At 71.8% G+C, this 197,606-nt stretch carries 190 protein-coding genes and 5 pseudogenes (1 of these 195 only partly in view); 95 read left to right on the forward strand and 100 right to left on the reverse strand.

All coding sequences use genetic code 11. The annotated features are described in order from the left end of the window. The 3 genes from AB0C96_RS02895 to AB0C96_RS02905 form a co-directional block, all read left to right on the forward strand. On the forward strand, window positions 1-1,132 hold the 3' portion of the coding sequence (locus AB0C96_RS02895) for an HAD-IC family P-type ATPase (RefSeq protein WP_362912992.1). Its footprint begins 1,610 nt before the window's first position; the window shows 1,132 of its 2,742 coding nt (coding positions 1,611-2,742); its start codon lies beyond the left edge, outside the window; it ends in the stop codon at window positions 1,130-1,132. 87 nt (window positions 1,133-1,219) lie between these two features. Further along, window positions 1,220-2,908 (forward strand): sulfate permease, encoded by a 1,689-nt coding sequence (gene sulP, locus AB0C96_RS02900; RefSeq protein WP_362913335.1) that lies wholly within the window; start codon window positions 1,220-1,222, stop codon window positions 2,906-2,908. Between the two features lie 28 nt (window positions 2,909-2,936). Further along, window positions 2,937-3,464 (forward strand): DinB family protein, encoded by a 528-nt coding sequence (locus tag AB0C96_RS02905; RefSeq protein WP_362912994.1) that lies wholly within the window; start codon window positions 2,937-2,939, stop codon window positions 3,462-3,464. A gap of 4 nt (window positions 3,465-3,468) precedes the next feature. Here the strand turns inward: AB0C96_RS02905 and AB0C96_RS02910 are convergent, their stop codons facing one another. Beyond that, a complete protein-coding gene (locus AB0C96_RS02910; RefSeq protein WP_362912996.1) occupies window positions 3,469-4,674 on the reverse strand; it encodes an MFS transporter in 1,206 nt (401 codons plus the stop codon). Window positions 4,675-4,746: 72 nt separating this feature from the next. Here AB0C96_RS02910 and AB0C96_RS02915 point away from each other — a divergent pair, with 72 nt between their 5' ends. Further along, on the forward strand, window positions 4,747-5,505 hold the full coding sequence (locus tag AB0C96_RS02915) for a DeoR/GlpR family DNA-binding transcription regulator (RefSeq protein WP_362912998.1): 759 nt from the start codon (window positions 4,747-4,749) through the stop codon (window positions 5,503-5,505). Window positions 5,506-5,518: 13 nt separating this feature from the next. Here the strand turns inward: AB0C96_RS02915 and AB0C96_RS02920 are convergent, their stop codons facing one another. From AB0C96_RS02920 to AB0C96_RS02930, 3 genes are all read right to left on the reverse strand, one after another. Continuing rightward, window positions 5,519-6,667, reverse strand: coding sequence for a hypothetical protein (locus AB0C96_RS02920; protein WP_362913000.1), 1,149 nt, complete (start codon window positions 6,665-6,667; stop codon window positions 5,519-5,521). A gap of 55 nt (window positions 6,668-6,722) precedes the next feature. After that, window positions 6,723-8,462 (reverse strand): DNA polymerase/3'-5' exonuclease PolX, encoded by a 1,740-nt coding sequence (gene polX / locus AB0C96_RS02925; RefSeq protein WP_362913002.1) that lies wholly within the window; start codon window positions 8,460-8,462, stop codon window positions 6,723-6,725. A gap of 249 nt (window positions 8,463-8,711) precedes the next feature. Then, a complete protein-coding gene (locus tag AB0C96_RS02930; RefSeq protein WP_362913004.1) occupies window positions 8,712-9,104 on the reverse strand; it encodes a DUF5997 family protein in 393 nt (130 codons plus the stop codon). A gap of 57 nt (window positions 9,105-9,161) precedes the next feature. On the opposite strand from AB0C96_RS02930, the gene AB0C96_RS02935 reads away from it, so the two are divergent. The 5 genes from AB0C96_RS02935 (at window position 9,162) to AB0C96_RS02955 (ending at window position 15,165) form a co-directional block, all read left to right on the forward strand. Then, complete coding sequence (locus AB0C96_RS02935; RefSeq protein ID WP_362913006.1) at window positions 9,162-9,929, forward strand: LysR family substrate-binding domain-containing protein; 768 nt, start codon at window positions 9,162-9,164, stop codon at window positions 9,927-9,929. Window positions 9,930-10,316: 387 nt separating this feature from the next. Further along, window positions 10,317-11,618 carry an extracellular solute-binding protein gene (locus AB0C96_RS02940; RefSeq protein ID WP_362913008.1) on the forward strand — a complete coding sequence of 434 codons (1,302 nt, stop codon included), beginning with the start codon at window positions 10,317-10,319 and terminating at the stop codon, window positions 11,616-11,618. Between the two features lie 197 nt (window positions 11,619-11,815). Beyond that, a complete protein-coding gene (locus AB0C96_RS02945) occupies window positions 11,816-12,712 on the forward strand; it encodes a sugar ABC transporter permease (RefSeq protein ID WP_362913337.1) in 897 nt (298 codons plus the stop codon). Next, window positions 12,709-13,614, forward strand: a complete 906-nt coding sequence (locus AB0C96_RS02950; RefSeq protein ID WP_362913010.1) for a carbohydrate ABC transporter permease — start codon at window positions 12,709-12,711, stop codon at window positions 13,612-13,614. The genes AB0C96_RS02945 and AB0C96_RS02950 overlap by 4 nt, the downstream gene beginning before the upstream one ends. A gap of 117 nt (window positions 13,615-13,731) precedes the next feature. After that, window positions 13,732-15,165: a GH1 family beta-glucosidase gene (locus tag AB0C96_RS02955; RefSeq protein WP_362913012.1), complete on the forward strand. Its 1,434-nt coding sequence runs from the start codon at window positions 13,732-13,734 to the stop codon at window positions 15,163-15,165. Window positions 15,166-15,219: 54 nt separating this feature from the next. Here AB0C96_RS02955 and AB0C96_RS02960 read toward each other — a convergent pair whose 3' ends face one another. Then, window positions 15,220-16,437 carry an MFS transporter gene (locus AB0C96_RS02960; RefSeq protein WP_362913014.1) on the reverse strand — a complete coding sequence of 406 codons (1,218 nt, stop codon included), beginning with the start codon at window positions 16,435-16,437 and terminating at the stop codon, window positions 15,220-15,222. A 54-nt stretch (window positions 16,438-16,491) separates the two neighbouring features. On the opposite strand from AB0C96_RS02960, the gene AB0C96_RS02965 reads away from it, so the two are divergent. Together AB0C96_RS02965 and AB0C96_RS02970 are read left to right on the forward strand one after the other, a co-directional pair. Continuing rightward, entirely contained in the window at window positions 16,492-17,232 is a 741-nt protein-coding gene (locus tag AB0C96_RS02965) for a helix-turn-helix transcriptional regulator (protein ID WP_362913016.1), read from the forward strand. A gap of 137 nt (window positions 17,233-17,369) precedes the next feature. After that, on the forward strand, window positions 17,370-17,510 hold the full coding sequence (locus tag AB0C96_RS02970; protein ID WP_362913018.1) for a hypothetical protein: 141 nt from the start codon (window positions 17,370-17,372) through the stop codon (window positions 17,508-17,510). Between the two features lie 7 nt (window positions 17,511-17,517). Here the strand turns inward: AB0C96_RS02970 and AB0C96_RS02975 are convergent, their stop codons facing one another. The 6 genes from AB0C96_RS02975 to AB0C96_RS03000 form a co-directional block, all read right to left on the reverse strand. Continuing rightward, window positions 17,518-18,075: a biotin transporter BioY gene (locus AB0C96_RS02975; RefSeq protein WP_362913020.1), complete on the reverse strand. Its 558-nt coding sequence runs from the start codon at window positions 18,073-18,075 to the stop codon at window positions 17,518-17,520. Window positions 18,076-18,095: 20 nt separating this feature from the next. Next, window positions 18,096-18,761: an energy-coupling factor transporter transmembrane protein EcfT gene (locus tag AB0C96_RS02980; RefSeq protein ID WP_362913022.1), complete on the reverse strand. Its 666-nt coding sequence runs from the start codon at window positions 18,759-18,761 to the stop codon at window positions 18,096-18,098. Next, window positions 18,758-19,441: an ATP-binding cassette domain-containing protein gene (locus AB0C96_RS02985; RefSeq protein WP_362913024.1), complete on the reverse strand. Its 684-nt coding sequence runs from the start codon at window positions 19,439-19,441 to the stop codon at window positions 18,758-18,760. The genes AB0C96_RS02980 and AB0C96_RS02985 overlap by 4 nt, the downstream gene beginning before the upstream one ends. Beyond that, window positions 19,438-19,638 (reverse strand): hypothetical protein, encoded by a 201-nt coding sequence (locus tag AB0C96_RS02990; protein WP_362913026.1) that lies wholly within the window; start codon window positions 19,636-19,638, stop codon window positions 19,438-19,440. The genes AB0C96_RS02985 and AB0C96_RS02990 overlap by 4 nt, the downstream gene beginning before the upstream one ends. Before the next feature lie 130 nt (window positions 19,639-19,768). Further along, the gene (helR, locus tag AB0C96_RS02995) at window positions 19,769-21,940 is read right to left on the reverse strand and encodes an RNA polymerase recycling motor ATPase HelR (protein WP_362913028.1); all 2,172 of its coding nucleotides are present in this window, start codon (window positions 21,938-21,940) and stop codon (window positions 19,769-19,771) included. Window positions 21,941-22,509: 569 nt separating this feature from the next. Next, window positions 22,510-23,112 carry a TetR/AcrR family transcriptional regulator gene (locus tag AB0C96_RS03000; protein WP_362913030.1) on the reverse strand — a complete coding sequence of 201 codons (603 nt, stop codon included), beginning with the start codon at window positions 23,110-23,112 and terminating at the stop codon, window positions 22,510-22,512. 373 nt (window positions 23,113-23,485) lie between these two features. Here AB0C96_RS03000 and AB0C96_RS03005 point away from each other — a divergent pair, with 373 nt between their 5' ends. Genes AB0C96_RS03005 through AB0C96_RS03020 form a run of 4 tightly spaced genes read left to right on the forward strand, consistent with a single transcriptional unit; the run spans window position 23,486 to window position 28,410 of the window. Then, window positions 23,486-24,094 (forward strand): 2Fe-2S iron-sulfur cluster-binding protein, encoded by a 609-nt coding sequence (locus AB0C96_RS03005; protein WP_362913032.1) that lies wholly within the window; start codon window positions 23,486-23,488, stop codon window positions 24,092-24,094. After that, entirely contained in the window at window positions 24,091-25,092 is a 1,002-nt protein-coding gene (locus tag AB0C96_RS03010; protein ID WP_362913034.1) for a xanthine dehydrogenase family protein subunit M, read from the forward strand. Before AB0C96_RS03005 ends, AB0C96_RS03010 begins: the two co-directional genes overlap by 4 nt. After that, window positions 25,092-27,269 (forward strand): xanthine dehydrogenase family protein molybdopterin-binding subunit, encoded by a 2,178-nt coding sequence (locus AB0C96_RS03015; protein ID WP_362913036.1) that lies wholly within the window; start codon window positions 25,092-25,094, stop codon window positions 27,267-27,269. Before AB0C96_RS03010 ends, AB0C96_RS03015 begins: the two co-directional genes overlap by 1 nt. Then, a complete protein-coding gene (locus AB0C96_RS03020; RefSeq protein WP_362913038.1) occupies window positions 27,250-28,410 on the forward strand; it encodes an XdhC/CoxI family protein in 1,161 nt (386 codons plus the stop codon). The genes AB0C96_RS03015 and AB0C96_RS03020 overlap by 20 nt, the downstream gene beginning before the upstream one ends. A gap of 47 nt (window positions 28,411-28,457) precedes the next feature. Here the strand turns inward: AB0C96_RS03020 and AB0C96_RS03025 are convergent, their stop codons facing one another. Both AB0C96_RS03025 and AB0C96_RS03030 read right to left on the reverse strand, forming a co-directional pair. Then, entirely contained in the window at window positions 28,458-29,078 is a 621-nt protein-coding gene (locus AB0C96_RS03025) for a LysE family translocator (protein WP_362913040.1), read from the reverse strand. After that, window positions 29,072-30,238, reverse strand: a complete 1,167-nt coding sequence (locus AB0C96_RS03030) for a diaminopropionate ammonia-lyase (protein WP_362913042.1) — start codon at window positions 30,236-30,238, stop codon at window positions 29,072-29,074. Before AB0C96_RS03030 ends, AB0C96_RS03025 begins: the two co-directional genes overlap by 7 nt. A gap of 125 nt (window positions 30,239-30,363) precedes the next feature. Between AB0C96_RS03030 and AB0C96_RS03035 the strand changes: the two genes are divergently transcribed. Continuing rightward, window positions 30,364-31,284 (forward strand): LysR substrate-binding domain-containing protein, encoded by a 921-nt coding sequence (locus AB0C96_RS03035; protein ID WP_362913044.1) that lies wholly within the window; start codon window positions 30,364-30,366, stop codon window positions 31,282-31,284. Window positions 31,285-31,341: 57 nt separating this feature from the next. Here the strand turns inward: AB0C96_RS03035 and AB0C96_RS03040 are convergent, their stop codons facing one another. After that, window positions 31,342-31,605, reverse strand: a complete 264-nt coding sequence (locus tag AB0C96_RS03040; RefSeq protein ID WP_362913046.1) for a GNAT family N-acetyltransferase — start codon at window positions 31,603-31,605, stop codon at window positions 31,342-31,344. Window positions 31,606-32,433: 828 nt separating this feature from the next. Between AB0C96_RS03040 and AB0C96_RS03045 the strand changes: the two genes are divergently transcribed. The 6 genes and pseudogenes from AB0C96_RS03045 to AB0C96_RS03070 all read left to right on the forward strand — a co-directional run bounded on the left by AB0C96_RS03045 (window position 32,434) and on the right by AB0C96_RS03070 (window position 35,910). Further along, a complete protein-coding gene (locus tag AB0C96_RS03045; RefSeq protein WP_362913048.1) occupies window positions 32,434-33,990 on the forward strand; it encodes an ATP-binding protein in 1,557 nt (518 codons plus the stop codon). A 3-nt stretch (window positions 33,991-33,993) separates the two neighbouring features. Further along, window positions 33,994-34,398 (forward strand): roadblock/LC7 domain-containing protein, encoded by a 405-nt coding sequence (locus AB0C96_RS03050; RefSeq protein ID WP_362913050.1) that lies wholly within the window; start codon window positions 33,994-33,996, stop codon window positions 34,396-34,398. Next, window positions 34,395-34,748, forward strand: coding sequence for a DUF742 domain-containing protein (locus tag AB0C96_RS03055; protein ID WP_362913052.1), 354 nt, complete (start codon window positions 34,395-34,397; stop codon window positions 34,746-34,748). Before AB0C96_RS03050 ends, AB0C96_RS03055 begins: the two co-directional genes overlap by 4 nt. Further along, window positions 34,729-35,349: an ATP/GTP-binding protein gene (locus tag AB0C96_RS03060; RefSeq protein ID WP_362913054.1), complete on the forward strand. Its 621-nt coding sequence runs from the start codon at window positions 34,729-34,731 to the stop codon at window positions 35,347-35,349. The genes AB0C96_RS03055 and AB0C96_RS03060 overlap by 20 nt, the downstream gene beginning before the upstream one ends. Next, window positions 35,346-35,525: pseudogene (locus tag AB0C96_RS03065) on the forward strand (cytochrome P450); the annotation flags it as partial. The gene AB0C96_RS03060 and the pseudogene AB0C96_RS03065, both read left to right, overlap by 4 nt. Window positions 35,526-35,784: 259 nt before the next feature. Further along, window positions 35,785-35,910 carry a hypothetical protein gene (locus tag AB0C96_RS03070; RefSeq protein WP_362913056.1) on the forward strand — a complete coding sequence of 42 codons (126 nt, stop codon included), beginning with the start codon at window positions 35,785-35,787 and terminating at the stop codon, window positions 35,908-35,910. Between the two features lie 295 nt (window positions 35,911-36,205). Here AB0C96_RS03070 and AB0C96_RS03075 read toward each other — a convergent pair whose 3' ends face one another. Then, window positions 36,206-36,553 (reverse strand): hypothetical protein, encoded by a 348-nt coding sequence (locus tag AB0C96_RS03075; RefSeq protein ID WP_362913058.1) that lies wholly within the window; start codon window positions 36,551-36,553, stop codon window positions 36,206-36,208. Window positions 36,554-36,814: 261 nt separating this feature from the next. Between AB0C96_RS03075 and AB0C96_RS03080 the strand changes: the two genes are divergently transcribed. After that, window positions 36,815-37,135 (forward strand): GYD domain-containing protein, encoded by a 321-nt coding sequence (locus AB0C96_RS03080; RefSeq protein WP_362913060.1) that lies wholly within the window; start codon window positions 36,815-36,817, stop codon window positions 37,133-37,135. Window positions 37,136-37,274: 139 nt separating this feature from the next. Here the strand turns inward: AB0C96_RS03080 and AB0C96_RS03085 are convergent, their stop codons facing one another. Then, window positions 37,275-38,243, reverse strand: a complete 969-nt coding sequence (locus AB0C96_RS03085) for an SGNH/GDSL hydrolase family protein (protein ID WP_362913062.1) — start codon at window positions 38,241-38,243, stop codon at window positions 37,275-37,277. A 180-nt stretch (window positions 38,244-38,423) separates the two neighbouring features. On the opposite strand from AB0C96_RS03085, the gene AB0C96_RS03090 reads away from it, so the two are divergent. Beyond that, the gene (locus tag AB0C96_RS03090) at window positions 38,424-39,614 is read left to right on the forward strand and encodes a helix-turn-helix domain-containing protein (RefSeq protein WP_362913064.1); all 1,191 of its coding nucleotides are present in this window, start codon (window positions 38,424-38,426) and stop codon (window positions 39,612-39,614) included. Between the two features lie 99 nt (window positions 39,615-39,713). On the opposite strand, the gene AB0C96_RS03095 is transcribed toward AB0C96_RS03090, so the two are convergent. Together AB0C96_RS03095 and AB0C96_RS03100 are read right to left on the reverse strand one after the other, a co-directional pair. Beyond that, the gene (locus tag AB0C96_RS03095) at window positions 39,714-40,703 is read right to left on the reverse strand and encodes an NAD(P)-dependent oxidoreductase (protein ID WP_362913066.1); all 990 of its coding nucleotides are present in this window, start codon (window positions 40,701-40,703) and stop codon (window positions 39,714-39,716) included. A gap of 70 nt (window positions 40,704-40,773) precedes the next feature. Then, window positions 40,774-41,943, reverse strand: coding sequence for a lactate 2-monooxygenase (locus tag AB0C96_RS03100; RefSeq protein ID WP_362913068.1), 1,170 nt, complete (start codon window positions 41,941-41,943; stop codon window positions 40,774-40,776). Between the two features lie 112 nt (window positions 41,944-42,055). Here AB0C96_RS03100 and AB0C96_RS03105 point away from each other — a divergent pair, with 112 nt between their 5' ends. Further along, the gene (locus tag AB0C96_RS03105; protein WP_362913070.1) at window positions 42,056-43,252 is read left to right on the forward strand and encodes a helix-turn-helix domain-containing protein; all 1,197 of its coding nucleotides are present in this window, start codon (window positions 42,056-42,058) and stop codon (window positions 43,250-43,252) included. Window positions 43,253-43,293: 41 nt separating this feature from the next. Here the strand turns inward: AB0C96_RS03105 and AB0C96_RS03110 are convergent, their stop codons facing one another. Further along, window positions 43,294-44,217 carry a phenylalanine 4-monooxygenase gene (locus AB0C96_RS03110; RefSeq protein ID WP_362913072.1) on the reverse strand — a complete coding sequence of 308 codons (924 nt, stop codon included), beginning with the start codon at window positions 44,215-44,217 and terminating at the stop codon, window positions 43,294-43,296. 301 nt (window positions 44,218-44,518) lie between these two features. On the opposite strand from AB0C96_RS03110, the gene AB0C96_RS03115 reads away from it, so the two are divergent. Beyond that, window positions 44,519-45,598, forward strand: a complete 1,080-nt coding sequence (locus AB0C96_RS03115; RefSeq protein ID WP_362913074.1) for a substrate-binding domain-containing protein — start codon at window positions 44,519-44,521, stop codon at window positions 45,596-45,598. A 123-nt stretch (window positions 45,599-45,721) separates the two neighbouring features. Here AB0C96_RS03115 and AB0C96_RS03120 read toward each other — a convergent pair whose 3' ends face one another. The 5 genes from AB0C96_RS03120 to AB0C96_RS03140 all read right to left on the reverse strand — a co-directional run bounded on the left by AB0C96_RS03120 (window position 45,722) and on the right by AB0C96_RS03140 (window position 51,435). Beyond that, window positions 45,722-46,450: an HAD family phosphatase gene (locus AB0C96_RS03120; protein ID WP_362913076.1), complete on the reverse strand. Its 729-nt coding sequence runs from the start codon at window positions 46,448-46,450 to the stop codon at window positions 45,722-45,724. A 52-nt stretch (window positions 46,451-46,502) separates the two neighbouring features. Next, on the reverse strand, window positions 46,503-46,982 hold the full coding sequence (locus tag AB0C96_RS03125) for an Lrp/AsnC family transcriptional regulator (RefSeq protein ID WP_362913078.1): 480 nt from the start codon (window positions 46,980-46,982) through the stop codon (window positions 46,503-46,505). A 117-nt stretch (window positions 46,983-47,099) separates the two neighbouring features. Beyond that, the gene (locus AB0C96_RS03130; RefSeq protein ID WP_362913080.1) at window positions 47,100-48,401 is read right to left on the reverse strand and encodes a hypothetical protein; all 1,302 of its coding nucleotides are present in this window, start codon (window positions 48,399-48,401) and stop codon (window positions 47,100-47,102) included. 13 nt (window positions 48,402-48,414) lie between these two features. Continuing rightward, window positions 48,415-48,612, reverse strand: coding sequence for a hypothetical protein (locus AB0C96_RS03135; RefSeq protein WP_362913082.1), 198 nt, complete (start codon window positions 48,610-48,612; stop codon window positions 48,415-48,417). A gap of 123 nt (window positions 48,613-48,735) precedes the next feature. Beyond that, window positions 48,736-51,435: a LuxR C-terminal-related transcriptional regulator gene (locus tag AB0C96_RS03140; RefSeq protein WP_362913084.1), complete on the reverse strand. Its 2,700-nt coding sequence runs from the start codon at window positions 51,433-51,435 to the stop codon at window positions 48,736-48,738. 210 nt (window positions 51,436-51,645) lie between these two features. On the opposite strand from AB0C96_RS03140, the gene AB0C96_RS03145 reads away from it, so the two are divergent. Together AB0C96_RS03145 and AB0C96_RS03150 are read left to right on the forward strand one after the other, a co-directional pair. Beyond that, window positions 51,646-52,986, forward strand: a complete 1,341-nt coding sequence (locus tag AB0C96_RS03145) for a diacylglycerol kinase family protein (RefSeq protein WP_362913086.1) — start codon at window positions 51,646-51,648, stop codon at window positions 52,984-52,986. Window positions 52,987-53,103: 117 nt separating this feature from the next. Then, window positions 53,104-53,625 carry a hypothetical protein gene (locus AB0C96_RS03150; protein ID WP_362913088.1) on the forward strand — a complete coding sequence of 174 codons (522 nt, stop codon included), beginning with the start codon at window positions 53,104-53,106 and terminating at the stop codon, window positions 53,623-53,625. A gap of 28 nt (window positions 53,626-53,653) precedes the next feature. Here the strand turns inward: AB0C96_RS03150 and AB0C96_RS03155 are convergent, their stop codons facing one another. Beyond that, window positions 53,654-54,265 (reverse strand): DUF308 domain-containing protein, encoded by a 612-nt coding sequence (locus AB0C96_RS03155; RefSeq protein WP_362913090.1) that lies wholly within the window; start codon window positions 54,263-54,265, stop codon window positions 53,654-53,656. 285 nt (window positions 54,266-54,550) lie between these two features. Here AB0C96_RS03155 and AB0C96_RS03160 point away from each other — a divergent pair, with 285 nt between their 5' ends. Then, entirely contained in the window at window positions 54,551-54,901 is a 351-nt protein-coding gene (locus AB0C96_RS03160) for a hypothetical protein (RefSeq protein ID WP_362913092.1), read from the forward strand. Window positions 54,902-55,026: 125 nt separating this feature from the next. Here the strand turns inward: AB0C96_RS03160 and AB0C96_RS03165 are convergent, their stop codons facing one another. Genes AB0C96_RS03165 through AB0C96_RS03175 form a run of 3 tightly spaced genes read right to left on the reverse strand, consistent with a single transcriptional unit; the run spans window position 55,027 to window position 58,252 of the window. Next, window positions 55,027-56,631, reverse strand: coding sequence for a DUF4189 domain-containing protein (locus AB0C96_RS03165; RefSeq protein WP_362913094.1), 1,605 nt, complete (start codon window positions 56,629-56,631; stop codon window positions 55,027-55,029). Next, the gene (locus tag AB0C96_RS03170) at window positions 56,628-57,572 is read right to left on the reverse strand and encodes a protein phosphatase 2C domain-containing protein (RefSeq protein ID WP_362913096.1); all 945 of its coding nucleotides are present in this window, start codon (window positions 57,570-57,572) and stop codon (window positions 56,628-56,630) included. The genes AB0C96_RS03165 and AB0C96_RS03170 overlap by 4 nt, the downstream gene beginning before the upstream one ends. A gap of 2 nt (window positions 57,573-57,574) precedes the next feature. Then, entirely contained in the window at window positions 57,575-58,252 is a 678-nt protein-coding gene (locus tag AB0C96_RS03175; protein ID WP_362913098.1) for a hypothetical protein, read from the reverse strand. Window positions 58,253-58,704: 452 nt separating this feature from the next. Between AB0C96_RS03175 and AB0C96_RS03180 the strand changes: the two genes are divergently transcribed. Further along, the gene (locus AB0C96_RS03180) at window positions 58,705-60,621 is read left to right on the forward strand and encodes a hypothetical protein (protein WP_362913100.1); all 1,917 of its coding nucleotides are present in this window, start codon (window positions 58,705-58,707) and stop codon (window positions 60,619-60,621) included. A gap of 37 nt (window positions 60,622-60,658) precedes the next feature. Next, the gene (locus AB0C96_RS03185; protein WP_362913102.1) at window positions 60,659-60,982 is read left to right on the forward strand and encodes a hypothetical protein; all 324 of its coding nucleotides are present in this window, start codon (window positions 60,659-60,661) and stop codon (window positions 60,980-60,982) included. A gap of 14 nt (window positions 60,983-60,996) precedes the next feature. Here AB0C96_RS03185 and AB0C96_RS03190 read toward each other — a convergent pair whose 3' ends face one another. The 3 genes from AB0C96_RS03190 to AB0C96_RS03200 all read right to left on the reverse strand — a co-directional run bounded on the left by AB0C96_RS03190 (window position 60,997) and on the right by AB0C96_RS03200 (window position 63,664). Next, entirely contained in the window at window positions 60,997-61,704 is a 708-nt protein-coding gene (locus AB0C96_RS03190; RefSeq protein WP_362913104.1) for a hypothetical protein, read from the reverse strand. Window positions 61,705-61,776: 72 nt separating this feature from the next. After that, the gene (locus tag AB0C96_RS03195; protein WP_362913106.1) at window positions 61,777-62,160 is read right to left on the reverse strand and encodes a hypothetical protein; all 384 of its coding nucleotides are present in this window, start codon (window positions 62,158-62,160) and stop codon (window positions 61,777-61,779) included. A gap of 19 nt (window positions 62,161-62,179) precedes the next feature. Next, on the reverse strand, window positions 62,180-63,664 hold the full coding sequence (locus tag AB0C96_RS03200; RefSeq protein ID WP_362913108.1) for a zinc ribbon domain-containing protein: 1,485 nt from the start codon (window positions 63,662-63,664) through the stop codon (window positions 62,180-62,182). 446 nt (window positions 63,665-64,110) lie between these two features. Between AB0C96_RS03200 and AB0C96_RS03205 the strand changes: the two genes are divergently transcribed. After that, window positions 64,111-65,631, forward strand: a complete 1,521-nt coding sequence (locus tag AB0C96_RS03205) for an FUSC family protein (protein ID WP_362913110.1) — start codon at window positions 64,111-64,113, stop codon at window positions 65,629-65,631. A gap of 119 nt (window positions 65,632-65,750) precedes the next feature. Continuing rightward, window positions 65,751-66,848 (forward strand): lactonase family protein, encoded by a 1,098-nt coding sequence (locus AB0C96_RS03210; protein WP_362913112.1) that lies wholly within the window; start codon window positions 65,751-65,753, stop codon window positions 66,846-66,848. A 249-nt stretch (window positions 66,849-67,097) separates the two neighbouring features. Here AB0C96_RS03210 and AB0C96_RS03215 read toward each other — a convergent pair whose 3' ends face one another. The 7 genes from AB0C96_RS03215 to AB0C96_RS03245 all read right to left on the reverse strand — a co-directional run bounded on the left by AB0C96_RS03215 (window position 67,098) and on the right by AB0C96_RS03245 (window position 73,639). Further along, window positions 67,098-67,964 (reverse strand): hypothetical protein, encoded by an 867-nt coding sequence (locus tag AB0C96_RS03215; RefSeq protein ID WP_362913339.1) that lies wholly within the window; start codon window positions 67,962-67,964, stop codon window positions 67,098-67,100. A gap of 185 nt (window positions 67,965-68,149) precedes the next feature. Further along, window positions 68,150-69,181 (reverse strand): BadF/BadG/BcrA/BcrD ATPase family protein, encoded by a 1,032-nt coding sequence (locus AB0C96_RS03220; protein ID WP_362913114.1) that lies wholly within the window; start codon window positions 69,179-69,181, stop codon window positions 68,150-68,152. Beyond that, window positions 69,174-70,226, reverse strand: coding sequence for a phospholipid scramblase-related protein (locus tag AB0C96_RS03225; protein ID WP_362913116.1), 1,053 nt, complete (start codon window positions 70,224-70,226; stop codon window positions 69,174-69,176). Before AB0C96_RS03225 ends, AB0C96_RS03220 begins: the two co-directional genes overlap by 8 nt. Window positions 70,227-70,249: 23 nt before the next feature. Further along, complete coding sequence (locus AB0C96_RS03230; protein WP_362913118.1) at window positions 70,250-70,927, reverse strand: uracil-DNA glycosylase; 678 nt, start codon at window positions 70,925-70,927, stop codon at window positions 70,250-70,252. A 172-nt stretch (window positions 70,928-71,099) separates the two neighbouring features. Continuing rightward, window positions 71,100-72,185 (reverse strand): exo-alpha-sialidase, encoded by a 1,086-nt coding sequence (locus AB0C96_RS03235; RefSeq protein ID WP_362913120.1) that lies wholly within the window; start codon window positions 72,183-72,185, stop codon window positions 71,100-71,102. A gap of 261 nt (window positions 72,186-72,446) precedes the next feature. Continuing rightward, window positions 72,447-72,710 carry a WD40 repeat domain-containing protein gene (locus AB0C96_RS03240; protein ID WP_362913341.1) on the reverse strand — a complete coding sequence of 88 codons (264 nt, stop codon included), beginning with the start codon at window positions 72,708-72,710 and terminating at the stop codon, window positions 72,447-72,449. Between the two features lie 137 nt (window positions 72,711-72,847). Further along, window positions 72,848-73,639 carry a hypothetical protein gene (locus AB0C96_RS03245; RefSeq protein ID WP_362913122.1) on the reverse strand — a complete coding sequence of 264 codons (792 nt, stop codon included), beginning with the start codon at window positions 73,637-73,639 and terminating at the stop codon, window positions 72,848-72,850. Window positions 73,640-74,147: 508 nt separating this feature from the next. Here AB0C96_RS03245 and AB0C96_RS03250 point away from each other — a divergent pair. From AB0C96_RS03250 to AB0C96_RS03270, 5 genes are all read left to right on the forward strand, one after another. Next, window positions 74,148-75,329: an acyltransferase gene (locus AB0C96_RS03250; protein ID WP_362913124.1), complete on the forward strand. Its 1,182-nt coding sequence runs from the start codon at window positions 74,148-74,150 to the stop codon at window positions 75,327-75,329. A 95-nt stretch (window positions 75,330-75,424) separates the two neighbouring features. Then, the gene (locus tag AB0C96_RS03255; protein WP_362913126.1) at window positions 75,425-75,982 is read left to right on the forward strand and encodes a PadR family transcriptional regulator; all 558 of its coding nucleotides are present in this window, start codon (window positions 75,425-75,427) and stop codon (window positions 75,980-75,982) included. Between the two features lie 106 nt (window positions 75,983-76,088). Then, window positions 76,089-77,810, forward strand: a complete 1,722-nt coding sequence (locus tag AB0C96_RS03260) for an acyl-CoA dehydrogenase family protein (protein WP_362913128.1) — start codon at window positions 76,089-76,091, stop codon at window positions 77,808-77,810. A 110-nt stretch (window positions 77,811-77,920) separates the two neighbouring features. Further along, window positions 77,921-78,712, forward strand: coding sequence for an inositol monophosphatase family protein (locus AB0C96_RS03265; protein WP_362913129.1), 792 nt, complete (start codon window positions 77,921-77,923; stop codon window positions 78,710-78,712). A gap of 177 nt (window positions 78,713-78,889) precedes the next feature. Continuing rightward, window positions 78,890-79,735: an SDR family oxidoreductase gene (locus tag AB0C96_RS03270; RefSeq protein ID WP_362913131.1), complete on the forward strand. Its 846-nt coding sequence runs from the start codon at window positions 78,890-78,892 to the stop codon at window positions 79,733-79,735. Between the two features lie 227 nt (window positions 79,736-79,962). Here AB0C96_RS03270 and AB0C96_RS03275 read toward each other — a convergent pair whose 3' ends face one another. Then, on the reverse strand, window positions 79,963-81,333 hold the full coding sequence (locus AB0C96_RS03275; RefSeq protein ID WP_362913133.1) for an FAD-dependent oxidoreductase: 1,371 nt from the start codon (window positions 81,331-81,333) through the stop codon (window positions 79,963-79,965). 136 nt (window positions 81,334-81,469) lie between these two features. Between AB0C96_RS03275 and AB0C96_RS03280 the strand changes: the two genes are divergently transcribed. Further along, a complete protein-coding gene (locus tag AB0C96_RS03280) occupies window positions 81,470-82,522 on the forward strand; it encodes a DUF6214 family protein (protein WP_362913135.1) in 1,053 nt (350 codons plus the stop codon). A 154-nt stretch (window positions 82,523-82,676) separates the two neighbouring features. Here AB0C96_RS03280 and AB0C96_RS03285 read toward each other — a convergent pair whose 3' ends face one another. The 5 genes from AB0C96_RS03285 to AB0C96_RS03305 form a co-directional block, all read right to left on the reverse strand. Beyond that, a complete protein-coding gene (locus AB0C96_RS03285) occupies window positions 82,677-83,282 on the reverse strand; it encodes a helix-turn-helix domain-containing protein (RefSeq protein WP_362913137.1) in 606 nt (201 codons plus the stop codon). Between the two features lie 181 nt (window positions 83,283-83,463). Further along, the gene (locus tag AB0C96_RS03290) at window positions 83,464-84,300 is read right to left on the reverse strand and encodes a carbohydrate ABC transporter permease (RefSeq protein ID WP_362913139.1); all 837 of its coding nucleotides are present in this window, start codon (window positions 84,298-84,300) and stop codon (window positions 83,464-83,466) included. Beyond that, the gene (locus tag AB0C96_RS03295; RefSeq protein ID WP_362913141.1) at window positions 84,297-85,289 is read right to left on the reverse strand and encodes a sugar ABC transporter permease; all 993 of its coding nucleotides are present in this window, start codon (window positions 85,287-85,289) and stop codon (window positions 84,297-84,299) included. Before AB0C96_RS03295 ends, AB0C96_RS03290 begins: the two co-directional genes overlap by 4 nt. Before the next feature lie 2 nt (window positions 85,290-85,291). Next, the gene (locus tag AB0C96_RS03300; RefSeq protein ID WP_362913143.1) at window positions 85,292-86,593 is read right to left on the reverse strand and encodes a sugar ABC transporter substrate-binding protein; all 1,302 of its coding nucleotides are present in this window, start codon (window positions 86,591-86,593) and stop codon (window positions 85,292-85,294) included. Between the two features lie 93 nt (window positions 86,594-86,686). Further along, complete coding sequence (locus tag AB0C96_RS03305) at window positions 86,687-87,925, reverse strand: aminotransferase class V-fold PLP-dependent enzyme (RefSeq protein WP_362913145.1); 1,239 nt, start codon at window positions 87,923-87,925, stop codon at window positions 86,687-86,689. Window positions 87,926-88,155: 230 nt separating this feature from the next. On the opposite strand from AB0C96_RS03305, the gene AB0C96_RS03310 reads away from it, so the two are divergent. Both AB0C96_RS03310 and AB0C96_RS03315 read left to right on the forward strand, forming a co-directional pair. Next, a complete protein-coding gene (locus AB0C96_RS03310) occupies window positions 88,156-88,854 on the forward strand; it encodes an FCD domain-containing protein (RefSeq protein ID WP_362913147.1) in 699 nt (232 codons plus the stop codon). A 450-nt stretch (window positions 88,855-89,304) separates the two neighbouring features. Further along, window positions 89,305-90,351 (forward strand): sugar ABC transporter substrate-binding protein, encoded by a 1,047-nt coding sequence (locus AB0C96_RS03315; protein ID WP_362913149.1) that lies wholly within the window; start codon window positions 89,305-89,307, stop codon window positions 90,349-90,351. Window positions 90,352-90,442: 91 nt separating this feature from the next. Here AB0C96_RS03315 and AB0C96_RS03320 read toward each other — a convergent pair whose 3' ends face one another. Then, a complete protein-coding gene (locus tag AB0C96_RS03320; protein ID WP_362913151.1) occupies window positions 90,443-91,159 on the reverse strand; it encodes a FadR/GntR family transcriptional regulator in 717 nt (238 codons plus the stop codon). A gap of 216 nt (window positions 91,160-91,375) precedes the next feature. Between AB0C96_RS03320 and AB0C96_RS03325 the strand changes: the two genes are divergently transcribed. From AB0C96_RS03325 to AB0C96_RS03380, 12 genes are all read left to right on the forward strand, one after another. Next, the gene (locus AB0C96_RS03325; protein ID WP_362913153.1) at window positions 91,376-92,434 is read left to right on the forward strand and encodes a sugar ABC transporter substrate-binding protein; all 1,059 of its coding nucleotides are present in this window, start codon (window positions 91,376-91,378) and stop codon (window positions 92,432-92,434) included. Between the two features lie 14 nt (window positions 92,435-92,448). Continuing rightward, a complete protein-coding gene (locus tag AB0C96_RS03330) occupies window positions 92,449-93,966 on the forward strand; it encodes a sugar ABC transporter ATP-binding protein (protein WP_362913343.1) in 1,518 nt (505 codons plus the stop codon). 76 nt (window positions 93,967-94,042) lie between these two features. After that, the gene (locus AB0C96_RS03335) at window positions 94,043-94,999 is read left to right on the forward strand and encodes an ABC transporter permease (RefSeq protein ID WP_362913345.1); all 957 of its coding nucleotides are present in this window, start codon (window positions 94,043-94,045) and stop codon (window positions 94,997-94,999) included. A 90-nt stretch (window positions 95,000-95,089) separates the two neighbouring features. Continuing rightward, window positions 95,090-95,941: a fumarylacetoacetate hydrolase family protein gene (locus tag AB0C96_RS03340; protein WP_362913155.1), complete on the forward strand. Its 852-nt coding sequence runs from the start codon at window positions 95,090-95,092 to the stop codon at window positions 95,939-95,941. A gap of 53 nt (window positions 95,942-95,994) precedes the next feature. Beyond that, window positions 95,995-97,359: an enolase C-terminal domain-like protein gene (locus tag AB0C96_RS03345; protein WP_362913157.1), complete on the forward strand. Its 1,365-nt coding sequence runs from the start codon at window positions 95,995-95,997 to the stop codon at window positions 97,357-97,359. Beyond that, window positions 97,356-98,138, forward strand: a complete 783-nt coding sequence (locus AB0C96_RS03350; RefSeq protein WP_362913159.1) for an SDR family oxidoreductase — start codon at window positions 97,356-97,358, stop codon at window positions 98,136-98,138. The genes AB0C96_RS03345 and AB0C96_RS03350 overlap by 4 nt, the downstream gene beginning before the upstream one ends. Before the next feature lie 56 nt (window positions 98,139-98,194). Then, a complete protein-coding gene (locus tag AB0C96_RS03355) occupies window positions 98,195-99,181 on the forward strand; it encodes an aldo/keto reductase (RefSeq protein ID WP_362913347.1) in 987 nt (328 codons plus the stop codon). Between the two features lie 2 nt (window positions 99,182-99,183). Further along, complete coding sequence (locus tag AB0C96_RS03360) at window positions 99,184-99,924, forward strand: (Fe-S)-binding protein (protein WP_362913161.1); 741 nt, start codon at window positions 99,184-99,186, stop codon at window positions 99,922-99,924. Then, complete coding sequence (locus AB0C96_RS03365; RefSeq protein ID WP_362913163.1) at window positions 99,921-101,384, forward strand: LutB/LldF family L-lactate oxidation iron-sulfur protein; 1,464 nt, start codon at window positions 99,921-99,923, stop codon at window positions 101,382-101,384. The genes AB0C96_RS03360 and AB0C96_RS03365 overlap by 4 nt, the downstream gene beginning before the upstream one ends. After that, window positions 101,381-102,010 (forward strand): LUD domain-containing protein, encoded by a 630-nt coding sequence (locus AB0C96_RS03370; protein ID WP_362913165.1) that lies wholly within the window; start codon window positions 101,381-101,383, stop codon window positions 102,008-102,010. Before AB0C96_RS03365 ends, AB0C96_RS03370 begins: the two co-directional genes overlap by 4 nt. 11 nt (window positions 102,011-102,021) lie before the next feature. Continuing rightward, window positions 102,022-102,333 (forward strand): L-rhamnose mutarotase, encoded by a 312-nt coding sequence (locus AB0C96_RS03375; RefSeq protein ID WP_362913167.1) that lies wholly within the window; start codon window positions 102,022-102,024, stop codon window positions 102,331-102,333. Window positions 102,334-102,338: 5 nt separating this feature from the next. Then, window positions 102,339-103,181 (forward strand): amidohydrolase family protein, encoded by an 843-nt coding sequence (locus AB0C96_RS03380; RefSeq protein WP_362913169.1) that lies wholly within the window; start codon window positions 102,339-102,341, stop codon window positions 103,179-103,181. Window positions 103,182-103,213: 32 nt separating this feature from the next. On the opposite strand, the gene AB0C96_RS03385 is transcribed toward AB0C96_RS03380, so the two are convergent. Further along, entirely contained in the window at window positions 103,214-103,471 is a 258-nt protein-coding gene (locus AB0C96_RS03385) for a hypothetical protein (protein ID WP_362913171.1), read from the reverse strand. 445 nt (window positions 103,472-103,916) lie between these two features. On the opposite strand from AB0C96_RS03385, the gene AB0C96_RS03390 reads away from it, so the two are divergent. Then, window positions 103,917-104,993 carry a mechanosensitive ion channel family protein gene (locus tag AB0C96_RS03390; RefSeq protein WP_362913173.1) on the forward strand — a complete coding sequence of 359 codons (1,077 nt, stop codon included), beginning with the start codon at window positions 103,917-103,919 and terminating at the stop codon, window positions 104,991-104,993. Between the two features lie 166 nt (window positions 104,994-105,159). Next, window positions 105,160-105,573: an Asp23/Gls24 family envelope stress response protein gene (locus tag AB0C96_RS03395; RefSeq protein WP_362913175.1), complete on the forward strand. Its 414-nt coding sequence runs from the start codon at window positions 105,160-105,162 to the stop codon at window positions 105,571-105,573. Between the two features lie 28 nt (window positions 105,574-105,601). Here the strand turns inward: AB0C96_RS03395 and AB0C96_RS03400 are convergent, their stop codons facing one another. From AB0C96_RS03400 to AB0C96_RS03415, 4 genes and pseudogenes are all read right to left on the reverse strand, one after another. After that, the gene (locus AB0C96_RS03400) at window positions 105,602-106,645 is read right to left on the reverse strand and encodes an SMP-30/gluconolactonase/LRE family protein (protein WP_362913177.1); all 1,044 of its coding nucleotides are present in this window, start codon (window positions 106,643-106,645) and stop codon (window positions 105,602-105,604) included. 117 nt (window positions 106,646-106,762) lie between these two features. Beyond that, a pseudogene (locus AB0C96_RS03405) lies at window positions 106,763-107,146 on the reverse strand (branched-chain amino acid ABC transporter permease); the annotation flags it as partial. 74 nt (window positions 107,147-107,220) lie between these two features. Continuing rightward, on the reverse strand, window positions 107,221-107,688 hold the full coding sequence (locus AB0C96_RS03410) for a DUF5709 domain-containing protein (protein WP_362913179.1): 468 nt from the start codon (window positions 107,686-107,688) through the stop codon (window positions 107,221-107,223). 119 nt (window positions 107,689-107,807) lie between these two features. After that, the gene (locus AB0C96_RS03415; protein ID WP_362913181.1) at window positions 107,808-108,224 is read right to left on the reverse strand and encodes a DUF2795 domain-containing protein; all 417 of its coding nucleotides are present in this window, start codon (window positions 108,222-108,224) and stop codon (window positions 107,808-107,810) included. A 324-nt stretch (window positions 108,225-108,548) separates the two neighbouring features. Between AB0C96_RS03415 and AB0C96_RS03420 the strand changes: the two genes are divergently transcribed. Beyond that, window positions 108,549-109,691: a hypothetical protein gene (locus tag AB0C96_RS03420; RefSeq protein ID WP_362913183.1), complete on the forward strand. Its 1,143-nt coding sequence runs from the start codon at window positions 108,549-108,551 to the stop codon at window positions 109,689-109,691. Window positions 109,692-109,723: 32 nt separating this feature from the next. On the opposite strand, the gene AB0C96_RS03425 is transcribed toward AB0C96_RS03420, so the two are convergent. Continuing rightward, entirely contained in the window at window positions 109,724-111,205 is a 1,482-nt protein-coding gene (locus AB0C96_RS03425) for an MFS transporter (protein ID WP_362913185.1), read from the reverse strand. Then, on the reverse strand, window positions 111,202-112,149 hold the full coding sequence (locus AB0C96_RS03430) for a nucleoside hydrolase (protein ID WP_362913187.1): 948 nt from the start codon (window positions 112,147-112,149) through the stop codon (window positions 111,202-111,204). Before AB0C96_RS03430 ends, AB0C96_RS03425 begins: the two co-directional genes overlap by 4 nt. 257 nt (window positions 112,150-112,406) lie before the next feature. On the opposite strand from AB0C96_RS03430, the gene AB0C96_RS03435 reads away from it, so the two are divergent. The 3 genes from AB0C96_RS03435 (at window position 112,407) to AB0C96_RS03445 (ending at window position 115,229) form a co-directional block, all read left to right on the forward strand. Further along, the gene (locus AB0C96_RS03435) at window positions 112,407-113,465 is read left to right on the forward strand and encodes a LacI family DNA-binding transcriptional regulator (protein WP_362913189.1); all 1,059 of its coding nucleotides are present in this window, start codon (window positions 112,407-112,409) and stop codon (window positions 113,463-113,465) included. Between the two features lie 145 nt (window positions 113,466-113,610). Further along, window positions 113,611-114,129, forward strand: coding sequence for a lytic polysaccharide monooxygenase auxiliary activity family 9 protein (locus AB0C96_RS03440; RefSeq protein ID WP_362913191.1), 519 nt, complete (start codon window positions 113,611-113,613; stop codon window positions 114,127-114,129). Window positions 114,130-114,281: 152 nt separating this feature from the next. Further along, window positions 114,282-115,229 carry a hypothetical protein gene (locus tag AB0C96_RS03445; protein ID WP_362913349.1) on the forward strand — a complete coding sequence of 316 codons (948 nt, stop codon included), beginning with the start codon at window positions 114,282-114,284 and terminating at the stop codon, window positions 115,227-115,229. A gap of 217 nt (window positions 115,230-115,446) precedes the next feature. On the opposite strand, the gene AB0C96_RS03450 is transcribed toward AB0C96_RS03445, so the two are convergent. Further along, window positions 115,447-115,914, reverse strand: a complete 468-nt coding sequence (locus AB0C96_RS03450) for a DUF779 domain-containing protein (RefSeq protein ID WP_362913351.1) — start codon at window positions 115,912-115,914, stop codon at window positions 115,447-115,449. 164 nt (window positions 115,915-116,078) lie between these two features. Continuing rightward, window positions 116,079-116,984 (reverse strand): MBL fold metallo-hydrolase, encoded by a 906-nt coding sequence (locus tag AB0C96_RS03455; RefSeq protein WP_362913193.1) that lies wholly within the window; start codon window positions 116,982-116,984, stop codon window positions 116,079-116,081. 155 nt (window positions 116,985-117,139) lie between these two features. Between AB0C96_RS03455 and AB0C96_RS03460 the strand changes: the two genes are divergently transcribed. The 3 genes from AB0C96_RS03460 to AB0C96_RS03470 are packed head-to-tail and all read left to right on the forward strand — an operon-like array spanning window position 117,140 to window position 119,302. Next, window positions 117,140-117,349, forward strand: coding sequence for a hypothetical protein (locus tag AB0C96_RS03460; RefSeq protein WP_362913195.1), 210 nt, complete (start codon window positions 117,140-117,142; stop codon window positions 117,347-117,349). Beyond that, window positions 117,336-118,733: an amidase gene (locus AB0C96_RS03465; RefSeq protein ID WP_362913197.1), complete on the forward strand. Its 1,398-nt coding sequence runs from the start codon at window positions 117,336-117,338 to the stop codon at window positions 118,731-118,733. The genes AB0C96_RS03460 and AB0C96_RS03465 overlap by 14 nt, the downstream gene beginning before the upstream one ends. Before the next feature lie 11 nt (window positions 118,734-118,744). Further along, window positions 118,745-119,302, forward strand: a complete 558-nt coding sequence (locus AB0C96_RS03470; protein WP_362913353.1) for a TetR/AcrR family transcriptional regulator — start codon at window positions 118,745-118,747, stop codon at window positions 119,300-119,302. 12 nt (window positions 119,303-119,314) lie between these two features. Here AB0C96_RS03470 and AB0C96_RS03475 read toward each other — a convergent pair whose 3' ends face one another. Next, window positions 119,315-120,295, reverse strand: coding sequence for an MATE family efflux transporter (locus tag AB0C96_RS03475; protein WP_362913355.1), 981 nt, complete (start codon window positions 120,293-120,295; stop codon window positions 119,315-119,317). A gap of 156 nt (window positions 120,296-120,451) precedes the next feature. Between AB0C96_RS03475 and AB0C96_RS03480 the strand changes: the two genes are divergently transcribed. From AB0C96_RS03480 to AB0C96_RS03490, 3 genes are all read left to right on the forward strand, one after another. Then, window positions 120,452-121,738, forward strand: a complete 1,287-nt coding sequence (locus AB0C96_RS03480; protein ID WP_362913199.1) for a bifunctional GNAT family N-acetyltransferase/ATP-binding protein — start codon at window positions 120,452-120,454, stop codon at window positions 121,736-121,738. Window positions 121,739-121,802: 64 nt separating this feature from the next. Further along, complete coding sequence (locus tag AB0C96_RS03485; RefSeq protein ID WP_362913201.1) at window positions 121,803-121,967, forward strand: hypothetical protein; 165 nt, start codon at window positions 121,803-121,805, stop codon at window positions 121,965-121,967. Continuing rightward, window positions 121,964-122,269, forward strand: coding sequence for a hypothetical protein (locus tag AB0C96_RS03490; RefSeq protein WP_362913203.1), 306 nt, complete (start codon window positions 121,964-121,966; stop codon window positions 122,267-122,269). The genes AB0C96_RS03485 and AB0C96_RS03490 overlap by 4 nt, the downstream gene beginning before the upstream one ends. Before the next feature lie 87 nt (window positions 122,270-122,356). Here AB0C96_RS03490 and AB0C96_RS03495 read toward each other — a convergent pair whose 3' ends face one another. Next, complete coding sequence (locus tag AB0C96_RS03495) at window positions 122,357-122,758, reverse strand: hypothetical protein (protein WP_362913205.1); 402 nt, start codon at window positions 122,756-122,758, stop codon at window positions 122,357-122,359. Window positions 122,759-123,011: 253 nt separating this feature from the next. Between AB0C96_RS03495 and AB0C96_RS03500 the strand changes: the two genes are divergently transcribed. Both AB0C96_RS03500 and AB0C96_RS03505 read left to right on the forward strand, forming a co-directional pair. Then, window positions 123,012-124,073 carry a helix-turn-helix domain-containing protein gene (locus AB0C96_RS03500; protein WP_362913207.1) on the forward strand — a complete coding sequence of 354 codons (1,062 nt, stop codon included), beginning with the start codon at window positions 123,012-123,014 and terminating at the stop codon, window positions 124,071-124,073. An 82-nt stretch (window positions 124,074-124,155) separates the two neighbouring features. Then, complete coding sequence (locus AB0C96_RS03505; protein WP_362913209.1) at window positions 124,156-125,163, forward strand: NADP-dependent oxidoreductase; 1,008 nt, start codon at window positions 124,156-124,158, stop codon at window positions 125,161-125,163. A gap of 136 nt (window positions 125,164-125,299) precedes the next feature. On the opposite strand, the gene AB0C96_RS03510 is transcribed toward AB0C96_RS03505, so the two are convergent. The 3 genes from AB0C96_RS03510 to AB0C96_RS03520 form a co-directional block, all read right to left on the reverse strand. Beyond that, complete coding sequence (locus AB0C96_RS03510; RefSeq protein WP_362913211.1) at window positions 125,300-126,043, reverse strand: class I SAM-dependent methyltransferase; 744 nt, start codon at window positions 126,041-126,043, stop codon at window positions 125,300-125,302. A 293-nt stretch (window positions 126,044-126,336) separates the two neighbouring features. Then, window positions 126,337-127,119 (reverse strand): hypothetical protein, encoded by a 783-nt coding sequence (locus tag AB0C96_RS03515; RefSeq protein ID WP_362913213.1) that lies wholly within the window; start codon window positions 127,117-127,119, stop codon window positions 126,337-126,339. A 217-nt stretch (window positions 127,120-127,336) separates the two neighbouring features. Further along, window positions 127,337-128,329: a zinc metalloprotease gene (locus AB0C96_RS03520; protein ID WP_362913215.1), complete on the reverse strand. Its 993-nt coding sequence runs from the start codon at window positions 128,327-128,329 to the stop codon at window positions 127,337-127,339. Between the two features lie 193 nt (window positions 128,330-128,522). On the opposite strand from AB0C96_RS03520, the gene AB0C96_RS03525 reads away from it, so the two are divergent. Then, a complete protein-coding gene (locus AB0C96_RS03525; RefSeq protein WP_362913217.1) occupies window positions 128,523-128,846 on the forward strand; it encodes a hypothetical protein in 324 nt (107 codons plus the stop codon). Between the two features lie 95 nt (window positions 128,847-128,941). Here AB0C96_RS03525 and AB0C96_RS03530 read toward each other — a convergent pair whose 3' ends face one another. Then, a complete protein-coding gene (locus tag AB0C96_RS03530) occupies window positions 128,942-129,226 on the reverse strand; it encodes a hypothetical protein (RefSeq protein ID WP_362913219.1) in 285 nt (94 codons plus the stop codon). Between the two features lie 373 nt (window positions 129,227-129,599). On the opposite strand from AB0C96_RS03530, the gene AB0C96_RS03535 reads away from it, so the two are divergent. Next, window positions 129,600-130,025 (forward strand): hypothetical protein, encoded by a 426-nt coding sequence (locus tag AB0C96_RS03535; protein WP_362913221.1) that lies wholly within the window; start codon window positions 129,600-129,602, stop codon window positions 130,023-130,025. A 113-nt stretch (window positions 130,026-130,138) separates the two neighbouring features. Next, a pseudogene (locus tag AB0C96_RS03540) lies at window positions 130,139-130,243 on the forward strand (IS5/IS1182 family transposase); the annotation flags it as partial. Window positions 130,244-130,258: 15 nt separating this feature from the next. Here the strand turns inward: AB0C96_RS03540 and AB0C96_RS03545 are convergent. Further along, a complete protein-coding gene (locus AB0C96_RS03545) occupies window positions 130,259-130,801 on the reverse strand; it encodes a hypothetical protein (protein WP_362913223.1) in 543 nt (180 codons plus the stop codon). A gap of 433 nt (window positions 130,802-131,234) precedes the next feature. Between AB0C96_RS03545 and AB0C96_RS03550 the strand changes: the two genes are divergently transcribed. Next, window positions 131,235-131,588 carry a beta/gamma crystallin domain-containing protein gene (locus AB0C96_RS03550; protein ID WP_362913225.1) on the forward strand — a complete coding sequence of 118 codons (354 nt, stop codon included), beginning with the start codon at window positions 131,235-131,237 and terminating at the stop codon, window positions 131,586-131,588. Window positions 131,589-131,874: 286 nt separating this feature from the next. Here the strand turns inward: AB0C96_RS03550 and AB0C96_RS03555 are convergent, their stop codons facing one another. The 3 genes from AB0C96_RS03555 to AB0C96_RS03565 all read right to left on the reverse strand — a co-directional run bounded on the left by AB0C96_RS03555 (window position 131,875) and on the right by AB0C96_RS03565 (window position 133,409). Further along, a complete protein-coding gene (locus AB0C96_RS03555; RefSeq protein WP_362913227.1) occupies window positions 131,875-132,624 on the reverse strand; it encodes a glucose 1-dehydrogenase in 750 nt (249 codons plus the stop codon). A gap of 81 nt (window positions 132,625-132,705) precedes the next feature. After that, the gene (locus AB0C96_RS03560) at window positions 132,706-132,942 is read right to left on the reverse strand and encodes a VOC family protein (RefSeq protein ID WP_362913229.1); all 237 of its coding nucleotides are present in this window, start codon (window positions 132,940-132,942) and stop codon (window positions 132,706-132,708) included. Between the two features lie 41 nt (window positions 132,943-132,983). After that, complete coding sequence (locus AB0C96_RS03565) at window positions 132,984-133,409, reverse strand: SDR family oxidoreductase (protein ID WP_362913231.1); 426 nt, start codon at window positions 133,407-133,409, stop codon at window positions 132,984-132,986. On the opposite strand from AB0C96_RS03565, the gene AB0C96_RS03570 reads away from it, so the two are divergent. Then, window positions 133,322-133,552 carry a hypothetical protein gene (locus tag AB0C96_RS03570; RefSeq protein ID WP_362913367.1) on the forward strand — a complete coding sequence of 77 codons (231 nt, stop codon included), beginning with the start codon at window positions 133,322-133,324 and terminating at the stop codon, window positions 133,550-133,552. The genes AB0C96_RS03565 and AB0C96_RS03570 overlap by 88 nt on opposite strands. 247 nt (window positions 133,553-133,799) lie before the next feature. Here AB0C96_RS03570 and adh read toward each other — a convergent pair whose 3' ends face one another. From adh to AB0C96_RS03590, 4 genes are all read right to left on the reverse strand, one after another. Further along, the gene (gene adh / locus AB0C96_RS03575; protein ID WP_362913233.1) at window positions 133,800-135,323 is read right to left on the reverse strand and encodes an aldehyde dehydrogenase; all 1,524 of its coding nucleotides are present in this window, start codon (window positions 135,321-135,323) and stop codon (window positions 133,800-133,802) included. A gap of 68 nt (window positions 135,324-135,391) precedes the next feature. Beyond that, window positions 135,392-136,726 carry a GAF domain-containing protein gene (locus AB0C96_RS03580; RefSeq protein WP_362913235.1) on the reverse strand — a complete coding sequence of 445 codons (1,335 nt, stop codon included), beginning with the start codon at window positions 136,724-136,726 and terminating at the stop codon, window positions 135,392-135,394. Between the two features lie 86 nt (window positions 136,727-136,812). Beyond that, on the reverse strand, window positions 136,813-137,922 hold the full coding sequence (locus AB0C96_RS03585) for a DUF6114 domain-containing protein (protein ID WP_362913237.1): 1,110 nt from the start codon (window positions 137,920-137,922) through the stop codon (window positions 136,813-136,815). Next, window positions 137,913-138,527, reverse strand: coding sequence for a DUF6230 family protein (locus AB0C96_RS03590; protein ID WP_362913239.1), 615 nt, complete (start codon window positions 138,525-138,527; stop codon window positions 137,913-137,915). The genes AB0C96_RS03585 and AB0C96_RS03590 overlap by 10 nt, the downstream gene beginning before the upstream one ends. A 202-nt stretch (window positions 138,528-138,729) precedes the next feature. Between AB0C96_RS03590 and AB0C96_RS03595 the strand changes: the two genes are divergently transcribed. Next, window positions 138,730-139,332 carry a TetR/AcrR family transcriptional regulator gene (locus AB0C96_RS03595; protein WP_362913241.1) on the forward strand — a complete coding sequence of 201 codons (603 nt, stop codon included), beginning with the start codon at window positions 138,730-138,732 and terminating at the stop codon, window positions 139,330-139,332. Between the two features lie 85 nt (window positions 139,333-139,417). On the opposite strand, the gene AB0C96_RS03600 is transcribed toward AB0C96_RS03595, so the two are convergent. Beyond that, the gene (locus AB0C96_RS03600) at window positions 139,418-140,710 is read right to left on the reverse strand and encodes a glycoside hydrolase family 18 protein (protein ID WP_362913243.1); all 1,293 of its coding nucleotides are present in this window, start codon (window positions 140,708-140,710) and stop codon (window positions 139,418-139,420) included. A gap of 377 nt (window positions 140,711-141,087) precedes the next feature. Here AB0C96_RS03600 and AB0C96_RS03605 point away from each other — a divergent pair, with 377 nt between their 5' ends. Beyond that, window positions 141,088-142,260 (forward strand): acyl-CoA dehydrogenase family protein, encoded by a 1,173-nt coding sequence (locus AB0C96_RS03605; protein WP_362913245.1) that lies wholly within the window; start codon window positions 141,088-141,090, stop codon window positions 142,258-142,260. Between the two features lie 74 nt (window positions 142,261-142,334). Here the strand turns inward: AB0C96_RS03605 and AB0C96_RS03610 are convergent, their stop codons facing one another. Continuing rightward, complete coding sequence (locus AB0C96_RS03610) at window positions 142,335-143,489, reverse strand: pyridoxal-phosphate dependent enzyme (protein WP_362913247.1); 1,155 nt, start codon at window positions 143,487-143,489, stop codon at window positions 142,335-142,337. Window positions 143,490-143,683: 194 nt separating this feature from the next. Here AB0C96_RS03610 and AB0C96_RS03615 point away from each other — a divergent pair, with 194 nt between their 5' ends. Both AB0C96_RS03615 and AB0C96_RS03620 read left to right on the forward strand, forming a co-directional pair. Then, entirely contained in the window at window positions 143,684-144,856 is a 1,173-nt protein-coding gene (locus tag AB0C96_RS03615) for a hypothetical protein (protein WP_362913249.1), read from the forward strand. Continuing rightward, on the forward strand, window positions 144,853-146,082 hold the full coding sequence (locus AB0C96_RS03620; RefSeq protein ID WP_362913251.1) for a phosphotransferase family protein: 1,230 nt from the start codon (window positions 144,853-144,855) through the stop codon (window positions 146,080-146,082). Before AB0C96_RS03615 ends, AB0C96_RS03620 begins: the two co-directional genes overlap by 4 nt. Before the next feature lie 36 nt (window positions 146,083-146,118). Here AB0C96_RS03620 and AB0C96_RS03625 read toward each other — a convergent pair whose 3' ends face one another. After that, window positions 146,119-146,544, reverse strand: a complete 426-nt coding sequence (locus tag AB0C96_RS03625) for a hypothetical protein (RefSeq protein WP_362913253.1) — start codon at window positions 146,542-146,544, stop codon at window positions 146,119-146,121. Between the two features lie 209 nt (window positions 146,545-146,753). Here AB0C96_RS03625 and AB0C96_RS03630 point away from each other — a divergent pair, with 209 nt between their 5' ends. The 5 genes from AB0C96_RS03630 (at window position 146,754) to fxsA (ending at window position 152,670) form a co-directional block, all read left to right on the forward strand. Further along, complete coding sequence (locus AB0C96_RS03630) at window positions 146,754-147,194, forward strand: Lrp/AsnC family transcriptional regulator (protein ID WP_362913255.1); 441 nt, start codon at window positions 146,754-146,756, stop codon at window positions 147,192-147,194. A 44-nt stretch (window positions 147,195-147,238) separates the two neighbouring features. After that, window positions 147,239-148,909, forward strand: a complete 1,671-nt coding sequence (locus tag AB0C96_RS03635) for an amidohydrolase (RefSeq protein WP_362913257.1) — start codon at window positions 147,239-147,241, stop codon at window positions 148,907-148,909. A 627-nt stretch (window positions 148,910-149,536) separates the two neighbouring features. Next, on the forward strand, window positions 149,537-151,210 hold the full coding sequence (lnt, locus tag AB0C96_RS03640; RefSeq protein WP_362913259.1) for an apolipoprotein N-acyltransferase: 1,674 nt from the start codon (window positions 149,537-149,539) through the stop codon (window positions 151,208-151,210). Beyond that, a complete protein-coding gene (locus tag AB0C96_RS03645; protein ID WP_362913261.1) occupies window positions 151,207-151,962 on the forward strand; it encodes a polyprenol monophosphomannose synthase in 756 nt (251 codons plus the stop codon). The genes lnt and AB0C96_RS03645 overlap by 4 nt, the downstream gene beginning before the upstream one ends. A 117-nt stretch (window positions 151,963-152,079) precedes the next feature. Next, a complete protein-coding gene (gene fxsA, locus AB0C96_RS03650) occupies window positions 152,080-152,670 on the forward strand; it encodes an FxsA family membrane protein (protein WP_362913263.1) in 591 nt (196 codons plus the stop codon). Window positions 152,671-152,808: 138 nt separating this feature from the next. On the opposite strand, the gene AB0C96_RS03655 is transcribed toward fxsA, so the two are convergent. From AB0C96_RS03655 to AB0C96_RS03670, 4 genes are all read right to left on the reverse strand, one after another. After that, a complete protein-coding gene (locus AB0C96_RS03655) occupies window positions 152,809-153,186 on the reverse strand; it encodes an RNA polymerase-binding protein RbpA (RefSeq protein ID WP_006601711.1) in 378 nt (125 codons plus the stop codon). Window positions 153,187-153,444: 258 nt separating this feature from the next. Beyond that, window positions 153,445-154,794, reverse strand: a complete 1,350-nt coding sequence (locus AB0C96_RS03660) for an MFS transporter (protein ID WP_362913357.1) — start codon at window positions 154,792-154,794, stop codon at window positions 153,445-153,447. A 122-nt stretch (window positions 154,795-154,916) separates the two neighbouring features. Beyond that, a complete protein-coding gene (locus tag AB0C96_RS03665; RefSeq protein ID WP_362913265.1) occupies window positions 154,917-155,717 on the reverse strand; it encodes a glycerophosphodiester phosphodiesterase in 801 nt (266 codons plus the stop codon). Next, complete coding sequence (locus AB0C96_RS03670) at window positions 155,714-156,391, reverse strand: hypothetical protein (RefSeq protein WP_362913359.1); 678 nt, start codon at window positions 156,389-156,391, stop codon at window positions 155,714-155,716. Before AB0C96_RS03670 ends, AB0C96_RS03665 begins: the two co-directional genes overlap by 4 nt. Before the next feature lie 107 nt (window positions 156,392-156,498). Between AB0C96_RS03670 and AB0C96_RS03675 the strand changes: the two genes are divergently transcribed. Further along, window positions 156,499-158,004: a PLP-dependent aminotransferase family protein gene (locus tag AB0C96_RS03675; RefSeq protein ID WP_362913267.1), complete on the forward strand. Its 1,506-nt coding sequence runs from the start codon at window positions 156,499-156,501 to the stop codon at window positions 158,002-158,004. Between the two features lie 91 nt (window positions 158,005-158,095). Here the strand turns inward: AB0C96_RS03675 and AB0C96_RS03680 are convergent, their stop codons facing one another. Both AB0C96_RS03680 and AB0C96_RS03685 read right to left on the reverse strand, forming a co-directional pair. Further along, a complete protein-coding gene (locus AB0C96_RS03680) occupies window positions 158,096-159,796 on the reverse strand; it encodes a hypothetical protein (RefSeq protein WP_362913269.1) in 1,701 nt (566 codons plus the stop codon). A gap of 186 nt (window positions 159,797-159,982) precedes the next feature. Continuing rightward, a complete protein-coding gene (locus AB0C96_RS03685; protein ID WP_033269053.1) occupies window positions 159,983-160,177 on the reverse strand; it encodes a hypothetical protein in 195 nt (64 codons plus the stop codon). A 218-nt stretch (window positions 160,178-160,395) separates the two neighbouring features. Between AB0C96_RS03685 and AB0C96_RS03690 the strand changes: the two genes are divergently transcribed. Beyond that, window positions 160,396-160,824, forward strand: a complete 429-nt coding sequence (locus AB0C96_RS03690; RefSeq protein ID WP_362913361.1) for a YchJ family metal-binding protein — start codon at window positions 160,396-160,398, stop codon at window positions 160,822-160,824. A gap of 61 nt (window positions 160,825-160,885) precedes the next feature. Here the strand turns inward: AB0C96_RS03690 and AB0C96_RS03695 are convergent, their stop codons facing one another. Together AB0C96_RS03695 and AB0C96_RS03700 are read right to left on the reverse strand one after the other, a co-directional pair. After that, window positions 160,886-161,260 carry an RNA-binding S4 domain-containing protein gene (locus tag AB0C96_RS03695; protein WP_362913271.1) on the reverse strand — a complete coding sequence of 125 codons (375 nt, stop codon included), beginning with the start codon at window positions 161,258-161,260 and terminating at the stop codon, window positions 160,886-160,888. 56 nt (window positions 161,261-161,316) lie between these two features. Beyond that, window positions 161,317-162,417 carry a Ku protein gene (locus AB0C96_RS03700; protein WP_362913273.1) on the reverse strand — a complete coding sequence of 367 codons (1,101 nt, stop codon included), beginning with the start codon at window positions 162,415-162,417 and terminating at the stop codon, window positions 161,317-161,319. A gap of 30 nt (window positions 162,418-162,447) precedes the next feature. On the opposite strand from AB0C96_RS03700, the gene ligD reads away from it, so the two are divergent. Together ligD and AB0C96_RS03710 are read left to right on the forward strand one after the other, a co-directional pair. Then, window positions 162,448-163,341 (forward strand): non-homologous end-joining DNA ligase, encoded by an 894-nt coding sequence (gene ligD / locus AB0C96_RS03705; RefSeq protein WP_362913275.1) that lies wholly within the window; start codon window positions 162,448-162,450, stop codon window positions 163,339-163,341. Between the two features lie 138 nt (window positions 163,342-163,479). Next, window positions 163,480-164,704, forward strand: a pseudogene (locus AB0C96_RS03710) (lipid II flippase MurJ). Between the two features lie 18 nt (window positions 164,705-164,722). On the opposite strand, the gene AB0C96_RS03715 reads toward AB0C96_RS03710, so the two are convergent. Beyond that, entirely contained in the window at window positions 164,723-165,169 is a 447-nt protein-coding gene (locus AB0C96_RS03715) for a hypothetical protein (RefSeq protein ID WP_362913277.1), read from the reverse strand. A 242-nt stretch (window positions 165,170-165,411) separates the two neighbouring features. Here AB0C96_RS03715 and AB0C96_RS03720 point away from each other — a divergent pair, with 242 nt between their 5' ends. The 4 genes from AB0C96_RS03720 to AB0C96_RS03735 all read left to right on the forward strand — a co-directional run bounded on the left by AB0C96_RS03720 (window position 165,412) and on the right by AB0C96_RS03735 (window position 169,608). Next, window positions 165,412-166,656: an MFS transporter gene (locus AB0C96_RS03720; RefSeq protein WP_362913279.1), complete on the forward strand. Its 1,245-nt coding sequence runs from the start codon at window positions 165,412-165,414 to the stop codon at window positions 166,654-166,656. Between the two features lie 197 nt (window positions 166,657-166,853). Continuing rightward, complete coding sequence (locus AB0C96_RS03725; protein WP_362913281.1) at window positions 166,854-167,738, forward strand: endonuclease; 885 nt, start codon at window positions 166,854-166,856, stop codon at window positions 167,736-167,738. A 100-nt stretch (window positions 167,739-167,838) separates the two neighbouring features. Then, window positions 167,839-169,122, forward strand: coding sequence for a serine hydrolase (locus AB0C96_RS03730; RefSeq protein ID WP_362913283.1), 1,284 nt, complete (start codon window positions 167,839-167,841; stop codon window positions 169,120-169,122). Between the two features lie 282 nt (window positions 169,123-169,404). After that, window positions 169,405-169,608 (forward strand): cold-shock protein, encoded by a 204-nt coding sequence (locus AB0C96_RS03735; protein WP_006601696.1) that lies wholly within the window; start codon window positions 169,405-169,407, stop codon window positions 169,606-169,608. 74 nt (window positions 169,609-169,682) lie between these two features. On the opposite strand, the gene AB0C96_RS03740 is transcribed toward AB0C96_RS03735, so the two are convergent. From AB0C96_RS03740 to AB0C96_RS03750, 3 genes are all read right to left on the reverse strand, one after another. After that, window positions 169,683-170,276: a GNAT family protein gene (locus tag AB0C96_RS03740; RefSeq protein WP_362913285.1), complete on the reverse strand. Its 594-nt coding sequence runs from the start codon at window positions 170,274-170,276 to the stop codon at window positions 169,683-169,685. A 73-nt stretch (window positions 170,277-170,349) separates the two neighbouring features. After that, window positions 170,350-170,544, reverse strand: coding sequence for an antitoxin (locus tag AB0C96_RS03745; RefSeq protein ID WP_362913287.1), 195 nt, complete (start codon window positions 170,542-170,544; stop codon window positions 170,350-170,352). Between the two features lie 111 nt (window positions 170,545-170,655). Beyond that, complete coding sequence (locus AB0C96_RS03750; RefSeq protein WP_362913289.1) at window positions 170,656-171,681, reverse strand: alpha/beta hydrolase-fold protein; 1,026 nt, start codon at window positions 171,679-171,681, stop codon at window positions 170,656-170,658. A gap of 217 nt (window positions 171,682-171,898) precedes the next feature. Between AB0C96_RS03750 and AB0C96_RS03755 the strand changes: the two genes are divergently transcribed. Beyond that, on the forward strand, window positions 171,899-172,210 hold the full coding sequence (locus AB0C96_RS03755) for a hypothetical protein (RefSeq protein ID WP_362913291.1): 312 nt from the start codon (window positions 171,899-171,901) through the stop codon (window positions 172,208-172,210). A 78-nt stretch (window positions 172,211-172,288) separates the two neighbouring features. On the opposite strand, the gene AB0C96_RS03760 is transcribed toward AB0C96_RS03755, so the two are convergent. The 5 genes from AB0C96_RS03760 to AB0C96_RS03780 form a co-directional block, all read right to left on the reverse strand. Next, window positions 172,289-175,339 (reverse strand): glycoside hydrolase family 38 C-terminal domain-containing protein, encoded by a 3,051-nt coding sequence (locus tag AB0C96_RS03760; protein ID WP_362913293.1) that lies wholly within the window; start codon window positions 175,337-175,339, stop codon window positions 172,289-172,291. A gap of 128 nt (window positions 175,340-175,467) precedes the next feature. Beyond that, complete coding sequence (locus AB0C96_RS03765) at window positions 175,468-176,724, reverse strand: glycosyl hydrolase (RefSeq protein WP_362913295.1); 1,257 nt, start codon at window positions 176,722-176,724, stop codon at window positions 175,468-175,470. A 45-nt stretch (window positions 176,725-176,769) separates the two neighbouring features. Further along, the gene (locus tag AB0C96_RS03770) at window positions 176,770-177,711 is read right to left on the reverse strand and encodes a carbohydrate ABC transporter permease (RefSeq protein WP_362913297.1); all 942 of its coding nucleotides are present in this window, start codon (window positions 177,709-177,711) and stop codon (window positions 176,770-176,772) included. Next, on the reverse strand, window positions 177,708-178,595 hold the full coding sequence (locus AB0C96_RS03775; RefSeq protein ID WP_362913363.1) for a sugar ABC transporter permease: 888 nt from the start codon (window positions 178,593-178,595) through the stop codon (window positions 177,708-177,710). The genes AB0C96_RS03770 and AB0C96_RS03775 overlap by 4 nt, the downstream gene beginning before the upstream one ends. Beyond that, entirely contained in the window at window positions 178,592-179,884 is a 1,293-nt protein-coding gene (locus AB0C96_RS03780; protein ID WP_362913299.1) for an extracellular solute-binding protein, read from the reverse strand. The genes AB0C96_RS03775 and AB0C96_RS03780 overlap by 4 nt, the downstream gene beginning before the upstream one ends. A gap of 345 nt (window positions 179,885-180,229) precedes the next feature. Here AB0C96_RS03780 and AB0C96_RS03785 point away from each other — a divergent pair, with 345 nt between their 5' ends. Beyond that, entirely contained in the window at window positions 180,230-181,336 is a 1,107-nt protein-coding gene (locus AB0C96_RS03785) for a LacI family DNA-binding transcriptional regulator (protein WP_362913301.1), read from the forward strand. A gap of 270 nt (window positions 181,337-181,606) precedes the next feature. On the opposite strand, the gene AB0C96_RS03790 is transcribed toward AB0C96_RS03785, so the two are convergent. From AB0C96_RS03790 to AB0C96_RS03800, 3 genes are all read right to left on the reverse strand, one after another. Beyond that, on the reverse strand, window positions 181,607-182,059 hold the full coding sequence (locus AB0C96_RS03790) for a spore-associated protein A (RefSeq protein WP_362913303.1): 453 nt from the start codon (window positions 182,057-182,059) through the stop codon (window positions 181,607-181,609). 235 nt (window positions 182,060-182,294) lie between these two features. Beyond that, on the reverse strand, window positions 182,295-183,155 hold the full coding sequence (locus AB0C96_RS03795) for a lysozyme (protein WP_362913305.1): 861 nt from the start codon (window positions 183,153-183,155) through the stop codon (window positions 182,295-182,297). A 409-nt stretch (window positions 183,156-183,564) separates the two neighbouring features. Further along, window positions 183,565-184,218 carry a transglycosylase SLT domain-containing protein gene (locus AB0C96_RS03800; RefSeq protein ID WP_362913307.1) on the reverse strand — a complete coding sequence of 218 codons (654 nt, stop codon included), beginning with the start codon at window positions 184,216-184,218 and terminating at the stop codon, window positions 183,565-183,567. A gap of 714 nt (window positions 184,219-184,932) precedes the next feature. Between AB0C96_RS03800 and AB0C96_RS03805 the strand changes: the two genes are divergently transcribed. Continuing rightward, window positions 184,933-185,118, forward strand: a complete 186-nt coding sequence (locus AB0C96_RS03805; RefSeq protein ID WP_362913309.1) for a hypothetical protein — start codon at window positions 184,933-184,935, stop codon at window positions 185,116-185,118. 181 nt (window positions 185,119-185,299) lie between these two features. On the opposite strand, the gene AB0C96_RS03810 is transcribed toward AB0C96_RS03805, so the two are convergent. The 6 genes from AB0C96_RS03810 to AB0C96_RS03835 form a co-directional block, all read right to left on the reverse strand. After that, window positions 185,300-186,025, reverse strand: a complete 726-nt coding sequence (locus AB0C96_RS03810; RefSeq protein ID WP_362913311.1) for a transglycosylase SLT domain-containing protein — start codon at window positions 186,023-186,025, stop codon at window positions 185,300-185,302. Between the two features lie 531 nt (window positions 186,026-186,556). Next, window positions 186,557-187,405, reverse strand: coding sequence for an SRPBCC family protein (locus AB0C96_RS03815; RefSeq protein WP_362913313.1), 849 nt, complete (start codon window positions 187,403-187,405; stop codon window positions 186,557-186,559). Next, on the reverse strand, window positions 187,402-187,719 hold the full coding sequence (locus tag AB0C96_RS03820; protein WP_362913315.1) for a metalloregulator ArsR/SmtB family transcription factor: 318 nt from the start codon (window positions 187,717-187,719) through the stop codon (window positions 187,402-187,404). The genes AB0C96_RS03815 and AB0C96_RS03820 overlap by 4 nt, the downstream gene beginning before the upstream one ends. A gap of 267 nt (window positions 187,720-187,986) precedes the next feature. Next, window positions 187,987-189,222 carry a beta-ketoacyl-[acyl-carrier-protein] synthase family protein gene (locus AB0C96_RS03825; RefSeq protein ID WP_362913317.1) on the reverse strand — a complete coding sequence of 412 codons (1,236 nt, stop codon included), beginning with the start codon at window positions 189,220-189,222 and terminating at the stop codon, window positions 187,987-187,989. Continuing rightward, window positions 189,219-189,452, reverse strand: coding sequence for an acyl carrier protein (locus AB0C96_RS03830; RefSeq protein ID WP_362913319.1), 234 nt, complete (start codon window positions 189,450-189,452; stop codon window positions 189,219-189,221). The genes AB0C96_RS03825 and AB0C96_RS03830 overlap by 4 nt, the downstream gene beginning before the upstream one ends. 259 nt (window positions 189,453-189,711) lie before the next feature. Beyond that, on the reverse strand, window positions 189,712-190,173 hold the full coding sequence (locus AB0C96_RS03835; RefSeq protein WP_362913321.1) for a MarR family transcriptional regulator: 462 nt from the start codon (window positions 190,171-190,173) through the stop codon (window positions 189,712-189,714). Between the two features lie 126 nt (window positions 190,174-190,299). On the opposite strand from AB0C96_RS03835, the gene AB0C96_RS03840 reads away from it, so the two are divergent. Next, complete coding sequence (locus tag AB0C96_RS03840; RefSeq protein ID WP_362913323.1) at window positions 190,300-190,710, forward strand: organic hydroperoxide resistance protein; 411 nt, start codon at window positions 190,300-190,302, stop codon at window positions 190,708-190,710. A gap of 203 nt (window positions 190,711-190,913) precedes the next feature. On the opposite strand, the gene AB0C96_RS03845 is transcribed toward AB0C96_RS03840, so the two are convergent. The 3 genes from AB0C96_RS03845 to AB0C96_RS03855 all read right to left on the reverse strand — a co-directional run bounded on the left by AB0C96_RS03845 (window position 190,914) and on the right by AB0C96_RS03855 (window position 195,818). Further along, a complete protein-coding gene (locus AB0C96_RS03845) occupies window positions 190,914-192,215 on the reverse strand; it encodes an MFS transporter (protein WP_362913325.1) in 1,302 nt (433 codons plus the stop codon). Window positions 192,216-192,457: 242 nt separating this feature from the next. After that, window positions 192,458-194,176 carry an amidohydrolase gene (locus AB0C96_RS03850; RefSeq protein WP_362913327.1) on the reverse strand — a complete coding sequence of 573 codons (1,719 nt, stop codon included), beginning with the start codon at window positions 194,174-194,176 and terminating at the stop codon, window positions 192,458-192,460. A gap of 109 nt (window positions 194,177-194,285) precedes the next feature. Then, on the reverse strand, window positions 194,286-195,818 hold the full coding sequence (locus AB0C96_RS03855; RefSeq protein WP_362913329.1) for an APC family permease: 1,533 nt from the start codon (window positions 195,816-195,818) through the stop codon (window positions 194,286-194,288). 393 nt (window positions 195,819-196,211) lie between these two features. On the opposite strand from AB0C96_RS03855, the gene AB0C96_RS03860 reads away from it, so the two are divergent. Further along, window positions 196,212-197,039 (forward strand): helix-turn-helix domain-containing protein, encoded by an 828-nt coding sequence (locus AB0C96_RS03860; protein ID WP_362913331.1) that lies wholly within the window; start codon window positions 196,212-196,214, stop codon window positions 197,037-197,039. 281 nt (window positions 197,040-197,320) lie between these two features. Further along, window positions 197,321-197,515, forward strand: a pseudogene (locus AB0C96_RS03865) (serine/threonine-protein phosphatase); the annotation flags it as partial. Window positions 197,516-197,606: the final 91 nt, after the last annotated feature.

A 197,606-nucleotide genomic window follows, 5' to 3' on the forward strand; every position in this document is an offset into this window, starting at 1 on the left:
TGAGATGACCAGCCTGGTGGGCATGATCGATCCACCGCGCGACGAGTCCAGGGCCGCCGTGGCCAGCGCCCAGGACGCCCACATCCGGGTCCGCATGGTCACCGGGGACGACGTCACCACCGGTGCCGCCATCGCCCGGGAGCTCGGCATCCCCGGTGAGCCGCTCCTGGGCGCCGAGTTCGCCGCGCTGCCGGAGCACGAACGGCTCGCCCGTATCGACGACATCGGTGTCCTGGGGCGGGTCGCACCGGAGCACAAGGTGCTGCTCGCCACCACGCTCAAGAAGAAGGGCGACGTCGTGGCGATGACCGGTGACGGCGTCAACGACGCGCCCGCCATCAAGTCCGCCGACATCGGCATCGCCATGGGCAGCGGCACGGACGTGGCCAGGAACGCGGGGCGGATGATCCTGTCCGACGACAACTTCGCCACGATCGTGTACGCCGTGGAACAGGGCCGGAAGCTCTACGACAACCTCACCAAGTACATCCGGTTCGTGCTGCTGTTGCTGGTCACCTTCGTGCTGACCTTCCTCGGGGCCACCCTGGTCAACCTCGCGGCCGGTGAACCCTTCACGCCGCCGCAGGTCCTGTGGATCCACTTCGTGGTCAACGCCTCGTTCGGCTTCGCGCTGGGCTTCGACCGGGAGAGCCCGGGGCTGATGCGGCGCCGGCCACGCCCGCGGGGCGAGTCGGTGCTCACCCGACCCGTGATGGTCACGGTCGGGCTCGGCGGGCTGGCGATCACCGTCATCCTGCTCGGACTGATCAAACTGGGGGAGTCCCGCTACGACAGCGCCCGGATCGGCAATGCGATGGCGTTCACCGCCTTCGCCCTCTGCCTGATCGTGGCCGCGTTCGAATGCCGCAGCGAGACGGGTTCGGTGCTGACGACGAGCACGTTCGACAGCAGGCAGATGAACTGGGTGGCGCTGGCCCAGTTCGCCCTCGCGGTGCTGGTGACCCAGCTGGACGGCTTCCGCCGGATCCTCGGCACCACCCGGATCGACCTGCGGCAGTTCGGCTGGGCGCTGCTGGCCGCCGTCGCGCTGCTGCTCCTGTGGGAACTGGGCAAGTTCCTGGCCCGTAGGGCGCGAGCGGCCGGTCGGCCGACACCGACCCCCGGCTCCTGACCGGGCCACCGAGGGCTCACGCGAAGGAGGCCCGTGTCCCGGCACACCGGCACCCCCGGCACCCCCGGCGCAGGACCGCACCGTGCGGTGCCCGGCACGCCCGGCCTCGCGGTGCTGACGAGGTACCGGCGCTCCTGGCTGCGCGGGGACCTCGTCGCCGGCATCACGGTGGCCGCCTATCTCGTGCCACAGGTCATGGCCTACGCCAGCGTCGCCGGCCTGCCGCCGGTCGTGGGCCTGTGGGCCATCCTGCCCGCGATCGGGCTGTACGCCCTCCTGGGGTCGTCCCGGCTGCTGTCGGTGGGGCCGGAGTCGACGACCGCGCTGATGACCGCCGCCGTCGTCGGGCCGCTCGCCGCGGGGGACCCGGCGCGGTATGCGGTCCTGGCCTCCGCACTCGCCGTCGCGGTCGGCCTGATGTGTCTGGCGGGATGGGTGGCGAGGCTGGGGTTCGTGGCGGATCTGCTGTCCCGGCCGGTTCTGATCGGGTATCTGGCGGGTGTGGCGCTGATCATGGTCGTGGACCAGCTGACCAAGCTCACCGGCGTCCCCACCGAGGGCTCCGGGTTCTTCCCCAAGCTGCTGTCCTTCGCCCAGAACCTGCCCCGGGCCCAACCCCTCACGGTGCTCTTCAGCGTCGGGGCGCTGGTCCTGCTGTACGCGGCGACCCGCCTCCCCCGTGGAGTGCCCGGCCCGTTGTTCGTCCTCGCCCTCGGCACGGCGGTGTCGGCCGCGTTCGGCCTGGCGGACCGTGGCCTCCCGGTGATCGGCGAGATCCCGGCCGGGCTACCCCGCGCCCAACTGCCCGACCTCGGCGGCCTGCCCCAGCTGCTGCTGCCGGCCATCGGGGTGCTGCTGGTGGGCTACACCGACTTCATCCTCACCGCGCGGGCCTTCGTCACCGGCGACCGCGGTCCACGCCTGGACGCCAACAACGAGCTGTTCGCCCTGGGCGCCGCCAACCTCGGCGCCGGTGTCCTCCAGGGGTTCCCGGTGAGCAGCAGTGCCAGCCGTACCGCGCTCGCCAAGTCGGCGGGCGGGCACACCCAGGCGTACGCGCTGACCGCCGGCGCCGCGGTGGTCGCCGTGCTCCTCTTCCTGGGCCCCCTGCTCACCAACACCCCGACGGCCGTGCTGGGCGCACTGGTCGTCTACGCCGCGGTGCGGATGGTCGACGTCGCGGGCTTCCGGCGGCTGGCGTCCTTCCGGCGCCGGGAACTCCTGCTGGCGCTCAGCTGCCTCGTCGGGGTCCTCGCCCTGGACATCCTGTACGGGGTGCTGGTGGCCGTGGGCCTGTCGGTCGTCGAGCTGCTGAGCCGGGTGGCGCGACCGCACGACGCCGTCGAGGGCATGGTGCCCGGCCTGGCGGGGATGCACGACGTCGACGACTACCCACAGGCGCGCACCGTCCCGGGACTGCTGGTCTACCGCTACGACTCCCCGCTGTTCTTCGCCAACGCCGAGGACTTCAAGCGACGTGCGCTGGCCGCGGTGGAGGAGCAGCAGAGCCCCGTGCGGTGGTTCGTCCTCAACACCGAGGCGAACGTGGAAGTGGACATCACCGCGCTGGACGCGCTGGACGAACTGCGGCAGGAACTGACCGGGCGCGGCATCGAGTTCGCCCTGGCACGGGTCAAACAGGATCTGCGCGACCAGCTCGACGCGTACGGACTCAGCGGGTCCGTCGGCGCGGACCGGATCTTCCCCACGCTGCACACCGCGGTGGCCGCATACCGCTCGTGGCGCCGTGCGCAGCGCGACGACGACAGCGGGTGAGGCCGTGATCCGTGTCAGGGTGGAGGGTATGACCACGACACCGGACGGGCGCCCCGTCCCGCCCCCACACGCCGATGAACGCACCATGCTGGAAAGCTGGTTGGACTTCCACCGCGCGACGCTCGCGGTGAAGTGCTCCGGGCTGGACGACCGCCAGGTGCGGCTGGCCTCGGTGGCGCCCTCGCCGATGACGCTGCTGGGCCTGGTCCAGCACATGGCGGAGGTGGAACGCAACTGGTTCCAGCGGGTGTTCGCCGGCCGCGACCTGCCGCCGGTGTTCGGCGAGGGCGGGGGACACGGCTTCGAACTCGTCCCCGACCGCGGTATCGAGGAGGCGCTGACCGTCTGGCGCGCGGAGGTGGCACACAGTCGCGAGCTGGTGGCCGGCTCGTCGTTGGAGGACTCCGGCACGCTCTCCGCGCAGGAGGCCGCCCACGTCGGCGACGCGGGCGTCTCGCTGCGCTGGATCCTGGTCCACATGATCGAGGAGTACGCCCGGCACAACGGCCACGCCGACCTGATCCGGGAGGGCATCGACGGCGTCACGGGGGCCTGAGGCGTCACGGTTGCCGCGCGGGCTCCGCACCGGCCGCGGCCGAGCCCGACGCGACGTGGGGGCCCTGGCGCAGGATGCCGGCCGCCGCGGCGGCCAGGGCGCACAGGGCCACCGGCAGGAGGAGGACCACGGCGAGCGGGGCGAGGTGGGTGAGCGGTCCGATGACCGCGGGGCCGGCGAGCATGCCGAGGTAGCCGAGGCCCGCCACCCGGGAGACATTGGTCGCCGCGGCCTCCGGATCGGCGTGTCCGGCGGCGCTGAACAGCTGGGGGATGCAGCCTGACAGTCCGATCCCGAACACCGCCCACCCGACCAGCGCCAAGGGGATCCAGGGCGAAAGGGCCGCCGCGGCCAGGCCGACCGCGGCCGTGGCGGCCCCGTACCGCAGGACGGCGACGGCTCCGAACCGCCCGGCGACCCGGTCGGTGAGCAGGCGTCCCACGGTCATGGCGGTCGCGAAGGCGCCGTAGGCGATGGCGGCGGTGGCGGCGGGCGCGTCCAGGGCGTCCCGAAGGTGCAGCGTGGACCAGTCGTTGGCCACTCCCTCGCACAGCATCAGCATCAGCGCGAGGGCGGCCAGGGCCCGGATCCGAGCGGGGATCCGGGTCCGGCGGCCGGTGGTCGCGGTGGCGGCCCGGTCGCCGTCGGAGCGTTCGGTGCGCAGCAGCGCCGGCGCGGTGAGCAGGCCGGTCGCCAGGCCGATCGCACCGACCGCGCCGAGCGTCGCGGCGGGGGACCAGCCCCAGCCGAGGGTGCGGGCGCCGACCAGTGCGGCCAGCGCACCGCCGATGGAGAAGACCGCGTGGAAGGCGGACATGATGGGCCGCCGGTAGCCGCGTTCGACGTGGACCGCGTGGGCGTTCATGGCGACGTCGAGGCAGCCGTTGCCGAAGCCGAGCGCCAGCAGCGCCCCGCCGAGCGTCCAGGGCCCGGTGGCCAGGCCCGGCAGGACGAGCGCCGCGCTGCACAGCGCCGCCCCGGCGGGTACGGCGACGCGGGGACCGAAGCGGTCGGCGAGCGGGCCGGCCAGCCGCATACCGGCGAACGCCCCGGCGCCCAGCAGGAGGAGCAGCCAGCCGAGCACGGCGTGGCCGATGCCGACCCGGCTCTCGATCACCGGGATGTGGACGACCCACATGCCCATGACGAAGCCGTTCAGGCCGAAGAAGACAAAGGTGGCCCAGCGGCCGACCCGTAGGGAAGTTGGCATGCCGCGAACATATCGAACAATCTCTCTGTTCGAAACTCGCGTTACGAACAGAAATGATGTTCAATGGCGTCCATGGTGAGCACCGACCGACTGAGGCAGATCACGGACGCCGTACGCGCGGCCGGCCGTATGGGCGTCGCCGAACTGGCCGAACTGACCGGCGCCTCGGAGATGACCATCCGCCGCGACCTGGAGGCACTGGCCGAGCAGGGAGTCCTGGAGCGCTACCGCGGCGGAGCGCGCAGCCTGCTGCTGCGGGGCCAGGAACCGCCGTTCGCGCTGCGCGCCACGGAAGGGCAGGAGGCCAAGCGGCGCATCGCCGAGGAGGTCGCCCGACTCGTCGCCGACGGCGAGTCGGTGGCCCTCGACAGCGGCACCACATGCCTGGAGGTGGCCCGCACGCTCCGCGACCGGCGCGTCACCGTGATGCCGCTGTCCCTGCATGCCGTCAACGCCCTGACCGACGGCCCCCAGGTGACGCTGCTGGTGCCCGGTGGCCAGCCGCGCCCGGGAGAGCTCGCCCTGACCGGCCCGCTGACCGAGTCCGCGTTGGCCGCGCTGCGCTTCGACACCGCCGTCCTCGGCTGCTGCGGCCTGACCGCCGCCGACGGGCTGACCGCCTACGACCTGGCCGACGCCGCCGTGAAGCGCGCCGCGATGGCCTCGGCCCGCCGGGTGATCGCCGTCGCCGAGGCCGCCAAGCTCTCCCGCACCGCTCTGGCCTTCGTCGCCCCGGCCTCGGCCCTGCACGCCGTCGTCACCGACGACGCGGCACCCGGCGACGAGACCGCCGCCCTGGCCGCCTCCGGAGCGATCGTGCGGCGGGTGTGAGCGGGCCCGCCCCTCACGCGGTCCAGCGCAGCACCGCCCCGAGGCCACCCGCCGGGCCCGACGCGCCCTCGGGAACCAGCAGCACCTCGGCGTCGGCCGCGGCGGCGGACCGCAGCACGGCGTCGTCCGCGCGCGCCCGCTCGGGCTTCTGGACGCCCATCGCCTGCGCCTGACCGCGCTGGACGGCTACCTCGTCGACACCGGGCCCGATCCAGACCTCGCGGCCCGCATCGGATGCGTCCTGCCCGAGGAGCAGCGTGCCCACCTGGTGACGACGGGCCGCTTCGATGACCGCGGGCACTCCTTCCGCCGCGTCTCCGGGGTTGCTGTCGACACCGCGCGCACCGTGCTCGCCGGGGCGGCGGCGTCCGGCGCGGAAGCGGCCGAGGGCAGCTTCGAGGCGCGTCTGCGCGTACTGCTCGCGGGCCTGTGCGATCTGGCGGTTGAGCACGCTCTGGGAGGCGCCCGCGGACCGGCTGCCGTTCTCGGCCTCCACGGTGACGGCCCGGATCTGCTCGGGCAGCCGGTGGAAGACGGCCCTGCGCTCCCGGGCGTCGCCGGTCAGCACCAGCAGCTGTGCGCCGCTTTGCGGCCACTGCCGGGCGAGCTCGTTCGCGATGAGGTCGGCGGTCTGGTCCAAGGTGTTCTCGACCTTGTTCCGGTAGTGCCACTCATGGCGGTCCGCGGGGACGGCACGGTGTCCCCGGCCCGGCAACTCCTTGCCGTCCGCCGTGACCAGCATCCGACTGCGCTGGGCATCGCGCAGCTCCACATCGGCCCCGGTGCGGTCGATGTACGCGACCAGGCACGCCGGCTCCTCACCGACCAGACCGGGAAGCGGCGCGATGTGCGGCAGCAGGGACCAGGTCGCCTCGATGCCCACCGGGGGCACACCGAGCGGGACGTCGAGGACGACCTCGGCGCCCGCGGCGAAGACGGCGCGGCCGGGCGGTGCCCCGGACACCGGCTCGTGGGCGAGCCGGTCCATCACCGCCCGGCACGTGTACGCGTCGGCACCCGCGTCGATGAGCTGGGTGGCGACGGCGCGCTCGCGCAGCTTCTGCTGCTTCTGGGCGTCCTCGGTCGCGCGCGTGGTGTCGATGTACGCCGAGGCCCATGGGCCCGGACGGTCGAAGAGCGGCTTGAGAAATCCGAGTTCCATGATCTACCCCCGGCTCGGGGACGGTGAGTACTGCCAGGTGGTGACTACTTCCAGATTAGGGCGAGCTGCCCGTGGCGCCTTTCTTGTGGAGGAATCGTCGCAGGCGCGCCAGCGGCCAGGTGTTGATCACCTCGTCCGCGGTCAGCCAGCCGCGCTGCGCGGTGCCCACGCCGTAGCGCAGGTACTGGAGGTGCAGCGGGGCATGGGCGTCGGTGTTCACGGCGAACTTCACGCCGTAACGCCTGGCGCGCAGGATGTGCTCGTCGGACAGGTCGAGCCGGTCGGGGTGGGCGTTGATCTCCAGCGCCGTCCCGGTGCGGGCGCAGGCGGCGAACACCGCGTCGAGGTCCACGTCCAGGCCCGGCCGCTTGCCGATGATCCGGGTGGTCGGGTGGCCGATGATGTTGACCTCCGGGTTCTCGCAGGCCGTGACGAGCCGCCGGGTCTGGGCGTCCCGCCCCTGGCCGAAGTGCGAGTGCACGGATGCCACGCAGAGGTCGAAGCCCCGCAGGAAGTCCGTGGGCCAGTCCACCGATCCGTCCGGGCCGATGTTGAGCTCGGTGCCGTGCAGTACCCGCATCTTCCGGTGCCGGCCGTCGAGTTCGCGAATCCGCTCGCGCTGGGCCAGCACCTTCTCGTCGGTCATCCGCTGCATGGCGAGGTCCGGCGCGTGGTCGGTGACCGCGTAGTAGCGCAGCCCCCGGTGGGCGGCGGCCGTCACCATCTCGCCCAGCGGGGCGATGCCGTCGGTGAGGTCGGTGTGGGTGTGCAGATCGCCCTTGATGTCCGCCTCGGTGACCAGGTCCGGCAGGTCGCCGTGCAGCCCTGCGGCGACCTCGCCGCGGTCCTCGCGCAGCGTCGGCGGGATCCAGGGCAGACCGAGCCGTGCGTAGACCTCCTCCTCGGTCTGCGAGACGATCTTCTTGCCGGACCTGGCGTGGAACAGCCCGTACTCGGAGAGCTTGAGCTTGTGGTGCACGGCCATCTCGCGGGTGCGGATGTTGTGCGCCTTGGAGCCCGTGAAGTACTGGAGTCCCGCGCCCCAGGAGTCCGGCGGCACGACGCGCAGGTCGATCTGTAGGCCCTTCGTGGTGCGCACGGAGGTCTTCTTCGTGCCGTGGGCGATCACCTCGGCGGTGCCCGGCATCGTGACGAAGGCGTCCATGAACCGGGCGGACACCGCCGCCGCCACGAGCACGTCCACGTCCCCGATGGTCTCCCGCATCCGGCGCAGCGACCCGGCGTAGGCGCAGTTCTCGCAGCCGGTCAGGGTGGACAGCTCGGCCACGATCTCCTCGGCGACCTCCATGGCGGCGTTGATCGGCACCCGGTCGCCCGCGGACCGCAACTGCTCGATGCCGTGCAGGATGTTCTCCTCGGTCTTCGGGCCGAACCCCTTGAGGTCGCGCAGCCGCTCCTCGTGGAGGGCGTCGAGGAGTTCGGGCACCGAGGAGACGTGCAGGTCCTCGTAGAGCGTCATGGCCTTTCTGGGGCCGAGCCCGGGGATGGCCATCAGGTGGCGCACGCCGGCGGGGATCTTCGCCCTGATGTCCTCCACGGCGGGCAACGTGCCGGTCCGGAGGTACTGGAGAACCTTGTCGGCGATGGACCTGCCGACGTTCGGTATCTTGCGCAGCCCCGCGGCGTCGAGCGTCGACACATCGGTGTGGTGGCCGCCGATGGCGCGTGCGGCCTTCTCGTAGGCGCGGGCCTTGAACGCGTCCCCGCCGGTGATCAGGATGAGGTCCGCGTACTCCCGGAGCAGCGCTTCGATCTCCTCGTTGGGCCGGCTCACACCCCCGATTTTAGTGCCGGTCCGCGCCGCGGGCCCTTCCGGCGAGGGGCCGACGGGGAGCCCGCGGGCAGCCCGCGGCGGCCGCCCCGCCGCGCCCCCACGGACCACATGTCCCGCGCGATCGAGCGATCGGATCGAGGAATCGGATCGAGGAATCGGATCAAAGAACCCCGGCCCCGCGCAGGCACCGGCGGAGCCTGGCGGGGCACGTCGCCCCGCCAGGGGCCGGTCCTTCACCCAGGTCGTGTCCTAGCCCTGGGCCTGGTCCTTCGCCTCGTTCTTCTCCTTGACGCGCGCCGCTTCCTTGCGGACCTCGGCCTGGGTGGCGCGTTCCTTCTGGAGCCACTCGGGGTTCTCCGACTTGAGCGCGTCGATCTGCTCCGTGGTGAGGGCCTCGGTGATGCCGCCCCGCGCCAGACCCGAAATGGAGACGCCCAGCTTCGCCGCGACCACCGGGCGCGGGTGCGGGCCGTTGCGTCGCAGCTCCCGCAGCCACTCGGGCGGGTCCGCCTGGAGCGCGTTCAGCTCGCTGCGCGAGACGACGCCCTCCCGGAACTCGGCAGGGGTGGCTTCGAGGTACACACCCAGCTTCTTCGCCGCGGTGGCGGGCTTCATGGTCTGGGCGGTCTGGTGCGACTTCATGGGTCAAGGGTATCGAGCGCGTGCACGACCTCTGACCACGCCCGGTAACCTGGCGGAGTGACAGGCTCCGAGACATCCCCTTCGTTCCGGCTCGCGTATGTCCCGGGAGTGACGCCCGCCAAGTGGGTGCGGATCTGGAACGAGCGCCTGCCGGACGTACCGCTGCACCTTCTCCAGGTATCCGCCGCCGAAGCGTCCGACGTGCTGCGGGACGGTGGCGCCGACGCGGGTCTGCTCCGCCTGCCGACCGACCGCACCGATCTCAGCGCGATCCCCCTCTACACCGAGACCACCGTGGTCGTGGTCCCGAAGGACCACCTCGTGGCCGCGGTCGACGAGGTCTCCGCCGAGGACCTCGCCGACGAGATCGTGCTGCACCCGCTCGACGACACCCTCGACTGGGAGCACCCGCCGGGACGGCCGGCGATCGAGCGCCCGGCCACGACGCCGGACGCCCTGGAGCTGGTGGCGGCGGGCATCGGGCTGCTCGTCGTCCCGCAGTCCCTCGCCCGCCTCTACCACCGCAAGGACCTCACCTACCGGCCGGTGACCGACACCCCCGCGTCGCGGGTCGCGCTGTCCTGGCGGGAGGACCGGACCACCGATCTGGTGGACGACTTCATCGGGATCGTCCGGGGGCGGACCGTCAACAGCACACGAGGTCGCCGCTCCGCCGCGCCGGCGGAGCCGCAGCGCACGCGCACCGACCAGGGCGGCGCGCGGCGCAAGCCCGCGGCCGGGAAGGCGACCGGCAGGAATCCGCGCAGGGGCTCCGGTGGCCCCAAGGGTGGCGGCAGGCGCGGCAGGCCCCGTCGCCAGGGCTGACCCGACGGACCGGCCCTGGTCGTCGTTTGCGTGCGCGGCGGGGGGCGTTCCCCCGTCCGCGGGGCACGGTGCCGTGCTCAACGCCCCTGCGCCGCCTCGACGTTGTCGCCGTACGTCCAGCCCCGTGACCCGTCCCGGTCCTCCCAGTGCCCCTGGAGGGCCTTGTCGGCCCGGCGAGCCTGGGCGTGACCGTGCAGTGGGCCGGTGGGGTGCGCCGATCGTCCGTCAACATGCCCTCGTGTGAGGGGACTTGGGGCGGTGGTTCTCGGCCGGGGCGCGTTCGACTCTTGACGGTAGGCTCCTGCGCAGGGCACGCTCCTGGCGCATGTGTGAGAGCGCTCTCAGGCCGTCGTCGGCCGCCCCGTAGAAGCCAGAGGAGGCTTCCTCATGCCCATTGCCCGATCCGTACGAAGGGCAGGACTGCGTCTGGGAGTGGTTGCGCTCGCCGGTGTCCTGCTCGCCGCCTGTGGGGCCGGCCCCCTCGGCGGGTCCGACGGGACGGGGGGCAAGGTCACCCTGACCGTCGACGTGTTCGGCTCGTTCGGCTTCAAGGAGGCCGGGCTGTACGACGAGTACGAGAAGGCGCACCCCGGCATCACGATCAAGCAGACCGACACCGAGGACGAACAGGACTACTGGAAGTCCCTCCAGACCCGGCTCGCCGGGGGCGGCGGCCTCGCCGACGTGCAGGGGATCGAGGTGGGGCGGATCGCCTCGGTGACCCAGCAACAGCCTGACCGGTTCGAGGACTTGAGCCGGTACGGCGCGGACCGGCTCAAGAAGGACTACGCCGGCGCCAAGTGGGCCGCGGCCGCCACCAAGGACGGCAAGGTCCTGGGACTCGGCACCGACATCGGCCCGGAGGCGATGTGCTACCGGACCGACCTCTTCAAGAAGGCGGGACTGCCCACCGACCGCGACACGCTCGCCGCGAAGTGGTCCACCTGGGACGGCTACCTGGACCTCGGCAAGCGGTACATACGGCAGGCGCCCGCCAAGAGCGCCTGGCTGGACAGCGTCGGCAGCCTCTTTTCGGTCATGATCGGCCAGGAGAAGGAGCGCTACTACAACGCGTCCGGGAAGCTGATCTACGACTCCAACCCGGCGGTGCGGACCGCGTGGGACACCTCCGTCGAGGCCGCCCGCGCAGGTCTGAGCGCACGGCTCGACCAGTGGTCGCCGCAGTGGAACCAGGCCTTCTCCACCGGGGCGTTCGCCACCGTGCCCTGCCCCGCCTGGATGCTCTCGTACATCAAGGGACAGGCCGGCGACGCGGGCAGGGGCACGTGGGACGTCGCCGAACTGCCGGGCGGCGCGGGCAACTGGGGCGGTTCGTACCTGTCGATTCCGCGTGCGGCCGAGCACAAGAAGGAGGCCTACGCACTGATCCGGTGGCTCACCGCCCCCGCACAGCAGGAGAAGCTCTTCCGGAAGCTGGGCAACTTCCCCTCCAGTACCGGCGCCATCGCCAGGCTCGCCGACGCCAAGGACCCGTACTTCTCGAACGCTCCGGTCGGCCGGATCTTCGGTACCGCCGCCGAGGCCGCTCCCGTCCAGGTCCTCGGTGTCCAGGACAAGGACATCGGCGACCAGCTCATCAATGCGCTCGGCGAGGTCGAGCGCAAGGGCACCTCGTCCGACGCGGCGTGGTCGAACGCGCGGCAGGGCGTCGCCCACACCCTCGACTGACCGCGTCGGCGGACCGACCCGCCGCGGTGCCGGTCCGCCGTCCGGCCCGGTGCTGCCGGGGCGCCCGCCGACCCCGTACACCCCCACCGCACGCACCCGACCCACGCCCCCGATGGAAGGGCCGCACCGTGACCCTCGCCGCTCCCGCAGTGACGCCCGCCGGGCCCCCGCCGAGCGCGCCCGCGCGGCCGTCGCCGCTGCACCGTGCCCGGCGCACGCTCGCGCCCTACACCTACCTCGCCCCGTTCTTCACCCTGTTCGCCGCCTTCGGGCTCTTCCCCCTCCTCTACACGGCGTATGTCTCGCTGTACCGGGTGGAGTTACAGACCCCCGGCGAGATGGAGTGGCGCGGACTCGGCAACTACACCGCGCTGTTCACCGACGCGTACTTCTGGACGTCGCTGCGCAACACCTTCACCATCGGCGTCCTGTCGACCGTGCCGCAGCTGATGATGGCCCTGGGCCTGGCGCACCTGCTCAACCACCGGCTGCGCGGCCGCACGTTCTTCCGTACCGCCGTGCTGCTGCCCTACGCCACCTCGGTGGCCGCGGCGACCCTCGTCTTCGCCCAGCTCTTCGGCCGCGACTTCGGGCTGATCAACTACCTGCTCGGACTCGTGGGTTGCCGCCCGGTGGACTGGCAGACCGGCACCGTCGCCTCCCAGATCGCGGTCTCGTCGATCGTCGTCTGGCGATGGACCGGCTACAACGCGCTGATCTACCTGGCCGGCATGCAGTCCATCCCGAGTGAGCTCTACGAGGCCGCGGCGATGGACGGGGCCTCGCCCTGGCGGCAGTTCCGGCACGTCACCCTGCCGGGGCTACGGCCCACGATCGTCTTCACCACGATCGTGTCGACCATCGGCGCGACCCAACTCTTCGGTGAACCACTGCTGTTCGAGGGTTCGGCGGCCGGCGGCATCTCGCACCAGTACCAGACGCTCGGCCTGTACCTCTACGAGCAGGGCTGGGGCTTCTTCCACCTGGGTCGGGCCGCCGCCCTCGCCTGGGTCATGCTCCTGCTCGTCCTGCTGCTCGTCGGCGCCAACGCCCTGTTGGCCCGCCGCCGTCGGGGAAGGGGGACGGAACGGTGACCGCGCTCGCCACCGGCCGGACGAAGACCGCGTCCGAGGCCCCGCCCCGGTCCGCCCGCCGCCGCGGCCGTTCGCGGGCCGGGCGGACGCTGCACGGCAGCCGGCTCACCTACCTGCTCCTGACCGTGGCCGTGCTCGTCTCGGCGTTCCCGCTGTACTGGACCCTCGTCGCCGCGAGCCGCTCCAACGCGGAGCTGGCGAAGGCGCCGCCCGCGCTGGTTCCGGGGCCGAACCTGTTCCCCAACGTCCGGGCCGCCCTGGAGGAGGCGGACATCGGCCGGGCCCTGCTCAACTCGATCGTCGTCTCCGGTGCCATCACGGTCGGCACCGTGCTGTGCTCCACGCTCGCCGGGTTCGCCTTCGCCAAGCTGCGGTTCCGCGGCCGTGGTGCCCTCCTGGCGCTCACCGTCGGCACCATGATGATTCCGCCGCAGCTGGGCGTGATCCCGCTGTTCATGCTGATCGCCAAGTTGCAGTGGGTGGACCAGCTCCAGGCGGTCGTCCTGCCCGGTCTCGTCTCCGGCTTCGGCGTGTTCTTCATGCGGCAGTTCCTGGTGCGGGCGCTGCCGGACGAGCTGATCGAGGCGGCCCGGGTCGACGGCGCGTCCCATGCCCGGATCTTCCGCTCGGTCGTGGTGCCCATCGCCCGGCCCGCCATGGCCGTCCTCGGCCTGCTCACCTTCATGACCGCCTGGAACGACTTCTTCTGGCCCATCGTGGCGCTGTCCTCGCAGGAGCCGACCGTGCAGGTCGCCCTGCGCCAGCTCGGCGGCGGCTATGTCCACGACCAGTCCGTGATCATGGCGGGCACGCTGCTCGGCACGCTGCCCGTGCTGCTGGTCTTCGGGCTGCTCGGCCGGCAGATCGTCGGCGGCATCATGCAGGGCGCCGTCAAGGGTTGAGCGAGCCGCCGCCGTTCCCCGACGACGTCCGCCGCACGTGCCCCACCCCGCGCCGCCGAACCCGCACACCGCACCGCGCCGCACCACCGTCCGTCCCGCCCCCAGGAGTCGCCGTACATGACCACCATCGAGCCCCGCCCCGCCGTGGCCGCCCCGCTGCGCTTCCCCGCCGGATTCCGCTGGGGCACCGCCACGGCCGCCTACCAGATCGAGGGGGCCGCGCGGGCGGACGGCCGGACCCCGTCGATCTGGGACACCTTCAGCCGGACGCCCGGCAAGGTGCTCAACGGCGACACCGGGGACACCGCCGCCGACCACTACCACCGCATGCGGGAGGACGTCGCGCTGCTCAAGGAGCTGGGGGTGGGCGACTACCGCTTCTCGGTGGCCTGGCCACGCGTCCAGCCGACCGGACGGGGGCCGGCGAACCAAAGGGGGCTGGACTTCTACCGCCGGCTCGTCGACGAGCTGCTGGACGCCGGGATCCGGCCGGTCGTCACCCTCTACCACTGGGACCTTCCGCAGGAGCTGGAGACCGGGTCCGATGGCGACTCCGCCGTGGGCGGCGGCTGGCCGCACCGCGACACCGCCGAGCGGTTCGCCGACTACACGGGGTACGTCGCCGCGGCGCTCGGCGACCGGGTCGCCACCTGGACCACGCTCAACGAGCCGTGGTGCGCGGCCTTCCTGGGGTACGCCGCGGGCGTGCACGCCCCGGGCCGTACCGAACCCGCCGCCGCGCTGCGCGCCGCGCACCACCTCAACCTCGCCCACGGACGCGCCACCCAGGCCCTGCGCGCCGTGCTCCCGGCCTCCGCGGAGATCTCCCTGACCCTGAACCTGCACGCGCTGCGGCCCGCGAGCCGGAGCGAGGCCGACCGGGAAGCCGTCCGCCGCCTCGACGCCGTCGGCAACCGGATCTTCCTCGACCCGGTCTTCCACGGCCGGCTGCCCGCGGACCTGGTGCGTGACACGGCGGCGCTCACCGACTGGTCGTTCGTCCTCGACGGCGATCTGGAGACCATCGCCACGGCGGTCGACTCGCTCGGCATCAACTACTACGCGCCGACCGTCGTCGCGGCCGGTACGCGCACGGCGCCGCCACCGTCACCGTCGCCCTGGCCGGGGGCCGCGGCACACGCGGAGTTCCGGCCGCCGGCGGGGCCGCGCACGGCCATGGGCTGGCCGGTCGACGCCGACGGACTGTACGAGCTGCTGACGCGGCTGCGCGGCGAACTGCCGCACGTCCCCCTCCTGGTCACCGAGAACGGCGCCGCCTACCACGACTACGCCGACCCCGAAGGCCACGTCCACGACCCCGAGCGCATCGCCTATCTGCACGGCCACCTCGGCGCCGTGGCGCGGGCGATCGCCGACGGAGCCGCGGTACGGGGCTACTTCCTGTGGTCGCTGCTCGACAACTTCGAGTGGGCGTACGGCTACAGCAAGCGGTTCGGCATCGTCCACGTCGACTTCGCCTCGCAGCGGCGCACCCTGAAGGACAGCGCGCGGTGGTACGCGGGGGTCGTCGCGCGCAACGGTCTGGCGTAGCCGGCTCCGTCGCCCCGGCGGGCAGCCCGGCCCCGGCGCCGGGCACCGGCGCGGTCAGCGGTGCTCCCGCCGAGCCGGAGGGCGGGCGGTCGCCCGCGCGTCCCCGGTCTGCTGCGCCGGTGCTCCGGGCGTGCGCGCGGCGGGTTCGGGCAGGGCGCGGACCAGCAGCCAGCTCAGCGCGGGCATCGCGATCAGCGGGGTCAGCGCCGTCCGCAGGGACGTCGCGTCGGCGAGCGTGCCGATCAGCGGGGCGACCAGTCCGCCGACGCTGACGGTGAGGCCGAGGGTGATCCCGCTGGCGGTGCCGACGCGCGTCGGGAGGTAGTCCTGGCCGAGCGTGACCTGGAGCGAGAACGGGACGTAGAGGCCGGCGGAGGTCAGCGCCACGAAGGCGTAGAGCGCCGGCCCGGGGACGAACACCACGCCCGCGAGGGCGGCGACCGTGATCAGATACGACCCGCGCACGACGGTGACCCGTTCCCACCGCTCGGCCAGACTGCCGCCCAGCACGCTGCCCACCGCCCCGCCGAGGTAGAGGACGAAGAGCGCCGCGGTGCCCGCCGCCGCACCGCCTCCGGTCCGCTGGCGGGCGTAGAACGCGAGGAAGGTGCCGAGGCCGGTGAAGGCGATCGACCGGCAGACCACGGCCAGCGACAGCCGCACGAACGAGGCGCGGTCGTCGCTCCCCGTCGCGGCCGCGGACCGGGAACCGCCCCGGGTGGTGGTCCGCTCCAGCACCCGCAGTACGGGGAGGCACAGCACGCTGCCGGCGAGGGCCGGCACCACGAGCAACGGCGAGCAGCGCAGACCACCGGTGCCGATGACGGCGGCGACCATGAGCGGGGCCGCGGCGAAGCCGAGGTTGCCGCCGAGGGAGAACCAGCCCATCGCGCGGTGGCTCCCGCCGGCCGCGAGCCGGGCGACCCGGGCCGCCTCGGGATGGTAGGCGGCGACCCCGATCCCGGACACCGCCACGCACACCAGCGTCAGGGCGTAGCAGCCGACCAGGCCGCTGAGCGCCGTCCCCAGCCCGCCGAGGACGGTGCTGACGGGCAGCAGCCAGGGCAGCGCCCAGCGGTCGGTGAGGGCACCGAACACCGGCTGGGCCACCGAGGACAGCAGGGACGCGGCGAGCACGATGCCCGAGGCCGTGGCGTAGGCGTAGGCGCGCTCGGCGACGAAGAACGGGACCAGCGCGGCCACCGCACCCTGGTAGACGTCCACGCAGGCATGCCCGGCGGACAGCAGGAGGATCGAGGAGTTCCTTGGCACCCCGCCATGCTGGCCGCCCGGCACCCTGTCGGGCTTCCGATAAGCTGCCAAACAATGCAGGAGATCCGCCATGTATCGATGGCGCCGACCCGCGCCCAGTGGCTCGCGCCCGGCACCGGTATCGACGCCCACCGCCACGACGACCACCAGATCGTCTACGCGGGCCGCGGCGTGCTGGCCGTCACCACCGACGCGGGCTCGTGGATCGCCCCGGCCACCCGCGCCATCTGGGTGCCGGCCGGCACGGTGCACGCCCACCAGGCCCACGGTGCGCTCGAACTGCACCTGGTCGGTCTGCCCGCGCGCGACAACCCGCTCGGTCTGGACCGGCCGACCGTGCTCGCCGTCGGCCCCCTGTTGCGCGAACTGATCCTCGCCTACACCCGCGCCCCGCACGACGAGAGCCCCGAGCGGGGGCGGTTGCGGGCCGTCCTGCTCGACCAGTTGCGGGCCTCGCCGCAGCAGCCCGTGTACCTACCCGCCCCGACCGCCGCCCGGCTCCGGGCGCTCTGCGCGATCCTGCACGCCGATCCGGCCGACGACCGCACCCTCGCCGCCCTGGGCAAGGAGGTCGGTGCGAGCGACCGCACCCTGTCCCGGCTGTTCAAGGCCGACCTCGGCATGACGTTCCCGCAGTGGCGCACCCAACTGCGCCTGTACCACGCCCTGGTGCTGCTGGCGGAGAACACCCCGGTCACCACCGTGGCGCACCTGTGCGGCTGGTCGTCCGCCAGCGCGTTCATCGACGTCTTCCGTCGTACCTTCGGGCACACCCCGGGCGCGCATCGGCCCTGATCGCGGGCGGGAGCTGCCCGGCAGGCCCGGGCAGTGTGACCGCCTTCATAGACACCTCAGAGGGCATATGTCCACGATGGTCGGGAATCTCCGATGGGGATTCTTCGCCACTGAGCGACCACGAGAAGGTGTGCCTGATGGACGAGCATGTGCACGTCCGCCTCATCCAGCGCCTGGGTGCGTCGGATGACGGAGAGCTGGTCGAGTACTCCTCCTGCCAATGCGGCGCCACGTGGGTCAAGCGGTACCCGACGGAACGGGACCCGGCGCCCGAGTAGTCCGCGCTCACCTCGGTTCGATCGGATGGGAGCGTCGTACGTTGTGCGCCACCGCGGCCGCCGCCACCGCCTTCAGGGTGTCCCCGACCGCGAAGTAGAGGGCGCCGACCGCGGCCTTCCCCATACTGAGACCGGTGGTGAACGACGTCCAGGGGACCCCGATCGCATAGACGACCAGGAGGCCGCCCGCGACGCAGGCGGCGAAGTAGCCGGCGAGCTGCGGGACCCGCCCCGTGAGCCGCGTCGCCACGCCCTTCACCAGCAGACCGGTGACGAACGCGCCGGGTATCCAGCCCAGCAGGTACCCGCCGGTCGGCCCCGGGATCACGCCCAGCCCGCCCCGACCTCCGGCCAGCACCGGCAGCCCGAGCACCGTCAACAACACCACCAGCGCACAGGCGCAGGCGCCGCGCACCGGACCCAGCACCGCACCGGCGAGCATCACCCCCAGCGTCTGGAGGGTGATCGGCACCGGGACGATCGCGATGGCGATCGGCGGGACCAGCCCCAGCGCGACGACGACCGCGCAGAACAGGGCGATGAGGACGATGTCCTGGGTACTCATCAGTCGTCGGGTGCGTGCGGTCATCCGGGTGCCTTTCCGCTGAGCCGTTCGAGCCGTTCCTTACGGGCAGGGGAGTCGGCGCGGGCCGGCGGATAGCAACGGGCGTCGATGGCGGCCGCGATGTCCTCCGCCGACTTCAGCACCCGGATGACCAGCGGCACGATCAGCGCGACCGGATTGCCCCGCAGTCCGCGCGCCGCCTGGGCCTCCCGGATGTCCTGGAACTGCCGGAACACCTCCGGGACGAAGCGCAGCGCCAGCGACACGGCGAGCGCGACCGCGGGCGCGTTCACCAGCCCGGCACGGTCCAACGGCCGCAGCACCGCCTCCAGCACGCCCTGGAGTTCCGAGGTGCGGGTGGTGAGCGTGACGCTCAGCGCGGACAGCAGCAGGACGACCAACCGCAGCCCCACGACCAGCGCGGTGTGCACCGACTGGGTCAGGGCGGCGACCGCCACCACCACGGCCAGCAGGCAGAGCGGGCCGCGGAGTTGACCGATCAGCTGCTCCCCGGGCGCCCGTACGGACAGCAGCAGGACCAGGGCGAGGGCGGCGGCGGGGCCGAGGGCGGACACGGACGCGGTGAGGAACACGGCCACCCCGCACAGCAGCAGCCCCGCCAGCTTCCACCCGGCCGGCGCGCGATGCAGCGGTGAAGCGCCCGGGACGTACAGCGACGCCCTCATGAGCAGCGCTCCACGTACCAGGGCACGGCCTTCCGCGGCTCGCCGTCGTACACGATGCGGCCCCGGTCGAGGACGAGCACCCGGTCGTAGCCGGTCAGCAGGTCGAGGTCGTGGGTGAGGACCACCGCCTGCTGGGGCAGGGCGGCGATCACGGAGCGGAGGCGGTTGCGGTTGCGCAGGTCCAGCAGGGTGGTCGGCTCGTCGAAGACCACCGTCCCCGGGCGCATGACCAGCACCGCGGCCAGCGCGACGAGTTGCTTCTCGCCCCCGCTCAGGGCGTGACCGGGCCGGTCGGCCAGCGCCTCGATGCCGAGGCTCCGCAGCTGCTCGCGGATCCGGCCGGGTATCTCCTTGCGGGGCACACCGGTGTTCCTCAGGCCGAAGGCCAGGTCCTCCTCGACTATGGGCAGGACGATCTGGTTGTCCGGGTTCTGGAAGACGAAGCCGACCTGCCGGCGGATCCGGCGGGCCTCCGTCGCCGTGTCATGGCCCCCGACCAGGACGGTGCCCTCGCTGGGCAGCACCAGGCCGTTGAGCAGCCGGGCGAAGGTGCTCTTGCCGGAGCCGTTGGCGCCGATCACACCGATGCGCTGCTCGGTCAACTCGATGCTGAGGGCGTCCAGCACCGTGCGCGGGCCGAAGCGTACGGACACGCCGTCCAGAGCGATGCGCACGGTCACCGGCCTGCGGTGCGCTGCCGCGGTGCGCCGTTCCCGGCCGGGGCGTCCGGGGCGTTCGGGGGGCGGACGGCGGCGAGCGCCTCGCGGGCCGACTCGGGGAGCAGCCCGTTGATCGCGGTCTCCGCGGAGGAGCAGTACACCCCGTTGTGCACATGGCCGTCCATGTCCACGTCCGAGAACGGAACTCGCTGCCGCACGAACCCCCGCTCTCCCCGTATGGTCACCAGCTGCCTGTGCCTGCGCGAACAGCACGGTACCCAGCCGCCAACGCGTACATCAACCCGTGCACCCCGGTACTGACGGACCGCCACATCGCCGTGGTCGACGTCAGGAGCCGGTGAGGACGACGAGTTGCCGGGTCGCCCGGGTCATCGCCACATAGCGGTCGACCGCTCCTTCGACGCCCTCGCCGAACGCCTCCGGGTCGATGAGGACGACCAGGTCGAACTCGAGCCCCTTCGCTAGCTCCGGGGTCAGCGACCGGACGCGAGGCGTCGCGCGGAACGTGGGATCACCGATGACGCAGGCGATCCCGTCGTCGTGCGCAGTGAGCCAGCTGTCGAGGACCGAGTCCAGATCCGCGACGGATCCGTGGACGATCGGGACGCCGCTGCTGCGGATGGAGGTCGGCACATTGGCGTCCGGGAGCACGGCTCGGATGGCCGGCTCGGCTTCCGCCATGACCTCTTCCGGCGTCCGGTAGTTGATGCTCAGGGAGGCCAGGTCGATCCGGTCGAGCCCGACCCGCTCCAGCCGTTCCTGCCACGACTCGGTGAACCCGTGCCGGGCCTGGGCGCGGTCCCCGACGATGGTGAAGCTCCGGGACGGGCACCGGAGCAGCAGCATCTGCCACTCCGCGTCGGTCAGTTCCTGGGCCTCGTCCACGACGACGTGCGCGAACGGGCCGGCGAGCAGGTCCGGGGCGGTGGTGGGCAGTTCGGACTCGTCGACCAGGCTGACCTGGGCGTCCTGGCCGCGCAGCATCGTCACCAGGCCCTCGCCGTCGTCACCGTCGGCACCGGAGTCGGATGCGGCCTGGATCAGGTTGTCGACGACCTGCGTCATGCGCTCGCGTTGGGCGGCGAGGACGGCCTTGTGTCGGAGCTTGCGCCGGGCCGTATCCGGGTCGCCGAGCCGCTGCCGTGCCGCGTCCAGGAGCGGCAGGTCGGACACCGTCCAGGCCTGCGGGGCTTCCTTGCGCTGTAGCGTGCGCACCTCGTCGCGGCTGAGCCAGGGAGCGCACATCCGAAGGTAGGCGGGCACCGACCACAGGTCTCCGACGAGGTCGGCCGCTTCGAGCAGCGGCCAGGCGCGGTTGAGGGTGGTGACCAGCTCTTCGTCCTGCCGCAGCGACCTGCGGAACAGCTCGGGCGGGACCTCGCCGTCGTACTTGTCCAGCAGGATCGTGACCAGCTCCTCCCAGATCTGCTCGCGCGCCTCGTTGTGCGGAGTGCCGGGGTCCGCCGCTTCGAACGCCACGGCCCAGTCGTCGGCGCTCAGCCAGATGTCGGACCAGTCGGTGGTGACCGTCATCCCCTCTGCCGGCGGCTCCTCGTAGAACCTGACGGCCGCCTCGATCGCCTTCACCATGTCCGCGGACGACTTCAGGCGGGCCACGTCCGGGTCGCTCTCGACCGCTGCTCCGGCTCCCTCGGCGACGAGGTCCCGCAGAGTGCAGGTCTGCACGCCCTCCTCCCCGAGGCTGGGGAGGACGTCGGCGACGTAGGCCAGGTAGGGCTGGTGCGGACCGACGAACAGCACACCGCCCCGACGGTGACCGAGGCGAGGGTCGGAGTACAGGAGGTGGGCGGAGCGGTGCAGCGCGACGACGGTCTTCCCCGTACCCGGACCGCCGTCGACGACGAGGGCGCCGCGGGATCCCGCCCGGATGACGGCGTCCTGGTCGGCCTGGATGGTGGCGAGCACGTCCCGCATCCGGGCCGAACGGTTGCCGCCCAGGCTGGCGATGAAGGCGGACTGGTCGTCCAGTGCGGCGTGCCCCTCAAGCCCGTCGGCGGTGAACACTTCGTCCCAGTAGTCGCTGATCAGGCCGCGGGTCCAGCGATACCTGCGGCGGCTCGTCAGCCCCATCGGGTTGGCGTGGGTCGCCGCGAAGAACGGCTCGGCCGCGGGGGAGCGCCAGTCGAGCAGCAGCCGGCGCCCCGTGCTGTCGGTGAGACCGAGCCGTCCGATGTACACCGGCTCGGGGTCGTCCGCGCCGACGATGTGTCCGAGGCACAGGTCCAGACCGAAGCGACGCAGGGCGCGCAGGCGACCGGTCAGCCGGTGGATCTCCGCGTCCCGGTCCATCGCCGCCCGGCCGGTTCCTCCGGGTGCCCTGCGCTCGGCATCGAGGCGGTCGGAGAGTTCGGCGATCGTCTGCTCAAGGCTCTCCGCGATGGCCGCGAAGTGCTGCTCGTCGCCGGCTATCAGCAACGGGTCGGCCTTGGGGGAGAGATGGTCCGGAAGGTCGAAGGCACTGGTGGTCAGGGGGCTCATGTCACCAGCTCCGATCCGAGGTCGCGCCCATGAGGTCCCGCGGCGCGCACTCCCGCACCTCGGCGCCGGGTGCCCGCAACCGCAGCCCGAGTCCCCCCTCCGGCCCGACGTCACCGCATGACCCATTGAACGACAAAAGCGAACGCACTTCGTGAATCTCCCATTTCCGCAGCTTCTGGCCTCGGTCAGCGATTCTGCGGTATGACCGGGGCCTTGCCGCAAGCCCCCCAGTGCGCTATACGTTGAGAGTGGCAAGGGGTGGGTTCTTCCGCGCGCAACTTCGCGTGCCCCATCGACCGTTGTGACGGACCGGCCCTGAGGTTCGCACCCTCCCCGGCTCCACACTTGAGCCGTCGCCCTCGACATCCGCCGCACGGCAGGCCCGGGGCTCGACGCCCACCGGCCCGGGAACCGCGGCGTGACCTCCCGTGGAAGGCCGCGCGGGCCCAGCGTTCCCACCGCTCCCAACGCTCCCGGTGCTGTACGGACTTGGTGCTGTTGCGGTGCGGCGAGTCACCCTCGGCGGGGCGGCGGTCCGAGGCGCTCTTCGGCTGTCTGCGGGCCCGCGGTCAGGCCGGCCGACCGGTCTCTTCCGAGGGCCCGGGAGCGCCGGCCCGCAGGCCGTCCATGACGAGGTCGAGGAGCCGCCCGGCGCGTGGCTGCCAGTCGCCGTGCGGATCGATCTGCCAGAGGCCGGCGATGGCGAGCAGGAAGTCGTCGGACGTCACTCCCGGGCGGATGGCGCCGGCCTCCTCGTTCGCCGTCAGCAGGAGGGTGACGGCCGCGGTCACCGGGCCGTGACCCAGTCCGGCCAGGGTGCCGCGTGCGATGGTGGCCCTGCGCATCGCGTCGGCCAGTCCGGCCTTGGCCATGGCGTACTGGGCGAGGCGGTCCATCCACTCCCGGAGGGCCCGTTCGGGCGGGCGGGTCTCCAACAGGTGTGCCGCGGCGTCGTAGACCTGCTGGACCTCGTGGCGGTAGACCTCCAGGACGAGTGCCTCGCGATTGGGGAAGTTGCGGTAGAAGGTGCCCTGCCCGACGCCTGCCTTCTTGGCGATCGCGCTCAGCGGGGCGTCGGCGCAGTGCGTCAGTTCCGCCAGCGCCACGTCCAGGATGCGGGCGCGATTCCGCTGTGCGTCCGAGCGCAGTGGTGCGTCTTTCCTCTGGTGCACTCGTCCTCCCGCCGGGAATCGCGACCGGAGCCGCTCTTGATAAGCGGACAGCTGTCCGGTACGTTTGAAGGTGCCGGACAGTTGTCCGGTTAGGCCCACCATAGCGGCAGATGCATCCGCTGTGGACGGCCGGTCGACCCACGACCGGCGCCGCCGTCCGGTATGTCGCCCACCGCGCCCGTCGCCGGTGCCCCACCGACGTCGCTCCGCACCGTCTCCGCTCGAACCGCCCGCCGGACTCGACCCGCTCGATCGTCCCGCTCCCGCACGACAGCGCCCGCACGACAGCCTGATCGCCCCCGTGGTCGCCCACGCCGGCAGCAGGCCCGCCCCGAAGCCCGGCCGCGCGCCCCTACGCGAAAGAAGGCTGCTCATGGCCCCATCGACGTCCAGCGCCATCACCTTGCACGTCAACGGCGAGAAGTACACGCTGCCCGTCGACCACCGCACCACCCTGCTCGACGCGCTGCGCGAGCGTCTCGATCTGACCGGCACCAAGAAGGGCTGTGACCACGGCCAGTGCGGCGCGTGCACGGTCCTGCTCGACGGGCGCCGGGCCGTCTCCTGCCTCCAGCTCGCGGTGGCCGCCGAAGGGCGGGAGATCACCACCATCGAGGGCGTGGCGGACGGCGAACGGCTGCACCCGGTCCAGCAGGCCTTCCTCGACCTCGACGGATACCAGTGCGGCTACTGCACGCCGGGACAGATCTGTTCGGCCATCGCCGTCATCGAGGAGCACGCGGCCGGTTGGCCGAGCGCCGCGACCGCCGACGTACGGCCCGAAGCGGGAGCGCCGCCGCTGACCGCGGCGGAGATCCGGGAGCGGATGAGCGGCAACCTCTGCCGCTGCGGCGCGTATGTGGCGATAGTCCAGGCGGTCGCCCGGGCGGCCGAGGCCGAGGCACGAACCGGTGCTCGAAGAGATCCGGGGAACGAGGCGGAGTACGCCGTGGGAGCGGCGGGCGCGGAGGCGACGGCATGAGGGAGTTCGGCTATCAGCGGGTGTCCGACGTCCAGGGGGTGGTGGCCCTGCTCGACGCCGAGCCCGGAGCGCGGCTGCTCGGCGGCGGCACCAACCTCGTCGACCTGATGAAGGCCGGGGTGGAGCGGCCCGGGCTGCTCATCGACGTCCGGGAGTTGCCGCTCGACCGGATCGAGGTCACGGACGGGGGCGGGCTGCGCATCGGCGCGACCGTCACCCACAGCGACCTCGCCGCCCATCCCGAAGTGCGCCGCAGGTACCCGGCGTTGGCCCAGGCCGTACTGGCCGGTGCCTCGGGCCAGCTGCGCAACATGGCCACGGTCGGTGGGAACCTGTTGCAGCGTACGCGGTGCGGCTACTTCACGGACGTGACGAAGCCCTGCAACAAGCGGGTCCCCGGCAGCGGCTGCCCGGCCTCCGCTGGCGAGCACCGCAACCACGCGATCCTCGGCGCCTCCGCGCACTGCGTGGCCGTCCACCCCTCGGACATGGGTGTGGCGCTCTCCGCCTTCGACGCCGTGGTGTCGTACGAAACGGTGGACGGGGCCGGGGAGTTGTCGCTGGACGACTTCTACCTGCCCGTGGGCGACACCCCGCACCGGGAGACCGCGCTGCCCGCCGGCGCGCTGATCACCGGCGTCACCCTGCCGCCGGCCCCGGTCGCCGTCACCTCCCGCTACCGGAAGGTGCGCGAGCGCGCGTCGTACGCCTTCGCGATCGGCTCGATCGCCGCGGCTCTCGACATCGGCCGGACCGGCGACGGGGCCGTCGTCCGCGACGTACGGCTCGCCTTCGGCGCGGTGGCCTCCCGGCCGTGGCGCGCCCGGGAGGCCGAGCGGCTGCTCACCGGGGGGCCGGCCGACGCCGAGGCGTTCGCCGCCGCCGCGGACGCCGAACTGGCAGCCGCCGAGGCGCTGCCCGACAACCGCTACAAGGTGACGCTGATGCGCAACCTCGTCGTCGCCCTGCTCACCGAGCTCACCGAGGAGGCCGCCTGATGACCACCACCGCGACCACCGCCGCGACCGCGGGAACCACCGCGGTGACGGGGGCCGTCGGCACCGCGCACACCCGCGTGGAGGGCCTGGCCAAGGTCACCGGAGCGGCGCGCTACGCGGGCGAGATCCCGTTCGCCGAACTCGCCCACGGCTGGCTGGTGTTGTCCGACACCGCCCGGGGCCGCATCCGGTCCGTGGAGTCCGGACCCGTACTGGCGATGCCCGGGGTCCTGGCCGTCCTGCACCACGGCAACGCCCCGCGCGTCGACGGGGACTACACCGGGCCGCTGGGGCGGCCCGACCCCACCATCACGCTCTTCCGGGACGACCGCGTGCCGAGCGCCGGCTGGCCGGTGGCGCTGGTGGTCGCCGAGACGTCCGAGCAGGCCCGGGAGGCCGCCGAGGCGCTGGTGGTCCAGTACGACCGGGAACCGCACGACGTCGCGTTCTCCGCCGGGCGTCCGGGCGGCTACACGCCGGAGAACCCGCCCGGCCTGGCGATGCGGAAGGGCGCCCTCGAAGCCGAACTCGCCGCGTCCGCCGTCGTCGTGGAGGCGGAGTACACCACACCGGAGGAGCACCACAGCTCCATGGAGCCGCATGCCGCCACGGCGCACTGGGACGACGGCCGGCTGGAGGTCGTCGACTCCAACCAGGGCAGCAGGTGGGTGGCGGAGGAGCTCGCGATGCTGTTCTCCCTCGACCCGACGGCGGTCCGGGTGCGGTCCGAGCACGTCGGCGGCGCCTTCGGCTCCAAGGGCGTGCACCCGCACCAGGTGGCCGCCGTGATGGCCGCGACCGTGCTGCACCGACCGGTGCGGGTCGTGCTGACGCGTCGTCAGATGTTCTCGCTGGTCGGCTACCGGAGCCCCACCGCGCAGCGGATCAGGCTCGGCGCCGACCCGGACGGCCGGCTGCGCGCGATCGACCACCAGGCGCTGAACGCCACCTCGACGGTGCACGAGTTCGTCGAGCAGAGCGCGACGGCCGGCCGGGTGATGTACGACGCCGACGCACACCACACCGTCCACCGCGTCGTCGCGCTCGACGTGCCGAGCCCGACCTGGATGCGCGCGCCGGGGGAGGCCCCGGGCTCGTTCGCGCTGGAGTCCGCCCTCGACGAACTCGCCGAGCGGTGCGGGGTCGACCCGATCGCGCTGCGCGCCCGCAACGAACCGGTCGTCGGGCCGGTCTCCGGGCTGCCGTTCAGCAGCCGCAACCTGCTCGCCTGCTTCGAGGAGGGCGCCCGCAGGTTCGGCTGGGCGGACCGGGAACCGCGCCCTGGTATCCGCCGTGACGGACGCTGGCTGCTCGGGACCGGTACGGCGGCGGCCACCTACCCCTCGGGCGTCGCCGCGTCCACCGCGGCCGTGACGGCGGAGCCGGACGGCGGCTTCACCGTCCGGATCACCGCTGCGGACGTCGGCACCGGGGCGCGGACCGCGCTGGCCCTGGTCGCCGCGGATGCGCTGGAGGTGCCACCGGACCGGATCCGGGTGCGGATCGCGGACAGCGACTTCGGCCGGGCCTGGATCGCCGGCGGCTCGATGGGCACCCGCTCCTGGTCGTGGGCCGTGATCACCGCGGCGCGCGAACTGCGGGAGAAGCTGGCCCTCGGCGGTGGCATTCCCCCGCAGGGGATCACCGTGCGGTCGGACACCACCGAGGCCGTCGGCGCACTGACCGCGCAGGAACGGCACTCCTTCGGGGCGCAGTTCGCCGAGGTCGCCGTGGACGTCACCAGCGGTGAGGTCCGGGTGCGGCGGATGCTCGGGATCTTCGCCGCGGGCCGGATCGTCAATCCGCTCACCGCGCGCAGCCAGCTCATCGGCGGCATGGTCTGGGGCCTGTCCATGGCGCTGCACGAGGAGGCGATCCGGGACCGGGTGTCGGGCGGCCACGTCGGCGCCGACCTCGCGGGCTACCACGTCGCCGCACACGCCGACGTACCGTTGATCGAGGCGGACTGGGTGGACGACCCGATCGACGGCGACCCGGTCGGCATCAAAGGGATCGGCGAGATCGGCATCGTGGGGGCCGCGGCGGCGATCGCCAACGCGGTCTGGCACGCCACCGGTGTCCGCCACCGCCACCTGCCGATCCGGCCCGACCGCGTACTGCTGGCGGGAGCCGCAGAGGGAACCGTGGGAGAGCGGAATGCTGGACATCGCCGCTGAGCTGCACCGGTGGGTCGCGCAGGGCCGGGACTTCGCCGTCGCCACCGTCGTGCACGTCGGCGGCAGCGCACCGCGCGATCCCGGCGCCGCGCTCGCCGTCGACAGCCGGGGCGAGGCCGTCGGCTCGGTCTCCGGTGGTTGTGTGGAAGCGGCGGTGTACGACCTGTGCACCCAGGCACTGCGGGACGGCACGGTGCGGCTCGAACGGTTCGGCTACAGCGACGAGGACGCCTTCGCGGTGGGGCTGACCTGCGGCGGAACGATCGAGGTCCTGGTCACGCCGGTGAGCGCAGAGGCGCCCGGCAGGGCGGCGATCGCCGCGGCGCTGTCGGCCGCCGCCCAGGGCGCGGCGGTGGCCCTCGCCCGGGTGGTCCGGGGCCCCGCCGAACTGCTCGGCAGGCCACTGCTCGTCCACCCCGACGGCGCGTACGAAGGCGGACTCGGCGGGTCGCCGGAGCTGGACCGCGCGGCGGTGAACGCGTCCCACGCCCTGCTGGACGCGGGGCGCACCGGCACCGTCGACGTCTCGGAGCGGGGAGCGCACTGCGCGGCGGACCTGACCCTGTTCGTCGAGTCGAACGTGCCGCCGCCCCGCATGATCGTCTTCGGTGCCATCGACTTCGCCGCGGCACTGGTGCGGACCGGCTCGCTCCTCGGCTACCGCGTCACCGTGTGCGATGCCCGCCCGGTCTTCGCCACACGGGAGCGCTTCCCGGAGGCCGACGAGATCGTGGTGGACTGGCCGCACCGCTACCTCGAGCGCACCGAGACCGACGCCAGGACGGTGCTGTGCGTGCTCACCCACGACGCCAAGTTCGATGTGCCGCTGCTGGTGGCGGCCCTGCGGCTGCCGGTCGCCTTCGTCGGCGCGATGGGCTCTCGGCGCACCCACGAGGACCGCAACCGCAGGCTCCGCGAGGCCGGTGTCAGCGCGGCCGAACTGGCCCGTCTCCACTCGCCGATCGGCCTCGACCTCGGCGCCCGGACGCCCGAGGAGACCGCCGTGTCCATCGCGGCCGAGATCATAGCGGCCCGACGCGGCGGCACCGGCAGCCCGCTGAGCGGCTCGCCCAGGCCGATCCACCACGACGTGGACGACCGGCGAACCCCGCCGCCGCACCGTTCGTTCGCCGGCCGTTGAGCTGCCGCCCGCGGACCGCCCCCGTGTGACGGGAGACCCGGGCGTCGTCAGGGAACCCCGCAGGCCGCGACCGCGACGCCCAGGCCGATCAGGACGACCGCGGTGCTCCGCCCGAGAGCACGGCGGAACCGCGGCCCGCCCAGCACCGCCCCGGCCCTGGACAGCAGCAGCACACAGCTGCCCAACCAGACCAGCGTCAGCGCGGTGTGGAGGAGGACCAGCAGCGCCATGGCCGGTGCGCCGGGCATCCCGTCCGGGGCCAGGGTCGGCAGCAGCCCGGTGTAGAAGACCGCGATCTTCGGGTTGAGGAGGTTGCCGACCAGGCCCGTGCGCCAGGGGCTTCCGGTGGTCCGTACGCCGCCGGCAGCGGGCCGCGGGACGGCACGGCGGTGCTGCCGGAGCCCCTGCACTCCCAGGAGCACCAGGTAGCCGGCCCCCAGCAGTTTGACGGCCAGATAGGCCGCCGGGGAGGCGGCCAGCACCGCCGCGAGTCCCGCCACGGTCAGCGCGCCCCAGGCCAGCAGCCCGACGGCGATGCCGCCCACCGTCCGCAGCCCGTCCGCGGACCCCGTGGCGAGGGTGCGTTGGGTGACCATCGCCATGTCCGGTCCGGGCACGACGGTCAGCAGACCGAGTACCCCGGCCGCCGCGACGAACTGCGTCAGCATGCGTCGGTCTGCCCGTCGGGGGCGGGGGCATCGGCACCACGACCGGAGAGCGACCGGGGATTGGCGGCGGCGCCTTCGGTGACCAGGAGCACCACCGTCGAGGCGGGCCCGAGCCCCAGCGCGCTGCGCCGGTCGTCCGCGCCGTCCCCGCTGAGCGCGGCCCGTACCCCGGCGAGCGAGGCGGCACCGCACGGGCCCGCGGACACCCCCAGGGCGGCCAGGTCACCCGCCGCACGGGCGCCGTCGTCGTCGGTGACCGCCACGGCGGCGTCCAGCCCGTCCCGCAGCACCGGCCAGGCGAGGCTGGACGGGGTGCCGCAGTTCAGCCCGGCCATGATCGTGTCGCCGGTGGTGATGCTCACCGGCTCCCCGCGGGTCAGGCTCGTCAGCACACAGGCCGCGGTCTCGGGTTCCACCGCCAGCAGGGCCGGCGCCGGCCCTGCCGGGCGGCTGCGGTAGTGCGTGACGACGGCCTGGGCCAGCGCCCCCACGCCCACCGGTACGGCGACGAGTCCGGGCGACCCGGCACCGGCGGCCAGGAGCTGGGCGTCGATCTCGCCGCAGAGGGTGGCGTAGCCCTCCACGATCCAGCCCGGTATCCGCTCGTAGCCCGGCCATGCGGTGTCCTGCACCAGGACCGCGTCGGGCCCGGCCGCCGCCTCCGCGGCCCGCCGCACGGCGTCGTCGTAGCTCCCCGCCACCTCGATGACCTCGGCCTCCTCGGCGGCGATGGCCGCCACGGCCGCGGGGTGCACGCCCTGCGGCACGAACACCCGGGCGCGCTGCCCGAGCAGCCGGGCCGTACGGGCCACCGCCCGGCCGTGGTTGCCGTCGGTGGCGGTGACCAGCGTCGCCGGTGCGGTCGCCGCCGCACCGCCCGCGGCCGCCCGTTCGGCGAGCGCCCGGTGCACCGCCCAGGTCGCGCCCAGGGCCTTGAAGGCGGGCAGCCCCAGCCGCGCCGACTCGTCCTTGACGAACACCCGACCTACCCCCAACTCCCGTGCCAGGGGTGCCAGTTCGGTCAGCGGTGTGGGGGCGTACCCGGGCAGCCCGGCGTGGAAGTCCCGGACCTTCGCGGGCGGTGGCGGACAGGACCAGTGCCGGGCGGCGGGACGCGCGAACCACGGCGGCGTGGGGAGGGACGGTGTGTTCTCAGCCATGCCACCAGCGTGCGGCCCGGCCCTTCCCTCGGTCCAGCGAATGTTTCCGACCTATATTCATCGGAAAACCCGGCCGATCGAACGGGCCGACCCACGGCCTTCGCGACGAGGAGGAGCGCCTGCCGATGTTCGACCTGCACCGTCTGCGCCTGCTGCGCGAGCTCAAGCACCGCGGGACGCTCGCGGCCGTCGCCGCCGCGCTCTCCTACAGCCCCTCCTCCGTCTCCCAGCAGCTCTCCCAGCTGGAGTCGGAGGTGGGCGTCGCGCTGCTCGAACCCGTCGGGCGACGGGTCCGCCTCACCCCGCAGGCGGAGATCCTGGTCGCGCACACCGAGGCGGTGCTGGAGCGGTTGGAACGCGCCGAGGCCGACATCGCCACCTCGCTGAGCGACCTCACCGGGACCCTGCGCCTGGCCACGTTCCAGACGGCCGCCCTCGCCCTGGTGCCCAGTGCGCTGAGCCTGCTCCGCGACCTCCACCCCGGCCTACGGATCCACGTCACGCAGCTGGAACCGGAACACGCCCTGCCGGCGTTGCAGGCCCGCGACTTCGACCTGGTCATCGCCGAGGAGTACCCGGGAAACCCCAACCCCCGCCCCGCCGAACTGGAACAAGAGGACCTGCTCCAGGACCCCCTGCGCCTCGCACTGCCCGGGCCGGCGGGTGACGCGGACGGCCCGACGGCTGCGCTCCGCTCGCTCGCCGATCACCCCTGGGTGATGGAACCGGAGGGTACGGCGGCCCGGCACTGGGCCATGACCCTGTGCCGCAACGCCGGCTTCGAACCCGACGTACGTTTCGAGACCACCGACCTCCTGCTCCACCTCCGCCTCGTCGAGCGGGGCCACGCCGCCGCCCTGCTCCCCGACCTCGTCTGGAGCGGGGCGCCGCCGACCGTCCCGCTGCGGCAGCTCCCGCGCGGCCAGCGGGCCCGCAGGATCTTCACCGCGGTGCGCCGCGGCCGCAGCCGGCATCCCGCCATCCGCGGCTGCCGAGAGGCACTCCGGCGGGCCACTGCCGAGGTCGGCGGGCCGACCGGGCCGTGAGGTCGGGGCGGGTCGGCGGCCCGCCGGCCTCCCCGATGGCCGACCGGCGGCGCGGGCCTACGGGCGGTGGACGCACGCCGCCAGCGGCGCCTGCACCGTCCAGCCCAGCGTCTCGTACAGGGCCCGCCCCGCGTCGGTGGCTCCGAGGACGCCGAGCGTCGCGCCCCTGTCCACCGCGTGATCGGCGAGGGCGCGCATCACGAAGTTGCCCAGGCCGCGGCGCCGGTGAGCCTCCTGGGTGCCGACGCGGTCGACGATCGTGGCGTCCCCGAGGACGGCCATCTGTCCCTGAGCGGCCAACTCGCCCGCCGCGTCGTGCACATGGAGGTGGTCACCGAGGCGGCGGCCCGGCGCACCGCGGACTCCTGTCCGTCGGGCAGCACATGGCGGCCCACGATGTCGGGTCTGCCCACCGCGATGTAGAGACCCCAGGGCCGTTCGGTGGGCCGCGGCGTCCTTCGTGACACGGCCCAGCCGGACACCCGGATCCGGACGAGTTCCGGAAGCATCGAACCTCCCCGAGTAAGGGACACAGGATGGCCGCGCATATTACGACATCGGGCGTGGACCGGCGTCTGCCGTGCGCCGGAGAGGTGGGCGTGAGGGTGCGGCGCCGAGGGATTGATGAAAAATTGATTGCGGTTGGTTGAAAAATGGACGCTGCGTGGTGTGGTGCGTCGGCGGTGGTCGGCATCAGGGGTGCGTATCAGTTGTCGCGGATTTGCCGCGATGTGCACGGATGTGACGGCGTTACGGAGCGCAGTCGGTGCGAGGGTGTCCCGAGAGGGCGGCGCGGCGGGCGCGCGGGTGTGTCTGTCGCGGGGAGGGCCAGGTGGCGGGGGTATGCGGACGGTCATCCGGCGGTGTGGTCGAAGTGGCCGCATTCCTCGGAGTGTTGACGGAGCGTTGATGTTCGGCTGCGGTCTGTGTGACGGCCGTCTCGGTCAGGGATGGCCGGAGCCCGGGCATCATGCGTATGAGTAGTGATCAATTCCGGTTATAGTGCTATCAGTTGAGTGCACGGCGTGAGCAATGCCCGTGTTCTCGGCTCATGAGTTTGTTGCCGCCTCGGACGGGTGGGTGTGCGGGACGGGTATCGTCCTCCGCTGCGCCGCGTCCCTGGCGTCATGTAGGCCCCCACGATTGAGGATGCTGATGGTTCGTACTGCGTCGTCACCCGGAGGCTCGCATTCCGGCTCCGTTGCGGCGTGGTCCGCACCCGCGGCCGCGGCCGCCGTGGCGACTGCGGTCGCCGGGGCGCTCGTGCCGGCCGCAGCCACGGGCGCGGTGATCTGGTGCGGTGCGATCGCCACGGGGGTCATCGCCCTCGTGTCGATGGTGGCGGCACGGCGAGGCCAGGCCCTGTCCACGGTGCGCGCCGAGGCCGCCGAGCGGGAGGCCCAGCTCCTCCAGCACCTGCGGCAGCAGGAGGTGGCCACGACCCGCCTCGCCGAGCAGCAGCTGCCGGTGGCCGTCAACAGGCTCCAGGAAGGCGAGTTCGCCGAGGACGTCCTCGCGTCCCTCACCGTCGCCGACCACGGGCTCAGCCCGCAGTTCCGGGCGGCGCACGAGGCACTGCTGCGTTCGGTGGTCGAGGCGGTGCAGGCCGAGGAGAGCATGCGCGACTCCGCGCAGCGCGGTGTGGTCAACGTCGCCCGTCGCGTCCAGGCCATCGTGCACCAGCAGGCGACGGACCTGCGCGCCATGGAGGACCGGCACGGCCAGGAGCCGGCGTTCTTCGCCGACCTGCTCCGGCTCGACCACGGCACGGCGCTCATCGGACGCCTGGCGGACAGCATCGCCGTCCTCAGTGGTGCCCGGCCGGGACGTCAGTGGAGCAAGCCCGTGCCGCTCTACAGCGTGCTGCGCGGTGCGATGTCCCGGATCCTGGACTACCAGCGGGTGGAACTGCACTCCGTCGCGGACGTCGCCATCGTAGGACCGTCCGTCGAGCCGCTCATCCACGCCCTGGCCGAGCTGCTGGACAACGCCACCCGCTACTCGCCGCCCAAGACCCGGGTCCACCTGACCGCGGTGGAGGTGCACATGGGCATCGCCATCGAGATCGAGGACGGCGGCATCGGCCTCAGCGAGGAGGCGCGGGCCCGGGCCGAGCGGATGCTGACCGAGGCCCAGGCCGGAATCGACCTCAAGGACCTCGGTGAGTCGCCGCGTCTGGGACTCGCAGTGGTCGGCCGCCTGGCGCGCGCCTACGACTTCCAGGTGTCGCTGCCGCCCTCGGCCTACGGGGGAGTGCGTGCCGTGTTGAGCGTGCCGAAGGCATCGATCACCACCGCGCCGGCACCGGGCCGGGCACACGGCATCGGCGCCGCCTCGGGCCCGCGTACGACACCGCGCCGCCCCGCGCCGCCCGCCGCCCCGCTGCCCGACTACACCCCGATCGAGCACCCCGAACCACCGGTCATGGTGGCGGACACCGGCTCGCACGCCGTGGTGGAACGCGGCCGCGCCGAGGAGGAGACCGCCGTCACCAGCGTGACGGCCAGCGGACTGCCGCAGCGGCGCCGACGCGCTCCGAACCCGGCCCGCAAGGCGGCGCCGGCCAGGCCGGGCCCGGCGGAGACCGCGCACGAAGAACCGGCCCCCGGTGTCTGGATGGCCGAACTGCACAGTGGCCTCTCCGGCGAACGGCGGACATCGGCACCCGCCCGTACCAGCAACGACACGTCAGACAAGGGTGAATGACCGATGCAACAGCGTGCGGACATGGACTGGATGCTCAAGGACCTCGCGGAGAGCGTCCCCCAGACCCGTCACATCGTGGTGCTGTCGTCGGACGGCCTGTGCATGGCCCGGTACGACACCAGCGCGGACACCGCCGATCGCCTCGCCGCCATCGGTTCCGGACTACAGAGCCTGTCCGGCGCGGTCGCCGCGGAGTTCCCGCACAGCGACGGCCGGATGCGGATGGTCGTCATCGAGGTCAGCGGCGGCTTCATGTACCTGATGGCCGCCGGCGCCGGCGCCCACCTGGCGGTGCTCGCCGACGACGGCGTGGACGCGGGGCTCGTCGGACAGTGCATGCGCGACCTCGTCGCCCGGATAGGTGCCCACCTCACCAGCCCGCCGCGGGCCGACGGGCTGATGCAGTGAGCAAATCCGGTCAAGACTGGGACGAGGGCGGGCCCGAGCGGCTGTATGTGATCACGGGGGGCCGCGCGCAGAGCGACGAGCAGGCCGAGCTCGACCTCGTCACATTGATCGTTGCTCGGGAGGACTCGCAGCTGGGTATGCAGCCCGAGCTCGCCGCCATCCTCCGGATCTGCCGGACGCCGCTCTCCGTCGCCGAGATCTCCGCGCATTTAGCGCTACCGGCGAGCGTGGTCGGCGTGCTCCTGAACGATCTCCTGGCCGATGGGCGGGTGGAGGCCCGCGTACCGGCCGCAAAACACCCCGACATAGCACTGATTGAGGCGGTTATCCATGGTCTCCAGAAGCTCTGACAGCGTGACGGAGCCTCGGCGTGAGGACCAGTTGCCGTCGACGGTGTCCACGGCCGTCAAGATCGTCATCGTCGGCGGGTTCGGCGTCGGCAAGACCACCCTCGTCCATTCGGTGAGCGAGATCCGCCCGCTGACGACCGAGGAGACGATGACGGAGGCCAGCGCCGACGTCGACGACGTCTCCGGTATCGAGCGCAAGACGGCGACCACGGTCGCCATGGACTTCGGCCGGATCAGCCTGAACGAGGAGCTGGTGCTCTACCTGTTCGGCACGCCCGGCCAGCAGCGGTTCTGGTTCCTGTGGAACGGCCTCTTCGAAGGCGCGCTCGGCGCCGTCGTCCTGGTCGACACCCGACGGCTCGAAGTCAGCTTCGACGTGATCGGCCGCCTCGAAGAGGCCGAGGTACCGTTCGTGATCGCCGTCAACGCCTTCCCCGACGCCTCCTCCTACGCCACCGAGGAGCTGCGCGGCGCACTGGACCTGCCGGAGCAGGTGCCGATCGTGGTGTGCGACGCCCGCCAACGGGAGTCGAGCCGGGACGTCCTGATCACACTGATGCGCTACCTGCGCTCCTTCGCTCACACCTCGGAGCCCTCGTGACCGCCAACCACCCCGCGCAGCCCACCGATTACCACCTGGCTCCGCCACCCGGCTGCCCGGCACACGGCCGCGCCCCCGAGGGCCTGTACCGCCTGCACGCCCCCGAGGTCCAGGCCGACCTCGTGGTCGTCTACGAGAAGCTCCGCGCCGAGTACGGGCCGGTCGCCCCGGTCCTCGCACGCCGACGGCACCCCGGCCGATGTCGGTGAGGAGGCGGAGATCCACATCGGTGGGGCAGGCCTCGCCCTGGAGTACCTCGACCGGCCGGACGAAACCGCCCGGGCCTTCGTCACCCACCGCACCCCGTCCGAGGAGACCCTCCGTCTCTACCGCAGCGGAGATCTGGGGCGCCTGCCTGCGGACGGCACGCTGGAGTTCCTGAGCCGCACCGACCGCCAGATCAAGGTCCGCGGCTTCCGGGTCGAACTGGGCGCGGTGGAGGCCCTGTTACGCGGGCACGCCGATGTCGCCGAGGCCCCGGTGCTAGTCCAGGGCAACGACGGCATCGGCAAGGGGCTCACCGCCTTCGCCACCCCGGCGGACCCCGCCAACCCCCCTTGAGCCGGCCCGACTCCACAGCTACCTGTCGGGCCGGCTGCCCGCGGCCGAGGTGCTCGGCACGGACGTCTCCGACGGCACCGACTTCTTCGCCGCGGGCGGCAACTCCCTGCTGGCGGCCCACACGGTCACCCGCACCATCGCCCTCCTCGGGCTCGCCCCCGACCCGCACCCGCACCGACCAGCTCTGGCCGTCGTGGCAGTCCTCCTGCCCGCCGGTGGACAGCGCGATGCTGGACACCTACCTCGGCCGCCTCAAGCGCAGCGGGCTCCTGCTCGGTCGCGTCTGAGGACGCGTTCAGGAGTGCTTCACCCGGCCGGCGCCGATCTCCCCCGCGTAGCGGAAGATCCGCAGGGGGCTGCCGGCGGCGCTGGGACGGGTCTCCCCGGTGTCGGTGAACATGTAGCGGTGCTGCGCGACGTCGAGGAAGGCGCGTCGCTTCAGGTCGCCGGCGCGCCAGTCGACCCGGCACGGCGCGTCGGTGCACAGGTCCCGGATCGCGGGTGGCGCGTCCGGGCCGATGACCAGCCAGATGTGCTCCTTCGCCCGGCCGCGGACGGTCGGCTGCCACCGCTGCGACTCGGGGTGACGCGGCGGCGGGTCCCACACCCAACCGCCGGGGCCGAGCCGCCATGGACCGTTCATGGTGCACCCCCGCTCTCGCGGTCCGGGCCGGCCGGGCGGACGCCCGGTCGCTCCGGCCCGCGGTGCGCACACCTCCAGTGTGCGCCCGGCAGCGGCGTGTCCACAGGGGTCTCACGTCCTGCGCTCCCGCGCATGCGGAGGGTGGGCGGCCCGGCACGGCGCGTCCGTTCGGCGGAACATAACGGACCGTCCCGTGCGGTGATGGGCCACAGTGGGTTGGGCCGGACCGGCAGTGATCCATACGACGTGCGGGAGAGCGGGATGCCGAAGTACCTGGTGCAGTCGAGCTACACCCCCGAGGGAATGCAGGGGTTGCTCACCGAGGGCGGTAGTGGTCGCAGGGCGGTCGTCGAGCAGGTGGTCAGATCCTGCGGCGGCACGCTGGAGGCGATGTACTTCGCGTACGGCGACACCGACTTGTACTGCATCATCGACTTCCCCGACCACCTGTCGATGGCCGCCGTCGCGATGACGGTCCGTGCCTCCGGGGCGGTCGAGTCCAAGACCACCCCGCTGCTGGGCGTCGAGGAGATCGACGAGGCGGTCCGGCGCGAGATCGCCTTCCGTCCGCCCGGCAGCTGACGGCCGGGCCGGCCGCCGGGCCGAGGCGCGGGTGGCACGGGTCACCGCCCGGCCCGAGGAGCGGGCCGGACGGTGACGGGGTGCGCCATCGGACGGACGGGGCGGGCGGCCGGGTCGATTCAGTGGCCGCCGGGTCGGTTCAGTGGCCGAGGGTCCTCAACACCGCGTCGGCGATGGCGCGTTCGCCGGCGGCGTTGGGGTGCAGCGGCGCCGCCGGCGAGGTCGGGAGGAGCCCCTCGATCCAACGGGACGAGGAGCAGGCGTCGTGGCCCTTCGTCGGACCGAGGGTGTCGACGTAGGTGGCACCCGCCGCGGTCGCGCTCCGGGCCACCTTGTCGTTGAGATCGCCCATGACGGAGCGCAGGAAGCGGAGATCGCCGGTCGTGACGGGCATCTTGCCGAGGCACTGCTTCGGGTCGTCGGGCAGCACCGCGGGGTAGCCGACGACCACCACCTTGGCTCGGGGAGCCTTGGCGGACAGCTTCCGCAGACCGTCGGTCAGCTGCTCGGCGGCGGAGTCCAGCCGCTTGCCGAGGGTGTCGCCGTAGTGGTCGCGGCACGGCGAGCCGAAGGGGTTGGTGAGGGCGAGTGCGGTGCAGGTGACCACGACGTCGACGAAGCCGACGTCGGAGGTGCCGAGGTTGTTGCCGCCCAGGGTCAGGGTGACCAGCGAGGTGTCGGGCGTGACGGCGTCGAGTTGTGGGCCGTTGACGACGATCCCGAGGTCGGTCTGGGACGTGGTGAGCGCACTGACCTTGGCTCCGGCGCAGGTCACGTCCGTGTACGAGGACGGGGCGAGGGCCGCGGCGACGAGGTGGCCGTAGTTGTGGTCGGAGCGCAGGCACAGGCCCGCGGATTGCCCGGGGACCCCCGCCCCGGCGGCGTAGGAATCCCCGAGCGCCACGAACTTCCCGGTCCCGGTCCCGGTCCCGGTCGGGGTGGCGGCGTGGGCGGAGGCGGGGACGGCGGTGGCGGTGAGCGCGGAGGCGAGCAGCGCGGCACCGGTCAGTACGGATGCGCTCCTCCTGGCGCGGAGGGCGGGCAGGGCGCCGGTGGTGCCGGCGGAGCCAGCGGTTCTCGTGGTGCGCGGTGTCGCGGTTCTGGGCACGGTTCCCCCTGAGGAGTCAGCACAACGGATGACGGTCCGATACCGGCCGGTAACGTCCTTGCATCGTGGCTGTCGCACGCCCCACGGGCCATGTGCCGACGCACAGCACCACAACCACCCGTGTTGTCCCACGGCACAAGGCATCGCTTCCTACCGGGGAGTATTTGTAACCTGCGGTTCATGAGTCGCACGCCCGCCTCGCCCGCCGAAATCGCTCCCATAGCGGCCTCGTTGCTGACCCGCACCGAGGAACTGGCAACCCGCATGGCCCGCCGTATACGCGCCGAGGTGACGTACTACGGCGGTATGGCCCAGGTGCCCTTCGAGGAGTTGACCGACTCGTGCCGGCGCAACTGCGAGCTGGTGCTGCGGCAGCTCGTCGACGGGCACAGCGCCGACATGACGCCGGCACAGGAGACCGGCCGTGAACGGGCCCGGCACGGCACCCCGTTGGCCGAGCTGCTGCACGCCTACCGCGTGGGGTCCGAGGTCCTCTGGTCCGAGATCGCCGCCGAGGCCCGCACCGCGCAGGGCCTCACCGCCGACACGATCATGTCGCTGGCCTCCTGGTGGGTGAACGGGGGCCTGGCGGCGTCGGCCACCGATGCCTACCGCGAGGAGGCCTCCGAGCTGGTGCTCCAGCGCGAGCGCGAACGGTCGGCGATGGTCGAGGCGCTGTTCACCGGTCTGCTCACGGACCGAACGACCCTGTGGGAGGCGGCCGATGTGCTCGGCCTGCCGACCACCGGACCGTACGTGGTGGTCGCCGCCGAGGTGCCCGCCCCCGGCCGGGAGGCGCTGCCCGGCATCGAGGCCCGCCTCCTGGCCGAGCAACTGCGCTCGGCCTGGCGGCTGTTGCCGGACCTCCACGTCGGCGTGGTCGCCGTCCAGCGTCCGGGGGCCGAGGAGGCGGTGCTGCGCGCCCTACAGCGGACGCACGCCTCCCGGGTGGGCGTCAGCCCCTCCTACCACGGCCTGCGGGAGACGCCCCGGGCGCTGCGGCTCGCCCGCCTGGCGCTCACCGGGGTGCGCGGCAGGACGCGGGGCGTCGCGCGCTTCGACGACAGCCCGGCCGCCCTGCTGGTGGCGGCCGCGCCGGACGAGGCCGGACGGATCGCCCGCGTGGTCTTCGAGCGCGTCCTACAGCTGCCGGCCGTCGAGCGGGACCGCCTGTTGGAGACGCTGGAGTGCTGGTTCGCGGCGGCCGGCTCGGCGGCCGATGCGGCGGTCCTCCTGTACTGCCACCGCAACACCGTCCGCTACCGACTGAACCGACTGGAGGAGCTGACCGGGCGCTCCCTGCGCGATCCCCGCGCGGTCGCCGACCTCGCCGTGGCGCTGCACGCGCTGCGGTTGGCGCCGGCGGAGTAGTCGTTCAGCGCCACGGACCCGCCGAGCGCCGGCGCACCGACCAGCAGTCGGCCACCGGCTCCCGGAGGGATTCGTCCACCGACTCCCGGAGGGACGGGGCTACGAGACCACGTCCCGCAGCGGCTCGCCCTGGAGGTGGTCGGCGACGTTCCGTACCGCGGCCAGTGCGATGCGCACCAGGGTCTCCCGGGTGACGCCCGCGACGTGCGGGGAGAGGACCACGTTCGGGGCCTTGAGCAGGCGCAGTGCGGCGGTGGGCGGTTCGGGGTCGAAGACGTCGATGCCGGCACCGGCCAGGGCGCCGGACTCCAGGGCGTCGGCGAGGGCGTCCTGGTCGATCAGGGCGCCACGGGCGGTGTTGACGACGAAGGCGGTCGGCTTCAGCAGGTCGAGCCGCTCGGCGTCGAGGAGGTGGCGGGTCGCGTCGGTGAGCGGGGCGTGCAGGCTGACGTAGTCGGACGTGCGGAGCAGTTCGTCCAGGGCCAGGTAGCGGGCGCCACCGAGCCGGGCCTCGGTCTCCGGGGCGGCCGGCTTCGGTCCGGTGTAGACGACGGTCATGTCGAAGGCGACCGCGCGGCGCGCCACTTCCTCACCGATGTGGCCGAGGCCGATGATGCCGAGGGTCTTGCCGGACAGCTCGGTGATGGACTGCTGGAGCCGCGGCAGCGCCCAGTCGGCCTCGACGAGCGCCGTGTGCGCCGGGACGAGCTGCTTGGCGAGCGCGAGCATCAGGGCGAAGGTCTGCTCGGCGACGTTCTGCTTCTCCGCCCCGCTGGAGCCGATGTTGCAGACCGGGATGCCCCGGTCGCGGGCCGCGTCGAGGTCGACGTAGTCGAAGCCGTGGCTGGCGCACTGGACGAGTTCCAGCGCCGGGGCGGCGGCGAGGTGCTCCGCGGTGACGGGACCGAGCCCGGTGATGATGACGTGCGCCTCGCGCAGCGCCACCGGGTCCTCGCCGGCCGACTCGACGACGGTGACCCGGGCCCGGTCGGGGAAGACACCGCTCAGCGCGGCGCCGGCGGCCCGGCCGCCGACGTGCGGCGAGACGACCGCGAGGACGTTCTTCACGGGGGTGGCTTCGGCGGTCATGCGGTCTCCTCGTGGGTCGGTCGGTGATGGGGGTGGCCGGGCGGGCCTGCACGGCGGGGGCCGGCGCCGGTCACGCGGTCTCCTCGACGAGGTCGTCGGGGGTCGGGGTGGTGGGGCGGGAGTGGCCGGACAGGGCCAGCGTCAGGTCGAGCTCGGCGAGCAGACAGCGGATGACGTGCTCCACGCCCGCCTGTCCGTCCAGGCCGAGCCCGTACGCGTACGGGCGGCCGAGCAGTACCGACCGCGCGCCGAGCGCCAGGGCCTTGAAGACGTCGTCGCCGGTGCGGATGCCGCTGTCGAAGAGGACGGTGAGCCGGTCACCGGCCGCCGCCGCGACGCGGGGCAGCGCGTCCGCGGCGGCGACCGAACCGGCCACCTGGCGCCCGCCGTGGTTGGAGACCACCACGCCGTCCACGCCGGCCTCCGCGGCCCGCAGGGCGTCGTCCGGGTGCAGGATGCCCTTGAGCACGATCGGGCCGTCCCAGTTCTCCCGGAGGAACGCCAGGTCCGGCCAGGTCTTTGTGGGGTCGGCGAACATGCCCACGAAGTGCCGCACGGCCGCGTTCGGGTCCTCGTGGACCGGTTTGGCCAGGCCCGCCCGGAACGCGGGGTCGGTGAAGTAGTTGGCGGTGCCGACACCGTGCAGGAACGGCAGGTACGCCTGGTCGAGGTCGCGCGGCCGCCAGGCCAGCAGCGGGGTGTCGAGGGTGACGAACAGCGCGGTGTAGCCGGCCGCCTTCGCCCTGGTCAGAAAGCTCCTGGTGACCTCGCGGTCCTTCGCCCAGTACAGCTGGAACCAGCGTTCCCCGTCGCCCATCGCCTCGGCGACCTCCTCCATCGGCGTGCTGGAGGCGGAGGAGAGGACGTAGGGGACGCCCTGTGCCGCGGCGGCCCGGGCGGCGGCCGGCTCGGCATCCGGATGCATGATCGACAGCACGCCGACCGGCGCCAGCGCGAGCGGTGCGGGCAGCGATCGGCCCAACACCTCCACGGACAGGTCGCGTTCGTGCACGTCGCGCAGCATCCGCGGAACGATCCGACGGCGGTCCAGCGCCGCCCGGTTGGCGTCGGCGGTGCTGCCGGTGCCCGCGCTGCCCGCCACATAGCCGACCGGTCCGGGACCGAGGCGCTGTGCGGCGAGCTCCTCCAACCGGGTCAGATCCGTCGGCAGCCGCGGCACGGCGCCGGTCATGCCGTTGAGGTAGATCTCGTACTGGAAGTCCGCCCAGTGCTTCGCCATCCGTGCGTTCCGCCTCTCGTCCCGGAGACTGCCTGCTCTCTGGTGATCCTGGCGACAGTGACAAGATCCGTCCACCGTGGTGCGCACAACGGGCGGCTGGAATCATCACCCTGTGACAAAGGAACGCGAAGGAGCCGGGCAGCGGCGCGAGCGGGTGCGGCAGCAGCTGATCGGCGACCCGGAGGTGGTCGCCGCGATGATCGCCGCGGTCCGCGAGCAGGTGCCGGCGTACGCGGCGCTCGACGACGGCCGGCTCCAGGAGGTGCGGGCCATCGCCGCCTGGGCGCTGGAACGGATGCTGCACCTGTGGGTCACCGACGGGGACCTCACACCGGCCGACCTGCGGCGGCTGCGCGGTATCGCGGCGGCGCGGGCCGCCGACGGCCGGCCGGTGCAGGCGGTGCTCCGGGCGTACCGCGTCGCGACCACCGTCCTCATCGACCAGGTCGCGGGCCGTGCCCCCGTGCCGACCGCGGCGGACGCCTTCGCGTTCGCGCGGATGGCGCTGACCGCCCTCGACACCCTGTCCGAGGAGATGGCCTCGGCCTACACCGCCACCAGCGATGACCTCGCCGCCGACCGCGACCGGGCGCTACGGCTGCTGCTCGACGACCTGATCGCCGGCCGGCACGCCTCCATCGGGGCGCTGACCGACCGCGCCGCCCGGCTGGGCGTCCACCTCCCGGACCCCTACTGCCTGTTGGTGGCGGAGCCGGCCGACGGAGCGGCCACCGGTCCGGGCCTGACCCAGGAGGCGGCCACCGAGCTGTTCGGCGCACTGCTCAGCGGCCCGGGCGAGGACCTCGCGCCGCTGGCGACCGTCCACGGCTCACGGATCGTCCTGATGCTGCCCGCCGCGGCCGGCGGGAGCGCACCGGCCGTGCTGCACGAGCGGTCCCTGCGCGGCTGTGCGGTCTCGGGCGAGAGCCTGGACCGCATCGCCGTCGCCCACCGCCTCGCGGCCGACGCCCTGGACGCCGCGCCGGCCCACGCACACCACCCCGCGCGGCTGCTGACCGAGGGGGACGCCCACGTCCTCGCGCTGCTCGGCGGGCGCCCCGCCACCACTCCGGACCGGATCGGCCGCCTGCTTCTCGGGCCGCTCGTCCAGCCCGGCCGGCGCCACCTGATGGCGGCGCTCACCACCTACCTCGACGCCGGCTCGGCGAACGCCGCCGCGCGGGCCCTGGGCCTGCACCCCCAGTCGCTGCGCTACCGGCTCCGCCGCATCGGCGAACTCACCGGCCGCGATCCGCGGGACCCCTGGCAGCGGCTCACCCTCGACATCGCCCGGACGATCGGTCACTGACGTCCGGGCCGACGGTCCGGCACGTCAGGCCCCAGGAAGCGCTACCCCCGGTCGCGGGAGCGGGTCGGCAGCCGCAGCCGGCTCCCGACGTCGTCGTCGAAGTCCGCGCAGAAGGCACCGAGGGTGTCTTCGAGGTGCTCCAGGGAGCGGGCGGCGAACAGCACGGGCTGATAGCCGGAGATGCGGTACAGCGTGCTGGCCGCGTCGCGGACGTCCAGCACGCGGACCTCGCGGCGGTCATGGGCGCCGATCTCCCCGAAGGACGACAACAGGGCCGCGCCGTAGGCCTTGGGGACGCCGGACTCGGTGATCAGTCCGTATTCGAGGGTGAACCAGTACACCCGGCTGAGTACGTCGAGGGCCTCTTCGGTACGGACCTGGTTGGCGGCGTGGCCGATGAGTCGGTACAGGGCCGCGAGGCGCGGGCACGACAGGTGGATGCCGTGGCCGAACACATCGTGCAGGACGTCGGGTTCGGGTGTGTAGAGCGGGACGGCCGGATGCCGGACGAACTGCACGGCATGGAAGTAGCCGTGCTCCATCGACCCCAGGAACCGCTCGTTGGGCACCACACCGCCGGCCAGGGTGAAGGCGAAGCCGGTGCGGGTGGTGAGGCCGGCGCTGACCTCCGCGTGCTGCGGGACGTGGTCGGCGGGGATGTCCGCGTCCTCACCGGCGTCGAGCACCGCACGGCACGCATGGGCGCGGTGCGCCGGACCGAGCGCCCGGTGCACCACCTGCCACGTGCGGTGCTCCGCCTCGGTGTAGGCGACCGCCGCGTACGGCGCCCCGACGCGGTGTCCCTCGGCCGGTGCGGCCAGGGCGGCGCGGCGCCGTAGATAGGCCGGGTCGCGACGGCCGGGGTGCTGGGACGGTCCGCCCAGCCGGCCGTCGGCGGTCACCGGCGTCAGTTTGGCCGCCGTGATCGTCGCGGTGTGCGTTGCCGAGTCCATAGCGGTGTTCACTTCGCACCACGTCCTCCTCAAGTTTGACATGGCGGGTCGAAGGGTGCATCTGCGCTGATCGCTGCCAATCCGTGGAAAGCTGCTGGAATTGGAGTCAAGTGGACCGAAAGGGATGGGAAGTGGAGGTACGTGTGGAAAGGAGTGTTCTGTAGGGCCGCAGGGATGAACGTCGTTCAGAGGGCCAACCAGCGGCTCACTTTCGTATCGTTATTGCTTCGATTCTTGACGTTGGAGCGGAAGGTGACGTTCACTGCCGGAGTTCTGGGCCGGGTCAGGCGGCCCCATGGGAGGTACCGAAAAAATGAATGCAATAATGCGGCGTGCGCTCACGGGCGCAGTGGCGCTTTCGCTGGCGGCACCGTTGGCGGCCTGCGGGAAGGAACAGCAGGACGCCGGTGCGGGCAAGGACGCCATAGGTCTGCTTCTCCCGGAGAACAAAGCGGCCCGCTACGAGAAGTTCGACCGCCGTATCATTTCTTCCCGGATAGCCTCGCTCTGCCTTGAATGCAAGGTCGATTACGGCAATGCCGAGCAGCAAGTCGAGACCCAGAAAAGACAGTTCGACGCGCTGGTGAAGAAGGGCGTCAAGGTCATCATTCTGGACCCGGTCGACGCGAAGGCGGCGAAGAGCTGGGTGGACTCGGCCGCCAAGAAGGGCGTCCAGGTCGTCGCCTACGACCGGCTCGCCGAGGGCGACGTCGCGGCGTACGTGTCCTACGACAACGAGAAGATCGGCCGCCTCCAGGGCGAGGCTCTGCTGGCCGCGCTCGGTTCCCGGGCGGCCTCTGCCGACGTCGTGATGATGAACGGCTCGCCGACCGACCCGAACGCGCCGTCCTACAAGAAGGGCGCCCACGACGTCCTCGACGGCAAGATTCACAAGGTCGTTTACGAGAAGGACATCCCCGAGTGGTCCGCGGCCACGGCCAAGAAGAAGATGACCGATGTCATCAACTCCCTTGGCGCACAAGGGTTTGACGCGGTCTACTCGGCCAACGACGGCATGGCCGGCGGTATCTCCGAGGCGCTCGCGTCGGCCGGCATCAAGAATGTGCCGCTCGGTGGCCAGGACGCCGAACTCCCCGCGCTCCAGCGCCTGGTCTCCGGCGCCCAGGCCTTCACCATTTACAAGGAGGTCCGGCCGGAGGCGGAAACGGCCGCCGAAATCGCCTACCGGCTGCTCCGGGGGAAGAGCATCAGCTCCTTCACCGACACGACGGCCGGCAACGACAGCAAGTCCGGTATCCCGGCCCGGTTGTTCAAGGCGGAGATCGTCACCAAGAAGAACATGAAGGACACCGTCGTCCGCGACGGCGCGGTCCGGACGGATCTGCTCTGCGCCGATCTCGCCTCCGAGTGCAAGTCCCTCGGCCTGGAGTGACGGGCCCTCAGTGAGCCGGCACCGGCGGCCACCTCCGCGCATTGCCGCGGAGCGCGGCCGCCGGTGCCCGGTCACCCCGCTCCAGGGCGACGCCCCGTCCGCGCCCGGACGACGGGCACCGGGTCAGGACGCCGGGACCGGCCCGGCCAGCCACGTGTAGGCGGCCCGGGCCGAGAACTCCCCCTGGCCGCCCCTGAACAGCAACCCCGCACCGGCGAAGGCCGGGTCGTCCGCGGTGCCCGCCACGTACGGGACGGCGATGCAGCGCATCCCCGCCCGCTGTGCCGCGAGCGCACCGGGCGGGGCGTCCTCCAGCACCACACAGTCGGCCGGGTCCGCACCCAGCCGGCGTGCGGCCTCCAGGAACACGTCCGGCTCCGGCTTGCCGTGCGCCACCTCCTCGGCCGACACCAGCGTCGTCAGCAGCGCGTCCAGCCCGGTACCCGCCAGCACCGCCTCGATCGCGGCCCGTGAGGAACCGGACGCCACCGCCATCGGGTGCCCGGCCGCGGACAGTCGCTCCACGAACGCGCGCATCTCGGGGAAGACCTCGGTGTGCGCCCGCGCCAGCTCCAGGTACCTGCGGTTCTTACCGGCCAGCAGCTCGTCGATCGGCGCGTCGATGCCGAACTCCCTGCTGAGGATCTCCAGCGTCTCGCGGGTGCCGATGCCGATGAAGCGGGTGTGGTGCTCCCAGCTGAAGTCCGTCACCCCGTAGCCGGCCAGCAGACGGCGCCCCGCTTCGTAGTAGTTCGGCTCGCTGTCCACCAGCGTGCCGTCGAGATCGAAGATCACCGGAGTGCACGGGGCCGGGGCGGCGGGCGTGAAGTGGGCGGCGGGGCAGTCGGTCATGCCGTCCAGCATGCCAAGACGCGCTCCGGCCGGGCTCCCCGGGACGCTCCCCTCAGCGCGCCCTCGCGGCCCCGCCCACCGCCTCGACCAGTGGCAGCATCCGGTGCGGCACCCGCTCGCGCAGCGCCATCTCGGTCCGGGTGCGCACCACTCCCGGCAGGCTGATCAACCGCTGGATGACGTCCTCCAGATGCGCCGCATCCCGTGCCACCACCCGCGTCAGCAGGTCCCCGCCACCGGTCGTCGAGAACGCCTCGATGATCTGTGGCACCTCCGCCAGCGCCTCGGCCACCTCCTCCAGATGCCCCTGGGTGACCTCGATGTGTACGAAGGCGAGCAGCGGGTGGCCGAGTGCGGCGGGGGAGAGCCGGGGGCCGTACGCGGTGATCACACCGTCTCGCTCCAGCCGGTCCAGGCGGGCCTGCACGGTGCCCCGGGCGACGCCGAGCACCCGGGCGTACTCCCGCACGCTGGTGCGCGGCTGCTCCAGCAACAGGCGCAGGATCTTGGCGTCCAGGGCGTCCACCGGCATGCTCGAACGGTCTCCTCGCGGTCGTCGATTCTCCCTGTGACCGTACCAATGGCCCACCGGTCGGGGCATCGGACGGACCAGTGGCCCGAGCGGTGACCCCTATGCACCCTATGCCCCCTACGTCCCAGGGGCCTCGGCGTCCGGGGCGGGGGCGGCGCCCGGTGGGCCGCCGCCGGCCGCCGCGAGGATGCCGAGCAGTACGAGCACGAGGACGACGATGCCCAGGACCAGGGCCACCGCGCCGGGGGTCGGGAAGTTCCACAGCACCAGCGCCAGTGCGCCGCCGGCGATGACGATGCCGGTGGTCCATCCGCGGTGGGCGTCCAGCCACTGGCCCAGACCGCCGGTGCGCAGCCCCCGACGGGCGGCTGCCCGGCCCATCGCACCGGTGCTCCGGGCGGCGGTCCGGCGCACGGCGCCGGCCGGGCGGCTGGGGCCGTAGAGCCAGGCCGCGAGGGCGGTGATCACCGAGACCACCAGAAGGGTCCGGGCGCTCTGCCGCAGGAAGCGCACCAGCGTGTCGAAGATGGCGGCGGCCGCGTCCCGGGGCAGCGTGGTGGGCGGGACGGAGTCCAGATAGACCCCGCGCAGTACCGCCAGCGCGACGAGCAGCACGGTCATCAGCACGGCGGAGCCCATCGCGGTGGTCAGCAGCGCCACCCGGTGCGCGGGCGCCACCCAGATGCCGAGGGCGGCGAGCGCCACGGTCAGCACCGGCAGCCAACTGCCGAGGACGTCGAGCAGCCGCATCAACCCCTGAGCCTGTTGCAGCTTGTCGACCTTCAGCAGCGGAATCGTCCGGTCCACCGTGGGGATCTTCGCCGCCCGCTGGTACCCGGCGTCCACCAGGCGCTTCTTGACGTTGTCGATGAGCGTGCCGATGTCCAGGACGACGGTGTTCCCGCGCGCCTGGACCGCGCTGGTCCCCTCGCCGGTCAGGACCTTCACCACGGCGCCGTGCGCCCGGCGGTTGGCCGCGTCCCACACCTCCGCGAACTGGTCGCTGGTCACCACCTTCGACACCACCGCGTGGACGCCCTTGGTCAGCGCGTCCTTCAACGGCCCGGCCAGCGCCGGCGTGTGCTCCACCACGAGCGGCGGGGCACCGGCCTTCTGGAGGGCCGCGGCCAGCGAGTCGGTGATCGCCTTGACGTCGACGTTGCCGACCACGCGGTTGGTCAGCCGATCGGTCACGGCGTTCTGCACCGCGGGCTCGGTGGCCAGCGGGGCGACCGTCTGCACATACCGGCTGGTGTCAGCGATCTGGCTGTTCGCCCAGGCGGCCACGACCGCGAACGGGGCGAGCAGCAGGGCCAGCACCAGCAGGACGGACGCGCCCGCGTACCGCAGGCGCGGGTGGCGCACGGCGGCCGTGCGCCGCCCGTCGTGTCCGGGGTTCGGGGCACCGTTGGGGGCCATGGCATCCTCCTTCTCACTCCGGGAGGCGGCGCATCTCCTCGACGCACAGGCCGAGGTCCTGGAAGCGCAGGAGCAGCCCGTACAGCTGCGCCTCGTCCGTCACCGAGCCGAGGAACAGCGTCTGCCGCGGAACGGGGATCCGCTCCAGCTCGGGGAACGCGTCGGCCAGCGCGGCGGAGACCCGACCGGTGACGCGGAACTCGTATCGCATGCGCGCACCGTCCTCGCCCTCGCCGGGAACCGTCGTCTCGCATGCTGGCCGCCCCGCGACGGCACGGCATCACCCGCAGAAGGTGAGGTGGACGGCTGCCCCGACGGAACCGCCGGACGGGCGTCACAGCAGGTGCAGCTCCCGGCCGCGCTCGACCGCCTCCCGGCGGCGGGAGGTGCACAGCTTCCGGTAGACGCTCCGCAGGTGCGTCTTGACGGTGTTGACGGACAGCCGGAGTTCCGCGGCGATCTCCTCGTTGGACATCATCCGCGCCACACACGCCAGCACCTGCCGCTCGCGGGCGCTCAGCGGCTCGACCAGGACCGGGCCGGCGGGGGGCTCCGGTGACCCGCCGGTGAGCCAGCGCGGTGCGGACGGCGGGCCGTCCGGAGGGCGGAGCAGGTGCCACAGCCAGGGCCCGGCCTCCGCGAAGGGCCGCCGCAGCCGTTCCGGTGCGGCCGCGTCCAGGGCCTGTGCCAGCAGGGCGTGGGCGGCCGCCCGGTCGCCGGCCAGCAGCGCGGTGTGCACCCGCAGCAGCCGGAGCCGCAGCCGGTCGGGCAGGCTCAGCCCGGTCCCGTCCTCGACCGTCGCGACGAGCCGCAGAGCCCGGTCGCGGTGTCCGGCGGCGAGTTGGGCGAGCGCCAGCGCCACGGTCCACGACGGGCCGCCCGGACCGGCCGCCTCCAGACCGCGGACCGCCGCCTCGGGATCGCCGCGGGTCAGCGCGGCGGCCGACCGCGCGATCTCCAGCCGTTCGGCCGGCCACGAACGGCGGGGCGCGGTGCACCCGTCCAGCCGGGCGACCGCCGCCTCCCACCGGCCCTGCGCCAGCTCCATCCGGGACCACAGCACGGCCCGCTCGACCGTCAGGACCGGGTCGTCCCGGGCGTCCGGGAACGCCTCCGACAGGTCCAAGTGGTGACGGGCCGTGAGGAGTTGGCACCGTTCGGACGCCACGACGGCCAGCGCCAGGTGCCCGGCACAGGTCGCCCGGTCCTCGCCGATGCCGTACCGGTCGTCCAGCGAGAGGGAGCCCAGCGCGTGGTCCGCCGCGGCGGTCAGCGCGCCGTCCACGGCCTCGGCCAGCGACAGCCGCCCCAGGGAGGAGTGCCGTACCGGCCCGGTCGCCTCCGCCGTGCAGGCCCGCAGCGCGTCCTCGAAGGCGGCCCGGGCGTCGGCGAGGCGTCCGCACCTCAGCCGGGCACGGGCCAGCCCGTCGCGTCGCAGCGCCTCGATCTCGGGGTGCTCCTTGAGCCGGTACCACGGCACCTGCGCCATCAGCTCGCTGACCTGACGTGCCATCACCTCGGCCCGCGGCCCCACGGCCCCGCCGTCCCCGTACGGCGCGCAGCGCAGCCGCAGCAGCGCATGGGCGAGCCGCGGCTCCGGCCCGTGCCGTGCGCCCTCGCGGTGCAGTCGCTGCCCGACCCGGACGAGCCACTCGCGACAGCCCGCGGCGTCGTGCCGGGACAGTCGGCACGCCGCCGCGACCAGGGCCGGTTCGACGCCCGGCCCGGCCACCGGCATACCGGCGAACAGCCCGGCCAGCCACCCGGCGTCGGGACCGGCGAGCAGCTGTCCGACCATCAGCTGTCGGACGACCGTGCCCGCGGCGTACGGCCAGTCCTCGCCGGCGGCCGCGTGCACCAGCGCCTCGGTGATCCGGTCGGAGGCGGCGAACCACCGGGCCGCGCGGCGGTGCAGCAGCGGTTCGAGGCCGGGCCGGCGGCTGCGCAGCTCCGCCTGGAGCACCCCGGTGAACAGCGGGTGGACCCGGAACCAGCGGGTGCCGGTGATCGGTTCGACGAAGGAGTTGTCGTGCACCAGCCGGGTCAGGATGCCCTCGGCGTCCCGCCGCCCGGTCAGGGCGTCGGCGAGCCCGGGGTGCACCCGGTCCAGGATGCTGATGCGGGCGAGCAGCTCGCGGGTGGCCACGGGCTGGGCGCCGAGGACCTCGGTCAGCAGGTAGTCGGCGACCGCGTCCTCGGAGGCGGTGAACGACCGGGCGAAGCCGGCCGCGTCGCCGGACCGCTGGACGGCCAGGGCGCACAGCCGCAGCCCGGCGGCCCAGCCCTCGGTGCGCCGGGTGAGGGCGCCGACCACGTCCGGATCGGGGGCCAGGCCGTGACCGTGCAGCAGGGCGGCCGCCTCGTGCGGGGTGAACTCCAGGTCCGAGCCGCGGATCTCGTACAGCCGGCCCTCGGTGCGGTAGCGGTGCAGGGGCAGCAGCGGGTCCACCCGGCCGGTCAGCACCAGGCGCAGCCGCGGCCCCGCACCGGCCAGCACGAGCTCCAGGCCGGCCGCCACGTCCCGGCCGGGCACCTTGTCGAAGCCGTCGAGCACCAGGACCACCGGTGTGGGCAGGCGTTCCAGGGCGGCGGCGAACCGGACCAGCAGTGAGCGGTCGACCCGGTCGGCGCAGCCCGGCGTGCCGATGCCGTCGGCCGTGACCAGCAGGCCGCGCCGGAACCCCTCCAGCACATAGGCCCAGAACACGCCGGGGGTGTCATGACCGTCCAACGTCAGCCACACGACCGGTCCCGGGGGCGTCGCCAGGCGCGCCCAGGAGGCGACGAGGGTGGTCTTCCCCGCCCCCGCCGGGCCGGTGACCAGGGTCAGCGGCCCGTCCGTGCCGTCGCCGAGCCGGTCCAGGAGCCGCTGGCGGCGCACGAAGCCGCCGGCCAGGGCCGGTACCGAGAACTTCGCGGCGAGCAGCGGATCCCCGGTCGGGGCCAGCGGACTTCCGGCGACCGGACGGGACGGCCCGCCGGCGCGGGGATTCTCTTGGCCGCCGGCAGCCGCCGGGGCACTGGCTGCGGGCATGGACTCCACGACCAGGGTGAGGGGACTTCCATGGTCATGCGCGCGCCCGTTGATCGCACCGCGGTACGCCGCGGCGGCCGGCCCGGCCCCGCCCACCCCTCGCCCGCACCGGGTGATGCGGGGCGCCCGCGGTGCCGGTGGAATCGGGACGCGGGGGCGGCGCCGGCACCGGCCGGCGGTCCGTCCGGGCGCGGCGGGAGGAGGGCAGGTGTGGACAGACGCTGGATCGCCCGCCTGGCACTGACCGCGGGCACGGCGGCCCTGTTGGTGCTGCTGGTGTTCGCCGGGCTCCGCAGCCTGGCACTGGTCGGGGTGGGCGTGGCCGGGCTGGCGCTCACGGCCGCGGGGGTGTGGTGGGTGCTCTCGCACCGGGGTCTGGCGCGGGCGCTGGCGCTGGTACTGGTGGCGCTGGCGCCCCTCGCCGTCGTCGTGCTCTACATCGCCGAGGGGTTGCTCTGGGTCGTCCTGGTCTCGCTGGCGCTGTGGTCGCTGGCGGTCTCCACCGGACGGGCCGCGCTGGTGGCGGAGTCCGGCCCGGTCGGCCCGCCGGAGCGCCCGGCAGGACCCCTCGGCCGGCCCTTCCTGATCATGAATCCACGCTCCGGCGGCGGGAAGGTGGGCAGGTTCCAGCTGGTGGAGAAGGCCGAGGCGCTCGGTGCCGAGGTCGCCGTGCTGGACCCCGAGCACCCTCAGGACGTCGCCGAGCTGGCCCGGAGCGCCGTCGACCGCGGTGCCGACCTGCTCGGTGTCGCCGGCGGTGACGGCACCCAGGCACAGGTCGCGGCCGTGGCGGCGGAGCGCGGTGTGCCGTTCATGGTGATCTCCGCCGGGACCCGCAACCACTTCGCGATGGACCTCGGCCTCGACCGCACGGACCCCGCACGGTGCCTGGAGGCCCTCACCGACGGCGTCGAGCTCGACGTCGACCTCGGCGTCATCGGCGTGGGCGTGCCCCCGGCCGACGGCGACGGGCGGGTCTTCGTCAACAACGCCTCCTTCGGCGCCTACGCGGCCGTGGTGCAGAGCCCGGCCTACCGCGACGACAAGGCCCGGACGATCCTCCAGACGCTGCCGGAGCTGCTGACCCACCACGTGGGCCCGCGGCTCGCCGTGCGCGCCGACGCCACGACCATCGACGAGCCGCAGGCCGTCCTGGTGAGCAACAACCCCTACCGGATGGGGGACGCGGCCGGCCTGGGGCGCCGTGACCGGCTGGACACCGGCGTCCTGGGAGTGCTCGGCGTCAAGGTCGACAACGCGGTGCAGGCCGCCTGGCTCCTGCGCGGCAGCCGTGGCCCGGGGCTGACCTCGCTCACCGCCCAGGAGGTCGTCGTCGACGCCGACGCCGAGGTTGTCCAGGCCGGGGTCGACGGCGAGGCCCTCACCCTGCCCACCCCCGTCCACTGCCGGATCCAACCGGGCGCCCTGCGCGTACGGGTGCCCCGTCACCGCCCCGGCGTACCGCGTGGCGCGCCCCCGCTGAACTGGCGCAGGGTGCGCAGCCTGGCGCTGACCCGGGGCCGGGCCACGGCACAGCGCGGCACCGACTGATCAGGGCCGCCCCTACCGCACCCGGTACCCGGCCGCACCCGATGCTGGGCCGCACCCGGTACCCGACCGCGCCCGGTGCCCGTGCGGGGCACGGCCTCCTCGGCGACCCTGGAAGACGTGACCGACGACGACCGGGCGCAGCGCCCGGAGGTGCCGCCGCCGGCCGAGGCCGCCCGGGTCGACTACAGCGGCGCGGTCTACGGCTCGCTGCTCGCCGCGTCCGTGGTCGTCGGCGCCGGCGCGCTCGGCCCGGCCCCGTGGCTCGGACTGGCACTCCTGTTGCTGTGCACCGGCGCGGTGTTCTGGGCCGCGCACGTCTTCGCCCGGCTCTTCGGGGCGCACATCGTGCAGCACCCCTGGCACCGAGCGGAGATCCGCAGGGTGTGCCGCGACGAGCGCCCGATCGTGGCGGCGGCCGTGCCACCGGCCGTCGCGGCGGCGATCGCCGGAGGGATCGGACTCGACTACGGGGGAGTGGCCTGGCTGGCGCTGGCGGTCGCCCTGGTCGGACAGGTCGGATGGGCGATGGCCGCCACCACGCGGGCCGGCGCGCCCGCGTCGCTCACGCTGACCGCCGGGGCCGCCAACATGCTGCTGGGGCTGCTCATCGTGGTCGTCAAGGCCGCGCTCCAGCACTGAGCGCACGGACCGCCGCCGCGCCGCGCTCTCAGGTCCGGTGCGCCCCCGCCGCCCCGCGCAGCGCGGAGCGGAGGGCGAACGCCACCACCAACTCCAGGACGCCGAGCACGACGAGCCACAGGCCGAGCAGCCACGCCAACGCCACCGCGGACTCCACGGGGAAGGCGAGGACGACGATCCCCGCCGCCACACCGAGCGCCCCGGCGACGAAGGTGAGGCCGCGATGGGTGAGTTCACGGTCGGCGAGGGCGACGAACACCGTCAGAATGCCCGCGAACAGCCAGTAGAGGCCGACGATCAGCGACAGCACGGCGATCGTCTGGAGCGGATGCCGCAGACACAGCACCCCGGCGAGCAACGCCAGCAGCGCGACCAGCACTCCGGCCACCCTGCCGCCCTGGCGGGCGTCCCTGGAGAACGCCCGGACGAAGCCGAAGACACCCGCCAGCAACAGCTGTAGTCCGATGATGACGGCCAGTACCTGAAGCGTCTCGTTCGGCCACACCAGCAGGAGGATGCCCGGCACGAGGGTCACCAGGGCGAAGCCGAGCGCCCAGAGCCAGGAGCCGCCCACCGCGCCCAGGACGTCCTGGGCGTCGGCGCGCTCGCGCTGTGACGGGGAACCGGCCGGTACGGACATCACGCCTCCCTGAACCACGCCCCCCGGATACCGCCCCGGATACCGCCCCCGGGTACGCCCCTCCTGTCTCGATTCTCCGGCCCCTCGCGCGCGGGCGGATCCCCCGCAACGGGTGACCGGGCGGTCCGACTCACGTCGGCCTCGGTCACCCGTCGGCCCCGGTCGATGCACGAACCATTCAGCCCCCGCTGAAAGCATCGCGTTCCCCCCGCCGGCCCGGAGAGCCTGTTACGCGCCCAGGGACGGCCGGTATCGCGGCATCCCAGCGAAAGGAGACGATGCACCATGCGATTCGCCCACAAGGCGGTGACAGCGGTCGGCGCCGGGCTGATGGCCGGCGCGCTGCTGAGCGCTCCGTCGGCACACGCCGCCGCCTCCCCCATCCAGGCCAGCGTCCACACCGTGGTCTCGGACGAGTTCCAGCTGTGTGGTCATAACCAGTACGGGCAGCCGGTGTGCACGGGGGTCATAGCGTCGCCCAACGACTGGAAGCGCGTCTACGGTTGGTGGTGGGTCGGCTGGGTGGACTTCTACGGAACCCAGTACCACAGCGACGGATCGGTCAGTAAGCGACACCGGTCCTGCAACTCGGGCAAACACCGGCACGGCAGTTTCTTCGCCTGCTACGGCGTCTGAACCGCCGAGGAGGCCGAGGCGGCAGGCCCGCCGGGCGCGCCGGCACCACGGGTGGGAGGCATCCACACCTCGTGGGCCGGCGCCCTTCCGCGTTCACGGTCGGTGCTCCGCCCGACCGACCCCGCTCAATACCGTGTCGTGCACACGTAGGTCAGCCAACGCCCGCCGCCCGCATGGGAGATGGCGTTCTGCTCGGCCTCGGTCGCGGTGTCGCCCCTGCCGCCCCAGTACTGGTTGGTGTTGGGGTTGAAGGCGATGGCGCCGCAGCCGTTGACGAAGCTCACCAGGACCTTGCAGCCGACGCCGGAACACCTGCTCAGCGCTCCCTGGTCGGCGGCGCTGACGGATCTGTAGTCCCAGGCCTTGCCCATACTGCCGTCGCGCCCCACGGCTATGGAGCCGTAGTACTGCGGGGGTGGCGGGGGCGGGGCGGGAGAGTAGGTGGGCGGATCGGGTTCGGGGGAGTAGGTGGTGGGGTCGGGTTCGGGGCTGTACGTCGTCGGATCGGGCTCGGGGGAGTAGGTGGTCGGGTCCGGGTACGGGCTGTACGTCGTCGGATCCGGGTCGGGGGAGTAGGAACTGGCGGAAGGGGTGTACGGCGAGGAGGTGTCGGACGCGGTGTCGGACGAATCGTGGTTGTTCCCGATCACCACCACGACGAGGATCAGGGCCGCGATGGCGGCGATGACACCGGCAGCAGCCCTGGCCCCCGGGTTCTGGACCGGTCCCGTCGCCCCCGTGGTGGGGGACGTGGTGCGTGGTGGGTGCCCCGTGCCGGGGCGGGGAGACGACGGGGCGGAGGGCCGTCCGGACGCGCGCCGGCGGCCCGGCGCGGTGACGGGGGTGGTCGATGCCGTGGTGCTGGCCGCGGTGAGCTGCTCGGCCCACACCGCCGGTGTCGGCCGCCGGGCCGGGTCCGGGTTGAGGCCGGAGCGGGCCAGGTCGCCCAGCTGCGGGCTGAGCGCGGTCAGCGCGGCGGGGTCGGTGGCGGTCTGGTCGCGGGCGAAGAGCCGGATGGCGAGCAGTGCCAGCTTGTAGACGTCGCTCGCCCGGGTCGCCTTCTCCTCGCCGGCGGGGACCTGCCAGTCGGGCGTCTCGGCCTGGGGCAGCACGGTGACGCCCCGCAGTCGCATCGCGTCGCTGTCGATGAGGAAGCACTCGGGCTGCGGGTCGGTGGTGAACAGCAGGTTCTTCGGGGAGAGGTCGCCGACCGTGATGCCGATGCGGTGGAGCCGGGCGAGCGTGGCCGCCAGGTCGGCCAGGAGCACGAGCCGGTCGCGTTCGCTGACGGCCAGGCCGATCCCCGCGACGTAGGAGTCGTCGTTGAGCAGGAACTCCAGGTTCGCCAGGCGCCGTGTTCCCGAGGTCGTCCCGGTCAGGCTCCGGAAGGTGAAGTGGAAGCGGTCGGGTACCGCGCGCATGAGGAACCCGCAGGCGCTGCCCTGGCGTTCCACCACCGCCGCGGGCCAGGCGGTCTTGTCGCACAGCCATCGGCCCTCCGCGGCGCTCAACTCGCCGAGCAGGTCCACCCGTGACGCGAGCGCGGCGGCGTCGAGGTCGGGCAGTACGGCGGCGCCGTACTCCTTGTAGGCGACGTCCCAGCCGCCGCCATCGGCCTCATTGATCTTCTTGTTGGGCACCTGGTACACCGTGCCCTGGCCGCCTTGACCGAGTTGGCGCCCCAGGGTGAGCGTGTCGTGTTCGACAACCGGTGTGCGCGGTGGCGTCATCGCGGACCTGCCGGGGCGTGCGGCCAGACGACCAGGAGGGTCCGGTCGTCGTCGAAGGTCTCCCGGGAGAAGTCCAACAGGTGCGCCAGCCACGGCGGAGGCGGCGGTGCGGCGAGGTGGTGGGCGAACAGGGCGCCGACCAGGCCGTCGCCGTCGCCGAGCGGGTCCGCGAAGCCGTCGCTGCCGACCAGCAGTGCCTGATGTGCCGTCAGGCGGACGCTGAGGCATTCCAGCGGATCGGGCACATGGGGCAGCGGTGTCACCTCGTTGGACACCAACAGGGAGTCCGAACCGGTCTTCGAGCCGACCAGCGGCTGGTACCGCCCACTGGGCGAATCCAGCACCCAGGCGCCCGAGTCCCCGATACGGCAGAGCTCGACGACGGGGCCCGCGGGGTCGGGGCGCACCACACCGGCCACCAGCGTCGTGGCGTACAGGCCCGCCACCTCGCCCACCTCGGGCTCCTTCCCGTCCAGCCGCCACTGGGCCAGCTCCCGCAGCCGTTCGGCGGCGTGCTGCGCCACTTCCCGGAAGTTCAGCTGTCCCTGGTCCTGGGAGAGCAGCTGGAGCATCCGCTCCAGCGCGGCCCGGCATGCCTCGACGGCGCCGAACTCGGAGTTCACGGCGCTGGAGACGCCGTCGGCGACGGCGAAGGCGATGCTGCCGGTGGGCTCGTGGACCGCGGCGCGTGCGGAGTCCTGGCGCGGCTGTCGGTAGTAGCGGTGTTTGGCGCCGCGCACCGAGGCGAACCGCAGCGTGAGGGAGGGAGACGACCAGCCGTCGCATTCGGTGTCGGGGAAGTCGAAGGCGTACTGGCCCGGCGGTCGTGCCTCGAACTCGGGGCCGGGCGTTCCCACCGTGATCCGGCGCCAGGGCGCGGGCTCCGGTGCGGCCGGCGGGAGCGGCGCCGCGGCGGAACCGTCGCTGTGGTGAGGGTGCACGGTCAGACCTCGTCGATCGCCATGGTGAACTGATCCGGCCGGTTCACTACCAACTGCGGGCTGCCCGAGTTCAGTGCCTGTCCCGAGGCGACCAGGCTCGCGGTCAGCGCGTGGAAGAACTCGGCGACCGCCTGTCCGATGTCGGTCCCGGGCTTGGCGACGAAGGCGAACTCCGGCCGGGTCGCCACCTCGACCATGGTGGCGGCCTGGGCGTCACCGATCCCACAGGCGACGATGTTCGGGGCGGTCGGCGTCTGGGACTTGTCGATCAGCCTGGCGTGCGGCATCCGCCAGCTCCCGCCGTCGGTGGGCTGGCCGTCGCTGAGGAAGAACACGACCGGGCGGTGGACCTTGTACCCCTCGCCGCGCAGCCACTGCACATCGGCCGGAATCCGGCCCAGCAGATCGTCGAACACCGCCTGGTAGTTGGTCAGGCCGCGGATGACCACCTGGGGCAGGGAGGTCTCCGTGCGCATGTCGGCCACCGCGAGACGCACCTGCACGTCATCGGAGAAGCCCAGCACCGCTAACCGCAGCTTGGCCGCGATCATCGGCTCGGCCCGCAGCCCCTCGCAGAGTGAGATCAGGCCATTGGCCAGTTCCTGCCGGTACGGCCCCATCGATCCCGACTCGTCAGCCAGCACATACGCCGGCAGCAGTACACCCCTCGTCTCCGCCATACGGATTCGTCTCCCCCGTTTCTGTTCACATGTCAACTTGCTTGCACATCAGGCGGGTTGCTCTCTAGGAGCGCTCCCCCTGATGCCGTATCTTCCCAAAGGGCGAGGACGGACGGAAGCGACTCGGGGGAGTCACCGTGGGGGACCATTACTGGCAGAACGGATCCAACGGGCCGAAACTGCCCACCTGGCGGCAGACTCCCCGTGCCGTGCCCCCACCTCTGGGCGAACCGCCCCTGCCGCCGACGACACAACCGCCGCCCGCCCGGCCCGCTCCGCCCGCCCGGTCCGCTCCGTCCGCCCGGTCCGCTCCGCCCGCGGCGGCCGCATCAGGCAGTTCGACGTGGGTCGGCGGAGCGCAGCCCCGCCCCGCAACCGCGCCTCCGCCGCCTCCCGCGGGTCCGCAGCCGCCCGGGTGGCCGAGCCACGGGCGTCCCGCCACGGCGGGGGCCGTGGCGTTCAACCGCCCCCGAGGCCCGCGGCTGGCGGTACTCGTGGCCCTCTGCACCGTCGTCGCCGTCGTCGCGGGGCTGCTGATCACACGCAACGGATCGAGCGGACCCGAGGGTTCCCACCAGGCAGCCGCGAAGCGCCCGAGGAACCAGGTGCCCTTCGACCAGGCCCTGGCCGCTCTGGCGACGGCCCGGGTACTGCACTACAAGGACACGGCCGTCGCCGGCGTCACCCAGCGGGACATCACCGTCACCCCGTCCGGCGTCCTGTTCGGATCCACCGGCGACGGAGTGAGGGACCTGGACCAGGACGTCCTCCGGATCGGCGGCAAGACCTACACCCGTTGGAAGAAGGCCAAGCCCTACGAGAAGCCGGACGGAAAGCAGCAGGACCCCGACGCCCCCGGCACATGGAGCCTCGCCGACCAGGGGGATTCCCATGTCCTCAACCCCGTGCTGGCCCAGTTCCTGCCGCCGGCCGAGTTGGCGGCCGAACTCTCGGACGCCGTGGACGAATTGAAGACGCTGCCCGACCCGAACGACCCGGGCCTGAAGTCGGAGAGGGTGCGCGGGGTGCCGGCACTGCGCGCCGACACCCCGGCGGGCAGCCTCCTCATCAGCAGGAACAAGCCCTACCGCGTCCTGCGCCTGGAACCCTATGACCTGTCCGGCCGGCTCAAGGAGCAGCTCCACGGGCTGCACAAGGGCGCGTCGCCCTCCGCGATCCCGCAGGTGACCACCGGCCCCCTGGAGAAGGGCGACTCGCAGGGGATGGACCTGTCTCCGGTGTCCGGCGGCCGGGCCGACGCGCTGTACGACACCCTGGAGACGGACACCCGGCAGCTCGCCGACGCCGTGGACCGCGGCGTCGATTTCACGCTCGGCACCACCGGAGGCAATGTCGACTGTGGCCCCGGGGGCTGCACGGTCAACCAGGCGTTCACCGGTCGGCTGACCTCCGACGCCAAGACCCGGCTCATCGGCGGCGAGGTCACCGCCACCATGCGCGCGACCGTGACCATCGACGGCCAGGACGCCGGCGGATGCACCAGCTCGCCGAGCACGCTTCCGATCACCGGCAACACGGTGTCGGGCACCCTGTCCTGCTCGGATCCCGGCGCCGGCGCGGTCTTCACCGCCGTCAACGCGAAGTACAAGGCGCAGGCCGAAGCGGAGTCCCGGGCCTCCGGCGGACAGCCCGTCCCCTACCGCTTCCCCTACGTGGCCACCCCCGTGATCGACGCCGCGGCCCTGGCCGTCGGCGAAGTGGACAGGCTCGTCAGACAGGTGCAGCGGGAGCGCGGCGGACCGTGCGCAACCCGTAGGAACTCCACGACTCCCGCCGCCGCGCAGTTCACCGGAGACCGTCTCACCGACGGCCGTACCGGAGACCGTCTCACCGGCGGCCGTCCCCTGGAGCAGGCGACCCTCAGCGCTGCCTCCCCTGCGTCGGGCGACGCGCGCGGCCGCCTCGCCGCCGACATCCGTGGTGGCCGGAGTCACCACGCGTACGCTGTGCCGACCGGCGGGGCGCTGATCCCCGTCGACAGCAGCGATGACGACCCCCGCTCCTTCCCGAACCTGATCCATGACGACAAACCCCAGTGGTTCAAGCCCATTCCCCCGGAATCGGTCCTTGGCCGATCGGGCAATTACGCATACGTGGTGCTGGAGAACGGTGAACTCGTCATCGGGAAGCGAACCGCAGGCCATGTGAGCCTGGCCCGGGGCGAGCGAGTCCTGGCTGCCGGCGAATTCAAGACCAAGGGGGGCGAGGTCGTCTACCTCGACAACAAGTCGGGGCACTACCGGCCCTATGGGATCCATGCGGAGCAGGCAGCCGTGTCGGCGTTCAACAGGAATGGACTCAAAGCCAGTGGAAAGTACGTCGCCGCATGGGGAAGGCCCGACTGCTGATCCCGTCACGGAATTTCGGGCCGTCGTCCAAGACGTCGTGGACACCGCCGAGGCTTCGTGCGGGGTTGAGATCCTTGAGCCGCACCTGGAGCGGGCCCTTGCGGTACTGGAGCAACACCCCGACCTGCGAAGGCAGTTCGAGACCCAGATCGTCTCCCTGCTCGATTCCCTCAGGGAAGGCGTCGTCGAACTGGTCTCCTTTACCATGCATGAATTGCGGTGGCCGGCGGTCGAGCGAGCGCTCCGCAGCAGGATCGCCGATCCCACAAACAAGGTGAGCGACCTTCGACTCCACGAAGCGATGCTGGATGCGTTCTCCGACGCGTGGCGTGACCGCGATCTCTACGCACGATTCCAGTGAACGACCAAGGGCGGTCACCGCTCGGAGATGTGGGCGCTGACGATCACGCCGTCCGACACGGTGTAGGTCCCCTGGTAGAGCTTCACCGAACCGTCGCTCTGGAGCGCGCGGAGCACGGCCCCGACCTCTCCGGAGCTCTCGGTGTTCACCGCACTCAGTTCGATGTTCTCCGTCGTGCGGAAGCCGGCCAGCCACTCCGCGTAGGAGGTGCCGGCGATGTTCTTGCCGCCGAGGTCCCAGGCCGCGGTGAAGTCATGGTCGTTGATGTCCCGGTAGTACTCCGTCACGATCACGCTCGCGTCGTCGGGAGAGGGTGACGGGACGTCGGGGGAGGGGAAGTCGGGGGAAGGCAAAGGGTCCGACGTGGTGGGAAGGCCGCCGTACGTCGGTGGAACGCCGTCGGCGGGCGGCGCGGTGCCGGTGTCCGCGCCCGGAAACGGGTCGGCCGACGGGACGCCCCCGGCCGTTGTGGGCGACGGCTCGGAGGACGAGGCGAGAAGCGCCCAGGCCGTCCCGCCGCCCACCACGAGCAACGCTGCCACCAGCCACAACAGCCAGAGGGGAAGGACGGTGGGCCCCACCCGGACGTAACCGGTCCCGGCGGGGCCGAGGGGCCGACCGGTAGCGCCCGGCGCGCCGCTCTCGTACGGCATTCCGCAGTCGGGGCACGAGGCCGCTGCGGAGTGCGCGCGCGGTGCGCCGCAGTACGCGCAGGACGGCATGGTCCCTCCCCCCTCCGGATGTCCCGTTCGGGACGCCCCAAAGATCGATCCCGGCGTGGTGCGTGCGCCCGGCTACAGCCCGCGGATCGCCTCTTCGATCGTCACCGCCAGGGAGGCCAGCGCCGTGAACCCCGGCACCGAGTCCACCAGCGCCTTGGCGAACAGCTTCAGCTTGCCCCTGCGCGGCGTCTCCGAAGTGAGCTCCTCGCGCGCGTCCTCGGCCGCCTCGATCAGGTCGGCGCGGTCGGGGTGTTCGGACCGGCCGAGCTCGTCGATCAGCCGGGAGACCAGCTCCCCGATCTCCTGGGGCGACCGCTGCCGTCCGCCGTCGGACTGGCCCAGTCCGCTGTCGTGGACCTCGGCCTTCGCGTTCTCGCCGCTGGCGACCGCGTTGCCGGCGACGGTCGAGCCGCTGGTCGCGATGATCCCGTGGTTGCTCCGCATGCGCTGCCTCATTCTTTTTCCTTCGTGGTCATCAGTCCAGGTTCACCAGGGGGATCTTGTTGAGGATGTTCATCGCGATCCGCGACCGGTCGCCGGACGCGACGGAGCTGGATTCCACCCTCGCTCCCCCAGCGGCGATGATGCCGTTGTTGATGATGATCTCCTGACGCTGGATCAGCTCACCGGCGTCGATGTCATGCGCTTCGGCGAACTCGACGAGGGCGTCCAGGACGCGCCGTTCGACCGTCTTGAGGACCATGCCGCTGTCGGCCTTCTGGAAGTAGCGTTGGTGATGCGCGTCCGCGGCCTTCTGGCGGACGCTCTGTCGTGCGCCGTAGTCGAACCGCCGCAGCCTGGTGATGAGTCGGTCCTGACGGCGCAGCCGCCACCGCATCCCGTAGTCGGGGAAGAACCCCACGACCGCGCGCACGGGCGAGGCCAGCAGCACGAACAGGGTGCTGGCCAGTGTCTCCGCGATCAGCAGGGCGAGATCGCGCGGGGACGGGTGGGGCATGAGGGTGTCGACGAGCCGGTAGCGGTCGCGCAGCGGATGCAGCACCGTCTGGACGGCCTCCACGTAGAGGTTGGAGTCCGAACGGAAGAAGCGCAGGAAGAGCGAGGTGACCGACTCGCCGCCCCAGCCGGTGGAGTGCACGGCCAGGTAGGGCCGGGCCCCCTCCTCGGGCGTCCGTTTCAGCGCGTCCAGCTGTGTCGGGGAGAGCCGGGCGACCGGCCGGCCGAGCGGGTCCGGCAGGAAGCGCTTGTCGCCCAGGAGGACCGAGCCGTCGACGAAGACCCGCTCCTCGATCTCCAGGCAGGGCAGCGACAGGGCGCCGACCCGCCGGCCGATGTGGTCGTAGAGGTCCTTCACGTCGAAGCTCTGCGGCTTGGTCCCCTTCCGGCCCGACCTGGTGACGTCGAACGACAAGGACCACGATTCGAGTTCGGACCCGTACCCGATGAACGGCGAGTAGCCGCTGTACGCGGTGGTGTTCCCGCCGGCGTACGCGCCGATCTCGCCGAGCCGCGCCGCGATGCCGTTGTTGGGGGGCAGCGGCGCGTCCTGGGGGTCGAACCGGTCCGGATGGAGGCTCTGAAGGCAGCGGCCGTACCGGGTGGACAGTTCGAAGGACAGCATCGTCACCCAGGCGAATAACAGCGCCAGCAGGATGATCGGCGCATCGCCCACCACGAAGGTGAAGACGAAGATCAGCAGGAACAGGACGGCGAGCACGAGATCCCGGGCGTGGCGGCGTGCGTTGGCCAGGTAGGCGTGCCGGAGCACCACCGGGACGTCGCAGGCCGGGGCGGCCGCCACACTCAGATGGGGCTCGGCGGCGACCTGTCGGATGAGCGCCCTGGCGTACTCGCGGTCCAGGTACGCGGCCGCGCACAGGTACCGGGTCAGGTTCCGGCCGCCGCCCCATTGCGGCGCGACGGGCCGGCGGCCGGCGAAGCCCGTCGTGTGCGGGACCGTGGGGGTGGGGGGAGTGGCCGGTGTCGGGCCGACGGACACCGCGAATGTCGAGGGAGCCGTACCGACCGGGACGGACGCACCGCACTTGCCGCAGGACGTTGCACCCGGGACCGGGCTCGCGCCGCAGGCCCGGCACGCATTCGCATGGCTCATGGCTCCCCCGTACATGAGACGACCCCACGTCCCACAAGTGCACCACAACGCCCATCCGAGTGCGAGGGTGCGGACAGTACAGAGGGCGCGAAAAGCGCAAGGGTGCGGATCGGCTCCGGGCCCGCTTCGGCGGCACCCGGGTCCGAGTGGTCCATTGGTCCTTCGGTGGCTGCCGAGGACGATCCAGGACTGGACCAATGGCCCAGTGCTTCGAGCCTCTGTTGAGCCATCGGCCGTGCAGGTGCTGAGATGTATGCGTCGATGGCGCTGCGGATCCCCGCGGCGCCTTTCTCATGTCGTGGTGCACCTGTGTGCAGAAGGGGCGGGGCAACTTGCTGAAGAGGGCGTTCGTGGCGCCGGATCCGGGGCGTATGCGACTGCGGTTCGCCACCCGGGCCGTGGTCGGGATCGGATCTGCCGTGGCGCTGTGCGGGGTGGCCGGGCATTCGCTCGTCGCCGCGATCACCGGTGGTCTGGCCGCGCTGCTCGCCCTGTTCACGGTGACCGACGCGACGGTGCGCGGGCAGGCCGTGACGACCGCGTTGCTGCCGGTCGTCGGCCTCCCGGTGCTCGCGCTCGCGGCCCTGCTGCACGCTGTGCCCGTCGCGCGTGACCTGGCCTTCCTCGCCGTCGTGGGGGCGGGGGTGTACGCGCGGCGGTGGGGGCCGCGCGGGCACGCGCTGGGCGTGTTCGCCTTCATGACCTTCTTCGCGGCGCAGTTCCTGCACACCGTTCCCGGTCAGCTCCCCGAGCTGTACGCCGCTGTGCTGCTCTCGCTCGTCACGTCGTCGGTGGTGCGGTTCGGGGTGTGGTGCTACGAGCGACGGCTGCCGGTGTCCGCTCCGGTGGCCGCGCCGACCGAGGGGACGGGGCTTGCGCGGATCACGACGCGGCAGGCCGTGCAGGCGACCGTGGGGGCCGGCTTCGCCCTCGCCGCCGGGCAGATGCTGTCCGACCAGCGGTGGTACTGGGCCGTGGGCGCCACATGGTGGGTGTTCGTGAACACCACCTCGCGCGGCGAGACGCTCGTCCGTGGGTTCCGGCGGTTCCTGGGAACGGTGCTCGGGGTCGTGCTCGGCTTCGCCGTCGCCGTGCCGCTGCACGGTGAGCCGGTCGCGGCCGCCGTGATCGTTGCCGTCAGCGTCTTCGGGATCTTCTACACCGCGGCGGTCTCCTACACCTGGATGATGCTCGCCGTGACCGTGATGGCGAGCATGCTGTACGGACTGCTCGGCGTGCTCGACCCGGCGCTGCTCGCCCTGCGGGTGAACGAGACGGCTGTCGGCGCCCTGGGCGCGGTGCTCGCGGTGCTCCTCGTCCTGCCGGTGACCACGCACTCCGTCACCGACGAGCGGGTCGAGCAGGCCGTGCGGTGTGTGCATGCCTGCACCGCGGAGGCCGCCGCCCGGCTCGCGGGCGACGCGGCTGCCGATCCGGCGCCGCGGGTCGCCGAGCTGGAGGCGATCCTCGCTCGTGTGCGGCTCTCGCTGGTCCCGCTCGTGCATCCGCTCAGCCCCCTGCGGGCGCGCAAGCGGCGGGCCCGGCAGGTGCTCCTGCTGCTCGACGACTGTGCGCGCGAGGTGCGCGGGCTCGCGTTCATCGCCGCCGACCCGGAGGCCTCGCACGACGCCCGGCTCGTCGCGGCGTGCTGGCGGGTGGAGGCCGCCGTCGAGGCGCTGACCGACGCCCCGCTCGACGGGCGCCGCCAGGTCGAGGCCGCGGCGGCGGCCCCGACCGTCGAGGGCGAGCCCGTGCTGGCCCATCTGCACGCGCTGGAGCAGGCCCTGCTCGCCCTCGCCGGGCCCCTCGGCCGGCCCCGTCACACCCCGCCCCCGCCCCTCGTCGGGGCCTGATCCGGCCCGTGCGTACGGGCCGGTCACCGACCGGATCCGGCCATCACCACGGGTGGCCGGTCCGTGGCTGCTAGCGTCGCAGAGGCACCTCGACGGGCAGGCGGGCGAAGGGCGGACGGATGGCGGCGAAGGACGGCGGCCGGCGGGCGTACATAGGGTCGTTCACCACGGCCGGCGGGCTCGGCCTCACCACCGCGGCCGTCGACCCGGAGTCCGGCGCGCTCACCCCGCTGCACTCCACCGACCCCGTCCGCAACCCCTCCTACCTCGCCGCCAGCCCCGACGGCCGGTACCTCTACGCGGTGAGCGAGACCCCGGACGGCGCCGCGGCCGCCTTCGCCCTCTCGCCCGAGGGGCCGAGACTGCTCGCGCCCGCCGTCCCGGTGGACGGCGCCGACCCCACCCACCTCACGCTGTCCGCCGGCCACCTGGTCACCGCCAACTACAGCTCCGGCAGCGTCAGTACGCTCCCCGTGCGGGCCGACGGCTCGCTCGGCGGGCCCGCGCGGGTGCTCGCCCACCGGGGCAGCGGCCCGCAGACGGACCGTCAGGAGGGCCCGCACGCCCATGCCGTGCTGCCCGCCCCCGGAGGCCACTGGCTGCTCAGCGTCGACCTGGGCACCGACTCGGTCCGCGTCTGCACCCTCGAAGGAACCGACGGGACGCCGGTCCTGCGCGAGGAGGTGCGCCTGCGGTCCGGCAGCGGTCCGCGCCACCTCGCCTTCCACCCGCGCGGCGACCGCGCCTACGTCATCAACGAACTCGACCCGACGGTGACGGTCTGCCGCTGGGACGGCGAGCGGGGCGTGCTGACGCCCCTGGGGGAGACCCGGCTCCTCCCGGACGGGGACGCATCGGACTCCGCGTCCAGGGACTCGTCGACGAGCGGAGGCGGAACGCCGTGCAGCGGCACCTACCCCTCCGCGCTGGTCCTCTCCCCGGACGGCCGGTTCGCCTGGGCCGCCAACCGGGGCCACGACAGCCTCGCCGTCCTCTCCCTCGACGCCTCCGGCGACACCGCGACCCTGGTCACCACGGTCCCCTGCGGCGGCCACTGGCCCCGCGACCTGACGCTGCACCCCGACGGCCGACACCTCTACGCCGCCAACGAGCGCTCCGGCGACGTCACATGGTTCACCGTCGACCCGGCGACCGGCATCCCGGTCCGGGGCGGCGCGATCGAGGCCCCGGCCGCCTCCTGCGTCGTCTTCGTTTGATCCGGCCCGGAGCGCCCGGTGCCGGCGTTCGTCACGGCGCCCTCCCGAAGGCGCTGTGCGGTTCCCTCGCGGGCGTATGCCGCCCGGCCGTCCGCAACCGCGCACACCGCCCTCCCGGGCCGTCTGACGGGCGGCTGCGCCGTTCGGCGGGGCGCCGACGCCCCGCCGCGGTCGGCCAGCGCAGAGGGCCGCCCCCGCGCTGTGCGAGGACGGCCCTACGGAGTGGTGCCGGTGACCCGGTGGCGGGCCCTAGCGGACCGGAACCCCCTGTGCCTGGCCCGGCAGGGTGATGCCCACGGTCGCCGCGTAGTTCGACAGCACCAGCCGGCCCACCGTGCCGTACGCGCCCAGCGGCTCGGCCGACGCGCAGCCCGCCTCCGCCGCGGCGGCCCCCACAAGGCCATCGGCGATCTCCGGACCGATCAGGTACGGGGCCAGCGCCAGCTGCTGCGAACCGGACTCGCGCAGCTGCTCGGCCGTACGGGAGATGGCGCCCTCCGCGTCCAGCGCGGCGGCCAGCACCGGCACCGCGAGCCGGGCCGAGAGCAGCATCCCGGTGATCCCGGCGGCCTGCACGGCTTCCTCGCCGCCCACGGTGGCCAGAATGATGCCGTCCGCCGCGGTCGCGACCGTGAACAGCCGGGCGCGGTCGGCGCGTGCCAGACCGGCTTCCGAGAGCCGGACGTGCAGCGCCTCGGCGAGCAGCGGGTGCGGGCCCAGGACATCGGTCAGCTCGGCGCCCGACCCGCTGTTCATCATGGCCTGGCGTATCCGGCGCAGCAGCGCGCTGTCCGGCCCGGCCAGCAGCGGGACGACCACCGCGGCGGGGCCGAGGTCGGCCCGGCCGTCGGAGCCCGCCCGGGCCTTCTGCTCGGCGGCGGCGTGCGCCAGCACGGCCTCCAGGGACGGGAACTCGTCATCGCCGCCGTCGACGTAGCCGATCCGGGCGTCGAGGCCCGGAAGTTCGGAGCGGGCGATGCTGGAGACCTCCTCCGCCAGGCTGCGCGCGGCGGAGTTCGGGGTGCCGGGCACGGCCAGCACCAGGGCGGGTGCGCCCTCGGGTGCGGCGAGCGGCTCCGGCTTGCGGTGACGGCCGGACTGCCGCGCCGGCGGCATTCGTACGGGCAGGCCAGGTGCGGCTCCCGGGCTCGGGGGTGTTGCGTCGAAGTGGGGCGAGCCAGGTGCGGGCCCAGTGGGGGAACTCATGGCGCCGCATGCTAACGCCTCGGACCACACCCGCGCGGAGGGAGGGTTCGGTGCCGGGGCATCCGTCCCGATTTATCCCGCGCGTCGTGGTGGCATCAACCCGGCGCAGGGCGTGTGATCTGCAACAACTTCCCATCCGAGGGCAGTAGCAGACGGTCGCCGGCGAGCGCCGCGGCGATGGTCAGCGCCCCGTCGAGCGGAGTTGCGGCGGCGGCCGTCACACGGGCCTGCGGCAGCCGCTCGACGAGCTCCGCGCGCAACGGGGCGAGCAGCGGCTCGCCGATCCCGAACAGCCCGCCGGTGTACGCCACCGTGCTGCCCGCGCCCAGTGGGCAGACCGCGGCCGCGGCATCGGCGATGTGCCCCGCGGCGGCCCGCAGCACATCGCGGGCCACCGCGTCGTCCTCGGCGGCGCAGCGCGCGACCTCCGGGGCGAACGAGGCCAGCACGGCGGGCCGGTCGGCGCGCGGGTACAGCGCGCCGGGCAGCCCGGCGACCGGGCCGAACACCGCCTCGGCGCGGGCCAGCAGGGCGGCCGAACCGCCGCGCCGCCCGTCGTGGGCGCGCAGCGCCGCCTCCAGGCCGGCGCGGCCGATCCAGGCGCCGCCGCCGCAGTCCCCCAGCAGGTGGCCCCAGCCGTCCGCGCGGCGCCAACCGCCGGACGCGCTCAGATCGGTGCCCAGCGCGATCATGCCGGTGCCCGCGGCGACCACGGCGCCGGGCCGTTGGCCGAGCGCCCCCGCGTAAGCGGTGACCGCGTCCGCCGCGAGGGCGAGCCGGTGCACCCCGAACGCGCCGGCCAGCGCCGCCGGCAACCGGGCGCGCAGATCGTCGCCGAGCGAGGCCATACCGGCTGCGCCCACGCACACCGCCAGGTACCGGTCCGCTCCCACCTCGCGTCCCAACTGCGCCGCGGCGGGCAGGAGTTGGGACAGCAGATGGTCGGCGTCGATACCGGCCGGGCCGGTGCGCACCGGGGTGTCGGAGGTGAACGAGGCCAGCGGACGCGGCGCGTCGCCGTCGGCGCGTGCCACGGCGATCCGCAGCCCCGAACCGCCGGAGTCGACCGCGAGGACGTGACCGCGGACGTGACTGCGGAGCGGGCCGCGGCCGGCCGGCTCAGCCAAGGCCGCGGGCGTCCTGCTTGAGGGCGGTGTCGACGGTCAGGGCCGTGGCGACGACCAGGCTCAGCAGTGGGTCGGGCAGCTGGTGGTGGATCTGGAGGACGTAGTTGTCCGCGGTGGTGAACATCGTCTTGGCGAGGCCCTCCCAGGTCTTGGTGATCCGGGCGATCTCGGTGTCGGCGTGGTCCACGATCGCGAAGTTCCAGGCGCGCCAGTTCTCGGCCTTGATGGCGCCGATCTGCTGCCCGTTGACCATCATCGCGAAGTTGATCTTGCCGATCGCGTTCTGCTGCACGATCTCGCCCACCGGCGAGCCGTCCGGACGCTGCACGATCACCTTGGACTTGATGAGCTTCGCCGGCCGGGTCAGTACCAGCTGCGGCTGGCCGTAAGCGTCCCGGATCTCCAGCTTGTGGGTCATGTACTGGTCGAGGCTGGAGACGACCCGCAGCACCTTCTTGGCCGTGCTCTGACCGACCTGGACGACCGAGCCGATGGTGTTGCCGTGCTGGTCGAAGACGCTGTACTCGTTGGTGACCTCGATCAGCTTGGCCTTCTGGTTGACCACCAGCACCGGCTCGGTGAAGAGGGTGCCGCCGCCCGGCCCACTGGGCGCCGCCCCGGCCTGCTGCTGCACCTGGTGCTGCACCGCGCCCTGATGCGGGCCCGGCTGCCCCGGCATCGGCTGCTGCCCGTACGGCTGGTGCATCGGCTGGCCCGGCACCTGCTGGCCGTACGGTGCGCCGCCCTGCTGCTGGCCCGGAAACCCCGGAAACGGAGCCTGTCCCGGCATCTGCTGCGGCGCGACGTGCTGCGGCGCGACCTGGTGCGGCACCTGCTGCTGTGGGGGCTGCGCGGTGGCCTGCTGCTGCGGGGCCTGCTGCACCGCCTGCTGGGGGCCCGGCCCGGCCGTCTGTGCCGGCGCCGCGGCCTGCTGCTGTCCCGGGTGGGTGTGCGTCGTCCACTGGGACCCGTCCCACCAACGCAGCTGGTGGGGGGTGCCCTGCGGGTCGGCGTACCAACCCGCAGGAATGTTCGCATTCGTCATGCGGGGCACACTATCGCCCGGCGTCAGGGCAGCCTCCAGTCGACCGGCTGGGCGCCCTGTCGCACCAACAGGTCGTTCACCCGGCTGAACGGTCGCGAGCCGAAGAAGCCCCGGTCGGCGGACATGGGGGAGGGGTGCGCGGACTCCACCGCCGGCAGATCGCCCAGCAGCGGCCGCAGGTTGCGAGCATCGCGGCCCCACAGCACCGACACCAGCGGACGCCCGCGCGCCACCAGTGCCCGGATGGCCTGCTCGGTGACCTCCTCCCACCCCTTGCCGCGGTGCGCGGCCGGCTTGCGGGGCGCGGTCGTCAGCGCTCTGTTCAGCAGCAGGACGCCCTGGCGCGTCCAGGGGGTCAGATCGCCGTTCGAGGGCCGGGGGAGCCCGAGGTCGGAGTGCAGTTCGCGGAAGATGTTCTCCAGGCTCCCCGGCAGCGGACGGACGTCCGGCGCCACGGAGAAGCTGAGCCCGACCGCATGCCCCGGTGTGGGGTAGGGGTCCTGTCCGACGATGAGCACCCGTACCTCGTCGAAGGGCTGCTGGAAGGCGCGCAGCACGTTGTTGCCGGCCGGTAGATAGGTGCGTCCCGCGGCGATCTCCGCCCGCAGGAAGTCGCCCATCGCGGCGATCCGGTCGGCAACGGGCTCAAGCGCCTTGGCCCAGCCTGGTTCGACGATGTCTTGGAGAGGTCGTGCAGCCACGGGATCACCCTACTGGCCGAGGGCCGTTCCCCCTCAATCGATGGCCTGCGCCTGCGCCCCGCGACGCATCGCAACCCCCAACCGCCCAACCGCCCAACCTTCCGACCGCCGCACCGCCCAACCGCCCAACCGCCCAACCGCCGCACCACGCGCCCGCGTTGCGGGAACCGGATCAGACCACCGCAGCCGCCCGTACGCACAGCACGTCCGGCAGGTGTGCGGCGAGCTGCTGCCAGCTGTCACCGTCGTCCGCGCTGGCGTACACCTCGCCGTTGCGGTTGCCGAAGTACACCCCTGCGGGGTCGAGGTCGTCAACGGACAGCGCGTCCCTGAGCACCGTGCCGTAGTGCTCCTCGGCCGGCAGTCCGGCGCTCAGCGCCTCCCAGCTGCCGCCGGCGTCGGTCGTACGGAAGACCCGGCAGCGGTGCTCGGCGGGCACCCGGTCGATGTCCGCGGTGATCGGGAAGACGTAGGCGACATCGCCGTGGTGCGGATGGGCGGCCGCGGCGAAGCCGAAGTCCGAGGGCAACCCGCCGCCGATGTCCTGCCATGTCGCGCCCGCGTCATCGCTGCGGTAGACACCCCAGTGGTTCTGTAGGTACAGCCGGTCGGGGTTCGCGGGGTCCGGCGCGATCTTGTGCACGCACTGGCCGAACTCCGGATGCTGATCGGGCAGGAAGACCGCCTTGACGCCGCTGTTCGACGGCGTCCAACTGGCGCCGCCGTCCAGGGTGCGGAAGACCCCCGCCGCGGAGACCGCCACCGTCACCACGTCGGCGTCCCGCGGGTCGGTGATCACCGTATGGACGGCCAGTCCGCCACCGCCCGGTACCCACTGCTCGCGGCTCGGGTGGTCCCACAGCGCCCGGACCAGCTCGAACGTCTCACCGCCGTCCACCGAGCGGAACAGCCCGCCCGGCTCGGTGCCCGCGTACACCACGTCCGGCGCGGCCGGGCCCGCCGGGTGCAGCTGCCACACCCGCTCCAGCGAAGTCCCGGTGTACTTCGGGTACTTGACCGCGGGACGTGCGGGCTCCTGCCAGGTGTCCCCCAGGTCGTCGGAGTGGAACACAGAAGGGCCCCAGTGCGTGCTGTCGGCACCGGCCAGCAGCCGGGGGGTCGCCCGGCGGGTGTCGATCCCGAGCGAGTACACCGCCTGGGAGGGGAAGTGCGGACCGCTCAGCGTCCAGTCCCCGTGCCGCCGCCGGCCGATGAAGAGACCCTTGCGGGTGCCCACCGCGAGTAGTACGTCAGTCATTGCCGGAACACCTCCGGGACGCCGTTGTCTCAGACAGTGGCCAGTCTGCACCCGACCACTGACAACGGCGTCCCGGAGCGCATCCGCGCAGGTCGGACGGTGCGGTGTACCAGGTGCCGCGGCGCCGGAGGCACCGTCCGCACGGTCCGAGCGACGCCCGTCGGGCGTCCCGACAATGCCCGGTGGGACTCACGGCCGAGTGGCACGGCGCCGGCCCCCGTGGCGATCTTCGTTTCCGGCGCAGTGCGACGTCGATCTGCATCAGCTCGACGGACATACGGGGCCCACCGACTGGCCCGGCAGGTACGCCGCCCGTTCCTGTGGGGTGAGGTCACGGTTGACGGCCTGGCAGATCTTGTCGATCGCTGCGGTGGGGCGGGGGAGCGCGACGTCCCACAGCCGCACGGTGCTGTCGGCGCTGCCGGTGGCGAGGGTGTGCCCGTCGGGGCTGAACGCCACCGACCACACCAGCGGCTGCGATCGATGGCCGCGGATGGCTCTTACGGGGTCCCAGCCAGCATCAATGAATGTGGCATATGCGGCACCTCGAGGTGGGCTGCACGAATGAGACGCCCTGCCTGTGCACGTGAGGCGCGCGCCCTGCCTGTGCCGTTGAGGCTAAGGGGTGACCGATGGGGCGCGGCGCGGGCGGCGCCCCTGCGTCAATGGAGGTCTGCCTGAAAGGCGTGACGGTGGTCGACCGGGCAGGTGAAGACCCTCAGGTCGCCCGACCGGCCGACGACGACGCCTGTCGCGGCGTCGCTGGCCACGGTGAACAGCAGGGTCAGGTCCGTTCCGCACTCACCGCAACCGAACACCCGGGGATATGTCAGGTGCCAGGTGGGCCAGCCGCCCAACTTCCAGCCCGCGAGCCGGGTAATGGCATCGCCGTCGTCGCTGGTCTGGCGGACCAGTTCCGCCAGTCGCGGCTGGAGCTCTGGGGGCAGCTCGTCCCGGAAGGGGAAGTCGGTCACATGCTCAGCGGTGACCGTGCATGCCTGGGGCAGGTAGCCGTCCTCGTCGTACCGCGAGGGCGACGGCGGAGTCGTCAACGGGCTCGTCACGTCGGCGGCCCGTCGCCAGCGCATCTCCAGTACGGGACTGATGTCGGCCTGCTGGGCCGGAGGATCCCAGTGTTCGTTGGGGCACCAAAGGATCTGGAGGAGGTCCATGTCGGCGGGCCACCACGGTCCCGGTACGTCGCGTCGGTAGATCTGGGCGACCGGCACCATGGCCGTAGCGGGAGCTCCGTCAGGGCTGTCCACGTCGGGCAGGGAGCACTCGGGCCACGCCTCGTCGCTCGGCCACAGCAGCGGCCCCCCGATCGAACTGCTGCCCGCACCCGGCTCTCCGCGCTCGGGGTGCAGAACGACAGCGTCGCGTGCGTACGGCGCGAGTTCGGGGAGTGCGGCGAGTATCGCCTCGGTCGGCGGTCTGGGTATGCGCGTCATCATGCCCTCTGGTCAGCTGGTTGTAGATCGCCGGCAGCGTAGCGGCCCGCTGTGACAACGGATCATGAGCGGAGCCTCCGCCGGGCAGCGGCGGCGGCGAGCGTGTCGCGAACGGTCCGGACCCGCTCGTACCTCGTGGCCACGGCTCGGAAGCCGCTGGTTCGGAAAGCCCCTGCGCGCCGGGACGGTTCGCTCCACTTCATGGGTTCGCTCCACTTCGTCGCGGCGGGCGCACCGTCATTGCGGCGGGCGTACCGTCCACGATCGAGTCGAAACCGCCCTGCTCGTGGCCCGGCATACACGGAGCGTGAACAACGGAGGGTGGGCCTCGATTCCGAGATCCGCTCGTCATCCCGACTGAGTGCATCGCGACGCCGCACGGCATGCGGTGCATCCGCGGGTGATAGCACGGATGGCAGACGACTTGCTCACCGGCGCCGTGGTTCCGTGCGCCGTGTGAGCTCATCCGGCACGGAAGCGTTCCTGAACAGAGCGCTTGGAGGGTTGCACGATGGCCGAGCGCCGCTCGGGGAACAGGCTTGCCGCACTCGACGGACTGCGGCTGCTGGCCGCGCTGATGGTGGTCTTCTACCACTACGTCGCCCTCGCCAGACCCTGGGGCCATGCCACGGACACGATCTTCCCAACTGCCCACCAGTTGGCCCAGTACGGGTGGCTCGGGGTGGAGGTCTTCTTCCTGATCAGCGGCTTCGTCATCTGCATGAGCGTGTGGGGCCGCACGGTGGGCGAGTTCGCCGTCTCCCGTCTCTCCCGCCTGTTCCCCGCCTACTGGGCCGGCATCCTGCTCACCACGGTGGTGGTGAAGACCTGGCCGGAGTTCGCCTCACTGCGCGGCTGGAACAAGGTGATCACCAACCTGACCATGCTCCAGGGCGGGAACGACACCCCCGACGTCGACCCGGTGTACTGGACGCTCTTCGTGGAGCTCAAGTTCTACCTGATCATGGCCGTGGTCATGCTGTTCGGCATCACCTACCGCAACTGCCTGATCCTGTGCGGGGTGTGGACCGCGGCCGCCGCCCTCGCGCCCGTCCTGAAGACCCCGCTGATCTCCGAGTTCGCGATGCCGCAGTACGCGCCGTTCTTCATCGCGGGCATCGCCTTCCACCTGATGCGCCGCCACGGGGCCAACGCGATCCTGTGGGCGATCGTGATCCTCCAACTGCTGCTCGCCCAGCGCTACATCGGCGACCGTCTGGCCGTCAATCTCGGCGCGGCCGCCGCGCAGTCCCTGCCCACCTGGCCCGCCCGCTTCGTCATCGTCGCGGCCTTCGCCCTCATCGGCGCGATGGCGCTCGGCCTCTTCGACCGGATCCAGTGGAAGTGGCTCACCACCGCGGGAGCGCTCACCTACCCGCTCTACCTGATCCACATGAACATCGGCATGACCCTCATCCACCACTTCCGGGACACCCTCCCCGCCCCGTTCCTGGTGGCCTCGGTGACCGCGCTGATGCTGGCCACCGCCTGGCTCGTGCACCGCCTCATCGAACGCCCCCTCGGCAGATGGCTCCGCACCATCATGAGGCGAGGCATCGACGACATCCGCCACCACGTCGCACCACGCCGCAGAAACGCCCGACACCCGGCTCCGCAAACGCCCACCGCACCACCCCAGGCGACGCAGAACGACCGGACACCGCAACACTCCCGCACATTCGAGTCGGCATGACCGGAGGGCGGTAGCTGCCGCCGCTCCGGGTGAGCCCCGTCTCACCCGGAGCCGCGCACTTGTCTATGCAACGAGTTGCATAGAAGGATCGAGGTATGGCGCTCGAACACGCGATCCTCGTCTCTCTGCTGGAGCAGCCGGGCTCCGGCTATGAGCTGGCCCGGCGGTTCGACCGGTCCATCGGGTACTTCTGGACCGCCACCCATCAGCAGATCTACCGCGTCCTCAAGCGCATGGAAGGCGATGGGTGGATCGATGTCCGAGAGGTGCCGCAGCAGGCCCGACCGGACAAGAAGGAGTACTCGGTGGCCGCCCCGGGCCGGGCCGTGCTCTCCGCGTGGCTCCATGAGCCGATCGAACCCGAGAGCGTCCGGCACGAGCTCGCCGTGAAGATCCGCGGTGCGGCCTTCGACGATCCGGCCGCCCTGATCCGTGAGGTGGAGCGGCACCGTCAGGCGCACACCGACCGGCTCGCGCACTATCTCGCGGGGGAGCGGCGGGACTTCACCGGCCCCGAGGCCCCCGCCACGCTCGACGCCGGGCAACAGCTCCAGCACGTCGTGCTGCGCGGCGGCATCGCGTATGAGCAGATGACCCTCGCCTGGCTCGACGATGTGCTCGCCACCCTCCACCGACTCGGCCCCGAGCGCTGAACCGCCGCCGACGCACCACCGACGCACCACCGACGCGCCGTCCAACGGCACGCCCCGAAGCTCTCCGCCAGCACCCTGAAAACCCCCGTCCGGAAAGGCGACCGCCATGGCCGACCAGCTGCTGTTCAACCCCCGCACCTACGACCCGGCGCACTTCGACCCCGAGACCCGCAGGCTGCTGCGCGCCACCGTCGACTGGTTCGAGGACCGCGGCAAGCGCCAGCTGATCGAGGACTACCGCTCCCGAGCCTGGCTGGCGGACTTCCTCGCGTTCTCCGCCAAGGAAGGGCTGTTCGCGACGTTCCTCACCCCGGCCGCCGCAGCCGACGGGCAGCCGGACAAGCGCTGGGACACCGCCCGGATCGCCGCCCTCAACGAGATCTTCGGCTTCTACGGGCTCGACTACTGGTACGCCTGGCAGGTCACCATCCTCGGCCTCGGCCCGGTCTGGCAGAGCGACAACGCCACCGTCCGCGCCCGTGCGGCCGAACTCCTCACCCAGGGCGAGGTGTTCGCCTTCGGCCTGTCCGAGAAGGCGCACGGCGCCGACATCTACTCCACCGACATGCTGCTGGAGCCTGACGGGGACGGCGGATTCCGCGCCAGCGGCTCCAAGTACTACATCGGCAACGGCAACGCCGCCGGACTCGTCTCCGTCTTCGGCCGCCGCACCGACATCGAGGGCCCGGACGGCTATGTCTTCTTCGCCGCCGACAGCCGTCACCCCGCCTACCACCTCGTGAAGAACGTCGTCGACTCCTCCAAGTACGTCAGCGAATTCCGCCTCGACGACTACCCGGTCGGCCCGGACGACATCCTGCACACCGGCCGTGCCGCCTTCGACGCCGCCCTCAACACCGTCAACGTCGGCAAGTTCAACCTCTGCACCGGCGCCATCGGCATCTGCGAGCACGCGATGTACGAGGCCGTCACCCATGCGCAGAACCGCATCCTCTACGGCCGCCCGGTCACCGCCTTCCCGCACGTGCGCCGCGAGTTGACCGACGCCTACGTCCGTCTCGTCGGGATGAAGCTGTTCAGCGACCGTGCCGTCGACTACTTCCGCTCCGCCGGCCCCGACGACCGCCGCTACCTCCTCTTCAACCCGATGACGAAGATGAAGGTGACCACCGAGGGCGAGAAGGTCATCGACCTGATGTGGGACGTCATCGCGGCCAAGGGCTTCGAGAAGGACACCTACTTCGCCCAGGCCGCCACCGAGATCCGGGGCCTGCCGAAGCTGGAGGGCACGGTCCACGTCAACCTCGCACTGATCCTCAAGTTCATGGGCAACCACCTGCTGAACCCCACCGAGTACGCGGCGGTGCCGACGCGCCTCGACGCGGCCGACGACGCGTTCCTCTTCCGTCAGGGGCCGGCCCGCGGTCTGGGAGCCATCCGCTTCCACGACTGGCGGACCGCATTCGACGCCTACGCGGAGACCCCCAACGTCGCCCGCTTCCGCGAGCAGGCGGACGCCCTGTGCGAGTTCGTCACCACCGCCGCCCCCGACGAGGAGCAGAGTCGCGACCTGGACCTCCTGCTCGCCGTGGGCCAGCTCTTCGCGCTCGTCGTACACGCCCAGCTGATCCTGGAACAGGCACGCCTGACCGATCTCGACGCCGACGTGCTCGACGAACTGTTCGCCGTCCTCGTACGCGACTTCTCCGCGCACGCCGTCGAGCTGCACGGCAAGGATTCGGCCACCGTGGCACAGCAGGATTGGGCGCTGGGCGCGGTCCGGCGCCCGGTCGTCGACGAAGCCCGCTCGAAGCGCGTCTGGGAGCGCGTCGAGGCGCTGTCCGGAGCGTACGAGATGGCCCCGTAACACCGGAGCAGCCCGGCCCCATGACGGGTCGTCAGGCCCGGCCGGCGTCCAAGGACACCGGCCGGGCCTGCCGCTGTGCCGAAGGGATCCGCCCGGATATTCTCCACGGCGTGATCACTGTGTACGCGAGCCCTGAGGACGCCGAGGTTGCGATAGCTGCGGCGCAGGCCGGTGCGGAGGTGGTGCGCGGCAGGTACGGGCAGCGGCTCACCCGTATCGACAAGGGGGCCGGGGACTTCGCCACCGCCGCCGATGTGGAGGCCGAGGAGGCGATCCTCGGCGCCATCCGGGCGGCTCGGCCGGATGACGCCGTGCTCGGCGAGGAAGGCGGGCGGCGCGGTGCTGCCGACGCTGTGCGCCAGTGGTTGGTGGATCCCTTGTGCGGCACGTTGAACTACGCCGTCGGCAATATGCTGGTGGCCGTCAACGTGGCGCTGCACAACGGGGCGGCGGCGGTGGCCGACCCGTTCGGCGGCGAGGTCTTCTTCACCGACGGGGAGAGCGCCTGGGTGCGGCGCGACGGGGCCGATGCGCAGCTGGTGCCGACGCCCGCAACCCGGCTGGTGGACGTCAACCTGGATCCGCCGTTTCCGAGCGCGCCCGGGTTCCGGGCCGTGGACTTGCTGGCCCACCCTGGGTTCGTCGAGCGGTTCCGGCCGCGGGTCGTGTCCACGACGCTGGCGTTGGCCTGGGTCGCTGCGGGCAAGCGCGCCGCGTACGTCACCGATGGCGGTGACCTCTCCGGGAGCGTGCACTTCGCCGCCGGTATCGCCGTGTGCCGGGCCGCCGGCTGCGTGGTCAGTGGGATCGACGGCGCTCCGCTCGGGCCGGGAGGCCGCGGGCTCGTGGTGGCCGCGGACGCCGGGACCCATGAGCTGCTGATGTCGATGATCCGCAGTTGAGGCTCACACTGTCGGGCCGGGGCCATGCCGGGGCGGACGACGACTGCTCAAACCCGCAGCCGCAAGAGCACCCGTCCATGGGGCCCAACTCGCCTCCCTCGCACGGATGGTGAGTTCTCCCTTGGCATACTCGCTGCTGGTGCTGGTGCTGGTGCTGCCTGGCTGGAGGAGGTAACGATGATTCTGGTGACCGGCGCGAGTGGGAACGTCGGAACGGCTCTGCTCACGCGTCTGCATGCTGACGGCGTGGCGGTGCGTGCGGCCTATCGTGATCCGAACGCCACGGCTCGGGCGATCACATCGGGCGCTCAGGCGGTGACGCTCGATCTGGCCATACCGGACACGCTGGGGCCCGCACTCGAGGGCATCGAGGCCGTGTTCCTTCTCGGCGCGACGGGCCCGGACCAAACGACGCAGGAACTCAACATGGTGGAAGCCGCCCGTGCGGCGGGTGTTCGGGTGGTCAAGTTGTCGGTCTGGCGGGCCGACGAGGGGCTGTCACCGATCGCCCGGCTGCATCGGCCCGTCGAAGAGTCACTGGTCACGTCCGGGCTCCCCTGGACGATCCTGCGCCCCAACTTCTACCTTCACAACTTCCTGCACCAGTCGTCCATCCGCGAGGCCGGGGAGTTCAGCCTGCCACTGATCAGCGCACCCATCAGCTTCGTCGAAGTCGGCGATATCGCCGATGTCGCCGCGCGGGTTCTCACCACTGACGGCCACGACGGCCGCGTCTACGACGTCACCGGGCCCAGGGCGCTGACCTACGCCGAAGCCGCGGAGACATTCTCCGACGTTCTCGGCAAGCCGGTGCGCTATGTGGGCCTGCCCGACGACGAAGCGCGCGCGGCGATGCTGAACCGCGGGATGCCGGAGTTCCATGCCGATGCTCTGATCGACGTTGCCCGCGCCTACCGCGACGGCGGTGCCGAGACCGTCACCTCGACCGTCGCCGACCTCACCGGCCGGCGAGCCCTCGGGTTCGCCGATTTCGTGCGCCGGAACCGCACTTCCTTCGTTTGACCACGGTCCCCGTCGGCCCGGTCCCCGACCGCGCTCATCTGATCGGCGGCGTCCTCCGGGCGGCGGACCTACGGGCCCGCCGCCTCGGGGAGGGGCGGGCCGCGGGGCCCGCCCCGTTCGCCAGTGCTCGTCCAGCCTGCGCCGGCCAGTGCCCGTCCAGCCTGCGTCGGCCCGTGTCGAGCCTGCCGGTCGGCGTCGAGCCTGCCGGTCGGCGTCCGGCGGCGGCGTCAGCAGGTGACGTCCGCCGTCCGCGCCGCCTCCAACAGGCCCGCCCAGTCGGGGAGCTTGACCGGGCCGCGCCCCAGGCCGCGGCCCCACTCCGCCTCCGCGGCCTCGATGGCCAGCCAGCCCGGCCAGGCCACCGGGGACTGCCCCGCCCGGGTCAGCGCGGCCACCGGGTCCTCGGTCGTCCTCCGCTCCGTGAGCGTGGCGGCGTCCTCCAGCAGCGACTGGGCGGTCTCCTTCGCGCACGGCCGGTTGGTGCCGATCACGCCCGTCGGGCCCCGCTTGATCCAGCCCGCCACATACACCCCGGGAAGCGGCGCCCCGTCCTGGAGCACCCGTCCCGCCCGGTGCGGCACCGTCCCGGTGGCTTCGTCGAACGGCAGCCCCGGTTGCGGCGTTCCCCGGTAGCCGACCGAGCGGAGCACCAACTGCCCCTCGATCTCCTCGAATTCACCGGTGCCCGTGACCCCGCCCCGCCCGTCGGGCGCGGTCCGCTCGAACCGGACGGCCCGCACCCCGGCGGCGTCCCCGAGCACCTCCATGGGCCGCAGGAAGAATCGCAGGTGGATCCGGCGCCGGCGGCCCACCGGAGTGGTCGCGCCGGTGGGCCGCTCCGCCCAGCCGCGCAGCACCTCGACGTTCCGCCGTCCCACCGCCGGCAGCCCGCCGGGGTCCCGGTACGCCGGATCCAGCGCCAGCTCGTCCGGCCGGACCAGCACCTCCGTACCCGGCAGCGACCCCAGCTCCCGCAGCTCCTTGGTGGTGAACTTGGCCTGGGAGGGCCCGCGTCGACCGATCATCCAGACGTCCTCGACCTGGCTGTCCGCCAGCGCGCCGAGCGCGTCCTGCGGCATGTCGGTGGCGGCGAGCTCCGCGGCGCCGCGGGAGAGCATCCGGGTCACGTCCACCGCCACGTTCCCCACCCCGATCACGATCGCGGACCGCGCCGTGAGGCCGAAGCGGTTCGTGGCCGCATCGGGATGTGCGCTGTACCAGGCGACGAAGTCGGTCGCCGGATGGCTGCCGGGCAGGTCCTCGCCGGGGATGCCCAGGTGTCGGTCGGTGGCGGCGCCCACGCAGAACACCACCGCGTCGAAGATCTCCAGGAGCTGCTGGAGGCCCAGTCCCGGCGCGCCCACTTGGACGTTCCCCAGGAAGTGCACTCCGGGGTGCTCCAGCACCGTACGCAGATTGTTCTGTAGCGACTTGATCTTTTCGTGGTCCGGTGCGACGCCGTAGCGCACGAGTCCGTACGGGCAGGGCAGCCGATCCAGGACGTACACCTCGATGTCCGGTACGGTCTGCTGCTCGATCAGGGACTGGGCGGTGTAGACGCCGCTGGGTCCGGAACCGATCACTGCGACACGAAGCACGAGTGGCCCCTTCCGCGGGATACCCCCAGGATCGCACCGGCAGGCGCGCGGCGGGAGATGCGCTATCGGGGTTGCTCCCGGTGGGATGAGCGTGCCGCGCTACTGGGCCGGGTGAGCTGGAGGCTAGGTTTTCAATGTGTCGGAAAGTGACTTTTATACCGTTAATCACCGATATGAGGCCCAGGGCGCGCCACAGGAGTGGCCCACGTGGGAGCTGAAGGCGCACGGCTCGGCCGCGCCCGCTCCCGGGTCTGCCGTCCCGGACGAGGCGACCGGTCCCGACGGTCGTGAGTGTCCGTTGCCCCGGCTCGATCCGCTGGGTTCCTGGTGCAGCGCCCGGCTGAGCTTCGCCGACGGTGCCCGGATCGACGTCCTGGTCGCGGTCTCCGACGATCACATCACCGTCGAGGACGTACGGGCCGATCCACCGCTGCGGCTGGACGGCCTCGCCGACCTGGCCCGCTGGATCGAGGGCCCACTGGACGACGCCTTCCGGGCGGCCACCGGGCGTCCCCAGAAGCACCGGCCCGCGCCGTGCCGACCGGGCCCGGCCGCCACGGCGCCGGAGCAGGGTGCCGGGCCGACGACGGGGACGGCGTACGCATCAGGGGCGATGGGCGGAACGGCACCCGAGTCGACGACCGGGCCGACACCCGAGCCGATGGTCGGTGCCGCACCCGAGCCGATGGCCGGGCCGACACCCGATCCGGTGGCCGGTGGGGCGTACGAGCAGGTGGCCGGCGCGGGGTACGAGCCGGTGGCCGGCGCGGCGGGGGAGTCGCCGGCGGGGGCGGTGGAGGAGGCGGCGGTCCACCGAGCGGATCCGGCATCGACCGACGGGGCCACGGACGGCGCGGTGGATGTGGTGGGCGTGGAGGGGGCAGAGGGCGCGGAGGGCACGGAAGGGGCGGTGACGGGAGCGGCGGGGGCCGACGCGGCGCCCGGCAAGTCCGGGGCGGCGGCGCGGGAGGGTGCGGAGGAGCACACCCGCTCGGCCCTGCTCGCCCGGTCGCGGGCCTCCGAGCGTCGGAGGCTAGCCGCGGAGGCGTACCGGCAGGCCCAGCGGGAGGGGCGCGATCCGGTGCTGGCCGTGATGCTCGCCACCGGACGGAACCGTCGGAGGTCCCTGCGGTTGATCGCCGGTGCCCGCGACGAGGGGCTCCTGACGCCACGCCACAACAAGCGCTGACGGAGCAACTCCGCGCCCCGCACGGCGACTTCCGCGCGGCCCGACAACTGGTGCCGCTCCCGGCACCTGCCGTCGCCCCAGAGGCCGAGGTGCAGCCCCAGTCCGACCACCGCTGACTCCCCGGAGCCGTACGGCCCATGTCCCGCTGGTCGGCTCAGTCGTCCGGTGGGACGCCCAACTCCCAGTCCAGGCCGTACCGTTGGAACAGCTCGGCACGCAGTCGGGCGCGTGGCATCGGCGCTCCCGGCAGCAGCATCGGCACCACCGAGCCCATCAGCAGCGCGCGCAACAGCGGGTAGTCGGAGTCCGGGTCCGACGACCCGTACGCCACGACCGTCTCCCGCAGCAACTGCGCCAGCCGCTGCTGCTCGGGGCACTGGATGAACCCCTCGGCCGTCAGGATCCCCGCCATGTGCGTGCGCATCAGCAGCGGACGGTCGTGCGCCAGCCCCAGGATCGCGTCGATGGCCCGTGCCAGCAGCTCGCGCCCCGCGTCCGGTCCGGTCGGCCGCGGCTCACGCTCCAGCGCCGCCTGCAACGTGCGGTGCATCAGGCGGTGCACGGCGGATTGCAGCAGTTGCCGCTTGCCGGGGAAGTAGTACGAGATCAGGCCGCGTGCCGCCCCCGCGCGCCGTGCGATGTCCCCCAGCGTGGTCGCCTCGTACCCGCGCTCCCCTACCAGATCGACCGTCGCCTGCAACAGCCGCTCGCGGGAGCGCCGCCGCAATTCCTCGTTGACCGATGCGCTGCGGGGGGACATCCTGTAACTCCTGCGTTGACTGGCTCCGAGCCAATACACTCAGTATGACTCCGGATGGTCGCCCTCGGGCGGGATCCGGTCAAGCCGCCTGATTCGGGCGACGCGGGGGATCGCCCGAATCGGGTCGAGGTGGGGCTGAGGTTGGCCTCGGGCGTCACCAACTGCGTCCGGTCCGCTCTCCTCAGCCCTTCACCGCGCCGGAGGTGAGCCCCTGGACGATGTGCCGGCTGGCGAAGGCGAACAGCGCCATGGTGGGCAGGATGGTGAGTACGGCTGCCGCGGACATCGAGCCCCAGTCGATGTTGAAGCTGGAGATGAACCCGTTCAGAGCCGTGGGGACGGTCTTGTTGCTGTCGCTGTTCATCAGCGTCACCGACAGGAACAGTTCGTTCCAGCAGTTGACGAAGTTGAAGATGAACGCGGCCACGATCCCGGGACGCATCACTGGCAGCAGCACCCTGAACAGCGCCCCGAACCGGGACAAGCCGTCGATCATGGCGGCCTCCTCCAGTGCGTCCGGGATGTTCTCGAAGAAGCCGCGGAGCATCACCGTGCAGAACGGGATGCACACGGCGACGTAGACGAGGATGAGCCCGAGGCGGTTGTCGACCAGGCTGAGATCGGTCATCAGCAGGTAGAGCGGCCCCAGCGCGATGAAGGCGGGGATCATCTGGGTGACCAGGGCGGCCATCAGCAGCGCGGACTTGGTGCGGAACTCGAAGCGCGCCAGCACGTATGCCGACAGCATCGAGATCACGGTGGCCGCCGCGCCCGCGACGGTCGCGACGACAAGGCTGTTGGTGAGGTAGTCCCCGAAGTCGGCCTTGCCGAACAGCCCGCTGTAGTTCTCCAGTGACAGGTGCTGGGGCCAGTAGGCGAGGGGGAAGGCGAAGATGTCGCCGGGCGCCTTGAGCGACGTGACGGCGATCCAGTAGAGCGGGAAGACGGTGAAGACCAGCCACATCCCCAGGAAGGCGAACCTGGTGGTGCGGCCGGCCGCGGTCTCTTTGCCGATCACGACGTCACCCCTCGCTTCTCGCGCGTGGCCAGGAGGAAGAACACCGCGAACACCAGCAGCGTGGCGACCACGAGGAGACCGAGAGCCGAGGCCCTGCCGTAGTCGCCCTGCTGGGCGATCTTGATCATCCAGGTGGTCACGATGTGTGTCTCGTTGTTCGGCCCGCCGCCGGTCATCCCGAATATCAGGTCGGGGAAATTGAAGATCCAGATGACCCGCAGCAGCACGGTGAGCGCCAACGTGATCCGGATGTAGGGGATGGTGATCTGAAAGAGCGTGCGCACCTTGCCGGCGCCGTCCAGCGCCGCCGCCTCGTACAGCTCGTCGGGGATCGACTGGAGCGCGGCCAGGATCATGATGGCGAAGAAGGTGACGCCGTACCAGACGTTGGCGATCACCACGGCGATCATCGCCGTCTGCGGATCGGCCAACCAGGCGATCGGCTCGTCGATCAGTCCGGCCTTCTGGAGCAGGTCGTTCACGACGCCGAACTCGCTGTTGAACATCCAGCGGAACAGGATGCCGATGAGGAACCCGGAGATCGCCCAGGGAAAGAAGACCAGCGCCTGGTAGACGCCGCGGAAGCGGAACCGGCGGCGCAGCCACAGGGCCAGCATGAAGCCGATCACCAGCTGGGGCAGGATCGACCCGGCCACCCATAGGGCGGTGTTGCCCAGCACGGTGCCCCAGGCGGGGTCGGCGAAGACCTCGCGGAAGTTCTTCAGGCCCACCCAGGAGGTGTCGGTGAGATCCGTCAACTTCCAGTTGCGGAAGGCCATCTGGCTGCCGGCGATCACCGGGTAGTACGTGAAGACCGCCACGAAGAGCGCGGCCGGCGCCATGAAGGCGGCGATGAGCAGGCCGCGGCGGGCGGTGAACTCCGGCCTGCGGCGGCCTGGCGCCGTACTGCGGCCGGGTGGGGCGCCGCCGTTGAGGGCGGGGCGCCCCGTCCTCGGTTCGGTCGTTGCGGACGCAGATGCGGCGGGCATGCCTACTTCTCCTGCTTCCACTTCTCGGTCCAGTACGCATCCCAGCCGGCCAGCAGTTCCTTGGGCGCCATCTTTCCGAGCACCATCTTCTGCACGTCGGCGTCGGCCTTCTGCTCCCACTCGGTCCACCAGGCGACGCCGCGCGGCTGGCTGACGCTGAGGTACTTCTCGGGGTGCTCCGTCATGGTGACGTAGCTGGTCCAGGGGCCGCTCTTGTAGAACGGGTCGTCGGTAGCCGACTTGAGGATCGGCACCAGGCTGTTCTTCTTGGTGAAGGTCGTCGACGCCCTGCCCTGGGAGAGGAACTCGACCAGCTTGACCGCCTCGGCCCTGTGCTTGCTGCCGGCAGCGACGCCCCACCCGGCGGTGCCCAGTGGCTGGACGGTCTTGCCGCCGGGCCCGGCCAGCAGCGGGGCGGTGTCCCACTGGTCCTTCGAGATCGCCTTGGACTCCGCGACCGTGGCGATCACTTCGGGGTCCTGTAGCAGGAAGGCCGTGGAGCCGTTGGAGAAGCCCTCGACCATCTCCGGATAGCCCCAGGAGACCGACGACTTGGGAGCGGCCCGCTGGAAGAGCTTGAGATACGTCGTGAGGGCGTCGAGGGCCTGGGGTGCGGAGAAGATGGTGCGACCGCTCCTGAGCTTGTAGCCGTTGGCGGGGTCGACCTCGTCGGCGACGTACGCCTCGATGACGGCCGTGGCGTTGCCGTAGGCGCTGGCCCCGCCGCGGAAGGCATAGCCGTACCGGCGCTTTTCCGGGTCGTGGATGGCGGAGGCCTGCTCCAGCAGCTCGTCCCAGCTGGCCGGCGGCTTGCTGAAGCCGGCCTTCTTGATCAAGTCGGTGCGGTAGAAGAGGCTCAGCCCGTAGAAGCCGTACGGGATGAAGTAGGTCCTGCCCTTGGCGTCCTCGGAGGCCTTGACGGCGTTCTCCGTCATGGCCTGCCAGCCCTTCCAGCCCTTGAGGTCCTTCCTCATGTCGTAGAGCCAGCCGTTGTTCGACCATGGGCCCACGGTGATGTCCCGCACCTCCAGGGTGTCCACGCCGCTGCCGGCCTGGAGCATCTGCTGGATCTTCTGGTCGGCCTGCTCGGTGGGCGGCGAGACAAGATTGACCTTGATCTTGGGGTTCTGCCGCTCGAAGTCGGCTATGAGGCCCTTGAGCAGATCGGTGCGGGCCGGGTTCGTCAGGCTCTCGACCATGTTGAGGGTGACTGTTCCGCTGTCACCGGGGTTCATGGTGGAACAGCCGGTCAGGACCAGTGTGGCGGCTGTGCCGAGGGCGAGAGCTGCTGTCCGTCTTCTCATGGTGCCGACCTCTTCCTTGGGCGTCCTTGGGTGACCTTGGGTGTCCTTCGGTTTCCGGCGTGCGGTGGTGCGCCGCTACGGCGTGCTGTGCTGCTACGGCGCGCGCTGCTCGCGGGCTGCGCGGGCCCACTTGCCGAGGACCGGGACGCAGACCTCGGCGAAGTACTCGTAGTCGGCGGCGGTGTTGTAGACGTGTGCGGAAAGCCGTAGGTAGCCGGTGCCGCCGAAGCTGGTGAAGGCCGTCTCCACGCCCAGCTCCTGGGCAGCCCGGTCGCGCAGCGCATCGGCCTCGACGCGGCTGGTGCCCAGGCCCGTCGGCAGGCGCACCAGTCGCATGCCGGGGATCGGCATGCCGACGTCCACCCGGCTGCTGACGCCGGTCAGCTCGGCGAAGGCCCCGCCGACGACCTGCTCGGCATAATCGGCGAGATCGCCCATGTAGCGGCGGGCGGTCTGCCAGCCCCAGGTGCGCTCGACGAAGTCGAGCGCCTCCCGCGCCGCCAAATAGCTGGTGACGTCCACCGTGCCCTGCTGGTCGAAGCGGTCGGGGTACGGATCTGCGGCGCCCCACGAGTCGATCAAGGGATAGAGCTGCTCCCGCAGTGGGCCGCGGGCGACCAGCGCCGCGCTGCCGCGCGGCGTACAGCCCCACTTGTGCAGGTTGCCGACCCAGAAGTCGCACGTCACACCGGCGAGCGGGGCGGCGATCAGGCCGGGGGCGTGCGCGCCGTCCACGAGCAGCGGGATGCCGCGCCGCTGCGCCTCCACACCGATCCGCTCCACCGGCATCCGGCGCGCGGTCGCCGAGGTGATCTGGTCGAGCACGATGAGGTCGGTGGCCTCGCCGACCTCCGCGGCAACGGCCTCGTACGCCTCCTCCTCGTCCGCCTCCAGCGGCACCCGGGCGGTGCGGACCCGGCCGCCCCAGCGGCCCGCCAGCCGCTCGGCGCCCATGGTCACGGCCCCGTAGCCGTGGTCCGTGACGACGATCTCCCCGCCGCGGCGAGGGGTGAGGCAGGCGTACACGGCACTGATGCCGGCGCTCGCATTCGGCACCAGGGCGAGGTCGTCGGGGGCGACCACGAGGAAGTCCGCGAGCTCGGCCCGGGCGGCGGCGACCCGCTGCGGCAGCGCCGGGAACCATACGACCGGGGCGCGTTCCATCTCCGTGCGCAGCTGGTGTTGCAGCGCCTGCGCCACCAGGGGGACCGCCCCGAACGAGCCATGGTTCAGGTGCCTCAGGGCTGGGTCCAGCGACCACGCCGCGGCCGCGGGCCGGCCGTCGGCCAGTAGCAGGGGGTGCGGCGCGGTGGCGATCTCGGTCTCGCTCACATGACTCCCTGTCTGCCGGAATCTGCCGTCCCCGAGTGCCTGAGGGACATCAGACAGACACCACGAGACGTATGATGACTTGGCATCCTGGCACGGGTCTATGCGGCGAACAAGGGGTAGTCGGAGAGATTCATCAGATGAATCTCGCCATTGATCGATAGAACATCTGATGACTTGCTACAGTGATCGACGGTCCGGCGACGTCGCCGGACCGTCACGGGAGGAGTCGGATGTCCGCAGTCGACAAGGCGTTCCAGGGCCTACGGCACATGATCGCGACGGGTCGCCTCGGTGCGGGCGAGCGCATCCCCCCGGAGGGCGATCTCTGCGAGGAACTGGGCGTCTCGCGGGGGTCACTGCGCGAGGCCGTGCGGATGCTGGCCGCCCTGGGCGTCGTGGAGCCGAGGCACGGCTCCGGCACCTACGTCTCCCAGCTCAGGCCCGCAGACATCATCGGCAGCCTGTCGCTGACCCTCGAACTCCTCCCGCTGACGGGCCTGTTGGAGGTCTACGAGATCCGGCGGGTCCTCGAAGCCCATGTCGCGGCGCAGGCCGCGGCGCGCTGTACGCCGGAGACGGTGCGGACGCTGTTTTCGCTCATCGAGGCGATGGAGGCCACCGACGATCCCGCCGAGGCCTCCGAGCTCGACCACCGCTTCCACGCGGAGATCGCCCTGGCCGGCGGCAACCCCGCTCTGGCCTCCCTGCTGTCGGTCTTCCGCGCCCGCTCCCGCAAGTACCAGGTCTTCACCCTTCCCGAGGGCCCCGAGCTGCGCCGCAAGAGCGACGAGGACCACCACATTCTGGCCACCGCCATCGCCGCCCACGACCCCGTCGCCGCCGCCGGCGCCGCACAAGCTCACGTCGCCCAGACGGAGCGGTGGCTGCGTGCCTTCATGCCTCCTGTCGAGGAGGACACCCCTGGCTGACGGCGCAGAGGGCTGCGCGTGAGGTCGGGCTGGTCGTCGTAGGCGAGGAGCCGTCGGCAGCAGGCGATACATCGGAGGTCACTGCCGGGAGCCCCCCCGTAGGGCGCGATGGCACGCAGGGCAACGCAGGCCCTATGCCATAGCTTCCGGGTGAGCGGAAGTGCCCGATCGGCTACCTCTGATGGTCCAAACGTGCACAGCTGCGATGGGGTCTTGTCACCCGAGGTAATCGGGCCGTACCGTCCTCGACGCCGAGAGACCTCGGTTGAATCACCAATGCACTCTGAGTGGCCTCGCTGTTTGTCTCCTCCCGGCACATGCGACGTGAGACCTGCAACCCACAACAGAGACGTTCAGGGTGGCCCGGCCGCGGAATCCGACGCGGTCGTCACGCTGGGCCCGAGTCAAGCCTCCGCCGCAGTTGCCTCCGGACCAGGAGAGAAACACGCAATGCAGATCACCCCTCGCCGCACCCCTCACGCTGCCGCCGCCGTGCTGGCTCTGGCCGCGTTCGCCACCGGCTGCGGCAACGGCAGCGACACCGCAACTGGCTCCGGCGACGACAAGAAGCCGGCCATCGGCATCGACCTGCCGCGTTCCGACACCGAATTCTGGGATTCCTACGCGCAGTACCTCAGGAACGACATCGGCTCCAACGATGTCAACGCCCTGTCGCTGAACAACTCGCAGTACGACGCGGCCAACCTGGAGGCCGACGTCCAGGCGTTCGAGAACCTCGGGGCGAAGGCCATCGTCATGGCCCCGCAGGACACCGCCATCGCCCCGACCCTCAACAGGCTGGCGGCGAAGAAGATCCCGGTGGTCAGCGTCGACACCCGGCCGGACAAGGGCGACGTCTACATGGTGGTCCGCGCCGACAACCGGGCCTACGGCATCAAGGCCTGTGAGTACTTGGGCAAGCAGCTGGGAGGTACGGGGAAGGTCGCCGAGTTCCAGGGCGCGTTGGACTCGATCAACGGCCGTGATCGCTCCGAGGCGTTCGCGGAGTGCATGAAGACGAAGTTCCCGAAGGTCCGGATCTTCGAGCTCGCCACCGAGTGGAAGGGCGACGTCGCCTCGACCAAGCTGAAGAAGGTGCTCGCCGAGAACCCCGACCTGGACGGCATCTATATGCAGGCCGGCGGCGTCTTCCTGCAACCGACGCTGACGCTACTCCGGGAGAAGGGGCTGCTCAAGCCGGTCGGCAAGGACGGGCATATCACCATCGTCTCCAACGACGGCATCCCGCAGGAGCTGGCTGCGATCCGCAAGGGGGACATCGACGCGACCGTCTCCCAGCCCGCCGACCTCTATGCCAAGTACGCGCTCTTTTACGCCGAGGCAGCGGCTGCGGGCAAGACGTTCAAGCCGGGAGCGACCGACCACCACTCCACCATCATCAAGCTCCCCAACGGGCTGGAGGACCAACTGCCCGCCCCGCTGGTGACCAAGGCGAATGTGGACGACAAGGCGCTGTGGGGCAACAACGTCGGCTAGGACCGCGGCCGGGGGAGAGGCAAGAGCCGTCTCCCCCCGGCTTCACCGGCCCGGTACAGGAGGTTGTCGGCGACCGTGTCGGTGTGCGCGGTCACTCGCCGTCCAGTTGCCTTCTCAGCCACCGTTCGACGCCCGCCACGTGCACGGACGCCGCGGCGCCTGCCGAGTCGGGATCGCGGTCGACCAGGGCTTCGTAGATCCGTGTGTGCTCGATGTGGGTCCGTTCGAAGGCGCCCTCCTCCTCGTAGCCGCGCCACACCCGTGTGCGGAGCGTCTGTGACGAGAGTGCTTCGAGGATCGCCGCCATGGACTCGTTGCCCGAGGCCCTCGCGATCGCCCGGTGGAAGGCGACGTCGTGCGCGAGGATCTCCTCCGGATCGGCGCTCGCCCGCATCGCCTCAAGGTGCTGCTCCACCTCGGCAAGGTGCTCCGCGTCGATGCGCGCAGCGGCGAGGGCCGTCGCGGTGGACTCCAACACCCGGCGAACTTCAAGGAGTTCAAGCAGTCGTGGGCCCGGCGAGAGGTCCGCGACGGCACCGAAGGTCTCCAGGAGGTCGCCGGCCTCAAGCTGGGTCACGTAGATCCCCGAGCCGTGTCGGGCCTCCAGTACGCCCATGGCGGTCAGGGCGCGGACCGCCTCACGCATCGAGTTGCGGGAGATCCCGAGTCGGGCCGCGAACTCGCGTTCCGTGGGCAGACGCTGCCCCGGCTCCAGAAGCCCCTCTCCGATCATTGACTTGATCTGGTCGATGGCGCGCTGCGTCACCGTTCCCTTCGGCGCCTCTGCCCGCTCCGCACGTGTCTCCACTTCCGCCTCCCTGGTTTGCTGCGCGGAGCCTAGTCCACAAGTGGTCGGACCACTATGGCTCTATCTGGCGGAAAATTCGGCGAGCTCCCCATTGACAGGGCTGAATGGTCCGATGAATAGTCGTGCCCGGCCGGTGAAGCGACCCGGCCGTTCATCTCCTTTGCACCCCGCAACCCCCCTGACTCAGCGCAGTGCCATCGGTGAGGAGCCGCAGCTATGGCCGGCAAGACTCTGAGAATCCCCTCGCGGGCAGCCCGCGCGGCGGCTGCGGCCGCTTGTGCCGCTCTCGCTCTCGCAGCGTGCGGAAGCACGAAAGACGCCTCTGCCGGCGAAGGAGGCGGCGAGGGCAAGGTCGGCGTCGTGCTGCCCCTGCTCACGTCGCCGTTCTGGCAGTCGTACAACGACTATGTGCCGAAGATGGCGACGTCGGAGGGTGTGGACGCCCTGAAGACGGTGAACTCCAACAGCGACCCGTCCCAGCAGATCACCGACATCAACAACCAGCTCAACCAGGGCGTCAAGGGTCTCGTGGTGGCCCCGCTGGACAGTGCCGCGATTGCCGCGGGCCTGGACCAGGCCGAGCGCAAGGGTGTCCCGGTGGTCGCCGTGGACGTCGCCCCGGAAAAGGGCAAGGTCGCCATGGTCGTACGGGCGAACAACAAGGCGTACGGTCAGAAGGCCTGCGAGTACCTGGGGAAGACGGTCAAATCGGGCAAGGTGGTGCAGGTCATGGGTGACCTCGCCTCGGTCAACGGGCGTGAGCGCTCCGAGGCGTTCCGGACCTGTGTCCAGAAGAACTACCCGGACCTGAAGGTCCTGGAGATTCCCGCGAAGTGGGAGTCCGACACGGCCGCCGCCAAGCTCGACACGCTGTTGAACGCCAACCCCGACATCAAGGGCATCTACCTTCAGGCCGGCGGCGTCTACCTGGCACCCACCCTGCAAACCCTCAAGTCCAAGGAGATGCTGAAGAAGACGGGCGAGAAGGGGCACATCGCGATCGTCTCGAACGACGGCATCCCGCAGGAGTTCGACGCGATCCGCAAGGGCCAGATCGACGCCACCGTCTCCCAGCCGGCGGACTCGTACGCCAAGTACGCCATGCACTACATCAAGGCCGCCATGAACGGCAAGACGTTCAAGCCCGGCCCGACGGACCACGACTCGACCATCGTCAAACTGCCCAACGGCCTGCTCGAAGACCAACTGCCGGCGCCCCTGGTCACCAAGGCGAACGTCGACGACCCCAAGCTGTGGGGAAACACGGTCAAGTGAGTGCCGTCGACACCATGACCCGCCCGCTGGTCGCCGCCGAGGGCATCGTCAAGCGCTACGGGCCCACCGTGGCGCTGCGCGACGGCCGGCTGACCGTCGTGCCCGGTGAGTCCCACGCCTTGGTCGGCCGCAACGGCGCGGGCAAATCCACTCTGGTCTCGATCCTCACCGGGTTGCAAGCCCCGGACGCGGGAACGGTGAACTTCGACGGGGAAGCGGCGCCGCCGCTCTCCGACCGCGATGCCTGGCGCCGCAAGGTCGCCTGTGTCTACCAGAAGCCCACGGTCGTCCCCGGCCTCACGGTCGCCGAGAACCTCTTCATCAACCGGCAGCCCACCGGCAGGGGAGGCTTCATCAGCTGGCGCCGCATGCAGGTACAGGCCGCCGAACTGCTCGACACCTGGGACGTACGCGTCGCACCCGGAGCCATCACCGCGGAGCTGAAGGTCGAGGACCGCCAACTCGTGGAGATCGCACGGGCCTTGAGCTTCGGCGCCCGCTTCATCGTCCTCGACGAACCCACCGCGCAGCTCGACAACAGGGAGATCGAGCGGCTCTTCGACCGGATGCGCAGCTTGCAGGAGTCCGGGGTGACCTTCCTGTTCATCTCGCACCATCTACAAGAGGTGTACGAGGTCTGCCAGACGGTGACCGTGCTGCGCGACGCCCGTTGGATCACCACCGCGCCGGTGGCGGACCTGCCGCGCGGCGCCCTCGTCGAGGCCATGGCGGGCGAGGCGGTGGCAGGTGAGACGGCGGCGGAAAGGGGTGCCGTCGCCCGCCCGACCCCGCCCGCCGACGCGCCCATACGTCTCGATGTACGCGGACTCACCGGCGCCGGCGAGGTGTTCGAGGACGTGGACCTGACCATCCGCCGCGGTGAGGTGGTCGGCCTTGCCGGATCCAGCGGCAGTGGCAAGATCGAGTTGGCCGAGAGCCTCGCCGGGCTGCACACCCCGACCGCGGGGCAGGCGGAACTGGACGGCGCGAGGCTGCCGTTGGGCGACGTCTCCGCCGCCTTGCGGGCCGGTGTGGGCTGCGTACCCCGGGACCGGCACGAACAAGGCCTGGTGTCCGGGATGACCATCGGCGACAACGCCACCATGAGCGTCCTCGACCGGCTCGGCCGCTACGGCCTGGTGGGCACCACTGCCAAGCACTCCTTCGCCAGGGACCTCATCCAGCGTCTCGACATCCACGCCGAGGGTCCCGAGCAGCCGGTGTCCGACCTGTCCGGCGGCAACGCCCAGAAGGTCGTCATGGCCCGCGCCCTGGCCAGTGACCCCCGCCTCCTCGTCCTCATCAATCCGACCGCCGGCGTGGACGTGAAGTCCAAGGAGTCACTGCTCGCCCGGGTGGACAGCGCCCGCGACGACGGCACCGCGGTGCTCGTCGTCTCGGACGAGCTCGACGACCTGCGGCGCTGCGACCGCGTCCTGGTGCTGTTCCACGGCCGCGTCGTCGCCGAGCACCCAGCCGGCTGGAACGACCACGAGCTGATCGCCTCGATCGAAGGAGTTGACCGTGGCTGACACCGAGGCCCCGAACCTTGGGGCTGTCAAGGCCGCCTCGCCCACGGCCACCCCGCCGGGTACGCCCAAGAACGTACTGTTGCGCCGAGCGCGCGAGTTGGCCCTCGTACCCGCACTCCTTGCCCTGCTGGTCCTCGGCGCGGTGGTCAACGACTCCTTCCTCACCGAACGCAATCTCATCTCCGTTCTCGGCGCCTCGGCCGCGCTCGCCATGGTCGTGCTCGCCGAATCCCTCGTGCTGATCACCGGGAAGTTCGACCTGTCCCTCGAATCGGTCGTCGGCATCGCACCCGCGCTCGGCGCGCTGCTCGTACTGCCCGCGGCCAGCGCCGGTTTCGGCACCGAATGGCCGGTCGTCACGGGGCTGTTGGCGATCGTGGTGGCCGGTGCGCTGGTCGGCGCCTTCAACGGCGTCCTGGTGGTGAAGTTCAAGCTCAACGCGTTCATCGTCACGCTCGCCATGCTGATCATCCTGCGCGGCCTGCTGGTCGGCGCCACCGAGGGCAAGACCCTCTTCGGTATGCCGGACGCCTTCTTCACCCTCGCGACCACCACCTTCCTCTCCGTTCCGATGTCGGTATGGGTGGCGGTGGCCGCCTTCGGGATCGCCGGTCTTGTGCTCAGGTACCACCGCTGGGGACGGGCGTTGTACGCGATCGGCGGCAACCCGGACGCGGCCCGCGCCGCCGGCATCCGGGTCGAGCGCGTGATGCTGGGAGTCTTCGTCGTCGCCGGGGTTCTCGCGGCGGTCGGCGGTCTGATGCAGACCGGCTACGTCGGCGCCATCAACGCCAACCAGGGCCAGAACATGATCTTCACGGTGTTCGCGGCCGCGGTCATCGGCGGCATCAGCCTCGACGGCGGCAAAGGCACCATGTTCGGTGCCCTCACCGGCGTCCTGCTGCTCGGTGTCGTACAGAACCTGCTGACCCTCGCGCAGGTGCCGTCCTTCTGGATCCAGGCGATCTACGGCGGCATCATCCTCGTCGCCCTCATGATCGCCCGTGTCACCACCGGCCGCGCACAGGACTGAATCCGACCGCACTCACGGGCCCGAAGGGTCCGCGTCGGCCGAAGCCCCCATGTCCGCGCATCACCCGCGCACCCAGCAAGGAGAACCCTCGTGAAACTGCTGCGCCTCGGCGACCCCGGGCGGGAGCGCCCCGCCCTCCTCGCCGATGACGGCCGGTTCCTGGATCTGTCCGGCCTCACCGCCGACATCGACGGTGCCTTCTTCGCCGCCGGCGGCCCGGAACGGGTCCGGGCCGCTGCCGAAGCCGGCGAACTGCCGGAGCTGGATGCGACCGGACTGCGCACCGGCGCCCCCGTCGCCCGTCCCGGCAAGGTCGTCTGCGTCGGCCTCAACTACCGCGACCACGCGACGGAGACCGGGGCCGCCATCCCCGAGCGGCCCGTGGTCTTCATGAAGGACCCGGGCACGGTCGTCGGCCCGTACGACGAGGTGCTCATCCCGCGCGGCTCCACCCGGACCGACTGGGAGGTCGAGCTGGCCGTCGTCGTCGGCACCCGCGCCCGCTACCTGGACAGTGCGGAGCAGGCACTGGACTGCGTGGCAGGGTACGCAGTCAGCCACGACGTATCCGAGCGGGAGTTCCAGCTCGACTTCTCCCCGCAGTGGGATCTGGGCAAGTCGTGCGAGACCTTCAACCCGCTCGGGCCCTGGCTCGTCACCCCCGACGAGGTGGGCCGGCCGCAGTCGCTCGGTCTGAGGCTCGCGGTGAACGGCGAGGTCCGGCAGGACGGCCACACCAAGGACATGGTCTTCCCGGTCGGGTATCTCCTCCACTACCTGAGCCAGTACATGGTCCTCGAACCCGGCGACGTGATCAACACCGGCACCCCGGCGGGCGTCGCCCTCGGCCTGCCCGGACAGCCCTATCTGCGTCCCGGCGACACCGTGGACCTGTCCATCGACGGCCTCGGCAGCCAGCGCCAGACCTTCGCAGCGGCGTGACGCCCGTGAAACCCAAGAAAGCGGCCCTACCAGTGAACAAGGCCCCCGTATCCATGGCTGCCGGCTCTCCCACAGCGGTGCCCGCCGGCGCTCCGCGGATCACCGCCGTCGACACCTACGACATCCGCTTTCCCACCTCGCGCGAGCTCGACGGCTCCGACGCGATGAACCCCGACCCCGACTACTCCGCCGCCTATGTGGTGCTGCGCACCGACGCCGAAGACGGCGCCGAAGGGCACGGCTTCACCTTCACCATCGGACGCGGCAACGACATCCAGGTCGCCGCCATCGAGGCGCTGAGACCGTACGTGGTCGGCCGGCCGGTCGACGCGCTGTGCGCGGACCCCGGCTCGGTGAGCCGCGACCTCACCGGTGACAGCCAACTGCGCTGGCTGGGACCGGAAAAGGGCGTCATCCACATGGCGATCGGTGCCGTGGTCAACGCCGTATGGGACCTCGCCGCCAAGCGGGCCCGCAAGCCCCTGTGGCAACTGCTCGCCGACGCCGAGCCCGAGTGGCTGGCCGGCCAGGTCGACTACCGCTACATCGCCGACGCGCTGACCCCCGCCGAAGCGCTCGTACTCCTCGAACGCGGCCGCGAGGGTGCCCCGCAGCGCGTGGAGCGCCTGCGCGCGACCGGCTACCCCGGCTACACCACGTCCCCCGGCTGGCTCGGCTACTCGGACGAGAAGCTCACCCGCCTCGCCCGCCAGGCGGTCGCGGACGGCTTTCGGCAGATCAAGCTGAAGGTCGGCGCCGACCTGCACGATGACGTCCGCCGCTGCCGTGCCGCCCGCGCAGCTGTCGGCCCCGACATCCGCATCGCGATCGACGCCAATCAACGCTGGAACGTCGACGAGGCCGTCGAATGGACCCGCGCCCTGGCCGAGTTCGACCCGTACTGGATCGAGGAGCCCACCAGCCCGGACGACGTCCTCGGCCACGCGGCGATACGGAAGGCCGTGACTCCGGTGAAGGTCGCCACCGGCGAGCATGTGCAGAACCGCATCGTCTTCAAGCAGCTGCTACAGGCCGGCGCGATCGATGTGCTCCAGCTCGACGCCGCCCGCGTCGGCGGAGTGAACGAGAACCTCGCCATCCTGCTGCTCGCCGCCAAGTACGGGGTGCCGGTCTGCCCGCACGCCGGCGGAGTCGGACTGTGCGAACTCGTCCAGCATCTCTCGATGTTCGACTATGTCGCGCTGTCGGGGACGACCGAGGACCGCGTCATCGAGTACGTCGACCATCTGCACCAGCACTTCATCGACCCGGTCCGAATCGAGCACGGGCGCTACGCCACCCCGACCGCGCCCGGATTCTCGGCACAGATGAGGCAGGAGTCCATCGACGCCTACTGCTACCCCGACGGCACGTTCTGGGCGGCCGACGGCGCCGCCGACAAGGAGGCGAAGGCATGAGTGCGCGTACCGTGACCGGCCGCGACGGCGAACTGCACGGCCTGAAGGCCATCGTCACCGGCGGCGGCTCCGGCATCGGTCTGACCACGGCCCGGCTCCTCGCCGCACGCGGCGCCGCCGTGGCGGTCCTCGACCTCGATCCCGCCGCCGCCACGGCGCCACTGCGCGGCCACACCGCGGATGTGGCGGACGACACCTCCGTCATCGCGGCGGTGGCGGAAGCGGCCGCCGACCTGGGTGGCATCGACATCCTGGTGAACAACGCCGGGATCGGCGCCATCGGCACGGTCGAGGACAACGACGACGCGGAGTGGGAGCGGGTGCTGGGCATCAACGTCCTGGGCATGGTGCGCACCACCCGCGCCGCTCTGCCCCACCTTCGGGAATCGGCGCACGCCTCGATCATCAACACCTGTTCCATCGCCGCCACGGCCGGGCTGCCGCAGCGGGCGCTCTACAGCGCGAGCAAGGGCGCGGTCCTGTCGCTGACGCTGGCGATGGCAGCCGATCATGTCCGCGAAGGAATCCGCGTCAACTGCGTCAACCCCGGCACGGTGGACACCCCTTGGGTGGGGCGGCTGCTGGAGCAGGCCGACGACCCCGCCGCCGAGCGCGCCGCGCTCGCCGCACGCCAGCCGATGGGCCGTCTGGTCACCGCCGACGAGGTGGCCGCGGCCATCGCCTATCTGGCCGGCCCCGGCGCGGCCTCGGTGACCGGCACCGCCCTCGCCGTGGACGGCGGCATGCAGGGCCTGCGACTGCGCCCGGTGGGGCAGTGATGGCAGCCGAGGCGAGTGACACCCCCGGACGCACGGCCCACCCGCCCGCCGACGCCATGCCGCGACGCGCCCTCGGCCGCAGCGGCGTCGAGGTCACCGCGCTCGGCCTCGGCGGCGCGGCGATAGCCGGGCTCTACAGCCCGGTCGACGAGGAAGGCGCCGCCGCCACCATCGAGGCGGCCTGGGACGCGGGCATCCGCTACTTCGACACCGCGCCGCACTACGGCCTGGGTGTCTCCGAGCGACGCCTGGGCGCGGTGCTGCGCACCAAGCCCCCTACGGAGTACGTCATCTCCACCAAGGTGGGCCGCCTCCTTGAGCCGTACGAGGGGGGCGGCTCCGACATGGCGAACGGCTTCGCCGTCCCCGCCACCCACCGCCGTGCGTGGGACTTCAGCGCCGACGGGGTGCGACGCTCCCTGGAGGAGAGCCTGACCCGCCTCGGCCTCGACCGCGTCGACCTGGCCCTGATCCACGACCCCGACGACCACGGCGAGCAGGCGTTCCGAGAGGCCTACCCGGAGCTGGAAAGGCTCCGCTCCGAAGGCATGGTGGGAGCCATCGGCGCGGGCATGAACCAGACCGCGATGCTCACCCGGTTCCTCATCGAGTCGGACGTCGACGCGGTACTGTGCGCGGGCCGCTACACCCTTCTCGAACAGCCCGCTCTCGCCGAACTGCTGCCCGCCGCCGCGCAGCGCGGCAAGAGCGTCATCATCGGCGGTGTCTTCAACTCCGGGCTCCTCGCAAACCCCGGTCCAGGCGCCACGTACAACTACAGTGCGGCCCCCGGCGAGTTGCTGGAGGGGGCGCTGCGGATGCGGGAGATCACCGAGGCGTACGGCGTACCGCTGCGCGCCGCCGCCCTCCACTTCCCCTTCGGCCACCCGGCGGTGGCGAGTGTGCTGACCGGTGCACGGTCGGCGGCGGAGGTTCGGGACGCGGCAACACTCCTGAACGCACCCGTCCCGGCCGACGTCTGGGAACGGTTGCGCGAAGAGGCCCTGCTACCGTGCCACGTGCCCGTCCCGGAGGCCCGATAGCGATGCGCGTCGCACTGTTCCTCACGTGCTTCAACGACACGATGTTCCCGCAGACCGGCAAGGCCGTGGTGAAGCTCCTGGAGCGGCTGGGCCACACCGTCGAGTTCCCGCAAGCCCAAACCTGCTGCGGCCAGATGCACTTCAACACCGGATACCGGCCCGAGGCGCTGCCCATGGTCCGCCGTTTCGCGGAGGTCTTCTCGGGTTACGACGCCATCGTCACACCCTCCGGCTCGTGCGCCGGAATGATCCGCGCACACCACGCGACGCTGGCCGCCCAGTACGGGGACTCGGACCTCCGGGCCGCTGTCAGGGGTGTCGCCCCCACCGTGCGCGAACTGTCGGAGTTCCTGGTGGACATCCTCGGCGTAACCGACGTCGGGGCGTACTTCCCGCACCGCGTCACCTACCACCCCACCTGCCACTCCCTGCGGATGCTCCGCGTCGGCGACCGACCCCTTCGACTCCTGCGCGCCGTCAAGGGCATCGATCTGGTCGAACTGCCCGAGGCCGACAGCTGCTGCGGCTTCGGCGGCACCTTCGCCCTGAAGAACCCCGACGTGTCCAACGCCATGCTCGCCGACAAGGTCCGTGCCGTGCAGGTCACCCGCGCCGAAGTGCTGTGCGCCGGCGACAACTCCTGCCTGATGCACATCGGCGGCGGCCTCGGCCGACTCCGCACCGGCGTGGGCACCAGGCACCTGGCGGAGATCCTCGCCGCGACGGAAGGAGATGCGGCGTGAGCGGGACGGACAACCCCGACAACGTGGTCTGGCTGGGCAGCCCCTCCTTCCCCGCTGCGGCGAAGGCAGCCGTCGCGGACAGCCGGCTCCGTGCCAATCTGCGCAAGGCCACCGGCACCATCCGCGACAAACGGCTCGCCGTCTCCGCCGAACTCGACGACTGGGAGGAGCTGCGCACCGCAGCCGCCGCCATCAAGCGGGCCACCCTTCGTCACCTCGACGCACACCTCCTGCGCCTGGAGGCATCGGTCACCGCCGCGGGAGGCACCGTGCACTGGGCGGCCGACGCCGACGAGGCGAACCGCATCGTCACCGAGCTCGTCCGGGCCACCGGCGAGCGCGAGGTCGTCAAGGTCAAGTCCATGGCCACCCAGGAGATCGGCCTCAACGACGCTCTCGCCGAGGCGGGCATCAGGGCGTACGAGACCGATCTCGCCGAACTCATCGTCCAGCTCGGCGACGACCGCCCCTCGCACATCCTGGTCCCGGCCATCCACAAGGGCCGCGCCGAGATCCGGGAGATCTTCCGGGACGCGATGGGGCAGTGGGGGAGGCCCGCGCCCGATGACCTGACCGACGAACCCGGCGACCTCGCCGAGGCCGCACGCCTACACCTGCGCGAGAGGTTCCTGCGGGCCAAAGTGGCCGTCTCCGGCGCGAACTTCGCCGCCGCCGACACCGGCACGGTCGTCGTCGTGGAGTCCGAGGGGAACGGCCGGATGTGCCTCACCCTCCCCGAGACGCTGATCACCGTGATGGGCATCGAGAAGGTCCTGCCCTCCTTCGCCGATCTCGAAGTCTTCCTCCAACTGCTGCCCCGGTCCTCCACCGGTGAGCGGATGAACCCATACACCAGCATGTGGACCGGCCCGACCGAGGGCGATGGCCCTCGCGCCTTCCACCTGGTCCTTCTCGACAACGGCCGCACCGCCACGCTCAAGGACACCGTCGGGCGCCAGACCCTCGGCTGCATCCGCTGCTCGGCTTGCCTCAACGTCTGCCCGGTCTACGAGCGCACCGGCGGCCACGCCTACGGCTCGGTCTACCCCGGCCCGATCGGCGCCGTGCTCACCCCCCAGTTGGTCGGGGTCGAACAGGTCGCCACGCTGCCCTACGCGTCCACCCTCTGCGGCGCCTGCTACGACGCCTGCCCGGTGAAGATCGACATCCCTGAGGTGCTGGTGCATCTGCGCGCCCACGCTGTGGACGCCAAGCGCAGGGGGCCGGTCCGCACGCCGGAAGCACTGTTGATGAAGGCCGCGGCCGCGACCCTGTCCTCCCCGCGCCGACTCGGCATGGCCCAGCGGGCGGCCGCGCTCGGCGGCCGGCTCCTGGCCCGGCACGGCATCCTGCGCCGCCTTCCAGGGCCACTCGCGCGCTGGTCCGACACGCGGGACACGCCGGCACCACCGCAGGAGACGTTCCGCGCCTGGTGGCGCCGTGAGAGGAGCCCGAGATGAGCAGCCGCGCGACCGTACTCGGCCGTATCCGTTCGGCACTGGCGGACGTCCCCGCCACCGAGTCGCACGACGCCGCGAGCATCCCCCGCGACTACCGCGACAGCCACGCCGGACACGACGTCATCGGCCTGTTCGCCGAACGCGCCGCCGACTACCGGGCCACCGTCACCCGCACCGCCGACCCGCGCAAGGCCCTCGCCGCCGCGCTGGCCCACCGGCAGGTGTCCGGCACCCTCGTCGTTCCCGCGGGGTTCCCGGCCGGATGGCTGCCGGACGGCGACTGGACCCGGTGCACCGACACCCCACCGCTCGACGTGCGCGCACTTGACGCAGTGGGCGGTGTGCTCACCACCTGTGCCCTGGCCGTCGCCGTCACCGGCACGATCGTCCTCGACGCCGGCCCCGGCCAAGGCCGTCGGGCACTCACCCTGCTGCCCGACTACCACCTGTGCGTCGTACGCGCCGACCAGATCGCCGCAGACGTGCCCGAAGCGCTGCGCCGCCTCGACCCCCGTCGCCCCCTCACCTTCATCTCCGGCCCTTCCGCCACCAGTGACATCGAGTTGGAGCGAGTCGAGGGCGTGCACGGACCGCGCACCCTGGACATCGTCATCGTCGACAGCTGAGGAGTCCCCCCATGCGCATCGCCCTGCACACCAAGGTCCGTGCGGACCGAATCGCGGAGTACGAGGCGGCTCATCGCGAAGTGCCGCAGGAGCTGACGGCCGCCATCCGCGCCGCCGGAACCACGTCGTGGACCATCTGGCGCAGCGGCACGGACCTCTTCCACGTCCTGGAATGCGAGGACTACGCCGCCCTCCTCGTCGAACTGGAGAAGCTGCCGGTGAACATCGCCTGGCAGGCCCGTATGGCCGAACTCCTCGACGTCATCCACGACTACTCGGCGGACGGAGCCACCGCCGGCCTGCCCGTCGTATGGGAGCTGTGAGGCTCATGGGCATCATCGACGCGCACCACCACGTATGGGACCTCTCCGTGCGCGACCAGGACTGGATCACGGGACCCGAACTCGCCCCGCTGCGCCGCGACTTCCTCCTCTCCGAACTGGAACCGCAGGCCCGCGCCGAGGGCGTCGACCGCACCGTCCTCGTCCAGACGATCACGGTGCCGGAGGAAACCCCGGAGCTCCTGGCGCTGGCGGCCGAGAGCGACGTGGTGGCGGGAGTGGTCGGCTGGACCGACCTCACCGCGTCCGACGTGGCCGAGGAGCTGGCCCGGTTGCGTGCCCTGCCCGGCGGCGAGCGGCTGCGGGGCATCCGCCACCAGGTGCAGGGTGAGCCGGACCCCTGGTGGCTCACCCGCCGCGAAGTGCTGCGCGGACTGCGGACGGTGGCGGACGCGGGGCTTGTGTACGACGTGGTCGTCCTGCCGCACCAGTTGCCCGCGGTGGTCTCCGCTGCTCGGCACCTGCCCGAACTCACCTTCGTGCTGGACCACTTGGGCAAACCGCCCATCATTGCGGGTCGGTTGGAGCCGTGGTCGGAGGCCGTCCGAGAGCTGGCGGCGCAGCCGAACACCGTCTGCAAGCTGTCCGGCATGGTCACCGAGGCCGACTGGCACGAGTGGACGGTCGACGCCCTGCGCCCCTATGCGGACACCGTGCTCGACGCCTTCGGCCCGCAGCGGTTGCTGTTCGGATCCGACTGGCCGGTGTGCACGCTCGCGGCACGCTACGCCGAGGTGGTGGACGCCACCGCTGTGCTCCTCGCGGGTCTGAGCCCTGACGAGAGGGCCGCCGTGTGGACGGGCACCGCGGAGCGGGTGTACGGGCTCTGATTGCCGCGTGGCGCGTTCGCTCGGGGGATCCGCTAGATGCAGATGATGACGAGAAGGCCGCCGCAGTCGTCGCCGCCGTCGCCACCGTGGCCGTGGCGGTGGCCGCCGATCGGGCTCATCTGGGACGTCGTGGCCTTCGTGGTCTTTGTGGCGGAGTGCGAGGCGGGCGTCGCGGCCGCGGCGGACGCGGCGGTCGCCGTCCCCGCCGCAAGCGCGAGGCCGAGCGCGGCGCCGGCCGCGAAAATGCGCGATATGGACTTCTTCGGACGAGCCATCTGTGAAGTGTTCATGGAACCACCATGCGCGCCCGTGGGGTCGATTTCCCGCCGAGCGCATCTGAACGGGTGAGCGAGGTGAAATCCAACGGTCCGATATCGCAATGCGCCTGACGCCGTTGTCATTCGCGAACCCGTCAACGCCCAACGGCCGAGTCTTCGGGGCGTTGGTCGCGGTATGCGTGAACTTCCCCTCAAATGCCCCCAGCTGCCCCTCGCGTGCGGTTCGCTGCCTCTCCGCGAGCGCGGGGATCGGACCGGGGTCACGCCCCGCCGTCGCCAGTCCCTCCCGGGGGTGCCCATGGGGCACCGGGCCGCGTGCGGCAGGATGACAGATCGCGTCGGGTCGTCTGTGGACGTCCCGACGCCTTCGCGTTCCTGGAGACGAGCAAGGTGAAATGGTGACGAAGCATCACATCCGGTGTGCGGTAGCGCTCCTCCGGCCCGTGGGGGGCGACCGGTGAACCGCGCGGTGACCCTGCATGACCTGATTGTCGCCGGGGCCGCGCTGGCCGCCGGTCTGCTGGCCGGCCTGCTGTTGCGCGCGGCCCTGCGCTGGTTGGGGAGGCATGCGCTCCGGACGCGGTGGAGCGGGGACGACGTCATCGTCGACGCCCTGCGGTCCGTGGTGCCCTGGGCGGCGATCTGTGCGGGCCTGGCGGCGGCGACCGCGTCGCTCCCGCTGACCGCGACCATCGGACGCAACGTCAACCGGACGCTGACGGTGCTGCTCATCCTGGTCGTCACGCTCACCGCGGCCCGGGTGATCACCGGTCTGGTGAAGTCGGTGGCCCAGTCGAGATCGGGCGTGGCCGGATCGGCCACCATATTCGCCAACATCACCCGCATCGTGGTCCTGGCGATGGGCATGCTCGTCGTCCTACAGACCCTGGGCATCTCCGTCGCCCCGCTGCTCACCGCACTGGGCGTGGGAGGGCTCGCGGTCGCCCTGGCGTTGCAGGACACCCTCGCCAACCTCTTCGCGGGCGTGCACGTCCTCGCCTCGAAGACCGTGCAGCCCGGTGACTACATCCGGCTCAGCAGCGGCGAGGAGGGCTACGTCGTCGACATCAACTGGCGCAACACGGTGGTGCGCCAGCTCTCCAACAACCTGGTGATCATCCCCAACGCCCAGCTGGCCGGCACCAACATGACCAACTTCACCCGGCCGGAACAGCAGCTGTCGATCCTGGTCCAGGTGGGGGTCGGCTACGACAGCGACCTCGACCACGTCGAGCGGGTCACCATCGAGGTCGTCAAGAGCGTGATGACCGGCGTCAGCGGTGCGCTGCCCGACCACGAACCGGCCGTCCGCTTCCACACCTTCGGGGACTCCCGGATCGGATTCACGGTGATCCTCGGGGTCGGCGAGTTCAGCGACCAGTACCGGATCAAGCACGAGTTCATCAAGCGCCTGCACCAGCGCTACCGGGCCGAGGGCATCAGGATCCCCGCCCCGACCCGGACCGTGGCGTTGCAGCCGTCCGACGGCGTCACCATCCCGCACCAGCGCGGGACGTCGGACCCGGTGGCCTGAGACGGCGCGCGTCCACCCGCCCCACCGCCACCCCGGTGGGGCGCGGCGGCGCCGACAACGCCACTTGCCGGGTCGGCAAAGGAAGACAGGCGTATTCACCCGGTGCGCCCTAGCGTGAAGAGACGGGCCGAAGAATTCCCCGCGATGGAGCAGAGGGTGATGCGCGATGACCGAGTTCGCTGAGCAGCGGTCGCGGAATACCGGGGACCTCGGGCGGACGACCATCGCCGACGGGGTGGTGGCGAAGATCGCCTTCCTGGCGGCCGGGGACGTACCGGGGGTGCACGCCCTGGGCAGCGGATTTGCACGCTCCGTGGGGGAGCTGCGCAAGCGGGTGCCCGGTGGGGGTACGAGCACCACGCACGGGGTCAAGGTCGAAGTCGGTGAGAAGCAGGCCGCAGTTGACCTCGACATCGTCGCCGAGTACGGCGAGATCATCCCCCAGGTGGCCCGGGCGGTGCGCGAGAACGTGATCTCCGCGGTCGAGCGGATGACCGGTCTGGAGGTCGTCGAGGTCAACATCGCGGTGAGCGACGTGAAGCTCCCCGAGGAGGAGGAAGCCGAGGAACGGGTGCGTTGACCGGGGTGCCGCGCCCGCGGTACGGGGTTCAGCGTTCCGCCGCGCCCTGGTCGCCGGGGAGCGGGCAGACGGCGACACCACGTTCGGTGACACTGCCCATGACCAGTAGCCCCTTCGTCCGGCAGACGCTGGTGACCCCGCGGTACGGCGAGTTCGCGGCGCACAGGTCGTGGGACGGGCCGCCGTCCGGCCGGATCGCCAGGACGCGCACCGTGGGGTGCGGCGGCGGGAGGCGACGGAGGCGGAGCAGGGCCTTCCAGGCCGCCCGGCGGACGGCGAGCGGCGCCTTGTACAACAGCTCCACGCCCGCCTTGCGCGGCCCCACCAGGGCGATCCAGAAGGTTCCCGCGGCGTCGCGGGAGATGTTGTCGGGGTAGCCCGGCAGATCCGCGGCGAAGGTGTCCGCACGGCCGGCCCGGGGGCCGGTGAGCCAGTAGCGGGCCAGCCGGCGGGCACCGGTCTCGGCCACGACGAGGAACGCGTCGTCCGGGGCCAGCGCCACACCGTTGGCGAACTGGAGCCCCGCCAGCAGGACTTCGGGCACTCCGCCGGGGCGCAGCCGCACCAGCTGCCCGCTGCCGATGTGCTCCAGGATGTCGGCCGGCCACTCGGCGAGGGCGTGGCGGACGCTGGAGACGGTGAAGTACACCGTGCCGTCCGCCGCCATGACGGCGTTGCTACAGAACCGCAGGGGCGCCCCGGCCACCTCGTCGGCCAGCACGCGGACGGTGCCGTCCCCGGGGGTGACGCGCAGCAGACCGCGGGAGGCGTCGCACACGAGCAGATCGCCGCCGGCCAGCGGCTCCAGACCGAGTGGTCTGCCCCCGGTGTGCGCCACGGCCTCGGCCCGTGCGTCGGGCACCGTCGCTCCGGCCGGGCGCGCGGTGCCGTCCGCAGCCGGCTCCGGGAGGTGCAGCCGCCAGATCGTGCCGTCCGCGGCGCCGGCGAGCACACTGCCGTCGGCGTCGGCGATCACGTCCTCGGGGCCCTCGATGTGCGGAGTGACGACCCGGAGCGCCGACAGCGGCCGGGACTCACGGCCGCGGGCCCCGCCCGCGCGGACCCGGCTCACCGTGACCTGCCCTGCCGCGCCGGACCCGTCGCGAGCGGCACCCCGCTGTGGTGCAGTTCCCGTTCCATGACGTGGCTCCTCCATCCCACCGTGCTGTCCCTTCGGCACCTCCCATCGTCACCGCTCCCGGTCGGCCCCGCCGCCGCTTCGCGGGATCCTCCCCCGCGCAACGGTGCGGGCCAGGAGCCCGGCGGTGAACAGCGCGAAGGCGGCCGGCAGCAGCTGGCTGGGGAAGAGGAGGCGGGCGGCCAGCGCGCTGAGCAGCGCGAGGGCCGGCGTGGGCAGGTCGCCGCGGCGGTCCCGGACGGCGTCCAGGGGCAGCACGGCGAACAGGGCGGTCATCGCGAAGTCCAGGCCGGTGACGCTGTCGGGTACCCGCGAGCCCAGCAGGGCGCCCACGGTGGCACCGCCGACCCAGTACAGGTGCAGGAACACCTGGAGCCGGCGGATCCGGCCGCCGGACCAGGAGCGGGCCCGTTCGCCCGTGGTCAGGGCGTAGGCGACCATGAAGGAGATCAAGGCCGATTCCTGACCGCGGATCGGCCCGGTGGGGCGTCACTCACTCCGGAGGGCCGTCACTCCGGAAGGTCCTCGTCGTGCGCGATGTGCATCGCCGCTTCCTCCGCGGACGCGGCGCCGCCGTCGATTCCCACGTCACGCGCCGAGACGTCACTGCTGCCGCCGCGCCAGAAGCCCTCGTCGGAGCCGACCAGCCGCCCCGCCCGCTCGTGGCCGCACTCGATGTCCACCGGTTCGCCCACGCCGTCCGGCAGGTCGCCGATGTCGTCGCCGTCGGGTGTGCAGACGTCCGGCAGCTCCACGGACAGCCGGTGGTCGAGCGACTCGCGCTCGTGCAGCTCCCGTGCGGTGGTGCCCTCGTGGTTCACCACGAAGGGCCGCTCGGGGGGCGAATAGCCGGTGTCCAGCATCTCGTCGAGGCCGGGCTCGCCGAGGGCGTCCTCCATGTCGAGGTCGTTGGGGTTGTCCTGGGGATCGGTTCTGGACGGCTGGTAGACCTCGTCGCCCATCGCGTCGTCGGACATGACCGCCCTCCTTCTCCCCATCCGCTCGCCCCGCCGCGGTCCGGCAGGTGCAGGTACAACCAATTGTCCGCCTCCGACCGCCGCCCGGCACCGCCACGGCGGCCGGAAGGGGCCTGACCTCAGGCGCGGCGCTGTTCGGTGTGGATCCCGACGGCCTCGGCGATGCTCTGCACATTGCCGAACCGCTCGTGGGCGGGCAGCCGCTCGGCCATCCTGACCAACTGGTCCGGTGCGTTGTTGCGGCGCAGCGTCTCGATGATCGTGTTCTTGTCGGCCGGGTACAGGCTCCGGCCGAGGTGCTGGGCGAGCTCGGAGCGCAACCCGACGTCCTGCTCGGTCATGCCACTCGGCGTGCCGCCGCGGAAGCGGCTCTCGGGTGACCAGGCCGCCACCGGCTGGTCCTCGCCGGCCGGCTGGAGTTCGTGCTCCTCGTTCGCCCGCAGCGAGCGCTCCGCGGTCAGCTCCCCGCGCAGTAGCCGCTTCATCACGTCGTCCCGGGCGGGGCCGGTCTTGTCCGTTCCGTGTTCCATGACCATGGCTGCCTCCGGCTCTACGTGTCGTACAGACCCGACGCGTCTCTCCCAGTTTCCCCGGTCCCTCCGCCCTAACAACCCGACGGCGCCTTTCCCGGGCCGCGCACGGAATTCGTGCGGACGGGCACGGAAGGTGAGCGAGGGCGGCGCCGGTGCCGTGGGAGCGTATGGGCATATGCCCGGAATGCATACGCCCTGGGGGAACGGGAATTCGTATGACAGCCCACCGCACCCGGTGGTGGTCACCACGCCCACTCACGAAACCCCACCGCATACTGGTGGAAGCGCAGGATCCGGGGAATCCGAGGAATCCGAGGAGGCAGCGCCATGCGACTCTCGCTCCTTCGGCCGGTCATCGACCGGCCGGGCCCTTGGGCAACGGTCTACGCCGATATCCAGCACGGCACCGAGGACGTCGAAAAAGAACAAGAGTTGCTGGCCAGCGCCACCACGGCGCAACTCTTCGCACTGGGCGCGGACGAGGCCACCTGTGGTGCCGTGCACGAGGCCCTGATCGCGCCGCGGCGCGTCGAACCGGGTGTGCACACCGGGCGGGTGCTCTTCGCCGCCGACGGCGTGGTCGTGCTGGACACACCACTGCCCGGGCCGCCCGCCACCCCCTTCGCGGCCTGGGGGCCGGTGCCCCGGGTCACCCCGCTGCTGGCGGCGGTCGGCGACGATCCGGTGTGCCTCGTGGTCCGTCTGGACCGGACCGGGGCGGACCTCTCCGTCCTGGGGGCGCCGGCGACCGAGGAGGACGCCGGACGGGCCACCGGCGCCGAACGGCCCGCCCACCGCACCACCGCGGCCGACCGATCCGAACGGCACGTCCGGACCCCGGCCGAGAGCACCCGGGAGCAGACCGCCGGGGAGATCGCGGACGCCACCCGCGAGGCCTTCGAGAGCAGCGGTGCCGAGGCGATCGTGCTGATCGGCGAGGCCCGCGAGCGGCATCTGGTGCACGAGCGGCTGCCCGAGCCGCTGCGCGCCGTGACCTACGAGAGCGAACACGGCGCCCGTGCGCCCGGCGCCGAGCACGACCTGGTGGAGCGGGACATCGCCCAGGTCCGGGCGATCCAGGAACGCGAACACGAGGTGGCGGTGACGGACCGCTTCCGAACCGGCGACCGGCCCGGCGGGCAGCGCGCCCGGCGCGCCGCGAGCGGCATCCCCGAACTCGTCGAGGCGGCCCGGGAGCACCGGATCGACACCCTGCTGGTCGGCACGCACGGCGCGGATGTCGCGCGGCAGGTCTGGGTGGGCCCCGGTGTCGATCAACTCGCGGTACGCGGAACGGAGTTGGTCGGTCTCGGCGAGGACCATCCGGCCTGCGCACGGGCCGATGACGCCCTGGTGCGGTCGGCGGCCGCGAGCGGCGCCGAGATCGTGGTGATCCGCGATCCCGAACGGGCCCCGGAAGGCGGGCTCGGCGCGATCCTCCGCCGGACGGAGGAGGCGCCGCCGGGGTGAGCGCGCGGCGCCGAACCCCGGCGGCGCACGCCTCAGTCCTGCGCCTCGGCCGCCACCGGCTTCGGGATCAGGAAGGACGTGGCGATGGCCGCGGCCAGGATGACCACGCCCGCGATCATGCCGGCGGTGTAGCCGCCGGCCGACGCCGGGTCCGTCGGTGCGGCAGCGGTCTTGACCGCGTACAGCACCGCGAAGCTCAGGCCCGCGCCGAGGTTGAACGCGCCCGCGTTCAGGCCGGGCAGGAAGCCGGGGTTGTCGCCGGGGGAGAGGACGATGCCGAGACCGTTGAGGACGATGTTCGCCACGCCCGCATAGGTAACGCCCACGAGGATGGAGGTCACCAGCAGCAGGACCTGCGAGTGGCTGTGCATCGTCAGCAGCATCAGCACGACGGTCGCCACCGAGCCGACCAGGCCCAGGCGCAGCACCCGCCCGTACCCGAAGGTGGCCGCGAGTCGGCCGGCCAGCGGGCCCATCGCCAGTCCGGCCAGCGCGTACGGGGACAGCGTCCACCAGGCGGACTGCTCGGCGCTCATGCCGAGACCGGCTTGGGCGTCCTGGGCGAAGGCCGGGATCAGCCCGTTCATCACCGCGAAGACACCGGTCATGGTGAGCACGGTGGTCAACAGGGTCGCCCAGGTGGCGCGCTGCTTGAGGTGCCGGGTGGCGACCAGCGGGTGTCCGCTGCGGTCCTCGGTGCGCCAGAACAGGGCGAAGGCGGCCGCGGCCACGACGACCAGGACGGCGATCAGCGGCCAGTCGGCGGCGGCGAGTTTGCCCGCCTCGTTGAGTGCGGTCAGCAGCGAGCCGACCGAGACCACGAGCAGGGCGACACCGGGCCAGTCCATCCTGGCGGCGCCCGGCATCCGGGATCCGGGGTGCCCGGGCGCGTCCAGAACCGGTGCCCGCGACTCCGGGGTCAGCGTGGCGACCAGTACGGCCGCGACGGCCGCGACCACCGCCATCGCCCAGAAGACCGAGCCGAAGCCGTGGTTGTCGGCGAGGTAGCCGCCCGCGAGCGAGTCGACGCCGGCGATACCGCCGTTGACCGCGGTGATCACACCGAGCAGGGTGCCGTACCGCTTGGGTTCCTGGACCTCGACCCGCAGCATGATCAGGCACAGCGGGACGACCGGACCGCAGACGCCCTGGATGATCCGGCCGGCGAACAGCATCGGCACGCTGGTCGCCAGGGCGGCGACGACGCAGCCGACGACCATCAGGCCGAGCATGCCGGCCAGCACCCGGCGGCGTCCGATGACATCGCCGAGCCGGGGGAGGAAGAGCGAGAACAGCGCCGCCGAGGTGAAGAACGCGGTCTGGGTGAGGCCGATCTCGGCGGAGCTGGCGCCGAGGGTGTCCTCGATGTTCTTCAGCGCGGGGCTGAGCATGCTGGCGTTGAGCTGGAAGGCGAAGCAGGCCGCGAGCAGCGCGGTGAGCAGGACGCCTATGCGTACGCCGGAACCGGTGCCGCCCGCCGCCTCGACGGGGCGCGAAGTGGTGGACGTGCTCATGCCTCGACGTCACCGATCCGCTGGAGTGCGTCCACGACCAGGTTCCAGAACCGCTCGTGGTCGAGCTCGACGGCGACCTGGGTGGTGCAGTCGTCCGGCGCGGGGGCGCGGAAGTCCGTGACGGTCATGCCGACCGTCAGTGCGCCCCGCAGCTCGATGTCCACCGGGGCCTTGCGCACGGTCATCACGTCCGGGTCGATGACGTAGGCGACCGCGCACGGGTCGTGCACCGGCGGGTGCTCGAAGCCCTGGTTCTCCCGGTAGGCCTCGCGGAAGAAGTCCAGCAGCTCCAGCACGAACCGCGCGGGGCGGGTACCGACCGCGGCGATCTTCTCCTCGACCGCGGGGGTGGCCAGCGCCTGGTGGGTGAGGTCCAGGCCGACCATCGTGAGCGGCCACTTCTCGTTGAAGACGATGTGCGCGGCCTCGGGGTCGATCTTGATGTTGAACTCGGCGACCGCGCTCCAGTTGCCCTGGTGGTAGCCGCCGCCCATCAGCACGACCTCACGGACCCGCTCGACGATGCGCGGCTCCTTGCGCGCCGCGAGCGCGATGTTGGTCAGTCCGGCCGTCGGCACGATGGTGATCTCGCCGGGCTCGTGGGACATCACCGTGTCGATGATCAGGTCGACGGCGTGCCGGCGGTCCAGCTCGATGGTGGGTTCGGGCAGCTCGGGGCCGTCCAGACCGGAGTCGCCGTGGACCTCCGGTGCCGTCTCGATGTCCCGTACCAGCGGACGCGGGCAGCCGGCCGCGAACGGGACGCCGGTGATCCCGGCGATGCGCGCGACGGACAGGGCGTTGCGGGTCACCTTCTCGACCGTCGCGTTCCCGACCACGGTCGTCACCGCGACCAGCTCGACATCGGGGTTGCCGTGCGCCAGGAGCATGGCGACCGCGTCGTCATGCCCCGGGTCGCAGTCGAGGATGATCTTTCTGGCCAACGGACGAGCCCCTTTGCTCTGCGGAACGGTGGTGCGGGGGGTGCGGGGTGAAGTCTCTGGGGGAGCGCCGCAGGGGGCTGCTGCCGTGGGAAAACGTTCTCCGAGAATTTGGCTCATTACCGCGCCGAATGTCAACGGAATGTGAGCCAAACGACCGGTTGATCCGGATCGCCGATACGGCGGGTGACCGGTGATAACGTTTGCCGCCATCCGTCGCCGTCATCCGGGGATCCGCTCGACAAAAGGGGCGCACCACCGTGGCCGAAGTCACCTTGAAGGACGTCGCGCTGGCGTCCGGCTGCTCCATCGCCACGGTCTCCCGCGTGCTGGCCGGCACCCGCCCGGTGGGCGCCGAGACCGCCCGGACCGTACGCGAGGCGGCCGAGCGCCTGGGCTACCGGCCCAACCACGTGGCCCGTGCGCTGCGCAGCCGCTCCACCGGCACCGTCGGCCTCGTCCTGCCGCAGATCACCAACCCGTTCTTCCCCACCCTCGTCCGGGAGCTGGAGCACGCCCTGCACGCCGAGGGACGGGCGGTGCTGCTCGCCGACTGCGACGACGACCCGGTCACCGAGGCGGACCGGATCGGCGCGCTGCTGGCCCGTCAGGTGGATGCACTGCTGCTGATACCGGTCGACGAACGGCGCAGCCGGGAGGCGGTGGCCGCGGCGGCCGCACAGGTGCCGCTGGTGCTGCTCGACCGCGGTTGCGGCCCCGGCGTCGCGGACTCGGTCGCCGTCGACAACGCGGCAGGGATGGCCCTGGTCCTTGAGCACCTGGCCGCCACGGGGCGCCGCCGCCCCTGCTTCATCGGGGCGGCCGGCACCGCCTCGGCGGCGGCCGAGCGGCGCGCCGCGTACGAGTCGGGCGCGGCGGCCCTGGACCCGCGGGCCCCCGGGCGCACGGCGCTGGGCGACTTCTCCGTGGAGTGGGGGCGGGCCGCCGTCGACCTCCTCTGGCCGTCCCGGCCGGACGCCGTGGTCTGTGCCAACGACCTCATCGCGGCCGGTGCGCTCCAGCGGCTGCGGCAGTTGGGCGCGGACGTGCCGGGCGAGGTCGCGGTCACCGGCTTCGACGACATCCCGCTCGCCGGCCTCGCCGACCCCGCGCTGACCACCGTCCGTCAGCCGGTCGGTGAACTGGCCGCCGAGGCCGCCCGGTTGCTGGGCCGGCGTCCGGCCGGGGGAGTGGTCGGGGCGCGCCGCACGGTCCGGCTCGCGCCCGAGCTCGTCGTCCGGGCCTCCAGTACACCTGGCGGCGTGGCACCGGTTCCCGGGCAGGATCGCCGCTCCAGAAGCGCCGAGAGCACTCTCTGACGCGACGTCAAGAGTTCGTTCCACGGCAGGCGGTGAGTGGTCGACCAGCTCCTCCGCGACCCCTTGACCGTACTCGGCCGGCGAGTAAAGTCCAGACCAATTACCTCACCCTCGCGCTATTCACCCCCCTCGCGAAAGGGTTGACATGGACAGGAAGAGAAGGCTGGCCCTCGCCATCGGTGCGGGCGTCGCCCCACTGCTCGTCGTCACCATGCCGGTCACTCCGGCCAGTGCCCACGGGTATGTGTCCGCACCGCCCAGCCGGCAGGCGCAGTGTGCGGCCGGCACCATCGACTGCGGTCCGATCAAGTGGGAGCCGCAGAGCGTCGAGGGCCCCAAGGGGCTGACCAGCTGTAGCGGCGGCAACGGTCGGTTCGCCGAGCTCGACGACGACTCCAAAGGGTGGCAGGTCACCCCGATCGGCAGCTCCCAGACCTTCACCTGGCGATTGACGGCACGTCACGCAACCAGCACCTGGCAGTACTTCGTCGGCGGCACGAAGGTCGCGGAGTTCGACGACGGCGGCGCCCAGCCGCCGGAGACCGTGACCCACACCGTCGACTTCGGCGGCATCACCGGCAAGCAGAAGATCCTCGCGGTCTGGAACATCGCCGACACCGCGAACGCCTTCTACGCCTGCATCGACGTCAACATCGGCGGCTGACGCCACTCGACCCCTCCCGTCCCCCACCGCCTCGTCGCCCCGCACCGTCCGCCATGCGAACGGCGGCCGGCAGGGCGAGGAGAGCGGTGGGCGCACCCGTTACGATCGGCCCATTCATGGCCGTTGTGCGTGGCCGCTGCCGGGAGGAAGAGATGGGCCTGTTCCGCCGAGGACCGAAGCGGGATCCCCGCGACCTGGTACGCGATGGGGAGTTCAGCTTCTTCTCCGAGCGCGAAGGCGGAGTCTTCAGATCCCAGGTCCGGCAGGCCTTCGCGGAACAGGGCCTGGAGGTGACCGCGTACGCCGGAGTGGTCACCGACTCCGCGGGGCGTCAGTTCGGCCTCGGCAACCTCGCCGCGGTGTGCCACCGCGACCGGCGGGGCGAGCGCAGCTGGCCGGCGCTGATCCGGGACCACGTCGGCAAGGTACTGCGCACGATGGACGGCCCGCAGCCCCTGGAGATCCTCAGCGAGGACGAGATCCGGGCCTGCCTCTACCCGCGGGTCGTCGCCCAGGAGACGCTGCCGGCCTCGGACTCCTTCCGCTACGGCCGGGAGCCGGCGCCGGGGCTGCGGGAGGTCCTGGCGCTCGATCTGCCCGAGGCGGTGCAGATGCTGAGCGAGGACTCGCTGGCGGACCTCGGCGACGTGGCCGAGCTGCGGATCCGGGCGATGAACAATCTGCGGGCGCTGCCCGTCGAGGGGCACGAGACGGTCCGGCGCGGCGACGGGACGGCGTTCGAGGTTCTGCTGGGCGACTCCTTCTTCACCGCCAGCCGGGTGCTGGTGCTGGACGAGTTGGTACAGCGGCTCATGGGCACCGGGCTCACCGCGGACGGCGCGCTGGTGGCCATGCCCTTCCGCCACCAGCTGGCGTTCCACCGCATCCACGACGCCCGGGTCATCCCGGCGTTGCAGGCCATGGCGCAGTTCGCGGCGGCCGGGCACGAGGACGCGGCGGGCGCCATCAGCCCCAGGGTGTTCTGGTGGCGGCGGGGCGTGATGACGGCGCTGAGCGAGCCGGACGGCGACGGGCTGCGGGTGGTGGTGGACGAGGAGTTCCAGGAGCTGCTGGAGCGGCTCGTCCAGAGCGGGGACTGACGGGCCGCACGGCCGGCGGGGTCTCGACGCGCCCCTGGGGTCCCCGACGGGCCGGTGGGGTCCCGACGGGCCGGTGGAGTCACCGACGGTGTGCCGCGAGGGCGACCGGACCGTACCGCGCAAGATTTTTTGCGAAATCTTCACGTGCGGGGAACCGATGCCCCGCCCCGCCCGTTCACATAAGTGAGGCCCTGCGCTCTCCCCCGTGCGTGGGGCCTCACCTCGCGCCCGGGCCCTTCCCTCCGCCCGGCCCCGATCGCTCCCCGAGCCGCGCCCGTTCCCCGTCGGTGAGCAGCCGGGAGCGGATCAGGAAGCGGACGCCCTCCGGCGCCTCCAGCGAGAACCCACTACCCCGCCCCGGCACCACGTCCACGGTCAGATGCGTGTGCCGCCAGCGTGCGAACTGGTCCGCCGACATCCAGAAGTCCACCGGTTCCGGCACGCCGGCCACGCGCAGCCGCGCCAGCAGCACGTCCGCCGCCCCGGTACGGAACTCACCGGCCGGGTAGCACATCGGGGCGCTGCCGTCGCAGCAGCCGCCGGACTGGTGGAACATCAGCGCGCCGTGCTGACCGTGCAGCAGGCGCAGCAGTTCGGTCGCCGCCGGGGTGAGCGCGATACGAGAGGCGCCCTCCGGTTCTGCCGCGTCCGCGGCGGTCGCGTCCCGTCCGTCGCCGCCGCCCATCAGCGCCGGCCCGCGCGCGTCGGGCAACGACCGATCAGTGGCGGCCTGGTGCTCTCCCATCGGTACACGTGTCGTCGTCCCCTTCCTGGCCCGCGACGGAGGTGGGGACCCAGTCAACGCCTCGCTACGTTGCACGGTGGTTGCACCCGACGGGCGACGGTCTGCTACCGCACGGGTGCGAGCCGGTACGCGCCGCTCTGCGAGGTCACCCGTCCGCCGGTGGGCGCGGGGAAGTGGCTGCCCAGGACCAGGGTGTCGGTGTCGGCCAGCGAGGCGAGCAGGCGGCGCCGGGTGGCGGCCGCCTGGCCGGGGTCGATGTCCACGCAGCTGGTGAGGCCCGGGTGGGGCAGCTGGACCGGGTGGTGGATCGCGTCGCCGGTGATCAGGGCGCCGGCCGTACGGCTGCGCAGCTGGACGGAGAGGTGGCCGGGCGTGTGTCCCGGCGTGGGGAGCAGCCGGACGCCCGGTGCGATGTCGGTGCCCTCGGCCGGGGCGTCGACGAGGTGGAGCAGACCGGCGTCCCGGACGGGGTGGACGGAGTCGCGGAACATCTCCCGCCGGGCGGCGTCCATGTCCGCCCCGGCCCAGTGGTCCCACTCCGCGCGGGCCGTCACGTAACGGGCGCGGGGGAAGGTGGGCTGCCACGTCCCGCCGTCCGCCCGGGTGTTCCATCCGACGTGGTCGGTGTGGAGGTGGGTGAGGATCACCAGGTCGACGCTCTCCGGGGCGAAGCCCGCGTCGCGCAGCCGGGTGAGGTAGTCGCTGTTCAGCTGGTTCCAGGCCGGGTTGGCGCGGTTCTTGCCGTTGCCTATCCCGGTGTCGACGAGCACCCGCAGGCCGTCCACCGAGAACGCGAAACTGTGGCTGGCCAGCCGCAGGGCTCCGGCGTCGTCGGCGAAGTCGGGCCGCAGCCAGGGCACTTGGGAGACCGTCTCCGGGCTCGCCTCGGGCAGCAGCCAGGCGCCGGTGGGCGGGGGCAGCGGCACCTCGTCGATGCGGTGGACGGTGAGGTCGCCCACGGTCCACCGGGCGGCGGACGTGGCGGACGAGGTGGCCGAGGGGCTGTCCATCGGCGTCTCCCTTCCTTCGTAAAGGCTATCTGTTTGCGTTAAGAGACCCTAGCCCGTAATCTCCGCTAACGCAAAGACTTCGCTTTTGCCCTCCCGGGGTGCTGTCGCCTTCGGCCCACCGCCGACCATCACACCCCCCGCGCCCAGGAGTTGCCGTGTCCGCAACCGAACCCACCGCCCAGGACGTCGCCCGATGGGCGCGCCACGCGGGTCTCCCGTTGGCCGTCGAGCGCCACGCCGATGTCGCCGCCGTCGCACACCACATCCACACCGTCATCGGCACCCTGCGCGAGGTGGACTTCGCGGAGACCCCGCCCGCCGCCGGCTACGCCTTCGCCGCGGAGGTGCCCGATGCATCCGTATGAACTGACCCTGGCCGAGGCGGCCGCCGCGGTGGCGGCGCGGCGGCTCTCCCCGGTGGAGCTGACCGAGTCCGTTCTGCAACGGATCGGTGCCGTCGACGAACGGCTCGGGGCCTATGTCACCGTGACCGGTGAAGCGGCCCGCGCGGCGGCCGCCCGAGCGGAACGCGAGATCGCGGCCGGTCGGTACCGCGGCCCTCTGCACGGCATCCCGTTCGCGCTCAAGGACCTGATCGACGTGGCCGGGATGCCGACCACCGCCAGCTCCCGCGTCAGGGCGGACCACCGCGCGCGGGCGGACAGCGCCGTGGCCCGCCGACTGTCCACCGCCGGCGCGGTGCTGCTGGGCAAGACGCACACCCATGAGTTCGGCTACGGGCTGACGACACCTCAGACCCGGAACGCCTGGGACCACGGGCGGGTCGCGGGCGGATCGAGCGGTGGCTCGGCCGTCGCGGTCGCCGCCGGAGCGGCCACCTTCGCCCTCGGGACCGACACCGGCGGCTCGATCCGGGTGCCCGGGGCGCTCAACGGCCTGGTCGGACTCAAGCCGACGTACGACCTGGTCTCCCGCGACGGCGTCACCGCGCTGTCCTGGTCCCTGGACCACGTCGGCCCGCTGACCCGTACGGTGCGGGACGCGGCACTGGTCCTGTCCGCACTCGCGGGCCCCGACGGGCACGACCCGGCCGGCCCGCGCACCGCGCCGACCGGGTACCCGTTGCCCGGCGACGGCGGAGACCTGACGGGCCTGCGCGTCGGCGTCCCGGTCGACTACTACTTCGACCGGGTCGCCCCCGAGGTCGAGGCCGCCGTGCGCGGTGCCCTCGCCCGGCTGGCGGACCTGGGCGCCGACCTCGTCGACGTCGAGATCCCCATGACGCGCTACGTCCAGGCCACCCAGTGGGGCCTGATGGTCCCCGAGGCCGCCGCCTACCACGAGCGGACGCTGCGCACGGTCCCCCAGCTGTACGCGCCGGACGTCCGGGTCCTGCTGGAGGCCGGTGCGCTGGTGTCGGCGGGCGACTACCTACGGGCCCAGCGCTCCCGCACGCTGATGCGCCGGGAGTGGCTGCGGCTGTTCGACCGGATCGACGTGCTGGCGGCGCCGACGGTCCCGATGACGGCGGCCCCGTCCGACCAGGAGACCGTCCAATGGCCGGACGGCAGCACGGAGACCGTCTCCGACGCCTACGTCCGCCTCTGCGCCCCCGCGAACCTCACCGGTCTGCCGTCCCTGACCCTCCCGGTCGGCCGGGACGATTCAGGCCTGCCCATCGGAATGCAGGTGATCGGGCGGCCCCTGGACGAGGTAACGGTGCTGCGCACCGGTCACGCCTACGAATCGACGGAGGCGGCAGGGTGTTGTTCTAAGGTGAGCCCATGAGTCCCAAGCCGATGGCCCGCCCCGGGGGGCGCAGCGCCCGGGTCCAGGCGTCGGTGCACGCCGCCGTGCGGGAGATCGAGGCGGAGCAGGGCCGTGCGGCGCTGACCGTGCCGGCCGTCGCGGCCCGCGCGGGCGTCACCCCCTCGACGATCTACCGCCGCTGGGGCGACATCCACGAACTGCTGTCGGACGTCGCGGTCGAGCGCCTGCGCCCCGAGGAACCGCCGGCCGACCACGGCAGCCTGCGGGCGGACCTGACGTCCTGGGCCCGCCAGTTCCTCGACGAGATGGCCTCCGGCCCGGGTCGCGCCTACATCCGCGACGCACTGCTCGGCGACCCGGACGGCAGCAACGCCGGACGGTGCTCGGCGTACGCCGCCGAGCAGATCGAGGCCGTACTGGCCCGCGCGACCGAGCGCGGTGACGACGTCCCGACCGTGGAAGCCGTCCTGGACCACGTGGTGGCGCCGATGATGTACCGCATCCTCTTCCGCCCGGGCGAGCTGCCGCCGTCCTACGCGGACCAGCTGGTCCGGGCGGTACTGGCACCGCCGCCGTCGCACGCCTGACGAGCCGCCCCGCTACGCCGCGGACACCGTCCGCGGCCCGGCGAACGTCGCCCTCAGGACCGCGGTGTAGCGGCGCAGCAGCAGGACGGCGGTGGTGGCCAGGCCGGTGAGCAGGCCGAGCCAGATGCGGAGGCCGCGCAGCAGCCCGACGCCGATGTCGGCCGCACCGCCGGTGTCGAAGAACGGGCTCAGGACGAGGCCGGGCAGTGTGACGTAGACCAGGCCGACCACCACCATGACCGCGGCGGCACAGGCCGGCGCGGTGTTCTTGAGCCGCAGGGCGGTCTCGGTGCGGCCGAGGGCGAGTTCCCGGCTGACGTTGATGGACGCCGCGTGGGAGAGCCCGACGGCGACCTGGAAGACGATGTGGACGAGCTGGTTGACGGCGGTGTGCGCGGCCAGTGCGGCGCTGCCGAAGGAGCCGGCCATCAGCGCGGTGACGGAGAAGAAACCGGCCTCGGAACCGTAGGTCGCGGCGATGGGGACGCCGAGTCCGACCAGGCGGCGGACCGTGCGGCGGTCGGCCCGGGCGATGTTGAGGCCGAGCCGCGGGGCGAGGACCGGGTCCCGCCTGGCCGAGGCGTACAGGGCCAGGAACGACAGCAGGTACACCAGGGAGGTGGCCACCCCGACCCCGGAGAGGCCCAGCTGTGGCAGTCCCCAACTCCTGTTGATCAGGGCCCAGTTGAGGCCGCCGTTGACGGTGACCGAGGCGACGGTGATCCGGAGCAGGGCCTGCGGGCGGCGCATGCCGACGGTGAACTGACGGACCGTCTGGAACCACAGGCACGGCAGCAGGCCGGGAGCGAGCGCCGACAGCATCGTCCGGACCCGGTCGACCACATCGGCTTCCTGACCGAGCCAGGTGAGGGCACGGCCGACGAGGAGCATCAGGACCGCTCCGACCACACCGGCCAGGGTGGCGACGGCGAGGCCGGCACGGGCGATCGCACGGACCTCGTCGCCGCTCTCCCGCCAGGCATCGCCGTGCAGCGGGTGTGAGGCCGCCGCCGTGCCCGCCGCCCGGACGCCCGGCCGCCGCACGGGGCGCTGCCTCGGCCGCCCGTACGGCGGCCGGCGCCGGATCCCCGCTCCGGCAGGCCGGTGGGCGTGAGCCGGGGGACAATGGGGTGCGGGGAAGTGGTACTGATGTCTCCGTGGCGGCTCCGCAACCTGGAGGAAGGCGACCTCGACCAGGTGGTGCGCATCTGGGAGGAGTCGCGGGACACCGCTGCGGATCCGGCGGTGAGCCTCGCCGAAGTGGTCAGTGCGCTGCACAGCGACGGGCCGGCGGTGGTGGCCGTGGTCGGCGATCAGGTCGTCGGCGCCGTGGTGTCGTCGGTGGCGCAGGAGCGGGCATGGGTGCTCCGGCTCGCCATCGCCCGCCAGTGGCGGCGGCACGGCATCGGCTCGGCACTGCTCGCCGCCCTGGAGGAGCGCCTGGAACGGGCGGGAGTGCGCCGTATCGGGGCACTGCTGCCGGAGGGGGAGGTGGGCGAGCAGGCCTTCACGAACTCCGGATACACCAGGCGGCCGGGCCTGAGCTACTTCGAGAAGCTGCTGACCTCGGATTCTGCCGAGGCCACCGTGCTCGACCAACTCGGCGGCGTGGTGCCCGAGGACGGGCTGTGGGAGCGCATCGCGGGGATGAGCGCGGAGAAGACGTTGATCGAGCGCCGACTGGTGCTGCCGCTGGAGAACCCGGGCGTCGCGGAGCGCTATCGATTGGTGCCGCCGCGTGCCGTGGTGCTCTTCGGGCCGCCCGGCACCGGCAAGACCACGTTCGCACGGGCGGTGGCCTCCCGGCTGCGCTGGCCGTTCATCGAGGTGTTTCCCTACCAGCTCGCCGACGACGCACACGGTGTGGCGGCCGGTCTACGGCGCCTGTTCGCTCGCGTCGAGCACCTGGAGCAGGCCGTGCTGTTCTTCGACGAGGCGGAGGAGATCGCCTCCGAGCGACAGGACCCGACCACGCTCGCCCATCGGGTCACCAACGAACTCCTCAAGCTCATCCCGGAGTTCCGGCGCGGCGAGCAAAGGCTGCTGATCTGTGCGACCAACGCGGTGCGCTCGCTGGACCCGGCGTTCCTGCGCCCGGGGCGGTTCGACTACCTCATCCCGGTCGGTCCGCCGGATGCCGAGGCGCGACGCGCCATCTGGACCCGCTACATCGGACCGGACCGGGTGGTCGACGTCGAGCTGGACGCGCTGGTCGAGGCGAGCGACCGCTTCACCCCGGCCGACATCGAGTACGCGGCACGCACCGCCGCACAGAGCGCCTTCGAACGACACCTGGCAGCGGACCCGCAGCAGGCCCCCGACCCGACCGGGCTCACCGGCGACTACCTCCAGGCCATCGTCGCGACCCGCGCCTCGCTCACCGAAGAGGACATCCGCGCCTTCGACCACGACCTCAGGGCCGCCGCCCGGGTGTGAACGCCCCCGGCCGAGGCCCGTGCCGTCCGGCGCGCCCCGGTCGAGCGCCCCGTCGCTCACTCCGGTGAACTTCGCCGCCTGTTGGAACGTCGGTGGGACCCCGGCCAGCTACATCGACGTCGCGGCCACCGTCGGCACCGCGCACTTCCTCGTCCCGCCGATCGTCTTCACCGAGACGGACGGCTGCTACCACCTACAGTTCGACTTCTTTCGCAACACATGGTGGTGAAGCACCAGCAGTCCAGGGTGCCCGTCCCCAGGATCAGCTCGCTCGCCGAGCTGGACCTCGACGAGATCGAAGAGGGCAAAAGCCACCCCTGGATGGAGGCCGTCCACCCTTCACTGATCACCGGCGGCTCCGGCGAGCGCCGCACCCCCTGGTGGGCCGAGGACGAGGATTCACCCCTGGCCGACGAGCTGTGCGACTACGTCACTGACTACCCGTACGAGGACGAGGACGAGGACGAGGACGAAGACGACGCAGACGAAGACGACGCGGTGACCGGGGAGGAGGGCTCGCACGGCGACTGAGCGACGCCGCCGCCGGGCGCGGCCGGACCGCATGCCGTCGGCCGGGAAGCCCGCGGGAGCAGGCGAGGCGGAACGGGTCGGCCGCCGTCAGACGAGCCTGGCGGCTTCCTGGCGGACCTGCGCTGCCTGCTGTTCCTGTCCGGCAGCGGCCAGCAGTTCGCCCAGGCGCCCGAGCGCCGCCCTCCGTTGGGTCTGAAACCGGCCCGGCCGCATCCGGGTGAGCTCACGCCAGTGCTCGGCAGCCGCCCTGGCCTGCGCCAGTGCCTCCTCCTGCCGGCCCTGAGCGGCCAGCTCGTCGCGGCTGCGATCGGACTGCTGAGCCAGCCGCAGCAAGGTCTGTGAGCGATCCTCGGCCGGGGCCGGGGCCGGAGCGGAAGCCTCCTCCCTGGCGACCCTGCGCCGGCGAACGGCCACGCTCAACGCCCCCACCAGGGCGATCAGCCCGCCGGTGAGGACCGCAGAAACCAGCTTGTGCAGCAGATCCGTCATCACAGTTCCCGTTCATTCGCCGGGAATCGCGCCCGTACGGGAACGCGCCCGGCAGTTCTCGTCAGAGCCCGACGCCGCGGTATCGGCGTGGGCAGCGGTGGTCGTGCACGACAGATCCTGTCCGAGGGAGCCGGCGGTCGTCGTTGGCCTCCAGCGCACATGTGTTGGCCTGGAACGCACTGACGTCTCTCGGCGTCTTGGCACTGTGTCGAGCAGTCCGCATCAGCGGGATCACGAGGAGCCGGGAGCAGGGATGCATCCAACAGTCATCGACACCGTCGAGTTCCCCGTGAACGACCGGCCCGAGGCATGGGCCGAGACCATGGCCCTGGCGCAGGTGACCCAACGCGTGAGATTTCTCGACACCGCGACGTTCGGAGCACGGATCGAGTTGATGCCGCTGGGCATGGGACAGGTCTCCGCCCTCTCCTACGCCTCGGTGATCGCGCAGCGGACGCCCAGGCTCGTCCGGCAGTCCGATCCGGAGATGTACCACGTCGCCGTCGTCACGGCCGGCGAGATAGGCATCGACCAGTACCGGCAGAGGGCACTGCTCAGACGCGGGGACATGGGCTTCTTCGACAGTTCCCAGCCCTTCGACACCTTCGCCGGGGACACCCCGGGAAGGACCCTCCTCTTCCAGTTCCCCAAGAAGCTCCTGCGGCTTCCGCACGAACAGTTCACCCGCCTCTGCGGACTCTCCCTACCGTGGACCGAGGGCGTCGGCCGGCTGTTCGGCCAGTTCCTGGTGGGGCTGGCCGAGGAGTACGTCCAGTGCACACCACAGGACGTCACCCGCCTGGGAGGCACCGCCCTCGACCTGCTGTCCACGGTGCTGGCTCACCACCTCGACCGCGGCAGCGCACCGTCCGGCGGGGCCGCCTCCGGAGAGTCCGGCCAACACGTGCTGTTCCTACGGATCAGCGCCTTCATCATCGAGCATCTGCGGGACCCCCACCTGGGACCGGAGACCATCGCCTCGGCCCACCGCATCTCCCTGCGCTATCTGCACCGCATCTTCCAGCAGAACGGCACCACACCCCGGGCATTCATCCGTCAGCAACGACTGGACCGCTGCCGCAAGGACCTGGCCGACCCCGCCCTTCGGCACCTCACGATCCACACCATCGCCGCACGCTGGGGCTACCCCCAGCCCGACGGCTTCTCCCGCACCTTCCGAACGGCCACGGGCATGTCCCCCACCGAATATCGCACCGCCATGCACACCTCCTCGGCCCGGACTCCAGCCGCCGGACAGGAGGACGACACCCCGGACCAAGGCCGGCACGACACGGCGCGCTCACGTCGGGCTTGAGCGGGCGGAATCCGCCGGGCCTGTGTGCTGTTCCAAGAACAGCACAGGACCATGCCCCGCACGTACTGGAGGAAGAAACGTCATGCCGAGCGCCTCGCAGGAATGGCATCTGGTGAAACGCCCGGTGGGACGGCCCGCCGCAGGAGACTTCCGCCTGGTGGAACGGGCATTGCCGTTACCCGGCGACAACGAAGTGCTGGTCCGCAACACATACCTCTCGATGGACCCCTATATGCGGGCGCTCATGGGCGCTGCGGAGGCCGACATCCCGTCCTACCAGCTGGATCGGCCGATGACGGGTGGGGCCGTCGGAGAGGTGGTCGAGTCGCGGGCCGCTGGGCTGGCCCCGGGGGACCTGGTGCTCAGCGACCTCGGCTGGCGCACCGCAGCTGTCGCCGACGCCGGGCGCTTCATCAGGCTGCGGCGGGTCGAGGGCGTGCCGGACTCCGCGTTCCTCGGCGTGCTCGGCATGCCCGGACTCAGCGCCTACGTCGGGCTGATCGAGATCGCCGGACTGCGCGAGGGCGAGACCGTCTTCGTCTCCGGAGCAGCCGGAGCCGTCGGCAGCCTGGCCGGCCAGATCGCCCGCCTTCGCGGGGCGAAGGCCGTCATCGGCAGCGCCGGCTCCGACGAGAAGGTGAAGTACCTGACCGGCGAGCTCGGTTTCACCGCCGCCTTCAACTACAAGGACGGCAGCGTGCACGAGCAGCTCCGACGGGCCGCCCCGACCGGCGTGGACGTGTACTTCGACAACGTGGGAGGCGACCATCTGGAAGCGGCCATCGACGCGCTGAAACCGCACGGCCGGGTTGCCCTGTGCGGGGCCATCTCGGGCTACAACGCCACCGAGCCACCGCCCGGCCCGCGCAACATGGTCGACCTGGTGAAGAAGCGGCTCACCCTGCGCGGCTTCGAAGTAGGAGACCACGCCGCCCTCCAGCCCCAGTTCGTCCGCGAGACGAGCAACTGGCTGGTCGACAACAGGATCACCTTCCGGGAAACCGTCGAAGACGGCATCGGCAACGCGGTGAACGCCTTCCTCGGCCTGATGTACGGGCGCAACACGGGGAAGATGCTGGTCCGTATCTGACGGTACGTCCGTACCTCCGAGACCGGTGGCACCGAGGACGCAGCGACGACAGCCCCCCAGGGTGCCGGCATCCCCGGCCGGCGCGAGTGGCCGGGGACGACGGGAACGCGACGGGAGCCCGCCATCTGACGATTAGTCAGGCGCGACAGCGCAGCATCTCCAACGGCGGCTTGGCGAGGAGGTCCGCCCAGAAGTCCTCGCCGAACTCACGGACGCCGGCTTCGGACACCCGTAGCGGAACCCACTCCACCTCACTGAACCCGGTCGCCCGCAGACACTCCTCGTAGACCTCGCGGCGCGGGGCCGTGGTGACGATGCTGATCGGCTGCGGGTCGAGGAGAGCCGTGACCCGCACCCGCGGACCCGTCTCGCTCTCCTCACCGGTCGGCTCGCAGCGGAACCCGTACTTGTCCAGGGACGGACAGTCGAATCGGTAGTCGGGCTTCTGGGCGAACACGAAGAACTCTCCACCCGGCACCAGGCTCCGGTGGATGTTGCGGCACATCCGCTCCATCACCGCGGTGTCCTCTGCGTAGTTGAGGCACTGCACGCTCACCGCGATGTCGAAGCGCCGGCCGAGAGGCCGCAGTTCGGCCACGTCACCGACCTCGTAGTGCACACCCAGCGCGTCACGCTGCTCGATCTTCCGCGCGGCGGCGATCATCTCGACGGAGATGTCGACACCGAGGACATCCGTGGCGCCGCGCCGCTTGAACTCCCTGCTGTAGAAACCGGTGCCGCACGCCACGTCGAGAACCGACCTGCCGCTCACGTCCCCGACCATGCCCAGGAAGCTCGGCACCTCCCCGTAACGCGTCAGCGGCAGGGACTTGAACCCCTCGAATGCCTCACCGATCTCGTCGTACTGCTGCACGCTCACGTGCCGTCCCCTCCTGCGCTTCGTCCTGTACGTGGCCACGCCGGCCCTCCGGATTTCAGAGGCTCGCCGGGCCGCCGTCGTGGCAGAGAGTCTCCTCCGCACCTGTCCGGCCGCCGTACTGGCAGATGACACAAAGAAGGTGACCGCGTGACCCTCCTATCGCCCAACACCACCGCACACATCATTCAAGACGAAGCCCCAGAGCGCCCTGCGCGTCCGGCCCCGCAGGAGGTCATGAACCCGTTGCGCCACCCCGGCACAGTGGCAGTTGTCGGACAGACGACGGGGCCCCGTCAGAGTGGCAGGTCATGAGCGAGGGCACTCATCACGGCCCGGGTCTTGGTCTCGCCGGATTGCGGCAGCTCGACTTTGCGCCTCCGCAGGGTCTGTTGGAGCTGCTTTTCGACCTCGGCCGCATCGGCCGTACTCGCGCGCACCGAGACTTCAAGGAAGCGCAAGCCCCTGATGGTCCACTCCTCGATGGCCACGGGGCGGGGCAGAGTGTCCCATTCCTGTTTCCACTTGACGGCGTACACCGGGCCGAGCGCTCTCAGATCCATGAGGTCGCCCTTCTTCAACCCGACGGCGTCCTCAAGGAGGTGGCGGTGCGGCTTGGCAAGGAAGTGATCCAGCGCCCCGCGCTCGGGTCTGAGCGCTGCCTCGACATGCTTCGCCTCGACCTTCCGCTCGGCCTGTAGTGAGGCGGACAACACAGGCGTGAAGGCGGGACCGGTCCGGTCCTCCTCGATCGTGAACTCCCAGTCGTCGTCCTCATCCTTCAGGTTGGTCTGCCAGTCGCCCGGCAGCGGCGGGCACGGCCGCAGCTTGACCGTCATGTCCGTCTCGCGCTTGGACCCATCGGCCTCGTCGTCCATACGCAGGCGGAGGATGACCCCGCGGTCGAGGAAGGGCAGCGAAACGCCGTCGCCGCCCTTCCTCGGGCTGTCCCAGAAGTGGATGGTGCGACTGCGGCTCTCGCTCCCCTGGAGTTCGAGCGCACAGGCTGCCTTCCGGGCCTCGTCTCCGGAAAAGCTGATCTTGATTTCCGCGGCCGTGGCCGTTGGAGTCGCCGTCATAGTGCTGTTATCGCACGATGTGCATGACGGTGCACCCCAAGGCCTGTCCGACGGGTCAGGGCCGGAAAGGCCCTGGCCGCGTCGGAACGCCGGAGGTGTCCGGCTCGGCCCGGCGTGTCACCCTTGCCGGGCCGAGCCGCTCCGGCTTGTCGTGCGCCGTCGGTTTCGCCCGGGCCGCGCCGGAGATCCGCCGTTCCGTCGTCGGGCCCGCCGCCGGTCACGCCATGACGAGCTGACGGGTGGCGAACGTCCTACGGGCGTTTTCGAAAGTGGATTCCATGCGTGCCACTTGGCCTGCCGAGAACATGAACATCGCCACGTCGTCGGTGTAGTCCATGAAGTTCATGAACATGTCCCCGTTCGGCGCGTTGTTGCACGTCACATGCGGGAATGCGGGAGTCCCGAAATTGGGCCCTTCCTGGTTCGGGGTGTCCGCAACGAAGTCGTCGCCGGCGCAGCCCCGCTTGTCGCCCCAGATGTGTCGCAGATTGAGCCAGTGCCCGATCTCGTGCGTCGTGGTGCGGCCGCCATTGAACGGTGCGGTGGCGGTCCCGTTGGTTCCGAAGCCGGTATGGGTGATGACGACACCGTCCGTGGCTGCCGGTCCACCGGGGAACTGCGCGTAGCCGAGCAGCCCTCTTGTCAGCTGACAGACCCAGATGTTGAGGTAGGCGTCTGCCGGCCAGGCATTCTGACCCCCGCTCTGTGCGAACTTGACCTTGTTGTCGGTTCGCTTTTCGGGATCGGGGGAATTGGGGTCCGGGGCGTCGAAGGAAGCGACCGAGGTCCTGGTGCGCGTGATGCCGTTCGTCGGCTGGCCGAGCGGATCGGTGCCGGCGAGGTGGAAGCCGATACGGGCGTCGGCAACGATGTTGCGCCACGCCTGCGGAACGTTGCCGACGTCCAGGTTCTGTTTGCGGAAGTCGCGGTTGAGCACGTCGATCTGACTGCGGATCTGTGCATCGCTGATGTTCTGCTCATCGGTGCTGTGCACGACGTGCACGACGACGGGGATGTCGATCACGCCCTCCCTCGCCGTTCTTCGCTCTCCGCTTTCGTGGGCGCGTTCATAGGCGGACGCGGTCTCCTCGATCAGCGCGCGGTTCTCGGCGTAGTCGGGTGTCGTGTCGAGGAGTGCGTTGTGGCCCCTCATCGTGCCGCACCAGTCGGTGTACTCGGGCGAAGTGCTGCGTTCGGTTTCGTCAGACATGGTTAAGTCACCTGCCCAGTGTCTGGAGATGCCGCTCGTGATTCGAGCGCCGAAGTGTGTCCACCTTGGACGGAAAGCGCGCGGGGCCGGACGCCCTGCTGCGCGGGCACATCTGCCGCCACCCCTACACTTGAGAGTAGGCATGACGGACAAATGACGCAAATGGCGTATTTGGCAGCGAGGTGGTTAAGCGATGAACGAACTTCCCCGCACTCTGTTTCAGAGGTGGTGGCACTCCTTCGAAGAAGACGTCGAAGGAGTCACCGTCTACCGACCCGACGACTACGACTTCCCGCTTGCGCGCGGTCGTGCCGGGCTGGAATTCCAGGCAGACGGCACCTTCATCGACTACTCCATGGGCCCGGCAGACGCTCCGGAGTCGGCGCCCGGTCGATGGCGCCTCGCGGAGAACCGTCGTCTGACGATTTCCTTCCCCGGAAGCGAAGAGCCGGACCGCGAGTTGGAGATCGTGCGCTGCGACGAGCACATTCTGGAGATCCGCTCGACGTCAGGGTGATTCTCCGGCAAGTCGCCGAGCAGCGAATCGCCGGCCGTCGAGCAGTCAGAAAACCACGTCCAAGAGGCCTTCTTGTACGGCTGGTTCGAGGGCCGTCACGCGGAGGCCACGACCTCCCCGGTCGTGATCTGGGGTGGGTTGGGGAGCAGTGTCGCGAGGGTGTCCCGCGCGAAGTCCGCTGCTCTGGCGACCGACTCTTCGGCGCCGGCCTGGTCGCGGAAGATGCTGGTCGAGACCATGACTCCGTTCCCGGCGTCGATCCAGTAGTAGGCCACGAAGCCGGGGACCTGGCGCATGAGTGGTACGAACCCTTCGTTGACCAGGCGTCCCGCCTCGGCTGGATCGGTTACCCCTTCGTACCGTCGGACTGCTGCGTACATGGCCGATCTCCTCGTGCGGGTCGGGGCGTGCTCTGTTGGAACGCCGTACCCCTGTGGCGGCTGCCCGGCTCGTGAGAGGTCCGGAAATCACCTGAAGGGTCGTCTGCGGTGATCCGAACGGCGTGCTGGAGCGGTGGTCGCGGTCGTTGTGTACTGCCGACGGCGCCCGGCCCGGCTCCAGCTGAAGGGGGCTGTTCGGACTGGCGGTGGAATCAGGCATGGTTGGCGGGATTTGTCGTGGATTCGTAACGGAGCCGGGCGGGGGGCAACGGGCGGGTCGGCCAGCTCATCTGAGTAGGCAGCGAGGCGCACCGGGCGCCTTCGCGAAGGGGTGGGTCTCCGCAAGTGGGGGAGACCCACGGGAGGGAAGTCCATGACCAGGACGAAGAAGACCGGGTTAAAGGCGCTGGGCGGCCGTGTGGCCGTGATCGGTGCGCTGGGTGTGTCCTCAGTGACTCTGGCCGCCGTGCCGGCGTTCGCCAAGGGCAGTGTGGACATCACGGCGCCGCACACGGCGCACACCGGCAAGGCCTTCACGGTCACGGCGCACGGGGACGACGACGCAGCCGTCTACCTGCGGATATGCCTGGAGGGCCGCAGCGGCGGGCAGGCGTGGCACCAGGTGACCTGCGGCGCCGTGGCTGCCACGGGCACCGACGCGCAGGCCACCGCACACGTCAAGGCCACGCACCGCGGCGCCTTGCAATACCGTGCGGTCGTGTACGGCCTGACCAGCCCGAACGACCGCCATCCCGTACGTGAGAGGACCTCTGGCGTGGCGACGGTCGACGTCCGCTGAGGTTGCTGCGCGGCCGTGGACAGCCAGCACAACCGCTGTCCGCGGCCGCGCGCCGTTCAGGGTGGCTCCCTGATCCAGCTCGGGCGGAGGTGGCTGGCGAAGAGCTTGCCGGCGCGCTCAAGGGCTCCGGGACCGTGGCAACCAGAGACGACAAGAGGGCCCATGTCTTCCACGGCATCGTCACCCTCGCTCGCCTGATCGGGCTATGGCTCCGGTATGGGCCTGCCGGGCAGTCACCGGGCGTTCCGCCGGCCGTGGCGCTCCCGGTTCCGTGCCACCTCCTCGGCACTCACCGACGAATAGATGGCGTACACATCTCCGATACGGTCGTCGCCGCGCCGACGTTGCTGCCATTCTTCGTACGCTCGGAACACCATGACGGACACCTGCGAAGCAGGCTGCCAGTGCTGTGTGAAGGCCGGAGTGTTCACGTCCGGGACGTCTTCCAGGCGCACGCCGCGCTTCCCCAGCAGCCGCTCCAGTTTGTCGAACCGAAGACGACGGCCGAAGCGCCCGTACCGGTCGCGAATTGAGCTGGTGACGATGCTGCCGCCCCAGTGCGAGAGGCGATGCACCTGAAGGGTGAAGTGGTGCCCCTCCCAAGGGTGTTCCGGCGATTCCCGTATCCAGAAGAACTCGGCCATTCCGTAGTCGCGCCACATGCTGTGGTCGTCAAGGGAGTTCTCGGCGAAATCGGAACCCAGGATCGCTCTGACCCGGTCGGGGCTGTCCGTCGGCTTGGCGCCGAGCACCGTTCCGGAGGCGACCACGTCCATGTAGAACGCGAGGGAATGCGGAGTCAACTGGTCCTACCTTGACGGAGTCGAGACGGTCATAAGCAGCGGCCTCAGCATAGGCGACCGGGACACCGCAAAGATCCGTCGGACAGACCCTGGAAGGCCACGGGTCATCCCCGTGCTCCGCGTTTCCCGGCAGTCTCCGTCGGCCCTGACTCTTCCCCCTCTTGCCTCGTTTCCGGCCCAATCCCGTGTGTACCCCATTCCCGCGTGCATTCCATTCCCGTGTTCCATGCGGCTTACGTCTCCCCTGGTCAAGGCCGTTTCTGCGTTCCAGGGTCCCGAACCACCCGGCCTTCGTTGCGGTCGTGACGGGCCACCCCACACGCTGGGATCACCTGAGCACCACATCGAAGCCACCCGTGGTGGTTGCGAAGTGAGCTCCCGGTTCGACATTTGACGAGGAGAATCTGTGATCTCGAAGACGAAGAAGGTCGCGCGTTCCGTGGGCGTGGCGTTCGCCGCGGCCGCCGCGTTCACGATGACCGTGCCGACCGGCAACGCTTTCGCCATCGACCATGTCGCCTGCCGCGGTGGGGAGAACTTCCTGAAGATCTGGTCGCACAACGGCGGTAACCAGAGCGTGGACTGCTACGCGAACGGCGGGAAGACCGACTTCGGCGGGTGGTGGGTCGACAAGATCTCCACGGGGAACAACGACCTGATCTACTACGACGCCAACGGTGATTCGGTGAAGATCGAGCGGTGGCACGAGATCTCGTTCCCGAACCGTCCGCCGAAGGTCACTGCCATCGAAATCCTGTGACGAGTTGACGGACCAGTCGTCAGGGATGGCCATTTTCGCCGAGGGTTCATTCCTGGCTTCCGCCGCTTCCCGGGCGGGCATCGGATTATTCATAGTGTGAACTTGCCTGCACCCGCCTCACTGATGCCGGCCATGCCTTTTCGGGCGTGGCCGGCATGGTGCGATGAGTGGGTAGTTGGAGCGTGCAATGGAGCCTCCAGGTGCCCTTCGCTCCGTCGTCCAGGGCGCCGTCGGACGATTTCTTGACGCCTGTGCTCGAGTTCGCCGACCGGGACGAGCTCGAGGCTCAGACTTGGGCCATGCCGCCGTCGACGCTCAGGTCCATGCCCGCGCAGAAACTGCTCTCGTCGGATGCGAGGAAGAGGGCGGCCGCGGCGACTTCCTCGGGGCGCCCCAGGCGTCCGAGGGGGATGACCGAGGCGAAGGCTGCCCTGATCGCGTCGGCGGCTTCCTTGGAGTCTGCTTGGCTGTCCATGATCGGGGTGTCGATCGGGCCGGGGCTGAGGTTGTTGACCCGGATGCCGCGGTCTCCCAGCTCCTTGGTCCAGGTGCGGGCGTAGGAGCGCACGGCGGCTTTGGTGGCGCTGTAGGTGGTGTACTTCGCGGCGCCGGTGTAGGCGGCGATCGATCCGACGAGGATGATCGATCCGCCGTCGTTCATCAGGGGCAGCGCTTTTTGGGCGGTGAAGAGGGTGCCCCGGGCGTTGAGGTTGAAGGTGCGGTCGAAGCTCTCTTCGGTGATCTGGCCGAATTCCTGCGGATCGACCAGACCCGAGTTGGCCACCACGACGTCGATCTTCCCCTTCTCCTTCGCGATGGTCTGGAAGAGACGGTCGAGGTCGGCGGAGACGGTGACATCGCCCTGGACGGCCATGACGTTCCTGCCTATCTCGTCCTGCGCTTTGTCCAGTTCGGGCCGGCGCCGCCCGGTGATGAACACGTAGGCGCCTTCCTCCACGAACCTCTGCGCGATCGCGAATCCGATACCGCTGCTGCCGCCGGTGACGAGGGCGACCTTGCCGTCCAGCCTGTTCATGGCTGTGACCTTTCATGCGTGAGTCGTGTGAATCGTGTGAGCTCCGGTGGCCGATCTCCGTGGGTGTTTCGCCCGGTTCGACTACTGCCCGGTTCCGTTCTCATCCGGCGATGACGTCGAACTCGTTGCCTTGTGCAGCCGGTTCTTGACCGACTTCGGTTCGGGGCCCTGGTGGAAGCTCAGCCGCGCTGTGGCCCCGTCCGGGTCGAGGGTGGCGAATTCGGGGACCGAGCCCGGGGCGACGTCCCGCCCGAGTGCCTCGGCCCGGAAGCGGGCGAGTTTCTCGGCGTGGATGGCGTCGAGGCTCAGGGCGAACACGGTGTTGCTTATGCGTGTCGTCCTCTCAAGGGTAGGCAGGTTCAGATGGCGGTGCGGCCGCCGTCGACGGCGATGGTCGCGCCGGTGGTGTAGCCGGCCTTCGGCGAGACGAGGAAGGCGACGACCTCGGCGATCTCGGTCGGGTCGGACGCGCGTTTCATCGCGGTGGTCTCGGCGAGGGCGTCAAACAGGTCGCGGGCCTCGGGCCGGGTGTGGACCGGGCCGGGGGCGACGGTGGCTCCACCTCGGTCACCGTCCGTCTCCCTCCCGGTGCTGCGCGTCGCCGACCGGCATCGACGCCCAGCTCCGAATCGAGCCTGCGCCCGGCCATACGCCCGGCTCCGCCGTCGTATGGCTGCGGTCCGGCACGGAACGGGCGGTGTTCGCCAGGGATCTGCTGCACAGCCCGTTGCAGATCGTGGAGCCGGACGACTGCCCCAGCTTCGACGAGGACGAGCCCCGCGCACGGGAGAGCCGGCGCCGGGTGCTGGGGGAAGCCGCGGACCGGGGCGCCCTGCTGTTCCCCGCACACTTCCCCGGGCCGGGCGCGGCCGAAGTACGGCGTGTGGGCGACCAGTTCGCGGTGAAGGATTGGGCGGCCTGGCGGTAACGGCGTTCTGCCACGTCCGACGCCCGTCGTCAGGACCGGGGATGCGCCGTCGGGTTCGACGCCGGTTCGGCCTGGGACGGCGGCGCCGATCAGAGCGGCGGCTGCGGTGGCCGCGGTGCGAGCCGCCGTCTCGGCGGCTGGTCATGCACGGCGCGACCCGGATCCGCGATGTCACCCAGGGCTCCGCCCGCTGGACTGCGGCGCCTGACGGGCAAAAGCCCAGGTCAGGCGCCATTTCTCGCGCCTCCTAGAAGAAGCCGAGCTTCTTTGGCGAGTACGACACCAGGAGGTTCTTGGTCTGCTGGTAGTGGTCCAGCATCATCTTGTGGGTCTCCCGGCCGATTCCGGACTGCTTGTAGCCTCCGAACGCCGCATGTGCGGGGTAGGCGTGGTAGCAGTTGGTCCACACCCGGCCGGCCTGGATGGCGCGGCCGGCGCGGTAGGCGGTGGAGCCGTCCCGGGTCCAGACGCCTGCGCCCAGGCCGTAGAGAGTGTCGTTGGCGATGTCGATGGCGTCGTCGAAGTCGCTGAAGGGGGCGACGGCGACCACCGGGCCGAAGATCTCCTCCTGGAAGACCCGCATCTCGTTGTTGCCCTCGAAGATCGTCGGGCGGACGTAGTAGCCGCCCTCCAACTCGCCGCCGAGTTCGGCCCGGGAACCGCCGGTCAGGATGCGGGCGCCCTCCTTCTGGCCGATGTCCAGGTAGGAGAGGATCTTCTCCAACTGGTCGTTGGAGGCCTGGGCGCCGATCATGGTGTCGGTGTCCAGTGGGTGCCCCTGGACGATCTTCTCCGTACGGGCCACACCGGCCGCCAGGAAGTCGTCGTAGTGCCCGCGCTGGATCAGTGCGCGGGACGGACAGGTGCACACCTCGCCCTGGTTGAGGGCGAACATGGTGAAGCCCTCCAGCGCCTTGTCGTGGAAGTCGTCGGTGGCGGACGAGACGTCGTCGAAGAAGATGTTGGGGCTCTTGCCGCCGAGTTCCAGGGTCACCGGTCGGAGGTTCTCCGAGGCGTACTGCATGATCAGGCGGCCGGTCGTGGTCTCGCCGGTGAAGGCGACCTTGGCGACCCGGGGGCTGGAGGCCAGTGGCTTGCCGGCCTCGACGCCGAAGCCGTTGACGATGTTCACGACGCCCGGCGGGAGGAGGTCCGCCACCAGGCCCATCCAGAAGTGGACGGAGGCGGGGGTCTGTTCGGCCGGCTTGAGGACCACCGCGTTGCCGGCCGCCAGCGCCGGGGCGAGCTTCCAGGTCGCCATCAGGAGGGGGAAGTTCCAGGGGATGATCTGGGCGACCACCCCGAGCGGCTCGTGGAAGTGGTAGGCGACGGTGTCCTCGTCGATCTCCGACAGCGAGCCCTCCTGGGCGCGGATGGCGCCCGCAAAGTAGCGGAAGTGGTCGATGGCCAGCGGGATGTCGGCCGCCAGCGCCTCGCGCACGGGCTTGCCGTTCTCCCAGCTCTCGGCGACCGCGAGCGCTTCGAGGTTCGCCTCCATCCGGTCGGCGATCTTGTTGAGGACGGCGGCGCGTTCGGCGGCGGGGGTACGGGCCCAGCCCGGCGCGGCCGTGTGGGCGGCGTCCAGCGCCCGCTCGACGTCCTCGGCGGTGCCGCGGGCCACCTCGCAGAACGGTCGGCCGTTGACCGGCGTCGGGTTCTCGAAGTACTGGCCCCGTGCGGGCGCCACGAACTCGCCGCCGATCCAGTGGTCGTAGCGGGGCAGGTAGCTCATGACGGCATCGGCGGAACCCGGGTCGGCGTAACGGGCCATGGGCGGCCTCCCGATCGCTCTCGGCGCGGTGCCCGCCGCGGTCGTGCGGCGGGCCTGGTGCGCGCAGGCTAGGGACGCCGGGGTTGCGCGGACGTTGCGACCCGAGGCGCAGACGTTGCGACCCGAGGCGCGGCCGGTGAGCCGGGGGCGCCGCCGGTCAGGCCGTACGCGGCACGGAGCCGGTCGGCGGTGGCGCGGGGCGCGGTACGGGTCGGGGAGTGCGCCGGCAGGGCGTCCACCAGGGCCTCGAAGACCTCCAGGTCGTCCTCGCCCCAGGGGGTGCGCGACCACTCGCGCAGCAGCTCGGGGGTGCGGGCGGTCAGCACCGCACAGCGGATCCGGTCCGCCAGCGCGGCGCGCAACCGCCGTACGCCCGGTGCCTCCGACAGCGGCAGCAGCGGACCGGCGTAGGCGCCCAGCGCGGAGCCCGGATCGCCGGCCGCGAGGTGTTCCTCGACCGCGTCCAGATCGGTCTCGACGGGGCGGCCGAGCCGGTACGGGCGCGAGTGCAGCAGCGTACCCACGAGCTGCCGCAGCCGGGACAGCTCGGCCCGCAGGGTCACCGGGCGCACCTCGCGCTCCCCGTACAGCAGCAGCGCGAGCTGATCACCCGTCAGGCCTGCCGGGTGGCAGGCGAGCAGGAGCATGATCTCGCTGTGCCGGCGCCCGAGCCGCAGCCGTCGGCCGTCCACGACCAGCAGCGCCTCGTCCCGGCCGAGCGCCGCGAGGAACACCCCCAATTCCCTTGTGCTGGCGGCGAGATGGGCCTCGGCGGCGCGCGCCGTGGCCTGTACCAGCGCCAGGCTGTGCGGGCTCGCCAGATGGTCGCCGCCGGTGATGTCCACCGCGCCCAGCAGCCGTCCGGTCCGCGGGTCGTGCAGCGGGGCGGCGGCGCAGGTCCACCGCTGCACCTGCCGGTTGTAGTGCTCGGCCGCGAAGATCTGAACGGCGTGGTCGGCGGCGAGCGCGGTGCCCGGGGCGTTGGTGCCGGCGTGCCGCTCGTCCCAGCGGGCGCCCACGACGAAGTTCATCCGCTCCGCGCTGCGCCGCACCCCGCGGTGCCCCTCCACCCACAGCAGGCGTCCCTGCGGATCGCAGACCGCCAGCAGATGCGCCCCGTCCTGGGCGAAGCTGCCCAGCAGCTCCCGGAAGACGGGCATCGCACGGGCCAGCGGGTGCCCCTCCCGGTAGGCGCGCAGCGCGGCCCCGTCCAGCTCGATGGGCGCGGCACCGTCCGAAGCGGCCCGCGCCTGCGCCGAGCGGCGCCAGGAGTCGGCGACCACCCGGCGGACCGGTGGTGCGACGGTCCCGTCGGCCAGGAACGCCGCATGGGCCCGGCGCACCGTCCGGGTGTGCTCGGCCGGGTCGGCTCCGGCCTCCATCGCCAGCCATGGGTTGACCACGTGTCACCTCTCGATGCGGCTCCTGCCTCCGTACGGCCGATGGTGCTCGTACCGGGCGGGCCCGTAAACCCCGCGTGGCGCCCTGATCACCTACCGGAGCCGCCGCCGGCCCCCGCGTGCAGCCGCAGCCCGTCCGCGGTGATCAGGTCCGAGGTGACCAGTGCCTGTTCGGCGTCCACGTCCGTCATGAAGACGAAGGGCGGTACGACCGGCGGCACCGGGAGGTGGTCCGGGGTGAAGGTGAGGCAGACGACGCCCTCCAGGCAGCCGCTGAACCGGGTGAGGTAGAGGGTCACCTCGCCCTTCAGGTTCAAGGTGTCGGCGGCCAGGCCGAGTTGGGGGCCGGCGTCGTCGCGGGTGGTGAGGCGGTAGTCGGTCAGCGAGGCGGCCTTCATCCGCAGCACCATGGCCCGGACCGGTCCGTGCGCGGTCGGCACGTCCGCGACCCCGGCCAGCGTGAAGCCCTGCGGTGCGAACAGCGTGGTGGTCACGGTCGGCGGGTGCGCCGGCGCCGGGACGCCGGCAGCCGCGCGGGCCTGCCGCGCCGGGCCGCCGACGGCCGTGAGCAGGGCGACCGGCAGGGCGACGGCGAGGGCCTTGCGGCCCGTACGGCCGCGCCATCGCGCGGACCGCTCGGGTGCCCCGGCCCCTTGCGGCGCCGCGGTCCGTCCTGGCGTCCCGGTCCGTGCCGGCTCCGCGGTCCGTTCCGGCGTCCCGGGGCGTCCCGGCTCCGCGGTCTGCCCCGGCGTCCTGGTGCGTCCCGGCGTCCCGGCCCGTCCCGGCGTCCCGGTCCGTCCCGGCGTCCACCCGAACCCCATGGCGCTGCCCGCGATCCCCAGGCCCATGCCCACCAGGAAGCCGCCGAGGTTGGTCGCGGCGAAGGAGAGCACGGAGAGGATCAGCGCATTGATGCTGACGTAGTGGTGGGTGGCCGGCGCGCACCACAGGAACCCGCCCGCCACCATCAGCGCCAGCCCGATGCCCAGCGCCGCCAGCCCGCCCAGCCCCAGGCTCACCAGCACGCCGAGCGGCGACAGCGGCACCAGTACGAGCTCCGCGCCGCCCAGCAGGAGCAGCAGCCCCGCCCAGAACGGCCGGGTGCGCCGCCAGCGCCGGAGCGCCGCGCGCCGTTCCGGCCAGGGCAGGGTCCGCTCCCACCAGGCGCCGCATCGGGCCCGCGGCCCGCTCAGAAGCACTTCTCGCCGTCCAGGCTCACGCTCACCCGCAGCCCCTTGAGGCGGAAGTTGCCGCCGGTGGCCGACCAGGCGTGCGACTTCACACCGGCCACCGCGATGTCCCCGGCCTGTAGGCCGAACGCGCCCCGCCGGCCGTGCACGCCCGGCACGGCGTCCAGGGTGGCGGCGTCCCGGCCGATCTGCGCGGTGCCGAAGCGGGCGTCCCCGACCAGGTCCTCGCCGTCGATGACCAGGCTGTCGGCGCTCACCGGCCCGGCCCTGCCGCCCGCGGTCAGTTTGAAGACCACCGTGCCCACCGGCGTCTTCACCTGGGCCGACTGGCAGATGTCGGAGAGTGAGGCCGAGCCGATGCCGAGCAGTGCCACCGGATGGCCGCGCCCGTCGGTGTCGCGGTCGGTGTGTACGTACGAGGCCAGGCCGTTGCTGGTCAACTTGCCCGAAGACACCTGGAAGTCGGTGCCGGAGACGGCGAACGACGCGGCCAGCGCGCCCTGCGCCATCACCGTCGCCAGCACGCCCACGGTGAGCACGGCGGGCAGCGCCACCGCGGCGCTCTTCCTCCAGGAGGTGCGCCCCTCGGGCGCGGAGTCCTTCGACGGGTTCACGGTGTCCTCCCCGGTGCAGTGGTCGAATGCGCGAGGGAAGTGCGGGATGGCGCCGCTGCGCGGGATCACGGATCCCGACCGCGGCACATGCTCATGACGCTCTGTCATACTGCCGAAAACTCTTGGTAGTTGGAGACTAGGGCGGGTTTTGAATAAGAGTCAACATCGTGGACGGGGCGGCTCGCCGGCCGCCCGCGGCACCGTGCGATCCCAGGCGCGTCGCGCCGAACTGATAGCCATCGGCCGGAAGTTGTTCGCCGACACGTCCTACGACGCGCTGTCCATGGACGACATCGCCCGTCAGGCCGGGGTCGCCAAGGGCCTGATCTACTACTACTTCACCAACAAGCGCGGGTACTACCTGGCGATCATCGAGGACGCGGTGGCCGAACTGGTCGAGCGGGCCGGCAGCACCCATGACCTGCCGCCCGTCGAACGCGTCCGGAGCACCGTCGACGGCTGTCTGCGCTACGCCCAGCACCACCAGGCCGCCTATCGCGCCATCGTCACCGGCGGGGTCGGCTTCGACGCCGAGGTCATGGCGATCCGCGACTCCGTGCGCGCCCGGCTGCTGCGCACCATCGCCCTCGGCGCATGGGGGCGGGAGGACCTCCCGCCGGTCGCCCGTACCGCACTGACGGGCTGGCTCTCCAGCGTCGAGGGCGTCACCCTCGACTGGATCGCGGATCAGGAGCTGCCCCGCGAGACCGTGGTCTCGCTGCTGGTGAGCGGCCTGGGCGACACCCTCCGGCTGATCGAGGAGTACGAGCCGGGCTGCCCGGCCCCGATCCGGCCGCCCTCCTGAGCGGACCGCGCCGGGCCGGCCCGGCGGGAACGACGAACGGGCGGGAGGTCGCCACCTCCCGCCCGCCCGGCTCGGTGACCCGCGGCTACCTGATCGCCTTGATCAGCTCGCCGTTGGTGGTGTCACCGCTCAGTTCCCAGAAGAACGTGCCGCCCAGGCCCTGGGCGTCCTTGAAGGCCATCTTGGCGCCGATGGTCTCCGGGGTGTCGTAGCTCCACCACTGGTCGCCGCACTTGGCGTAGGCGGTGCCGCCCACCTTGCCGGTGGCCGGGCAGCGGTCCTTGAGGACCTTGTAGTCGTCGATACCGGCCTCGTACTTGCCCGGTGCCGCACCGGTCGCCGTGCCGCCCGGTGCGTCCTGGGCGACCCCCGACCAGCCGCGGCCGTAGAAGCCGATGCCGAGCAGCAGCTTGTTCGCCGGGATGCCGAGGCCCTTGAGCTTGGCGATGGTGTCGGTGGTGTTGAAACCGGCCTTGGGGATGCCGCTGTAGGAGGAGAGCGGGGAGTGCGGGGCCGTCGGGCCCTGGGCGTCCCAGGCGCCGAAGTAGTCGTACGTCATCGGGTTGTACCAGTCGACGTACTGGGCGGCGCCCGCGTAGTCCGTGGCGTCGATCTTGCCGCCGGCCGAGGCGTCCGCGGTGATCGCCGCGGTCACCAGGTCGTTCTGGCCGAACTTCTCCCACAGCGCCTTCATGACGCCCGTGAAGGCGTCCTTCCCGCTGGTGTCGCAGGTCAGACCGCAGGCGTTGGGGTACTCCCAGTCGATGTCGATCCCGTCGAAGACATCGGCCCAGCGCTTGTCCTCGACCAGGTCGTAGCAGGACTGCGCGAAGGCGGCCGGGTTCTTGGCGGCCTCGCCGAAGCCGCCGGACCAGGTCCAGCCGCCGAACGACCAGATGACCTTGAGGCCCGGGTGCAGCTTCTTGAGCTTCCGCAGCTGGTTGAAGTTGCCGCGCAGCGCGCCGTCGTCCCAGGTGTCCGCCTGACCGTCGACGCTCTGGTCGGCGGTGTAGGCCTTGTCGTAGTCGGCGTAGGAGTCGCCGATGGCGCACTTGCCGCCCTGGACGTTGCCGAAGGCGTAGTTGATGTGCGTCAGCTTGGCCGCCGAGCCCGACGTCTCGATGTTCTTGACGTGGTAATTGCGGTCGTAGACACCCCAGTTGGTGAAGTATCCGACGACCTTGTCGCCCGCTGCGGCCGGCCGGGCCGCCGGTCCGTCGGCCGTGGTGGCCGCCGTTCGGCCCTGGGCGGTGGGGGCGCCGGCCGGTTGGGCGGAGGCGGGGCCGGCGAGCAGGGTGCCGGCCAGCGCCGCGGTACACAGCGCGGTGACGGCGGCGATCACTCTGCGCGGCGATCGCATCCGGTGCGGTCTGAGCATGTCGTCTCCTCGGAGGGGGGCGAGGGGTGGAGTCGTGACCCGTCGTGCCTGACCTGCGTTCCGAATTGGCATGAACGCGTTGAACGTTGCAGGAGAAGTTAGAAGGACTAGACCATTGAGTCAATGGTTCGGACCAATTTCATCGGAGCGGGGTAGCGGATTCCGGGCTGAAGTGGTCGGTCGACCGGCATCCTCGGGCCGGCGATGATCAACCCGTGACGCGCGGCCTCCGATCGGGCATACTCCTAGCGCCACCGTCGCAGGTCATCGCCTTCCGCGACCCGGAAAGCGATCATCGGCGTGGCACCACGGAAACCGGCGCCGCAGCCCACCCCGCGTGCGTCGCCGCAGCGCCCGACAGGGAGGAGAGCGCCGCCATGACCGAGTACGGCCCCCGGCCGGTGGAACGCAGGCTGCCCACCGAGGAAGCCCGCGACCTGATGGTTCTCGTACGCGAGCTCGCCGAGCGTGAAATCCGGCCGACCGCCGCCGAGGAGGAGGAAGCCGGCCGCTTCCCCCGCGAGACCTTCACCCTGCTGTCGGAATCCGGACTGCTCTCGCTGCCCTACGACGAGGAGTTCGGCGGCGGTGGCCAGCCCTACGAGGTCTACCTCCAGGTCCTGGAGGAGCTCGCGGCCGCCCGGCTGACCGTCGGCCTCGGTGTCAGCGTCCACACCCTCGCCTGCCACGCCCTCGCCGGGTTCGGCACCAAGCAGCAGCGCGCCGAGTACCTCCCCGACATGCTCGGCGGCGGACTCCTCGGCGCGTACTGCCTCTCCGAGCCCTCCGCGGGCTCCGACGCCGCCTCCCTGACCACCCGCGCCACCCGCGAGGGCGACACTTGGACGGTGAACGGGACCAAGGCCTGGACCACCCACGGCGGGGTGGCCGACTTCTACACCGTCCTGGCCCGCACCGGCGGCAGCGGCGCCCACGGCATCACCGCCTTCCTGGTCCCCGGCGACGCCCAGGGCCTGAGCGCCGCGGCACCCGAACGCAAGATGGGCATGAAGGGCTCGCCGACCGCCCAGCTGCACTTCGACAACGTCCGGGTCCCCGACGCGCGCCGGCTCGGCGAGGAGGGCCAGGGCTTCGCCATCGCCCTGTCCGCCCTCGACTCCGGGCGCCTGGGCATCGCCGCCTGCGCCATCGGCGTCGCCCAGGCCGCGCTGGACGAGGCCCTCGCCTACACCGCCGAGCGGCAGCAGTTCGGCCGCCCGATCGCCGACTTCCAGGGCCTGCGCTTCATGCTGGCCGACATGGCCACCCAGATCGAGGCCGGCCGGGCGCTCTACCTCACCGCCGCCCGGCTGCGCGACGCCGGCCTGCCGTTCTCCAAGGAAGCGGCGATGTCCAAGCTCTTCTGCACGGACACCGCGATGCGCGTCACCACCGACGCCGTCCAGCTCCTCGGCGGCTACGGCTACACCGTGGACTTCCCGGCCGAGCGCTATATGCGCGAGGCCAAGGTCCTCCAGATCGTCGAGGGCACGAACCAGATCCAGCGCATGGTCATCGCCCGCCACCTCGCGGGGCCCGAGACGCGCTGAGCGCCGGCAGGGGCGGGCCGGGGGGAGCCCCGGTCGGGCGGGCCGGGGGAGACCCGGCCCGCCCCGCCCCGCCCTCAGTCCACCAGCCCCTTCATCCCGCTGGCCGTACCGATCGCGACCACCAACGCACCGGGATCGACGGGCAACTCCCGTGCCACGGCGGAGGCGACGGCGGAGGACGGCTCCAGGAGGAGGCCCTCCGACGCCAGCCGCCGGTGTTCCGCCAGGATCGCGTCGTCGTCCAGCGCGCGGGCCGTGCCGCCGCTGCGCCACAGTGCGTCGAGCCCCTGCCAGCAGGGCCGTTCCTCGCCGAGGGAGAACGCCACGGTGCGCGCCTTCGCCACCCGGGTCCGCTCCTGCTCGGCGCGGTCCCGGTGGCCCAGCGCGGCGGTGTACGGTGCCGCGGCGGCCGGCTCGGCGGCCACCAGGCGGGGCTCCTGGGCGATCAGCTCCGCGGCGGCCAACTCCCGGAAGCCGCGCCCGATTCCGGCCAGCAGGTCCGCCCGGCTGGTGGGCACCACCACCGTGTCGATCCGTCGCCCCGCGAAGTCCCGCGCCAGCTCGTACGCGACCGACTTGTAGCCCTCGTTGGCGTACCCGTTCCCGCCGGGGGAGGGCGCGGAGTAGCTGGTCAGCGGGTACCAGCCGTGCTCCGCGACGGCCCGGGCCATCGCCGCGTTCCGCTCGAACACGGTGCCCCGGTGCACCACGCGCTCCGCCCCCAGGGCGTCGATCTGCGTCCGCAGGCCGGCCGGCACCCGCTCGGTCGTGAACACCACACAGCGCACCCCGGCCCGCGCCGCGTACGCCGCTGCCGCCGCCCCGGCATTGCCCGACGACGCCGCGACCACGGTGTCCGCACCGGCCGCCACCGCCGCTGCCACGCCGACCGCCATCGCCCGGTCCTTGTGCGAACCGGTCGGGTTGCCGCCCTCGTACTTCAGCCACACCTCACCGGTCGGCCGGCCGTCGTGGGCGTCCTGCGGCTCGTGCCGCAGGCGGATGTTCGGGGTGTTGCCCTCCCCGAGCGTGACCGGCGGCCCGGGCACCGGGAGCGCCGCCGGCAGCCCCCACGGACCGCCCGCGTACCCGGCGAGGTCCACGCCGGTCAGGTCGGCCAGCGGCGGCATCGCGTTGGCGCCGATGCCCTCGGCGGCGCAGCTCCGGCAGCCGTCGAAGGCCTCGGCGGGCCGGCCGCAGCGCAGGCAGTGCAGAGAGGGTGGGTTCACCGTCGCTCCAGGTTCGTCGAGGGGTCGTCAACCCGGTGACAGTAACAGGCACCAAGCGTGTGCGGCCCCTACTTCCTGCTTCCCGGACCTGCGGGGGTCTGGCTGTCCGAGCAGAGCTGACGTACCGTCAACTCCCCGCCGCCGGACCGCACCCCGGGACGACGCCCGACCCACCGCGCGCCCAGGAGGAGACCGTGCCCGATCGCCCGATCGCGCTCGACGAGTACCCGATCCACCAGGTCCCGCTCTCCATGCGGCACGTCGCCACCGGCGACCGCAACGCCTACGACCGGTGCATCTTCCACGTCATGGACCACTCCGGGCGCGCGCTGCTGATCGCCGGCCTCGGCGTCTACCCCAACACCGGCGTCATCGACGCCTACGCCACGCTTCGCCTCGGCGACCGACTGCACGCCGTACGGGCCTCCGACGCGCTCACCGACGACCGCCTCGCGCTGACCGTCGGTCCGCTCACCATCACGGTCGAGGAGCCGCTCAGCCGCCTCCGGTTGACCTGCGCCGCCGACCCCGCCGACCCCGACGGCCTGGCCTACGACCTGACCTGGACCGCGGCGTTCCCCGCCACCTGGGAACCGCACCACACCCAGTACCGCGGCGACCGGCTGATGCTGGAAGCCCGGCGATTCGTGCAGGCCGGCACCTGCGCCGGCAACATCCGGGCCGCGGGCGAGGAGTTCACCGTCACGCCGGGGGAGTGGACCGGAACCCGTGACCGCAGCTGGGGCGTCCGCCCGATCCCCGGCGAGGACGCCGGCCGCGCCGGGGAGGAGCTGCGGCCCGAGGGCTTCCACTGGGTGTGGTGCCCGGTGCGCTTCGACGACCGCTTCGTGATGGTCATCGTCCAGGAGGACGCCGACGGGCAACGCACTTTGAACGAGGCCCGGTTGGTCCGTGAAGGAGTGCCCGACACCCTACTCGGCTGGCCCCACGCGGACATCGGCTACCGCCCCGGAACCCGCCACCCCGAACGCGCCGTCATCCACCTCACCGACCCCACCCGCAAACCACTGGAACTCACCGCCGAGATCCTCACCTCGTCGCCCCTGGCCGTCGGCGCCGGCTACCCTCCCCCAAGCTCTCAACTCCGTTCGAGCAGGGGGGACCCCCATGCCGACGACTGGCAGCACGGCACCTGGCGCGGACGCGGCTGGACCGACCGCCGCAGCTACGACCTCTCCGACCCGGCCGCGCACCCCCACGCGGCGTACGGAGTCACCGACCACGCCGCCCGCTTCACCCTCGACGGCCGCACCGGCTACGGCATCTTCGAGCACGGCAGCTTCGGCCGCCACGACCCGAGCGGCTTCACCGGCTACGGCGATGTCGCCGGCGAGGCCACCCGATGACGGCCGGCCCGTCGCCCGCCGCCACCCCGGGTGGCAGCCTCCCCGGCACGACCACCGGGCAGCGCCCTGACGCGGCCGCACCCGGCAGCCCCCGCCCCCGCACCACCACCCGCGACCCCGAAGAGCTCACCCGGCGGCTCACCGCCTGGCTGCGCACCCGGCTCCCCGGCGCCCGTGCCACCGCCGCGACCGTCCCCGCCTCCAACGGCATGTCCAGCGAGACCCTGCTCTTCGACATCGACCACCCCGGCCCGCCGTCCCCCACCCCCGCGGCCTCGTGGGAGCGGGCGGACCCCCACGCACCGGGCGGGACCCCGGTCTCCTGCGCACTGCGCCTCGCCGCCGACCCCGCCGCGTACACCGTCTTCCCGCGGTACGACATGGCCCGGCAGTACCGCACCATGCGCCTGGTCGCCGAGCACACCGACCTCCCCGTGCCCCGCACCCTCTGGCTGGAGGAGGACCCGGCGCACCTCGGCGCCCCGTTCTTCGTCATGGCCCGCGCCGCCGGTCGCGTCCCACCGGACGTCATGCCGTACACCTACCCGGGGAATTGGCTGCACGACGCCACCGATGCCGAGCGCGCGCAGCTGGAGGCCGCCAGCGTCTCGATCCTCGCCCGGCTCCACGACCAGGTCCCGCCCGGCGCCGCGGACTTTCTGGACACCGCGGGACCCGGCAGCGCCCTGCACCGCCACGTCGAGGCCCAACGTGCCTACTACGCATGGGTGGTGGACGGTCGCCCGCGCTCGACGGTCATCGAGCGCGGCTTCGCCCGGCTCGCCGACCTCTGGCCGTCGGACCCGGGTGAGACCGTACTGACCTGGGGTGACGCCAGGATCGGCAATATCGTCTACGACGGGTTCGAGCCGGCCGCCGTACTCGACTGGGAGATGGCGGCCCTGGGGCCCCGCGAACTCGACCTGGGCTGGATGGTCTACCTCCACCGCTTCTTCCAGGACCTCACCGAGGGCAGCGGCCGGCCGGGGCTGCCCGGCCTCCTGCGCCGCGACGGCGTGGAGAGCCGCTACGCCCGGCTCACCGGGCACACGCCCCGCGACATGGAGTTCCACACCCTCTACGCGGCCCTGCGGCACGCCATCGTGATGCTGCGCGTGGCCTACCGTCAGGTCCACTTCGGGGAGATTCCGGTGCCGGACGACGCCGATGCGCTCATCCTGCACCGGGACACGCTGGAGGCGATGATCGAGGGCCGCTACTGGTGAGGACCGCAGCGGCCGTCGTAGGGAACTGAGGGGCGCTCAGGCGCTGCGGCGCATCCGCGGCACCCGGATCGGCCGGGTGCTCGGTCCGCCGATGTGCGAGAAGGGCTGACGGCGCCAGTCCAGGCTCTCCGGCAGCGTCAGCAGCACGGCCACGTCCTGTTCCTCGGTGTCCAGGTCGTCGTCCGCCTCCGGGGCCTCGGACACCGGACGGCCGGAGCCCTGGCACACCGTCAGCCCGAACGGATTCCACGGGGTGGGGCACAGCGCGTGCTCCGGAAGGGCGTCCTCGTCCGCCAGCAGCGCGATCGGCTGAAGGCAGTCGGGGCAGGTCACGCGGTAGATCTCAAAGGTCTCGAACGAGTCGTACGCACCGTCGTCGCCGGAGAGGCCGAGACTGTCGCCCTCCTGGGCGGCGATGTTCGCGGCAGCGGAGTCCTGCTTAAGGCGTCGCATGATGTCCATCCCCCTCGGGTGGGCCGATCGGATCGCTGACTTCCTGTGACGGGCGGTCCTGGCCACCACCAGCATTTCCCGCCATGCCGCGCGCATAATCGCGACCCGCCCGCGGACACGGGTTCACATGTGTGGCATTGGTCACACGGACCGGCGCGAAGGTGTCCACGATCCGGCGCGCGATGCGCATACGCGCCCGCGCACAGTAGGTTGAACGGGTGGAGGAGTTGGACCGACAAATCGTGGATCTGCTCGTCAAGGACGGGCGGATGAGCTACACCGACCTGGGCAAGGCCACCGGCCTGTCCACTTCGGCGGTGCACCAGCGGGTGCGCCGTCTGGAGCAGCGCGGTGTCATCCGGGGCTATGCCGCCATCGTGGACCCCGAAGCCGTGGGCCTGCCGCTCACCGCCTTCATCTCGGTCAAACCCTTCGACCCCAGCGCACCGGACGACATCTCCGACCGCCTCGCCGAGGTCCCCGAGCTGGAGGCCTGCCACAGCGTGGCCGGCGACGAGAACTACATCCTCAAGGTCCGGGTCTCCACCCCGCTGGAGTTGGAGCACCTGCTCACCCGCATCCGCTCCCTGGCCGGCGTCTCCACCCGTACGACGGTGGTGCTGTCCACCCCGTACGAGTCCCGACCGCCGCGCATCTGACCCCGCGCACCGAGCGCCGCCGGACAGGGGCCAAACTGTCCGGTATGAGCGAGCGCATCCACGACCCGGCACCGCCGTCCTCCCGCTTGGAAGGGCGGTCCGGGCCCCGCACCGTCCTGCTGCGCGGCGGCGAAGTGCACAGCCCCGCGGACCCCTTCGCGACCGCCATGGTCGTGGAGGGCGACCGCATCGCCTGGGTCGGCGAGGAGGGCGCGGCCGACTCCTTCGCCGACGGCGTCGACGAGGTCGTCCCGCTCGACGGCGCGCTCGTCACCCCGGCGTTCACGGACGCACATGTGCACACCACGGCGACCGGACTCGCGCTCACCGGGCTGGACCTGGCCGGCGCCACCACCCTGCCCGATGCGCTGGACCGGATCCGGGCCCACGCCGACGCCCGCCCCTCGGACCGGATCCTGCTCGGACACGGCTGGGACGCCAGCGCCTGGCCGGAGCGGCGGCCGCCGTCCCGCGCCGAGCTGGACGCGGCCACCGGCGGGCGTCCGCTCTATGTCACCCGCGTCGACGTGCACTCCGCGGTCGTCACCACGGCGCTGCTGGACCTGGTCCCCGGCATCCGCGGGCGGTCCGGGTTCCACGCCGACGCCCCGCTGACCGGCGACGCCCACCACGCGGTGCGCAAGGCCGCCTACGCCACCATCACCCCCACCCAGCGCGCCGAGGCCCAGGCCGCCGCGCTCGCCCGCGCCGCCGCCCTCGGCATCGGCACCGTCCACGAGTGCGCCGGGCCGGAGATCTCCGGTGCGGACGACTTCACCGCGCTGCTCGCCCTGGCCCGGGAGGGGGACGGCCCGCGGGTGGTCGGCTACTGGGCCGAGGTGATCGCATCCGCAAAGGAAGCGGAGCGGATCCGTGAACTCGGGGCGATCGGCGCCGCGGGGGACCTCTTCGTCGACGGCTCCCTCGGCTCGCACACCGCCCATCTGCACGCCCCGTACGCGGACGCCGACCACACCGGCAGCGCCCGGCTCGACGCGGACGCGGTCGCCGCCCATGTCGCCGCCTGCACCGAGGCCGGTCTCCAGGCCGGCTTCCACGCCATCGGCGACGCCGCCCTCACCAGCGTCGTCGACGGCGTACGGGCCGCCGCCGACCGCATCGGCCTGGGCCGGGTCCGCGCCGCCCGGCACCGCGTGGAGCACGCCGAGATGCTCACCGAGGCCACCGTCGCCGGGTTCGCCGACCTGGCCCTGACGGCCTCCGTCCAGCCCGCCTTCGACGCGGCCTGGGGCGGCGCCGACGGCATGTACGCCGCCCGTCTGGGAGTCGAGCGGGCCCGCACCCTCAACCCGTACGCCGCCCTGCTCAAGGCCGGTGTGCCGATCGCCCTGGGGTCGGACAGCCCGGTCACCCCGCTCGACCCCTGGGGCACCGTGCGGGCCGCGGTCTTCCACCGCACCCGCGCCCACGGCATCTCCGCCCGCGCCGCGTTCACCGCCCACACCCGCGGCGGCTGGCGGGCCATCGGCCGGGACGACGCGGGCGTCCTGGTGCCCGGCGCACCCGCCGACTACGCGGTCTGGCGCACCGGCGAACTGCTCGTCCAGGCACCCGACGAGCGGGTCGAGCGGTGGTCCACCGACCCCCGGTCCGGCACCCCCGGCCTGCCCGATCTCACCCCCGGCGGCGACCTCCCGGTGTGCCTGCGCACCGTCGTCAGCGGCCGAACGGTCTTCGGGCGGCCGAACGAGTGACATCAGGCGGGCACGTGCGGTTGTGCCAGGTGCCCACAGATACTCGCTCCTCGCCGGGGCGCCCCTGGCTGACCTGGGACGACGCGAAAACCACGCAGGCGGAGCACCTGTTGACAGCAGGCGGTCGACGGCCGGTAGGTTCGGCCGGGTCCACCACCAGGACGTCCGACCGGGAGACCTCCGCGCAGTCGTCGAACGCAGCTGGGCCATGGGGCGGTGCGCCACACCGGCACACCGCCACTGGGAGCCAGGCCCAGCACCAGCGGCACGGGGCGCCGGAACTTCTCGACCGGGCGGGGGTCCCTCCCGGCTCCGCACGGGCCCGGGGGAAGGTGCGACCCGGGTGGGGCCCGGACGCTCAGTAGACAACGGCTTTCGGTCGACCCGCAGCCAGCGGGTCCCAGGTCGGCCCGAAGGGCGCCGGGCCCCCAGGGCGCTTCTCAACGGGATCCCGTCCCCGATCCGTGCCCCGTGGTGGCCGCCGGCCACCCTTCCGCGGGGGTTTCCCCTTTTCCACACCCCGCATCCGCAATGCGGGCCTTCCGATGTACGGTCTGCTCACACCTTCCGCCAGGCTCCCGAGGAGCCGGGAGGGCCCCATCCGACCTGCAGGAAGGCCCGGCGACCGTGCCATCGGGTTCCGACACCACAGCAGCAGCCGTCAGCGGCACCGCGCCGGACGGCCCGGTGCCGTCCGCCGGGACCGCCGAGCCGGCCGCGCCTGCCCGACCCGGACGGGCCCGGCGGCTGGCCGCGCTGGCCCGCCGTCCGGCGCCGCGTACCGGCCTCGCGGTGGTCTGTGGTGTCGCGCTGGCCCTGGCGTTCCCGCCGTACGACCTGTGGCCGCTGTCCCTGCTGGCGGTGGCCGCGCTGTCGCTGCTGACCCACGGCCGGACCGCCCGCCAGGGCGCCTGGACCGGCCTGGCGTTCGCGGTGCCGTTCTTCCTGATCCTGCTGAAGTGGCTGCACGTGGTCGGCTGGGACGCGGTGGTCGGCCTGTCGATCGCCGAGGCGCTGTTCGTGACGCTGATGGGTGTCGGCCTCGCCGTCACCTCCCGGCTGCCCGCCTGGCCGCTGTGGGCCGCCTGTCTGTGGGTCGCCCAGGAGTGGGCCCGCGACCGGGTGCCCCTCGGTGGCTTCCCCTGGGGCCGGCTGGCCTTCGCCAACACCGGCTCGCCGTTCACCCCGCTCGCCGCGCTCGGCGGTGCCCCGCTGGTGACCTTCGCGGTGGCGCTGTCCGGTGCCCTGCTGGCCGCGTGCGTCCTCGCCCTTCGGGGGCGGCGCGGCAGCGGCGCGCTGCGCCGGGTGGTCCCGGCGCTGGAGGCGTTCGGGCTGGCCGCCGCGGTGGCCGTGGCGGGCCTGTTCGTCCCCGTCCACACGAAAGCCGACGACACCGTCGACATCGCGGTCGTCCAGGGCAATGTGCAGCAGCCCGGCATGGACTTCCTGGGCCGGCCCATGAAGATCCTCGACAACCACGCGAGGGCCACCGAGAAGCTCGCCGAGGACATCAAGGCCGGCCGCGCCAAGAAGCCGGACCTGGTCATCTGGCCGGAGAACTCCTCCGACCTCGACCCGTTCCAGTACCCGCAGGCCTACGACCGGATCGACGAGGCCGTCAAGGCGATCGGTGTGCCGGTCCTCGTGGGGGCCCTGGTCGACCACCCCACCAAGAAGGGCTACGTCTTCAACGAGGGCATCGTGTGGGACCCGAAGAAGGGTCCGGGCGCCTCGTACACCAAGCAGCATCCGGTGCCGTTCGGCGAGTACGTGCCGTTCCGGGAGCAGCTCAGCAAGATCATCACGCGCCTCCAGCGGGTGCCCCGCGACTTCTACCCCGGGGACCACACCGGGGTGCTCGACGTGGGCCCCGCCAAGCTCGGCGACGTCATCTGCTTCGAGGTCGCCTACGACGAGATCGTCCACGACACCGTCGACGCCGGCGCCCGCGCCCTGGTCATCCAGACCAACAACGCCACCTACGGCCGCACCGGCCAGCCCGAACAGCAGTTGGCGATGTCCAAGCTGCGCGCCGTCGAACACGGCCGGGCCGTGGTCACCGCCGCCACCAGTGGGATCAGCGCCGTGGTGTCCCCGGACGGCCGGATCGTCCACCGGATTCCCGAGTTCACCCAGGGCGTGGTCTCCGCGCGCATCCCGCTGCGCGACGAAACGACGCTCGCCGACCGCGTCGGAGCGACCCCCGAGTGGGTGATCGCTATCGTGGGCCTGATGTCCTGTGCCGCCGCGGTAGTGGCCGGGCGGCGCGGGCGTACGAAGGACGAGAAGGGGCAGCAGTGACAGACGGACAGCGGCAGTACGGTCCGCTCGGCACCACGTTGGTGATCATCCCGACGTACAACGAGGCGGAGAACATCAAGCCGGTCGTCTCCCGGGTGCGGTCCGCCGTTCCCGAGGCGCACGTCCTCGTCGCGGACGACAACAGCCCCGACGGCACCGGCAAGCTCGCCGACGAGCTGGCCGCCGAGGACGAGCAGGTCCACGTCCTGCACCGCAAGGGCAAGGAGGGCCTCGGCGCCGCCTACCTCGCGGGCTTCCGGTGGGGCATCGAACAGGGCTACGGCGTGCTGGTCGAGATGGACGCCGACGGCTCGCACCAGCCCGAGGAGCTGCCGCGGCTGCTCACCGCCCTCAAGGGCGCCGATCTCGTCCTGGGCTCGCGCTGGGTGCCCGGCGGCCGCACCGTGAACTGGCCCAAGTACCGCCAGTTCATCTCGCGCGGCGGCAGCACGTACTCCCGGCTGGTGCTGGACCTGCCGCTGCGCGACATCACCGGTGGCTACCGCGCCTTCCGTGCCGAGACCCTCAAGGGCCTGGGCCTGGACGAGGTGGCCTCGCAGGGCTACTGCTTCCAGGTCGACCTGGCCCGCCGCGCGGTGCAGGCCGGCTACCACGTCGTCGAGGTCCCGATCACCTTCGTCGAGCGGGAGTACGGCGACAGCAAGATGAGCCGCGACATCGTCGTGGAGGCGCTGTGGCGGGTGACGGCGTGGGGAATCGGCTCCCGGGTGGACAAGCTTCGCGGCCGGTGAGCCGGTGAGCCGGTGAGCCGGTGAGCCGGAGGGCCGGGCTGACGCCCGCGTCCCGTAGGTGATCCCGTCCCGCGACCCTTAGGGGGTGCCGCCGGGCGGGCCAGGCACACTTGAGGCATGACGTTCGGAGCCACGCCCTCGACGAGTCCCCGCCCGCCCCAGCGCTCGCCCGCCCGCCGGTTCGTCCCGTTGGGCATCGCGGCCTGGATGGTGCTGGAAATCTGGCTGTTGACCGTGGTCGCCGGTGCCACCAACGGTCTGACCGTCTTCCTGCTGCTGGTCGCGGGCGTGATCGCGGGCGGCTACGTGGTCAAGCGGGCCGGCCGCCGCGCGTGGCGGAACCTCACCGAGAGCCTCCGGACCGTCGACGATCCGTCGGCGCCGCCCAAGCCCGCCTCGTCCGGCACCGGGCGGTCCGGCGGCGACCGCACACCGCAGCTGGCCGGCGGGGTGCTGCTGATGGTCCCCGGTCTGCTCTCGGACGTGGTGGGGCTCCTCTGCCTCTTCCCGCCGACCGGGAAGCTGATCCGGCGCCGCGTCGATCGGCTGGTGAAGCGGCGGGCCGCCGCCGCCCCGGCGGATTCGTTCGGCGGCGCCTTCCAGCAGGCCTGGATACACCGGCCGGACGGCAAGATCGTCCAGGGCGAGGTGATCCGCGAGGACGACCCCCCGGCCCCGCGCCGTCAGGATCCGCCGCTGACCGGCTGACCGGCTGACCGGCTGACCGGCTGACCGGCTGAGCGCGCGCCGGGCGGACGGCCCGGCGGACGGCATGCGAAGAGCACAAGGGCCGGGGCCACTGCACAGTGCAGTGGCCCCGGCCCTTTGCGTGCTGCAGTCCCGCCGTCAGGCGGACTTGCGGTTGGTGTCGCGCGGATGCACGGCGATGTTCATGGTGCCGGAGCGCAGGACGGCCAGCCGCTCGGCCAGCACCTCCTCGAGCTCCTCGCGGGTGCGCCGCTCCATGAGCATGTCCCAGTGCGTACGCGCGGGCTTCCCCTTCTTCTCCTCAGGGCCGTCGCCATCCACCAGAAGAGAGGGTGCACCGCAAACCTTGCACTCCCACTCCGGCGGAATCTCGGCCTCAACCGAGAACGGCATCTCGAATCGATGTCCGTTCTGGCATGCGTACTCCACCGCCTGGCGCGGGGCCAGGTCGATGCCGCGGTCGGTCTCGTAGCTGGTCACCACGAGTCGCGTGCCGCGGAGAGCTCGCTCACTCATGAATCGTGCCTCCCGGGCTTGTCGCCCACAGGACAGGTGTCGCTGTCGTCGTCATCCGGTCAACGTCCGGTCGGCGGTGAAGATTCCCGAATTCGGGACATGTGCGTCGCCCGTCGTGCCGCCCCTTGTTGTACCCACCAGCGCCCGGTTTGTCACATCTGGCAGCAGATGTCACCCAACGCCTTCGAGAGATAAGCGCGCAGTAACGGTCCGCCTGGTGAGTCAACGGCGTATACTACCGGCCCCCGCACTCCGGTACTAAATCCGGTCAGGTACCGGATTTCCGGCCGCGGCGATCGCCCGCCGCACCGGCACCCTCGCCAGCAGGACAAATCCGATCACAAAGAACGCCACCAGGGACACGATCGCGTCCCGGTAGCTCCCGGTCAGCTGGTAGGCGACGCCGAACACCAGCGGCCCCAGCCAGCTCACGCCCCGGTCGCTCATCTCGTACGCGGAGAAGTACTCCGCCTCCTTGCCGCGCGGCACCAGATGCGAGAACAGCGAACGCGACAGCGCCTGGCTGCCGCCCAGGACGAGGCCGATGCCGACCGTCAGGGCGAAGAACCACACCGGCTCCCGGGCGGGCAGGAAGTAGCCGGCCGTGATCGTCAGCGCCCAGGCGACCAGGGAGCCCAGGATCGTCCGCTGTGCGCCGTACCGCCGAGCGAGGCGCCCCATCAGCAGCGCGCCCGCCGCGGCCAGCGCCTGGACCAGCAGGATCGCCAGGATCAGGGTCGTCTGGTCCAACCGGAGCTCCTCGGAGCCGTAGACGGACGCCTGGGTGATCACCGTCTGTACGCCGTCGTTGTAGACGAGGTAGGCCAGGAGGAAGGCGAGGGTGAGCGGGTGGCGGCGCATGTCGCGCAGCGTCTCCCGCAGCTGGCGCCACCCCTGGCCGAGTACGGCGCCGGCCGGCCCGCCGGTCCCGCCGGCCGTCACCCGCCGGTCGCGCAGCCGGCGCAGCGGGATCACCGAGAACGCCCCCCACCACAGCCCCGCCGACGCCAGGCAGATGCGCACCGCGGCGCCCTCGGAGAGCCCGAAGGAGTCGTGTGCGGCGAAGAGGGCCAGGTTCGCCACGAGGACCAGCGCCCCGGCCGCGTAACCGAAGGCCCAGCCGCGGGAGGAGACCGCGTCCCGCTCGTCGGGCTCGGCGATCTGCGGCAGGAAGGAGTTGTAGAGCATCGTGGACAGCACGAACGACACATTCGCGACGATCAGCAGCGCCCCGCCCAGCAGGTAGCGGTCACCGTCCAGGAAGAACATCCCCGTCGTCGCCGCCGCGCCGACGTAGGCGCAGCCGCCCATCAGCGGTTTCTTCCGGCCGGTCCGGTCGGCCAGTGCCCCGACGAGCGGCATCGCCAGGACGGACAGCAGCAGCGACGCCGACACCGTGTACGCGTAGAAGGAGCCGGCCCGCACCGGTATGCCCAGGGGGTGCACCATGCCGTGCGGGTCCGCCGCGGCCTTCGCGACCGAGGTGAGGTACGGGCCGAGGAACACCGTCAGCACGGTCGTCGAGTAGACGCTGTTCGCCCAGTCGTACCAGTACCAGCCGCGTTGCTCACGGCGCCGGGCGGCCGCCTCGTCGGCGCCCCCGGCCATGGTTCGTGTGCGCTGCACGCCCGCCCCCGTCTTTCCGTCCCCGTTCACCGCGGCGGCCGGGCGACGGAGGAGGCGGGTGCCGGCCGCATGGCGTATCCGGGGCGTGTCCGATGGGACATGCCCTAGACCCAACACCCCCGCTCGGTCAGCACCGTGCGCAGCGTCTCTGTTTCGTCGGTCATGATGCCATCCACGCCGAGGTCCAACAGGGCGTTCATGCGATCCGCGTCATTGACGGTCCACACGTGGACCTGCATGCCCAGCGCATGCGCGGCACGCAGGAAGAGTGGATCGACGACCGGAATGCCGGACTGCCGCTCGGGGACCTGGACGCAGACCGCACTGCGCCGCACCGCCGCGCCCAGGAGCCGGTCGAGCGGCAGCACCCCACGGCCGTAGGAGCGCAGCCGCAGACCGGCCACGCCCCGGGTGCCGAGCGAACTCGCCATCCGGCCGCCGGCCAGCCGCTGGGCCCGCGCCACCCGGGCCTCCGAGAACGAGCCGACGCACACCCGGTCCCAGGCGCCGGTGCGGCGCAACAGGTCGAGCAGCGGGGACAGCGCGGCCTCCGCCTTGAGGTCGACGTTCCAGCGTGCCTCGGGGAACTCCTCCAGCAGCTCCTCGAAGAGCGGCAGCGGCTCGCGGCCGGCGACCCGGGCCTGGCGCACGGCCCGCCAGGGGAGCCGCTCGATGGTGCCGCTGCGGTCGGTGACGCGGTCGAGCGTCGGGTCGTGGAAGGCGACCAGTCGTCCGTCCGACGTGGCGTGCACATCGGTCTCCAGATAGCGGTAGCCGAGGTCGACCGCGTGGCGGAACGCGGCGGCGGTGTTCTCCAGTCCGTCCGCGGCCCCGCCCCGGTGGGCGAAGGGGAGCGGTGTGGGGTGGTCGAGGTAGGCGTGGCGGATGCGTGTCGCTGGGGTCACTCCGGCAGTATGGCGCGCGCAGGTGAAGCGGTACCGCGGGCCACCACCCGCGACGGCTGCTCGGGCAGCCCGGTGATCGCGAAGAGCCGGAGGAAGAGCTGCGCCAGTGGCCCGATGGCCACCGCGTAGACGACGGTGCCGGCGCCCACGGAGCCGCCGAGCAGGAAGCCGGCGGCCAGCACCGCCACCTCGATGCAGGTCCGCACCAGCCGGACCGGGCGGCCGGTGCGGACATGCAGCCCGGTCATCAGCCCGTCGCGCGGGCCCGGCCCGAACCGGGCGGAGATGTACAGACCGGTCGCCGCGCCGTTGAGCAGGACGGCGAACGCCAGCAGCGGGATCCGGGCGCCGAGCCCGTGCAGCTCCGGCAGCCAGGCCAGGGTCGCGTCCATCACGACACCGAGGATCACCACGTTGGAGACCGTGCCCAGACCGGGGCGCTGGCGCATCGGGATCCACAGCAGCAGGATCAGCGCGCCCGCCACGATGGTGACGGTTCCGATCGACAGCCCCGTATGACGGGATATGCCCTGGTTCAGTACGCTCCAGGGCTCCAGTCCCAGGTCGGCGCGGACCATCAGGCCCATGCTCACGCCGTACAGCACCAGGCCGGTGTAGAGCTGCACCAGCCGGCGCGCCAGCAGGCCCCGCCGCGGACCGGCTCCCCTCGTCATGGACACGAAAATTCCCCCTCCTGGCAGGATTGGACCGACGCATGACACCATGTGGCGTGTCGGGACTCGGGAAGTAGAGCCAATTCGAGGAAGGTGGACTGATCTTCATGGCTCAGTGGACCTCGGCGGTGGGGGCACCCCAACTCGCCCGGCTGCTCCGGTCGCAGGACCCGCGCGCCGCCCAACTCGCGGTCGGCGGACGCCGGTTGCCCGCCTATCGCAGCCTCGCCGACGGCGTGCGCCTCCTCGTCCTCGAAGGTCGGGTGCCGGTCGCCGCCCGGCTGCCCGCCGAACGCGAACTGGCCGCGGCCTTCGGCGTCAGCCGCACCACCGTCGCCGCCGCCTACGAAGCGCTGCGCGCCGAGGGGTTCCTGGAGTCCCGGCGCGGCTCCGGCAGTTGGACCGCCGTCCCGGCCGGCAACCCGCTGCCCACCCGCGGCCTGGAACCGCTGCCGCCGGAAGCCGCCGGCTCCATGATCGACCTCGGCTGCGCCGCCCTCCCGGCCCCCGAGCCCTGGCTCACCCGTGCCGTCCAGGGCGCGATGGCCGACCTCCCGCTCTACGCCCACACCCACGGCGACTACCCGGCCGGCCTCCCCGTCCTGCGGCAGGCCCTCGCCGACCGCTACACCGCCCGCGGCATCCCCACCATGCCCGAACAGATCATGGTGACCACGGGCGCGATGGGCGCCGTCGCCGCGATCTGCCGCCTCTGTACCGGCCCCGGCGAGCGGGTCGCCGTCGACTCGCCCTCGTACGCCAACATCCTCCAGCTGATGCGGGACGCCGGCGCCCGGCTGGTCCCGGTCGCCCTCGGGGAGCGGCTGGCCGGCTGGGACATCCCGGCCTGGCGCCAGGTCATGCGCGACGCCGCGCCCCGTATGGCGTACGTCGTAGCCGACTTCCACAACCCCACCGGCACCCTCGCCACCGAGGACCAGCGCCGCCGCATGGTCGATGCCGCACGGTCGGCCGGCACCCTGCTGGTCGTCGACGAGACCATGACCGAACTCCAGCTGGACCAGGACATGGAACCGCCCCGCCCGGTCTGCGCGTTCGATCCGGCAGGCAGTTCCGTGATCACCGTGGGCTCGGCGAGCAAGGCGTTCTGGGCCGGGATGCGGATCGGCTGGGTGCGCGCCGCGCCCGACATCATCCGCAGCCTGGTCGCTGCCCGCGCCTACTCCGATCTGGGCTCACCGGTCCTCGAACAGCTCGCCATCGCCTCCCTGCTGACGGGCGGCGGCTGGGAGCAGGCCGTCGACATCCGTCGGGACCAGGCCCGGGAGAACCGCGACGCGATCGTGGAGGCGCTCCAACGGCACCTGCCCGACTGGGAGTTCAGCATCCCCCGCGGCGGCCTCACGCTGTGGGTGCGGACCGGCGGGCTCTCCGGCTCCCGGATCGCCGAGGCGGGGGAGCGGCTCGGGGTGCGGGTGCCCTCCGGCCCTCGGTTCGGGGTCGACGGCGCCTTCGAGGGCTTCGTCCGACTGCCGTTCACGGTCAATGGAGCGGTCGCCGACGAGGCCGCGGTCCGGCTGGCCGGCGCCGCGCGCCTGGTCGCCACGGGCGCCCCGGCGGAGACCGACGTGCGACACACCTTCGTCGCCTGACGGCCCGTCGCCTCCGCGCGGTGCCGGGCGCGGTCCCTCCGGCCCGGCGCCGACACGGAGATCGGGAAGAAGGAGATCGGGAAGAACTCGCCTAGGCCGTGCGGGATCTGCTGCCCTTGACCATCGACACCCGGGGGGACGCGACCATCGGCTCGGCGGCCGGACCGGTCCCGTCCGTCCCCGAGGGCGCACCGTCCGGCGCGGCCCCACCATCCGCCGTGCCGTGTGCCAGTGCGCCCGCCGTGTCCTCCGCCTGCGCCGGCACCGCGTGCTCCGGCAGCAGCGTCAGCACGGCCTGCCGGTGCGTCTCGCCCGTCGCGTCGTCGAACGGGTCGGGCGTGGCCGGAACTTGGAGCCTCAGGACGGGTGCGGCGCCCAGCCGTGCATAGCCGCGCCCCGGCGGCACCTGTGCGGTCGGGGTGGTGTGCGGCGGCGCCCCGAGCACCGCGCGGACCTCCTCCGCGGTGGCGGGACCGAGTACCACCCGCGCCTTGGTGTGCGCCCGCACCGGATCGCTGAGCAGGTCCGCGCCGTCGAACTGGTCGGCCACCACCACCGTGACCTGGGCCGCCCGGCCGTGCCGCAGTGGGACCTGTAGCCACCGCTGCGGATCGTCCCGGCCCTCGGCGGCCGCCACATGGGTGAGCGCGGTCAGCCGGTCCACGATGATCCACAGCGGCCGGCGGGTGTCGTCCGGCGCGGGTCTGCCGGCCTGCCGTTCCCGGTTCGCCGTGATCAGCCGCCGTTCGGTCTCGTGCGACGCCCACTCCAGCGTCGCCAGCGCTCCCACCAGCCCGCTCTCCACCGCCAGTACGCCCTGCCGCCCGACCAGACACCCGAACTCGCCGGTTCCGGTGCCGTCGACGACCACCACCTCGCCGTGCTCCAGCGCCTGTAGGGCGATCGAGCGGAGCAGCGTGGTGGTGCCGGTCCCCGGCTGCCCCAGGGCCAGCAGATGCGGCTCGGTGGAGCGCGGCCCGGTGCGCCAGACCACCGGTGGTGCGTCCCGGGTCTCCTCCCCGGCCGTGACCGGCAGGGTGCGCGGTACGGCGTCCGGGTCGGTGAAGCCCAGGACCGTCTCGCCGGGTGCGGTGACGAAGCGCTGCGCGGCGATGTCGGCGGGGAGCGCCGCGAGCACGGTCACGGTGAGCTGATTGGCCAACTCGTCCCAGTCGAAGTGGTACTCCCGGCCGCGTCCGGCCTTGGCGTACAGCACCTGCTCGATCCGGGCCCGGGACTGGTTCTCGCCGTCCGTGAAGTACGCCGGGTACTTCAGCCGCAGACGCTCCAACCGCCCGTCGCCGTCGAAGGCGTGGTCGACGAAGGCCCGCCCCCAGTCACCACCGTGCGTGTAGAGCGGGCCGGGGTCGCCCTCGGCGGAGAGGTACGGGACCAGCGCCTCGTACAGGGACCGCAGCCGCTCGGTCTCCGCCTCGCTGGGGCCGGTCTCCACGGGGGGCCGCTCCCGCCCGGCCCAGGCACCCGCGCCCATCGCCACGATCAGGGCGAGCAGCGGCCCGTACGGGAGCAGGGCCACCACCAGCACGCATGCGCCGACGAAGAACAGCAGCGGACCACGGCTCTCCTTGGGCGTCGCGGCCCACCGTCCCCGGGCGGCCGTCGCCAGCCGGCGCAGCCCCCGGCCGATGGTGATCAGCGGGTGGAACACGTCGGAGGCGCCGTCGGCGGCGGTGCGCGCGAGGTCGCGGCCGCGGGCGAGCGAGGCCCGGTCGGCCAGGCGGGCGAACCGTGCGCTGTCGGTCAGGATGCGGGGCAGAGGGCGCCGGGCCACGTCTTCTCCTGTTGCTCGTGCGGTGGTCTGGGGGCTCGGCGTGGGCGACGAGCCGGGGCGCGGACGGAACGCGGAGCCGCCCGGACGGAACCTGGTGCGGCCCGTTCGGGCGGGGCCCGCGGTGGTGCGCCGGAGGAGGACGTCGGGGCGGACGCCGGACGGTCCGCGCCACGGAGGAGAGATCCCCTAGAGCTTGATCCCCCCGAGGAGGCTCGCCAGGCTCGCCCCGCCGGCCTTGATGCTCGGGGCGATGGCGGAACTGGCGAGATAGAACCCGAAGAGTGCGGAGATCAGGGCGTGGGACAACTTGAGCCCGTCTTTGCGGAAGAAGAGGAAGACGATGACACCGAGCAGGACGACGCCTGAAATGGACAGAATCATGGGGGGTTCTCTCCTGGGTGGTGGGGACGGTCACCATGAGTTCTTCCAGCCTCACAGTAGGCATCAAGCCAGAAAAAGCTGCAAATGGGTGATTTATCGTTGAAATTCCCTATATGGGCGCAGCTTTTACGCGTGTCGCCTCGGCGTGTCGCCGGCGTGTCGCATCCGTCCCCGTGGACCGGCACAATCGTCGGGTGCCGAAATCGAAGAAGAAGCCGCTGGCGGGGGCGGTGCGCGGGCCGCGCCGTCCGGCAGCCGTCACCCCCACCGCACCCTGCCCCTGCGGGCGCGCCGAGACCTACCGCGACTGCTGCGGCGCCTTCCATGAGGGGCGCACCACCGCCCCCACCGCGGAGCGGCTGATGCGCTCGCGCTACAGCGCCTTCGTCGTCGGCGACACCGCCTATCTGCTGCGCACCTGGCACCCGACGACCCGCCCGGCCGACCTCGACCTCGACCCCGCGCAGCGCTGGACCGGCCTGGACATCCTCGGCGCGACCGGCGGCACCGCCTTCCACGCCGAAGGCACCGTGGAGTTCCGCGCGCACTACAGCCTGCACGGGCGCACCGACAGCCAGTACGAGCACAGCCGGTTCGTCCGTGAGCACGGCGCATGGGTCTATCTGGACGCCCTGCCCGGTAGCTGAGGGGTGCCCGGCCGGGCCCTGCGGCCGCTGCCGCGGCGCAGGTCCCTGCGCCGGCGGGTGGTCAACGTCCGCGCAGTTGGTCGATCTCGCGGCGGTCGCGCTTGGTGGGCCGACCGGTGCCGCGGTCGCGCAGGGCCATCAGCGGCGCCTCCTCGCGCGGCGGGGGCGGCGGGCTGTTGTCGATGAAGCACTCGGCGGCGATCGCCGCGCCCACCCGCTTGCGCACCAACCGCGAGACGACCACGATCCGCTCCCGTCCGGCGTGCCGCAGCCGCACCTCGTCGCCGTTGCGCACGGCATGGGCCGGCTTCACCCGCTCGCCGTTGACCCGTACGTGCCCCGCGCGACAGGCCGCCGCGGCCAGCGAACGGGTCTTGGTGAGCCGTACGGACCAGATCCAGCTGTCGATGCGGGTGGTCCCCTCGTCTGAAGCCATACCCAGACTCTAGAACGGGCCGGGCGGGCGTGGGGCGCGGTGGGCGGCGGGGCCGTTCAGCCGGACTTCTTGGCGGTGGATTTTCCGGCGGTGGCCTTTTTCGGCACGGCCTTTTCGGGCGTCGACTTCCGTGCGGTCTTCCCAGCGGTCTTCCCAGCGGTCTTCCCAGTGGACTTCCCAGCGGTCTTCCCGGTGGAATTGGCCGCGGTCTTCTTTGTGCTGCTTTTCGCCGTGGACTTCTCGGCCGCGGTGCCGGACGTGCTCCTGCCGGCCGTCGTGGTCTTCTCCGCGGCGGCCTTCTTCGCGGTCTTCTTCGTGGCGGACTGCCGGCCCGCCGCCCGCCCTCGCAGGGGCGTCACCGACGCCGCCTCCGCGTCCGGTGTCCGGCCCGACCGCGCGGCCTGCACGCTCCGCTCCAGGGCCGCCGTCAGATCGATGACCCGGGCGCCGGACGGCGGGGCCGGGGCGGCCGGCTGCTCACCCTCCAGCTTCGCGGCGACCAACTCCTCGACCGCCTCCTTGTAGTCGTCATGGAGTTCGGCCGGATCCAGCTCGCCGAGTGAGTCCATCAGCATCTCGGCCAGCGTCATCTCGTTCTCGCGGATCTCGACGTCGTCGGGGACGACACCGGTGGCGGGCCGGATCTGATCGGGCCACAGCAGCTGGTGCATCACGATCGCCCCGGCGTGCGCCCGCAGCATCGCCAGCGACTCCCGCCCCCGCATCGCCACCTTGCCGATCGCGACCTTCCGGTGGTGCTCCAGCGCCTCCCGCAGCACCGCGTACGGCTTGACCGCGGCCGCCCCGTTGGGCCCCAGGTAGTACGCCTTGTCCATCTGGAGCGGGTCGATCTCGCCGGGGTCGACGAACGACAGGATCGACAGCGTCTTGGCGGTCGGTGCCGGCAGCCGCGACAGGTCGTCGTCGGTGACCGGCACGACCACCTCGTCGCCGGGCGGCTGGTAGCCCTTGCCGACCTCTTCGTTCGGGACCTCCTCGCCGTCCAGCTCACAGACCTTCCGGTACTGCACCGGCGCGCCGTCCTTCTCGTGGATGCGGACGAAGGAGACCGACGAGGTGCGGTCGGTGGCGCTGTAGGTCTTCACGGGGATGGTGACCAGACCGAACGAAATCGATCCATTCCAAATAGAGCGCATCTGTCATCCCTTGTGTGGGATTCTCATCGTATGTCGCCGATCACCGTCGTGGAGGGGCGGCGCCTCTCGCTGACCAACTTGGACAAGGTCATCTATCCCGAGACCGGCACCACCAAGGGCGAGGTGCTGCACTACTGGACCACCACCGCAGAGCCGCTGCTCGCGCACCTCCACGACCGGCCGCTCTCCTTCCTGCGCTACCCCGACGGCCCGGACGGCCAGCGCTTCTTCACCAAGAACGTGCCGCCCGGCACCCCCTCCTGGGTGCAGACCTGCGAGGTCCCCCACACGACGTCCGGCCCCACCCGGCAGGTCCTCCTCCAGGACCTGCCCTCGCTGGTCTGGGCCGCGAACCTGGTCGTCGAGCTGCACGCCCCGCAGTGGACCCACACGGCGCCGGGCGTCGCCGACCGCCTCGTCCTCGACCTCGACCCCGGTACCCCGGCCACCGTCGTGGAGTGCTGCACCGCGGCCCGCTGGCTGCGCGACCGGCTGGCCGCCGACGGTCTGGAAGCCCACGCCAAGACCAGCGGTTCCAAGGGCCTGCACCTCGTCGTGCCCATCGAGCCCACCCCGTCGGAGCGGGCCACCGCGTACGCCAGGACCCTCGCCGTCGAGGCCGCCGGCGCGCTCCGGGGCCTCGTGGTGCACAAGATGACCAGGTCGCTGCGGTCCGGCAAGGTCTTCGTCGACTTCTCCCAGAACGCCGCCGCCAAGACCACCGCCGTCGCCTACACCCTGCGCGCCCGTGCCGTCCCCACCGTCTCCACTCCGGTCACCTGGGACGAGGTCGCCGACTGCACCGATCCCGAGCAACTCGCCTTCCGCTTCGAGGAGATCGCCCCCCGACTCGCCCACCACGGGGATCTGCACGCGCCGCTGCTCGACCCCGACCGGGCTCGCCCACTGCCCCGAGCTGCATAGATTGTCCTCATGATCGAGGGGACAGCAGAAGACACGATGCAGCTGCGGGTGGGGGCAACGGGAGGGCGCTCCACCGGCACCGACGGGGGAGCGCCGGAGCGGGACGTCGAGGGCGCTGACGGCGCCAAGGGCGCTGGCCTGGCCCGCTCGTCGCTGCTGATGGCCATGGGGACCGTGGTGTCCCGGGCCACCGGGCTGATCCGGCAGGTGCTCCAGGCGGGCGCGCTCGGCACCGGTCTGCTCGCGACCACGTACAACACCGCCAACATCGTCCCGATGAGCATCTACACCCTGCTGATCGGCGGTGCCCTCAACTCCGTTCTGGTGCCGCAGCTGGTGCGCGCCAAGGTCGAGCACGCGGACGGCGGTCACCACCGCCGGCATCGCCCTCCAGGGCCTGGCCCTGATCCCGTTCGTGCGCGCCGCCGGCTTCCGCTTCCGGCCGCGCTTCGACTGGCGGGGCAGCGGGCTCGGCAAGAGCATCGCGGCGGCCCGCTGGACCCTGCTGCTGGTGCTCGCCAACCTCACCGCGATGACCGTCGTCACGCACTACGCCGGCGCCGCCGACCGGCAACTCCCCACCGCCGGCGTCGGATACACCGCCTACAGCTACGCCCAGACCATCTGGATGCTGCCGCAGTCCATCGTCACCGTCTCCATGGTGACGGCGCTGCTGCCGCGGATGAGCCGCGCGGTCACCGAGCACCGCCTCGACGACCTGCGCGACGACCTCTCCCGCGCGCTGCGGGTCAGTGGCGTCCTCATCGTCCCGGCCGCCTTCTTCTTCCTGGCCTTCGGCCCGGAGACCGCCCAACTGCTGTTCGCACACGGCAGTGTGGACGCCGCCTCGGCCGCGCCCGCCGGTCACATGCTCCAGGCCTTCGGCCTCGGTCTGATCCCGTTCTCCGCCCAGTACCTGCTGCTGCGCGGCTTCTACGCCTTCGAGGACACCCGTACGCCGTTCTGGACGGCGGGCTGGATCAGCGGCCTCAACATCGCCCTGGCCACCGCGTGTCACTTTCTGCTGCCCGCTCGCTGGGCGGTCACCGGCATGGCCGCCGCCTACGCCGTCGCGTACGCGACGGGGCTCCTGGGTACCGCGCTGCTGCTGTGCCGGCGTCTGTCCGGGCGCCTCGACGGCCGGCGCCTGTGCCGCACGTACGGCAAGCTGACGGTGGCCGCCGCCACCGCGGGAGCGGTCGGTTGGTTCGTCGCCCGGGCCTGCTCCGGAGTGCCCCTGCCGGCGGGCTGGACCTCCGCGCTGACCCTGGCCGCCGGCGGACTCACCATGGCCCTGATCTTCCTGGGCCTGGCCCGCGCCCTGCGGATCAGCGAACTGCGCAGCCTGCCCGGACTGCGCTGAGCCCGGTCGCGGCCGCGCTCACACCGCGTGCGGCCGCGGCCGGTTCGTCCGGGCGGCGGACCCGATCCAGCCGGTGACGGCCCATACCGTGGCGTCGCTCAGACCCGCCAGTTCGGCCACCGCCGCCGCGTCACCGTCGGCCGGCGCGATCCCGGCCGCGGTGAGCGCCGCCTGGAGGTCCAGCCGCCGACGGTCCAGCCGCCGACGGTCCAGCCGCCGACGGTCCAGCCGCCGCCGGTCCGGCAGGGCCACCGGCGCCTCCAGCCGCTCCTCGGGACGAGGGGGCGGCAGCATCCCGTCCTCCGCGTCCGGTGCGAACCGCAGCCGGTCCTCCGGAAGGGGCGGCGGCAGGAGCAGGTCCACCGGCAGGGCCACCGTGTTGAGGCGGTCCTCGGCGCGCGGGGGAGCGAGCACATAGTCCGGCGTCGCGCCGTACGGCGGGGGAGCGGGGCGGTACGGCGACATCGGGGCCTCCACAACGCGCGGTCCGAAGGGGTGGGTTCGAGGGGCGACGGGGTTCTGCGCCGGGGCCGACGAAGAACGTGTCAGGTCTTCGGATGCCGGGGCCCGGTCGTCCGGTTGCGCGGGGGGCGCGGGTTCACCCGATGGGGGCACTGCGCGCTGCGCCCCGTACCGCTACAGGTTTTTGGAACGATCGATCCAATGTGGGGTAGAGTCCGGGCATGTTTTGGAATGGTCGATTCAAAATGAACGGTCCAGTCGTCCCGCGTGCCGTGTACGTGCTCGGCGTGGGCATCTTCGCCATGGTGACCAGCGAGTTCGTGGTGGCGGGGCTGATGCCGCAGATGGCCGTCGGACTGGGCGTGGGCATCCCGCAGATCGGCTACCTGATCACCGCCTTCGCGGTGGCCATGTCGGTCGGCGGGCCGTTCCTCACCGTTGCCGTGCTGAGGCTCCGTCCGAAGACCGCGCTGATGGCGCTGTTCGCGATGTTCCTGGCGGGCAACGTGCTGGCCGCCGTCGCCCCGCAGTACGGAGTGATGTTGGTGGCGCGCCTCGTCACCGGCGTCGCCTCGCAGGCGTTCTTCGGCGTCGCCGTCTCGCTCTGCGTCCAACTGGCCCGCCCGGAGGTCCGTGGCCGCGCCATCGCGGTGGCCATGAACGGGCTGATGCTCGGCACCCTGTTGGGGCTTCCGCTGGCGACGGTCGTCGGCGAACACTTCGGCTGGCGGGCGGCGTTCTGGACCACGTCCGGGATCGCCGTGCTCGCCGCACTCGCCACTCTCGTCGGAGTCCCCCGGCTGGGACGCGCCGACGGCGGCGGTGGCTTCCGGGAAGAGGCGGTCGTCTTCAGGAACCCCCGGCTCTGGCTGGTGCTCTCCACCAGCACGTTGATCATCGGTGCGACGTTCTCGGCATTCAGCTACTTCCACCCGCTGCTCACCGAGGTCACCGGATTCGCCGCCGGTACCGTTCCCCTGCTGCTCATCGGATACGGAGCGGCCACGGTGATCGGCAACACCGTCGTCGGGCGGCTGGCGGACCGGCACACCGTGGGCGTCCAGCTCGTCGGACTGACGCTGAATCTCCTCTTCCTCGTCGGACTCGCGGTCTTCGCCCACCTCGCCGTTCCCGCGGTGTCGCTGATGCTGGGCATCGGGCTGGTCGGCGTCACGATGAATCCGGCGATGGCCACCCGTGTGCAACGTACGGGAAATGCCCGGCCGTTGGTGAACACCGTGCACTCCTCCTTCATCACCCTCGGGGTCATCGTGGGGTCCTCGGTGGGCGGACTCGCGATCGACGCGTTCGGTCTGCGCGGGCCGTTGTGGCTGGGTGCCGCGCTGGCCGCCCTCGGGATCGGCACCCTCGTGCCCGACCTGCTGCGCCGCCGCCCGGGAGCGGTGACGCCGGCCTCGGAGCCCGGGGTGGCGACGCCGAGCGCCGCCCCGCTGGTCGAAGTGAAGGAGCCGTGCAGGGCGCGTTCTTGACGGAGCATCAACCGCATAACGGCTTTCGGGGAAATGCGGTGGTCGCCATCGTGTGGACACACAACCCTTCCCCGGCGTTCACACGGCGGTGACGATCGCGGTGGAAAGCTGCCACCGGCCGTCTACCCGACGGCCGGTGCCGGCCGCCCCCACATTCCTGCGGTCCGGTGCCACAATTCGGGGAGAGGACACCCTTCGTGGACAACACCCACATATCCCGCCGTGGCCGTGGCCGAGCCATGGCCCTCGCCGCGGGCACGGTCGTGGTGGCGGTGGTGGCACAGGTTCCGGCCGGTGCGACGGCCGTCCCGGCCGGTCACCGCACGGCCGGTGCCGCGGCCGTCGCCCAGCGCTCGGCGCAGTTCGTCACCGCCCACGACACCACGGCGTACGACGACACGTACTACAAGGACGCCCTCGGCAAGACCGGCAAGGCGCTCAAGGCGGCGCTGCACCGGATCATCAGCACCACCCAGACCGGAAAGCTGACGTACTCCCAGGTCTGGGACGCGCTCAAGAACACCGACCAGGACCCGGCGAACAGCGCGAACGTCATCCTGCTGTACTCCGGAAAGTCCCAGAGCAAGAACTCCAACGGCGGGAATCCGGACGACTGGAACCGCGAGCACGTCTGGGCCAAGTCCCACGGCGACTTCGGCACCGCCACCGGCCCCGGAACCGACCTCCACCACCTGCGTCCGGCGGACGTCTCGGTGAACAGCACCCGGGGCAACAAGGACTTCGACAACGGTGGCAAGGAGCTGGGCGAGGCGCCGGGCAACTACACCGACGGCGACTCCTTCGAACCGCGCGACGCGGACAAGGGTGACGTCGCCCGCATGATCCTCTACATGGCGGTCCGCTACGACGGCGGCGACGGCTTCCCCGACCTGGAGCCCAACGACAAGGTCGGCAACGGGAGCCGGCCGTACCTCGGCCGGATCTCGGTCCTCAAGCAGTGGAGCCGGCAGGACCCGCCGTCCGCCTTCGAGAAGCGCCGCAACCAGGTGATCTTCGACAAGTACCAGCACAACCGGAACCCGTTCATCGACCACCCCGAGTGGGCCAACGCGATCTGGTAGCCGGGGCCGGCCGCCCCGGCGCACGAACCGGCGGGGCGGCCGGACATCGGATGGAGTACGCCAACCGGCGCGCGGCCAGGGGCGTTCTTAGCGTGGCCTCATGTCGAGCGTGAGGTGGGCCCCCGTCAGAATCGTCACCGCTGCGACCGTTTGCGCCGTCAGCCTGCTGGTGCTGCCGGGACCCGCGGCGGCCGACGGCCCGCAGGGCATCGACGACCTGCGCCCCGCCGCGCACGCGGCCGACCCCGCGGGCGCCAGGAGCCGACTGGACCGGCGGGGGGTGCAGTTCGAGGCCGGGCCGGACGTACCGGAGCCGCCCAGGGTCTCCGCGATGTCCTGGATGGTGACGGACCTGGGGAGCGGCAAGATCTTGGCGGCCCGGGCCGCGCACCGTCCGCTGCCGCCCGCCAGCACGCTCAAGACGCTGTTCGCGCTGACGGTGCTGCCCAGGTTCTCCCAGGGGGAGGTGCACACGGTCTCCACCCAGGACCTGGCCGGCATCGAGCCCGGCAGCTCGATGGCCGGCCTGAAGGAGGAGGAGCCGTACCGCGTCGCCGACCTGTGGCACGGTGTCTTCCTCCGGTCGGGCAGCGATGCCGTGCACGCCCTGGCCGGTATGAACGGCGGCTGGGACAAGACCGTCGACGACATGCAGGAGACGGCCCGCCGGCTCGGCGCGCGCGACACCCGGGTGGAGTCCGCGGACGGGTTCGACACACCGGGCCAGTTCTCGTCCGCCTACGACCTGTCGCTCTTCGGGCAGGCCGGCCTGACCAACCCCGACTTCGCCCGCCTCGCCGCGACCAAGCGGGCCGAACTCCCGGAGGACGGCGGCCCCGACGCGTTCGGCATCGAGAACACCAACCGGCTGCTGGTCGGCTCGCACGGAGTGCGCCCGTACGAGGGACTGATCGGGGTGAAGAACGGCTATACGTCGCACGCCGGGAACACCCTGATCGCCGCCGCCCGGCGCGACGGCCGCACGCTGCTGGTCACCGTCATGCACCCGCGGTCCGGCGGCCACAACGCGGTCTACGAGGAGACCAGGGCGCTGCTGGACTGGGGGTTCGAGGTGGCTCCCCGGGCCGAGGCCGTCGCCATGCTGCCCGCAGTGACGCCCGGAGAGCGGCCCGACGACCTCCAGCGCGTCGACCACGCGCCGGAGCACCCGACGCCGCTGCACCGGGCGCCGGTCGCGGCACAGACGCAGGCCGACGCCCCTGCGCGCTACTGGTGGGTGCTGTCCGCGGTCGGCGCCGTCGTGGTCATCGGGGGCACGGGACTCGGCACCGGTCTGTGGCGGCGTCGGCGCAGGGCCGGCGTCGACGAGGACGAGGGTGAGGGCGAGGGCGGGAACGAGGGCGAGGGCCAGGAGTCCTCCTGACCCGGAACCGTCGTCGCACATCCGTCCGATCGTTCAGGGATACGGAGGACGTCGGATGGCCTTGCACGGTGAAGGGCGACGCGTCAGCCCCGGTTGTGCGAGCGGCCGGGCGTTGCTCGGTGTAGCGTCCTGATCAGCTGTCGTGGTTCCGAAGTACCGGGCGCCCGTGTGCATGCACGGGCGTTCCTGCTGTGCGGTGCAAGTCCGGACCAGGGCGATCACCTCCGATTCCCGCAGCTCACGCGGGAACCGATGCAAGCCCATTGAACGAAGGAGACGGACATGGCTTCCGGCACGGTGAAGTGGTTCAACTCGGAGAAAGGCTTCGGCTTCATCGCACAGGACGGCGGCGGTGCCGACGTCTTCGCGCACTACTCCAACATCGACGCCACCGGCTTCCGCGAGCTACAGGAGGGCCAGAAGGTGACCTTCGAGGTCACCCAGGGGCACAAGGGCCCCCAGGCGGAGAAGATCCGGCTGGCGTAGCCCCCGGCCGCACCCACAACGGCGCCCGCTCCCGGCTCCCGGGGCGGGCGCCGTCGTGCGCTGCGCGGCACGCCTCACCCGACCGGCTCTCCGGGGCGCCGGCCGTTGAGGATCTTCTGGAAGAGGCGGTGGTCCCGCCAGGCGCCGTTGATGTGCAGGTAATTCTCGGCGACGCCGTACGGGGTGAAACCGCAGGAGGTCAGCGTCCGTTGGGAAGCGACGTTGTCGAGGAGGGTGCCGGCCTGGAGCCGGTGCAGACCCAACTCCGCATCGGCGGCGACGCAGACCGCCCGGAGCGCGGCGGAGGCCAGGCCACGGCGTACCTGACCGGCGTCGACCCAGTAGCCGACGTTGGCGCTCCGCCACGGGCCGAGCACGATGCCGGTGAGGGTGATCGTGCCGACGACGTCGGGCTCCGCCGCCGCCTCGTCCGGCAGGCGGACCATCACCCAGGGCATCACCCGCCCGGCACTCTGCTCCGCGAGCAGATCGCGCAGCCGCTCCGCCTGCCCGGCGAGGGTGAAGAAGGCCTCCTCCCGGTCCGGCTCCCAGCGGCGGAGGTGCTCACGGCTGCGCGCGTACGCCCGGGCGAGGCCGGGGGCGTCCTCCGGGGCGGCGGGGCGCAGCAGGACGTCGGACGTGAGCCGGGCGGACGACGTGGAGATCATCCGCACAGCGTACGCGCGGGCGCCCGGCCCACCCCGCAGGGGCCGGGGACGCCCCGCGGGACGGGCAGACGGCTCAGGTCTGCGGCGGCCGGTCCTTGTCCTGGCCGCTGCCGTACTGGCCCCTGAGCTTGTCCTGGGCGGTGTCGACCTGGCCCTGGTACTTGCCCTGGGTCTTCTCGTCGACTGTGTCGCCGGCCTTCTCAATGCCCTTGTCGGTCTGGGATTCGTGGCCCTTCAGCATGCTCTTGATCTTGTCCATCATGGACATGAGTCATCCTCCTCACCACGGTTCCTACGACACCAGCATCGCCCCCGACCAGGGGATCTGCATCCTCGGCCGGGGGCGCCGCACACCGCCCCCGGTCCGGTGCCGTACGGATCAGCCGCCGCTCGCGACAGGTGCCTTCAGCTGGTCGCTGATGAACTTGATCGAACCGGCGGCCATCCCCTTCTGGTAGTCCCAGGCGTTGTGCCGGCCCCCCTGTATGAGCTGCATGGACGTGTGGATCGGGCCCTTGCCGTAGGTCCGCCGGAACTTCTCTATGGAGGCGGTGACCGACGCGGACTCCCTGGAGCCGGCCTGGAAGGCGAGGTAGACGTCCGGGCCCCCCTTCTGGAGCAGGCGCCGGGCGAGCTTCTCCGGGTTGTTGGCGTCCTTCTCCGCCTGGTGCCCCGCCCACAGCGGGGAGTCCGGCACGATGTCCGGGCCGCTGGCTATCGCCGCCTTGAACTTCTCCGGGTACTTCAGCACCGACTTCAGGCCCGCGAAGCCGCCCGACGACGAGCCCATGAACGCCCAGCCGTCCCGCGACTTGAACGTCCGGAAGTTGGCCTTGGCCAGGTCGACCACGTCCTCGGTCAGCCAGGTCCCCATCTTCTGCTGGCCGGGGATGTCGCTGCCGTCGTGGTACTGGGTGTCCGGGTTGAGCATCGGCATCACCACGATGAACGGCAGGCTCTTGCCCTCCGCCCGCCACTGGGTGAGGTTCTCCTGGAGCTTGATGTCACCGCCGACCCAGTAATTGGTCACCCCGCCCGCCTCCTTCGGGCTGCCGAGCCCGCCCGGCAGGGCTATCAGCACCGGGAACCCGCTCTTGGCGTACTTGGGGTCCTGGTACTCCTTCGGCGCCCAGACCCACACACTGCCGGTGACGCCGGACTTCGGGCCTTTCAGCGTCGCCCGCGCTATGTGCGTGCCGTCGTCCAGCGTCCGGGTGACCCGGAAGTCGCTCTTGGGGCCGGTCGGCATGAGGGTGTCGCTGTCGACGGGCTTGACCCGCCCGGCACCGTCGCTCTTGGCGCCGGCATTGAAGTCGACCGGGTCCCCGGTCTGTGAGCAGCCGGAGAGTAGTGCGCAGGAAGCGGCGAGGGCGGCCGCGAGGGCGACGGCGTAGCAGTGTTTCAACGGTGACTCCGCGACGGGGTGGGCAGGTGCAAGCGCACATAAAGAGGGAAAAGGGGTGGCAGGGGTTCCCTCGACATCACCCGGGCCCGGCGCCGGTCGGCGGTGGGCCGCCGGGGCGCGCTCACCCGGGCGGCCCAGCGCGTCGCGGCGGATTCCGTCCCACGCCGCTGGGCCCGCCCGACGGGCACCGCGCCCCGGTCCGGCCGAGAATGCAGCGGTGAGCGATGAACACCGCAGTGCCGACGACACCCCGCCCCGCGCCGTGCCGTATCACGAGGAACGACGGCTCGCCAGGAAGGCGCTGGCGGGCCGCGCGCGGGACGCGAGCGATCTGATGTTGCTGATGGACATGCTCGGCCTGGATCCATACCGCGATCCGGGCCGGGAGGCGTTACCCGGCCACGGCGCGGGCCCCGAGCCCGCCGCCGGCCGTGGCCAGCGGCCGGGCCGCGGCACCGGACGCGACCGGCGGCACGCGCTGCGCCGCGACACCTGCCGCGACGCCGGATCACGCTCGGACAGACCTTGAGGGTTGTCTCCCCGGCCAGGCGGTGTCTCCGGCCTGGCGGTGCCCCGGCCGCCGGACCCGGGGACCGCCCTCCCCGACCTACCGTTCGTCCGCCCGGCTCAGCCGCAGGGTCACGATCTGGAACGGGCGCAGCCGCATCCGGACCGAGTCGCCCTGCCGTTCGATCGCCGGGCCGTCCGCGGTCGGCCGCTCCAGCAGGTCGGTGGTGACGGCGTCCCCCAGCGCGAACGCGGTGGTGAGGGTGGTCGCGGCCCGCCCACCGTGCGCCTCGTGCAGGCGGACGACCACATCGCCGCTCAGGTCGTCGGCGAGCTTCACCGCGGTGATCACCGTGGCGTCATTGCCGACCGTGACCAGCGGCGGCACCGCCGCGGCGCCGGTGATCCGGCGCTCGGGAAGGTTGATGCGATGGCCCTCGCGCACCGCGTCGCCGAGGGTGGCACCGGGCACCAGCGCATGGCGGAATCGGTGCGGCCCCTGGTCGGTCTCCGGGTCGGGGAAGCGCGGGGCGCGCAGCAGGGAGAGCCGTACCGTCGTGGTGGTGCCCCGGTCGCCGTCGTCCCGGACGGTGCGGGTGACGTCGTGCCCGTACGTCGCGTCGTTGACCAGCGCAACGCCCCAGTCCGGCTCCCCGACGTGCACGAACCGGTGCGCGCAGGCCTCGAACTTGGCGGCCTCCCAGCTGGTGTTGGTGTGGGTGGGCCGGTACAGGTGGCCGAACTGGGTCTCCGCGGCGTAGCGCTCGGCGTGCACGTCCAGCGGGAACGCGACCTTGAGGAACTTCTCGGTCTCGTGCCAGTCGACCTCGGTGTCGATGTCCAGGCGCCGCTGCCCGCGCGCCAGCGTCAGCGACTGCACCACCCGCGAGTCGCCGAAGCCACGGATGACCCGCACCGTCGCCGCCCGGTCGGACACCTCGACGAGCGTGACCTCGTCCGCGTCCGTCAGATCGGTGACGACGTTGCGGTAGAACGCATCCACGTCCCAGGCGTCCCACATGTTCGGGAAGTCCGGGTGGATCTGTAGCAGGTTCGCGGCCCCACCGGGCGCCACGGCCTCCCGCTCGGCCGTGCAGTCGTACGCGGAGACCACCAGCCCGCGGGCGTCGATCTCGATCCTCAGCAGACCGTTGCCGAGGGTGAACCCGCCGCCGTCCCGGGGCGCGGCGGTCACCTCGGCGCCCTCGGCCACCGACGGCGCCACCGCACCGGCCGCCACCCCGCCGCGCTCGTGCGGGGCGGAGTTCACCACCAGCTCCCGGTCCCCGCCGCCGGCCAGCGCCGTCAGCGCGGCCGCGATGATGCCCTCCAGCTCGACCGCGACCGCCGCATAGGTCTGCGCCGCCTCGCGGTGGACCCAGGCGATGGAGGACCCGGGCAGGATGTCGTGGAACTGGTGGAGCAGCACCGTCTTCCAGATCCGGTCCAACTCCTGGTAGGGGTAACGGTGGTCGGCCGTCACGGCGGCGGTGGCCGACCACAGTTCGGCCTCCCGCAGCAACTGCTCGCTGCGCCGGTTGCCGCGCTTGGTCTTCGCCTGGCTGGTGAGGGTCGCCCGATGCAGCTCCAGGTACAACTCGCCCACCCACACCGGCGCATGCGGGTACTCCGCCTCCGCCTTGGCGAAGAAGTCCGCTGGCTTCTCCCACTCGACCGTGGCCGAGCCGTCCAGGTCGCGCAGCCGGCGGGCCTTGGCGATCATCTCGCGGGTGGTGCCCCCGCCGCCGTCGCCCCAACCGGTCGGCGCCAACGAGTGCCGGGCCACGCCCTTGTCCTTGAAGTTCCGCGCCGCATGGGCGATCTCGCTGCCCGCCAGCCGGCAGTTGTAGGTGTCCACCGGCGGGAAGTGGGTGAAGATCCGGGTGCCGTCGATGCCCTCCCAGCGGAACGTGTGGTGCGGGAAGGCGTTGACCTGGCTCCAGGAGATCTTCTGCGTCAGCAGCCACTTCGAGCCCGCCGCCCGGATGATCTGCGGCAGCCCCGCGGCGAAGCCGAAGGTGTCCGGCAGCCACGCCTCCTCGTTCTCGACGCCGAACTCCTCCAGGAAGAACCGCTTGCCGTGCACGAACTGACGGGCCATCGCCTCAGAACCCGGCATGTTGGTGTCCGACTCCACCCACATCCCACCGGCCGGCACGAACCGCCCCTCCGCGACCGCCTTCTTGACCTTCGCGTAGACCTCCGGCCGGTGCTCCTTGATCCAGGCGTACTGCTGCGCCTGGGACATGGTGTAGACGAACTCCGGCTCGTCCTCCAACAACGCCGTCATGTTCGACGTCGTACGGGCCACCTTCCGCACCGTCTCCCGCAGCGGCCACAGCCACGCCGAGTCGATATGGGCATGCCCCACCGCGCTGATCCGGTGCGCCGAGGCCCCCGCGGGCGCCGCCAACACCCCGGCGAGCTCCGCACGCGCCGCCCCCGCCGTCCCGTTGACGTCCTGAAGGTCCACCACGTCCAGCGCTCGGCCGATCGCCCGCAGCACCTCCCAGCGGCGCGGGCCGTCCACCGGCAGCTCCAGCATCAGCTCTCCCAGTACCTCCAGGTCCTGGATCAGCTCCCACACCTCGGTGTCGAACACCGCCAGGTCCATCCGCGCCAGCCGGTACTGCGGCTCACTGCCCGCCGTCTCACGGTCGCCCAGCCGGGTCGGCCGGAACGGAGGGACGTCGAGGATCACCGGGTTGGACGCCGCCTCCAGGTGCCATTCGACGCGCTCCCCGCCGCGCACCGGCGCGCCCACCCGCACCCACTGGTTCCGCGGGTTGATCGCCTTGACCGGAGTGCCGTCGGGCAGATACACCAGCGCCTCGCACTGGAAGCCCGGCATCCGCTCGTCGAACCCCAGGTCCAGTACGGCCTCCACGGTGCGGCCGGCCCACTCGGCCGGCACCTCACCGAGCACCTTGAACCACGTCGTGCCCCAGGGCGCCCCCCAGGCGTCCCCCACCGCGACCGGCGTGTGCGCGGCGGCCAGGCCCTCCGTCACCGCCACCGGCTCGCCCGGCTCGCCCGGCGCGACCCAGGCCGCGACCTCCAGGGGGACCGAATCCGGATACAGGGCGGGCCGGATGCGCTCGTCCAGGACCCGCTTGAGTCGGGCTTCGACCAGTGCGCGATCGTCATGCATGGCGGCGGCTCCGTAGGCGTCGAGGGGTGCTGCGGAAGGCTGTGCTCATCCTGAACCGCCTTGATTTCCAAGGGGGTTGGACGGCAGAAGGGTTCGGGGCGGTGAACTGCGGGCGGAACGCCGGTCCGTCACCGGCCGTCGGTGGCCGGACGGACCTCGTCCGGCGCAAGGACCTCGGTGATCCCACGGGACGTCAAGTGCGCCTCATCCGTGGCGCGTTCGGCCAGTACGAAAGCCGGTCGCGCACCCTGGGCGATGAGCTCGGCCCAGGCCTCGAAGACCGGGCCGCCCGGTGCGCACACCGCGCGGCGGGGCGCCGCCTCGGCACCGCCGGTGTCCACGACCAGCGCGGTGCTCCGCACCGGTGGCCGGTGTTCCCGGCCGCGCCACTCCTCGACCAACGCCCCGATCGCTCGGCCCACCGGCTTGACCGTGTGGTCGTTGCCGAGCAGCCCCAGCCCGTACTCCAGCTCCGGGAAGTCCGCGAGCTCGCGCGAGACGTCGTGCGAACACCACCAGGTGACGCCCCAGACGTCCGGGCAGTCCAGGGCGTTGCGGACGGTGGCCTCGGTGAAGCGGGCCGCCCGCTCCTCCGGGACGTGTGGGGCGGGGGCACCGACCTCCTGCAGCCACACCGGACGGTGCGGGTCCTCGGCCCATGCCTTGGACAGCTCGATCAGATAGGCGGCGTGCTGCTCGGTGGCGGTACCGGTGGGGCCGTGCCGCTGCGCGGTCCCGTTGAACACCCAGGAGTGCACGGCCGTCACCGCGCCCAGCCGGGCCGCCTGCGCGGGAGTGAAGGGGTGCCCGTCGCGGTACCAGGCGGCGTCGTAGGCGGCGTGCAGATGCATCCGTCCCGGCGCCCCCCGCTCGCAGGCCGCGAGCATCCGCTCCAGCCACGCCGCGGCCTGCGCGTCGGTGATCCGGTCCGGATCCGGGTGCGGGCCGTCCGAGAACTGGTTGACCTCGTTGCCGAGCGTCATCCCGAGGAAGTTGGGCCGGTCGGCGAGCGCGGCCGCCAGCGTTCGCAGGTACTCCTCCTGGCCCGCCAGTACCTCGGGGTCGGTGAAGAGGTTGCGGCGGTGCCAGGTCTGCGTCCACGCGGGCAGGAAGTCGAAGCTCGACAGGTGGCCCTGCAACCCGTCGACGGTGACGTCCAGCCCCCGCTCGGCCGCGGCGTCCGCCAGCCGCACCAGCTGGTCGACGGCGCGCGGTCGGATCAGGGTGCGGTTCGGCTGGAAGAGCGGCCAGAGCGGGAAGACCCGGACGTGGTCCAGGCCGAGGGCGGCGAGGGAGTCGAGGTCGGCCCGTACGGCGTCCAGGTCGAAGTCCAACCAGTGGTGGAACCAGCCTCGGGTGGGGGTGTAATTGGCGCCGAATCGCATGGGGCTCCTGGGAGTACGGGGCGGATACGGGCTGGTGCGGGCGGTTCAACCCTTGACGGCGCCCTCACCGACGCCGCGGAAGAAGGAGCGCTGGAGACAGGCGAAGAGCACAATCAGCGGGACGACGGCGATGACCGTGCCGGCCGCCACCAGCCGCTGGTTGTCGGCGAAGGTGCCGTGCAGGAAGTTCAAGCCGATGGTCAGGGTGAACTTCGACTGGTCGCTCAGCACGATCAGCGGCCACAGGAAGTCGTCCCAGGCGCCCATGAACGCGAAGACGGCCACCACCGCGAGGGTGCCCTTGACCGACGGCAGCGCGATCCGCACGAACCGCTGCCAGGCGTTGGCGCCGTCGACGAACGCGGCCTCCTCGACCTCGTACGGCAGGCTCGCGAAGGCGTTCCGCATCAGCAGCACGTTCATCGCCCCGATGCAGCCCGGCAGCACCACACCGAGCAGGGTGTTGTTGAGCTGTAGCTCCCGCATCGTCACGAACTGGGCGATCATGATGCTCTCGACCGGCACCAGCATCGCCATGATGAAGACGACCAGCGCGGCCTTCCGGCCCCGGAAACGCATCCGGGCCAGCGCATAGCCGGCGAGCGCGGCGCCCGCGCAGTTGGTGAGCACATTCGCGGTGGCGACCTTCAGGGAGTTCAGCGCGAAGTCCCAGACCGGGATGATCCGTGCCACGCCGGCGTAGTTGGCCAGGGTGGTGTGGTGCGGAACCAGGCTCGGCGGATAGCGGTAGATGTCCTCGCCCGAGCCCTTGAGGGACGTGGACAGCTGCCAGAGGAACGGGCCGACGGTCAGCGCCAGCACGGCGAGCAGCAGCAGATACCGGAGCAACAGCCGCCACCACGGCAGCCGCCGCTCGGCCCGCCGCTGTCGCACGGCGCGGGAGCTGCCGGGCGTCGCGGTGGCACTCCGGCGCGTCGAGGCGGCACGGGCCGAGGCGGCACTCCGGCGCGTCGCGGTGGCACTCATGCCTCCTCCTTGCGGTTGGCGCGCAGTACCAGCAGCATCAGCCCGAGCGTGATCACGAACACCACGACGGAGAGCGCGGAGGCGTAGCCGACACGACCGTTGAGGCCGGTGCCGACCTGCTGAACGAGCATCACCAACGTGGTGTCCTCCCCGCCGGGGCCGCCGGTCGGACCGGCCATCAGATAGACCTCGGAGAACACCTTGAAGGCGTTGACCGAGGAGAGCGCGGCCACCAGCACCATCGTGCCGCGCAGTGCGGGCACCGTGACGGTCAGAAAGCGCCGCACCGCTCCGGCACCGTCGACCGCGCACGCCTCGTGCAGCTCCCGGGGAACGTTGGCCAACGCCGCCAGATAAATGATCATGTAGTAGCCGAGGCCCTTCCAGACCGTCACCGCCATCGCGCTGAACAGCAACAGCCAGGGATCGCTGAGGAATCCGACCCTGCCGAATCCCAGCGCTTCCAGCAGCGCATTGATCAGCCCCCGGTCGTCCAGCAGCCACACCCAGATCAGTCCGACCACGACGACGGAGGCGACGACCGGTGTGTAGAACGCGGCGCGGAAGAACGTGATGCCGGGTATCCGCCGCCGCACCAGCAGGGCCAGCAGCAGCGGCAGCACCACCAACAGCGGTACCGCACCCAGGACATAGAGCACGCTGTTGCGCAACCCCGTCCAGAACATCGCGTCATGGAGGAGCTCGCGGTAGTTGGCGCCGCCGACGAACCGGCCCCCGGTGAGCGTGCGGGCATCGGTGAAGGACTGCGCCACCGTGCTCAGGAACGGATAGAGGCTGAATCCCGCGACGACCAGCAGTCCGGGAGCCAGGAACAGCCAGGGGCCGGCCGGCGAATGCGTCTTCACGGAGCGCCCCGTCCTCAGCCGGTCTTCAGCAGGCGGTTGCACTCGGCGACCGCCCCGTCCAGCGCCGCCCCGGGGGACTCCTTGCCCTGGACGGCCCGGGCCACCGCATTGCGCAGAACGGTCTTCATCTGGTCGCTGAGCAGTACCGGCGTGTAATTCACCGCGGTCTTCAGTGCGGCGGCGGCCGCCACCCGGACCCGGGTCGCATCGGTACCGTCCTGCCGGGTGAAGTACGGATCGTCCAGCGATCCCATGGTGCTGGGGAAGATCGTGACCTTCTTGGCGAACGCCATCTGGTTCGTCCCGTCGGTGACGAAGTGCGCAAAGGCGACGGCCGCCGGTTTCACCGTGCTCCGGGCGTTCACCATCAGGCCCTGGACGTACATATTGGCCTTGCCGGTGTTGTTGACCGCGTCCGTGATGCCGATGTGCGCATAGAGGCTCGGTGCCTCCTTCTTGAAGTTCTGTAGGTCCAGCGCGCTGCCCGGATTCATGGCCACCGACTCCTGCTGGAACTTCCGCCCCGACGACTCGGCCTGCGCGGTGAGCGCCTGCGAATCCAGCGCCCCGGCCGCGTAGAGCTGCTTGTAGTGCTCCAGCAGTTCGACGCCCTTGGGCTCGTTGAAGGTGAACGCGGTGCCCTGTGCGTCCATCAGCCGTACGCCGTAGCGCCCGAAGTCCTCGATCGACGGTGTGCTGGCGAGCATGGCGATCTTCCGATCGCTCCGCTTCGCCATCGTCACCGCGTCCGTGAAGAGCTGGTCATAGGTCCTCGGCGGCTTCTCGGGGTCCAGGCCGGCCTTCTTGAAGAGCTCCTTGTTGTAGAACATCGGCCCGGTGTTGAGGTACCAGGGAAAGGCGTAGACGCCCGGCAACCCCGGCATCGCATGGCTCTTCCACGCCCCTGGCAGGTACTCTCCGCGGTATTTCCCGGCGGCTTTCTCCAGATCCAGCGCCAGCCCGGCCTTCGCCAGCGGATAGGCGAGATCCGGCGACACATTGACGACATCGGGCAGCGTGCCGCCGGCCGCATCCGCACTCAGCTTCTCGGGGTACCCCTCGGCCGGTTGATCCACCCACTTCACCTTGGTGCCCGGGTATTTCTTCTCGAAGTCCGCGATGAGGCCGTCGAAGTAATCCTTGAAATTGGCCTTGAGATTCCAGGTCTGGAACGTGACCTGCCCCTCGACCTTCCCCGAGGCGCCGTCCGATCCGTCGGACCCTCCCGAGGACCCGCATGCGCTCAGGGCGGACACCGAGGTGACCAGAGCCGCGACCGCGGCGGCCGTTCGTCGGGGAAAACGCATGGCTGGCGGCTCCTTTGCTCGGATGTGCGTGGATTTGCTCGGACCAGACGCAAGTGGCACTGTCGCAGGAGATCGGCCGACCAGAATTTCTGGACGACAGGAAAGAATTCGTCCTCGGGCACGGGAAACGCAATGGGGCTCTTCGGCCACTCCGTCGAGAACCTTCTCCGTGTCCTCGGGTGACGATGCGGCAGACGCTACTAATGCGTTTTAGTAGGTGTCAATACCCGGTACCTGAACGGCTTCTCGGTGCCCACGCGGGGCCGCCGCCCATCGTTTGACAGGCCTTCCTCGGCTGAACAGACTGGGCGGCACTAATGCGGTTTAGGTCGAGGAGGGCCCGCCATGACAGCCCCCGGTGAGGCGGCCCGCCGGAAGCCGGCGCGCCGGCCGACGATCAAGGACATCGCCCGCCGGGCCGGGGTCTCGGAGAGCGCCGTCTCCTTCGCGCTCAACGACCGGCCCGGCGTCTCCGAGCCCACCCGCGCCCGGGTACGACGGGTCGCCGAGGAACTGGGCTGGCAGGCCAACAGCGCCGCCCGCGCGCTCTCCGGCGAACGCGCCGGCGCCCTCGGCCTGGTGCTCGCCCGACCCGCGCGGACCCTCGGGGTGGAGTCCTTCTTCCTCCAACTCGTCTCCGGCATCCAGGAAGTGCTCTGCGCGCAGAACGTCGCGCTGCTCTTCCAGGTCGTCGAGGACCTCGACGCCGAGTGCGCGCTCTACCGCCGCTGGTGGGCCGAACGCCGGGTGGACGGCGTCCTCGTGGTGGACCCGCGCACCGACGACCCCCGCCCCGAACTGCTCACCGCGCTCGGCCTGCCCGCCGTCGTCATCGGCGGCCCCGCCACCCCCGGCCCGCACCTCGCCGCATCCCGGCCCGACGCCGCCCCCGCGCCGCCCCTCCTCGCCACCGTCTGGGCCGACGACGCCAAGGCCATGGCCCGCGTCCTCGACCACCTCCACGGCCTCGGCCACCGCCGGATCGTGCACGTGGCGGGTCTGCCCGGCCTCGCCCACACCGAACGCCGCATCCGCTCGCTCCGCACCGAGGCGGACCTCCGCGACCTCGACGAACGCCAGGTGCACTCCGTGACCACCGACTACTCCGACGTCGAAGGGGCCGAGGCCACCCGGCGCGTCCTGGACGCCGCGGAGCCGCCCACCGCGATCATCTACGACAACGACGTGATGGCCGTGGCCGGCGCCTCCGTGGCAGCCGAGCGGGGCCTCTCCGTACCGGACGCGCTGTCCATCGTGGCCTGGGACGACTCCGCGCTGTGCCGGGTGATCCACCCCCGGCTGACCGCACTGGTCCGCGACACCCCCGGCTTCGGCCGGCTCGCCGCCCAGGAACTCCTCACCGTCCTCGACGGCGGACCGCCGCGCACCGTGCAGGGCGAACTGCCGCATCTGGAGGCCCGCGAGAGCACCGGTCCGGGCCCTCACCGTTGACCGCACCGCACCGCACCGCACTGCACTGCACTGCACCGCACCGCCGCCCGCCCCCGCGCCGCGTCCTCCTGGCCCTACGCGGTCCGCGGCACCATCGCGTTGCCGAACGCGGGGGCGTCCGCCACGCATCGCCGCCGGGGGTGACGGCGTTCCCGTTCGCCTGTCAAGAGGCCTGCGGGGAAGTCGAGTTGGGGATCTCGCCGAAACACGTCGGCGGCGGGTTCCCGGGCGGGCGCTGCCCGGGAACCCGCTGCCGGTGCGGGGAACGGCTCAGTGGTGCGTCACGACGCCGGCCGCCATCCGGCCGCAGTTGGAGCCGGAGACATTGACGCTGACCGACTCGATCGAGCCGCCCCAGTCGACACAGATGCCCTTCGCCGGCAGATAGACGGGGCCGGCGTAGGAGGTGTACTGGCCACTGTCGGAAATCCAGTCCGAACTGCCGTCGGTGGCCGTGAGATAGGTGTACATGTACACCGGCTTACCGGGGCTGTTCCGCACCGTCACTACACAGTTCTTTCCGCTGGTGGCGTTGTACGTCAGGTACACGGCCCCCTTTCCGGTGACCGGCACGGAATTCACCACCCGGTATCCGCTTCCGCAGGCCCCGTTGTACGCGGCGGTGGCCGTCGGAGCGGCGGATGCGGTGGTGGCGCCGGCCAGGGTGGCGAGACCGGTCATGGCCAGGACGGCGGAACCTGCGATGGCACGTGAACGCTTCATGGGAATACCCCCGTCGGGTGTGGTGCGTCGCGTGGTCATTTCGCAGTGTTGGACAACGCCGGGCCGCAGATGGTTGTAACCCGGGCATCAATTCCCGCTCTTTCGAACGGCGTTGGCTTTCAGAGGCCTGGACCACGAACTGCCGGCCGGGACCGCACGTGTCCCGGCGGCACAACGGCCGGTCCCCGGCGCCTGGTGCGGCGCCGGGGACCGGCCGGGGGACAGGGCGGCGGGGTCAGTGGCCGTTGGCGAGGACCTTCAGCCGGCTGAACGTCCCGTTGAAACGGTTGCGGTCGCCGATCGGGTGGCCTGAGGAGGTGTGCTGCCAGATGCTGTGGTACTGCCAGCCGGCCGGCAGCGCGCCGACGGAGGAGCCGTAGCGGGGGATCCACAGCGGGTTCGTCCGGCCGAACTTGCCGGCGTTGCCGGTGCACCGCTTCCACCAGGTGGTCGAGGTGTAGATGAGCGGGTTCCGGCCGGTCGTCTCGCGGTAGGTGTCCACGAAGTCCTCGATCCAACCGACCATCCCCTTGGTGCTCTTGCCGTAACAGCTCGCGCCGTAGGGGTTGTACTCCATGTCCAGCGCGCCGGGCAGCGTCCTGCCGTCCCGGGACCAGTCCCCGCCGTGTTCGGCGAAGTACCGGGCCTGTGTACTGCCACTGGAGTGGTCCGGCAGGGCGAAGTGGTAGGCGCCGCGGATCATGCCGGAGGTGTACGAGCCACGGTACTGCTGCGTGAAGTAGGGGTTGGTGTAGCTGGTGCCCTCGGTGGCCTTGACGTATGCGAAACGGACCCCGGACCTGCGCAGTGAGAACCAGCCGACGTGCTTGTTGTGGCTGGAGACATCGACGCCGGACACGCCCCGGCCGTGCATCGACTGCGGCTCGGTACCACCGGCCCGGTTGACGCCCTCGCGGGCGGCGATGGTGGAACCCATCCAGTCCTGCTCGGGGTGGGTGAGCTTCTTCCCGGCGTCCGAGGCCGTGGCCAGACCGGGCAGCGCGAGGGGCAGAGCGAGCACGGAGAGAAGTGAGACGAGCGTTCCGGCCGCAAGGGGGACTGTACGGCGGGCCGGACCGGATCTACGCAAGGGCATCGCATGCCTCCGAGGCCTTCGGTTGAGTCAGGTTCAGCAGCTTTTGAGCAGAATTCTGCCGATAAGAGACTTATACGCAGAACTGCCTGACTCTATGGCGCAACAGGCCGTCGGTCCGTCGACCGGCCCCGCATCTCACCCGTCTGGCGGCCGGAAAGGTCCGTCCGCGCCGTCGATCCGGCCCCTGGTGTCCCCCATGCGGCGTCCGGACACCGAGGGCGCCCGGACGGAGTGAAGCGGGCCCCGGCTGTGCCGGGACCCGCTCCGATGCGCAGCGGCGAACGCGCCATGTCGCCGCTTCGCAAGCTGCCCTGTACCGAGCCTGTCGGCTCTTGTGGTGTGGTGTCCGTCATGCCCGTGACCGTCGTTCGGCCGGGCCGGCCGCTGTGCCTGCGACGGCTCTGTCGGCTCAGTAGGCGGAGTTGACGTTGTCGATGGAGCCGTAGCGGTCGGCCGCGTAGTTGGCGGCGGCGGTGATGTTGGCGACGGGGTCGACGAGGTTGTCGGCGGTGCCGGAGACGTGGAAGCGGTCGAAGGTGGGCTGGATCACCTGGAGCAGGCCCTTGGAGGGGATGCCGTTGATGGCGTTGATGTCCCAGTCGTTGACGGCGTTGGGGTTGCCGCTGGACTCGCGCATGATGTTGCGGTGCAGGCCCTCGTAGGTGCCCGGGATGCCCTTGGACTTCATGATGTCCAGCGACTCGCGGATCCAGCCGTCGAGGTTGTTCGGGTACTCCTTGACGGCCTTGCGCTCGGTGGAGCGGTTGGCGGCCTGCTGGGCGCTGTGCTGCTTGGCGACGGCGGTGACCTTGAGGTGGTCGGCGACCGAGGCGGTCACCGGACGGGCGGTCTTGGCGGTGTCGGCCTTCGCCGGCATGCCGTTCGCACTGACGGGCTGGACTGTGGCCGGAGCGTGCTCAGAAGCAGCCTGCGCGGTGCCCGGAGCCGCGGTGAGGGCCAGGCCCGAGGTGGCACCCGCGGCGGCCAGGACGGCCACGGCGACCTTGTGGGTGCGGGTAATGCGGGAGAACCGGACGGTGCGGGGCAGGGTGAAGCTGGGCATGCAGAGTGACCTCTTCCAGGTACGGGGACGGGGAGGCGGCCTTCTTTGGCGGCGCGTTGCGAACCGGAGCCCTGTGCCGCGTTCGCCTCAGGGGGCGTAACTCGCGAACTCGCTCTCGGCGCGTCGGAATCCATGTTTAGCGATGGACCTGAATCGAGGCAATGGTGCCCTTTACTACCCGACTTCGTGAGCAAAAGCCCGGACCTCCGAAGTGATAAGCGATTCTCGCTTTGTTGACCTGGAATGGCCGCACGGGATTCGACTAGGCACGGTCGTAAGTGACATACATCGCGTGCCCCGGGTCACCTGAAACCGGCCGTAAAGTCCTCTCCAGCGGGGTCCATAAGTTGCCTGGCTCACACCGGAATTACCGCCGGCCAGGCCCACTTCATGCGTGCAGGGAAGGCGATTCATCCGCCCGGCTGCCCCTGACGGCCGCGGGGATTCGCCAAATGTGGTGAGGAGCACCGTTGCTGAGGCCAAAAGGGCGGCAATTGTGCGCCGATTCACGTGGCGCACGGTGAGGCAACGGTCACGCCGTGGTGTCCGGCGGCCGGGCATCCGGCTGGGCCGTCGGTGAGCCGTCCGGTACGGCGATTCGGCGGTGCTGCTGGTCCGTTCGCAGCAGCGCCCGGGGCTGTCGCATGACTACGCGGCACGCCCTCGCGGACAGTGGCACCGTACACAGCCGTCACTCATCGTAGGGAAGTGCTCATGCTCCGTCGTATTGCCGTCGTGCTCAGCGGGCTTCTCGTCACTGGGTTCCTCGCGGCGGGGTCCGCCGCCGCGGCGCCCGTCGACGACCACCTCTCCCCCGCGGATCGGGTGGGGCTCCGCCTCGCCGGCGAGGTCATCGACGCGCTCTTCGGCAGCGGTGGACCGGCCCGCAGCCATCGCTGACGCCGACGCGCACGCCAAAGCCAAAGCCAACGCCGACGCGAACGCCAACGCCAACGCCAAAGCCAACGGCAGCGGCCCCGCCCGCGAGTTGCGGGCAGGGCCACTGCCGTTGCGTGCCTGGAGCCGTGCTGTGGGCCCCGGTTGGGTCGTGCCGGCCGTTCGGCCGGTCGTCGGACCCGGCTCAGTAGGCGGAGTTGACGTTGTCGATGGAGCCGTAGCGGTCGGCCGCGTAGTTGGCGGCGGCGGTGATGTTGGCGACGGGGTCGACGAGGTTGTCGGCGGTGCCGGAGACGTGGAAGCGGTCGAAGGTGGGCTGGATCACCTGGAGCAGGCCCTTGGAGGGGATGCCGTTGATGGCGTTGATGTCCCAGTCGTTGACGGCGTTGGGGTTGCCGCTGGACTCGCGCATGATGTTGCGGTGCAGGCCCTCGTAGGTGCCCGGGATGCCCTTGGACTTCATGATGTCCAGCGACTCGCGGATCCAGCCGTCGAGGTTGTTCGCGTAGTGCTTGGGAGCGGCCTTCGGGGCGGCCTTGGGTGCGGCCTTCGGGGCGGCCTTGGGCGCAGCTATCGCCTTGCGCTCCACGGAACGGCTGGCGGCCTGCTTGGCGGTGTGGCCCTGCTTCTCGACGGCGGTGACCTTGATGCGGTCGGCCACGGACGAGGCGACCGGCTGGGCCTTCTTGCCGTCGTCGGCACGGTCCTTGGCGGTCAGCGGCATACCGTTGGCGCTCACCGGCTTCACCGCGGACGGCGCGTGCGCCGACGGGGTCGCGGCATTGCTCGGAGCTGCGGTGAGTGCCAGGGCGGCGGCGCAGCTCGCGGAGGCGACCAGCGTCGCGGAAACCTTGTGGGCACGGGTGATGCGGGTGTTCCGGAGGGCGCGGTGCAGGGTGAAGCTGGGCATGCGGAGGTGACCTCTTCCAGGGCTTGGTGGCGGGGGAAACGGCCTTCGGTTGGCGCGTGAGGACCGAGGGTCATTGCCGCGTTTCGCCGCTCTGGCTGAGATCGCGGGCTCGTTCTCGGTGCTACCCGGAACATGTTTAGCGAGCGCCCTGGATGGTGGCAAAGGTGCCTTGTACTACCTATCTTCGTGAGTTAGAGCGAAATGTCCGTTGTAAGTCCCCTATTTCGTGGTGCATGCGCGGAATGGCCTCGACTAGCGGAGTTCGTACGTGACGTACGTCGCGTGCCGTGCATCACCTGACGGGCGCCGGACGGCCCGTTCCACGGCCCCGCGAAGTTGCCTGGCTCACACCGGAAAGGGGGGATTCCGCGGCGAAAGACGCGGCCGGTCGGGGTCAGGCAGAGAGCATGCCCGCGCCCCCTACCGGACCCGGGGCCGTGGTCCGTAGGGGGCGCCATCGCACTGCGCGCGCCATCGCACTGCGCGATCCGAGCGGCCCGTCGAAGGGCCCTCGGTGGTTCTTCCTGCGCTTCAGTCCGCCAGCAGGCGCGCCGCGAGCTGCTCGATCCGGTCGTGCCAGGCGTCCAGTGCCGCATCGGTATCGCAGCCCTGCGGGCAGGTCTGGGTGAGGACGAGCCGGGCGCCGTGGCCGGTGCCCACGCCCAGCTCCCAGCGGACAGTGCCCTCCGGGTGCCAGCGGTACGCCAGTACCGACGGGGGCCGGACCTCGGTGACGGGCCCACCCGGCACCTCCTGCGCGGTGAACCCCGCCGGTGCCGGCCCGCCCACCGCGGGCTCGTCCCCCGAGGTCAGCTCCGCCCAGACGGTCCCGGCCGGCCGTACGAGCTGGCGCTCGAAACGGATCTGCCGCCCGTCCGGGGTGTCCTGCACCACGCCGCGCCCGAGGTCGAACTGCTCCAGGTACGCCTCGTGCAGCTCGCCGGTGTCGCGCTCCACGGCCGGCGGCTCGCCGTCGAGCAGCTGTGAGAGCGCGGTGAGGCACAGATGCCAGCCGGAGGCGAAGCTGGCGCCGCCGAAGCGGTCGCCGAAGGTGTGCACCAGGGTGAGAAGGGAGCCGTCCCCGTCCGGGGTGATCTCCCAGCGCAGGTGGTCCTCGCCCCAGGTGAAGGCGAACAGTCGGGGCTCCTCGGCGTCGGTGACCGTGCCGGTCATGGCGACGTCGCTCACACCGGGCATGGTGAAGGTCATCGCCCCGCCGGGCCGTAGCTCGACGGTGACCTCGGAGGGGAACCACCGGCCGAGCTGGGCCGGGTCGGTGATCGCCGACCAGACCTCCTCCGGCGGATGGGCGAGCCGGCGCTCCATCCGCAGGGCGTTGCGGCCGTCGGACGTGGTGAGGGTGTCGGAGTGGGGGTTCATCGGGGGGCGTCCTTCCGGGCGTCGAGGTGCCGTTCCAGGGCGTCCAGGCTCCCGGTCCACAGATGCCGGTAGTGCGCCAGCCAGGCGTCCAGCTCGGCGAGCGGCTCGGGTCGCAGCTCGTACCAGCGGCGCTGGGCGTCCCGGCGGACCCGGACCAGCCCGGCCTCCCGCAGTACCCGTAGGTGCTTGGAGGTGCCGGGCTGACTCAGTCCGAGCTGTTCGGTGAGTTCGCCGACCAGCCGCGGGCGCTCCAACAGCAGGTCGAGGATCTTGCGCCGGCTCGGCTCCGCGAGAACGTCGAACGGTATGGGCATGCCTTCAGCATGCTGCCTTGGTTATATAACCGCAAGAGAATGTGTGCTGAGGTGCTGAGGTACTGAGGTGCTGCGGCGGTGCTCGGGTGCGTCGATCACAGACGGGCGCAGCCGCAGGCCGGGACCGCACCGGGGGAGAGAGGCGTGGCCGGCGGACGCCCCGCCACCGGCGGCGACCGGGCCGTTCTCCGGGTGGCGCTGCCGCCCCGTAGTCGGTGCCTGGTCGACGAGCCGGAGACGGGTCCGTCGCGCCGTGCGGGGAGCCCGCTACCGGGTCAGCACGAGGGCGGCGTTGTGCCCGCCGAAGCCGAGCGAGGTCTTGACCGCGCAGTCGAAGGTGCTCCGCCGGGCCTCCTCGCGCACGATCTCGATCGGTACCTGTGGATCGGGCACGTCGAGGTTCCCGGTCGGCGGCACCAGCTGCCCCTCCAGTGCGAGCACGGTGAGCGCGGCCTCGATGCCGCCGGCGGCGCCCAGCGTGTGCCCGGTCATCGCCTTGGTCGAGGTGACCAGCGCATGATCACCGATCACCCGTTGCAACACGGTGCTCTCGATGAGGTCGTTGACCAGCGTCGAGGTGCCGTGCGCATTCACATGCCCGACGTCGCCGGGCTGCACGTCCGCGTCCGCCAGCGCGGTGCGCAGCGCCCGCTCGACGCCGTTGCCGTCGGGGTCCGGTGCCACGGCCGCATACGCATCGCTGGACGCGCCGTACCCGCGAAGGTGCGCACGGACCGGCGCCCGGCGGGCCGCGGCGTGTTCGGGCCGCTCCAGTACGAGCAGGCCGGCGCCCTCGCCGACGACGAAACCGTCCCGTGCGACGTCGAACGGGCGGCATGCCGCGGCCGGATCGTCCCGCCGGGTGGAGACCGCCTTCATCCGGCAGGCGCTGGCGATCAGCAGCCGGGAGATGGGGGATTCGGCGCCGCCGGCGATGGCGATGTCGCAGGCCCCGGCGCGCAGCAGCTGATGGGCGGTGCCCAGGGCGACGGTCCCGGAGGAACAGGCCGTCGCCACGCCCAGGCTGGGGCCCTGGGCGCCGAGATCCATACAGACGCTGCTGGCGGCGCCGTTGACCACGGTGAGCGGGGCGAGCTTGGGAGAGACCCGCCGGGCACCGCGGTCCGCCATCGCGACGTGCTGCTGGTCGTAGAAGGGGAGCCCGCCGTGCGCGGAGCCGATGACCACCGCGACCCGGCCGCTGTCCCAGGTCTCCGGGTCGAGCCCGGCGTCGGCGACGGCCTCGCGGGCGGCGACCACCGCGAGCTGGGCGAAGCGGTCCATCATCCGCTGGGCGGCCACCCCGAGCAGCTCGGTGGTGTCCAGATCCACGGTGTACATGAAGTCGCAGGGCAGATCGGCGAGTTCGGGAAGCTGATGGACCCCGCTCGGCCGCGTCTCCTGGGTGAGGGCGTGCCAGGTCGCCTTCGCACCCACGCCCGCCGCGGTCACCATGCCCACCCCTGTCACGGCCGCGGAGAACGGCCGTCGGCCGCCGGTCACGCCGTAACCAGACCGTCGACGGCCGCCACGAGCCGGCCCGCGGTGCCGCGCGCGGTCGGCGGCACGCCCTTCGGGGAGGCGCCCGGCCGGTCCGCGGCGCGGAAGCGGAGTCCTTCCCGCGCCGGGGAGTCGCCGCGCGGGCCGCGCAGCGGGGGCTCGTCGGTGATGACGCCGGAGGGCACCCCGAACCGTTGGACCAGCAAGGCGTTGACGACTTCTGCCGCGTTCACGTGGCGTTCCTCCGCTTGTTGTGGGCGTGCTGCCAACCGCGTCCTGGGCGGGTGTTCGCCGGCGACCCGGCTGGTATGGCCACTCTTTATACGCCTTCGTCCCGATGACTCCCCAAAACTTCGGTCACTCAATGGGGTGATGGGCCCCTCGCGGGGCGGGAGGGGGGTGCGCGGTGGAGCGCCCGTGCTGCGGAGGACGGCCACGGAGGGCATGCCGTGGGCCGCCGAGAGGTGCGGCGGCCGGGTCTGGAGGTGGGCCTCAGGCCTCGTCCAGTGCGCTGGTCACCCGCCCCAACAGGTCCTGGAGCGTGCGGAGTTCCTCGATGGTCAGGCCGGTGGCGGCGAGCATCCGGCGGGGGACCGGCAGGGCCTGCTCGCGCAGGGCGTCGCCGTCGGGGGTGAGGTGGATGGTGACCGAGCGCTCGTCCTCGGCGCTGCGTTCCCGACGGACCAGGCCGGCCGTCTCCAGCCGCTTGAGCAGCGGCGAGAGGGTGCCGGAGTCCAGCCGCAGCTGTTCGCCGATGGTCTTGACCGGCTGTGAGCCGTGTTCCCACAGCACGAGCATGACCAGGTACTGCGGATAGGTCAGGCCCAGGCCCTTGAGGGCGTCGCGGTAGACGCCGCCGAACGCGCGCGACGCGGCGTGCAGCGAGAAGCAGACCTGGTGGTCGAGGCGGAGCAGTTCGGCGTCGGGTACCGGGGGCCTGGTCGCGGAGGTCATGGGTCCAGGTTAGCTCGTCACGCCATTAAGTTGTGCGCAATCGAGTTGCGCACAACTTAAACGTGTGCGATGGTTTCTGGTGTCGGGCGGTCGGGGAACGGCCGCCGCTATCGAAGGGGAAACGTGATGGACGCGCTGTACACCGCTGTCGCCACCGCCAACGGCCGCGAGGGCCGGGCCGTCAGCTCCGACGGCAAGATCGACCTCGCCCTGGCCATGCCGCCCGAGCTCGGCGGCAACGGTGCCGGCACCAATCCGGAGCAGCTCTTCGCCGCCGGATACGCGGCCTGCTTCGCCAGCGCCATGAGCAACGTCGGCCGCCAGATGAAGCTCGACACCAAGGACGTCTCGGTCACCGCCGAGGTCTCCATCGGCAAGGACGGCACCGGCTTCGGCCTCGGCGTCGTCATGCGGGTGGAGCTGCCGGACGCCCTCGCGGGCGAGACCGGACGCCAGCTGGTCCAGGCGACCCACGAGTTCTGCCCCTACTCCAAGGCCACCCGCGGCAACATCGACGTCGAGCTCGTCATCGAGTAACGCCACCACGCCGGGGGGCCGCCCCGGTCACCCGCCCTGGGGCCCGTCGTCACACCCCCGTCGTTCGCCGCGAGACAGGAGGGCGCGGTGAGGCACGGGAGGCAGGCGGGAGGATGACGACAGGGCCCAGGGCCGGCCCGAGGCGCGGCACCGCCAGGGCCGGCCGGCAGCGGCGGACCGGACGCCGCAGCCGACAGCCCGCCTCACGCACGGTGGTCGGCGACCGGACCGGCAGCCGACGCCGCGGACGACGGCGCCGGGCCGACGGGCGGGGCGGCCAGGACCGGCCCGGCCCCCGCCGCGGTGAACCACCGCCCCCGTACCAGCAGCAGCGCCACCCCGCAGGCGGCCAGGCCCGCCGCGCAGCTCAGCCCGAACGCCGCCCGGTACCCGTACGCCTGGGCCAGCGGCCCGGCCGCCACCGCGGCCAGACACTGCCCGACGATCAGCCCCGACCCCAGCAGCGCCATCGCCTCGCCCATCCGCGCGGCCGGGGCGACCCGCTCACCGAGGCCGAACACCGCGATCAGATGCGGCGCCACCGCCGCCCCGATCCCCGCGATCGCCAGCGTCGCACCGGCGAACCCGTCCACCACCAGCAGCGGCGCCACCAGCAGCGTCTGCGCCACGATCGCCAACCGAAGCCGCACCGTCAGATCCCGCTTCACCGGCAGCGCCGTGCAGACCAGCCCCGCCAGCGCACTGGTCACCGCCATCGAGCCCCATACGAACCCGGCCATCCCGGCCTCGCCCAACTGCTTGGACAACGCGCTGACACCGGCGTTCGCCGCACCCCAGACGAGGCCCTGCGCCAGCGCCATCGCACACAGCACCATCAGGCCGGGCGACACCAACGGAACCCCGGCCGCCGCCACCCGCCCGGTCCGCACCGGCCCCGGAGCCGTCGGATGCAGCGCGAACAGCACACCGCACACCGCGCTGAGTACCGCCGCCAACAGCAGCCCCGCCGCGGGGTGGACGAGGACCACGACGGTGGCCGCCAGCGCAGGCCCCGCCATAAAACTGATCTCGTCGATCGTGGTGTCCAGCGACAGCGCACGCCCGGTCAACTCCTTCCCGCCGGTCGACCCCCCACCACCAGCACGGGAAGCGGTCAGCGCGATCCATCGCGTCCGCGACAACGGACCCACCTGAGGCATCGTCACCCCGACCAGCCCCGCCAGCAACGCCTGCACCGCGACCGGCAGCCCGCCGAGCACCGCCCCCGCCAGCGCCACGATCGCGACCGCATTGGCCAGCGACGCCACCAGGATCACCGGCCGGTGCCCCCGGCGGTCGGCCAACCGCCCGATGGGCGTCCCGCCCACCGCCTGCCCCAGCCACAACATCCCCGCAACCACCCCGGCCCGGCCGATGCCGTCCAACTCCGTCAGCATCAACAGCGTGCCGATCGGGCACAGCGCGGCAGGCAGCCGCGCCAGGAACGACAGCACCGGCAGCCCGACCCCGGCAACGGCGAACACCGAACGAAGACCTGCCAACACGGCCACGGAACCCCCCGAATCAAGGACTCCGCCCAGTAGAGCCGCGGCAGCGCACACCGGGCCAGCGGCACGTCATCCGAAACGTCGGCACGGAAAGCCGGCCGGGTGTGGAGGATCACCCAAGGCGAACGTGGCACAGGAGGCTGCCGAGGCGGGCCACCGACCGCCCTCCGGAGCCCGGAACGGGCGACCGGGGCGACGCCGACGTCGGCGTCACCCCGATCGCCCCGACTCCCGCGCGCTCAGGCGTCGTCGGACGCGTACACCCGCCGCCCCCCGACGAACGTCTGGAGGACACGGGTCCCGGCGATCTCCTCCGGAGGACCGTCGAACGGGTCCCGGTCCAGTACCACCAGGTCCGCCAACTTCCCCGGCTGGACGGAGCCGGTGTCGTCCAGGTGGTTGAGGTAGGCGCTGCCGGCCGTGTACGCGGCCAGCGCCGCGCCCAGGTCGATGCGCTGCTCCGGCAGGAACACCGGGGCGGACGGCGGGTCCTCCGGCAGCCGGCGGTTGACCGCCACGTGCAGCGCGGCCAGCGGGTCGGGCGAGCTGACCGGCCAGTCGCTGCCCGCCGCAAGCGTGGCCCCCGACCGCAGCAGGTCGCCGAACGGGTACTGCCAGGAGGCCCGTTGGTGCCCCAGGAAGGGAATGGTCAGCTCGTCCATCTGCGGCTCATGGGCCGCCCACAGCGCCTGGATGTTCGCCGTCGCTCCGAGCCGGCGGAAGCGCGGCACGTCGTCCGGGTGCACGACCTGGAGGTGCGCGAGGTGCGGCCGGGTGTCCCGCCGGCCGTTCGCCCGCCGGGCCGCCTCCACCGCGTCCAGCGCCTCCCGCACGGCCCGGTCACCCAGGGCGTGGAAGTGCACCTGGAAGCCCTCCGCGTCCAGCAGGGTGACGTAGGTCCGCAGCTCCTCGGGGTCGATGAAGGAGATGCCGCTGTTGTCGGACGTACAGCCGCAGGCGGTGAGGTAGGGGCTGAGCATCGCCGCCGTGTGGTTCTCGGCGATCCCGTCCTGCATGATCTTCACGCTGGTCGCCCGCAGCGGACCGCCGGTCAACTCCGCACGTTTCGCCACCAGTTCGGGAATCTGTTCGGCGCCACGGGACCGTTCCCACCACAGTGCACCGGTCACCCGCGCGGTCAGCTGCCCCGCGCTCCGGGCCGCCAGGTACGCCGGGACGGCGTCGACCGTTCCGGGACCGCGCCCGAGCATCGCGTCCTGCCACGCGGTCACCCCGTAGGAGTGGAGCAGCCGCTGCGCCCTCAGCAGCCCGGCCGTCTGCTCGGCGAGGGTCGGCTCCGGGATCAGCTCGCCGACCAGCTGCATCGCGCCCTCCTGAAGCATGCCGGAGGGCCGGCCGTCGGCGTCCCGCTCGATGCGACCGTCGGCCGGGTCCGGCGTGCGGGAGGTGATCCCGGCCAGCTCCAGGGCGCGGGAGTTGGCCCAACCGCCGTGGTGATCGCGGTTGACGAGGAACACCGGGCGGTCCGGAACCAGGGCGTCCAGGAACTCGCGGGTCGGCATCCCGCCGGGGAACGCCTCCAGCGACCAGCCGCCGCCGGTGATCCACGGCGCCTGCGGATGCGCGGCCGCATAGCCGCTGATCAGTTCGCGGTAGGCGTCCGCGCTGACCGCCTCGCTCAGGTCGCACTGCGCCAACTCCAGCCCGCCGCCGACCGGATGGACGTGGGCGTCCTGGAACCCGGGGATCAGCAGCTTGCCCCGCAGATCGACGACGTCCGTGCCCGGCCCGATCAGGTCGCCGACCTCCGCGTCATGTCCGACGGCGACGATCCGGCCGTCGCGCACCGCCACCGCACTCGCCCGGCTGCGCGCGGCGTCGACGGTGTGGACGGGACCGGAGCGGAAGACGAGATCGGCGGGGCGGCCGTCGGCGAGGCCGGGGGCGGCATCCGCGGCCAAGGCTGCCTCGGGTTCCACGGCGGTACTGAGGTCCATGTGCTGGCTGCTCCAGTTCTGTGGGTGTGCCTGTACGGCGGGTGTGTGGGGGAGAGGTGTGGTGTGTGGGCGGAGGTGTGGTGCGTGGGTGCGAGGGGGAGCGGTTGGATCATCCCTCCGACGGGCGGGGCAGTGGCCCGGGAGCGGCGTCCTGGTCCATCGGCAGGGCGATCGCATCGGCGTCGGTACCCCGCCCGGTGGTGAAGTACGGGGCGCGGCGCACCCACTTGGCCCATGCGGCGGTCGCCAGACCCAGCAGGATGAAGAGCGCGGGGAGCAGCAGCATGAACCAGCCGTTGTCGGGGCTCGCCTCGAAGTGGTCGCTCATGGTGGCGTAGTCCCAGACGAGGTAGCCGCCGAGTCCGAAGAGCGCCAGGGCACTCGCCGCGGGGACGACCACATCGCGCAGGGCCCGGACCGCGCCCTGGCGCAGGCTGTCGCGGAACCGCACCGCGCAGGCCAGCGCGGTCAGGCCGTAATAGAGAGCGACGGTCAGGCCGATGGAGTTGACCGCGGTGAGGATCATGTCGTTGAGCTTGGGGATGCCGACGGCGAGCACGGCGAGCAGCGCGGCGATGGCCATGATCAGGAGGGTGCCCGCGGCGGGGGACCCGTAGCGGGGGTGCACGCGCTGCCACACCGGGCCGAGCGTCCGGTCCCGGGCCATCGCCAGCGCACCGCGGGCGGTCGGGATGACGCTCGACTGCAAGGAGGCGAACGCGGAACACATCAGCGCGGCCAGCGGCAGGGAGGCCCAGGGCTCCGGCGCCAGCTTGCCGCCGAGGAAGGTGAGCGCCTGGGGCCCGTTGTGGATGAGCTCGCCGTTGTCCATCACCCGCTGGAAGGCGAGCGCGCCGACGAGGAACAGCCCCAGCATCGCCAACAGTGCGATCAGCCCGCCGCGGGCCGCGTCCGAGGCGCTGCGGGTCTCCTCGTTGACGCTGAACGCGGCGTCCCAGCCCCAGTAGATGAACACCGCGATCACCATTCCCTGGGCCAGCGCCTGCGGGGAGCGGATGTCGAACGGGTTGAGCCAGGACAGCGAGAACGGCTGGTCGCCGACGACCAGGGCGTAGCCGCAGAACACCAGCAGGACCGCGTACTCGAAGATCAGCAGCCACAGCTGTAGCCGGGTAGCGGACCGCACGCCGGTGACCGCGGTGACCGTCACGGCGACCAGCGCGATCAGGCCGACCACGGTGCTGATCCCGGTCGAGGCCGGGTCCAACCGCAGGCCCCACAGGCTGTGCAGACCCAGCTTGTTGAGGAACTGGAGCGCGACGGAGCCGGTGACCGCCCCGGTGTACGCCATGAAGATCACATTGCCGATCAGCACCACCCACCCGGTCAGGAAACCGGGCCAGGGGCCGATCGACCGGCCCACCCAGGTGTAGCCGCTGCCGCAGTTGGGCTCGGTGCGGTTGAGCCGGGCGTACGACAGCGCGATGCCGAGGATGGGCACGAAGGCCAGCAGCAACAGGGCGGGGGTCTGCCGGCCGGCGTACGCGGCCAGCGTGCCCATTCCGATGCCGATGCTGGTGGTCGCTGCGGTACTGGACGCGGCGATCGCCACCCCGTCCTTCACCCCCAGCGAGCGATTCATTCTCGCCGGGCCGGGGTCCTGCTGCACTGCGGAGGGCATGGCACTGACTCCTTGGACGGGCGGGGGCCGGGCCGGGCTCGGCGGGCCGTGTGACCGCCGATGAAACAGCCCGCCCATCCTTGTGTCAACGCTGTTGACGTAACCGGTGGTGATTAACTTGCCGGGGGCGGTCCGGGAGGGCCCGGGACGGCCCGGGACGGCCGAGGGGAGCGATCGGGGGAGGGGGCGGGGAGCCCCCGGAAGCGGAGCCCGGGTTGGCATTTGGCGTGAATTCCGGGTGGCCCCTATCGGAGAATCCAGGTGTGGCCCTAATAGGGGTGAATTCCGGGGTGGCCCTGGGGGAGAAGTCCGGGGTGGCCCAGGGGGAGCCGAGGGCGGCCTGAGGGATGGAGCCCGGGGCCGCGCGGCGGAGCGAAGGCGGAGGGGATTGGCGTGACGGAGCACGAGCGCAACCAGGCCGAGCGCAACCAGGCCGAGGGCAACCCGGCCGAGGGCAACCGGGTTGAGCGCAGCGGGGTTGAAGGCAGCGGGGTTGAAGGCAACAGGGGTGAGCGCATGCCTGTTGAGCGCATCCCGGTCGAGCGCAAACGGCGCCGACCGACCGGCTCCGGCGTGGTCCTGTCGGCCGACCTCATCGTCGACACCGCCCGCCAGCTCATCGACGCCCAAGGGGCGCAGGCATTCACCGTCCGCAAACTGGGATCGGCCCTCGGCGCCGACCCCTCCGCCATCTACCGGTACTTCCGCAACACCGAAGAGCTCCTGCTGGCCCTCGCCGACCGGCTCATCGGCGAATCCATGGACGGCTACGCGCCCAGCGGTGACTGGGCCGCCGACCTGCGCGACTTCGGCCTCCGCGCCTACCGCTCCGCGCTGCGCCACCCGCAGATCGCCGTGTTCAGCACCGTCCGCGTGACCCGCCGGCCCCATGAACAACACGCCGTCGACACCGGCATCGGCCTCCTGCTCCAGGCCGGCTTCGATGACGCCACCGCCGTCCGCCACTACCACGCCTTCGTGGACACCGCCCTCGGTCATGCCGCCCTCGACGCCGGCGCCCTGCGCCTGGCACCCGCCGAGCGCGCGGCGGACGAGCAGGCCTGGCACGCCGAGTACACCGACCTGCCCGCGGACGAGTACCCCAGCCTGCACCGCGTACGGGAACACCTCCCGCTGATGGGCGGGTCGGGCGTCGAGCTGGCGCTCGATCTGCTCATCGCGGCATTCCGGCGGGAGATCGAGGTGGCCCGGGGAGAGTGACTCGGGGCGGGACTGAGGGAGGGCCCGGGAGAGGACCCGGAAGCGACCCGGAGGGGATCCGGAGAGGACCTGGAAGAGGGCGGCGATCCGGGAAGGGGACGGGCGAGGCTCGGCCAAGCAGTGGGTGCGAGGGGTGCGGGGGCGGGGTGCGATAGGACCGCGGGCGCGAGGGATACGAGGGACGCGATCACGGGCTCGGGCAGTGGCCGGCGGGTGGTGGGGGACCGCCTACACCGTGGAACGATCCGGGTATTTCACCCACCACGGTGCGAACATAGAACATGCCCTTCGAGCGGTTGAGGCACCAAGGGGGACGGTGGAGGCTGAGCCACGTTCTGGTGCTGATGCCGATCGGGCTCATCGTGGCCGTCTGCGCGATCGATGTACTCGCACCGCCCGACGTCCACCTCGGACCACTCCTCGTTGCGGCTCCCGCGATCACCGCGGCCTTCGCCGGGCCCCGTCTCACCGCCTTGGGTTCTAGGAGTCGTTGCAACACCCCAGCTCAAGGGGTGCGATGGACTTCGAGATCCGCAAGGAGCGGACGGGGCAAGGGCGACGGAAGCT

It is taken from the genome of Streptomyces sp. NPDC048506 (assembly GCF_040651315.1).
Lineage (GTDB): Bacteria > Actinomycetota > Actinomycetes > Streptomycetales > Streptomycetaceae > Streptomyces.

Excerpts from the sequence above, each read along its gene's own strand:
- AB0C96_RS03450 (WP_362913351.1), bottom strand. The coding sequence starts at position 115,914 with ATGGGCGGCGGCGACGGACGGGACGCGACCGCCGCGGACGCGGCAGAA.
- AB0C96_RS03255 (WP_362913126.1), top strand. The coding sequence starts at position 75,425 with ATGGCGCTCGAACACGCGATCCTCGTCTCTCTGCTGGAGCAGCCGGGC.
- AB0C96_RS03495 (WP_362913205.1), bottom strand. The coding sequence starts at position 122,758 with ATGACGGATCTGCTGCACAAGCTGGTTTCTGCGGTCCTCACCGGCGGG.
- AB0C96_RS03120 (WP_362913076.1), bottom strand. The coding sequence starts at position 46,450 with ATGACCGACTGCCCCGCCGCCCACTTCACGCCCGCCGCCCCGGCCCCG.
- ligD (WP_362913275.1), top strand. The coding sequence starts at position 162,448 with ATGTCGCCGATCACCGTCGTGGAGGGGCGGCGCCTCTCGCTGACCAAC.
- AB0C96_RS02955 (WP_362913012.1), top strand. The coding sequence starts at position 13,732 with ATGACCACCATCGAGCCCCGCCCCGCCGTGGCCGCCCCGCTGCGCTTC.
- AB0C96_RS03395 (WP_362913175.1), top strand. The coding sequence starts at position 105,160 with ATGACCGAGTTCGCTGAGCAGCGGTCGCGGAATACCGGGGACCTCGGG.
- AB0C96_RS03210 (WP_362913112.1), top strand. The coding sequence starts at position 65,751 with ATGGCGGCGAAGGACGGCGGCCGGCGGGCGTACATAGGGTCGTTCACC.
- AB0C96_RS03730 (WP_362913283.1), top strand. The coding sequence starts at position 167,839 with ATGTCGAGCGTGAGGTGGGCCCCCGTCAGAATCGTCACCGCTGCGACC.
- AB0C96_RS03740 (WP_362913285.1), bottom strand. The coding sequence starts at position 170,276 with ATGATCTCCACGTCGTCCGCCCGGCTCACGTCCGACGTCCTGCTGCGC.
- AB0C96_RS03090 (WP_362913064.1), top strand. The coding sequence starts at position 38,424 with ATGAGTCGCACGCCCGCCTCGCCCGCCGAAATCGCTCCCATAGCGGCC.
- AB0C96_RS03445 (WP_362913349.1), top strand. The coding sequence starts at position 114,282 with ATGGGCCTGTTCCGCCGAGGACCGAAGCGGGATCCCCGCGACCTGGTA.
- AB0C96_RS03735 (WP_006601696.1), top strand. The coding sequence starts at position 169,405 with ATGGCTTCCGGCACGGTGAAGTGGTTCAACTCGGAGAAAGGCTTCGGC.
- AB0C96_RS03355 (WP_362913347.1), top strand. The coding sequence starts at position 98,195 with ATGCCGCGACGCGCCCTCGGCCGCAGCGGCGTCGAGGTCACCGCGCTC.
- AB0C96_RS03165 (WP_362913094.1), bottom strand. The coding sequence starts at position 56,631 with ATGACGCCACCGCGCACACCGGTTGTCGAACACGACACGCTCACCCTG.
- AB0C96_RS03780 (WP_362913299.1), bottom strand. The coding sequence starts at position 179,884 with ATGCGTTTTCCCCGACGAACGGCCGCCGCGGTCGCGGCTCTGGTCACC.
- AB0C96_RS03195 (WP_362913106.1), bottom strand. The coding sequence starts at position 62,160 with ATGAGGCAGCGCATGCGGAGCAACCACGGGATCATCGCGACCAGCGGC.
- AB0C96_RS03720 (WP_362913279.1), top strand. The coding sequence starts at position 165,412 with ATGAACGGTCCAGTCGTCCCGCGTGCCGTGTACGTGCTCGGCGTGGGC.
- AB0C96_RS03350 (WP_362913159.1), top strand. The coding sequence starts at position 97,356 with ATGAGTGCGCGTACCGTGACCGGCCGCGACGGCGAACTGCACGGCCTG.
- AB0C96_RS03535 (WP_362913221.1), top strand. The coding sequence starts at position 129,600 with ATGACCAGGACGAAGAAGACCGGGTTAAAGGCGCTGGGCGGCCGTGTG.
- AB0C96_RS03465 (WP_362913197.1), top strand. The coding sequence starts at position 117,336 with ATGCATCCGTATGAACTGACCCTGGCCGAGGCGGCCGCCGCGGTGGCG.
- AB0C96_RS03060 (WP_362913054.1), top strand. The coding sequence starts at position 34,729 with ATGGTCTCCAGAAGCTCTGACAGCGTGACGGAGCCTCGGCGTGAGGAC.
- AB0C96_RS03370 (WP_362913165.1), top strand. The coding sequence starts at position 101,381 with ATGAGCAGCCGCGCGACCGTACTCGGCCGTATCCGTTCGGCACTGGCG.
- AB0C96_RS03425 (WP_362913185.1), bottom strand. The coding sequence starts at position 111,205 with ATGAGCACGTCCACCACTTCGCGCCCCGTCGAGGCGGCGGGCGGCACC.
- AB0C96_RS03620 (WP_362913251.1), top strand. The coding sequence starts at position 144,853 with ATGACGGCCGGCCCGTCGCCCGCCGCCACCCCGGGTGGCAGCCTCCCC.
- AB0C96_RS03605 (WP_362913245.1), top strand. The coding sequence starts at position 141,088 with ATGACCGAGTACGGCCCCCGGCCGGTGGAACGCAGGCTGCCCACCGAG.
- AB0C96_RS03315 (WP_362913149.1), top strand. The coding sequence starts at position 89,305 with ATGCAGATCACCCCTCGCCGCACCCCTCACGCTGCCGCCGCCGTGCTG.
- AB0C96_RS03345 (WP_362913157.1), top strand. The coding sequence starts at position 95,995 with ATGGCTGCCGGCTCTCCCACAGCGGTGCCCGCCGGCGCTCCGCGGATC.
- AB0C96_RS03135 (WP_362913082.1), bottom strand. The coding sequence starts at position 48,612 with ATGCGATACGAGTTCCGCGTCACCGGTCGGGTCTCCGCCGCGCTGGCC.
- AB0C96_RS03805 (WP_362913309.1), top strand. The coding sequence starts at position 184,933 with ATGCTCCGTCGTATTGCCGTCGTGCTCAGCGGGCTTCTCGTCACTGGG.
- AB0C96_RS03115 (WP_362913074.1), top strand. The coding sequence starts at position 44,519 with ATGAATGCAATAATGCGGCGTGCGCTCACGGGCGCAGTGGCGCTTTCG.
- AB0C96_RS03785 (WP_362913301.1), top strand. The coding sequence starts at position 180,230 with ATGACAGCCCCCGGTGAGGCGGCCCGCCGGAAGCCGGCGCGCCGGCCG.
- AB0C96_RS03760 (WP_362913293.1), bottom strand. The coding sequence starts at position 175,339 with ATGCATGACGATCGCGCACTGGTCGAAGCCCGACTCAAGCGGGTCCTG.
- AB0C96_RS03005 (WP_362913032.1), top strand. The coding sequence starts at position 23,486 with ATGGCCCCATCGACGTCCAGCGCCATCACCTTGCACGTCAACGGCGAG.
- AB0C96_RS03410 (WP_362913179.1), bottom strand. The coding sequence starts at position 107,688 with ATGTCCGACGACGCGATGGGCGACGAGGTCTACCAGCCGTCCAGAACC.
- AB0C96_RS03520 (WP_362913215.1), bottom strand. The coding sequence starts at position 128,329 with ATGTCTGACGAAACCGAACGCAGCACTTCGCCCGAGTACACCGACTGG.
- AB0C96_RS02940 (WP_362913008.1), top strand. The coding sequence starts at position 10,317 with ATGCCCATTGCCCGATCCGTACGAAGGGCAGGACTGCGTCTGGGAGTG.
- AB0C96_RS03285 (WP_362913137.1), bottom strand. The coding sequence starts at position 83,282 with ATGTCCCCCCGCAGCGCATCGGTCAACGAGGAATTGCGGCGGCGCTCC.
- AB0C96_RS03025 (WP_362913040.1), bottom strand. The coding sequence starts at position 29,078 with ATGCTGACGCAGTTCGTCGCGGCGGCCGGGGTACTCGGTCTGCTGACC.
- AB0C96_RS03080 (WP_362913060.1), top strand. The coding sequence starts at position 36,815 with ATGCCGAAGTACCTGGTGCAGTCGAGCTACACCCCCGAGGGAATGCAG.
- AB0C96_RS03685 (WP_033269053.1), bottom strand. The coding sequence starts at position 160,177 with ATGATTCTGTCCATTTCAGGCGTCGTCCTGCTCGGTGTCATCGTCTTC.
- AB0C96_RS03530 (WP_362913219.1), bottom strand. The coding sequence starts at position 129,226 with ATGTACGCAGCAGTCCGACGGTACGAAGGGGTAACCGATCCAGCCGAG.
- AB0C96_RS02975 (WP_362913020.1), bottom strand. The coding sequence starts at position 18,075 with ATGAGTACCCAGGACATCGTCCTCATCGCCCTGTTCTGCGCGGTCGTC.
- AB0C96_RS03480 (WP_362913199.1), top strand. The coding sequence starts at position 120,452 with ATGTCTCCGTGGCGGCTCCGCAACCTGGAGGAAGGCGACCTCGACCAG.
- AB0C96_RS03525 (WP_362913217.1), top strand. The coding sequence starts at position 128,523 with ATGAACGAACTTCCCCGCACTCTGTTTCAGAGGTGGTGGCACTCCTTC.
- AB0C96_RS03010 (WP_362913034.1), top strand. The coding sequence starts at position 24,091 with ATGAGGGAGTTCGGCTATCAGCGGGTGTCCGACGTCCAGGGGGTGGTG.
- AB0C96_RS03270 (WP_362913131.1), top strand. The coding sequence starts at position 78,890 with ATGATTCTGGTGACCGGCGCGAGTGGGAACGTCGGAACGGCTCTGCTC.
- AB0C96_RS03855 (WP_362913329.1), bottom strand. The coding sequence starts at position 195,818 with ATGCCCTCCGCAGTGCAGCAGGACCCCGGCCCGGCGAGAATGAATCGC.
- AB0C96_RS03035 (WP_362913044.1), top strand. The coding sequence starts at position 30,364 with ATGTTCGACCTGCACCGTCTGCGCCTGCTGCGCGAGCTCAAGCACCGC.
- AB0C96_RS03660 (WP_362913357.1), bottom strand. The coding sequence starts at position 154,794 with ATGGCCGGGGGCGCCGACGAGGCGGCCGCCCGGCGCCGTGAGCAACGC.
- AB0C96_RS03215 (WP_362913339.1), bottom strand. The coding sequence starts at position 67,964 with ATGCCGCCGGCGCGGCAGTCCGGCCGTCACCGCAAGCCGGAGCCGCTC.
- AB0C96_RS03625 (WP_362913253.1), bottom strand. The coding sequence starts at position 146,544 with ATGGACATCATGCGACGCCTTAAGCAGGACTCCGCTGCCGCGAACATC.
- AB0C96_RS03715 (WP_362913277.1), bottom strand. The coding sequence starts at position 165,169 with ATGTCGCCGTACCGCCCCGCTCCCCCGCCGTACGGCGCGACGCCGGAC.
- AB0C96_RS03095 (WP_362913066.1), bottom strand. The coding sequence starts at position 40,703 with ATGACCGCCGAAGCCACCCCCGTGAAGAACGTCCTCGCGGTCGTCTCG.
- AB0C96_RS02930 (WP_362913004.1), bottom strand. The coding sequence starts at position 9,104 with ATGAAGTCGCACCAGACCGCCCAGACCATGAAGCCCGCCACCGCGGCG.
- fxsA (WP_362913263.1), top strand. The coding sequence starts at position 152,080 with ATGACGTTCGGAGCCACGCCCTCGACGAGTCCCCGCCCGCCCCAGCGC.
- AB0C96_RS03020 (WP_362913038.1), top strand. The coding sequence starts at position 27,250 with ATGCTGGACATCGCCGCTGAGCTGCACCGGTGGGTCGCGCAGGGCCGG.
- AB0C96_RS03155 (WP_362913090.1), bottom strand. The coding sequence starts at position 54,265 with ATGTCCGTACCGGCCGGTTCCCCGTCACAGCGCGAGCGCGCCGACGCC.
- AB0C96_RS03800 (WP_362913307.1), bottom strand. The coding sequence starts at position 184,218 with ATGCCCAGCTTCACCCTGCCCCGCACCGTCCGGTTCTCCCGCATTACC.
- AB0C96_RS02905 (WP_362912994.1), top strand. The coding sequence starts at position 2,937 with ATGACCACGACACCGGACGGGCGCCCCGTCCCGCCCCCACACGCCGAT.
- AB0C96_RS03235 (WP_362913120.1), bottom strand. The coding sequence starts at position 72,185 with ATGACTGACGTACTACTCGCGGTGGGCACCCGCAAGGGTCTCTTCATC.
- AB0C96_RS03635 (WP_362913257.1), top strand. The coding sequence starts at position 147,239 with ATGAGCGAGCGCATCCACGACCCGGCACCGCCGTCCTCCCGCTTGGAA.
- AB0C96_RS02965 (WP_362913016.1), top strand. The coding sequence starts at position 16,492 with ATGCAGGAGATCCGCCATGTATCGATGGCGCCGACCCGCGCCCAGTGG.
- AB0C96_RS03175 (WP_362913098.1), bottom strand. The coding sequence starts at position 58,252 with ATGGCGGAGACGAGGGGTGTACTGCTGCCGGCGTATGTGCTGGCTGAC.
- AB0C96_RS03415 (WP_362913181.1), bottom strand. The coding sequence starts at position 108,224 with ATGGTCATGGAACACGGAACGGACAAGACCGGCCCCGCCCGGGACGAC.
- AB0C96_RS03820 (WP_362913315.1), bottom strand. The coding sequence starts at position 187,719 with ATGCCCATACCGTTCGACGTTCTCGCGGAGCCGAGCCGGCGCAAGATC.
- AB0C96_RS03260 (WP_362913128.1), top strand. The coding sequence starts at position 76,089 with ATGGCCGACCAGCTGCTGTTCAACCCCCGCACCTACGACCCGGCGCAC.
- AB0C96_RS03470 (WP_362913353.1), top strand. The coding sequence starts at position 118,745 with ATGGCCCGCCCCGGGGGGCGCAGCGCCCGGGTCCAGGCGTCGGTGCAC.
- AB0C96_RS03600 (WP_362913243.1), bottom strand. The coding sequence starts at position 140,710 with ATGCTCAGACCGCACCGGATGCGATCGCCGCGCAGAGTGATCGCCGCC.
- AB0C96_RS03655 (WP_006601711.1), bottom strand. The coding sequence starts at position 153,186 with ATGAGTGAGCGAGCTCTCCGCGGCACGCGACTCGTGGTGACCAGCTAC.
- AB0C96_RS03125 (WP_362913078.1), bottom strand. The coding sequence starts at position 46,982 with ATGCCGGTGGACGCCCTGGACGCCAAGATCCTGCGCCTGTTGCTGGAG.
- AB0C96_RS03815 (WP_362913313.1), bottom strand. The coding sequence starts at position 187,405 with ATGAACCCCCACTCCGACACCCTCACCACGTCCGACGGCCGCAACGCC.
- AB0C96_RS03300 (WP_362913143.1), bottom strand. The coding sequence starts at position 86,593 with ATGAGAAGACGGACAGCAGCTCTCGCCCTCGGCACAGCCGCCACACTG.
- AB0C96_RS02980 (WP_362913022.1), bottom strand. The coding sequence starts at position 18,761 with ATGAGGGCGTCGCTGTACGTCCCGGGCGCTTCACCGCTGCATCGCGCG.
- AB0C96_RS02970 (WP_362913018.1), top strand. The coding sequence starts at position 17,370 with ATGGACGAGCATGTGCACGTCCGCCTCATCCAGCGCCTGGGTGCGTCG.
- AB0C96_RS03100 (WP_362913068.1), bottom strand. The coding sequence starts at position 41,943 with ATGGCGAAGCACTGGGCGGACTTCCAGTACGAGATCTACCTCAACGGC.
- AB0C96_RS03770 (WP_362913297.1), bottom strand. The coding sequence starts at position 177,711 with ATGAGTGCCACCGCGACGCGCCGGAGTGCCGCCTCGGCCCGTGCCGCC.
- AB0C96_RS03545 (WP_362913223.1), bottom strand. The coding sequence starts at position 130,801 with ATGGACGTGGTCGCCTCCGGAACGGTGCTCGGCGCCAAGCCGACGGAC.
- AB0C96_RS03295 (WP_362913141.1), bottom strand. The coding sequence starts at position 85,289 with ATGCCCGCCGCATCTGCGTCCGCAACGACCGAACCGAGGACGGGGCGC.
- AB0C96_RS03015 (WP_362913036.1), top strand. The coding sequence starts at position 25,092 with ATGACCACCACCGCGACCACCGCCGCGACCGCGGGAACCACCGCGGTG.
- AB0C96_RS03310 (WP_362913147.1), top strand. The coding sequence starts at position 88,156 with ATGTCCGCAGTCGACAAGGCGTTCCAGGGCCTACGGCACATGATCGCG.
- AB0C96_RS03360 (WP_362913161.1), top strand. The coding sequence starts at position 99,184 with ATGCGCGTCGCACTGTTCCTCACGTGCTTCAACGACACGATGTTCCCG.
- AB0C96_RS03795 (WP_362913305.1), bottom strand. The coding sequence starts at position 183,155 with ATGCCCTTGCGTAGATCCGGTCCGGCCCGCCGTACAGTCCCCCTTGCG.
- AB0C96_RS03385 (WP_362913171.1), bottom strand. The coding sequence starts at position 103,471 with ATGAACACTTCACAGATGGCTCGTCCGAAGAAGTCCATATCGCGCATT.
- AB0C96_RS03700 (WP_362913273.1), bottom strand. The coding sequence starts at position 162,417 with ATGCGCTCTATTTGGAATGGATCGATTTCGTTCGGTCTGGTCACCATC.
- AB0C96_RS03695 (WP_362913271.1), bottom strand. The coding sequence starts at position 161,260 with ATGGCTTCAGACGAGGGGACCACCCGCATCGACAGCTGGATCTGGTCC.
- AB0C96_RS03075 (WP_362913058.1), bottom strand. The coding sequence starts at position 36,553 with ATGAACGGTCCATGGCGGCTCGGCCCCGGCGGTTGGGTGTGGGACCCG.
- AB0C96_RS03835 (WP_362913321.1), bottom strand. The coding sequence starts at position 190,173 with ATGACCTCCGCGACCAGGCCCCCGGTACCCGACGCCGAACTGCTCCGC.
- AB0C96_RS03045 (WP_362913048.1), top strand. The coding sequence starts at position 32,434 with ATGCTGATGGTTCGTACTGCGTCGTCACCCGGAGGCTCGCATTCCGGC.
- AB0C96_RS03745 (WP_362913287.1), bottom strand. The coding sequence starts at position 170,544 with ATGTCCATGATGGACAAGATCAAGAGCATGCTGAAGGGCCACGAATCC.
- helR (WP_362913028.1), bottom strand. The coding sequence starts at position 21,940 with ATGAGCCCCCTGACCACCAGTGCCTTCGACCTTCCGGACCATCTCTCC.
- AB0C96_RS03810 (WP_362913311.1), bottom strand. The coding sequence starts at position 186,025 with ATGCCCAGCTTCACCCTGCACCGCGCCCTCCGGAACACCCGCATCACC.
- AB0C96_RS03765 (WP_362913295.1), bottom strand. The coding sequence starts at position 176,724 with ATGCGATTCGGCGCCAATTACACCCCCACCCGAGGCTGGTTCCACCAC.
- AB0C96_RS03840 (WP_362913323.1), top strand. The coding sequence starts at position 190,300 with ATGGACGCGCTGTACACCGCTGTCGCCACCGCCAACGGCCGCGAGGGC.
- AB0C96_RS03675 (WP_362913267.1), top strand. The coding sequence starts at position 156,499 with ATGGCTCAGTGGACCTCGGCGGTGGGGGCACCCCAACTCGCCCGGCTG.
- AB0C96_RS03140 (WP_362913084.1), bottom strand. The coding sequence starts at position 51,435 with ATGCCCGCAGCCAGTGCCCCGGCGGCTGCCGGCGGCCAAGAGAATCCC.
- AB0C96_RS02915 (WP_362912998.1), top strand. The coding sequence starts at position 4,747 with ATGGTGAGCACCGACCGACTGAGGCAGATCACGGACGCCGTACGCGCG.
- AB0C96_RS03375 (WP_362913167.1), top strand. The coding sequence starts at position 102,022 with ATGCGCATCGCCCTGCACACCAAGGTCCGTGCGGACCGAATCGCGGAG.
- AB0C96_RS02920 (WP_362913000.1), bottom strand. The coding sequence starts at position 6,667 with ATGGAACTCGGATTTCTCAAGCCGCTCTTCGACCGTCCGGGCCCATGG.
- AB0C96_RS03515 (WP_362913213.1), bottom strand. The coding sequence starts at position 127,119 with ATGACGGCGACTCCAACGGCCACGGCCGCGGAAATCAAGATCAGCTTT.
- AB0C96_RS03440 (WP_362913191.1), top strand. The coding sequence starts at position 113,611 with ATGGACAGGAAGAGAAGGCTGGCCCTCGCCATCGGTGCGGGCGTCGCC.
- AB0C96_RS03030 (WP_362913042.1), bottom strand. The coding sequence starts at position 30,238 with ATGGCTGAGAACACACCGTCCCTCCCCACGCCGCCGTGGTTCGCGCGT.
- AB0C96_RS03050 (WP_362913050.1), top strand. The coding sequence starts at position 33,994 with ATGCAACAGCGTGCGGACATGGACTGGATGCTCAAGGACCTCGCGGAG.
- AB0C96_RS03250 (WP_362913124.1), top strand. The coding sequence starts at position 74,148 with ATGGCCGAGCGCCGCTCGGGGAACAGGCTTGCCGCACTCGACGGACTG.
- AB0C96_RS03190 (WP_362913104.1), bottom strand. The coding sequence starts at position 61,704 with ATGCCGTCCTGCGCGTACTGCGGCGCACCGCGCGCGCACTCCGCAGCG.
- AB0C96_RS02910 (WP_362912996.1), bottom strand. The coding sequence starts at position 4,674 with ATGCCAACTTCCCTACGGGTCGGCCGCTGGGCCACCTTTGTCTTCTTC.
- AB0C96_RS03330 (WP_362913343.1), top strand. The coding sequence starts at position 92,449 with ATGACCCGCCCGCTGGTCGCCGCCGAGGGCATCGTCAAGCGCTACGGG.
- AB0C96_RS03455 (WP_362913193.1), bottom strand. The coding sequence starts at position 116,984 with ATGGACAGCCCCTCGGCCACCTCGTCCGCCACGTCCGCCGCCCGGTGG.
- adh (WP_362913233.1), bottom strand. The coding sequence starts at position 135,323 with ATGGCCCGTTACGCCGACCCGGGTTCCGCCGATGCCGTCATGAGCTAC.
- AB0C96_RS03380 (WP_362913169.1), top strand. The coding sequence starts at position 102,339 with ATGGGCATCATCGACGCGCACCACCACGTATGGGACCTCTCCGTGCGC.
- AB0C96_RS03245 (WP_362913122.1), bottom strand. The coding sequence starts at position 73,639 with ATGATGACGCGCATACCCAGACCGCCGACCGAGGCGATACTCGCCGCA.
- AB0C96_RS03505 (WP_362913209.1), top strand. The coding sequence starts at position 124,156 with ATGCCGAGCGCCTCGCAGGAATGGCATCTGGTGAAACGCCCGGTGGGA.
- AB0C96_RS03325 (WP_362913153.1), top strand. The coding sequence starts at position 91,376 with ATGGCCGGCAAGACTCTGAGAATCCCCTCGCGGGCAGCCCGCGCGGCG.
- AB0C96_RS03130 (WP_362913080.1), bottom strand. The coding sequence starts at position 48,401 with ATGGCCCCCAACGGTGCCCCGAACCCCGGACACGACGGGCGGCGCACG.
- AB0C96_RS03420 (WP_362913183.1), top strand. The coding sequence starts at position 108,549 with ATGCGACTCTCGCTCCTTCGGCCGGTCATCGACCGGCCGGGCCCTTGG.
- AB0C96_RS03850 (WP_362913327.1), bottom strand. The coding sequence starts at position 194,176 with ATGGACCTCAGTACCGCCGTGGAACCCGAGGCAGCCTTGGCCGCGGAT.
- AB0C96_RS03670 (WP_362913359.1), bottom strand. The coding sequence starts at position 156,391 with ATGACGAGGGGAGCCGGTCCGCGGCGGGGCCTGCTGGCGCGCCGGCTG.
- AB0C96_RS03790 (WP_362913303.1), bottom strand. The coding sequence starts at position 182,059 with ATGAAGCGTTCACGTGCCATCGCAGGTTCCGCCGTCCTGGCCATGACC.
- AB0C96_RS03500 (WP_362913207.1), top strand. The coding sequence starts at position 123,012 with ATGCATCCAACAGTCATCGACACCGTCGAGTTCCCCGTGAACGACCGG.
- AB0C96_RS03555 (WP_362913227.1), bottom strand. The coding sequence starts at position 132,624 with ATGAACAGGCTGGACGGCAAGGTCGCCCTCGTCACCGGCGGCAGCAGC.
- AB0C96_RS03160 (WP_362913092.1), top strand. The coding sequence starts at position 54,551 with ATGCGATTCGCCCACAAGGCGGTGACAGCGGTCGGCGCCGGGCTGATG.
- AB0C96_RS03225 (WP_362913116.1), bottom strand. The coding sequence starts at position 70,226 with ATGACGAATGCGAACATTCCTGCGGGTTGGTACGCCGACCCGCAGGGC.